Raw genomic sequence first — 224,903 nt, forward strand, 5'->3', positions numbered from 1 at the left:
ACAGCGCGGACACCCGACCAGGGGCACAACGCGGACGCCCGACCCGAAGCACAGCGCGGACACCCGACCAGGGGCACAACGCGGACGCCCGACCCGAAGCACAGCGCGGACACCCGACCAGGGGCACAACGCGGACGCCCGACCCGCAGGCAACACGGCAGCCTGACCAGAGACGCAACGTGGACGCCCAACTCGCGGGCCACGCGACCGCTTGACCCGAGGCCACACGGACGGACGCCCCAGAGCCGTACGGCAGCCGACCTCTCAGCTGGACGGATGCCTGACCTGAGGCCGCACGGCAGCCGACCCGCGGCTCAGCGCCTGCCCGACTTGTGGGCCACGCGAGCGCCTGACCCGAGGCCACACGAGCACCCAGCCCCGGACCGCGGAGGCCATGCGCACGGCCGCCCTAGAGCCGCACGGCAGCCGATCTGAGACGGCCAGGCCACCCAGGCCACCGTGTCGACGTTCGTCCCAGCACGGCAGGTGACCGGGGGCGGCTAGCCGAGGGTGGCGCAGACGGCGTCGAGGACGGCGGTCTTGAGGTCGGGCTCGGGGACGTCGGTGAGCATGGCCGTGCAGTCGCTGAGGCCGCCGACCGCGACGATCGCCCGGGTCCGCTGGGCGAGGGTCGGGGCAGGGCCGAAGAGCAGGGTGGTGAGGCGACGGCCCCAGTCGGTCACCTCGGCCGCCAGGTTGAGGTCGGCGAGCACGCTCGGGTCTTGCATGACCAGCTTGGTGATGTTGCGGTGGCGGTACGTGACGTCGAAGTAGGCGCCGAGCACGGCCCGGCGGTCGGTGGTGTCGCCGGGCCAGCGGCCGGACTCGATGTCGTCGAGCAGCGCGGACACCTCGTCGACCAGGGGCTGGAACAGGCTGCGGACGAGCTCCTCGCGCGACCCGAAGTGGTAGTAGAGCGCGGGCTTGCTGATGCCGACGCGCTCCGCGATCTCGCGCAGGCTCGCCTGGGCGACACCCTTCTCCGCGATCAGCTCGATCGCGACGGCGCGGATGCGGTCGGCGGTCTCTGTGGTCCTCACCCTTGGCACGCGTCACATCCTACTTTACTTACCGGAAGGTAAGTGCTCTCCTTTACCTATCGGTAAGTAAACGATCGTAGGGGGAGCCATGCACGTGCTCATCTCCGGCGCGAGCGTCGCCGGGCCCGTCCTCGCGTACTGGCTGCACCGCAACGGGCACCGGGTCACCGTCGTCGAGCGGACGGCGCGGCCGCGGCTCGGCGACGGTGGCCACGCGGTGGACCTGCTCGGCCCGGCCGTCGAGGTCGTCGCCCGGATGGGGCTGCTGCCGCAGGTCGAGGCCGCCCGCACCACCGCGGACACGATGACCCTGATCCGGCCCGGCCGGCCCGACGTCACGATCGACGGGGCCCAGCTCCTCGCCGGCGTCTCCGACCGGCACGTCGAGATCATGCGGGGCGACCTCGCCCGGATCCTGTTCGAGGCGACGCGGGAGCACGTCTCGTACACCTTCGGCACCAGCATCACGGAGCTGGTGGAGCGCGACGGGGGCGTCCACGCGGCCTTCTCCGACGGCACGTCCGGCGGCTTCGACCTGGTCGTCGGCGCCGACGGGATGCACTCCGGGGTGCGGCGGCTGGTGTTCGGCCCGGAGGAGGGGCACAGCCACTTCCTCGGCGGCTGCCTGGCCGTGTTCAGCGTCCCGGACCTCGTCGGGCTCGACGGGCGGGTCCTCGGGTACAACAGCGTCAACAAGGCGGTCGCGCTCTATCCGACGAAGATCCCCGGCCGCGCCAGGGTGGTGGTCCTGTTCCGCGCCGCGGAGCCCGCGCCCCGCGACCCGGCCGCGCAGCGGCGGCTGCTGCGCGACGTCTGCGCCGGCCTCGGCTGGGAGGTGCCGCGCCTGCTGGAGCACCTGGACGCCGCCGACGACTTCTACCTCGACTCGATCAGCCAGATCCGGCTGCCGTCCTGGTCCCGGGGGCGGATCACCCTCGCGGGCGACGCGGGCTACGGGCCCGGCCCCGCGGTCGGCGGCGGCAGCAGCCTCGCGATCGTCGGCGCGTATGTCCTCGCCTCCGAGCTGGCGGCGGCCGGCGACGACCATGTGCCGGGGTTCGCGGCGTACGAGCGGGCCATGGCCGGCGCGGTCGCGGCCAGCCGCACGATCGGCCCCTCGGTCCTCGGCACCCTGATCCCGCGCAGCGAGCTGCAGGTCTGGACGATGGCCCAGGCGCTGCGCGTGCTGCCCCGGCTGCCCGGCTTCGTGCAGCGCAAGCTCACCTCGTTCGGGGGCGGGCCGGCGGCGATGCTCAACGGGGTGCGGCTGCGCGACCCTCTAGTGTTGCGGGCATGAACCGGGTGGTCGCCGCCGACGCGGCCGGGCTGCGCCGCGCCGCCGAGCTGCTGCGGCAGGAGTCCGTCTGCGCGTTCCCGACCGAGACGGTCTACGGGCTCGGCGCGCACGCGTTCTCCGCCCGGGCGGTCGCCGAGGTGTACCGGTTGAAGCACCGCCCCTCGTGGAACCCGCTCATCGTGCACGTCGCGACGACCGCGGAGGCCGAGGCGCTCGCGCACGAGTGGCCTCCGGCGGCGCGCCTGCTCGCCGAGCGGTTCTGGCCCGGGCCGCTCAGCCTCGTCGTGGAGCGCGCGCACCACCTGCCGGCGAACGGCGGGCCGCCCACCATCGCGATCCGGGTCCCGGCCCACCCGGTCGCGCTGGCCCTGCTGCGCGAGTGCGGGCTGCCCCTGGCGGCACCGAGCGCGAACCGGTCCGAGAGCATCTCGCCGACGACCGCGGAGCACGTGATCCGCAGCCTGCCGGACGTGCCGCTGGTCCTGGACGGCGGCGCGTGCCGGCTCGGCATCGAGTCCACCGTCGTCGACGTGACCGTGTCGCCGCCGCGGCTGCTGCGTCCGGGCGCGCTGAGCCTGCGGGCGATCCGCGACGTGGTCGGCGCGCTTCAGCTGTCACGCCCTTCCGGCAGCTCCGGGCAGTTGCCCGGCTCCGCCGAGGCCGCTCCGGAGGTACGGTCGCCGGGCCTCGCGCATCGCCACTACGCGCCGCGGGCCCGGCTCCGGCTCGTCGACGACCCCGCCGCGCTGGTGGAAGGGTCCGACCCGGGGACCGTCGGCATCCTCACGCACCTGCCGGCGGCCGCCGAGGGGGCGCACGTCGAGCTGCTGTCCGCGGACCCGCTCGAGTACGGCGCCGACCTGTACGCCGCCCTGCACCGCCTCGACGACGCCGGCGTGGCGACGATCCTGGCCCAGCACCCGCCCCACGGCGACGACTGGCTGGCGATCCGCGACCGGCTGACCCGGGCGTCCGCCCAGTAGGTCCGAGCGGGACGGCGACCCCCCGTCTGAGTCGCCGGCCCGTCCCGACCGCCGAAATGCTGCCGGTTCCCACTGCCGTGCCGCTGCCGGTATGCTGCCGTCCGACCGTCTGCGGCACTGACCAGCAGCTTTCTGCCGGACCACAGCACGAGGGATTGGATGGACGGCGGATTCCGCTTCGAGATCCTCGGCCCGCTGCGGGCCTGGGCCGGCGAGCGACCGGTCAACCTCGGCCCCGCCAAGCAGCGCGCCGTCCTCGGCGTCCTGCTCCTGCAGCCCGGCCGTCCCGTGCCACCCGCTCAGATCATCGACGCCGTCTGGCCGCACGACCTCCCTGACAACGCGCTTCCGGAGAACGCGACCAACGTCCTGCAGAAGTACGTCGCCGCGCTGCGCCGCCTGCTGGAGCCGGACCGGTCGCCGCGGACCCCGTCGCGCCTGCTGACCCTCGACGAGGGCGGCTACCGGCTGGCGATCGAGCCGGCCGCCGTCGACGTGACCGAGTTCGAGGCGCACGTCGACGCGGCCACCGCCGCGCACGCCGCCGGCCGCGACGACGACGCCGCCGACGGCTTCCGGGCCGGGCTGCGGCTGTGGAAGGGCGAGCCGTTCGCGGGGCTCGGCGGGCCGGCGTTCGAGGCGGTGCGGGTGCGGCTCGGCGAGCGGCGCGTGTCGGCGTCCGAGGCGCTCGCGGAGATCCGGCTGCGCCGCGGCGAGCACCGGGAGCTCGTTGCCGACCTGACCGCCCTCGTCGAGGAGTTCCCCCTGCACGAGCGGCTCCGCCAGCTGCTCATGCTGTCGCTGTACCGCAGCGGCCGCCCCACGGACGCGCTGCAGACCTTCCGGGAGCTGCGGTCACGGCTGGACGACCAGCACGGCATCGAACCGGGCGAGCCGCTGCAGGACCTCCAGCGGCGCATCCTGCGCTCCGACCCCACCCTGGCGCTGCCGTCGTCGCCGGTACCGCCGACGCACACCGCACCGTCGTCGTCCTCCGCCGCGCCGATCTCCGCGGCGTCGTGGGAGCCGGTCAGCCCGGCGCCGGTGGAGTCCTCCGTCAGCCCGGCGCCGGTGGAGTCCTCCGTCAGCCCCGCACCGTTCCTGGCCGCTCCCGGGCCCCCGCCCCCTCCGCCGGTGCTGTTCCCGATGCCGATGCTGGTGGCGGCGCCGGTGGGGATGCGGCGCTGGCCACCCTTCGCCGTCGGGGTCGACCCGTACTTCGGCCACGAGTTCAACCGGCAGCCGTGGATCACCTGGATCGAGACGCTGGTCGGCATCGTCCTCAGCGCCTGCACGCTGTCCACGTTCGCCTGGGTGCCGTTCCTGTACCACGGTGCCCGCCGGCGCAGCCGTCCGCTGCTCGCCGTCGCCCTCGGGTACTTCGCCGTGGCGGTGACGTACTGGACCGTCGAGATCATCTACCTCGAGGACGACCTGTCGCAGCCACCGCTGGCGGAGGCGGTCGCGATGCTGTCGCTCTTCAGCGTCTCGCTCGGCGCGCCCGTCCACGTCCTGCTGATCAACGAGCACCTGCGGCACCTGTGGCGGCGCCGCCGCAGCGGCCCGCTCGAGCGGCGCGAGCGCGCCCGGCAGCTGCTGGTCACCAGCCCGGTGGCCCGGTTCGCGCTCGCGATCGGCCGGCCCGACCTGCCCCGCCGGCACAACGACGGCGGCCTCATCGACGTCAACGCCGTGCCCGACCACGTGCTGCTCGACATCAGGGGCATGCGCCCGGCCGTGGCGCACCGGGTCATCGCGGACCGCGCCGCCCGCGGCCCGTTCGTGTCGATGCTGGACCTGGCGCTGCGCTGCGGCGTGAGCCCCGACGACACCGCCGCGTACAACGACCGCCTGCTCTTCCTGCCGCCGCCCGTCGTTCCCCGCCCGCCGGTCCTGCACGGCTAGCCCCGGCACCACGCCGGCGCCCGCGACCGCCCACCGGTCGCGCACGCGAAGGCCCGCACGCAAAGGCAAGCACGCGGCAGGCACCACGGTCAGCACCGGCACCCGGCCACCGCCACGCCCGGCGGCACGGTCCGGGCCGCCGCGGCCACCGCCTCCAGCATCGCGTCGCGCCGCTCCGGCGTGATCAGCTCGCCCCGGACGACGACGGCGTGGATCCGCCGGGTGTTGCGGATGTCGGCGAGCGGGTCGGCGTCCAGCACCACCAGGTCGGCCGCCGCCCCCTGCCGCACTGTGCCGGAGCCGAGCCCGAGGAACCGCGCCGGGTCGCGGGTCGCCGCCTGCAGCGCGCGCATCGGCGGCAGGCCGGCCCGGACCAGCAGCTCCAGCTCGTCGTGCAGGCTGAACCCGGGGTACACGTAGGACGTGCCGGTGTCGGTCCCGGCCAGCACCGGCACGCCCGCGCGGTGCAGCGCGCCGACGAACCGGACCCGGTGCCCGAAGAGCTCCTCGTGCTCGGCGGCCTCCTGCGGGGTGCGCCCGTCGAGGTAGATCTCCTGCATCGCGAAGTCCCACCCGGCGCGGACCTCCGCGGGGATGTACCGCAGCCGCGGGTCGTCGGCGTCGACGGTGCCCGGCAGGTCCAGGACGCGGTGCATGACGAGCGTCGGCGTCTGGTGGCTGTCGTTGCCGCGCAGCCGCCGGAAGACGCGGGCGGCCCGCGCCGGGTCGAACGTCCGGGCCGCGGTGACCTCGAGCGGGTGGACCCGGTGCAGCCAGCCGTTGTAGTCGCCGGCCTCGACCACCAGCCGGGACAGGGCGCGGCGGATCTCGTCCTCGTGGCCGGAGGTGGCGTACCAGGTGGTGAAGACGTGCTCGAAGCTGCGCTGCCCCAGGTCGCTCGCGGCGGTCACCGGCACGGCGTCGGGGCAGTGCCCGGCGAACTCCAGCCCGAGCCGGTGCGCCTCCTGCGCGATCGCGGTGAACGATTCCGCGGACAGCCGGCTGTACACCTTGACGAAGTCGGCCCCGTCGGCGGCGACCTGCCGGACCGCCGCCCGGGCCTGCGCCGCGTCGGCGACCTCGACGTAGGGCGCGCCGAGCCCCGTCCACAGCGACGGCGACCCGTCGATGAGCGGGCTGGCGATCACCGACCGCGGGCCGAGGAGCGTGCCCTCGGCGACCCGCCGCCGCCACTCGTGCAGCGTCGGGTAGCCCGACATCTCCCGCACGGTGGTGACGCCGTTGACGAGGTAGAGCGGCGGGTCGACCGTGTCGATGCCGCTGCTGTGCACGTGCGCGTCGGTGAGGCCCGGGATGACGAACCGGCGGCGGCCGTCGACGACCGCGGCGTCGCCGGGGATCCGGACGCTCCGTGCCGGCCCGAGCGCGGCGATCCGGTCGCCGCGGGCGAGGACGGTCATGTCGTGGCGGGGCGGCGCGCCGGTCGCGTCGATGACGGTACAGCCGACGATCGCGACGGCGCCCCGGGTGGCGGCGGCGGTACCGGTACCGGTGACGAGGCCGGCACCGAGGCCGACGCCGGTCCCGAGCACCGCCCGGCGGGAGATGTTGAAATCCATGCCGATAACTCTTCGCCGTGCCGCGCCGCGGGTCAGTGGCGCCAGCGCGCCGGTCGGGGGTGGGGAAAACCCCACCTCCGGCACACGGGAAGAACAAGGAAGGGCGGGCGCCCCCGAAGCGCCCGCCCTTCCCGGCTTCACCGGCTTACCGGTTCACCGTTGTGCTGTTACCACGGCTGAGGCGCCGGGGGCACGACGACCGGCGGGCGGTCGTCGCAGGTGATGGTGTTCGGCAGCTCCCACGACGCGAGCCACGGGCCCGTGGTGCCGCCGCCGTCGTTGCCGCCCTTGTCGACGACCGAGAACTCGGAGCCGGCCGGGGTGAAGTGGAACGTGCCGCAGTTGTTGATGCCGACGGCACCGACGTTGCGGGCGTCCACGTTCTCGAACGAGGCGGAGCCGGCGACCCGGGCGCTGAGCACCGAGGTGCCCGTGCCGTCGACCCGGATGTCCTTGAACTTCACGCCGTTGATGGAGTAGAGGTCCTTCACCGGCCAGTCCGAGACCATCATGATCGCGTTGTAGGTGTTGTCGAGGAAGTGGTCCCCGGTGACCTGGATGTCGGCGTCGATGGTCTTGTCGAGCGCCATGAACCAGATGGCGCCGAGGCCGATGTTCCAGTTCAGCTCGTACGTGCCGGCGCGGACCGTCGTGTTGTCGGTGACCTTCACGTAGCCGGTGAACGCCTCCGCGCCGAAGCGGGAGCCGATGTGGATCGCGCTGCCCTCACGGATCGGGTCCGCGACGAGGTTGTTGGACACCGTGGTGTCCTTGCCGCCGTAGATCGCGATGCCGTTGGCGAGGACCGGGGTCTGCACCGTGTTGTGGTCGAACGTGTTGCCCGCGTTCGCCGTCTTCTCCGACCACATGGCCAGGCCGTCGTCGCCGGAGTTGCGGACGAAGTTGTTGGACACGCTGGAGTTGGTGACGCCGGTGTGGAAGTTGAGGCCGTCCGCGATCTGGTCGACGATCACGTTGTTGGTGATCTTCGTGTTGGACATCGGGCCGTCGAACCACAGGCCGACCTTGGTGTGCTGGATGTACAGGCCGTCGATCGTCGAGTCGCTCATCGCGCCGCCGATGCCGTTGACCTGGTCGGTGTCGATGCGCTCGCGCACGTCACCGATGATCGAGAAGCCGGACAGGTGGACGTTCTTGCTGCCGCCGTCCTGGGCGTACTTGCCGTAGAACCCGACACCCGTGTGGATCGAGTTGTCCGGCGCCGGCGTGCTCAGGGCGACCTCTTTGCCCTTGATGATGGTGTACCAGTTGCCGGCGCCCTCGATCGTGACGTCGTCGACGAGGATGTGGCGGTTCACCTGGTACGTGCCCGGCGGGATGTAGACCTTCAGGTGCGTCTTCTTGGCGAACGCGATGGCCTTGTCGATCGCGTCGGCCGAGTCACGCCGGCCCGACGGGTCCGCGCCGAACAGCAGCACGTTCGCCGCGATGATGCTGATCTTCGGGGCACCGACGAGCTCGGAGTCGAGCAGGTCGATGACCGTCCACGCGGCGCTGTTCTTCGGCGCGGTCAGCCGCACCGTGTCGCCGGCCTTGTACGTCTTGCCCAGCAGCAGCCGCTGCTCGTCGTAGAAGTGGTTCGGCCGGAACGGGGTGGTGATCGTCGGCGCGGGCGTGGTGGCGGCCGGCACGCAGGCGCACTCGGTGATCCACCAGTCGGGGTGCAGCAGGCCCGCGTTCGGGTCGTTCGAGAACGGGTACTGGTTGTACAGCCACGAGTACTGCGACGTGAGCGTCATCGTGGTCTTCTTGCCGCCGTTGACCGTCACGTCCAGCGGCGAGGTGATGCCGCCGCCGTTGGGCGCGTCGGGGATGCTGTAGCGCACGTTGATCGCGTTGGCGCTCTTCGGCAGCGTGAACTCGACGTACTGGCCGGGGAGCAGCTTCACCGCGCTGCGGCCCGACGCCTCGGCGGGCAGCGTGTAGGCCGTGCGGTCCGGCCCGATGACGGTGCCGTTCGTCTTGGCCTTCTCGGCCTCCTGCTCGACGAACGCGACGCTGGCGCCGCGGCCCGCGCTCAACGCCGGGTCGATGGCGGCGCGGGTCACCGCCGGTGCGGCTCCGGGGTTTCCGGCGACGGCCGGGCCGGCACCGGTGACCACGACACCGACGCCGACCGCCGCGGCTGTCGCCGCGGCGGCCCAGCGCGGTAAGGGTCCAATGCTGCGTGACATCGACGACTCGATTCTCTCGGGAGGAGGGCGGACGCCCGAGACGCTCTACGGCGGGGCGGCGCCATGAGGATGAGGGTGAGGTGACATTAGGACCCTCATCCCGCACTCCACAAGGTCCTGCGAAATATTTACGCAACGTTGCAGCCAGATCTGTCGTCGCCTTGTCGGTTCTTTGCAGCAAACTGACGCGATGTTTGCGGTACACGGGCATGCAAAAGCGGCGGAATCCGGCACCCGGATCCCGCCGCTCGGTTTGTCCGCGGCCCTACGCCTGCGTGCCGATGTTGACCATCCACGGGATGCCGAACTGGTCGACGCAGGCGCCGAACTCGTCGCCCCACATCTGCTTCTCCAGCGGGACGCTCACCTTCCCGCTCGCAGACAGCTTCTCCCAGTACCCACGCAGCTCCGCGGCATCGTCACCGCTGAGGCTGACCGTGATGTGGTCACCTGGGTTGTGCGCCATCTCCGGCGGCGTGTCGGACCCCATGATCGTGTAGCCGCTCGCGGTCTCCAGCTGCCCGTGCATGATCTGGTCCGCGATCGGCCCGGCCTCGGGGTTGAACTCGCCGAACGTGTTGAGCCGCAGCGTCCCGCCGAAGACGCTCTGGTAGAACTCCATCGCCTGGCGGGCGTTGCCACGGAAACTCAGGTACGGATTGAGCCGAGAGGTCATCACAAACTCCCTTGGTCGCGATGGACGCCGTCGACCCGACCCTAGGCCCCCGCCACCCCCACCGGCCCCGATTCACGCTTTCCCCCACGGCCGGTTCGTCTTTCCCACGGCTTGCACGCCGCCAGCACCGCCGACAGGACCAGCACCGCCGACAGCGGCACGAACATGACGCCCCCGACGAAGCCCATCGCCGGATACGCCACGTCCTTGTCCACGACCCCGCTCAGCCCCGCGACCCCGAGCGCCAGCAGCACCACGTCGCTGCCCAGCCACCCCACCGCCGTGACGACACGCAGCGTCTGCACGGCCTTCCGCCACCACGGCGTGAACCTCATCCCCCCACCCTGCCGCACGCCGCGCCACCGGTCGTCGACCCAGCGCGGTAACCCCGCCTACTCCCACCGTCGTACACGCCCCGCCCCTCGCCGTCCGGCTGACGGCGGCGGCCGGTGCGGGGGTCCGGTCCGACACGAACGGGTGCGAATCCGCAGCATCGTGAATGGCTCGGCCGGGTCCGGGGTACGGGTCCCGCTTGACGACGCGCCGGCAGACGGCCGGACGCACCCGGCAGGGGCGGCAGGACAGCGTCAGTCGGGTGCCACGGTGGCGCGACCGCGACGGTGGTCGCACCCGTCGCCGGTCACCGTCCACAGGCGGTGGCCCGAGACGATCGCACCGGAGGAGCCCGGCATGCATCGGCACACCCCGCAGACCGTCGTGGCAGGCCTGACAGCCGCCGCGCTCGGCACCGCAGTCATGGCAGCACCGGCGGACGGGAGCGCACCGGCACGGCCCGCCGCTGCCGTCGACGAACTGGCGGACTTCCAGCCGACCGAGATCAGCCGGTCGGAGCAGCAGTACGGGCTGGTCGACCAATCGACCACGTTCGACGACGCCATCGACAAGTTCAAGGGGCAGGACATCCCCCAGGCGACCCTCACCGACGTCCTCGAGGACGCGAACCACAGCGCCGAGGCCCCGTGCGGCGTGCCGCCGACCGCCGACTCGGTCCAGTTCTGCTGGAACGACGAGGACAGCGACGGCACCACCTGGATCCCGCAGGGCCTCACCGGCTCGTGGGACGCCGACGCCGACGGCCGGTGGAACGGGCACCGGGCGATCGCGGCGACCTGGTACGACGACAAGGGCCGCGACGGCACGAAACGGGGCAGCCGCATCACGTTCGTCAACTACGACGACGCGGGCAAGCCCGAGTACCGGCACGTGCTGCTCGTCGTGCCGTTCCGCAACGGCGAATCCTTCCAGGCGGTGCGGTCGCACGGCGTACGTGACGTCACGGCCAACATGAACGGCGCGATCACGTTCGGCGACGCACCCGGATTCGTGCTGAGCACCAGCGAGTACGGCCGCAGGCCCGGGTGGCTGCACCGCGCCACCGTCGGGACCTCGAACCAGCACACCAAGGTCCTGCTCGGCGGCCCGGAGGACCTCACCTACCAGCCCCAGGGCAAGCGGATGTGGACGCTGACCGAGCACAACGGCAGACGGACCGTCTTCGGCATCCCCCTGTCCTCCATCGGATAAGCGAACCCGTTGTCCGGGCACCGCTGCCACTTGCACAGTTTTCTTGTACATCAGGCCAGCGAGCTCGGGGGTGCCATGCGCACGGTCAGCTATTCAGAGGTCCGGCAGAACCTGGCCAAGCTGCTCGACCACGTGGCGGACGACGCCGAGAGGTCGTGATCACCCGCTCCGGCCATGAGTCCGCGGTGGTCATCTCGCTGCGTGAGTACGAGTCGCTGGAGGAGACGGCGTACCTGATGGCGAGCCCGGCCAACGCCCATCGCTTGAACGAGGCGATCGACGAGCTCCGCGGCGGCGGCGAGGTGCACGACCTGCTCGACCCGGACGAGGCGCCGGCGGCGTGAAGGTGCAGTTCGCTGGCCGCAGCTGGGACGACTACCTGAGCTGGCAGCAGGACCGCAGATGCTCCGGCGGGTGAACGCGTTGATCGAGGACATCCGCCGCAACGGTCATGAGGGCATCGGCAAGCCCGAGCAGCTGCGCGGCAACTGGTCGGGCTTCTGTTCGCGGCGCATCGACCATGAGCACCGCCTGGTGTACCGGATCGCCGACGACACGGTTCAGATCGCGCAGTGCCGCTACCACTACGAATGACCGGCCACCCGCCGCAGCAGCAGTCTCCAGAGGGAGCGGGGGTGAGAATCCCCCGCCCGCGGCTTGTCGCGGAGCATCACGGTGGGCCGCCAGGGACTCGAACCCTGAACCTACGGAGTCGCGGCAATGCGGTTCGGTGAAGCTGGAATCGTTGCTACACAAGGGTTCCAGCTTTGGCGTGGTCCGGCTCGGTGCGGTCGGTTGCTGTACTTTGCTGCTGTACTTTCTCCGGTCCTGACACGTCGCGTGACAGGTCGTACAATTTCTTGTACGTCTCGGTTCGGAGTTCGGGGGATGCCATGCGCACGGTCAGCTACTCAGAGGTTCGGCAGAACCTGGCCAAAATGCTGGACCACGTCGTAGACGACGCCGAGGAGGTCGTGATCACCCGCTCCGGTCATGAGTCTGCGGTCATCATCTCGCTGCGCGAGTACGAGTCGCTGAAGGAGACCGCGTACTTGATGGCGAGCCCGGCGAACGCCCGCCGGCTGAACGAGGCCATCGAGGAGCTGCGCGCGGGCGGCGGCGAGGTGCACGACCTGATCGACCCGGACGAGGCGTCGGCCGCATGAAGGTGCAGTTCGCCAGTCGCGGCTGGGAGGACTACCTGAGTTGGCAGCAGGACCGGCAGATGCTCCGCCGGGTGAACACTCTGATCGAGGACATCCGCCGCAACGGCCACCAGGGAATTGGCAAACCGGAACAGCTCCGCGGCAACTGGGCCGGCTTCTGGTCGCGGCGCATCGATCAGGAGCATCGTCTGGTGTATCGGATCTTCGACGACACCGTGCAGATCGCGCAGTGCCGCTACCACTACGAATGACCCGTCGCGCTCTCGACAGCGGTGGGGTAGCGGCCGGCGGACCTGTGCCACCGCGGTGCTGTGCCACACCACCACGCACGGTGCGCTGGGCGGGGTTCTGAGGCGCGCGCTCAGAGAGGCGGCGCCCTCACCGGTGCCAGGCTTGTAGGAAGGGCCGACCAGGTCAAGGTGGAGCGCCCTACTGGACGAACGACCTTGACCTGGTCGGCCCTTCTCTAAGAATGACGCCGGGGAGGGTGTCGCCGGACCGCAAGTGACGCACGGACCTCAGGGCGGGTCGGGTGCTCAGCTACACGCGGAGGGTGCGGCTGCGGGAGCGACGGTCTTCCGCCCGACGGACGTCGCGGCAGCCAAAATCTGCTGGAGCCCGTATGACCGTGCCTGTCCGACTGTGGCTCCGCATTGAAGACGTTTGGCATGTAGTAGCTCTGGCGCGTCCGAGTTCAGCCCTGGCGTGGCGTCCCTGCCGGCGGGCTTCCGGCGCCGGCGCGAAGCGCCGGGCGTCGCCTGCCCGCCGAGCTGGGTCACCACGTCGGGGCTGCGCCGAAGGCGCCTTGATCTAATACAGCCAAATTCGGCAATCGCCGGATCGGACAATGTCGTGTCCCGGCTGACGCTTGACACCCGCGTCCCACCTGATGCTTGACGTGCCCACTGGGGTGGGCGTGGAGCCACTAACAGTCGCTGACGAGGACGCGGCCGGATCGCAGCATGCGCGTACATGTGATCAAGCGTGGTCAACGGCATGACAGTGGCATCGTTCCGTCGACGTTGCATCAAGATTTTTCATGAATGCGCGAGTGGTCGGCACCGGTGTGCTGGCCGATGGCGGCTACAGTGTTGGGCAGCGTTCGGCCCCCGGTCTTCGGGTCGGAGGATGAAAGCTGTTAGAAGCGTATGTCGGCAGGCGTCGAGTGCTTTCAACATTCTCGGCTCCACGTCGGCCGCATCCGGTGGCGAACAGTTGGCTAGGGCCGACGCAGGAGGCAGTTCAACACGAAAGAAGACACATCTCAACTGCGACGGAGAGGATTCCGAGTGAAAGGCACCTGACACCACTGAACCAATCACCCGCCGGGATGCGGCTCATGCTGCTCCCTAATAGCAAAGTTCGAACCCGTAGGAGTTTCATGAATCAGAAGCACCAGGGCTAACAGTCTTGTTGGGGGATACCGCGAGCGTCATCGTCGCGGTGTCCATGACCGTGACACTACTCATCGTTTCCCTCTTGGTATGGAGCCTTTCGAGAATGGCCCACAGGGATGGAAGTGAGCTGGATGTCACCGTCAAGCCACGCGAGATTCGCCTCACTCAACGGCCGTACGCAGTTCCAAGAATCGAAGTAGAGCAGTCACCGAATCGAGGCGCCTCTAAACAAACCGACGATCCCCGCCAGCAACCGACTCTGAAGCCCAGCCGCAAACCTCCAGCTTCTCCCGCCGGCAAGTCGCGGCGGAAGAAGTCAGATCGGAGGCGCCGCTGACATTCGGCCCGCCGCAGGCGGGCCTTTGTCACGCAAGGGCTGGAGTTGCCCGCATGCTTACAATCTTCCTGATCAACAGGCCGGTGATGTTCACGCCCGTCGCGAGAGCTGCCAGGGTCGGATCGATGTCGCTTAGTTGAAGCTATCCGGGTCCAGCACATTACGTGCACCGGGCGGTTTCCCGGCAAACAGGGCGCTTGCCAGTGTGAATCGCAGTCCTTCTAGCCAGGTCGCCGCGTCTTCTAGGTCGACTCGGGCCTTCTCCAATTCGTGCATGCTCTGTAGACCAGGGCCGTTCGCCTTAGGGTGATGAGTTTTCCATTCCGCCATCGAGCCCCGCTCAGCGAGTAGGCGGTCCAATTCGTCCTGTCCTCCGATCTCTGCAAGCAGCTGCACGCTGACGAACTCACTTCTGTCCGCTGGCGTCCAAATGCTGTGAGCAACCGCATGGCGGGCCTCAATTCGCTTCTGAACCTCGTTAATATTTGCGAGAGCCCACGAAAGGAGCTGACCTTCAAAGAGTTCTTCGGTTCGCCGTCGCAATTCCTTCAAAAGCATGCTGCTGTTCCTCTTGAGCAGCTCATCAAACTCATCTGGATGCTTAATCGCAAGCAAAGCAAGGGCGAGTTGACGATCGACGCGGGCTGCCGCTACGGCCACGCGTCCCATCTCAGCCAAGATCTCGATAGGTGGGTAAAGCGGACTCCATCTGGCCTGCGTCCAGTCGAATCCGCTGCCATCCTGAGGTTGGTCGTCCGGCTCCCTATCCATGCCGTCCATTCTAATCGCGGTGAGTGAACGGGCGTACAATCGCATGGCTGGCCGATCATGCACCGATCAGCTCGTAGTTTGTCGATCAGAGTTCACCCCTTTGCGCATGATACGGCCGCAGGTGAGAAGCTGTAGACGTGTCCCGAGACCAAGCCGCAGCCGAGCCCGACCGTCTAACCATCGCCGCGCCGGCTCCAGACCGCAGCGCCGAGGTGCGCCTTCTTCGCTCTGCCGCCAAGTGGATGGACGATGCGCTGAACGCCTGGGCTGTGGATGACTACGGGAAGGTGGCGGTCCTCGCTCCGCTCGCTGTTGAACACCTAGGAAAGGCTGTTCTATGGCGCGAAAACCCAGTTCTTGTAGTCCCCTTGACGCCCGACGCCGAAGCCTCGCTATTCAGCCTCGCTACCCAGCCTGACCTGGCGTCGCCGAAGCTGCGAACTGTGGGCCTCGCGATCCTCCTTCGACGCCTCGCGCAGCTCCTCGGTGGGCTGCCAATTGACCCGAAGCGGTGCACTCGGATGGTGGAGATCCGCAACGGCGCTATGCATGTCGGATCACCAGCGCAATCCAGACATGTGCTCATTGACTGCTTGGCAGTCTGCGGAGTTCTGCTTGAGCGTATGGGCGAGGACCCTCGGACGTTCTACGGAGGCCACCAAGTAAACGTCCTCGCCTTGCTCGATGAGCAGCGAACGGAGGTAGGGCACCGCGTCGCGGCGAAGCTCGCGAGGGCGCGTCGCCAACTCAGCGAGCTTGAACAACGTCTCGACGGCGAGCTGTTCGAAGAGACCACCGAACGGCTTGAGGCATCCGCAGCGGACGCACTCGACCCTGACGACTTTGGCATCGGTTTGTGGGGGGTCGACGCTACCTGTCCTGAGTGTGGCTCAAAGGGTCGACTGTTCGGTCATGTTGATGTGGATGCCGAGGTTGACTACGACGTCGAACCACTGGGCAACGGCAAATACGATTCATACCCTGTTCTCGCTGGTTGGTCGGTTGCGCTTTCGCCGAGAGCCTTCGCTTGTAACGTCTGTCGGCTAACTCTCCAAGGACCTGAGGAACTGGCTGAAAGCGGGCTTCCGGCTTCTCGGCACGAGGTCGCCTTGGAGGATCTAGGCGAGGACTTCGACCCAGAGCTCTTCGCTGACTCCGAGTACGGAATTCCGGACTGATCGGGAGTAATGCGACTGGCACCCCTGAAAAGTAACCGTTCATCGTCACGCCACGATCGGATGCGCTGTATTCGGCGTGTGTGTGCGCCGCCACGGACGCACACGCATCACCGAACGTAGCCAGGATGACCGAACAACCGAGGCCGGCTGTCGCGGATGTGCTGGGACGGATCCGTCAAGCGTGTGGTGGGACTAGACAGCCGGATCGGACAAGGCATGAGAGCTGTGAAAGCTACAGTCGTCGCTGACGCCGACCTGGTTATTCAGCATCCGTGTTTGAGGTGTTAGCGGAGATCTCCGGGCCAGGCGCAGACTCAGCAGACCGTTGCAACGGAGCTTGAACCGAGCCGTCGAGTTCGCGGATAGCGGTCGTTTCGTCTGCGACGGGAACATCCACCAGCTGATGCTCTAAGTACGATGAAACTGTGGCGGCGTATTCCGCGGAAGCGGAAGCCTCCTCCATCAAAAACTTCATCATTGCAGCCTTAGCGGGACCTTCGGGCATGCTGAAGACTTGATCGACTAGTGGGGTTAGGCGGTCTAGACGCTCTTTTCTGCGCTCTAGCAGATAAGTTCTATTCAGCCCTAGCACTCTAACTGTGATTTGCCCGCGGTCGCTGGCCGCCTTATGGGTAACCCAAGGTCCGTAGAACCTTAGGTGATCTTTCGGATCTTCGCCGAATGGATTGATAATCGGGAGATTGACGTCCCAGTAGTCGCGCTTGTGATTATTGCACAACTGGCACACGTAGCCCAGATTTGTCCAGTCGACAACAAGGCTTGGATCGATCGAGACGGGAACAATGTGCTCAATGTCGCCAAACAGGGCATGACTGATTTTCGATTCACAGTAGATGCACTTGCCGAACGCCTCGACTGCGATCGCGCTCTTGACCGTGGCATGGCGATAGCGGGCTGGAATCTCGGACCTCTTCTTGCCTGCCGCTATTGCTCCAAGATATTCCTGTTTCCAGGTCTCAGCATTTGAAGTCAGGACTGCTGGCTCCTGAGCCTTCTGTAGTCGAATCAACTGACATCCCGCCGACTCTGCAACATTCGGGTGAGGGCGTCTGGTGTGTAATCTTCGAGCCCGGCGTCGCGGAGTTCTCGTCGCAACTCGTCAATGGTGTCGCTATCAATTGCGTCAACGCTCTCGAAGCGTTGGGCAATCGAGGAAAGCTTTCCCTCCACCCATACTGGCATCGTGACTTCCAGTCCGAGACCGGTCCTCAGAACCTCATTAGCGGATCCGCTCTTATCAAGTGTGTCGAGAAGTTGAGCGGAAACTCGATTGCTCTCGTCGAATCTAAGCGAGTAGACGCGAGCAGAGGGGTCAGCCGAAACAACGAACGGACTATGGGTCGAAACTATGATTTGGCTCCGCGGGAAGGCGCCTAGTAGCTTCGGCATCAATTCACGTTGGAGCGACGGGTGAAGATGATTTTCAGGCTCATCGATCAACAGGGCGAAGTCGCGATTCGGGTTAGCTAGTACGAACAAGTAGACCTGCCAGACCAGGTCGATGATCGCACCAACACCCCCTGACGCACCTTCGAGTGGAAAGTCGCCGGAGTCCGTTTGCAAGACGACTTCGGGCATTTCGATGCGAAGGCTATGGAAGCCGATGTCGGCGGGTAGAACTTGCCGAAGCAGGTCCTCAAATCCGCGAAAAGCTTCAAGTGCCACTGGATTTGGTGAGAGAATTTCGGAGCCTGGTCCGAAAACTGCCCAGGACACCAAAGTCTCTTTGAGTCGAAAGCTGGGCGATTGAAAGTTGTGACCCGGCCTGAATCGGTTGGCGGCCTCGCTCAGTACCGTATTGTACATTCCGCTCGCCTGAACCACGACTGTCGGAATCGTACTTATTCTTTGAAACTGGTAAAGGGGGCGATGTGAGCTAACGAAAAGGCCGACCACTTCTTTTCGTTGCGGAAGTTCTGGCTGGTACTCGTCTCCGGTCCTGGTCTGAACCCGGATATCGCTTCCTTCGCCCTGGCTGTACTCAAGGCGTCCAACACTGACGCTGGGTACATATTCCTCATTTTCGCCCTGTAGGAAGTCCCGACGTACGTCCGCGCGGAAGGTAAGGTTTCCATTCAGATATTTTGGCGTGCCCACAAGATGTGCCTGCCAGCCAAAGTGCTGGCTGAGAATTTTTAGAATCGTCGTCTTTCCAGTACCGTTCTGACCAGTCAAAACGGTCAGGCGTGGGTCAAAGTCAATTTCAAGGTCACCGAATTGTCGCCATTGGTGCAGTAGAATTTTTTTGAACAACGGTAATCCTTAGGGTCGGATGTGCTCGGCAACGTCAAAGTTGCCGGTCATGACAGCAGTTCCACGCGAGCAGATCCGGACGGCGCAACACACCGGAAGCTTGTGTCGTCGTCGTTCATATCGGAGGACGCGTCGTTGAATAGAGATGGCGTGCAGCGCAGAAACGGGCTTGTGAACGCGCTTCCCTTTAGCTCGAATCGGCCAGCCTGAGACTCGGTCGCGCACCATTCCCAGGTGTTGCCGCACATGTCGTAGACGCCGTAGGGGCTGACGCCGCTGGCGTAGCGGTCGACTGGAGTGGTGCTGCGGATGCCGTTCTCGCGGCAGTTGCACTTGGCGGGGGTGCGCTGGCTGCCCCACGGGTAGATGTCGCCGCGGGTGCCTCGGGCGGCCTTCTCCCACTGCTGGCTCGTCGGCAGCGACTTGCCGGCCCACTGGGCGTACGCGTTCGCGTCGTGCCATGTCACGAACACAATCGGGTGGTCGAGCTGGTCAGCTGGCGGCTGGCCGTCCTCCCAATGCTGGGGCGGTGTCGCACCGGTGGCGGCGATGTAGCGGGCGTAGTCGGCGTTCGTGGTCGGGTACACGTCGATGTAGAACGCCGGGAGGTAGACCGGCTCGTTGTTCGGGCCGGCGAAGTAGATGCCGGCGTCGACGAGGGTCATGAGTTTGCCGTCGACGGGGTGGCGGATGTGGTGTTCGTCGCCGACCGGGATGTCATCGTCGTGGGGCTGGCCGTTGGCGGGGTGTGACATGGTGGTCTCCTGTGCCTGAGGGGTCGGCGCAGGTCCAACGGTGTCCGCGAATCTGGCCTGGACGTCCATGCTGGACGCGGCAAGTGACGTGTCAAGAGCGGATTGGTTCACTGGCCTCGGGATGATTGCCTCTCCGCCGGCTTCCCACTTGGAGATCATCCGCTCGCTGACGCCGAGATGGCCGGCGAACTCGCGGATGCTCATGCGCTTGGCTTCGCGGAGGGCTCGAATCTCGCGGCCGGTCCAGCGTTGGACGGTGATCGTCGCCATGACCAGAAAGCTCCGTTGGGCGTCGCGGTGCTCTACAGGGACTCAGCCGGGATCTCCTCGTACTCCTTGCGGAGGGCGTCGAGGATTGGGTGATCCGCCGGAAACTCTACGTGGTCAATGGCTGTGATGGCACGCACGCCGATGGTGGTGTTGGTGGCGAACGCGGCCTGCATCTGCGAAAGGTCCTGCAACCGAACCGGGGCAAGGGTTGTGTGCTCGTGGACCTGTTGCAGCAGGCGCATCGTGACGCCCGGCAGGACTTCGGCGTTCGGCCAGATGACCTGTTCGCCGTCGTAGAACGCGACGTTCCACGTCGGGCCTTCGGAGATGTACCCGTCGGCGTCGGCGAACAGGGCGTCATCGAACCCGGCGAGCTGGGCAGTGCGGCGGTGCCACAACGCGCCGAACAGGCCGATGTGTTTCACCTGGGGCAGGTCGCGCGCGTACGTCGCCGATTGCACACGCCATGGTTCGACTGGCCCGGGCGGCACTTCGCGGGTGGTCACTAGCACCTGCGGCGTGGCTGGAGCGCTGGGGCGGCCGAGCGGTAGGTGTGGGTCGAAGACGGTGACCCTGGCGACGAACACGCCGTCGCGCCCGGCGATGGCCTGGCGTACCCAGGCGCGGATCTGCTCGCGGTCGAGCTCGGCGCCGAACAGGAGCCGGCTGTCGCGGACGAGGCGCTCAAGGTGGTGCGAGAACCCTCGGATGTGCTGGTCGTCGACGCGCATGGACGTGAAGTGTCCGTAGTTGACCATCGCCAGTGCCCGCAGCTCGTCGGGGGCTACAGGTTCGCCGTTCAGCTCCGCCATGCGACCAGTCTTGCAGCGGAAGTGCAGTGGTTGGGACATCGGGTGCAGTGAAAGTTCAGTGCTGAGGCAGCGTGAGGGCGTGGGGTCCGAACCGTACAGACGGAACCCTTAGAGCATGAGCAGCGAGCGTCGTATCTCGATGGTGGTTCAGGCCTGCACGGCCGATGCCGGCCGCGGCTCCTGCTGGGGCTGCGAGGGGCGGGGCTTCCGGGTCGCCTCTCGCCGGCGGCAGTTGAGCGTTGATGACGGGGCCGTTCGCTACGCCGTGCGGGTCTGCCCGGAGTGCCTCGGCCGGCCGCTCCTCGCTGTCTGACAGGTCCCTCAACGTCGAATGGAGGCCCGCGTGCGATCTTCTACCTTCTCGGTGGCAGAGCTGCCCGTTGCACCACAGCCCGACCTTGATGTCGACGTCCGTACGCTCCGGTCTTGGCAAGCGGCTGATGAGGACGGCGACCCGGTCCTCGTCATCAAGGACGACGACGTCACCGTCGTCATCGACATCGGCCTCGGCGGCTCATGGGACGCTGCGATCCGGGCGGCGGAAGGCCTCGGTGCGGAGGCGTTCAAGTACGCGTTGCGGCTCCGGGAGGTATGGGCGGCGCAGCAGCGGGCGGAGGACGGCTCATGACGGTGACGGCCGATCGGGTCCAGGTCGGCGGCAGCGAGGGCGCGGAGCTGCTCTACGAGATCGCGGTGACGCTGCTGCCGCTGATCGGGCGGTGTGTCGAGCTGTCGGCCGGTGAGCTGGTGACCCGGCACGGCAACCGCCTGGACAGTCCGGATGACCGGCGGCTGGTCATCGCCGACATCGCGCGGCGCTGGGAACGGCTCGACTACGTGGACCGTGCGAGCTTCGGGCGCGACTGGCGGGCGGCGGTCGCCGCGTTCACGGTCGAGTACGTGGATGCTGTCGAGGCGGAGGCGCCCGGATCGAGCGAGTACGAGCAGTGGGGGCATGAGGCGACGATGGCGCTCGTCTGGCGCCAGCACGCGGAGCGCCTGCAAGCTGAGTGACCCTGCGACGCGAACGGCCCCGATCTCTGAGCTTGCCGCTCGGGTCGGGGTCGCTCTGTTGGCTCGTCCGATCGTGGGATGACAGGAGCGAGCGACAAATATAAGCTCTTGACAAGCTATGTTGTCGTCTTGGGGTGAGCTGGTATGCCGATCGAGTACACGCCGCCGAAGTACGTGACGATCGTCAACACGCTCCAGGCTCGCATCGAGGACGGCACCTACGCGTCGGGCGAGATGCTGCCCAGCGAGACGGCACTGATGAAAGAGTTCGACACGTCCCGCCCCACGGTCGTGCGGTCGCTGGAGATTCTGCGGCAAGCCGGCTGGATCGAGACCCAGCAAGGCAAAGGCAGGTTCGCGCGATCCAAGCCGGTCGAGCCGCGGTCGTTGCCTGCGCATGCTGCCGCTCTCCTGGCGGACGAGGTCGGCGGCAACGTCCGGGTGGTCGACGTCGATGAGGTCCCGGCCCCACCGCGCGCCGCCTCGGCGTTGGACATCAGTGAGGGCGCGCCGATCGTCGTGCGTCGGCGGCTGGTGAGCGTCGACGAAGTCGGGCCTGTCGAGCTGGGCACGATCTACATGCCTGCCGATCTCGCGTCCGGTACCGATGTCGGCCTGCCCGGACCGCTCCCCGAAGGACTGCTGCGTCACGTGGCGGCTCGCAAGGGTGTGCGGTTCGACCGGGCGACGGAGCGGATCTCGGCCCGGCCGGCGACCGCCGAGGAGTGCGACCTTCTGGCGATCGAGCCCGGGGAGTGGGTGCTGACCGCCTTGTTCTCCGTCTTCGTGAAGACCGGTCAACCCGCCTTTGCGCTGGAGGTTGCGGTGCCACCTGCCCGGCAGGAGTTCGAGGACTCGTTCGCGATTGCTTAGGCGGCGCGTCGGCGTTGCTCAATCTCGCTGAGATCGTCAGATTTCTCTGTCTAACTACTTAACAAGCTAGGTCTGCTCGCTACACTGAAGTCACCTGACAAGTTAAGCGGTCAAATGGAGGAGCTAGGTGGCGCTCAAAGGTGGCACGCGGTTCTCGGTCCGGTTCGAGGATGTGTTCCCGGCCGGCTGTGTGCTGGTGCCGGACTCGATCGTCGAGGCGCAGGACTACAACGAGGTGACGAAGGCCCGGACCCCGGCGGTGGACAAGCTGTCCGGCTCCCGGGTGTGGACGGTCCGGGTCATGGACATGGACCCCGATCTTGCGGGCCGGTCCCGGGAGGTCGCGGTCAAGATCTCCGCGAACGTCCAGCCGGTCCCGGACGGCGCGGGGTTCTCCCCGGTCGAGTTCGAGGGGATGACGGTCACGCCGTACGTCGGTCCGACCGGTCGGCTCGCGTACTCGTACCGCGCGTCCGGGTTCAAGACGGCGGCTCGCAAGGCCGCATAAGCAACGCAAGCGCGGGGCGGTCTGTATGCCGTAGGAAGCCGGACCGCCCCGCTGCCAACCAAGCCCATTGCTGAGGTGTGGAAGGCGGTTTCATCATGCCCATTTCTGGGCGGCGTCGCCAAGCCTGCCCCGGCCAACTCCTGCTGCTCATGCCTGTTGCGCGCGATGCGCGGGGCCGTTTCACCCGCTGGTTCACCGGGATGCCGCTGCAACTGCTGGCGGTTCGTCGGGACGGGCGGGGGCGGTTCGCTGCGCTGGCGCCTGCGTAGGAAAGGTCGAAGGTGAACAAGAACAACAACGTCCCGCTGGTCAACTTCCGGCGCCTGTCCGTCCCGGCGCCGTGGTGGCTGGTCATGTGGATCGTCATCCCGTACCTGCTGTTCAAGGCCACGGTCTGGCTCGTCCGGCTGATGCCGGTGCTGTGGCGCAACCGCACCTCCGTCACCCTCGCCGTGCTCGCCGTGTGGCTGTGGCACCGGCACGGCTGGGAGATCCTCGTCCTGTTCGCCGGTGTCACTGGCGCGACGGTCGGGGTGTGGTGGTGGCGCTGGCGGCCGTGGTGTGAGCGGTTGATCGTGCTGCCGGTGCTGTCCTGGTGGCAGCGGCTGTTCGTGTACCAGCTGCACTGGCGCGAGGCCATGACCGTCTGCCGCCTCGCCGAACGGTTCGACAGCAAGCTGAACGTGCCGCGGCTGCTGCGTGTTCGCTGCACGTACGCCACCGATGAGGTGCTGCTGCGGATGCCGCGCGGGCAGAACCCGGACGACTACCACGCGGCGGCGGCGAACCTGGCGTACTCGTTCGGCGCCCGCATCTGCCGCGTCTACTCGGGCCGACGCGACCAACCACCCGCCCGCACCAACCGGTTCCTGCGGCTCGTCGACCGGTTCCGCTACCGGGACCGTCCCCGGCTGGTGTGGCTCGTCTTCGTCCGCCGCGATCCGCTGCGCCGTACCGTGCCCGCGTTCGACGTCCCGGAAGCGACCGACTTGGAGGCGCTGCCGCTCGGCGTGCGTGAGGATCTCGTCCGGTACGTGCTGCGCCTCCTCGCCACCCACGTGCTGATCGTCGGCGCGACCCGTGCGGGCAAGGGCTCGGTGCAGTGGTCGCTGATCCGCGCGCTCGCCCCGGCGATCCGGACCGGCCTGGTGCGGCTGTGGGGCATCGACCCGAAGGGCGGCGTGGAGCTGTCCCTCGGTCGGGAGCTGTTCAGCCGGTACGAGTACGCCACGGTCCCGCCGATGGTCGCCATGCTGGAGGAACTCGTCGAGGTCATGCGCGAGCGGCAGGCCCGCATGCAGGGCAAGACCCGCGCCCACACGCCGACCCTCGACGAGCCGCTGTACGTGCTGATGGTCGACGAGATCCTTGCCCTCGTCGCGCTGCTGCAGGACACGGAGCTGCGTGCTCGGGCGAAGGCCGCGCTGGCGATGCTGCTCACGCAGGGTGCCGGCCTCGGGGTGCTGGTCATCGGTGCGACCCAGGATCCGCGCAAAGAGGTCGTCGAGCTGCGCGACTTCTTCCCGACCCGGATCGCGTTGCGGCTCAACGAACCCAACCATGTCGACCTCGTCCTCGGGCAGGGTTCCCGCGCTCGTGGGGCGCTGTGCGACCAGCTGTCCGCGCGGCCGTCCATGCGCGGCATCGGGTACGTCGTCCTCGACGACCGCCCCGAACCGGAGCGGGTCCGGTTCGCGTACGTCACCGACGACGAGATCCGCGACATGGCCACCACGTACGCCGCACCGGACGTCGTCCAGCGGCCTGCGGCGGTACCAGAGCAGCGGAGGGAACCCAGGCACCTCTACAAGCCCGGACGGCACGCGCAAGGGCCGCTGCTGCCGGACTCGCTGACGAACCTCCTCGACGGTGAGGCGGCATGACCCGCCGCTTCTACCGCCTCCGCGCACCACACGTGCTGGCCGGCTCGTCCGCCGTCACGGTCCGCGTCACCGACGACGAAGACCTCTACCTCGCGGTCGGCGCGGGCCGCCGGCGCATGTACGTGACTCCGGCTGAGGCGTGGGCGCTGTGGCGGTGCCTGTCCGAAGCCGTCGCCTCCACCGGCGAACCGCCCGACTGGATCCGCGTCCCGATCACCCCGAAGGCCCAGTGAGAACGGAGGTGCGTCACATGCGTCAGCACATCGAAGGTGCCGTCCTGGTCGTCATCCTCCTCGTGGTCGCGGGCATGGCCGGCGCCGCGTCGTTCACCCACGTCCACGACTGGACCATGGCGAACTCCCCGGCCGGTACGGCGGACTGGTTCGGCTGGGCCAACGCCGCGATCTCCGAACTCGTCCCGATCGCCTGCGCGCTCGTCATCCGGCGCCGCCGTCGCTCCGGGGAGTCGACGCGGTACCCGTTCGCCGTTCTTACGGCCGCGGTCGTGCTGTCCCTGTCGGCGCAACTGGCGGTGGCGAAGCCGGGCATCTCCGGTGGCCTGCTCGCCGCCGTGCCGGCGCTGGCGTTCATGGCCCTGGTGAAGCTCGTGCTGTCCACGAAGCCACAGCCCGCGCCGCACGAGCCGCCGTCGGTGGTCATCGACCAGGTCCCGGCGCCCGAACCGATCCCAGCGGCCGTCCCGGTGGTCCAGCGCCTCAACGGAGCTATCCCGTCCGGTGTCGTCAAGTGAAGGAGGCCACCCCCATGCACCTGCTCCAAGCGTTCGTCGAAGCGGTCGCCGACCGGCTGCACGCCTCCACCGACGCTCACGCCCGCGCACAGGGCCTCGTGGTCCAGCGGCTGCCGTGGGGCGGTCGGCGGGTCGGTCGCCCGATGATCGGCCGGTACGCCGCCGTTCGCCGCGAACGGCTGCTGCGCGGCGACGCCGACGCCATCGACCGGATGTTCCTCGACGCCCCACAGCCGGCGGGCCGCCGATGACCGTCGACACGTTGCCCGGCCTCGAACCTTCACCCGAGGCCGGGCCGCGCCCCGGCTCCCGCGCCGCCCGCATGCTGATGCCCCTCGCCGCCGACGTCGTGAAGGACATGGCGACCGAGTACGGCGTCTGCCTCCGCCCGGTCGGCCTGCGCCGCACCGACCTCACCACCGGCCAGACCGAAATCATCGACGTCCCATGCGGCGCCACCCGCGAGGACAAGTGCGTGCCATGTGCGAAGCGTGCGCGGCGACTGCGCAAGACGCAGATCCGGGAAGGCTGGCACCGCATCGACGAACCGGCCCCGGCGCCGAACCCGGCGACCGAGGAACACCGGTCGCTGATCAGCCTCCGGGCACACCTCGAATACTTCCGCGACCAGGCAGTCCGGGAGTCGAAATGGGACGAGGTCGGCGAGGTCGACGAAGCCATCCGCGAGGTCGAGGAAGCCATCGCAGCGGAGGGCCTCCGCGGCACCGTGGCGCCGTCGCATGACAAGCCCGAGGAACCGAAGCGGCAGCGGTCCACCCGTCGGCGTCAGGATGCTCCAGCGCTGCCGCGGCAGAAGGTCCAGCCGCGCACGGTCGGCCGCGTCTACACCGCACCCGACGGGACAGAGCACCGACCGTCGATGTGGCTGACGATGACCCTCGACTCGTACGGCCCCGTACGGGAGGACGGCTCGCCGCTCGACCCGTCCCGCTACGACTACCGCCGCGCCGCCTGGGACGCGATCACATTCCCGCGGCTGCTGGACCGGTTCTGGCAGAACCTGCGCCGCTGCGTCGGCTGGAACGTCCAGTACGCCGGCTGCGTCGAGCCACAACGACGCCTCGCCCCACACGCCCACTTCGCCATCCGCGGCACCATCCCACGCACCATCCTGCGCGAAGTCGCGGCGGCCACCTACCACCAGGTCTGGTGGCCGCGCGTCGACAAGCCCACGTGCCGCCCGCTCTGGGACGCCGACGCCGAAGCGTGGTGCGACCCGGACACTGGCGCCCCGCTGCCCACGTGGGACGAGGCACTCGACGCGATCGACGAAGACCCCGACGCTGAGCCGGCGCATGTGATCCGGTTCGGCAAGCACGTCGACGCCCGCGGAGTCGCGGCCGACAGCAACGACATCGACCGCACCGTCGGCTACATCACGAAGTACATCACCAAATCCGCCGCAGACTGCCACACCGTGACCACCGACCGGCAACGGGCGCACCTCGAACGCCTCTGGCAAGAGCTACGCGTCACGCCCTGCTCGGAGCGATGCGCGAACTGGCTCCTCTACGGCATCCAACCAAAGAAGGCCCACGGCAAGCTCCGACCCGGAAACTGCAAAGGCAAGGTCCACCAACGCGCCACCCTCGGCATCGGCGGCCGACGCATCCTCGTCTCCCGCGACTGGTCCGGCAAAACCCTCGCCGACCACCGCCACGACGCCCGCGCCTGGGTCAAAGCCTTGCTCGGTGTCGCGGCCGGCATCGACCAGGTCCCGGCCACCGACGCCACCGACGGCACGCCGTCCCCGGTCGCGTGGGAACTGGCGAAGCCCAACGACCCCGACATGCCACCCATGCGGCACCGCCTCCTGCGGGCGCTGGCTCAACGCATGCAGTGGCGCAACGCGCTCAACGCCGCCCGCGACCGGGCCGCCCAGTACGACGGACTTCTTTCGGCAACGCACGACAACGGGGAGGAAGTGCAGCGTGGATGACCGTCCGTTCGCTCCCAAATGGCTGTCGCCGGCGCAGGTGGCGCTCCTGCTGGGGTTCGGGTTGTCCAAGGTCAAGATGAAGATCGCAACGGGTGAGCTGCGGTCGGTGAAGGACGGTAAGTACCGGCGCGTCCTGCCGGAATGGGTCGACGACTACATCCGCGAACAGGTCGAACGGCAGGAGGCCGCCTGATGCCCGCCCGCGCCCGCGCCAACGGCGAAGGCTCGATCTACCCGCACCGCAACGGCTTCGCCGCGTACGTGTGGGTCACGAAGCCCGACGGCAAGCGCACCCGCAAGTACGTTTACGGCAAGACCCGCGAAGACGTCCACGAGAAGTGGGTGAAGCTGCACGCGGAGGCCGCGAAGGGTCCGGTCGCCACGAAGACCCCGACCATTGCCAGCTACGCCGCTTACTGGCTGGAGGAGATCGTCAAGCCCAACCTGTCGCCGGGGACGTACGTCGCGTACGAGGTGGCGTGCCGCCTGTACATCGTCCCGGGCCTCGGCAAGAAGAAGCTGAACCTCCCGGCCCGCGACGCGCAGACGTGGATCAACGAGGTCGCCCGGACCTGCCAGTGCTGCGCCCAGGGCCGCGACGAACGCCGACCGAAGGGCAAGCGCCGCTGCTGCGCCATCCGCCGCTGCTGCAAGTCCACGCTGTCCCCTTCGACGCTTGGCCACATCCGCCGGACCCTCCGTTCGATGCTCGGCCAAGCGATGGTCGAGGAGACCGCCTCGCGCAACGTGGCGAAGCACCTGCGGCTCCCGGTGCAACGTGCTGCCCGGCGCAAGTCATGGGACACAGACGACGCACGGAAGTTCCTGGAGTCGGCCCGCGCCGACGGCGATCCGCTGTATGCCGCGTACGTCCTGGTCCTCGTGCTCGGCCTCCGCAAGGGCGAGATGCTGGGCCTGACCGACGACGCGATCGACTGGGCCGGCTGGGACAGGCGCTGCAAGGAGCACCGGGCGACCTTCTGTGTGGACTGCGTCGCTGAGTACGACGTCACGCTTCAGATCGATCGGCAACTCCAGCGCATCGGCACCGAGCTGCTTCACCGCGAGACGAAGACTCCCACGTCCGACGCTGGCCTACCCCTCCCACCGATTTGCGCCGTAGCCGTTCGGCAACGCCACCTTGACGCCGAACGCGACAGCACGGAGGCTGGCCCGCTCTGGCACGGCCTGCGACTGCTTTTCACAACGAAATTCGGTACACCGATCGAGCCGAGGAATTTCAACCGCTATTGGGATCGTCGCTGCCACGCTGCGGGCGTCCCCCGGATCACCGTTCGAGACGCCCGGCGCACCTGCGGCTCGCTGCTCGCAGATCTTGACGTCCATCCCCGGGTGGCAATGCAGATCCTTCGTCACGCAAAGTTCTCGATCACGATGGAGATCTACACGCAGGTGTCGTCGAAAAAGACCCGCGACGCTCTCAAGCGGCTCGGCGCGAGTCTCGGATGAGACCTGATGCGTGAATCGTCATCCTTCGGCAATGGCGGCACGGATCGGCCCTACCACCTGATCGTGGTAGGGCCGACGCTCATCGGCCCAGCGCTTGACCCACCGGTTGACCGGCTGCGGCGGGCTCTCTGCCGCTGCAAAGATGTCCAGAGCGGATTTAAGAGCGCGTCGACTCTCGGGACCGTTGAATCGGGACAGTTCCACGCTGGAGTTAAACCCAGCAGGGTGCGGCGCGGTGGGCCTAAATTCGGTGTAGGGATGCACTCCCTCGTTGCGCCGGTCGAAGATCCACTTAATGTCATCCAGCGCCTGACCCGCCTCGGCCTGGGACAAGCCGAAAGCGTGGGCAAAACAGTCGGCGATGCGCTCCGGCGCATTTTTGAAGGGTGGACGCTCAGGGACGAGGTACCTCAAGTCCTCGTAGAGTGCCTCGATGGAGCAGGCAACCGCCGTAACGGCAACGAGAGACTGACGCAGTTCCTCTGTCAGGTGCAGTGTGTCCCCACTGCACGCCAACTCGAATGCCGCACTTGCGTCGCGTTCGTGCGACGCGGCGATCTCAAGCCATCTCGCCCAGAGATTCTGTCTCATTTGGGCGTGAAACCCTGGCAGCCGCTTTCCGCGGCGGATGTCCTCTTCGCGATGCAGGCGACGGAAAGCAGCAAACTTGCTCATCAGCTGGTCTCGCTCGCCGACCGTGGTTGCAGCAGCTTTGGCCTGCTCGAAGTCTTCTTCGGCGTCCTTCAGCGTGTGATAGCGCTCCACCGTCTCGCGGCGTTCCTGCTCGCGCAGCTGCTTGGCGTTCGGCATGGCAAAGATGTTCCTGGACCGGGTAAGCCGGTGCGAGCGGGTTTCGGGCGGTGTCCGGCTGTCCACGGGTGGCTGGTGCAGGCTGCTGTACTTTGCTGCTGTACACACCCCGTAACGGGTGAGCCGGCGCCACAGGCACCGGCTCTGACCTGCACATCTGGTGGGCCGCCAGGGACTCGAACCCTGAACCTACGGATTAAAAGTCCGCAGCTCTGCCATTGAGCTAGCAGCCCGCGCAGACAGGTTACCTTGTCGGGGCGGGGTGGCACGCATGTGTTTCCCTCTGGATGGCGGGGCAGGTCAGAGGGGGATCTGGTAGAGGATGAAGCCGCGGTTGACGGCGACCTGGTCGTACAGGCGGCGGGCGGTGGCGTTGGTGTGGTGGGTGGACCAGTAGACGCGGTTGCAGTGGCGGGCGCGGGCCCAGTCGGCGACGGCGGCGATCAGGGCGCGGGCGACGCCCTGGCCGCGGGCTGACGGGGCGGTGAAGAGGTCCTGCAGGTAGCAGACGTCGTCGGTGGTGGTGCTCGCGTGGACGAGGAAGTGCGCGATGCCGACGAGCTGGCCGTCGAGCTTGGCGCCGAGGGCGTGGATGCGGGTGTCGGCCTGGAAGCCGGCCCACGCGGCGTCGAAGCGGTCAGGCGGCAGAACGCGTTCGTAGAAGGTGTTGTACCCGGTGAAGAGGACCTCCCACACGGCGCGGTCTTCCGTGGTGAGCGGGGCGACGGTGACCATGGACAGACCCTACAGAAAGGCTGTCCCAGCGTGACGGTGGTGGAGGATGCCGAGGAGACGATCACCGGGGAGCTGCGGCTGCTTGCGATGCTGCTCGGGGCGGTGCTCGGGACGTGGATCGCGTGGACGAGCCCGGAGCACGGGCACGAGCCGCGGTGGGTGCTGTTCGCGGTGCTGGCGGCGGTGCTCGGGGCGGCCAGCGGCGAGGCGTTCGGGTTCGGCGCGGCGCGGTGGCGGGACCTCGGCACGGTGCACCGGGTCCGGCTGTTTCACGTGCTGCACCTGGTGCTCGCGTCGGTGGCGGTGGCGGTCGGCCTGGTGGCGGCCACGCCGTTCGTGCTCGGCGAGCAGGGGCTGACGGGCCGCGGGCTGGCCCTGTCGGCGATCGCGATCTGCGGGGCGCTGCCGTCGGCGGCGACGCTCGGCGCGGTCCATCGGGTGGCCCGGCGCAGGATCGAGGGCTCGCCGGGGCAGCAGCTCAACACCCTGCTCAGCCTGCGGCGGCTGGTGAGCCGGCTGCTCAACCAGCTCGGGTTCCTGGTGCTGCTCGTCACGCTCGTCAACGGCGCGGCCACGGGATGGGGTGCGGAGCTGCCGAAGGCGGCGGTGCTGTTCTCCGGGGCGGTCGCCTCGTTCGTCGTCGGCGTCATGTACGTGCCGGCGAGCACGACGTTGCGCCGCCGGTGCGCGCTGTTCGTCGACCGGAACTTCCCGCTCACCGATGTCGCGCTGGGTGATCTGGTGGACAAGGCCGAGGAGCGGTCGAAGCTGGAGAAGCTGCTCGGCATCGACCAGACGACGTTCGGGGAGCTGCGCAGCGGACTGGTCATCATCAGCCCGTTCGTCGTGAGCGCGCTGGCCGCACTCGTTCCCACGAAGTTCTGAAGACGGAAGAAGTTTCTGAAGACGGAAGAAGTTCTGAAGACGAAAAAGGGGCCCCGGGGGAAGGGGCCCCTTTCTACGAAGGACTTCAGTTCGAGGCGAACGTGCCCTCGGCGAACGTGGCGTCGAGGCGGGCCTGCAGGGCCTCGAGCTCGTGGAACTCGCTGGAGGAGGCCGACTCGGAGCCCTCGGCGGCGAACGTGTGGTCCGTCTCGGCGGCGGAGTGGTCGTAGGAGGTGTAGTCCGACTCCTCGTACTGCACGCCGCTCGGGGTGGTGTAGGACATGTGGTGGCCCTGGTCGAAGCTGGTGTTCTCGGCCGAGGCGTGGTCCTGCTCGTAGACGCCGAACTGCGAGTCGTAGTTGTTCTCGCTGGCGTCGACCTCGTGCATCTGGTCGAGGGACTCGTGCTGGTCGCCGGTCTCGAACTCGCCGTACTCGCTCATGTCGTTCTCCTTTGTGGAAGTTTATGTGGTGTTCGCTGCGTTCTTGCGATGTGCTGAACACTACGGACGTTCGTCGAAGGTCAACTCCCGGAAACGTGCCACGAGGGGAAGCTTGCTGTGCGGGTGAACGAACTGCTCGTCGAGGGGTACGGGCGACTGCCTGATCTGGTCAGGGCCGCGGTCGAAGGGCTCAGCCCGGAGCAGCTGCGGTGGGCGCCGGCGCCCGGCGCGAACACGGTCGGGTGGCTGGTCTGGCACCTGACGCGGGTCCAGGACGACCACATCGCGGAGCGCATCAACGGCGCCGAGCAGCTGTGGGTGACCGGCGACTGGGCCCCGCGCTTCGGGCTGCGGCAGGACCAGCACGACACCGGCTACGGTCACACGGCCGCGCAGGTCCAGGCGGTACAGCCGGAAAGCGCCGACGTGTTGATCGAATACTTCGAGGCGGTGTCGGCGCGGACCATCGCGTGGCTGGAGAAGCTCACGGAAGAGGATCTCGACCAGATCGTCGACGAGCGATGGGACCCGCCGGTGACGCTCGGGGTGCGGCTGGTCAGCGTCCTCGACGACGACGCGCAGCACGTGGGCCAGGCGGCATACGTGAGGGGACTGATTCCCTGACAGGCGGCCGTGAAACGTCATGGAGGACACACGGCCATCACCCGCCGGGAGTGGTGTACTTGATCTGCACGATCCACACCCCTGTCGGGAGATGCAGATGGACGAGCGTGCACAAGGACGCCACCGCGTCGTGATCGTCGGCGCCGGCTTCGGCGGACTGTTCGCCACCAAGGCGCTCAAGAACGCGCCGGTCGACGTCACCCTGATCAACGGCACCGCCTACCACCTGTTCCAGCCGCTGCTGTACCAGGTGGCGACCGGCATCCTGTCGGAAGGCGAGATCGCGCCGCCGATCCGGGAGATCCTCAAGCGGCAGGACAACGCGAAGGTGCTGCTCGGCACCGTCACCGAGATCGACCCGGAGGCGAGGACCGTCACGGCGGTCGCGCCCGGGACGAGCTACACCGTGCCGTACGACTCGCTGATCGTCGCCGCCGGCGCGTCGCAGTCCTACTTCGGCAACGACGCGTTCGCCGAGCACGCGCCCGGCATGAAGAGCATCGACGACGCGCTGGAGCTGCGCGGGCGGATCTTCGGCGCGTTCGAGCTCGCCGAGCTGGAGACCGACCCGGCCGCGATCGAGCGGTGGCTGACGTTCGTCGTGGTCGGCGCCGGTCCGACCGGCGTCGAGATGGCCGGCCAGATCGCCGAGCTCGCCCACCGGCACCTGCCGGGGCAGTACCGCAACATCGACCCGAAGCACGCGCGGATCATCCTGATCGACGCGCTCGACACGGTCCTGTCGAGCTTCGGCGACCACCTGTCGACGAAGGCGCTGCGGCAGCTGCACACCATGGGCGTCGAGGTCGAGCTCGGCACGAAGGTCGTCGACGTCGACGAGACCGGCATCGAGGTCGAGACGCGCAACGGCCGGCAGCGGATCGAGTCGATGACGAAGATCTGGGCGGCGGGCGTGGCCGCGCCGTCGCTGTCGACGCAGCTGGCGAAGGCGACGGGCGCCTCGACCGACCGGGCCGGACGGCTGGAGGTCGAGCCGGACTGCACCGTGCCGGGCCACCCGGAGATCTTCGCGATCGGCGACATGATGTCGCTCAACCGGCTGCCGGGCGTCGCGCAGGTCGCGATCCAGAGCGGCCGCCACGCCGCCGGCCAGATCAAGAAGCGGCTCGCCGGCGAGGCGACCGGTCAGCCGTTCAAGTACTTCGACAAGGGCAGCATGGCCACGATCTCGCGCTTCTCGGCGGTGGCGAGCGTCGGCAAGCTGCACTTCTCCGGGATCGTCGGCTGGCTCATGTGGCTCGCCGTGCACCTGCTCTACCTGGTCGGCTTCAAGAACCGGGTCACCGCGGTGCTGCACTGGTTCGTCAGCTTCATCGGCCGCGGCCGCTCGGAGCGGGTCGCCACGTTCCAGCAGGTCTTCGCCCGCCGCGCGCTGCAGGAGTACCGCCAGCACCTGCCGTAACCGTCGGAAGGCAAAGAGAAGGGCGCCCCACTCCCCGGGGCGCCCTCCTGGTCTTCGGCGACTAGCAGCTGAGCGAGCCCGCTCCGACGCCCACGCCGAGGATGCCGACGAAGCGCTGGTACGCCGCGACCCGGCTCTGCACCTGCGCGGGGTTGCGCCCGCCGCACTCGAGGCTGCCGTTGATGCTGCGGATCGTCTCGCCGAAACCGGCGCCGTTGACCATCGCGTTGTGCGGCGTCATCGTGCCCGGGCCGGTCTGCGTGTTCCAGTACCAGAGCGCGGTCTTCATCGCCACGGCCGGGTCGGTCTGCACCAGGTTCGGGTTGCGCAGCAGGTCGATGCCGAGCGCGTCACCGGCGGCCTTGTAGTTGAAGTTCCAGCTGAGCTGGATCGGCCCGCGGCCGTAGTACGCGGCCTGCCCGGCGGGGCAGCCGTACGGCTGGCTCGTGTCGCAGTAGTGCGGGTAGTTTGCGGTGTTCTGCTCCACGATGTACACCAGGCCGCCGGTCTCGTGGTTCACGTTCGCGAGGAACGCCGCCGCCTCCTGCTTGCGCTGGGCGTCCGATCCCGTCTTCGCGAACGCCGGGTAGGCGTTCAGCGCCGCGACCAGGCCGTTGTACGTGTAGAAGGGGTTCCGGTTCGGGAACATCTGGTTGAACTGGGCCTCGCTGACGACGAACGCCCCGTTCGACGGCGGGTTCGTGGTCGGGTTCGGCGGCGGCGTCGTGCCGCCCCCTCCGCCGTTGCAGGTGTACGGGTCCCAGTACCAGGTGCTGATCGTCGGGCTGTACCCCGGGTTGTCGTGCTCGGCGATGTAGTACTTACCGTCGGTGAACTTCACGATGTCACCGGTCACGTAGTTGCGACCCTGCACCCACGCCGGGAAGCTGCACCCGCCCGCGGACCCGGTCTGCGTCGGCGGCTGCGGCGTGCTCCCGCCGCACGACCCCTGGTCCTGCCACACGCCGGTGTTCCCGGGCGGCGCCTCGTTCTGCGTCCACCACTTGGCGAGGAAGTTGTGCCCGTTCCGCGACACCGTGGCACCCCCGGTGTACACGGCCGACGCCTGCCACGCCGGCGCACAGGTGGCCGCCGACGCCGGCAGCATGTTGAAGACGGCGATGACGCCACCGACGACGGCGGTCGCGGCGAGCCCCGCCCACAGGCGCACTCTGGACACCAGATCACTTCCGTTCAGATCGACGCTGAGCCCCCATCCGACCAGCCACCACCGCGGTACAGGAGCAATCACATCGATTTATGAAGAATCTTTACGGTTCCCCTAACCTCACCTTTCCGAGGTGACTCGGGGTGACACGGGGTGACCGCGGGGTGGCGTAAAACAATCGCCCGGGCGAGAACGTTGCCGTCGGGGTGAGGCCAGTTGAGTGATTTCCGTCACGCGAGATTCTTTCGGCAAGCTTAGGCGACCTGCTTGGACGGCGCGGTTTCGAGAGGTGCGTCACAGCGGCGGACAGGCAGTACGCTGCGCGGTCTGATCGCCCTGGGTAGGCTGGCCGTCGGTCCCGTCCGACATGGCGCCGCCCCCCGCGGCGCCGGGCGCGACTGCCGCCCAATCGCCGGCTCGACACCGGCGAATCGGGGACCCAACCGCACAGTGGGGTGAATCCGCGGGCAACCGCGGTAGGGGTCGTTCCGTCCCGAACCCGTCAGCTAACCCGGTCGGCGGCCGACGGAAGGAACAACGAGCCAGATGTCATCACGACATCCCGGTCGGCGGATCATCGCCGTCCTGATGACGGCCGCCGTCCTTTTTGGGATGGCCGCCACTCCGGCCGCCGCCGAGCCGGGAGACGACACGGGCGACGAGGGATCCAACGCGTCCCTCGCCCAGGTCCTCGACGAGAGCACCCGCGCGTGGATCGAGGCCAAGGACAAGTACGACGCCTCGGTGAAGAACCAGGCGGACCTGACCGCCAAGCTCGCCCAGACCGAGGCCAACCTCGCCAGGGTCACCGAGCAGGTGTCGGCGATCGCCGTCGCCGCGTACCGGACAGGGCCGCTCACCACGTTCGTGGCGCTGATGGACTCGGGGAGCCCCACCGGCTTCGCGGAGCGGGCCGGCTCGATCGACGAGATCGCCCACCACAACGACAACCTGCTGCGCGAGCTCAACCAGCTGAAGCGGGACCAGGCGGCGCAGAAGACGGCGCTCGAGGGCGAGGTCAAGCTCCAGCAGGAGCAGGTCGCCGTCATGGCCGCGAAGAAGAAGGAAGCCGAGAAGGGCCTGGCCCAGGCGGGCGGGCCGAGCAACGGCTTCGTGTCGGCCAACCTGCCGCTCGCGCAGCCGTCGCCGCGCAACGCCAGCGGCGGCTGGTCCTCGGAGTCGTGCAAGCAGAACGACCCGACCACCAGCGGCTGCATCACGATGCGCACGCTGCACGCGATGCAGCAGGCGCAGGCGGCGGGCTTCAAGCGGTTCGTGTCCTGCTACCGGCCGAGCGGGCCGTACGAGCACCCGAAGGGCCGCGCGTGCGACTTCTCGGTGCAGGCCAAGTCTGGCTTCGGTGGCGTCGCCGCCGGTGAGGACAAGGTCTACGGGGCCAACCTGGCGACGTACTTCGTGAAGAACGCGGACCGGCTCGGCGTCATGTACGTCATCTGGTTCAAACAGGTGTGGACACCCGCGGTCGGCTGGCACCACTACAGCGGCGTGGGCGGGGACCCCTCCAGCGACCACACCAACCACGTGCACCTCTCGCTCCTGTAAGCACCGCCAAGACCTCACGTCTGCGTACGGCCGGCCGATAGGGCAACTGTCGACCGGCCGACGCAGGGTGAGGGGATCCGAAGTGAAGCACCGACTCGTGACGCGCAGCGACTTCGACGGCCTGGTGTGCGCCGTCCTGCTGCGTCACCTGGACCTCATCGGCGACATCACGTTCGTGCACCCCAAAGACGTCCAGGACGGCACGGTCGACATCGGACCCGACGACATCCTGACGAACCTGCCCTACGCGCCCGGCGCCCACCTCGTCTTCGACCACCACCACTCGGAGACCCTGCGCAACGCGGGCGACAACATGGACGACCGGACCAACCACATCATCGACGCGGAGGCCCCGTCGGCGGCCCGCGTCATCTACGACCACTTCGGCGGCGCCGCGCGGTTCCCGAACGTGTCCGACGAGCTGATGGAAGCGGTCGACAAGGCGGACTCCGCCCAGTACGACATCACCGACATCCTGCAGCCGGTCGGCTGGACGCTGATGAACTTCCTCATGGACAGCCGCACGGGACTGGGCCGGTTCCGGCAGTTCCGGATCTCCAACTACCAGCTGATGATGCAGCTCATCGACGCGTGCATCGACCACCAGGACGTCGAGGAGATCCTGGCGCTGCCGGACGTGGCGGAGCGCGCGGAGCTGTTCCGCGAGCAGCAGGAGCTCTTCGTCGACCAGCTGCGGCGGGTGAGCCACCTGGAGGGCGACGTGGTCGTCGTGGACCTCCGGGACGAGGAGGTGATCTACGCCGGCAACCGGTTCATGGTGTACGCGCTGTTCCCCGAGGCCCGGGTCTCCATCCACGTGATCTGGGGCAAGCAGAAGCTCAACACCGTCTTCGCGGTGGGCAAGTCGATCCTCGACCGCACGTCACCGACCGACATCGGCTCGGTGATGCTGCAGTACGGCGGCGGCGGCCACCTCGCGGCCGGCACCTGTCAGGTCTCGCACGACGAGTCCGAGCAGGTCCTGGCCGACATCATCGCGAAGGTCGGCGCCCCGCGCGCCGCGGCGATGAGTTCCGGCGCGTCCTGACGTAAACCTTGCATGACCTTCACCATCGCGCTGCCGGTCGCCGACCGCGTGGCCTCCCACGACTTCTACCGCGCCGTCCTCGAAACCGGGCCGATCCAGCCGGCGGGCGGGGACGGCCAGCCAGGCGGGGACGGGCTGCCGGAGCCGCTGCGGTTCGAACTCGCGGACGGCGTCGCCCTGATGCTGGTGCCCGCCGACGGCTTCGCCTGGGCGATCGGCGAGCACGCCGTCGCGCCGGCCGGCACCAGCGAGTGCGTGCTGCACCGGCCGGTGCCCGGGCGCGAGGACGTGCGAGCCGTGATCGAGCGTGCCCGGGCCGCCGGCGGGCGGGTCGTCACCGAGCCCGCCGACCAGCCGTGGGGCTACGCCGGGACCTTCGCCGACCCCGACGGCCACCTGTGGATGGTCATGCCGGAGTTCTAGGCCGCCGCGAGTGCGGCGTTCGCGCGGGCGGTGACCTGCAGCAGGACCCGGCCGGCCGTGTCGAGGTCTTCTGGCGATAAATCACCATAAATCTGCCCGGCGATGGCGTTGATCCCGGCGCTGATCTCCTCGTACCGCGAACGGCCCAGGTCGGTGAGGGCGACGTCGCCGGTCAGCAGGCCGGCCGCGAACGCCGCGTCGACGTGGCCGGCCGGGTCGGTCCGGAGGCCGGCCGACATCTGCGCGAGCAGCTCGTCGCGGGTCAGCGGGCCGGCGGCGGTGAGGTTGACGGCGACCCACTGCTCGAACGTGGTGCCGGAGCGGGCGAGCAGGCGGTCGAGGACGGCGCGGGTGGCGCGCTCGGCCTGGCCGAGGATGCGCCCGTTGAGGGTGGTCATGACGGACCTCTTTCCAGAAGGAGGGCTTGCAGGTCCGCGACGAACGCGGCCTGGCGATCGGCGGGCAGCGGCGCGAGCAGCTCCGCCATGAGCTCACGGACGATGCCGACGGCCTCGGCGCTGACCGAGCGGCCGCGGTCGGTGAGCCGCAGCTGCACGGCGCGCGTGTCCGCGGGGTCGGGGAGCCGGTCGAGCAGGCCGGCCGACTCCAGGGTCCGGGCGAGCTTCGAGACGTACAGCGCCTCGAGGCCGGTGTGGTCGGCGAGCCGCCGCTGGCTGGGCAGCTCGGCGCTGCGCGGGTCGTGCTGCAGGCCATACAGGGTGGCCAGCAGCGAATACTGCGCGTGCGTGAGCCCCAGCGGCGCCAGCGCCCGGTCCACGGCGACCTTCCACTTCATGGACAGCCGCCAGACCAGGAACCCGGGTGTAGGACTCATGCCAGAAACTGTACATGGCAATAGTAGCCATGGCTACTAACTACAGCAGCTCCGTGTCGCGCAGCAGGCGCCACAGGCCGGCGCCGTCGGGGGCGCGCAGCCAGCGCTGCGCGGCGTCCGCGGAGGAGGGCAGGCGGCGGGCGCTGCCGACCGGGGTCGGGAAGCCGCCGGCGAGGACGGCCTGGGTCGGCGAGAGGTGCCGGATCGCGACCGCCGCGACGCTGTCGGGGTGCTCGGCGACGAACTCCGCGTAGATCTCGGGGTCGTGCTGGCCGTCGTCGCCGACGAGCAGCCACCGGATGTCGGGGAACTCCGAGGCGAGCCGGGCCAGCGACGCCCGCTTGTGCGCCTGGCCGCTGCGGAAGAACCGGTCGGGCTGCGGGCCCCAGTCGGTCAGCAGGAGCGGGCCCGCCGGGTACAGGTGCCGGGACAGGAACCGGGTGAGCGTCGCCGCCACGTTCCAGGCGCCGGTGGAGAGGTAGAAGACCGGAGCGCCGGGGTTGGCGTTGACCAGCCGCTCGTACAGGACGGCCATCCCCGGCACGGACGCCCGGGCGTGCTCGTCGAGGACGAACGTGTTCCACGCGGCGAGCAGCGGGCGGGGCAGCGTCGTGACCATGACGGTGTCGTCGACGTCGGACACGATGCCGAAGCGGACGGAGGGGTCGATGATCCTCACCGGCGCCTCGACCGGGGCGCTGTCCTCGCTCTCCAGCGTGACCGTCGCCCAGCCCGGGGCCAGGTCGGCCTCGATGACGGTGTCGATGAAGCCGCCACGGTCGCAGCGGACCTCGCAGGTGCGCCCCCCGGCCGTGATCCGCACGGGCGCGTTGGCCACGGAGACGGCGGTGAACGAGCGCCAGCCGCGCAGCTTCTTGAGGCGCCTGCCGGGCTTCGGGTCCAGGCGGGCCAGCAGGACCCGGCCGAGGACGCGGACCCAGCCGGGGGCGCCGTAGCCGGTGTACGGGGTGACGGCGACCTTCCACCCGCGCAGCCGGAGCCGCCGCTCCAGCACGTCGTGGAAGGCGTCCTCGATGCGCGCGGCGCGGTGCAGGCGGACCGGACCTGATGGGGTCAACGACACTGGATCACCCTGTCACAGCGCCCACCCCGCCGCACCAGCACACGTAGGGTGACAATTCCGCGACCGTGGCATAAATCCGGGAGCCTGAACCCCCTCTTCGCTTCTAGCGTTGGTGTTATCAGGAACACACCTTCAAGGGGTCAAGATGGCAACCACGACATTCGAGGCGGTACGAGCCGAGGCACTGTTCGTTTCCAACCTGCAGTGCTCCCAGGCACCCAGGCGGGACGAGATCCGCACCGCGGTGGCGACCACGCTGCGGCGGGTCGGCATCCAGGGCTGCGCGGCGCAGGTCGCGGGCGAGTTCGGCGACCACCCGGACACCGCCGTCGCGCGGATGGCGTGGGCGCTGGCGATGGTCCGCTCGACCTACCCCGTCCGGCGCAACGCACCCAGGTCGATGCCGCTGCTGACGCGCAGCGCGTGAAAATCGAGCGACATGGGTAACGCGCGGGCATGCACGAACTTCACGTCTCTCTGGACGACGCTCAGCTCAGCCCGGCGGCGCAGAAGCTGCAGGAGCCTCTCGAAGCCCAGCTGAGCTCGGCGTTGCAGCGCGCCGCCGAGATCGTCGAGCAGGACTACCACGGCGAGTCCGCCGACGAGGTCGCCGCCCGGTTGCTGGAGGTCGCGAGATCGAGCCTTCACCCGGACATCGCCGACGCCTTCGCGCCCGACCGGGCCGAGCTGGAGCAGGCCGCCCGAGTCGTCATCACCGCCGCGCGAAACGCGTAGCTATTTCGCGAATTGCCCCGATTGTGCAACGCAGCAGCTCCACACTGAGGACCAACCGCCGTCGGACCTTGGAGGACTGCCGTGGAGCAGCACAAACTCACGATCGACATGAACGAGGCCACGATCGATCAGCTGCGCGACCACCACTTCGCGCTCTTCGGCCTCCACGCGGTCGCCACCTCGGCGAGCGGCGTCCCCACGATCTGGCTCTCGGTCCACTACCTCGAACGCCACCTCGAACTGACGTGGCAGGAGACCTACTCCATGTTCACGGCGCGCCACCAGGGCATGGCGCCGAGCACGAAGATCGTGCCGACGCACAACTACCCGGCGCCGCTGGGCAGCGTCCTGACGGTCTCCGGCAACGACGGCGCCGGCATCGTGACGCCGGGCGGGCCGGCCGGCCACATGGAGATCGACAACACCGGGCGGATGGAGCTCGGCGCCGGCCTGTGCATCCATGACACGCACGGCATGTACCAGCCCGTCGGCATCTTCGACCTGATCGACGTGGACCTGTTCCAGCCGATCCCGAAGGTCGCGTTCTTCTTCTCGCCGATCCCGCACATGGCCGGCGAGGTCGCGACCCGGGCGCTCGGCCCCGGCATCCTGCTGGACTACTCGAAGGCCCGCGACCGCAGCTTCTCCGTCGAGTACGACCTGCACGACGGCTGGTCGGTGGGGAACCGCCCCTACGCCCAGCCCATCGCGGCCAACGAGCCGCTCAACCCGCTGCTGCTGGTGCGCTCCTCCGCCCTGCAGGCCCTCGCGATGCAGCGCCAGCGCATTACCTCGGCGTCCAACATCAGGCGTTGAGTACCCAGTCGACCCGGTGCGCCTCGGTGGGGTCGGGCAGCTCCCAGCGCCCCACCATCCGGTCGATCACGCCGTCCGGCACCGGACGCGGGCGGGCCCGGTTGCGGCGGCGCATCACGTCGGGCGGCGCCTCGACGCTGACGATCTCGACCCGGCCGCCGTAGTCGGCGACCAGCCCGATGCAGCGGGCGCGCAGCTGGCGGGTGAGGTTGGTGGCGTTCCAGACGAACGGCGTGCCAGCCCGCAGCAGCACCTTGGCCTGGTCGGTCGCGGCGGCGATCACCGGGCCCTGGTCGCCCGTGGGCTGGACGCCGAGCCGCTCGCGCCAGCCGTCGAGGCTGACGACGGCCACGCCCGGGCGGTTCGCCGCGATCCAGTGGTCCTTGCCGGAGCCGGGCAGCCCCGACATGACGGTGACGGTGACCCTGGTGTCGTCGTAGGCCGCGTAGTCCGCCTCCCGCAGCGGATTGCGGAAGTAGGTGAAGCGGGCGTGGTCCGACGGGAAGCGCCGGGGCTTGTCCAGGCAGTCGTCGTCGCCGGTGTACTGGAGGAAGAGCCCGACGTTGTCGAGCATCCCGGCCTGGTCGGCGCAGACGCGGCCGAGGATGTCGGCGGTGGCCAGCAGCCCCAGGTCGTCGTTGCGGGCCAGCAGGCTGACCCGGTGGACGATCCGGTCCAGCTCGCCGCGCGGCCGCTCCAGGGCCCAGAACGGCACCTGGTGGTGGCGGATCAGCGCGGCGACGTGCTCCCGCCAGGCGATCGGCACGCCCGCCTCCCACAGCACCCGCCGCGCGATGAGGTCGCCGCGCCGCGAGTGGCCGTGGGCGGTGATCCGCCCGTCCTCCTCGACCTGGGTGCAGAACGGCTTCGCCGCGTCGTGCAGCAGGACCGCGGCGAAGAGCCGGACCCGCTCGTCCCGCGGGCGCTCCCGCCACGCCGGCAGCGCGGCGAGGGCCTCGCACGCCAGCCGCGTGTGGGTGGCGACGTCACCCTCCGCGTGGTGCACGGCGTCCTGCGGCACACCGTCCATCCGCCGGACCCAGTCGAACTCGGCACGGACCGCGTCCCACGGCACCGTCCACTCGGGACCGTCCGGGCACAGCCGTTCGAAGCCGTTCACGCGCCGACCCGGTTGGCGACGATCGGTCGGTCCTGCCAGTGGCTGCCGGAGTCGAGGATCGCGGTGTGGAAGCTGGGCCGCACCCACTTGTACCGGCCGAGCACCGCGTCGGCGGACTCCAGCTTCAGGTACAACCCCTCCATGTCCTCGGACATGTCGGTCTCCTTGACGACCTGGTCGGGGTCGGCACCGCCGGCGACCGCGGCCTCGCGCAGCGCGTCACGCCACCCCGGCGTGCGGCAGGTCGAGGGCCCGACGAGCGCGGTCAGCTCGGCGAGCTTGCCGAAGCGGCCGGTGCGCAGCACGGGCACGGAGCTGACGGGCAGCCCTTCGAGCAGCTCACGGCGCCGCACGGTCGACAGGAACGTCTCCGTCTCCCGGTCGAACACGTCGAACTCGCAGAAGTGGTGCGGCAGCGCGTCGTAGAAGACGGTGTGCTTGGCGTAGAGCCACTCGCCGTACATGACGTACCGGTCGGTCAGGACCGGCTGCAGCAGGAACCGGACGGTGGCGGCCCACGCCTTCAACGGCCCGAACTGCTTCTCCCGCGGCCCTCCGGTGAGGTAGTGGCCGCGGGACTGCAGCAGCATCTCCCCACCGGCGTCGAAGCTGACCGCACAGTTCGCCCCGTCGAGCTTCTCCTCCACGACGAGCTGCCGCCCCACCAGCTCCGCGAACGGCACCTGGGCCAGGTCATGGTCGCCCGGCTGCAGACGGGACCCCTGCAGGTGAGGCGTTCTCGGATACTTGCGCAGCACCTGACCGTTGTAGCCGACCGCCCCAAACCCCCGACACCAGTTTTTGCGCTGTGCCCCGCGCACGGCTCCGCCGCGCTCCCCAGCGGGGGAGCTGCGCTCCACCCGCACCCCCTCAAGACCCGTCACCGGGCCTACCTGTTCGTCACGGCCGCACTCGACACGCTTGCTGCGCGTCGCCCGGCTCGGCGTGCAAGCGGCGCCCGGCGCAAGTGTCGGCGCCATAAGCCCGTCCGGCCGGGACGCCACGTCCGGGCCGGACGACGCGCTCTTGAAAGACAGCAGTCGGCTCGCGGCTCGTCGGAGCTCGGCCAGACGATGACTCGGGTCCATCGGGCGCATTGCACGTGGCTCCCGCCAGACACCGGTCTCTACGCTCCCCTCCGGCGGGCCTCCAGCCGGGGGCCTCTGGGTTCCGGCGGGGCTTAGGTCGGCGCTGGCCTGACGCTATGCGTCAATCTTGACGATGACCGCTTCACCGCCAGCGGCGGCGGCGTGAAAGACCTCCGTGACTGCCTGCGCATCTCTGAGCATGTCCCGCAGCAGAACGGTCCCCCCTCCCCATCCCAGCTCCACCAGCTCGGCTTCAAGCGCGGCACGATGTTCCTCAGCCCAGCGGTCAAGTGGGGCCTCAGCGAAAAATGCCGCCACCTGACGCACGGCATCCGGGGGCATGATGCCAACCAGCCAGTCCTCGTCCCAGTCCCGTGGTAGACGTCTGAACAGCTCCACGGCCGGAGCCTGGGATGCGTCGGTCGCCCCGAAGCGGATCAGAGCCTTCATCAAGTCGCCGGTGTCCTCGGCGCAGGCCACGACCCCCTGACGCTGTTCGCTGCCGAACAGGTCGCTGTGCACGGATGGGACCAGGTCACGGAGCTTTTCGGGGCTGTAGCCACTGGTTGCTTCCGCTGACGTCCTTCTCCAGTAGTGGTCAACTCCCATGAGATCCCCGTTCGTTGCGTCGATGCGCTTCACCGCACGGTCTGCGCTTGCGTGCACCGCCGCGGCATAACCCTGAGAGGTCGCATGCCCTCAGGAAGTACAGCAGCAAAAGTACAGCAACGCACCCCACCGGAGCTGGACCACAGAGAAGCGAGAACCGTTGTGTAGCAACGAATCCAGCTTAACGAAACCGCACTCCGCGACTCCGTAGGTTCAGGGTTCGAGTCCCTGGCGGCCCACGGGCTTGGGTGCCCCCTGCTCGCTCGTCCCTTCGGGACGGCTCGCCGGGGCGCCCGTCATTCCCCGCGCACGGCTTCGCCGTGCTCCCCATCGGGGGAGCTGCGCTCCACCCGCGCCCCCTCAAGACCCATTGCCACCTGAACCTGCCTCAGCGGCTCGCTGGCGTGCGCAGTCAGGTGGTGGCCGACCGCCGATGGTCGTAGGTCGCTGACGCCAGGTCACAGCTGGCTCGCCTGGGCTGAGCTGTGCGATTGCAAGGCGGAGGTGGGTTGCAGGCCGGCGCAGCGGCTCGCTGGTGGGTGGGTGGCTGGGTCGGAGCAGTACCGCAGGATTCTGGGCTCGGGGAGCTTGCGGGGGCCGGATCTGAATGCGACGACCAGCACCACCGTGATGACGGCCAGCATGGCGGCCGCCGCGAGGACGGCGACGGCGATGAGCCATCGTGACGCCGGGCGGCGGGCATCGGTATGCATGCATCTAGTTTTTCGCTCATCGGGGTCGGGTGCGGGGCACGCCACGCGCCTGGTCGGGTGGGGGTCCGGCCAGGCGCGTGGTGGGTCGTGTTGCGGCGGTCAGCCCGGGTAGCGGATCAGGCCGATCGGGCTGGAAGCGTGGGTGACGGTGTGCAGTTTGCCGGTGTCGCGGGTGATCAGTTCGATGGTCACGGAGCCGACGTGGAACGGGTCGGTTTCGCTCGGGGTGAGGTGTAGCAGGAGCGGGCCTTCGGGGTGGACGCCGAGGACGTAGCGGGCGTCCGGCTGGCCGTGCTCGAACCCGCCGTTGGAGGGGCGTTGGGCACCTGGGATGTCGTCGGGCAGTGGGTACCGGTGGGTGAGCCGGCCGGTCTCGAGGTCGAACCCGACGAGGAAGGTGTTCTGCCCGACGGCCGAGCCCGGGTCGGCCGTGTCGTGGGTGCGCATGAACAGCGTGCGGTCGTCCGTGTCCAGGATCGGTGCTCCGAAGGACTCGGGCAGCGTCTCCGTGGGGCGCAGGCCCAGGTCGGTCGTGGGGATGTCGCGGATGATCCGCCCGGTCGTGCCGTCGGCCAGGCGCAGCCCGGAGAAGGACGACTCGGGCAGCGGGCACAGCAGGAGCTCGCCCGAGTTGCGCACCGCACACACCCGGGCGGTGCGCGGCAGGTCCGGCGGCGCCGTGCTGCGGGCCCCGGTGGTGAGGTCGACGGTGTACGTGACGCCGGACCGGCTGGAGGTCTGCACCACCAGCCGGCGGCTGTCCGGGGACCAGCTCGCGCCGGCGCTCGTGTCCACGCCGGCGAACTCCTGCCGTGCGGTGCCGGTGAGGTCCCGCAGCACCCAGGATCCTTCGGAGCGGAGCACCAGCAGCCAGCGGCCGTCCGGCGAAATCCCGTCCACGCGCAGGCCGTCCACCTTGTACTGGCGGCCGTCCGCGGCGAGCAGGGCCCAACGTCCCTGGTCGCCGTCGTCGTACAGGAAGGCCAGCGCGGCCGGGCCGACGCCGCGGTCCTCGGGGAGCACCGGCGCGGACCTGTCCAGGGTCAGCTGCCGTGGCAGGCCGTCGGCGGCCGTCGACGGCTCCTGGCCGCCTCCGTTGCTGAGCGGCCAGGCGACGCCGACCAGGCCGGCGACCACGAGCAGGGCCGCCGCGACCGGCACCAGCCGGGTCAGCGTCCGGCGGCGCTGGACCAGCCTTACGGCGCGGTCGGTCACGTCGTAGACGCGTGCGTCGTCCGCCGCGTCGACCAGCGCATCCTTCAGGGACATCATGCTGGCACCTCCGAGTCCTCGATGAGTTCCACCAGTTCAGGAGCCACGACCCGTAGCCGGGCGAGGGCGTGATGGGTCTGGCTCTTGACCGAGCCCACCGAGCAGCCGAGCGTGTCGGCGGTCTCGGCCTCGGACAGGTCCTCGAAGTAGCGCAGGACGATCACCGCACGGTGTCCCGGCGCCAGCCTCGCCAGCGCGTTGCGCAGCACGATCCGGCGCACCGTGTCGGCGGACTCGTCCCGCCCGATGTCCCGCTCCGGCGGGTCGGCGGCCAGCACCTCCCGGCCGCGCCGGCTCCGCCACGACGAGACGTGCTCGTGGTAGAGCGCACGCCGCACGTAGGCGTCCGGCGTGCCGCCTTGAACCACCCGGCGCCAGTGCCGGGCCACCTTGATGAGCGTCACCTGCACCAGGTCCTCGGCCGCGTGGTGCTCGCCCGTCAGCAGGTACGCGACCCGTGACAGGCGCCCGATCCGTGCCGAAACGAACTCCCGGAAACTTGCCTCATCGTCCACCGGCACCCCCTCATGACTGTGTCGCCCCGGTACACGAGGGAAACGGTCTCTGAGGTTGGCAGCCCGTCCGACCAAAGCCGAACCGGGCCCGGACGGCCAAAGCCGAACAGGCCCGGACGGCCAAAGCCGAACAGGCCCGGACGGACGGATGGCCTACGCCTCGAGCAGCCACCACGCGATCGGGACGCCGCCGGCGGGGGCGGCGGCGTTGAGGTGCAGGCGGAGCTCGCCGGTGGCCGGGTTCGGCACCGCCGCCTTCACCCAGACGGCGGTGCTGCGCTGCGCGAGCGCGAGGGCGCGGGTCGAGGCGTACAGGTGCAGGCCGGTGACGGTCACGCTGCTGGCGCCGGCCGGCACGGTCGCCAGGCCGCTGCGGCTGAAGCGCGTCTGGCCGCGGACGGAGAGGGCGGTCTTGCTGTACTCGTCCGGGGCGGAGGCGACGACGCCGATGCCGCCGAGGTCGCCGGCGACGCCGATGACGCCGTAGCCGATGTCGCTGCGGCCGATGACGCCGTTGCCGTTCGAGGAGTACCCGAGGACGCCCGCGTCGAAGCCGGTGGCGTCGACGGCGACGGTGGCGGTGTTGCGGACGTCGAGCGTGGCGGCGTCGGAGGTCGAGCGCAGGACGGTGGACTCGGTGCCGGCGTTGTTGTCGGCGCCCTGGAGGACCGGGTCGCCGGGGGCGGCGGCGGCCGGGGTGGCGGTGGTCATCGCGGCGGCGACCGCGGCCACGCCGCCGGCTCCCGCTCCGGTGAGGATGCCGCGTCGGCTGAGCCGGTTCGATGGCTTCTGGTTGGCCATGACTGATGCTCCCCTCGTGTCGTGGTCATCGCGACCACGTCCAGCTTCCGGGTGGGGAAACCCGAGGTCGAGCGGCTATCCGTCTGCGTTCCCGGCGGAATAGTGGTTGCTTGACAATTCAAAGACTCCAATTCGAATTCAATTTTCCACTGTACCGGAATCATTCATGGCCTAACGATGGCGGCTCCCGGGCGGGGGCAGCCGGGGCCGCCAGCCCTGGGACGGGGGCCCCGGCGGGGTGGAGTTGCTCGGGTGGAGGAAAGGGTCGCCGGCCTTCCGCGCGTCGGGCGCGCCCGAAACGATCGGCGTGACATTGTTTGGCCCGAATCAACTGCCTGAATACACCCATTTGGGCAAATTTGGGAGGATTTGTGGAGAGAAAGACCGTGAAGGGGCTCGCCCTCTTCACCGCGGCGGCCACGGCGTTGGTCGTCGTCCCGGCGACCGGCGCCTCGGCCGCGCCCGGTGCGGACACCGCGGGAGCCGCCAAGATCACGTGGGGTCAGTGCGAGAGCCCGGGCCTGCAGCGGCGGGGCGCCGAGTGCGGCCTGCTCGACGTGCCGCTGGACTACAGCAAGCCCAACGGCAAGAAGATCCAGATCGCCGTCTCGCGGATCAAGGCGAAGGTCGCCGCGAAGGACTACCAGGGCGTCATGCTCGTCAACCCGGGCGGCCCCGGCGGCTCCGGGCTGACGCTGTCGGTGCTGGGCGAGTACGTCCCCAACGGCGCCGGCCAGGCGTACGACTGGATCGGCTTCGACCCGCGCGGCGTCGGCTCCAGTGTTCCCGCGCTCTCCTGCGACAACGACTACTTCAACGGTCCGCGTCCGGAGTACATCCCGTGGAACCAGAGCATCGAGAAGACCTGGCTCGACCGGTCCAAGAACTACGCCAAGGCCTGCGGTAAGGCCGGCGGCGCGCTGCTGGACCACATGACGACGGTGGACTCCGTCAACGACATGGAGTCGATCCGCAAGTCGCTCGGCGCCAGCCAGATCAACTTCTACGGCTTCTCGTACGGCACCTACCTCGGCCAGGTCTACGGCACGCTGCACCCGAAGCAGGTGCGCCGCATGGTGCTGGACGGCAACGTCGACGTGCGCAAGGTCTGGTACCAGGCGAACCTGGACCAGGACGTGAACTTCGAGCGCAACGAGCGCATCTGGTTCGACTGGGTCGCCAAGTACGACTCGGTCTACCACCTGGGCAAGACCGGCACCGAGGTGCAGCTGCGCTGGTACGCGGAGCAGAACAAGCTCCGCAGCAAGCCGGCCGGCGGCGTGGTCGGCGCGGACGAGTTCGCCGACATCTTCCTGTACGCCGGCTACTACCAGTCGACGTGGCTGGAGCTGGCCGAGGCGTTCGCCGGCTGGGCCAACGACAAGAACACCGACCTCATCGTCGCGGCGTACGAGAACTACGTCGCCCCCGGCGACGACAACGGCTTCGCGGTCTACAACGCGGTGCAGTGCACCGACACCCAGTGGCCGCAGAGCTGGAACACCTGGGAGCGCGACAACTGGCGCACGTTCCTCAAGGCTCCGTTCATGACCTGGGACAACGCCTGGTACAACGCGCCGTGCCTCTTCTGGCCCGGCAAGGTGTCCAAGCCGGTCAAGGTCGACGGCTCGAAGGTCCAGAGCGTGCTGTTCGTCGGCACGACGCTGGACGCCGCCACGCCGTTCGAGGGCAGCCTCGAGGCGCGCCGCCGCTTCCCCAACAGCGCGCTGCTGGCGGAGGTCGGCCAGACCACGCACGCCAACTCGCTCAACGGCAACGAGTGCGTCGACAACGTGATCGCCGACTATCTCGCGACCGGCAAGCTGCCGGCCCGCAAGCAGGGCGACAAGGCCGACGCCACCTGCGACCCGCTGCCGCAGCCCGACCCGACCGAGGTCTCGCTGCAGGCGAAGTCGCTGCGGGCCGACAGCAGCGCGGTGCGCGCGCCGCTGTACCCCGTGCACCACTAGATCGCGCTACAAACAGCGGGGCCCCCGGAGAACCGGGGGCCCCGCTTTCGTACAGGAGCTACTGCTGGACGATGAACTCGACCCGGCGGTTGATCGCCTTGGCGGCGTCGCTGGTGTCGGGGACCTTCGGGCGGGACTCGCCGAAGCCCTTCGAGGTCAGCCGCTCGGGCGCGATGCCCAGCGCGACCAGCGTGTCGAGGACCGTCTTGGCACGGGCCTCGCTCAGCGTCTGGTTCCTCGCCTCGGTGCCGGTGCTGTCGGTGTGGCCCTCGATGCTGATCCGGATGCTGGGGTTGGCCTTCAGGATCGAGGCCACGTTGGCGACGACCGCCTGGCCCTGCTGGGTCAGCGTCGCCTTGTCGTTCTCGAACTCGACCGTCGGCAGCGCCACCAGCTGCGTCTGCACCTGCTCGGCCTTGGCCTCGCCGATCGCCAGCTCGTTGCGCACGATGCCGGTGACCTCGCGGGCCGCCTGCTCGGCCTGGGCCTTGACCGCCTGCGACACCACGGTGCCGGTCAGCGTCACCGTGCCGCCCTGCAGGTCGACGACCCCGGCCTTGGTCTCCTTGCCGAGCGCGACGAGCACCGGCGCCAGCGCCGCGATCTTGACGCCGTCGGTGCTGCGCTTGGCGTCGACGGTCACCTCGTCGAGCACGTTCTCGCTGCCGAAGGCCGTCTTCACCGCGTCGGCGAGCGCCGACTTGGCGGCGTCGTCGGCCACCGTACCGGTGAGCGTCGCCTTCCCCGCGTCGACGAGCAACTTCACCGCGACCGGCGACGGCGGCACCTCGACCTTCGGCGGCGCGATCACCGTCACGACCCGTACGCCCTCCACGGCGCGCGAGACGTCCTCGGCCTGCTGCTTCTCGTCGGCGGAGCCGACGCGCACCGTGCCGTCCCGCCCCGTGAACGACACCTGCGCGTCGATCCCGGCGTTGCTCAGCGCGACCTTCGTGTGGTCGGTCAGCACGTTCTCGACGTGGTGCCGGAAGGGCACCTCCATGCCCGCCGCGAGCGCGGCCAGCCCGACCACGCCGACGACGATCGGCACCACCGGGTTGACCCTGCGCAGCTCGTGCCGCACGGTCCGGGTCGTCGTCGTGCCCGCCATCAGGCGGACCCGGCGTCGCTGCCGGCGGCGGTCTCGGCGGTGCCGCCGAGCGGAGGCTTCGCGGTCGGCTCCCGGCCGGCGATCAGCCAGTCGGTCAGCTCCTTGAACTCCTCTTCCTTGCCGTCGGCGAGCAGTCGCGCCTGCCGGGCCCAGGTGACGATGCTCGGGGCGAACCGCAGGTCGGCCGCCTCGATCGCGGTGCGCAGCGTGTCCACGTCGGACTCGGCGAGCTTCACGTAGGTCCGGATGCCGGCGGCGAGGAGCGCGGCCGACATCTTCGGGCCGATCCCCTCGATCCGCTGCAGGTCGTCCGGCGGCCCGTCGTCCACGACCACCGCCGCGACGACCGGCTCCGGCTCTGCCTCGACGACCGGCTCCGGCTCGGGTGCGACGACCGGCTCCGGCTCGGGTGCGACGACCGGTTCCGGCTCGGGTGCGACGACCGGTTCGGGCTCCGGCTCGGGGGCGATCCCGGCAACCGGCTCCGGCTCCGGCTCGGGTTGCGGCTCCTGTACGGGCTCGACCGCGGCAACGGGATCCGGTGCCACGACGGGCTTCTTGGGGGTCGGCTCACGACCGGCGATCAGGTAGTCCGTGAGCTCCTTGAATCCTGCCTCGTCGCCGTCCGCGAGGAGACGCGCCTGGCGGCTCCACGAGCCGATGCTCGGTGCGAATCGCAGATTGGCGTTGGCGAGCGCGTCCTCCAAGGCGGACCGCTCGGCACCGGCCAATTCGGCATAGGTGGTGATGCCCGCCGCCTTCAGCGCCGCGGCGATCTTGGGGCCGATGCCTTCGATCCTGGCGAGGTCGTCCTCGGCCTTGGGCGCTTCCGCCGCCTCGGGTTCGTCCCCGAGGACCGGCACCGCCGCGAACGCGGACTCGACCTCGGCGACCAGCTCGTCATCCACAACGACCGGGTTGTCCACAGCGGGCGTCTCGGCCGCGGCGACCGGCTCGGGGTCGGGAGTAGTTTCGGATTCGGCAGCGGGTTCGGGCTCGACCTCGGCGGCCGGCTCGGTCTCCTCGACCGCGACGGGCGCCGGGTCCTCGACGACCGGGTCTGCTGCCGCGGGCTCGGCCGGCAGCGGCTCGGCCGCGGAAGCCGCGACCGGTTCGGGCTCGGGGTCGGCCTCCGCGACGGGTTCGGACTTCGCGAGCGCGACCGGCTCGGGCTCGGGCTCCGCGACGGGCTCGGCAATGGGCTCGGCAGCGGGCTCGGGGTCGGCGACAGGCGCTGACTCCGCGACGGGCTCGGCGTCGGCGACGGGCGCCGGCTCCGCGGCCGACTCGGCGACGGGCTCGGCCGGCGCGGCGGCGACGAGGGGTTGGGGGGTCGCGGGGGTGGTGGTGGTTTCCTCGGAACGGATCCGGCGCACCTGACGGCCCCACCAGAGGTAACCGACGAGCAGGCCGAGGAGGAACGCAACGATGATGAACAACAGTGACTGGTTGATGAACCAGGTCACGACGGGCCTCCGGGGGGAAAGTGACCGACGCGTGATGGGGGAAGTTTGCGGGCAGCTTTCCATACCTCAATGGCTTCGCAACAGAGCCGGAAAGACGGCGCGACCTGCCGGTTCTGTTCGATCACGGCGGGCGCGGGCGGGGCGCGGGAAAAGGTTGCGGAGCATTTGCGCTGATGAGAGGGCATGTGACGGGGCGTGACCGCCAGGACGGCGGAAAATCCGTGCAACCGTTGATGTGGTGCCGATGGAAAGCTTGGTGCTGAAGCTCACGACATGGCGGGTGAACTGGAGGTCGACGAAGGATGGGCAAGACGACACGGGTCCTGACCTTGGCGGCGGTCGCGGCTGCGGCGGGTGGGGTGGCGTGGGCGCTGCGTGACCTTCCGGCGCAGCTCGGAGCGGTCGCGTCGGGGGCGAGGGCGGAGCGGATGCGGCGTTCCCCGCAGTTCGGGGACGGCAAGTTCGTCAACCCGGTGCCGGCCGAGGCCCTGCCGGACGGCGCGATGGCCGACGCGTTCCGCCAGCTGATCTTCGGCCAGCAGCCGCGGCGGCCGAGGGGAGTGATCCCGGTGGTGCGGCCGGTGTTCCCCGCGAAGCAGGACGGCGACCTGCACGTCACGTGGCTGGGGCACTCGACGGCGCTGGCGGAGGTCGAGGGCGTGCGGGTGCTGTTCGACCCGGTGTGGAGCGAGCGGTGCTCGCCGACGTCGTTCGTGGGGCCGAAGCGGCTGCACCCGATGCCGCTGGGGCTGGAGGAGCTGCCGAGGATAGACGCGATCGTCATCTCGCACGACCACTACGACCACCTGGACCTGGCGTCGATCAAGGCGCTCGCCAGGACGCAGCAGGCGCCGTTCCTGGTGCCGCTGGGCGTCGGCGCGCACCTGGAGCGCTGGGGTGTGCCGCTGGACCGGATCATCGAGCTGGACTGGGAGGAGTCGGTGGAGGTCCGGCACGTCCGGCTGACCGCCACGGCGGCGCGGCACTTCTCCGGCCGCCGGTTCACCCGCGACGGCACGCTGTGGGCGTCGTGGGCGGTCAAGGGCGAGCGGCGCAGCGTGTTCTACACGGGCGACTCCGGCTACTGGGGCGGCTACAAGGAGATCGGCGAGCAGCACGGGCCGTTCGACGTGTCGCTGATCCAGGTCGGTGCGTATGGCGACGCGTGGCCGGACATCCACATGAAGCCCGAGGACGGGGCGAGCGCGCACCTCGACGTGCGGGCCGGGGTGCTCATCCCGCTGCACTGGTGCACGTTCAACCTGGCGGTGCACGCGTGGTCGGAGCCGGTCGAGCGGCTGCTGGACGAGGCCGCCGCGCGGGACATCACGCTCGCGATCCCGCGACCAGGTGACCGGCTCAACATCGACGCGTTGCCGTCAGTTGAACCGTGGTGGCGCCCCATTGCGTAAGGATTAAACGAGCAGCTCAGGGCACGTGTCGGGGCACACATGCAAGGACCCGACAAAAGGCTGGCGGATAGGCGGCCTCCCGACGTACTGTATCGATACAGAAGGAACTGGATCGATGCAGAGAAGGGAGGAGCCCGACCATGAAGGCGACGTTGCAGACCATCGCCGACGAGCTCGGCGTGTCACGCAGCACGGTGTCCAATGCCTACAGCCGGCCGGATCAGCTCTCCCCCGAGCTGCGCGCCAGGATCCTCTCCGCGGCCCAGCGGCTCGGCTACTCGGGGCCCAACCCGACGGCGCGCTCGCTGCGCAGCGGCAAGGTCAACGCGATCGGTGTGCTGCTGACCGACAACCTGTCGATGGCGTTCACCGACCCCTACGCGGTGGCCTACCTGCGCGGGCTCGCGGAGGCGGCCTCGGCGCGGGAGACCTCGCTGCTGCTGCTCAACCTGCCCAAGGACGAGGCGGCCGGCCGGCGCGTCATCAGCAATGCCGCCGTCGACGCCTTCTGCCTCTACTGCGTGCCCGACTGGCACTCGGCGCTGGAGCTCGTGCGCTCCCGCGGCGTGCCGATCGTGATCGGTGAGGACCCGCAGGCGTTCGGGCCGGAGGCGAGCTACGTCGGCATCGACGAGCGCGCGGCGGCCCGCCGGCTGGGCGAGCACATCGTCAACCTCGGCCACCGCGACATCGCCGTGGTGGCGCACTGGATCGTCGACGACGGCGTCACCAGCCAGGTGCACGCCGACCCCGACGACCTGCGCTACTACGTGACCGGCGAGCGGGTCCGCGGCTTCCGCGACGCGTTCCTGGCCGCGGGCGTGCCGTGGGAGCGGGTCGTGCTGATCAACGCGGCCGCGAACCAGCGCGAGGAGGGCGCCGAGGCGGCGGCCCACGCGCTCGACCGGCTCGACCGGGCGACCGCGATCCTGTGCACCTCCGACGTCCTGGCCCTCGGCGTGCTCGACGCGCTGCGGGTGCGGGGCCTGCAGGCCGGCCGGGACGTCTCGGTCACCGGCTTCGACGACATCCCGGAGGCGGACGCCGCCGGGCTCACCACCATCCGCCAGCCCAGCGTCGAGCGCGGGCGGCTCGCGGGAGAGCTGCTGCTCGACCCGCCCGAAGACCCGGCGCTGCGTCGCCTGACGCTGCCCGTATCCCTGGTGGTCAGGTCGACCACCGGACCCAACACTGCCAAGGAGAAGTCATGACCCCGATCGCCCTGATCATGTCGCTGGAGGCCGTCCGCCTGGAGGCGAACTCGGCCATGCCCAACGCCCCCGTCATCGACGACCGTCGCCGCGAGTCGGCCACCATGGGCAAGATGCGCAACTTCACCGCGCGCACGCTGCGCCGCGCGGCCGACCGAGTCGAGCCCACGCCGGCCCTCACCTACGGGTAACGCGGGGCCGGACCGGCCGCGAAACCTGAAGCACGCCTGAACGACAGAAGGGCCCGGGGCAACCGCCCCGGGCCCTTCTGTGTGCGGCTAGAGCGCCGCGTAGTCCGGGGTGTCCGCCCGGGCGGCGCTGGCGCGGGCGCCGAGGCCGATCGCGTCGTAGTCCTGCCGGCTGGTGGCCCGCAGGATCAGCGCCCAGATGACGCCGATGACCGCGACCGCACCGTACGCCGCCGGGAACGCCCAGACGGCCGCGTTCTCGGTGCCGGGGGCGAAGCCGAGCAGGCCGCCGAAGTTGTCGACGACGAGCCAGATGATGTACCCGAGTGCCACCGACGACAGGATCGGCGCGATCAGCCGGGACCAGGCGCCTTCGCCGCGGGCGTCCTTCAGGAAGAACCCGATGACCGACAGCGAGGTCGTGAAGACCAGGAACAGCACGCCGACGCCGCCGGAGGTGCCCAGCCAGAAGAACAGGTTGAGCATCGGGTCCCAGCCCTGGACCGCGAAGAGCACGAGCACGACGAGCGCGATCACGGTCTGGAAGATCGAGCCGGACGACGGGGCGCCGGAGCGGGCCCGGGTGCGGCCGAAGAACGCCGGGAGCACCCGCTCGCGGCCGAGCGCGAACGCGTAGCGCGCGGTCGTGTTGTGGTAGCTCAGGGCGGCGGCCGCGATGCTGGTGGTCAGCAGGACGAGGCCGAGGTCGGCGGCCCAGGCGCCGCCCTTCTCCGCGAGGGTCGGGAAGAACGGGCCGCCGGACTCGGCCATCTCCTGCGCGGCCGGCACGGTGGCGTCGACGCCGATGCTGACCGCGGCGGCCCAGCTGGTGACGGCGTACGAGACGACCATGACGGCCAGGCCGAGGAACGTGGCGACGGCGACGGTCCGGTTCTTGCCCTTGGCCTCCTCGGCGAAGACCGGGGCGGCCTCGAAGCCGACGAACGCGGTGACGCAGACGGCGAAGGCCGGGCCGGCCGCGTCCTTCAGCGAGCTCCAGTTCCACGGCTCGAGGCTGACGCCGCCCTCGGCCGGGTTGCTGAGGAAGATGAAGTCGAAGATCGTCACGGCGATCAGCTCGGCGCCCAGCAGGACCATGAGGACCTTGCTGTTGACGTCGACCCGCAGCAGGCCGAGCACGGCGATGACCAGCCACAGCGCGAGCGCCAGGATCCACCAGTCGACATTCAGGTCGGCCTTGTCCGCCAGGATCAGCGAGGCGTAGAAGCCGAACGCGCCGTAGAGGCCGATCTGCAGCAGGTTGTAGGCGAGCAGCGCGACCAGGGACCCGCCGACGCCGAGCGGCCGGCCGAGGCCCTGGGAGATGTAGCTGTAGAACGCGCCGGCGTTGGTGATGTGCCGGGACATGGCGACGTAGCCGAAGCTGAACACGGCCAGCACCACGGCGATGATGACGAACGCGAGCGGGAAGCCGGTCACGCCGACCCAGCCCCAGGCCGACGAGACCAGGGCGCCGACCACCATGAGGGGGGCGGCCGCCGTGAGGGCGAACATGATGACGGACGGCACGCCGAGACGGTCTCGGGCCAGTGCCTGGGATACCACGCTCGGTCGCGCAGGCGACGTTGCGGACATCGGTCCTCCAGGGGTTTTGAGGGGGAAGGGGAGAGGAAAGTCCGCTAGCCGCGCTGCGACAGCACCGAGTCGCCGACCGCCGCCTCGACCTGGAGGATCAGGTCGCGCAGCGGTGGCGGCAGTGCGCCCACCGCTTGTTGAAGTCTTCTGATGCTGGTCTGGTCGGTGTCCCACAGGACGTGACCGGTGAGCCCGGTCGCGTCGGCCAGGCCAGCAAGGGTGGTGTCGGCGACCCGCATCGGCTCCTGCCCGGTGAGCAGGCGGCGCAGCCGCACCACCCGCCCGGCCGGCAGGTTGATGTCGGTGGCCACCCACCGGGTCGTGGTGCGCAGCAGCCGCCGCACCTGGGTCTGCTCGACCAGGCCGACGCGGGCGAGCCGCTGGCCGACCGCGTCGACCGCGGTCTGGCCGAGGAAGAGCAGCCAGGTGCGGATCTCGCGGTGCTGGGTCTCCGCGACCATGGTGGCGAGGTTGGTGTGGGCGAGCGGATCCGACGGAGGATCCCGGTTGATCACTCGCAGCCGGGCGCCCTCGCAGACGATCCGCTGCTCCAGGACGAGCTCGCCGAGCATCGCTCCCGCGAGGCCGAGCTCGACCGCCCGCTGCGACAGACGGGACCGGCCGTCCCTGTCGTCGTGCGCGATCAGGAAGAAGTCATCTGCAAGCAGCATCCGCCCGCACTCCTCGAAGAGGGCAGGGTGAAGCGCGCCACGAACCCCAGCCTGGCGCGAACCGTCACCGCACATCCGTCTTCAGCTCAGTTTGGATCCGAAAGATCTCACGGACCCAACGCGAAAGCATGCACTGCGGGACAGTGCCACCGCAACTTATGTAATGAGGATTTTGAATGATTGTCTTCAGACAAGTGATATTGACGCCGGGCACAGCCAGCGGAGGCTACCGAGCGTGAGGTGCAGTAATTCGGGTCCAAACGGCACCCATTCACACCCTGGGTAACATTCGGATCCGTACGGCCGAGGCATTGTTGAGCTTTATCCGCTGCTGATTGCGGTACAGAAGTCAATGATCGATATCGCACTGGGTAGTCGGCGCCGGACACGCCGGACGGCCGGCTCCCACACAGCGCGTAATGAGAGCCGGCCTCACGGTTGCGGAAGCGTCAGGTGGCCGCCTCGGCGGCCTCGTCGACCGCCTCGAGCAGCTCCTCCAGGGCGTACCCGCCGTCGTGGCGGACCCCGTTGATGAAGAACGTCGGCGTGCCGTTGACCCCGCTGCGGACCCCACCGACGAAGTCGCGGCGGACCCGGTCGAGGTGGACGTGCGCGCCGACCTCGTCGGCGATCTCCTCCGACGGCAGGCCCAGCCGCTCGACGCCGACCATGAGCTGGCGCGGGTTGATGCTGCGCTGGTGCTCGAAGAGCCAGTCGTGCGCCGGCCAGAACCGCCCTCTGGCCGCGGCCGCCTCCGCCACCTCGGCGGCCAGCTCGGCGTAGGGGTGCACGTTGGTGAGGGGGAAGTGCCGGTACGTGTAGCGGACCGTCTCGTGCCGCAGCCGTAGCAGGTCCCGCACGATCGCGTGCGCCATGCCGCAGTAGGGGCACTGGTAGTCGCCGTACTCGACCAGCGACACCGTACCCTCGCCCTGCGCGTGCTCGTCGGGCCCGACCGGCACCACCAGCCGGGCCACCGTCACCTGGAAGGGGGTCGTGGTCACAGCACCGGCCGCCGTCCGCTGTCGAGGCCTTCGAGCGCGTTGAGGATGCCGTCGGCGCCGGGGTTGACGCCGGCGGCCGTGACCTGGCTCCAGGCCACCATGCCGTCGCCGTCGAGCACGAACAGGGCCCGCTCGCAGACCCCCGCGCGATCGTCGTAGACGCCGTACCGCCGGGCCACCTGCCCCTTGGGCTCGAAGTCGGCCAGCAGCGGAAAGGTGATCCCCCGGTCTTGCGCGAACGCCCGATGCGACCAGACGTTGTCCACGGAGATGCCCAGCACGCCGGCGTTGTAGCGCTCGAACTCGGGCATGACCGCCTGGTACAGCGCCATCTGGTCGCCGCAGACGGGGCTCCAGTCGGCCGGGTAGAAGGCGAGCACCGCCGGGCGGCCACGGTACTGGGCCGTGCCGACCCGATGATCCGGTGCGACGGGCAACTCGAAGTCGGGTGCACGCTGTCCTGCGTGCAGCGCCGGGGATACAGAACCGCTCATTCCTCAACGGTTCGCCGGGCTGCGGCGGGGCGGGTCACTCCGACGGGGTGACCGTGGTGACCTTCAGCGGGCTGCCGGTGCACTGCGACTCGAAGCCCGGGTCGGGCAGGCCGGTGACCTTGACCCGCTGGCCGGCGCGCAGCCCGGCGGCGGGCGGGCCGATCAGGACCCACACCATCTTGTCCGTGACCAGCTCGACGCAGGCGCCGGCGACGCGGACCTGGCCGGTGGTGGTGAGGACGGAGAAGTCGTCGGTCGGCTCGTGCGGCGCGGTGGTCTTCGGCACCCCGGACGGCAGCGTGGTGAGCACCGAGGTGTCCGGGCCGGGCGCGGACTTCGACGGGGAGGGCGCGGGCGTCGAGGGCGCGGGCGAGACGGAGGGCGCGGGCGCGGCGGCGGTGTCGGCGGCATTGTCGGCGGACTTCGCGGCGCACCCGGTCAACGCGACCGGCAGGGACAGCGCGGAAACGGCGAGGAGGAGGCCCAGTGCTTTGTTCATGGCACTTGGACCTCCTCCGGCCGCGCGCGGTTCCGCGCGATGTCGAATCACCGGCTAGGACCTCAGCCGGTGATGCGGACCTTCACGCTGGTGCCGTTGGTCGACAGCACCTTGATCTTCACACCGTTGTTGGGGACCTTGACACCGTAGTACGTGTTGGTGGCGGGGTCCTCACGGTAGTAGTTCTTGCTGTCGTCGAACGTGGCGACACCGTTCTGGCCACGGATGTAGCTCGAGGTGCTGTTCGGGCCGTAGTGCAGCGAGAACGAGCCGGCCTTGGTCAGGCCGAACGTCGCGTCGTAGCCCTGGATGCGCGGACGCCACGGGGTGCCGTCCAGCTTGTAGACCAGGTCCGGGTGCGCGTCGATCGGCAGGATCAGGCCGCCGCCGTGGTGCTGGCTGGTGTTGTTGTCCGAGAACGAGGTGTCCCAGTACGTGACCAGCAGACCCTGCTCGTACGCGAAGTGCTCGACGAGGTCGGGCTTGCTCGCGAACCCGAAGTTGTACGGCCCGGTCTTGAGGTACTGGTCCCAGGACGTGTACTGGCGGTTCGAGGCGATGTAGAAGTTGTCGTAGGCGGTGGTCAGCGTGCTGCCCACGGCGGTGAACCCGACCGCGGTCCAGCCGTTGGCACCGGCCTCGGCACCGTCGGCGAAGACCGTGGTCGCGCCGTTGGTCACCTTGATGTCGTCGGCGAAGAAGCCCATGCCGCCGGCGGCACCGTCGGTGAAGTAGTGGAACCGCAGGCCGACCGTCTTGCCCGCGTAGGCGGACAGGTCGAACGACGCCGGCACGAAGCCGTTGCTGGCACCGTCGATGCCGTTGCCCTCGGCGGCGGTGGTGATCGTGCCCGGGATCGACTTGAAGCCGGTGCCGTCGTCCACCTCGACGTAGGCGTAGTCACACGCGTCGGGGCCGCAGTCCTCGATGTCCCACGCCGCCTTGAAGCTCAGCGTCGTGGTCCCGGCGGGGATCGCCACGCTGCGGGTCAGCGAGTTGTTGAGGTTGTCGCCGGAGCCGCTCCACCAGGACTTGGTGCCTTCCGGCGGGGTCGGCAGCTGGGTGACGATCTGCTTCTTCGGCAGGACCACGACGACGGCCTGGGCCTTGTTGCTGTTGTACTCGTGGGGCCCGAGGTCGAGCGTCTTGTTCTGCCCTGCCACGACGATCTCGTAGTCGAGCCAGCCGAGCTGCAGCTTGTCCCAGGCGCCGAGGTCGGCGGCCCGGTCGCCGATGTTGTTGTCGCCCGCCTTGCTGACCCGGCTCTGCGCCATGATGGTCCACCAGTTGACCGGGTTCTCGGCGTTGCCGCCGGCGCCCGAGGTGTCGTAGTGGTCCGGCAGGCCGAGGTCGTGGCCGTACTCGTGCGCGAACACGCTCAGGCCGCCGTTCTCGGGCTGGATCGTGTAGTCACGGATCCACAGACCGGTGTTGCCGATCTGCGTGCCACCCATCTGGTTGAACGTCGGGCCGCTGGTGAAGTTCTGGAACGCCGCCCAGCGGTGGCTCCAGATCGCGTCCTCGCCCTGGTACGGGTCGCCATCGGCCTGGTCGCCACCGGAGTGGACGATCTGGAAGTGGTCGATGTAGCCGTCGGGCTCGTTGAAGTCGCCGTCGCCGTCGTAGTCGAAGCGGTCCCACTGGTCGTAGGAGGCGAGCGTGGCGGCGATGTCGGCGTCGGTCTTGCCCTGCGCCTTCTGGCCCGAGACCCACGCGTCGACCGCGTCACGGATCAGGTTCCAGGTGTTGCTGCAGACGTTGCTGGCGCACGGGTAGCCGTTGCTGCGGCCGTACCGGGCCTCGTTGTACGGGACCTTGACCCAGTCGGTCACCAGACCGTCGACGCTGTAGCGCCCTGACGACTGCTTCTCGTAGTACGTCTTCAGGGACTCCGCGCCGCTGCCGGTCGCGAAGTACTTGTTGTAGAAGTACTGCTGGCTGAAGTCCTGCTCCCAGAGGGTCGAGTTGTCGACCGACCGGTCCGGCTCCGGGATGGCGTTGTGCAGCGGCCCGTCGAACACCGTCGGCCCGGGGGTGGCGGCGCTCGTGTCCTGGTCCGGGTAGCTCGGGTGCCGCTGGTTGCCGAACTCGGCGAGGACGACGAAGATCTTGTCGGTCTTCTCGCGGCTCAGCTCGACGTACTGGTCGACGCGGGCCTTCTTGGTCTTGGTGTCGCCACCCTTCCCGACCTGGCCCTTCTTGCCGATCTTGACGACCGTGCTCGATCCACGCTTCTCCGGCGTCGCCTGGCCGCTCAGGATCTGCGAGATCGCGACCTCACGGGATTCGCGCCGCTTGTCCTCCAACGGGTTCGGCAACTCGTCGGAGGGTGACGCGGCGTCGGCTACGGAAGGTCCCCCGGCTGACGGCACCGCGTACGCGGCACCACCCCCGGCGAACACCCCCATACCCGACGCAAGCGTGAGACTCAGAAGTCCCACGGTCAACTTACGCACAGGTACCTCCCTGGTGGGGCTAAGCACCAAGGCATGATGTCGATGCCTCGATGCACCTGTCGCGAGAGACTAAGTGGTCCTTGCAGGGTGTAAAGATCCACATCGGGGTAAGGGTGGTGGTGCGAGGGTCAAAGCAAGGGTGAACCCGGCTATTGAGCGCGATCTCTCAATGTGCTGAGGTCCCGGACGATCACGTGCAGGCGACCGGTCTGGATCAAGCCCTCCTCACGCAGCGTGCGCAACGCCTTCGTGACCGCCTCACGCGACGACCCCGTCCAGCCGGCGAGCTCGTCCTGCGACAGCGGCAGGCTGATCCGCAGCCCCTCGTCCGTCTGCTCGCCGAAGCGCTCGGCGAGCTCGACGAGACGGGCCGCGACCCGCCCGGTGGTGTCGTAGGCACCGAACTCGATCCGCTTGCGGTCCGCGTCGCGGAGCCGGCCGATCAGCTCGCGCATGAGCAGCATCGAGACGCGCGCGTGGCCCAGCAGGTAGCGCTCGAACTCCGGCGACGGCACGGCGAGCGCGACGACCGGTTCGAGGGCGGTGACGGTCGCCGACATCGGGCCGCCGTCGACCGCGGACAGCTCGCCGAGCAGCGCGCCGGGGCCGCGCACGGCGAGGACCACCTCGGTGCCGGAGGCGGTGTCGGAGGAGACCTTCACGCGGCCGGCCTTGAGCACGATCACCGACTCGGAGCGGCTCGCCTCGCGGTAGATGACCGCGCCGCGCTTCCACTGCCGCCGGTGCCCGGCCGCCTCCAGCGCGGCCTGCTCGTCTGTATTCAGCAGGTCGAAGAACTCGGTCACGGGTTCAAACTCTGCACCACATATGCCCGGACTGTCTGTCGGCGTCCTTTCACTTCGAGGTCGCCGAGGGGGGTTGCGACCACGCCGCGCAGCGCGTCGTGGGTGGCGCCGCCGATGACGACCTGACCGGGCTCGGCGATCGTCTGCAGGCGCGCCGCGACGTTGACGGCGTCGCCCATCGCGTTGAAGCCGCGCAGCAGCTCGCTGCCGATGTTGCCGACGAGCGCCGGGCCGGTGTTGGCGCCGACCCGGAAGCGCGGCCAGCCGGGGTGCCCGGCGGCGATCACCCGCACCGCGTCCTGCATCTGCAGGGCCGCGCGGACCGCCCGCGTCTCGTGGTCGTCCTGCCGGGCGGGCGCGTTGAACAGCGCCAGCAGCGCGTCGCCGACGAACTGCACGATCGTGCCGCCGTTGTCGAGGATGCAGGGGACGGCGACCCCGTGGTACCGGTTGAGCATCTCGACGATCTCGCCCGGCTCGACCGCCTCGGAGAAGGTCGTGAAGCCGCGCAGGTCGGCGAAGAGCGCCGTGACGTCGACCAGCTGGCCGCCGAGCGCGGCCTGCCCCGGGTCGGCGAGCAGCGCGGCCGCGACGTCCGGCGACATGTACTGCCGGAAGAGCGTCGACAGCTCCCCGTACAGTCGCGCGTTCTCCAGCCCGATGGACAGCTGGTTGGCGAGGGTGGCGCGCAGCTCGGGGCGCCCGGTGGCGGGGATCCGCACCCCGCCGGCGACCTTGCCCTTGACCGTCAGCGGCAGCACGTCGGCGCCGGTCACGGCGGTGACGCCGCCGGAGACGAGGCCGACCTCGACGTCGCCGAAGGACGGGCGGACCGCGTCGACCGCAGAGCGCAGGAACTCGTCCTCGCCGGCGCCGACGCGGGCCTGCTCGCCGACGGTGACGAGCGCGCCGAGCCGGCCCGTCAGGTCGCGCTCGGCGAGCAGCGCGGCGGCGGCCCGGTCGAGCACCTCGGCCTGCTTCTCGGTGAGCCCGAAGCGCTCCGCCATCCGCGCCGCGAGCCGCTCCGGCCGGCCGCCCGCCTCGGACTCCTGCAGGGCGGTGACGAGCTCCTCGAGCGCCTCGGTGTACTGCGCCCGGATCCGGCGGGTGGTCTCGGCGGCCGCGATCCCGTCGAAGAGCCCCGCGGCGCTGCCTTCGCGCCGGTACTGCACGTAGGCGGAGTAGCCGACGAACAGGAACGCCACGGTGAGGATCAGGTGCCACTCCCACCACGACAACCGCCACTTGTCGGCCAGGGTCACCGCCAGCATCGCCTCGGCCAGCAGCACGAACGCGGTCACCACCGACAGCAGCACCACGCCGGGCGCGCGCCGGTACCGCAGGTAGAAGCGGACCGCGGCGACCAGATACAGCGCGACCGCCGCGTACGAGGCGACGACCATCGGCCCTTCGACGTCGCGCACCTGGGTCTGCCGGTTCAGCGGCGGCAGGTCCAGCACCGACACGACGATCCAGGCGAACAGGACGGCCGCCAGGAGCGGGCGCAGGGCCAGCTGCCACCGGGTGATGCCGGGCGGGAGACGTACCGACGACACCAACGCCAGCAGTGCACCGATGATCAGGCCGACCGCCATCGCCATGTCGAAGCCGGCGTTGGGGTGCGCGATGAGGACCTTCGGGGTGGCGAGCGCATGCGCGAACAGGAAGCCGGCGCCGGCCAGGAACACCAGCGAGACGAGGAACAGCCGCCCGTCCTGCCGGCGGTGCGCGGCGACGCTCATCGCGGCGCCCACCGCGACGTTGACCGCGGCGACCACGAGGACCAGCCAGAAGTGCGTGTCGTGGTGCTGCCAGATCAGGTCCGCCCCCGGACGGGTCAGCAGCAGCCACAGGCCCGCGAGGGGCAATGCCAGGTGGCTCGCCCAGACCACGACACGAGGCATCGAACGCACCCATTCTCTAGCTGGTCACTTTGGCGACATTGCAGCAGTTGCGTTGTGCGTCTTTGGACGCAGACACGGTACGCCAACCTCGGTCTCATATTCATCGAAGCACCTGACGGGTGCGATCAACTGTGGGAGTCACCGATGAGGTTCAAGGCACCGCTCGTCACGCTCGGCGCCGGACTTGTTGTCGCCGGCGTTCTGTACACGCTCAACGTCGACCTCAGCAACGATGTCGAGAAGAACCAGGCCGCGGCCTCGGCCAAGCAGACCGGGACCGTCGCCGCGCCGGCCTCTTCGCAACCGGCCGCCGACCCGCCTCCTTCGCAACCGGCGTCCAGCGCGCCGGTCGGCGACGGCAGCGGCAACGCCGGCCAGCAGGGCACCGTCACGTACGCCGGCGCGGTCGACGGCGGGGCCGCCTCGCTCGCGATCGTCGTCAACAACGGCAAGGCGATCGCCTACGTCTGCGACGGCAAGAAGGTCGAGGCGTGGCTCAACGGCACCATGGCCAACGGTCAGGTCGAGCTCACCGGCGCCAAGGGCAGCCTGAAGGGCACGTACGGCGGCGGCCAGGTCAAGGGCGACGTCACCGCCGGCACGAAGTCGTGGGGCTTCACCGTCAAGGTGGCCGCGGCGCCCTCGGGCCTGTACCGCTCCGCCGCGTCGCTGCGCGGCAAGCTCGACGCCAGCTGGGTCGTCCTGCCGGACGGCCGCCAGGTCGGCGTGCAGACGAAGAACGGCGAGACCAGCGAGGCGCCGCCGTTCGACGTGAACAGCAAGACCGCCACGGTCGACGGGACCAAGGTCCCGATCGAGGCGGGCAACCCCAACGCCAGCTCCGGTTACTGAGAGGAGAGCCGTCACCATGTCCCCGGATGAGACCCAGACCGCTCCGGTCGTCCAGCCCACCAACCCTCAGCCCACGAACAGGACGGCCGCGACCCTCATCGTGCCGGTGCTGGTCGCCTGTTTCGTCGCCGGCGCCCTCGGCGTCTACGGCAAGGTGCACGAGCCGACCGGCATCGCGGTGAACGTCGCGGGCTTCTCCAGCCCGCAGACGGTCAAGGTGTGGCTCGCGACGCTCGCCTTCGCGCTCGCGGTCGTGCAGCTCTTCACCGCGCTCGTCATGTACGGCAAGATCCCGCTGCCGAACGCGGGCTGGCTCGGCGGGCTGCACCGCTGGTCCGGCCGCCTGGCGTTCATCGCGTCGATCCCGGTCGCCCTGCACTGCCTGTACGCGCTGGGCTTCGCCGACTTCGACACCCGCACGCTCATGCACTCGCTGTTCGGCTGCTTCTTCTACGGCGTATTCGCCGCGAAGATGCTGCTCCTCGCCAAGAAGGGCGTGCCGAACTGGGCACTGCCGCTCTTCGGCGGGCTGGTCTTCACCGCACTCTCCGGCCTGTTCGTCACCTCCGCGCTGTGGTTCTTCACCACGTTCGGCGTCAAGATCTGAAAGGGAATCGAAGAACCATGAGCAACACGACTCGACGGACCCTGATCGCCGGCGCCGGTGCGGCCGGCCTCACCGCGGCCCTCGCGGGCTGCGCGGCCTACGGCGACACGGGCACCTCCTCGGACGGGGCGGCACCCGCCGCGACCGGCGGCGCGGACACCGCGGCGGCGGCCACCGGCAGCGGCGCGACCGGTGGGGGCGCGACCGGTGGGGGCGGTGGCTTCGCGAAGACCTCCGACATCCCCGTCGGCGGCGGCAAGATCTTCGAGGACCAGAAGATCGTGGTGACCCAGCCGACCGCCGGCCAGTTCAAGTGCTTCACCGCGGTGTGCACGCACGCCGGCTGCGTCGTGGGAGACGTGTCTGGCGGCACCATCAACTGCCCGTGCCACGGCAGCAAGTTCAAGGTCGCCGACGGTTCGGTCGCCAACGGGCCGGCCGGCAAGCCGCTCAAGGCCGTCGCCATCAAGGTCGACGGCGACTCCATCGCCAAGGCATAACTCCCACAGGGTCGGGTGCCCGGGATCCCTCGCGGATCCCGGGCACCCGGCTGTGTAACCCGTTGGTGGCCCGTCGGCGTTTATAGCGCTGATGGAACCGGACGAGCACGACTTCGAGGCCTTCTACCGGGCCCGGACGCCGGCGTTGCTGCGCACGGCGTACCTGCTGACCGGGGACCGGCACCTGGCCGAGGACCTGGTGCAGGACGCCCTCGCCCGCACCCACCGGGCGTGGCGGCGACTGCGCGACGGCGGCAACCCCGAGGCGTACGCCCGGCAGGTCATGTACCACCTGCAGGTCAGCCGGTGGCGGCGCAGGCGCGTCCCGGAGTCTCTGTTCGGTGACCTGCCCGAGCGCCGCGACGGGCGCGACCATGCCACGGACGCGACCAGCCGGCTGGCCTTGCGACTGGCACTGCGGCAGGCGCTGCTGACGCTGCCGGCCCGCCAGCGCGCGGCCGTGGTCCTGCGCTACTTCGAGGACCGCAGCGAGGCGGAGGCCGCCGAGCTGCTGGGGTGCCGGGTCGGCACCCTCAAGAGCCACCTCGCCCGCGGGCTGGCGGCGCTGCGCAGGGCACTGCCGGACGACCACGCCGGCACGGCGACGGAGGGGATGTTCCGATGAACCTGCACGATCGCCTGGACGACCTCGCCGGCGAGATGGCCGGCACCGACCTGGCCGGCCTGCGGCAGCGGGTGGACCGCACGTCGCGGCGGCTGCGGACGCGCCGGACGCTGGCCGCCTCGGCCGCCGGGGTGGCGGTGGCGGTGGCCCTGACCGGCGGCGCGGCCCTGCTGAAGGTCCGGCACGAGGACACCCGGCCGGACGTGGCGCCGGCCGTCTCGGCCACGCCGTCCCTGCCGTCGTCCCTGCCGCCGTCCCTGCCGCCGTCCGCGCCGTCCTCCTCGCCCTCCTCGGCGCCGCCGTCGCCCGCTGCCGCGATCCCGGGCGCGCTGTCCTTCCTCACCCTGAAGGCCGGCAAGGCGATCGAGCTTCACCGGTACGCCGGCGGAACCCCGCAGACGGTGAACTTCGGCACCGCGACCGGCGAGGACATGTACGCGACGCCGTCGCCCGACGGGACCCGGCTGGCGATCAACACGTCCCCGGACCGCGACCGGATCGCCCCGGGCGACCTGGTGGTCGCCACCAGCGGCGGCGCCCGTCACGTGGTGGCGAAGAACGTCCGGTGGGACGGCGGCAACACCGTCGTCTGGACGCCCGACGGCTCGGCGCTGGTCGCGGGCGGCGTCCGGTACGACGTGGCGACCGGCGCGGCCCACCCTCTCCCGGACCGGCCGCAGTACCTGGCGTACTCGCCGAGCGGCGTGACGACCGCCTACCTGTTCCAGGGCAACGACCTCAAGGTCTCGACCGAGGGCGCGGGCGCGACGCGGACGGTGCCGGTCACCGGGCTGGACGAGTGCGAGCGCACGGCGGGCTGCCCGACCTCGGTGCAGGCGGTCTCCGACAGCGGCCTGCTGGTGGCGCTGGGCAACGTCAACAGCGACCCGAGCCACGTGTACCGCACGGTGGTGGTCTACAACACGGTCAAGCGGATGCGCCTGCAGCTGGGCGCGTTCGAGCACGTCTGGTTCCGCCCGGACGGCGGCCTGGTCGTGGTGACCGCGACCGAGGTCAAGGTGCTCGACCAGGCGTTGAAGGTCACGCACACCTACCCGCTGCCGGCGCACGACCCGGCGGCGGTCATGTTCTACCGGGCCTGAGGAAGTCGAGCAGGGACTCGGTGAACGGCGGCCCGTCCGACCACAGGACGAGCGTGGGGCAGGCCGGCGGGGGCAGCGGGACGGCGTCGACGGCGACCAGCCGGTCGATCTTCGTCGGGTGCTCCGCCGCCAGCGCCGCCGCGACGTGGCCGCCGAGGTCCCAGCCGACGACGGCGAAGCTGTCGTGGCCGAGCGAGTGCATGAGCGCCAGGCTGTCCAGGACCATCTCGTGGACGAGCGCCGGCCAGTCCTCGTCGGTCGCCCGGGCCGACGCACCGTGGCCGCGCAGGTCCGGCCGGACCACGGTGTGGTGCGCAGCGAGGAGCGGGGCGAGCTCGTCCCAGACCTCCAGAGTGCCCGCGTGCCCGTGCAGGAGCAGCACCGGCGGGCCCGAGCCTTCGCGCCGGATTCGAAGGGTCACGTCCCAGAGGTCGACCCATTCATCGAACACCCTCATTTCATACCCAACTGTCGCGGGCCTCCGGTAGGGCCAACCACGGAAGAGGTAACCGACTTTCGTCAATATAAAGGAAAGTCTGTTGCTTTCGAACGAAAGACGTTACTGTCTGGCGCACATCGATGTCCTCCAGTCGGCGGGAGGCCATCGGGCAGTCCGCTCACAGGAGGTCCGGTGAAACACCCCCACCGCCGACGATGGACCGTCGGCACGTCAGCCCTCGCCCTGATCGCGTCGAGTCTCGTGGGTCTCGCGACGTTCGCGACCGTCGAGGCCGCCGCCCCCGCTCCCGCCGCCGCGGCACCGCCGCCCGCCAGCGACTTCGAGAAGGTCAAGCTCGACGGCGGGCTGACCATGGGCGAGCCGATCGAGCTGGCCGTCCTGCCCGACGGCAAGGTCATGTACATCAACCGGGGCACCACCGCCGCCGGCGGCCAGGTCCGGCTGTACAACCCCACCACCCAGTCCACGACCGTGGCGCTGACGCTCCAGCTGGACGCGCGCTTCGAGGACGGGCTGATCGGCATCACGCTGCACCCGCAGTTCGCCACCAACCGCTGGGTCTTCATCTTCTACTCGCCGAAGGTGACGCCGCTGGTCAACCGGATCTCCCGGTTCACCTTCAACCCCTCGACCAACGTCCTCGACCCCGCCAGCGAGGACATGATCATCGAGTGGCCGACCGAGCGGAACCTGTGCTGCCACTCGGCCGGGTCGATGACCTGGGACAGCAACAACAACCTCTACTTCGCGGTCGGTGACAACACCAACTCCGGCGGCGACTCGGCCGGCATGGCGCCGATCGACGAGCGGACCAACCGCGACCCGCAGTACGACGCCCAGCGCACCTCGGGCAACACCAACGACCTACGCGGGAAGATCAACCGGATCCACCCGGAGAGCAACGGCACCTACACGATCCCGGCCGGGAACCTCTTCGCGCAGAGCGCGCAGACCCGGGGCGAGATCTACATCATGGGCACGCGCAACCCGTACCGGATCTGGGTCGACACCAAGGCCAACAACACCCTCTACTGGGGTGAGGTCGGCCCTGACGCGGGTGCGACGGTCGCCAACCGCGGGCCGGCGGCGTTCGACGAGTTCAACCGGGCGAGCGGCCCCGGCAACTACGGCTGGCCCTACTGCGGCGGCCCGAACGTGGCCTACAACGACTGGGACTTCGCGGCCAACGCGCCGCGCGGCTGGTTCCCGTGCGGCGGCAGCACCGGGCCGGTCAACAACTCGCCCCGCAACACGGGCCTGCAGCAGCTGCCGGCGACCAAGCCGGCGCTGGTCTGGGAGCAGCACGGCGGCAGCGTGCAGTGGCCGCAGCTGGACAGCCCCGGCGGGTGCGGCTCGCCGAACCACACCGAGGTGTACCACTACGACCCCAACCTCAACTCGTCGGTGAAGTGGCCGCAGTACTACGACAACAAGTGGATCATCTCCGAGTACTGCCGCAACTGGGTCAAGATGGTCAACTTCGACAACAACAACCCGGCCACCGGCAACCCGGTCTCCGGCGGGATCGAGCCGGTCAACGCGGGCATGCCCTTCGTGCACCCGATCGACTGGCAGTTCGGCCCCGACGGTTCGATGTACATGCTGGAGTACGGCAGCGGCTACTTCTCCGGAGCCGCCGACGCCGGCCTGTACAAAATCAACTATGTCCAGGGTGGACGGTCGCCGGTCGCCAAGGCCACGGTCAACAAGGACAACGGGCTCGCGCCGCTCGCGGTGACCTTCTCCAGCGCCGGCTCCAGCGACCCTGACGGCGACGCCATCACGTACGCCTGGGACTTCGACAACAACGGCACGACGGACTCCACCGCGGCGAACCCGTCGTACACGTACACGACGAACGGCGCGAAGCAGGCACGGCTGACGGTGCGCGACCCGGCGGGCCACACCGGCACGACGCTCGTGCCGATCACCGTCGGCAACAACCGGCCGACCGTCACGATCTCCGGCGTCCCGGCGGGCGGCATGTTCGACTGGAATGACAACTTCACGGTCACGGCCTCGGCCACCGACCCGCAGGACGGCCCGATCGACTGCTCCAAGATCGTGATCGCGGTCGCGCTCGGCCACCAGGAGCACGCCCACGACGAGGGCTCCGGCACCGGCTGCTCCGCCACCTTCAACACCGGGCCGGTGCACGCCGGGCCCGACTCGGTGCTGTTCTTCGTCGTCCGCGCCACCTACACCGACAACGGCGCGGCCGGCTCGGTGCCGCTGACCGGCTCGTCGGAGTTCACCCTCTGGCCCAAGTACTGGCAGGCCGAGCACTACGTGTCGCTGTCCGGCCCGCAGGTCATCACGGCGGCCGCGGCCGACGGCGGCAAGCGGCTCGGCGACATCCAGTCCGGGGAGAGCGTCCGGCACCACGCGGTGTCGCTGAAGAACATCACGGGCGTCAAGGCGCGCGTCTCCTCCGGCGGTGGCGGCGGCACGGTCTCCTTCCGCTACGACTCCCCCACCGGCACCGAGGTCGCCCGCCTCACCGTGCCCAACACCGGCGGCTGGGAGACCTACGCCGAGGTCAGCGGGCCGGTGACGAAGCCGGACGACGGGACGCACGACCTGTACATCGTGTTCACCGGCGGCTCGGGGGCGATCCTCGACCTGGACAGCTACACCTTCACCGGCCCGGGCATCGGCACCCCGGGCGGCGCGCGGACCGGCACGCTGACGGCGCTGGGCAAGTGCGCCGACATCAACGCGAGCCAGACTGCCGACGGCACCAAGGTCCAGATCTACGACTGCAACGGCACCGGCGCGCAGCAGTGGACCGTCAACGCCAACGGCACCATCACCGGCCTGGCCGGCAAGTGCCTCGACGTGAAGGCCAGCGGCACCACGAACGGCACGCTGGTGCAGCTCTACACGTGCAACGGCACCGGGGCCCAGCAGTGGGTGATCGGCGCGAACAACTCGATCCGCAACCCCCAGGCGAACAAGTGCCTGGACATCCCCGGCTCGACCACCACCAACGGCACCCAGCTGCAGATCTACGACTGCAACGGCACGGGCGCCCAGACCTGGACCCACCCGTAACGTCCCGCTCTCAATGATCCGGAAGACCTTGTGCACCCCTGGGTACACAAGGTCTTCCGGATCACGGCTTTCCGGGGGTGTGCAGGGGGAGGGTGACGCGGAAGGCGGCGCCCTCGCCAGGGGCGGTGCGGAGGGTGACCTTGCCGCCGTGGGCGGTCACCAGGGCGCTGACGATCGACAGGCCCAGGCCGGAGCCGCCGAGCGCGCGGGTTCGGCTCGGGTCGGTGCGGTAGAAGCGTTCGAAGACGCGGTCGGCGTCCTCCTGCGTCATGCCGGGGCCGTTGTCGGCGACCTCGAGGACCGCGTCGCGGCCTTCCGTCCCGACGAACACGGTCACCTCGGTGCCGGCGGGGGTGTGCGTCAACGCGTTGGTGATGAGGTTCTGAAGCACCTGGCGCAGCCTGGTCTCGTCGCCGAGGACGACCGGCTCCTCCAGGTCCACGTCGTCGTCGCCACCGCCGAGGGTGCGCAGGCGCAGCTTGTGGTGGTGCGCGGTGACCCGGGCGTCGATCATCGCGTCGGTGGCCAGGGCCAGCAGGTCGACCGGCTTCTTCTCCAGCGGGCGCTGCTGGTCCATCCGGGCGAGCAGCAGCAGGTCGTCGACGAGCAGGCCCATGCGGGTGGCGTGGTGCTCGATCCGGCCGACGGTCTCGTCGGCGCCGCCCGACTGGCGGTGCAGCTCGGCGAAGCCGCGGATCGACGTCAGCGGGGTGCGCAGCTCGTGGCTGGCGTCGGCGACGAAGCGGCGCATGCGCTCCTCCGACGCGAGGGCCGCCTCCTCGCTGGCCCGCCGCTCCTCGAATGCGGTCTCGATCTGCCCGAGCATCGTGTTCAACGCCGTCGACAGGCCGCCGACCTCCGTTCTCGGATCCGCCTCTGGTACGCGTCGCGTCAGGTCACCCGCCGCGATCGCCTCCGCGGTCTGCTCGACCTCGACGAGGGGCCGCAGGCTGGACCGCACGAGCAGGTACGCGACCACCGCGAGCAGCAGCAGGACCCCGCCCCCGACGCCTACGGTGACCCAGATCTGCTGGGTGACCGTCGCGTCGATCTCGTCCTCGCTCAACGCGACCATGACGAACCCGTCGGGGCCCTTGGCGAAGAGGACGCGCCAGTCGTGGCCGGTGCCGTTGGTCGACGGCACCGTGAAGAACGGGCCGGGACCGCTCAGGTCGCTGATGTTGGCGGGCAGCTTGGGCTCGGCCTGCCCGTCGTCCACCGGCTCGAACTCCGACCTGGTGATGGTGCCGTCAGGGGCGATGCAGGCGGACCAGTAGCCACTGGGCAGTGCGGGACCTCGACGGCCGTTGGGACCCGTCGACGTTTTGGGCAGTCCCGCGGGGGTGCAGCCCCCGCCCGCCCGCGGCGCGGTTTCCCGCAGCTGGTTGCGCAGCTTGTCGTCCAGGTAGTTGCGGGTGCTGTAGACGCCGATGCCGCCGGTGATCGCCAGTGCGACCGTGAGGAGCGACAGCATCAGGGCGACGAGCTTGACGCGGAGCGGCCAGGCGTTCATGTCCGTGGCAGTCGGAGGGAGTAGCCGACGCCGCGCAGGGTCTGGAGCAGGCGGGGCTCCGAGGTGTCGATCTTCTTGCGCAGGTACGACACGTAGGACTCGACGACGCCGGCGTCGCCGCCGAAGTCGTACTGCCAGACGTGGTCGAGGATCTGGGCCTTGGACAGGACGCGGCCGGGGTTGGTCATGAAGTAGCGCAGCAGCTTGAACTCGGTCGGCGACAGCTGGACCTCCTGGCCCGCCTTGAACACCTCGTGGGTGTCCTCGTCGAGCTCGATGTCGGCGAAGGTCAGCCGGGACGACGCGGCCGCGGCGCCGCCGGCCGGGTCGGCGACGCGGCGCAGGACGGCCTGGATGCGGGCGAGGATCTCCGACAGGCTGAAGGGCTTGGTGACGTAGTCGTCGCCGCCCAGGGTCAGGCCTTTGATCTTGTCCTCGGTGGCGTCGCGGGCGGTGAGGAAGAGGACCGGCACGCGGGTGCCCTCGCCGCGCAGCTTGCGCAGCACCTCGAAGCCGTCGAGCTCGGGCATCATGACGTCGAGCAGGATCATGTCGGGGCGGAAGCGGCGGGCCTCCTCCATCGCCTGCCGGCCGCTGGTGGCGCTGGCCACGTCGTAGCCGTGATACTTCAGGCTCGCGGACAGCAGCTCGACGATGTCCGGCTCGTCGTCGACCACAAGCAGCCGCGTCATGATTCGCTCCCAGGTGCGTCAGTGTTCCCTTGTCACCGTCGACATTGCCGCCGCTTCCTGGCTGCCGGGTCCGGTTTCCCTGAAAACCAGCTGTGAACGCGCTGCATCGGCACCGAGGAGCAACGCGAGCAACACCGGGAACTCCAGGTACGCGTGGTACGAGGCGAATGCCGCGTACATCGCCCGGCCGGAGGCGTAGTCGACGGCGAAGAGCATGGCGAGGACGCCGCCGAGGCCCGCGCCGAGGGCCCAGGCGCGCGGGCCGCGCAGCCACGGCACCCGCCGCTCGAAGGCCCTGGCCGCGTCCGGCGCGTGCCGCGGCAGGAACCAGACCCAGACGAAGTAGTGCATGGTCTGCAGGAACGCGAACACGACGAGGAACCGCGCGCCGATGACCGTGTCGGCGCCGGGTGGGGCGCTGAGCGCGACGATCTTCGCGGGGTCGCCGGCGAACGAGGCCACCGCCGAGGCGGAGACGTCCCGCAGTGCGGCGTCGGCGACGCCGTACAGCAGCAGCGACGGCAGCACGAGCACCCAGCCCACCTGGATGCCCCGGAACCAGCGGCGGGTCGCGGGTGGCAGGGTCGCGGCCCACTCCCACAGGAAGAACAGCGGCACGACGTTGTGCAGGTGCGCGAGGACCACGAAGTGGTAGGCCGGCCAGGTCAGCGACACCGCGCCGGCGACCGCGAGGACCGCGCCGGACAGGCCGAGCAGCCAGCCGCGCAGCGCATGCGCGCACCCGGCGGCGAGGACGGCGTAGCCGATGAGGATCTCCGCGGTGCGGGCCGGCTGGCCGACGACGATCGCGGCGAGCCGGCAGAGCACGATCGCGGTGATCAGCCCGAGCAGCACGGCCAGGAACCGGCCGTTGAGCACCGGCGCGAACCGCCCGGTGACGTAGCGCAGCTCCAGGACGTTGTGCAGCACGCCGAACGCGATGAGGCCGAGCACGGTCGTGGCGAGCGGCGCGCCGAGGGCGACGGTGAGGGCGGCACCGGCGGCGACCAGGAACTGCAGCGTTACCTTCATGTGGTGATCCCGGCGCTGCTGCTGACCCTCGCCGTGGAGGTTCCGCTGTACGTGCTGGCGCTGACGGCGCTCCGCCTGGTGGCCTGGCGGAAGGCGGCGCTGCTCGGGGTCGCCGTGAACCTGTTGACGCACCCGGTGCTGTGGTGGTCGCTGGCGCCGCGCCCGTCCGCGGGTGCGCTGTGGGGCGCGGAGGCGGCGGTCGTGGTGGTCGAGGCGGCGGCGCTGTGGCTGGCGTGCCGCCGCGACCCGGCGCTGCTGCTGGTGACGAGTCTCGGGGCGAACGCCGCGTCGGTGCTCATCGGGCTGGTGTCCTAGGGCCGCTCTGGGCTGCTCTAGGACCGGGACCGGCGTAGGAGCCACACGACGAGCACGATGACGGCGGTCACCACCACGATCCCGCCGATCACGACCACGACCGCCACTCCGGTCGCGGACGGCTCCGGGTCCGGCGCGATGTCAGCGAGCACGATTTCCATGCCGCGCAGTGTCCCCCGTCGCGCCGGAGCCCGGAACTGGCTGTTACTCCCGAATCTGGTCCGCCGGTGGGATGTCGCTCGCCGGCGGCGGCTCGGCGGGCCGCCACCACTGCCACAGCAGGAACAGCAGGCCGAGCGCGAGCATGCCGAGCCCGATCCACAGGTTGATCCGCACGCCGGCGGCCTTGTCGATCTCGGCCTGCGAGTCGAACAGGCCGACGATGGTGACGATCACGCCGTACACGGTGAACAGGCCGCCGATGACGCGGCGGACGTCGAACAACCGGGCCGCCCTGGCGGTCTCCGCTTTCGTCGGCTGGTCGGACATGTGCAGCACCCCCCTACAGGAACGGCAGGTAGAACGCGAAGGCCAGGATCAGCGCACCGGCGCCGAGCAGGATCGGGGAGCGGTACCAGGCCCGGTCACCGGCGAGCTCGCCGGCGCTCAGGTCGTGGCTTCCGATGCCGTACACGAGGCCGCTGAGCTCCTCGTCGGTCTTCCGGGTGGTGAAGAGGGTGACGACGACGGAGACGATCGCGACGGTCACGAACGCGATGCCGGCGCCCCAGAACGACTCGTCGAGGTCGGAGCCGAACGTGAACCAGCCCCACCACTTGTAGCCGGCGTAGACGATGAACGCCGCGACCGTGCCGGTGAGCAGCCCCCAGAAGCCCGCCCACGCGGTCATCCGCTTCCAGAACATGCCGATGATGAACGCACCGAACAGCGGGGCGTTGAACAGCGAGAACAGGGCCTGGATGTAGTCCATGATGTTGCTGTAGCCGGAGGCGATGAACGCGGTGCCGATGCCGATGATGACGCCGACGACCGTGATCCAGCGGCCGATGCGCAGGTAGTAGCCGTCGGGCTTGTCCCGCTTCACGTACTCCTGCCAGATGTCGTACGTGAAGACGGTGTTGAACCCGGAGACGTTGGCGGCCATGCCCGCCATGAACGACGCGAGCAGGCCGGTGACCGCGATGCCGAGCACACCGTTCGGGAGGAACTCGCGCATCAGCAGGGGGATGGCGTTGTTGTACTGCAGGTCGCCCTGGTCGGCGCCGAGCCCTTTGACCGTGACGAGCGCGACCAGGCCCGGGATGACGGTGACGAACGGGATGAGGACCTTCGGGTAGGCCGCGATGATCGGCGTCCGGCGGGCGGCGCTCATGTTCCGCGCCGACAGGCCACGCTGGACCTCGGCGAAGTTCGTCGTCCAGTAGCCGAACGACAGCACGAACCCGAGCCCGAAGACGATGCCCCACCAGGGCGCGCCGAGCGGGTTGTCGCTGCCGCCGGTGCCGGCCCAGGTGTGCAGGCCGGCCTCGCCGAGCTTCGTGTCGCGGACCGCGTCGAACAGCCCGTTGATCCCGCCGACCTTCACCAGGCCGATGATCGCGATCGGCAGCAGCCCGGCGATGATCACGAAGAACTGGAGGACCTCGTTGTAGATCGCGCTGGAGAGACCGCCGAGGGTGATGTACGCCAGGACGATCGCGGCCCCGACCACGATCGCGGTCCATAGCGGCCAGCCGAGCAGCGCCTGCATGATCAGCGCGAGCGCGTACAGGTTGACGCCGGCGATGAGGACCTGGGCGAGCGCGAACGACAGCGCGTTGAGCAGGTGGGCGGGGCGGTTGAAGCGGCGCCGCATGTACTCGGGGACGCTGCGCACCTTGGAGCCGTAATAGAAGGGCATCATGACGATGCCGAGGAACACCATCGCCGGAACGGCGCCGACCCAGTAGTAGTGGACGGTCATCATCCCGTACTTGGCGCCGTTGGCGGCCATGCCCAGGATCTCCAGGGCACCCAGGTTGGCGGAGACGAACGCGAGACCGGTCACCCAGGCGGGCAGCGAACGCCCGGACAGGAAGAAGTCGGCGCTGTTCTTGATGGAGCGGCGGGCGGCGAGGCCCACGCCCAGGACGGTGATGAAGTAGAGCGACAGCAGGACGTAGTCCAGCGCGTCCATCTGTAGGCGGAGACCATCGGCGAGTGTTCGCACCCGTTCCTCCCCAGCGACGACGAGTGAGCGTCAATTCACCTACCCACGGGTAGGTGACGCTCAAACCCGGCCATCAGGGGAGATGCTCACCAATGATCTTCAATAGGTCCTGCGCGCCGTAGGGCTTGTCGAGGAACGCGTCGCAGCCGGCGCTCATCGCCGCGGCCCGCTCGTGCGGCAGCACGCTCGCGGTCAGGGCGATCACCTGCGGGCGGTCCGGTTGGGCGCTGAGATCGGCGGCGAGGCTGAGCCCGTTGCCGTCGGGCAGGTTGACGTCCAGGAGGATCAGGTCGACGGCGTGCTCCGCGAGCGCGTCGCGGGCCACCTGGAGGCTGCCCGCCTCCACCAGCTCGATCCGGCGGATCGTGTCGTCGGTGGCACGGGCGAGGATCGCCCGGACCAGGACCCGGTTCAGCTCCTCGTCCTCGACCAGCAGGACCTTGCTCATGCCGTCACCTCCGCTGCGCCAGGCCTGCTCATGTCAGATCGCTCCGTTTCCGCGTGCGTCGGACAGTGTGCTGGCCACGGCGGCCAGGTCGACCCACTCGCGGACGCCGTCGGAAGCGGCGGCGCTGCGGGGCATGGTGCCGATGACCTTGCCGGTCAGGCGGACCCGGTCGGCGTCGGACAGGTCCGGCTCGGTCAGCGCCAGGACCGGGATCCCCCTGGTCGCCGGGTCGCCCTCGAGCCCGGCGAGGAGCGCGAAGCCGTCGACGTCGGCCATCTGCAGGTCGCAGATGATCAGGTCGAAGCGCCGGTCGCGGGACAGGCGCAGCCCTTCCGGGCCGTCGTCGCAGGTGACGACGTCGATGCCGCCGTCGCGGAGGTGCTGCTCGACGACGTGCCGGGTCTGGTCGTCGCGGTCGACCACCAGCACCGAGGCGCCCTCGGCGCCGGCCCCCTTCGCCGGGACGATGTGCCGGGCGAGCTGGGCGAGCAGCAGGTCGTGGTCGACGGGCTTGACGAAGAAGTCGGTGGCGCCGAGCGACAGCCCGGCCCTGCGGTCGTCGACGATCGTGGCGAAGAAGACGGGGATGTCGCGCAGCGCGTCCTCCTGCTTGAGCTCCCGGATCACGTCCCAGCCGTCGATGTCCGGCATGATCACGTCGAGCAGGATCGCGTCGGGCGTCCAGCTCCGCGCCGCGACCAGGCCCTCGCTGCCGCCGGGCGCGACCCGCACCCGGTATCCGGCGGCGCTGAGGTAGGTGCGCAGCAGCTCGGCCGCCCGGGCGTCGTCGTCGATGATCAGCACCCGGCCGCGCACGGAGCTCGCGCTGACGCTCCGGTCCGCGAGCGGTTCGTCGGTCGCGGCGTCGGGGATCTCGGCGGTGGCGTCCGGGAGCCGTACGGTGAAGCGGCTGCCCTCGCCGAGCGCGGACTGCAGCGCGATCGAGCCGCCGTGCGCCTCGACCAGCCGCCGGGTCAGCGCGAGGCCGAGCCCGGTGCCGGCCTTCCGCTGGGCGGCGTCGCCGACCTGCTGGAACTCCTCGAAGACGCGGCCGTGGTCCGCCGCGGCGATGCCGACCCCGCTGTCGGCGACGGTCAGCGCGACCTCGCCGGCGCCCTGCGCGGCGGTCAGCGAGATCCGGCCGCCCTCGGGCGTGAACTTGATCGCGTTGGACAGCAGGTTGTCCAGGATCTGCCGGAACCGGAGCGGGTCGACAAGGACCCCGACCCGCGGCACGTCGATCGTCACCTCGAGGCGCTTGCGGTCGGTGAGCGGCCGCAGGCCGGTGATCACGTCGTTGACCGCGGCGTCGAGGGCGAGCGGCTCCGGGTGCAGCTCCATCCGCCCGGCCTCGACCTTCGCCAGGTCGAGGATGTCGTTGATGAGGCAGAGCAGGTGCCGGCCGCTGTTGTGGATGTGGTCGACCCACTCGGCGGGCACGGCGCGCCGGTCGCCGTCGGGGTGCTCGGCGCGCATCAGGTCGCTGAAGCCGATGATCGCGTTCAGCGGGGTGCGCAGCTCGTGGCTCATGCCGGCGAGGAAGTCGCTCTTGGCCTGGCTGGCGTACGTGAGCGCGTCCACGGACTCGGCCAGCTGCTCGGCGAGGCGGCGCTGCTCGGCGACGATGGTGCTGCGCTCCGCCAGGACCTGGGCCTGGCCGCCGAGCACCGCCGCGAGGCGCAGGTCGTCGACGGTGAACAGGGCGCGGTAGTGGTCGAGCAGCAGCACGGCGCCGCGCTCGCCCTGCGCCAGCGGCAGCTCGAGCGCGGTGACGTACTGGGCGCCGGTGGTCTGCGCGTACCAGGCGGCCAGCTCGCTCTTGTCTCCCCTGGCCGGCTGCCTGGCGGTCAGGAGCGCCTGCAGGTCGGCGGCGGTCAGCTCGGGCATCGGCTCGTGCGGCACGCTGGCGCCGGAGCGGCAGACGGCGGCGACCTGCTCCAGGCGGTCGTCGGGGGCGGTGCGGACCAGCACGACGGCGTCGGCGCCGGTCGTCTCGTGCACCACCTGGACGTAGCGGCGCCACACCTGGCCGGTGCTGACGGCGGCCGGCAGCCGCTGGAGGTCCTCGGTCGCCTCGTACCAGACGGTGGCCGACATCATCCGGCGCAGCCACGCGGGCGGTATGAACGCGACCAGGTAGCCGATCGCGGACACCAGCGCCACGACCCGGCCGGCGGGCGCCAGCCAGCTGGTCGTGCCCGGGTACAGCACGGCGCCGGTGAACAGCATCAGCATCATCAGCACGAACAGGTAGGTGGCGGCCCCGGCGAGCCGCAGCCTGGCCCGGGCCGCGCCGGAGCGCCGCTGGGCGCCCAGCAGCAGGTACGTGCCGGCGATCACCTCGGTGACGGTGAACGCGCCGGAGGCCAGCAGCAGGTAGCCGAGGTTGAGCGGCCGGGGCGCGACCGCGACGGCGGCGATGCTGGCGAGCAGCGCGACCAGCAGGACGCGGCTGAGCCAGGCCGGCACGTGCCGCAGCTTGGCGGTGAGCCGCAGCGTCAGGTACGGCTGCAGCATCAGCAGCGCGGTCGAGGCGGCGCTCGCGGCAAGCGGCAGCGGGCTCACCAGGACCTGGCGGGCCATCGCGGTGGCGCACACCACCACCGGGGGCAGGAAGATCAGCGTGATGTCCCGCTGGATCGGATCCCGGGTGGCGGCGTACCCCACAAGTGCACGCAAGAACACCGCTACTACGAGCAGTGTTGTGACTAGAGTTACCATTCGACTACGCCCCGTAACAGTAGAACGGGACTCACTCTAGCCAGGGGGACGGATGGGCGCGACGGAACCGGCCGACGAGCTCGCCCTGTTGCGGGCCGAGATCGCCGACGGGGCCCACGACCTTTCCAACGCGCTGGGCGCCATCCTCAACTATGTGGCGTTCCTGTCCGAGGACCTCGCCGCCGACTCCGCCGCCGCGGACTACCTGCCGCACCTGCAGAGCGCGGCGCACCGGGCCCTCGGGGTCGTCGAGCGGCTGAGCGCCAGCGGCGCCCGCCACTAGCGCCACCTTCTCCGTTACCGGCGCTCGGTCAGGCTCTCGCGGTGGTCGTTACCGGCGCTCGGTCAGGCTCTTGCAGTGGTCGTTACCGGCGCTCGGTCAGGCTCTCGCGGTGGTCGTTACCGGCGCTCGGTCAGGCTCTTGCAGTGGACGCAGAGGGTCGCCGACGGGAAGGCCGTCAGGCGGGCGACCGGGATGTCCTCGGCGCAGCGCTCGCACCGGCCGTACGTGCCATCCGCGAGCCGCTCCAGCGCCCGCTCCACCTGGTCCATCCGGCCGCGGATCGACAGCGCGAGGGCGAGCTCCTGGTCCCGGCTGAACGCCTTGGTGCCCAGGTCGGCGACGTCGTCACCGGCGTCGACCACACCCGCGAGGGTCATCTCGGCGACCGCCTCGGCATACTCGTCGGCGAGCTCCTGATGACGCGCCGACAGCGCGGCACGCAGGTCCGAAGAGCGCTGCGCGCCACCGGCGACCGTCATTTCTGGCTGGACGAGCATTACGGGCCCCCCTGGAGTTCGATTGGGTTTCGGTTTGCCCATCGCAGACCTGCCGCAAACCTGTCACCTGCCCGACTCGCGGCGCCGTGTCACTGTTCAACGGGGGCGTGAGCGGGCACCATGAGGTACGTGTTCACGGTCGACCCCGACGACCTCGTCGCGCCCGGCGCGGACGCGGTCAGCGTCGAGGTGCCCGCCGGCGAGGCGCGTCAGGCCCGCCGGGTGATCACGCGCGCGCTGCACGTGTGGGACCTGCCCCACCTCACCCGCGCCGCGGTGATGGTCGGGCATGAGCTGGTCGCCAACGCGCTGCGGCACGGCATCCCGCCGGCCGCGCTGCGCCTGCTGCGCCGCGACGGCGCGGTGCTCATCGAGGTGGGCGACGCGAGCCCCGCCCTGCCACGGATCACCGAGATCGACAACGAGACCAGCACCTCGGGGCGGGGCATGTTCATCGTGTCGCGGCTGGCCCATTCGTGGGGCGTCCGCCCGCAACCGATCGGCAAGATCGTCTGGGCCGAGCTGATCTAGGCCGGCTTCCTTCCCGTTCATCAGCGCTGGTGGTCGTTGTACTCGTTTGTCAGCGCTGATGCCCGTTGTTCAGGCGGCCTGCTTCTCGCCCGCTCGTCGATCAGGCGGCCTGCTTCTCGTCCCTGATCGGCAGGATCTGGTCCAGACCGGTGATCTCCAGGGTCATGGACACGTCGTCGTTGGGGTTGGCGACGATCAAGGTCGCGCCCGCCTGCTGTGCCCGCCGCCAGCAGCCGACCAGCGTCCCCAGCCCGCTCGAGTCGATGAAGGCGAGCTCGGTCAGGTCGATGACCAGCTCCGTCACGCCTGCGTCCAGCTGCTTGACCACCTCGGTGAGCAGCTTCGGTGCGGTGTCCAGATCCAGGTCACCCACCGTGTCGAGTCGTGCCCGCTGCCCCTCGCGGCGCACCGACAGCTCCCAGACTGTCTCGTCGTTGACCACGTTGCGCTGTGTCCTTTCGCGAACCGAGCTACGGATCGGCTACTGATCGCTGGTCAACAGTGTGTGGTACCCATTGGGCGGACTTCAAACGCTCACACCGTTTGACCCGGTCCGGGGTACGACGCAGACTCGAACCCATGACCAGCGACCTGGGCTTCGTGGGGCGTGCCCCGGACGCGCTGGACGACGCTGCCATGCTGGCCGTCGCCCAGCGGCGGGCACAGTTCCTCGCCGACGCCAGCCGCACCGTCTCCGGGTCGCTCAACCTGCCGCACACCGTCCGGCGCTCGCTGACCGCATGCGTGCCGCACCTCGCCGACTGGGCGCAGATCATGCTCATCGGTCGGGACGGGGCGTCGTACACCAGCCTCGTCGTCAACAAGACGGGCACCTCCTCCGCGGCCCGGCGCCATCCCGACGCCGACGGGGTCAACGGGCAGTCGAGGCTACTGGTCACCGGGCGGCCGGAGCTGCTGCACGTCTCGCTGGAGCAGGACCCGCTGGAGCCCGACGGCCTGCTCGCCCTCGTGCCCGACGAGCGGATGCGCGAGCAGGTCGCGGCGCTGCGCCCGGCCGACGTGCTGGGCCTGCCGCTGACCGCCCGCGGCACGACGTTCGGCACGCTGACGCTCGCCCGCCGCACCGGCTTCGGGTTCGTGGCCGAGGACATCTCCATCGCCGAAGAGCTGGCGGTCCGCATCGCGCTCGCGCTGGACGCCGCCCGCCGGTATGCCGAGCGCGCCGGCGTGGCCACCGTCCTGCAGGCCAGCCTCCGGCCGCCGGAGCTGCCGAAGCTGGAGGGCAGCGCGCTCGCCGCCCGCTACCGTGCCGCCTCCACCGACGCCGAGATCGGCGGCGACTTCTACGACGCGTGGGGCAGCCCCGACGACTGGTCGTTCGTCCTCGGCGACGTCTCCGGCAAGGGCGTCGAGGCGGCCGTGGTCACCGGCCAGGCCCGGCACACCGTCCGCGGCGCCTCCGCCGTCGACCGCGACCCCGCCGCGGTGCTCCGTGCCCTCAACACGATGCTCGACGGCACCGCCTCCGGCCGGTACGTGACCGCCGTCTACGGCCGGGTCCGCCGCCAGCCCTGCGGTGCCCTGCACGTGAAGGTCGCCTCCGCCGGCCACCCGCCGCCGCTGGCCGTCCGCGCCTCCGGCACGGTGGAGCCCGTCGCGGTGCGCGGCCTCGCGGCCGGCCTGGTCCCCGAGGTCGAGTACACGTCGGCGGAGGTCACCCTGTCACCCGGCGACACCCTCGTCCTCTACACCGACGGCGTCACCGAGGCCCGCCGCCACAGCGTCCGCGACGGCACGCGGCGCCTCGCCGAGCTGCTGTCGCAGTACGCGCAGGTGGGCGTCGACGCGCTGGTGGAGGCGATCGAGATCGCCGTCCTCGAAGGCTCCGACGGCATGCAACGCGACGACCTGGCGGTGCTGGCCCTGCGGGCGGCCGCCTCGTGACCGCTTTGCCCTTCGGGCCGTACTTCTCGTTCCTGGAGCGCCGGGACGCGGCGGGCGCCGTGGCGCACGCGCTCGCGCTGGTCGACGGCGGCGCCGACCCGGTCGACGTCCTGCTCGACGTCGTGGGCCGCGCGCAGGAGCAGGTCGGCCTGCGCTGGGCGGCCGGCTCGTGGACCGTCGCCCACGAGCACGCCGCGACCGCGATCAGCGAGTCCGTCGCCCTCGCCGTCGGCGCCCGCATCGCCGCTCCCGCCGACCCGCTCGGCCACGTGATCCTCACCTGCGCGGAGCGCGAGTGGCACGGCCTACCGGCCCGCCTGGTCGGGTACTGCCTGCAGGCGGCCGGCTGGCGCACCACCTTCCTCGGCGCGTCGATGCCGGCCCGCCAGTTCGCCCGCTTCCTCGACGACGTGGACGCCGACGCGGTCGCGATCAGCTGCTCCGTCGCCGCCTCCCTGCCCGCCGCCCGCCGCCTCATCGACGCCGCCCGCGAGGCGGGCCTGCCGGTCCTCGTCGGCGGCGGCGCCTTCGGACCGGACGACACGCGGGCCCGGGCGCTGGGCGCCTCCGGCTGGGCGAAGGACGCCCGCGCCGCCGCGGCGGTGCTCGACGGCCTCGTCGCCCGCGGGGACCTTCACAGCGCCGCCACGGACCGCGCCCGCCACGCCGGCGCCGACGAGCACGCCGAGATGGTCGTCCGCTTCGCCGAGTTCCGCGCCACCGCCCGCCGGAGCTGGCTCGAGTCCCCCCACTCCGGACCTCAGGACCCGGCCTCGCAGGACCCGGCCTCGCAGGACCCGGCCTCGCAGGACGGCGGCCTGTTCGACGACGCGATCGACCACGCCCTGCACGCCCTGTCGGCGGCGCTGCTCACCGACGACCCGAGGCTGCTCCGCGAGGCCAGCGACTGGCTGACGGCGCTCTTCGCCGCCCGGGGCGAACCCGCCGGCGCGATCCCGGGCTTGTGGCTCGCCCTGCACCGCACCGTCGGCGAACCCCTCCCCGAAGCCGCCCGCCACCTCAAGTCCCTATAGCTCTGAGCAGCAGAAACTACTATACGTACTGCCCTGAATGCGGGTTTGAAGGTCAATTTGCAGGCGTGGTGTAGGTTGCCAAGTAGGCGGTGAGGCACCAGCCCGAAGCGTGCCGGACCCGCGAACGTTCAGCGCAGGCTGCCCACCAACACGGTGCGGCCAGCCATCGACCAGCAGACCCCCACTGACCCCGGCCAACTCGCAGGCGCGCGTTACCGGCACCCGTCCGCGGACGCGTCCACTCGCCCGCGGACGCGCATTACCAGCGGTCGCTCGTAGCGCGTGTTCTCGGCGGACGTACGTAGCGCGCGTTACCGACGGACGTTCGTAGCGCACGATCATCGCGTCTTCGTCGCCGGTGCTGGCGGGGTTACCGGCGGGCGTGCATAGCCAGGGGCGCGTGCGTCACGCAGCGGTTCGCGGCGCGGGTTACCAGGACGATTTGCGGCGCGGGTTACCAGGACGATTTGCGGGCGCGTGCCTCGTAGAGGAGGACTGAGGCGGAGACGGAGACGTTGAGGGAGTCGCCCGAGCCGAGCATGGGGACCGCGACGCGCTGGTAGCCGTGGCCGTACCACTCTTTGCCGATGCCGTAGCGTTCGCTGCCGACGACGAGGGCGGTGCGGCCCGAGTAGTTCGCCTGGCGGTAGTTGACCGCCTCGTCGGTGTCGGCGAGGAGGACCGTGAAGCGGTGGCGCTGGAGCCAGGCGACGGCGTCGGCGGTCTGCTCGAACTCGATCGTCGGCACGGTGAGGATCGTGCCCTGGCTGGCGCGGATGACCTTCGGGTGGGTCAGGCGGGTCTTGCGGTTGGTGAGCACCAGGCAGTCGGCCCCGCAGGCGTCCAGGGACCGGATCAGGGTGCCGAGGTTGCCGGGGATCTCGAGGCCGTCGGCGACCAGTACCAGCGACGTCTTGCCGAACCGGAGATCGTCGGCGTCCCAGCGGGGCAGGGCGGCCAGGGACAGCAGGCCGTCGGGCTTGTCGCGCTCGGAGATCTTCTCCAGGGTCCGCAGCGAGATCCGGAACGACCGGTCTGCCCGCGCGGCGATCTCCTCGGCGCGGCGGTGGGCCTCGTCGGCGTAGATCGCCTCGGGGCACCAGAAGAACGTGTCGATCGGCGCGCCGGCCTCCAGGAGCATGTTGTGCGCCCAGAGGCCCTCGGCGACGAAGAGCTTGTAGCGGTTGGGTGCGGTGTTGTTCTGGATGTGCTGCACCTGCCGCACGGCGGGGTGTTGGACCCCGATGGCCTGGAGTTCCATCACAACGTGACGGTAACGGACAGTTCCTCAGCGTCGGTGATGGCCCACGACCGGACGTTGCCGGCCGCGGTCAGGTCGGCCTTGACCTGCTCCAGGACGGCCGCGGGGCCGGCCACCGCCAGCAGCGCCACCTCGGCCCGCATGGACTGCTGAGCCGCCGACTTCGCCTTCCGCACCGCCGCCAGCACCGCCGTCGCGACCGACAAAGGGGAAATGTCGGAAATGTCGGCGGAGGGATGATTTGGAAAGGAAGAGGAGGGGCCGCTAGCCGCAGAGGAGGGCCCGCCGCCAGCCGCGGAGGCAGGTTCGCCGCCAGTGGCGGAAGTGCCGGTCGGCCAAGAGGCGCGGTGGATGGAGCCGGGCTGCCACCAGGACCAGATCTCCTCCGTCACGAACGGCAGGAACGGGGCGAACAGCCGCAGCAGGGTCGACAGCGCCGTGGTCAGAGCGGTCCGGGCGGAGTCGGCGGCGGGAAGCTCGCCGTAGGCGCGGGACTTGACCAGCTCCAGGTAGTCGTCGCAGAAGGACCAGAAGAACTGTTCGGTGCGTTCGAGGGCGCGCGCGTAGTCGTACACCTCGAAGGCCGCCGTCGCCTCGGTCACCACGGTGGACAGGGCGGCCAGCAGGGCCTGGTCCACGGGCTCGGTGACGGCTCCGCTGGTGGGCACGGGGAAGCCGAGCACGAAGCGGCTCGCGTTGAGGAGCTTCGTGGCCAGGCGGCGGCCGATCTTCATCTGGTTCACGTCGAGCGCCGTGTCGACGCCCGGGCGGGCGCTGGCCGCCCAGTAGCGCAGGGCGTCGGCGCCGTGCCGTTCGAGCATGGCTTCCGGGGAGTCGCCGGCGTTGTCCTTGGACTTGCCGATCTTCTTGCGGTCGGGGTCGACGATCCAGCCGGCGATCGACGCCCGCTTCCACGGCAGCACGTCGTGCTCCACGTGGGCGCGCAGCACGGTCGAGAAGAGCCAGGTCCGGATGATCTCGTGGGCCTGGGGGCGCAGGTCCATGGGGAAGACCCGGGTGAAGAGGTCGGGGTCGTCGAGCCAGCCGCCGATGATCTGCGGGGTCAGCGAGGACGTCGCCCAGGTGTCCATGACGTCGGGGTCGCCGATGAACCCGCCGGGCCGGCCGCGCTGCGACTCGTCGTAGCCGGGTGGCGTGTCGCTGCTCGGGTCCATCGGCAGCGCCGAAGGCACGATGGGGTCGTCGTGGACGGGGTGGGCGTCGTCGTCGAGGCGGTACCAGAGCGGGATCGGCACGCCGAAGAAGCGTTGCCGGCTGATCACCCAGTCGCCGGTGAGGCCTTCGACCCAGTGTTCGTAGCGGGAGCGCATGTGGGCCGGGGTCCACTGCAGCTCGCGGCCCCGGGCGAGCAGCGCGGCGCGGAGTTCTGGCGAGCGGCCGCCGTTGCGGATGTACCACTGGCGGGTGCCGACGATCTCGAGGGGTTTCTCGCCCTTCTCGTAGAACTTCACCGCGTGGGTGATCGGCCGTGGCTCGCCTTCGAGCATGCCGTCGGCGCGCAGTGCCGCGACGATCTTCTCCCGGGCCTGGTTGACGGTGAGGCCGGCGACGAGTGCGTACTGGTCCTCGTCGACGCCGGGCGGCGGTTGCAGGCCGAGCCGGCCGTTGCGCTGGATGACGGTGCGGGTCGGCAGGTCGAGCTCCCGCCACCAGGTCACGTCGGTGAGGTCGCCGAAGGTGCACACCATCACGAGGCCGGTGCCCTTCGCGGGGTCGGCCAGGGGGTGGGCGAGCAGCGGCACGTCGACGTGGAACAGGGGCGTGCGCACGGTCGTGCCGAAGTGCGGCTGGAACCGCTCGTCGGAGGGGTGCGCGACCAGGGCCACGCAGGCGGGCAGCAGCTCGGGCCGGGTCGTGTCGACGGTGAAGTCGCCGAAGCGGATCCGGTGGTAGGCGCCGGGGCGTTCGCGGTCTTCGAGCTCGGCCTGCGCGACCGCCGTGCCGAACGTGACGTCCCAGAGGGTCGGGCCGTCGACGGCGTACGCGTCGCCGCGGGCGAGGCTGTTGAGGAATCCCTGCTGGGCGGCGGTCCGGGCCCGGTCGCCGATCGTCGTGTAGAGCAGGGTCCAGTCGACGGACAGGCCGAGGTTGCGCCACAGCTGCTCGTAGGCCTGCTCGTCGACCTCCGTCTGGCGTTTGCAGAGGTCGATGAAGTTCCGCCGGCTGATCTTCTGGGGCGGGCCGCCGGGGGTCTTCGTGATGACGAGGTGTTCGTCGTACGGCAGGGCGGGGTCGCACTGCACCCCGTACGTGAGCTGCACCCGCCGCTCGGTGGGCAGGCCGTTGTCGTCCCACCCCATCGGGTAGAACACGTCCCGGCCGCGCATGCGCTGGTAGCGGGCGATCGCGTCGGTCTGCGTGTAGGAGAAGACGTGGCCGATGTGCAGTGCCCCGCTCACCGTCGGCGGCGGCGTGTCGATCGAGAACACGCTGTCGCGGGTGGCGGTCCGGTCGAATCGGTAGGTCCCTTCGGCGTCCCATACCTTTACCCAGCGCGCCTCGAGGCCATCGAGGGTCGGCTTGGCAGGTATGCGCGTCGAATCGGACATGTGCCCCATGCTAGAGCGGTGGATGCCGCGACACCCCTCAATAACCGCATCGCCGCCGGTCTGGTGTTCCTGACCAGCGGTGCCGTACTCGTCCTGGAGATCGTCGGGCTGCGGCTCGTCGGGCCGTACGTCGGTGTGACGCTGTCGAGCAGCACCGCGATCATCGGTGTGGCCCTGGCCGCGATCGCGTATGGCGCGTGGACCGGTGGCTGGCTCGCGGACCGGCGGGGCGACCCGCGCCGGCTGTTGTCGCCGTTGTTGCTGCTGGGCGCCGCCGCGACGGCCGCGACGCTGCCGATCGTCCGGGTGGCCGGTGCGTGGCTGCGCGACGCCGGGCCGTCGAGTGTGCTGCTGCTCGCGGCGATGGCCTTGTTCGTGCCGGCGGCGTTGCTGTCGGCGGTGACCCCGCTGGTGGTGAAGCTGCAGCTGGCCGATCTCGCGCACACCGGGAGGGTGGTGGGCCGGCTGTCCAGCGTCGGCACGCTCGGCGCGATCACGGCGACGTTCGCGACGGGGTTCGTGTTGGTGGCCACCGTGCCGACGAGCGTGATCCTGCTGGTCCTGGCGGGTGTGCTGGCGCTTGCCGGCTTCGGCTTCGGCGGGTACTGGCGGCGCACCGGCAACCTGTCGGCGGCCGCGGCGTTCGTCGTGATCGGCGTGCCGCTCGGCATCGTCACCCCTTCCCCGTGCGACGTGGAGACCGCGTACACGTGTGCCGCCGTCGGCGAGGACGGGGGTGAGGGGCGCGTCCTGTTCCTCAACGGTGCCCAGCACTCCTATGTGGATCTCGGCGACCCGAAGCATCTGGAGTACGCGTACACCCAGTGGATCGGGTCCTATGTGGACGGTCTGCCGGCGGGTCCGCTGGATGTGCTGCATGTGGGTGGTGGTGGGTTCACGCTGCCGCGGTACGTGGCCGCGACCCGTCCGGGCAGCGACAACCTCGTCCTGGAGCTGGATCCGGCGCTCGTCGAGCTCGACCGGCGGCGGCTCGGCCTGCGGACGGGTCCGCTGCTGCGGGTCGAGACCGGTGACGCCCGCGCGGGTCTGCGCCGCCAGCCGTCCGCGTCGCGTGACCTGGTCATCGGTGACGCGTTCGGCCATCTCGCGGTCCCGTGGCATCTCACGACCCGCGAGCTGGTCACCGACGTTCGGCGGGTGCTGCGTCCGGGTGGTGTCTACGCGCTCAACGTCATCGACGGTCCGGCCCGCCGCTTCGTCCGTGCCGAGGTCGCGACCATCGCCGCCGTGTTCCCGTTCGTGACCCTGGTGGCGCCGCGGCCCGCGTTGCGGGGCGAGACCGGCAGCAACTTCGTCGTGCTCGCTTCCACGTCGCCGGTACGGGCGATGCCGGACTCCCTGACCGGCGAGGAGCTTCGCGCGTTCGTCGGCGGAGCGCGGGTCCTGACCGACGACTACGCGCCGGTCGACCAGCTGCTCACCTGGGACTGAGCGGTTTCGGGTCCCGTCCGGTCAGGTGCCGTACGTCGTCGCTGACGGTCGCGAGCTCGCCGGCGGCGATCGCCTCGTAGGAGCTGACCCATCCGGCGACCTCGAACGCCGGCGCCCCGTAGTGCGCCCGCGACGCGTAGGCCTCTTCGACGGTCTCGGGGACGTAGGTGAGGCCGAGCCTGGCCGCGACCTCGTGCATGGTCAGCGCCTCGGGCCCGGTGAGCTCGTAGGTCCGTCCGTCGTGCCCGTCCTGGGTGAGTGCCGCGACGGCGCTCGCGGCGATGTCGTCGTAGGCGACGGCGGCGAGCCGGCCGTCGGCCGCGGGGCCGCGGATGACGCCGTCGGGGCCGGCGAGCATCGGCAGCATCTCCTGGTAGAGGTTGTCGCGCAGGAAGGTCCAGCGCAGGCCGGTCTGCCGGATGTGCTGCTCGGTGTGCCAGTGGTCCCGGCCGAACGTGAAGGTGCAGTCGGGTGCGGCGCCGGCGAACGACAGGTACACGATCCGCTGGACGCCGGCCGCGACGGCCGCGTCGACGGCGCTGCGGTGCTCGGCGACCCGGTCGCCCGACTCGCGCGCCGAGACCAGGAACAGCGTCCCGACCCCGTCGAGCGCCTGCCGCATCCGGCCGGTGTCGCCGTATTCGGCGTCCTTGCGGGTCAGCCGCCGCGCCTCAGGGACCCCCGCCGCGACTCGTCTGCCGACCTGCCCGGACGCCCCGGTCACCGCGATCACACACCCAGTATGCGCCGCCGCCCCGCCGTGATCCCGTGCGGTGCGGGATCATGGCGGGGCGGTGAGCCGGACGCGGGTAACAGCTACTTGGGCTGGGCGGCCTGGCCGCGCAGCGAGATGGCCTGGAGGAAGATGTCGCCGATCTTGGCCGGGTCGGGGGCGACGAAGGTGCCGCCGCCGACGGCGTCGGTGATCTGGCGCATGGCGCCCTCGCCGACCTTGTCGCCGATGCCGATGAGGATGACCTGGATGGGCTTGGCCGGGTCGGCGGTCGCCTTGAGCTCGGCGATCAGCTGCTCGAGGGAGAGGCCGCCGGCGGGGTCGTCGTTCTCGCCGTCGGTCATGACGATGAGGGAGTTGATCCGGCCCTGGTCCCAGCCGCTCTGCACGGCCTTGTAGCCGGCGAGGATGGTGTCGTAGAGGGCGGTGTCGCCGTTCTGCTTGGGGCGGATGCCCTGCAGCGCCTGGAGGCACTGGTTGCGCTGGCTGACCAGCGGGCCGATGGGGACGAGCTGCTTGTAGTCCTTGGCGCCGTCGAGCTGGGTGGAGAAGGTCCACACGCCGAGGGCCCAGGAGTCGTCGAAGAGCTGCATGCCGCGGCGGGCCGCCTCGAGGGTCACCGTCATGCGGTCGGCGCCGCCGGCGGTGGGGACCTTCGTGAGCATGGAGCCGGACACGTCGATGACGGCGAGCATGCGGGCCGGGAGGGTGATCGCCTGCCACTTGGTGAGCAGGCCTTCGATGGCGGCGGCGTCGGGGACCTGGCCGGCGGTGAGGGAGGTGGGTGCGCCGGTCGGGGTCTGGAAGCCCTTGCCGGCGACGCCGTCGGAGCCGCGGAGGCCGATCGCGCCGAGCCGGTCCCGGAACTGGTCGCCGCCGAGCACCTTGAGCAGCTGTTCGGCGGCGGCGGTGCGTTCCTTGCTGAGGATGACGAACGGGTAGTCGAGGGCGAGCGGCGCGGGCTCGGCGTAGATCGCGGCGAGGCGGACCGGCGGCTGCTGGGCGTTGTACTGGATGACGGCCTGCTCCGACAGCGGCGCGACGGTCAGGCCGGCGCTGAGTGCCTGCGGGTCGGAGCCGCGCGGGAACTTCTGCATGAGGTCGTCGCGCAGCGAGGACCGGCCGGCGGCGAGCGCGCGGAGGGCGGCGGTCGCGGTCTGCGTGGCCTGGGTCTGGTTGCCGCCGGCGGAGGCGGTCGCGGCGGCGGCGAGGGTCATCAGGCCGGCGAGGCCGGTCGAGTCGCGGCTGGGCTCGACGATGCCGAGCTTGACCTTCTGGTCGCCGGCGACCTTCCCGATCAGGTCGGTGTACTTGACTTTCGTCTGGGGCCAGCCGAAGGAGGTGGTCGCGATCGGCTCGGGGACGGCGACGACGATGGGGCTGCGGGCGATCGACTTGGCGTCGGCGGGGAGGCCGGCGGGGTTGACGGCGCGGAGGCGCTGAAGCCACAGGGACGAGTCGGGCACCCACACGTCGGGGATGCGGGTCTTGCCGTTGGCCTGGCCGACGCCGGTCAGCGACTTCTTCGAGGTGGCGGCGATCGCGGCGGCCACGTCGGCGGACGCGGCCTCGATGACCTCGACGTCGACGCAGCCGTCGCCGGTCTTGGCCTGCGCGGACCAGTCGGCGACCTGCTGCTTCAGCGCGGGTGCGATGTCAGAGGGTGCGCTGACCGTGAGCTTGGTGGACGCACCGCACGACGGCTGGGAGTACTTCCGGAACGCATACCAGCTGCCGGCGAGGACTACGAGCACGGCGACGGCGGCGGCGCCCATCTTGAGCGCTGCGCCTGACGACCCCGCTGAGCGGTGGCGACCTTTCACGGCTCTTATCCTCCGGACCGGCGGCCTCTGCGGCCTTGTACCTTCGGTTGGAAATCACTGACGGTACGCATCCCAACAAACGAACGCCCAATCTACAAGGCACCGAAGAATCGTAGTTATCCGAACACGGTTCGCAATCACGCCGAGACAAACCGCCGCAAGCAGGCATTCCGCTCGCACTTAAATCTGCCCTAATCGATCTTCAGCGTGCCCGGGCGGTCACGGAGTGTCACAACCAGCGGCCGGTGGTCGGAGAACGGCACCGCCGGGGCCGCCACCCGCAGGACCCGCGGGAGGCGCTCGATGCCGCGCCCGTCGGCCAGCACGTGGTCGAACTGCACGCGTGGCGCCGGTGCCGGGAAGGTCGGCAGGCGCGCGAGCCGGTGCCAGCCGGAGAAGAGCCGGGGCAGCCCGCCGGGGAGGTTGAGGTCGCCGAGGAGCACGCGCGGTGCCGGCAGCGGCCGCAGCGCCCCGCGGACCAGCTGGAGCTGCCGGACGTTCCAGCCGGGGACGAAGGACAGGTGGGTGGTGGCGACCGTCACACGCCCGGCGGGGGTTTCGAGCACCGCGGCGATCAGGACCCGCGGCTCGTCGTCGAGGAACAGCAGCTGGGGTCCGGCCAGCAGCGGTGAGCGCAGCGGGGCGGCCGGCAGGCGGGTCACCCGCCAATCGACCACCGGATACCGGCTCACCAGCGCGACGCCGTAGTGCGGGTCGGTCCCGTCCTGGTCGCCGTCGGTCGCCGTCCGGAAGCCCTCGCCGGGGGTGCCGACCACCGCCGGCACGAACATGACATGCCCCGCGCCCAACGCGTCGGCCGCGATCGCGGCGAGGTCGGCGTGGCCGCTGCGGTGCTGGCCCCGGTCGACCTCCTGGAGCCCGAGGACGTCGGTGTCCAGCGCGGCGATCGTTGCGTGGACGCGGCCGGCGTCGACCTGCCCGTCGGCGAGAGACCGCCCGTGCATGAGGTTGAACGTGCCCAGCCGCATGCCTCATTGTGGCCGCCGCAGCTTCCGCACCGCCGCCTTGGCGATCGTCTCGGTCTCGGCCCGGTCCACCTCCGGCTGGCCGAAGTGCACGAGGGTGCAGGTCGCGCCGCCGACGCGGACGACGAGCAGGTAGCCGCCGAGGGTGTAGGCGTCGTCGCCGGCGCCGCCGGACGCCGCCATCCTGACCGCCGCGGACTCGTCGCCGAGGCTCGGCAGCCCGGCGTCGGTCACCGTGACGCTGGTCGTCCCGCCGCCGGGATCGGTGTCCGTGAAGGCCGCGCACCGGGTGCCGAGCTCCCGCAGTACATCCACCGCATCCGGATCCGCGGAGACCTCCTCGGCGAGGAAAGGCCCCGCGGAGCCGCCCTCGAACCGGACGCCGGTGCCGCCCCCGCGGAACCGGTCGATCAGGGCGCCGCAGCCGGCGACGCTGACCGTGCTGTCCCCGCTGACCTCGGGCTCCACCTGCGGCGGGCTGGTCACGTAGCCGTCGGGCAGATCCTCGACGGCGAGCAGCGCGCCGCCGGTGGCCGAACGCGAAGGCTCCGGCCCGACAGATGTCGGACCGGAGCCACACGACGCCAGCGTGAGCGCCAGCGCGATGCCGAGCAGGTGTCTGGTCATCAGGCCTGAACGGTCGGCTGCGAGCCCTGGTGCAGCGGGGTCCGCGCGCCGGTGGCCAGGTCGACCGCGGTGACCCAGGAGTGGCCCTGGTGCGACGCGGTGAGCACGCCGGTGCGGGTGCCTGCGTAGACCATCTCGCGGTCGTCGGCGGCGCCGATCTGGTGCCGGTTGCCGCCGTCGGCGTCGGCCTCGGTGACCCGCACCGCGGTGCCGTCCTCGGTGTAGGTGGTCCACGTGACCTTCCGGCCGTCGGGCGACCAGGCGGGGACGACGCCGAAGCCGCTGGTGCCGCTGCCGCCACCGCCGTAGTAGTCGATGGCGCGCTCGGTGCCGGTCTCGACGGTGCCGACGCTCAGGCAGTTGTCGGCGATCGACTCGCACTCGCCGCCCCGGAACGCGATCTTCGTGCCGTCGGGCGACCAGGCGACCGCGTCGTCGGCGCGCAGGCGGTCCACGAGCTTCACCGGGCCGGCCTGCTCGGTTGCCTGCTCGGTGATGTACGCGACCTCGGGGACGGCCTGGTCGCGGCAGGAGGCGGGGAAGAGCGGCTGCGACCCAGAGCCCTCGGGACCCTCGGGGCCGTCGGCCGCGACGCGGAAGACGCCGGGGCCGCCGGTGCACGACAGCGCGGCGTAGGCGATCCACTTGCCGTCCGGGGACCACGAGGCGCCGCCGGAGACCCGGTCGCTGACCTGGCGCTTGCCGCTGCCGTCGGCGTTCATCACCCAGACCGTGTTGTTGTGCAGGTAGGCGAGCTTCGTGCCGTCGGGGTTGAACCGCGGCCGGGCGTTGACCTCGTCCTCGGTGAGGCGGACCTCGCTGTAGCCGTCGCTGCTGTAGATGACGCCGGCCCGCACGTAGGCGACGGCCTTGCCACCGAAGGCCGCAGAGGAGGCGCCGGCGGGAGCGGCGGAGGCGGTGGTCGAACCGATCATCGTCCCGAGGCCCGCCAGTGCGGCAAAACCGGCCAGCGTGACTGCCTTCTTGATCGTGTTGCCGTTCATCCGTGCCCCCCGTGGTGCCGTCTCTTCCGTGTGACGCTGAGACCATCGGCGCAACCGTGCCGCACCTGAACGGTTCCCCGCCGGGAACTTGCGGGAAATTCCGCCAATCGGACATTTAGCGCGGGCGGTGTGAACAATCTGCACTTGCAGTGCCTTTTCAGGACCGTGTCTCACGGGTGAGGATCGGAGGTATGACTGACACACAGGCCCGCGTGGCGATCGTGACCGGCGCGGCCCGCGGCATCGGCGCCGCGACCGCCCTCCGACTGGCCGCCGACGGGCACGCCGTGGCGGTGCTCGACCTGGACGAGGGCGCCTGCAAGGACACTGTCGAACAGATCCAGGCCGCCGGCGGGCGCGCCCTGGCAGTCGGGGCGGACGTCGCCGACGCACAGGCCGTGGCCGCCGCCGTCGACCGGGTCGCCGGCGAGCTCGGCCCGCCGCTGGTCCTGGTCAACAACGCCGGGGTGCTGCGGGACAACCTGCTGTTCAAGATGAGCGACAGCGACTGGGACACGGTGATGGGGGTGCACCTGAAGGGTGCGTTCCTGATGAGCCGGGCCGCGCAGGCGCACATGACGGCGGCGAAGTTCGGCCGGATCGTCAACCTGTCGTCGTCGTCCGCGCTCGGCAACCGGGGCCAGGCCAACTACTCCGCCGCGAAGGCCGGGCTGCAGGGCTTCACGAAGACCCTGGCGATCGAGCTGGGCCCGTTCGGCGTCACCGTCAACGCCGTCGCGCCCGGGTTCATCGCGACCGACATGACCGCCGCGACCGCCGCCCGGGTCAAGGTCGACTTCGAGGCGTTCCAGCAGGCGGCGGCCGAGCGGATCCCGGTCCGCCGGGTGGGCGTGCCGGCGGACGTCGCGCACACCATCTCGTTCCTGGCGAGCGAGGGTGCGGGCTTCGTGTCCGGGCAGGTCATCTACGTGGCCGGAGGCCCGCTCAATTGAACCCGACATCGCAGCCGACATCGCAGCCGGCGGACCTGGCGAGGGAGTTCCTCGCCGCGCACGACCCCAACGCGCTCGACCCGCGGGACTTCCTGCGGGCCCGGTTCGACGCCGGGCTCGCGTGGGTGCAGTTCCCGGAAGGGCTCGGCGGGCTCGGCCTGCCGCGGGAGGAGCAGGCGGCCGTCGAGGACGTGTTCGCCGCGGCGGGCGCCCCCGACAACAACCCGCGGCGCATCGGCATCGGCCTCGGCATGGCCGCCCCGACGATCCTGCGGCACGGCACCGACGAGCAGCGGCGGCGCTGGCTGCGCCCGCTGTGGACGGGCGAGGAGGTGTGGTGCCAGCTGTTCAGTGAGCCCGGCGCCGGATCCGACCTCGCCGGCCTCGGCACCCGTGCGGTCCGTGACGGCGACGGGTGGGTCGTCGACGGCCAGAAGGTGTGGACGTCGATGGCGCACGAGGCGCGGTGGGCGATCCTCATCGCCCGCACCGACCCGGCCGTGCCGAAGCACCAGGGCATCACGTACTTCGTGCTCGACATGACCGCGCCCGGGGTGGAGGTGCGGCCGCTGCGCCAGGCCACCGGCGAGGCCGAGTTCAACGAGGTGTTCCTGACCGGCGTCCGGATCCCCGACACCGACCGGCTCGGCGCGGTCGGCGAGGGCTGGGCGGTCGCGCAGACCACGCTGATGAACGAGCGGGTCGCGATCGGCGGCGGCGCGGCGCCCCGCGAGGGCGGCGGCATCGGCATCGTCGCCGACCTGTGGCGGGAGCGGCCCGAGCTGCGGACCCCGGCGCTGCACGACGCGCTGCTGCGGCTGTGGGTCGAGGCGGAGGCGGCCAGGCTCACCGGGATGCGGCTGCGCCAACAGCTGGCGGCCGGCCAGCCCGGCCCGGAGGGGTCGGCGGCGAAGCTGCTCTTCGCCCGGCTCAACCAGGAGATCTCCGGCCTGGAGCTGGACCTGCTCGGCGAGGAGGGGCTGCGGCACGACGAGTGGACGATGCGGCGCCCGACCATCGTCGACTTCTCCGGCCGGACCGCCGGATACCGGTACCTCCGCGCGAAAGGCAACTCGATCGAGGGCGGCACGTCGGAGATCCTGCGCAACATCGTCGCGGAGCGGGTTCTGGGGCTGCCGCCGGAGCACCGGCTCGACAAGGACGTCGCGTGGAAGGACCTGCCGAAATGAGCGGCCAGCGGAGCGGCTCGGGCCGCTCATCATGTGACAGGTTCCGGGCAGGCCGACGCCGGAGCGAAGCGGAGGTGGCGGCATGACCGATCTGCTGTACAGCGACGTCGAGGAGGAGCTGCGCTCCAGCGTGCGCGCGCTGCTGGGTGACCGGGCCGGGTTCGAGGCGGTGCTGGCGAGGATCGAGTCGGCCGAACCCGTCGACCTGAAGCTGTGGCGGTCCCTGGCCGTCGACCTCGGGGTGGCCGGGCTGCCGGTGCCCGAGGCGGCCGGCGGCGCGGGCGCGTCGTGGCGGGAGACCGCGGTGGTGATGGAGGAGCTCGGTCGCAGCGTCGCGCCGGTGCCGTTCCTCGGCAGCTCCGTCCTGGCGGTGGCCGCGCTCACCGGCACCGGCGACCCGCTGCTCGACGCGGTCGCCGCCGGCAGCCGGACGGCGACCCTGGCGGTGCCGCTGTCCTGGCGGACCTCGCAGCCGTGGACCGTCACCGCCGGGGGTGACCGGCTGGACGGCGCCGTCACCAGCGTCGTCGACGCCGCGGCGGCCGATGTACTGCTGGTGCCTTCCGCCGCGGGGCTCTACGCGGTGGACGCCGCGGCGGCGCGCCGGGTGCCGGTGGTCAGCTTCGACCTGACCCGGCCGCTCACCGACGTCACGTTCGCGGGCGCGCCGGGGCGGCTGGTCACCGCCGACGCGGCCGGTGCCGTGGACCGGGCGCTGCTGGCCGGGGCGGCGCTGCTCGCCTCCGAGCAGCTCGGTGTCGCGGACTGGTGCCTGACGACGACCGTCGAATACGTGAAGACCCGGCGGCAGTTCGCCCGGCCGGTCGGCTCGTACCAGGCGGTCAAGCACCGGCTCGCGGACCTGTGGGTGAGCGTCACGCAGGCCCGCGCGGTGGCCCGCTACGCGGCGGGCTGCCTCGCGACCGGCGACCCGGACCTGCCGGTCGCGGCGGCCGTCGCCCAGGCGTTCTGCTCCCCGGTGGCGGTCAAGGCCGCCGAGGAGTGTGTGCAGCTGCACGGCGGGATCGGCTTCACCTGGGAGCACCCGGCGCACCTGTACCTGAAGCGGGCCCGCGCCAGTGCGGCGACGTTCGGGTCGGCCTCCGCCCATCGCACGGCGTTGGCCGACCTGGTGTCGCTGCCGGGCTGAGCCCGGGCTGAGTCCGGGCTGAGTGAGGTGTCGCGTTACAGGAGGAGCCGGGTCAGCGACTCGGCGACGCAGACCGGCTTCTCCTGGCCCTCGCGCTCGACGGTCACCTTGTTCTTCAGCTGCAGCCAGCCCTCGCCGATGTCCTCGGCGGACAGCAGCTGCACCGTGGCGCGCACCTTGGACCCCACCGGCAGCGGCGACGGGAACCGCACCTTGTCCAGGCCGTAGTTGATGCCCATCCGGGAGCCTTCCACCCGGTACACGCCGGAGACCAGGACCGGCAGCAGCGACAGGCTCATGAAGCCGTGCGCGATGGTGGTGCCGAACGGTCCGGCCGCGGCCCGCTCCGCGTCCACGTGAATCCACTGGAAGTCGCCGGTGGCCTCGGCGAACAGGTTGATGTGCTCCTGGGTGATCTCCCGCCAGTCGCTGTGGCCGAGGATCTCGCCGACTGAAGCCAGCAACTCGCCGCCGTTCGCAAACGTTCGCATACCCCTGATCCTGCACAGCAAGTGCAACATCCGTCAACGACGGGCGGCCGGCCCCGTGGATCGGGACCGGCCGCCTTTGTCACCAGGACGTGTCTTGCAAGGGCGCTGTTACGTGCCGATGCGGTTGAGCTTCAGCGTCACGCCGATGTCGGTGTTGACGACGGTCGTGCCCGGGACGGCCGGGGTGACCACCGAGGTGGAGACCCTGCCGGTGCCGGGGAGCAGACCCTTCACCGTGACCGTGTAGGACGTCGACGCGCCCGGCACCGGGTCGGTGCTGGTCACGTAGAGGTCCGTGCTCGGCAGGGTGTTCACGGGCAGGCCCTGACCACCGTTGCCGTACGCGTTCTCGGCCCCGACGACGAGGTTCTGCCCGGCGGGCAGCGCACCCATCGTCCCGAAGTCGTAGGACATCGCGATGTCCTGCGGACCGCCCGAGCCCAGCCAGACCTGGAAGCGGCGCTGGTTGAGCGTGCCGAAGTCGTTCACCCGCCACTCGACGACCGTCCAGGTGCCGACGCCGTCGGTGAGCACGTTGATCAGCAGACCAGTCGCGCCCGTGCCGTCGAGGTCGGTCCAGAACGGCGCGAGGACGTTGTTCGGCTTCGCGGGGTTCGGGATCGGGGTGATGTCGCAGCAGTTGTTGTTCTCACGGCTGTCGTCGCTGCCCGGGTACAGGTAGCCGTTCGAGTCGACGGTGAGCGAGGAGTAGTCGACACCGTTGTACTTGAACGACGGCACGTTGAACGTCGTCAGGTCCTCGTCGCCGACCGGGGTCACGAGCGTGCCCCCGAACAGGTCGAGCGGGATGTACCCGGCGATGGTGCCCGGGGCGATCGACGGCGTGCCCGGGATCGCGCCGGCGAGCGACGCGCCCTTCTTCTCGGCCTTGAACGGGTTGGCCACCGTGGCACCGTTCGCGCCGACGATCGGAAGGTTGATCGTGGACGTGGTGGTGAAGTCCGCCGTGGTGTCGTTGAAGGTGTTGTTCGTGGCCTTCACGGTGCAGGTGCTGTTCTGCAGCAGCGTCAGCGACGGCGGCGTGCAGGCCTGCGTCACCGTGATGTCACCCTGCTGCGGGACGAACGCCACCGGCAGGTGCAGCGCCGGCACGCTCGAGCTGACCGGCTTCAACCGGACCTCACCGAAGTACTGCGCCTTGGGGGCGTTGGACTTGATGGTGATGTTGATGGTCGCGGTCTCCCCCGCCTTCACGGTGAAGATCGCCGGGGACACAGTGATCGAGGAGCCGGCCGGCGAGGTCGCCTCGGTCCTGTAGGTCTGCGTCTTGCCGGAGACGTTCTTCGCCGTGCGGACCGCGGTGAGCTTGCCCGGCATGACCGGGGCGTTCACCGACGGAAGGTTGATCTGCACCGCGTTGACCGGGTCGTTGCCCAGCGCGTACATCCGGTCGGCCGTCTCGTCGAACGTGAGACCGGGGTTGGCCGCGAGGTTGACCTGGACCCGACCGGCGCCGAGATCGAACGGGTCGGCCGGAGTCGTCCCGTTCTCCTTCTTCACGTTGGTCGTCGCCGTGGTCATCAGCGAGGACTTGATCTGACCCGGGGTGAAGTCCGGGTGGGCCGCCTTCTCCAGGATGGCGGAGCCGGCGATGTGCGGCGACGACATCGAGGTGCCCGCGATCGCCATGAAGTACTGGCCGGGCGGGCCACCGGCCGCGTCGTCCAGGACCGGCGTCTGGCCGGCCAGGATCTGCACGCCGGGGGCGGAGATGTCGGGCTTGATGAACTGGCCGCCGGGGCCACGCGACGAGAAGGTCGCCATCGTGTCACCGGTGCCGATGACCTTCGTGCCGGCCGTGAACGTGGCCGTGTTGCCCGGGTGGGCGGCCATGAAGGCCAGGAACGCCGTGCCGTCGGCGAGGTGCACCGTCGGCAGCCAGTGGTTGTCGCTCAGCGCGTCCTGCGGTGTCGCGTTGTACAGGATCATGCCGGCGGCACCACCCTGCCGCACGTTGAAGCCCTTGATGATGCGGCCGGGGCTGCGCTCGCACGCGACGATCTTGTTGACGAAGATGCCGGGCGGGGCCGGCACGGTGCAGGTCGGGTTGTTGTACGGCGGAGCCGACGCCATCACGATCTGCTTGGCCGGGGTGACGCCCTGGGTGATCGAGACGCCCTTGTAGGTCGCTGAGGTGCCGTCGGTGGATGCGACGGTCAGGACCGACTCGAAGGAACGCTTCTGGGTCGACGCCGCGACGGTGGTGACCCAGCCCGACAGGTGGTCGGTCGTGGACGCGCCCGGGCCGGAGTTGCCGGCGGAGGCGGCCACGAAGACGCCGGCCTTGTAGGCGTCGAAGAACGCCAGCTCCACGATGTCGGTGTACGGGCTCGCGCCACCCGAGATCGAGAAGTTGATGACCTTGACGCCGTCCTTGATCGCCTGAGCGACCGCGGCGGCCGAGTCGGTGCTGTAGCAGCCGGTGGCGCCACAGACCTTGTACACCGAGACCCAGGCGCCGGGCGCGACGCCGTTGATCGGCCCCCGCTCGACACCGAGGACGTTCGCCGACGCGACCGGGTTACCGGCGGCGGTCGACGCGGTGTGGGTGCCGTGACCGTCGGAGTCGCGGGCGGTGTACCCGAACATCTCGATCGGCTGCAGCGCGTTGTAGGTGTCAAGGAAGCCCTTGCCACCGATGAGCTTGTTCTGGCAGACGAACGGGTCGGCCGCCGGGGTGAGCGGGTTGTCGCCGAAGTCGCAGGCACGCGGCGTGCCGTCCGCCTTCGCGGGCGGGGCGCCGAGGTTGCCGTTGTCCGCGAACGACGGGTGCTCCGGCCACACGCCACTGTCGAGCGAGCCGAAGATGACGCCCTTACCGGCGTTCGGCTTGCCGCCGAGCGACGGGTAGACCTGGTCGGCACCGATGAAGCTGGTGCTGGAGTCGGTCTGCGGGGCGCGTGCGGCGTCGGACTGGACCGCCACCACGTTGTCGAGCGTGAGGATCGCGCCGATCTTGTTCGCCGGCACCGACATTGCGATACCGCCGTAGACGGTCCGCAGCTTCTGGCCGACCTTGGCGTCCGGAACCTGCTTCTGCAGCTGCCCGAGGAACTTGTCCTCAATTGCCTTGATGCGGCTTTCGTAACGCTGTTCCGCGGTACTTCCGGAAAGCGCCTTACCGGTGACTGACGGGCTCGTCGCCTCATATCCGGCAATACCGCCGGCATAGGTCGCGGTCGAGTCGTAGTCGAGCTTCACCGCAATCGGCAGCCGGGTGCTGTCGGTGCGGTTGAGCAGGGACTGGTCGGTCTTTGCCATGCGACTCGTGGGTGACTTCGCGGCCGAGCTCTGCTTGGCCAGCGACGCACCCGGCACCGATGTCAAGCTGCCGCTCTGCACCGGTGCTGCCTGACTCGGGCTTGCCGAGACGATCACGAGCAGTGGCGGAACGAGTGCTGACGCCATTGCGGCGCGCACCCATGTCCGTCGGCTCATCATGCCCCCTCTCAGGACGGGCTGTGTCCGAAGGGTTGTTACTGACTCCCCCGTGGTGCTGCTCCGGCGTGGCCCACCCTCGGCCTACGCGCACGCCGGCGCCGCATATCCCGAATGCTCGATATACGCCGTCACAACATGCCAGTTTTCTGCAGCGCGGAACAGAGGCCGTCACTCCCGAGAATCGCGCCGAACAGGGGTTGTAGGGCAACGTCGAGGGTTGCCGAGGGCATGGCATTAACACATAGCAAGGTATTGCTATGTCGATCGCACCTATTGGCGGAGAAAAGGTCCGGAAATGACGAAACCCGCCCTTTCGGGCGGGTTTCGCTGGAAACGTTCAGGCGTCATCGCGGGGTGGCGGATTGATGACCACCGTCTGGTCGGCGTTGTCCACCGGCCGCTGCGACGGCACCTGGAGCTGCCCGCCGGCCGGTGGGTTCGCCGGCGGCGGGGTCACGGCCGGCGGCACGGTCGGGACCACCATCGTCGGGGCGTCCACCCCCGCGGACTGCTCGGTCGCCGCCGCCTGCCGGAGGCGGGCCTGCCGGGCCTCCTCGGCCTGGCGCACCGCCTCGGCCTGCCTGGCCGCCTCGGCCTCGCGCTCGGCCTCCGCCCGCCGCGCGGCCTCCTCGGCGGCCCGGCGGGCCTCCGCCTCCTCGCGGCGGGACTGCGCGTGGGCCTTCACCCGCTCGGACACGGCCGGCGCCTCCTGCTCGACGCGGCTCAGCCAGCCCTCCCAGCGCTGCTGCATCGGCCGGACCAGGCCGCCGCCGACCCCGACGATGAGGATGCCGGCGACCGTGGCGAGCACCGCGATCAGCACCGGCATGGTCACCGACGTGGCGATGCCGATCTGGTTGAGCGCCGCGATGATGCCCAGCCCGAGCACGAAGCAGTACCCCAGGTTCGCCAGGAGCCGCCCGTACGACAGGCCGCCCAGTGCGCCGGTGACGACGTCGCGCAGGCCGCCGGCGAGCGCCGCGGCGACAACCACGATCACGACGGCGACGGCCGCCTTCGGCAGCCACGACACCACGTCGTCGATCAGGTCGGACACCGGGTTGGCGCCCCACACGCCGAACGCGATCTGCAGCGTGAAGAGCAGGACCGCGTAGTAGACGAGCTTGGCGATCAGGTCACCGGCGTCGAAGCGCGCACGCGACAACGCCCGGCCGACGCCGCCGCGGTCGGCGAGCCGGTCGAACCCGACCTTCGCCAGCAGCTTGCGCACCAGCTCCCGCAGCGCGACCGCGACGGCCCAGCCGAGCAGAAGGATGACGATGAACAGCAGCAGCGACGGCACGAACCGCACGACGTCTGCGAGGGCATCACGAACCATGCAGTGACGCTTGCCCAAACGTCGGCGGCCCTAATCGTCCATGCCGGCCAGCCCCTTCGGGCTCTCCGTCTCTCGGGCGTGCTCCGGACCGCCCGCCAGCTGATCGGCGAGGGTCACGCTGCAGTGCTCGACGGCGAAGTCACCGAGTTCGTCGACGTCGAAGCCGGGGAACGGCTCCAGGATCCGCACCTGTTGCTCGGTCATACGTCCAGTGAAACCCCCCGTGGGTGGGTAGAACAGTCTCATGACCAAACCAGTGACCGGTGTGCTCTTTGATGTCGACGGGACCCTCATCGACAGCGTCTACCTGCATACGACGGCCTGGTGGCAGGCGTTCCGACAGTTCGGGCACGACGTCCCGGCGGCCCGCATCCACCGGGCGATCGGGATGGGGTCGGACAAGATCCTGGACCATCTGCTGGGCCCCGGCCACGACCCCGGCGACGACGACGCGATGCGGGCCGCGCACTCGAGCCTGTACGCGGCGCACTGGACGGCGCTGCGCCGGCTGCCGGGCGCGCGGCGGCTGCTGGAGACGTGCGCCGACCGGGGGCTGCGCAACGTGCTCGCCACGTCGGCGTCGAAGCCGGAGCTCGGCGCGCTGCTGCGGTGCCTGGACGCCGACGCGGTCATCGACACGGTGACCAGCGCCGACGACGCCGGGGAGAGCAAGCCGGCGCCGGACATCGTGGAGGTGGCGCTGCGGCGGGCGAAGCTCGACGCCGGGGAGGTCGTGTTCGTCGGCGACTCGGTCTGGGACGTGCAGGCGGCCGGGAAGCTGTCGATCCCGTGCATCGGCGTGACCAGCGGCGGGCTGTGCGCGGCGGAGCTGCTCGACCACGGCGCCGCCGCCGTCTACGCCGACCCGCAGGACCTGCTGGACAACCTCGACGAGGCGCTGACCACCGCGTTCCGCGTCGCGCTCACCGCCTAGAGCCCGCCTAGAGTTTTCAGCGGCGCCGGGTAGCCGCGCGGGGGCTCGGGCAGGTTCCACGGCTCGTGGACGGCCTTGCCCTCGACGTCGGCCAGTTCGGGCACGTAGCGGCGCACGTAGTCGCCGTCCGGGTCGAAGCGGTGCGCCTGCCTGATGGGGTTGAAGCGCCGGTACGGCTTGGTGTCGTTGCCCGTGCCGGCGACCCACTGCCAGTTGCCGTAGTTGTTGGCGACGTCGCCGTCCAGCAGCAGGTCGAAGAAGTGGTCGCCGCCGGCCCGCCAGTCCACGCCCAGGTGCTTGGTCAGGTAGGAGGCGGTGATGAGGCGGGCCCGGTTGTGCATCCAGCCCTCGGCGAGCAGCTGCCGCATGCCGGCGTCGACGACCGGGACGCCGGTGTGCCCCTCCCGCCAGGCCTGCAGCGCGTCGGACTCGTCGCGCCAGCGGTCCTCCGCCGACGCCCGGTATGCCTTGTGCCGCAGGTCGGGGAACGCGAACAGCACCTGCTGGTAGAAGTCGCGCCAGCACAGCTGCCGCAGGAACGGCTCGGCGCCCGCGCGGCCGTGGACCCGGGCCGCCACCTCCCGCGGCGACAGGCAGCCGAAGTGCAGGAACGGGCTGAGGCGGGACGTCCGGTCGGCCGCCATGGCGTCGTGGTCGTCCTCGTAGCCCTCCAGGTGCGGCAGCCACGCGGTGAGCTTGCGCCGCCCGGCGGACTCGCCGCCGCCGGCCTTCGCGGGCCGGTCCCGGAACCAGGACGCCGGGAGGTCGTCGGGGAGCCGGAGCTTGCGGGGCGCGGCCTCGACGTCGCGCCAGCCGGCGGCCTGCCACGCCCGCCAGAACGGCGTGAAGACCTTGTAGTGGCCCGCGCCGCCGGTGGGGCGCAGCGCGCCGGGCGGGACGACCGTGACGCCGTCGAAGGTCTTCAGCGCGATCCGCTCGGCGGCGCAGGCGTCCGCCAGGCGGCGCTCCCGCTCGCGGGCGTACCCGCTCACGTCCGCGGCGACGCCGATGCCTTCCGCGCCGGTGCGCTTCGCGACCCGTACCGACTCCGCGGCCGGATCTCCGCGCAGCTCGACGAGGTCGGCGCCGCGCTGCCGCAGCGACGCCTTCAGGTCGGTGAGGCTCTCGTCGAGGAACCGGCGGCGGTTGTCGCCGGCCCGCAGCGTGGGGTCGTGCACGAAGAGCGGCACGACCCGCTCCGCGGCGCGGGCGGCGGCGGCGAGCGCCGGGTTGTCATGCACCCGCAGGTCGCGGGTGAAGAGGACGACCGCGGTCTTCATGCGCTCGTCCCCCGCGTTTCGGCGGCGGTCATGCTGCGGTGCCGCGCAGGTCGAGGACCGCCGGCAGGTGCAGCTCGGTGGCGGGCTCGCGGGGCAGCGGCACGACGACCGGCGGCATCTCCGGCTGCGGGTCGAGCGCACCGGCCGGGGTGCCGGGGATCGGCACCGGGGCGCCCGGGCGGGTCAGCAGGCAGCGCAGCGCCACCGCGATGCGGCGCGCCTTCGGCACGGTGGCGCGGCGGACGAAGACGTCGTGGTCCTGCGCCTCGACCGCGTCGAGGATGCCGCCGTACAGCCGGAACGCCGCCCGCATGCACGCCTGGGAGCTGGGCGCCAGCATCTGGATCCCCGGCGCGGCCGCGATGTAGTGCTGCCGGGCGCGCTGCACCTCGTACCGGACCAGGCTCTTGATCTTCTGGCTGCTGCGCCGCTCGCGGGCCGCCGCCAGCAGGTCCTCGCGGCCGACCCCGAACCGGTGCAGGTCCTCCTCCGGCAGGTAGATCCGCCCGCGGTCGAGGTCCTCGGCGACGTCGCGGATGAAGTTGGTGAGCTGGAACGCGAGGCCGAGCTGGCGGGCGGGCTCGCGGGCGGCGGCCCGGTCGCTCGACTCGAGGATCGGCAGCATCATCGTGCCGATCACCGCCGCCGAGCCCTCCATGTAGTCGAGCAGGTCGTCGTACGTGGCATAGCCGGTGACGGTGAGGTCCATGGCCATGCTCGCCAGGAACTTGCGGAAGTCCTCCAGGTCGATGTCGAACACCTGGATCGTGTGCAGCACCGCGGGCAGGAGCGGGTCGTCGGTCGGCGCGCCGCACAGCCCCCGCACGAACGCGTCGCTCCAGGCGTCGAGCTCGCGGGCGCGGCCCTGCGGGGTCAGCCGCTCGGTGCGGTCGACGATCTCGTCCGCGTAGCGCGTGAACCCGTAGAGCGCGTGCACGTGCCGGCGCTTCCAGGCCGGCAGCAGCCGCGTCGCCAGGTAGTACGTCCGGCCGTGGTGGCGGTGCAGCGCGCGGCACCGCTCGTAGGCGGCGGTCAGGGGCGCTGACTCCATGGTGGCCTCCGGTTGAATCGACGCACTAATCGACGCAAGTTCGAGCCTACGCTACGCTTCGGTGATGCGGGTAGTGAAAGGGCTTCGGTCATGCGGTCGGTGACGGGTCCGACCGGTCGGGTGGTCGTCGTCGGGGCGGGGCTGGGCGGGCTCGCCGCGGCGATCCGGCTGGCCGCCGCGGGCCGCGAGGTCACCGTCCTGGAGCGGGACGACTACCCGGGTGGCCGGGCGGGAAAACTCAGCATCGGTGGCTACGAGTTCGACACCGGTCCCACCGTGCTGACGATGCCGTCGCTGCTGGAGGACCTGCTCGGCACCGTCGGGGAGGACCTGGCCGGCTGGCTGCCGATGACCCGGCTCGACCCGGCGTACCGCGCGCACTTCCCCGACGGCTCCACGCTCGACGTCATCGCCGACACCGCGCGGATGGCCGGCGAGGTCGCCCGGGTCTGCGGCTCCCGCGAGGCCGACGGCTACCTGCGCTTCGTCGACGACGCGCGGGAGCTGTGGCGGCTGGAGCGCGACGACTTCATCGACCGCAACCTCGACCGCCCGCGGGACCTCGTCACCGCCAACCTGTGGCGGCTGGTGGCCCGCGGCGGCTTCGGCCGGCTCCAGTCCAAGGTCGACAGCTACTTCAAGGACCCGCGGACCAGGCGGATCTTCTCCTTCCAGGCGATGTACGCCGGGGTCGCGCCGCACCAGGCGCTCGCGCTCTACGCGGTGATCGCCTACCTCGACTCCGTCGCCGGCGTCTACTTCCCGAAGGGCGGCATCCACGCGGTCTCGCGGGCGCTCGCCGACGTCGCCACCAAGCACGGCGTGACCATCCACTACGGCAGTCCCGTCGCGTCGGTCTCCGTCGCCGGCGGGCGCGCGACCGGCGTGGTGTGCGCCGACGGGCGCCGGTTCGCCGCCGACACCGTCGTGCTGAACCCGGACCTGCCGGTGGCCTACCGGGACCTGCTGCCACCCACCCGGTGGCGCAACCCGATGCTGGGCAGGCTGCGGTACTCGCCGTCGTGCGTGGTGCTGCACGTGGGGTCGCGGCAGGCGTACGGTGCGATCGCCCACCACAACATCCACTTCGGCCGGGCGTGGCGGGAGACCTTCGACGAGGTCATCAACCAGGGCCGGCTGATGAGCGACCCGTCCCTCCTGGTCACCAACCCCACGCGCACCGACCCGTCGCTCGCCCCGGACGGCCGGCAGACCTACTACGTGCTCGCGCCGACACCCAACCTCACCGCGCCGCTGCTGGACTGGCGGGGGACCCTGCGCGGCACGTACCGCAGCGAGCTCATCGACACGTTGGAGCGGCGCGGCTACGTCGGGTTCGGCGACGGCATCGAGGTGTCGCGCTTCATCACCCCGACGGACTGGGCCGATCAGGGCATGGCGGCGGGGACGCCGTTCGCGGCGGCGCACACCCTGCGGCAGACCGGGCCCTTCCGGCCGGGCAACCTCCACCCCACACTGTCCAATGTGGTCTTCGTGGGGTCCGGGACGCAGCCGGGTGTCGGCGTGCCGATGGTCCTGATCTCCGGCCGCCTGGCGGCGGAGCGTATTACGGGGGTGGTGTCTTGACTTCATCGTCTTCTTCTCGTGAGTCTCACCTTGTCGAGCTGGTCGACGACGGCGGTGGGGCGGTCGGTTCGATGACGGTGGACGAGGCGCACCGGGCGCCCGGGCTGCTGCACCGCGCGTTCTCGGTCCTGCTCGTCGACGGCGACGGGCGGCTCCTGCTGCAGCAGCGGGCGGCGGTGAAGACCCGGTTCGCGCTGCGGTGGGCCAACGCGTGCTGCGGCCACCCCGCGCCCGGCGAGACCGTCACGTCCGCCGCTGCCCGGCGGCTCGTCGAGGAGCTGGGCGTCAGCGCCGTCCCGTTGCGGGAGGTCGGGGTGTACGTGTACCAGGCCTCCGACCCGTCGTCCGGGCGCGTGGAGCACGAGTACGACCACGTGCTCGTCGGCAACGTGTCGGACATTTCGGATTCGTTCTCTTCGGGTGCAGTTGATCCCGAAGAAGTCGCCGCCCTCGAATGGGTCGCCGTCGAGGATCTCGAGGCACGGCTGTCGCACTCCCCGGACCTGTACGCACCGTGGCTGGCCGGGGTCGTGTCCGTCTGGCGGGGCTCGACGGCATGACGGCCGCGGCGGCGTATTCGGCGGGCGCGGTGGCCCGGCGGCTCGGCGTCGCCGTGACCACCCTGCGGACCTGGCACCAGCGGTACGGGATGGGCCCGTCGCTGCATGAGCCCGGCCACCACCGCCGGTACACCGAACAGGACATCGAACGCCTCGAGACGATGCAGCGCCTGATCGTCCAGGGCGTCGCCCCGCACGAGGCGGCCCGCTGGGCGCTGCGGTCGGCCGCCGCCCCTGCCGCCGTGTCCAGCTCCTTCGTCACCGATGCGGCCGCCTCCTCGCGCGGCCTGTACCGGGCCGCGCTGCGGCTCGACGCGCCGGCCGTGCGGCAGCGGGTCGCGGCGGCCGTGCACGAGCTCGGCGTCGTCGCCGCCTGGGACCAGGTGCTCCGGCCGGTGCTCGCCGCCATCGGCGACCGGCACGCCGCCACCGGCGCCCTGGTCGAGGTCGAGCACCTGGTGTCGGGCTGCGTCTCGGCCGTCTTCGGCGCCGTGCCGCGCCCCGACCCGACCGTCCCGTCCCGCATCCTGCTCGCCTGCGCCGACGAGGAGCAGCACAGCCTGCCCATCGAGGCGCTCGGCGCCGCGCTCGCCACGGCCTGCGTCGGGACCCGCATGCTCGGCGCCCGCGTCCCGCCGACGGCCCTCGCCACCGCCGTACGGCGTACCGGCCCGGCGGCCGTGCTGGTCTGGTCGCAACTGCGCACGACCGGCGACCCGGCGCAGCTCTCGCCGGTCCTCGATGCCGCCTGGCGACCGCTGATCGTCGCCGCCGCCGGCCCCGGATGGGACGTGGCGGCGCTTCCCGTCGGCGTCTCGGCACCGTCCACATTGACCGAGGCATTGGCGCTGCTCACCTCGGTGGTCAACTGACTTCACCTTTCTTCGTCTGTGTAAATGTCTCTTGACGAGGTACTCCCGGGTTCGTGCCACGGACTGAACGCAGGAGGCCTTCGGGTGCGTCTTGTCATTAGCGTGTGCGTTCGCCACCATGCTGACCACCGACCCCCGGAGCTGACGATGACCCGCACCCGCCTCGCCCTAGGAGCGCTGATCAGCGCCGCCGCTCTGGCCCTCACCGGCTGCGCCGCGTCCGACGCCTCCTCGGTGTCGTGGCACGGGCCGTCCTCCGGTGTCGTCGACGGCGGCCAGGACGGCGGCACGCAGGCGCACCCGATCAGCGACTCGACCGCACAGGCCGCCACGGGCGCCGGCAAACCGTCCGCGTCCGCGTCCGCCACCCCCTCGGCGTCGACGTCGGCCGCACCGTCCGCCTCCGCGTCCGCCACCGCCCCTTCCGACGGCATCATGCGCAAGACCGGCAACGACGGGGTCGCCCTGACCTTCGACGACGGCCCGTCCGCCGACACCCCGAAGCTGCTCGCCATGCTGCGCCAGCACAACATCAAGGCCACGTTCTGCGTCGTCGGCGTCGCCGTCCAGGAGTTCCCGCAGTACCTGCAGGAGATCGTCAAGGACGGTCACACCCTCTGCAACCACACCTGGAAGCACGACGAGAAGCTCGGCAAGAAGTCCGCCGACACCATCCGCGCCGACCTCCAGCGCACCAACGACGAGATCCGCAAGGTCGTCCCCGGCGCGCAGATCAAGTACTTCCGCCACCCCGGCGGCAACTTCACCCCCGCCGCGGTGCAGATCGCCACGGAGCTGGGCATGGTCTCCCTCGGCTGGACCGTCGACCCCTCCGACTGGAACACCAAGAAGTGGTCCGGCAACCAGATGACCCAGCACATCATCAGCAACGTGAGGAACAACACGAAGCCCGGCGCGGTCATCCTTTCCCACGACGGCGGCGGCGACCGCAGCGCCACCCTCGCCGCCTACAAGACCCTCCTGCCCGAGCTCAAGCAGCAGTTCACGCTGGTCGCGCTACCCGTCTAGGCGCCTCCACGACACCACGATGGATACCCATTTGGTTTTCGCGGAAGTGGTCACGTATGCTCTGAAAGCCTCCGGCGGGGCCGGATGGGAGCAACACCGCAGAAGTCGCAGAGTATGCGATGATGGCGGGGCCGCCCTCATCGTCTAGCGGCCCAGGACGCCGCCCTTTCAAGGCGGTAGCACGGGTTCGAATCCCGTTGGGGGCACGACCCGGGTTCGCCCGGGTAGCAACAAAGAGCAAGGTCCTGTGGAGCAGTTGGAGTGCTCGCCGCCCTGTCAAGGCGGAGGTCGCGGGTTCAAGTCCCGTCAGGACCGCAAGGCCCATCTTGGGCAGGTAGCTCAGTTGGCACGAGCGTCCGCCTGAAAAGCGGAAGGTCGGCGGTTCGACCCCGCCCCTGCCCACAAAGCTCTTCGCCGGGCTTTCAAGACCCCGACCAGCGGTAACGCAGGTCGGGGTCTTTGCATGCGGGCACCTCTCAGCAAGACCACGATCCGCCGCCTTTGATCGCGGACAGCCCTCAGAATCTGGCGACCGACACTCACGCGCAGCGACACCAACTGGTGAACCTAAGCGCCGACATCGAGGTGGTATAGCTTTCGCTATACTCGTGCCGTGGCCACACCGGAGTGGGACATCTACATCGTCAACGAGGTCCGCAGCTGGATCTTCTCCCTGGAGCCGACGGCCAAAGCTCGGGTTGTGCAAGCGATCGACGCACTCGCCGAGAGCGGACCGGGCCTCGGTCGGCCGCTTGTCGACACCATCACTCACTCGTCCCTGGCGAACCTCAAAGAGCTACGACCGGGCACCATGCGGATCCTCTTCGTTTCGACCCCTGGCGATCCAGCATCCTGCTTGTCGCCGGCGACAAAGTCCGGGCAGTGGGATGCCTGGTACCGAGAGGCAGTACCCCTGGCGGAGCAGCGTTACGAGGCCTATCTGAAAGAACGAACACAGGAAGAGGGGGACTGGCGATGAGCAGCTACGTGCGCTGGAGCGACATCCGCGGTGAGCTCGTCGAGCAGGCGGGCGGAGAGGAAGCCGTCGCCGCCGGCAAGCAAGAGTTGCTGGCCGAGGTTACCGGCCACCGTCTCGCCGAGGCGCGCCGTAGTCGGGGCCTGACCCAGCAGCAGGTCGCCGACCGCATGGGCGTCACGAAGGGACGGATCTCCCAGATCGAGCAAGGCAAGGTCTCGGGTCAAGAGGTCCTCGCCCGCTACGCGGTTGCCCTGGGTGGCCGCCTCCACCAGGCCATCCACTTCGACGATGGCGACATCACCGCCATCGCCTGATCGTAACGTCGGGTACCAACCCCTACGGCGTCCGGCAGCATGAGCGTGGCAACGAGCGGACATGCCGGCCCCTGGAACGAGGACGACTACCTTGCGTTGGGCGAGACTCCGGATCGGATCGAGCTCATCGATGGGAGCTCGCTCGTGAGCCCGGTACCCAACTCTCGCCTCGCCTTCGAACTCGACGCGCTGTCGCTGGCCTCATAGGCGATGCTTTGGCGACGTCACTGGTCGTGACGGCTCGGCTACGACGTCCTGAAAGTGTCGGACCCTGGTCGTAGCGTGCGGGCATGACGCACTTCGACTGGGATTTCGACGGCCTTCCGACCCGCGGCACCGACGTCCGGCGCCGGTTGATGATCGACCATCGCAGCTATGACGTGACGGCGTTCGACGACGGTTCTGGCTTCGTCGGGCTGCGGCTGGTGGGGTGGGACTCCGGCTATGTGGTGACGGAGCTGGTCGGCGAGCTGCCGGCCCGTGACGCGAGCGACGTCGGGCAGTTGCTGGCGTCCGCGCTCGCCGGGTTCCGTGGCGGTGGCTCGCCGCCTGAACCTCCGCCCGAGGACGGGTGGCTGCTGCCGCAGGATCCGGGGCCGCTGGATCTCCGGTCCGCGGCGCCGAAGTCCGGTCAGCCGTGGGAGCCGGCGGATCTCGACCTGCTGGTGCGACGGTTCCACGAGGGCGCCAGCATCAAGACCCTGACCGTTGAGCTGGGACGGACCGATGGCGCGATCCGGCAGCGGCTGCAGATGCTCGGTGCGACGCGACCTGCTCCCCCGCCGTCCACGAAAGATCCAGCAACGGAGGGTCCCACGCCTCCTGCGCCTGCCTCAGCGGCTCCGCCGTCGCGGGAGGCACAGGAGGCGGGCTGACCGGGGCAGGCGGACTGGCGGGCGCAGCAGGCGGACTGGCGGGCGAGTGTGGCCGGCTGAGTGGCGCTCTGGTCTGTGTTCCGCGCCCTCGGGTGGTGAGCCAGCCGAACGCCTCGTCGAGCGGCTGGCGACCGTGGTCCGCACCGGCCGGCGGGCGGTGCGGCAAACTCGGGCGGTGTGGCGCCCCCGAGCCGGGCGGCAATTCAGGCCTGAGCAACGGCCCCGAGCCAGGCGGCGGCCCCGAGTGAGGCGGCAATCCTGGTCTTTGCGGCGGTCCAGAGCCCAGCAGCGGTCCAGAGCTAGGCAGCAGACCAGAGCCCAGCGGCGGTCCCGAGCTAGGCGGCGGTCCCGAGCCGGGCGGCGGTCCCGAGCCGGGCGGCGGTCCCGAGCCGGGCGGCAATTCGAGTCTGTGCGGCGGTGCGGGCTGGGGGCCGAGCATGGCACCGGCGGAGCGGAGGGTGACACCTGGGAGGCGCTGAGGCAGGCGGCGGTAGGCACGGAGCGTGCCTTCGGCAGCGAGGCGGCGGGCGCACGGCATCGGCTGGTCGCAGGTGCCACACCGGGTGCTGGTGGCTGACTCGACGTGCACGGCGATGGCGCGGTTCGCGTTGGTGATCCGGTCGGCGGCGGCCTGGGAGTAGTGCACCGTGCCCATGCCTTCAGCGCCGCCACGGTCGGCTCCTGCGGCGATGCTCGTGCGATCAGGTCCAGCGTGATCAAGCGTGGTCCGATCGCCCGGCGCGCTGCCGGATGCGATGACGTCATGCGAGACGCGGTCAGGAGTGTTTCGGTCAGGAGTGTTTCGGTCAGGGGTGATGCAGTCAGGGTGCATGCGTTGAAGGCCTGCGCGACGGGCGGCGGCGCGGTCAGAAGCGGCGCGGTCAGAAGCGGCGCGGTCGGGGGTGGTCATGTGAGGAGGTCTCCCCAGACCGCTTGGCCGGCGGTGAGGGCTCTGGCGTACCTCACTTCTGGGCACGGCCAGGAGGCTCGGCAGGCGAGGCAGAAGGCTCGGGTCACCTCGCGGGGCATGTGAAGGAGGAGCAGCCGTTCGGCGTTGGCCAGGTCGTCGCCGGAGGCGAGGGCGACCAGCGGCACGCCGAGCTCGGCCCGCGGTCGTGATCCAGGCCGAGACGTTGGCTGGGCTTCCGGGCTGGGCTCGGCGGAGTGGCCGTGGGCGGGAGGTGGCTCCGTGCCCAGGGCGAGGCTCACGCCCGGGCTCGTGTCGAGAGCTGGGTGTGGAGCGACGCTGCCGAGAGCGGTCCGTTCGGAGGTGTGGGCAGGAACTGAGATATGGGCAGGAACTGAGGTGTGGGCAGGAACTGAGGTGTGGGCAGGAACTGAGGTGTGGGCTGGATGGCCGGAATTCTCTGGACGGTCGGCCTCGGTGGGCGCGCCAGAAGTTCCAAGACGGATGGCGTCTGTGGGAAGGCGCAAGGTCCCGAGACGGCCAGCGTCGACATGCGGGGCGGTCGCGGGCACGTTGGAGGTCCCAGCACGGGTGGTGTCTGGGAGTGGGACGGAGTCGTGTGGCATGGGCGCGGCCCCCTCGAGAGGAATCGAGAAAAGGGGGCGGGCGCCCGGGGTCGCCAAGGCCAGTTGGCTAGGCGAGCGCCCGCCCGTTCACCCGACCGCGCGGACCCCTCAGTCGACGCACAGTCAGGGGTTCGGGCGCTGCGACGCTCGGTAACGACGTATGCACAACTATCATGCATCCACTGCAAATATGCAAGTGCGAAATTGCTCTACGCGGCGCCGCGGCGGCGGAGGGTAGCGACTGCGGAGCCGGCGAGGGTCATGAGGCAGTCGGGGAGCTTGCCGTCGACCAGGGCGACGGTGAAGAGGGCGGTGCCGCTGGGGATGTCCTCGTTGACGTAGGCGCTGACGAAGCGGGCGACCCAGCGCTTGTCGTAGTTGGCGTCGTCGATGTCGGGGAACTCCAGGCGCCAGGGACCGCGGGCGAAGTTCTCGCCGACCATCTCGCCGGCGAGGCGCCATGCGACGTCGTACGCGGCGCTCATCCCGCGCCGGTCGACGACCGTGTCGAAGGTGTGGACCACACCTGCGCCATCGCCCGCCAAGGCGGACTCCAGGACCATGGCAGCGTCCTGGTAGGTCTCGTCTCCGGCCTCATCCACGCCGACACCGTATGCGGCTCAGTCAAGCCGCGGGCGCCGAACGGCAGACTATGACCGGCGGAGTGCGCAGGTCAGCCGGGCGGTGCAGACGCGGTCGCCTTTTTCGTCGGTGATGGCGATCTCGTACGAGGCGATCATCCCGCCGAGGCGGAGGGGGGTCGCGACGCCGGTGACGATGCCGTCGCGGGCGGCCTTGTGGTGGGTGGCGTTGACGTCGATGCCGACGGCGATGCCGTTGAAGAGGCGGGCCGCGTGCAGGGCGGCGCCGATCGAGCCGAGCGTCTCGGCGAGGACCACCGAGGCGCCGCCGTGCAACAGACCGTAAGGCTGCGTGTTGCCGGCGACGGGCATGGTGGCGACGACCCGCTCCGGGGTGGCCTCCAGCAGGGTGATGCCCATCCGCTCGGCGAGGGTGCCCCGCATGGACATGCCGTCGGTCAGCGCATCACTCTGGGTGACGCCAGTGTCCTCCATGCCGCTAGAGGTTACCGGGTGGTACACGGCCGGCCGGCACCTCCCCACTTAAGTCCGCGGCCAGACCACGCTATGGTGCGCACGGCACCTTTGGGGAGGAGAAACACTCATGCGCGCACGGTCGGCCAAAGCCATCGTGGGAGCAATCACCGCGATTGGTCTGTTGCTCACCGCGTCCGGCTGCGGTTCCACAGCGCAGAGTGACGGCGGTGCCCAGCCGAAAAGCGATATCCGCTTCTACGGATCCGACGGCAACATGGCGAACTCGTTCGGCGAGGCGCTGAAGGATTCGCCTGCCGTGCTCGCCGGGATGAAGGGCACGACCCCGCTGACCCCGCTGAGCGAGGACTTCAAACGGCGGGTGAAATCCATTGACTCCAGTCTCGCTGACTTCAACTACGCGGGCGAGTCTTATGACGCCGTCGTGGTGGCGGCGCTGGCCGCGGAGGCCGGCAAGTCGGTCGAGTCGTCGTCGATCGCCAAGCAGCTGATCGGGGTCACGACCGGCGACAACGTGTGCGACACGATCGCCGCGTGCCTGACGGCCGCCAGGTCCGGCAAGGATTTCAAGTACCGCGGAATCTCGCTGCGCCGCAGTGGTTTCACCGACGCGGGCGAGCCGTCGTCGGCCATGTATGGCGTGCTGAACTTCGGCCGTAACAACACCATCGACGAGGCGAAGACCGAATTCGTCGGCGCCGGTGACGAGAAGAACGAGAACAAAGCGGCGCCGCCGCCCGCGAGCGGTGGCAACAAGGGCGGCGGGAAAGGCCCGGCGCTGAAGTTCGGCCTGCTGCTGCCGAAGACCGGCGCGCTGGCGTTCCAGGGGCCGCCGATGTTCGCCGCGGCCAAGCTGGCGATCAAGGAGATCAACGAGGCCGGTGGCGTGCTCGGCCAGCCCGTCGTGGTCGAGGAGGGCGACGACGGCACCAACCCGGACGTCGCCAAGACGGCGGTCGAGAAGTTCATCAACAGTGGCGTCCACGTGATCATCGGCGCGGGCGCGTCGGGAGTGAGCAAGGCCGTCATCCCGCGGGTCGTTCAGGCCGGCAAGGTGATGATCTCGCCGTCGGCGACGTCGGACGAGCTGACGAAGTTCGACGACAAGGGCCTGTTCTTCCGCACGTCACCGCCCGACATGCTGCAGGCCAAGGCGATCGCCAACATCATCATGCGGGACGGGCACACCAAGGTCGCGATCGTCGCGCGTGACGACACGTACGGCAGCGGGCTCGCCGAAGGCGTCCGCAACGACCTGACGGCCGCCGGCATCAAGGCCAGCAACCTGCTGATCCTCAAGTACGAGGCGAAGGACAACTACGACCCGAAGGCCGACGCGACGAAGCTGTTCGCGCCGATCGCGGGGCAGATCAAGAGTTTCGAGGCGACCGCGATCCTGCTGGTGGGCTTCGACGAGTCGGCGCTGGTGATTAAAGCTCTGGTCGCCGCGGGCATAAAGGAACCAACGGCCTAGCGAACCACAGGGGCGTCGAGCCCTACCCCCTCGATTGACGTGAGAGGACCCAGCATGAGCGAGAACGAGACCGTCGAAACGCGCGGCGACCAGCGCATCGAGCTCCTCGTCGGCGACACGAACAACGACGGCAAGCCCGACCTCTGGGCCATCGACACGGACGGGGACGGCAAGGCCGACGTGTTCCAGTTCGACACCAACGGCGACGGCAAGGTCGACATCACGATGAGCGACATCGACGAGGACGGCACGCCGGAGCAGGTCGTCGACGGCGACGGCGGTCTCCCGCCCGCCACGATCTGACCGGACCGCATCACGACGTGAACACGGCAGCGCGGCAGGGAGGAAGGCCTCTCAGCCGCGCTGTTGTGCTACGTAGTCCCGCCACTGCTGCTCGAGCGTGCTGACGCCGATGCCCAGGACCTCGCGGGCCGCCGACTCGACCTCCGAGACGTTCTGGAACGCCTCGTAGAACGCGATCAGCTTCGCCTGGCCGTACTTCTCCGCGATCATGCGGTTCGCGAGCCAGCTGGCGATGTAGTTGCGCGGCTCGGCGTAGAACTGGTCGTCGGTCGGCAGGGTCGAGATGACGAGGTTGCCGAGCGCCTGCCTGATGCCCGCCGCGGGCACCTTGTCCTTCCTGTAGGCGACGTACTCCGCGAACCCCTCCACGACCCACCGCGGCGTCCGCGCGGTCGTCACGGGCCCCATGGCGGCGTGCGCGAACTCGTGCGTGAGGTCGTGCGCGAGCTCCTCGGTCTGGGCGGTCAGCTGCGTCGGGTTGAACACGACCCGGGTGGAGCTGTACGCCGGCGAGCCCGCCCAGTCGCCGACCTGGTTGTAGAACGGCACGGCGATCGCCGCCACCTGCGCGACCCGCTCCTGCGACTCGGCGAAGTACGTGTCGAAGATCCGCTTGTCCTGCACGGCGGTGAACAGGACCTTGCCGTCCCAGCCGGACGGGCGGACCTCGATGACCTCCTTGAGGCTGGTCTCGGCCATCTGCAGCAGGTTGCGGCCGCGCTGGGCGTCGTCGGCGGAGACCACAGCGATGATGCGGTCGTTGCGCAGCACGGCGACCGGCCCGGTCGAGTCCCACGGCTGGCCGTTGGCGCCGAGCGGCATGTCCTTGCCGGCGGCGTCGCCGACGACGAGCCACTTGCCGTTGGTCCAGGCCACGACCGGCATCCACGGCGTGGCGACGGTCTTGCTGTCCACGCCCTCGACCCGGTGCCGGATGGTGACGGCCTCGACGTGGACGGCGGCGTGGTACCGGTCGAACAGCTGCGTCGGCAGGAACTTCGCCAGTTGCCGCGCGGGCAGCCGGGTGCGGTCGAAGCTGATGTCGGCGAACGGCATCTTGGCCAGGTTGTCGAACAGCTGCTTCTGCCGCTTCACGAACGCCGCGTCGCTCTGGTCGACGTCCGCCATCCAGGCGTTGAGATCCTTCTTCTTGACCGCCTCGGTGTGCCGGGCGAGCAGCTCCTCGATCGCCTTGCCGCCGACCCCGGACCGCATGTCGACCCAGGTGGAGGAGACCAGGTCGGTCTCGCCGCCGCCACCGCCGCGCAGCGCCAACGCGGCGGCGGCCGCTCCGCCGAGGGCGAGGACCATGCTCACCACCAGCAGGGTGGTGAGGACGGGCCAGAGCAGGCTCCGGCGTGGCGGCGGCGGCAGGTGCGGCGGCGGCCAGCCGTAGCCGGGAGCGGGATGTGTCTGCGTCAGCGGCTGATGTACGAACTGTGCCGGCTGACCCGGTGCTCCGACCTGCGGGGGTCCGGGCGGCGGTCCGTACTGACCGGGCGGCGCGAACTGCTGCGGCGGCCCGTATGGCTGCGGTGGTGGCCCGTACTGCTGCGGCGGCCCGTACGGCTGCTGCGGCGTGTACGGCTGCTGCGGCGGCATGTACTGCTGAGGCGGCGCGAACTGCTGGGCCGGCGCGTACTGCTGCGGTGGCGCGAACTGCTGGGGTGGCGCGTACTGCTGCGGCACACCGGACGGCGGCCCCTGTTGCTGCGCCGGCTGAACGGCGCCGGGCCAGGTCACGGGCGGTGCGGGAGGCGGCGCGGCCACCGGTACACCAGCTGCCGCGGCGACCGGAGCGGCGGACGGCAGCGACTCGGCCGGCGGGGGCCCGGGCTGGGCCGGGATGACGGTCGCCGGACCGGCCGTCACGGGGGCGTCCGGCGCTGGACCTTCCCCGGCGTGCGCAGCATCGGTCGAAGGGGCTGCGGAGGGTGTCGCAGCGGCCGGTTCGGGGTTGGTCACATCGCCTGCCGACGTCGAGGAGCGGAACCACATCCTCCGCCAGGCCGGCGGTCCTTGTCGACCCCGGCCCGGCCACGGCGGCGGCCGAGCCGGGCGGCGCCGGCTCAGCACTGGTCTGAGCTGGTCCAAGCGCTAGCCCAGCGTGGTCAGCTCGGCCGTGAGCACGTTGGACAGCAGCGCACCGTCCATGCGGACCTGCCGCAGGTACCAGCGCTGCAGCGGCGTCCGGTTCTGGCTGAACTGCCAGCCGCCCCGCGGGCTGTCGATCTGCCCGAGCTTGCCGATCGCGGCGTTGAGGGAGAACGAGTCCAGCGACCGGCTCGCGTCGCCGATCGCCTTGTCGAGCACGGCGGCGGCGTCGTAGGAGGCCATCGCGTAGGTCGACGGGATCGTGCCGTAGGCCTTCTGGTAGTCGGCGATGAACCGGCGGTTGGCCGCGTTGTCCAGGTCGGGCGAGTAGTTCATCGCGGTGTAGATGTCCTTCGCGTCGGCGCCCTGCTGCTTGAGGACATAGCCTTCGGTGAGGCTGCCGGGCGCGATCAGCTTGAAGCTGTTGGGGAACTTCGCGGCCTTGAACTGCTTGACGAAGTCGATCGCGGAGGCGCCGGCGTAGAAGGCGAACATCGACGCGGCGCCGGAATTCTTGACCTGCTGGAAGACCTGGCTGAAGTCCTTCTGCTGGAACGGCGTCCACTTGATCGCGTTGCCGGCGATGGTGCCGCTGGCCGACACGAAGGCGTCGCGGAACCCGGCGACCTCGTCGTCGTCGCCGGGATAGTCGGAGGCGACGATCGCGAGCGGGCCGCCCGCGTTGTCGGCGGCCCACTTGCCGAGGGCCTGGCCGGGCTCGTTGGCGACGAACGAGGTGCGCCAGATGTAGTTGGCGCCCTGCAGCGCGGTCGGCGACGCGTTGGACCCGACGAGCGGCACGGCGGCGGCCTCGACGGTGTCCCGGATCGCCATCATCGTCGCGGCGGACGCGACGCCGGTCAGGGCGAGGACGCGGTCCTCTTTGGTCAGCTTCTCGGCGGCGGCCTTGCCGATGTCGGGCGTCTCGCCCTCGTCGACCTTGAGCAGCTGGACCTCGCGATTGCCGAGCTTGTTGTCGTGCAGCTTGAGGTACAGCTGGAAGCCGTTGTCCATCTCGTTGCCGAGGTCCTTGCGCGACCCCGTCAGCGGCACGATCATGCCGAGCTTGACCGGGGGGCCGGGCGGCGGCGCGGTGTTGGACGTGCTGCTGGAGTTGTCGCTGCATGCGGAGAGTAACGGTGCGGCCGCTCCTGCCACGCCCGCGGCCGCGAAGAGTCGGAGCGCCTGGCGGCGGTTCAGGTGGGACACGTACTTTTCCTCCCCAGCACCCTGCGGCGGCGAGAAGACCTCGACACCCACGCTGCGTTCTACCGCCATCGCGCCGGACAGTCAATCGGCGAGGTCGGCCTCACCTCGGGTTACCGTCCCGAACGCGGCGAGGACGGCGGGCCAGGCGGCCGACAGCGGATCGATCACAGCGAAGTGTTCCACACCTGCCAGCTCGACCAGCGTGGTGTCGTCGCCGGCCCGGCGGGCGGCGCGGCAGTAGTCCCTGGACAGCTCCACCGGCACGATCGTGTCGTCGCTGCCGTGCACGACCACCGTCCGGACCTTCGACGGAAGGTTGCGCATCGGGTCGGCCGCCGTGTACGCCTCCGGAACCCGGTCGGGCGCCCCTCCCAGCAGCGCCGCCACCGCGCCGCCGTCCAGGTCGAGCTCGTGCGCGCGGGCCAGGTCGGCCACGGGTGCGAGCGCGACGACCCCGCCGACGGCGTCGGGGGCGACCGCGGCATACCAGAGGGCGAGGTGCCCGCCGGCGGAGTGCCCGGCGAGGATCGGCCGGTCGACCGCGACGGGCCGCAGGCCGCGGTGCGCGATCTCCTTGCCGAGCAGGTCGGGCACGGCGACCGCGGCGGACGCCACGTCGGAGAACGTGCCGGGCCAGCCGCCGCCGGGCTGTCCCGTGCGGCGGAACTCGACGGTCGCGACGGCGTAGCCCCGGTTGGCGAGGTCCGCGGCGAGCGGCCCGGCGTGCGCGCGGTCCCACTCGCTGCGCCAGAACCCGCCGTGGATGAAGAGCACCAGCGGCGCGCCGGCCACAGCCGGGAGCCGGACGTCGGCCAGCTGGTCGGGGTGCTCTCCGTATCGCAGCGTGAAGTCCGCGGGTCGGGCGGGCCGGCTGAGCACCTCGCGGGGGTCACTCGTCACGGGGCGACATTAACGCGTCACGAAGCGTGGCAACAGGGCCCCTTTGTGGTAGCCCGAGCGGTGGGTAGGCAAGACTAGGAACCATGGCAGATGAGGCGCAGGACGAGTCGCGCACCGTGCTGGTGGTCGGGCCCGACGGACGTCCGCTCGGCACCATGTCCAGCGACGAGGAAGGTGCGGAGGACCCGAGCAAGCTCATCGAGCAGCCGGCCAAGGTCATGCGCATCGGCAGCATGATCAAGCAGCTGCTCGAGGAGGTCCGTGCCGCCCCACTCGACGAGGCGGGACGCAGCCGGCTCAAGGAGATCCACCGCCGGTCGATCACCGAGCTGGAGGACGGTCTCGCCCCCGAGCTGCGCGACGAGCTGGAGCGGCTGTCCCTGCCGTTCGACGACGACTCCACGCCGAGCGAGGCCGAGCTGCGCATCGCCCAGGCGCAGCTGGTCGGCTGGCTGGAGGGCTTGTTCCACGGCATCCAGGCGGCGCTGGTCGCCCAGCAGATGGCGGCCCGGGTCCAGCTCGAGCAGATGCGCGGCCGGCCCGCCCTCACCGGCGGCCCGGGCGGCGTGCAGACCCCGCCGGGTCAGCCGATGCCCTCCGGCACCGGCCAGTACCTGTAACACCTTGCAGACCGCCACGATCGGCAGGACCGCGAAGGCGCCTGTCGATCGTGGCGTTCCCATGATCCGGCGGCGTCAGTAACGGTAGAGGGACTCCAGGTAGACGGCGACGCCGTCGTCCTCGTTGGTCGCGGTGGTGACGTCGTGGGCGGCGGCCAGGACGGCGGGGTGACCGTTGGCCATGGCGACGCCCCGGCCGGCCCAGGCGAGCATGGCCAGGTCGTTGGGCATGTCGCCGAAGGCGACCACCTCGGCGGACGGCACGGCGTGCTCGCGGGCGACCCGGGCGAGCGCCGTCGCCTTCGTGACGCCGACGGCGGAGACCTCGACCATGCCGCTGGAGGAGGAGTTCGTGGCCTCGCCCAGGCCGTCGAGGCACGCGCCGACCAGGGCGGTGAACTCGTCGGGCTGCTGGACGCCGGCGCGGACCAGAAGCTTCGCGGCGGGGCGGGTCAGGAGCTCCTCGTGCGTGACGGGGCCCACGGACTCGTGGTTGACCTCCCACGGGCCGACCGGGAACTCCTCCTCGTGGCGCATCTCACGGCCGCCGTCGCGTTCGACGGCGAAGACGACGCCGGGCACGGTGGCGCGCAGGCGGGAGCAGATCTCGGCGAGGGTGGCCGGCTCGATCGGGGTGCTGTGCACGATGCTGTCGGTGCTGGGGTCGTAGGTCGCCGCCCCGTTGGCGCAGATGGCGATCGGCTGGACGGTCAGCTGGTCGTACACCGGATGCAGCCACCGGATCGGACGGCCGGTGACCAGCACGATCACGATCCCCGCGGCGTCGAGGCGGTGGAGCACCTCGACGGTGCGGGGGCTGACCGTGCGGTCCCGGCCGACGAGGGTGCCGTCGAGATCGGTGGCCACCAGTCGCGGGGTCTGCGTCACAGCTTCAACATAGCTTCGAGGTAGGTCGCGACCCCGTCCTCGTCGTTGGTGAGCGTCGTCTCGTCGGCGAGGGCCTTCAGGGCCGGGTGGGCGTTGGCGACGGCGACGCGGCCGAAGCCGGCCCAGCGGAACATGGGCACGTCGTTGGGCATGTCGCCGAAGACGAGGATGTCGCCGGGGTCGATACCGAGGGCGGTGGCGACGAACTGCAGGCCGGTGGCCTTGTCGACGCCGGGCGGGCAGATCTCGATGTACCCGAGGCCGGCCTGGGTGATCGTGGCCATGCTCGCGGGGACGACGCGCTCCGCGACGGCGAGCACCTCGTCGACGTCGCAGGTGGGGTGCCGGGCGAAGCCCTTGAGGACGGGGCCGGTGAGGCACTCCGCGCGGACCCGGGCCTCGACGACGTCGGGGTAGCGCCAGTGCGGGTCGGTGTCGCCCCACAGCGGCGCCTCGTGGTGGTCGCCGGCCTCGATGAGCACGGACAGGACGCCGAGCTCCTGCTCGAGCAGGGTGAGGACCTCGGCGAGGGCGTCGCCCTGGAGCCGCTCGTCGCGCAGGACGACCGGGTGGGCGGGATCGCGGATGTCGAGGACCCGGCTGCCGCCACCCATGACGAGGAAGTCGGCGGACGGGATGTCGGACCGGACGAGCTGGGTCAGGCGGGGGCCGCGGCCGGTGGCGCCCACGATGTGGATACCGGCGGCCTTGACCCGCTCCAGGACGTCCCGGGTGTAGGCGCTCACCGTGTCGTCACTCCGCACGAGCGTGCCGTCGAGGTCGGTCGCGATGAGCTTGGGCAAACTGCGCATTCGGTGCTCCTTCCGCGTCAGCGGGGCAGCAACCGTACCTCCGCAGTCAGCCAAGGTCACACCATGCGAGTAAATCTCAACCGAACGTACGACGTCCTGATGAGGACATCACTGCAGCGGGGTGACGGTCAGCTCGAGGGGCTCGGCGCCGTCGTGCGGCTCGTCCACGGGGCGCCGGCGGCCGATGTCCGGCAGCATCCGGGCGGCGATCAGCACCCCCGCGGCCAGCAGGACGGTCGCGGCGATCGCCAGCGGATACCCGGCGCCGATGTGGATGGTCTCCTCCGGCAGCCGGTACGACACCAGCGCGCTGCCCCCGACGTGCTCGATGGCCTTCTTGAGCCCGACGAGCACGAGCGCGTTGCCGGCGAGCAGGCCCAGCGCGGCGGCCGCCGCGGCACGGCGGACCGGGCCGCGGGTCGCCGCCAGCACGCCGACGCCGACGAGGGCGAGCGCGACGGTGACGAGGTAGGCGATGACGTGGCCGTTGTTGAAGCTGGCCAGGTCGAGCTCGATGCTGGCCGGCACGGGCCCGGAGACCTCGTCCTCCCCGCCGGCCGCCGACCGCAGGTCGACCGACGCCCACGGCAGGTACTGGGCGGCCGCGGCCAGCACGAACCCCGAGACGAGCAGGGCCATGCCGACCGGGCCGGGGCCACGCTCGCCACCGTCGCGCCCGCGATCGTCGACGGAATCCAAAGCAGCCGGCTCAGACATACCGCGCAGGGTAGCTCAGGAAACGAACCTCAGGTTGAACCGAAGATCCTGCTTGACGCCCCAGACGGCCAGCCACATCGGCAGGTACTGCTCCATCGCGAACGCCTTGTCGATCCCGCCGAGGTCCAGCACGTCGCCCTCGGGCCAGCCGAACTTCGCCAGCACCCCCTTGACCAGGGTCTTCGCCCCGGCGTCGGCGCCGGCGACGAAGATGTTGTGCGGCTCGGACAGCAGGTCGGGGCGCACCATGATGTCGGCGTTGACGGTGTTGAGCGTCTTGACGACCTTCAGCTCGGGGAACGCCTCCTGCAGGCCGGCGGCGACGGGCTTCACCGCCGCGGCCGTGAGGTCGTTGGAGATGTCGGCGAGGACCTTGCCGGTCAGGTCGCCGGCGGCGCGCAGCACGTCGAGCGACAGGTTGCCCGGGGTGGCGTTGAAGATCAGCTGGCCGTGCGCGGCCGCGTCGGCGAACGTGCCGGCCCGGCCGCCGGTCCGCTCGGCCCAGGCGACGGCCTTCGGGTTGGTGGCCTCGCGGGAACCCATGACGACGTCATACCCAACCTCGACGAGCCTGGTCGCGATCGCGTCGCCGACCATGCCGGTGCCGAGGACCCCCACATTGAGATCAGTCATGCTCACCGGCAACACCTGCCGGCGCGGAAACATGCCGGCGCGCGCGGCCGATCGCGATCAGCCCGCAGGCGAACCCGAGCAGCGGCATCGCCGCGAGCGCCAGCCAGCTGCCCGCTGACGTGCCCACATCCGCGATCCGGCCCGGCCCGGCGAGCTGACCGTCGAACGTGGTGATGAGGCTCACTACGACCGATGCGGTCACCAGCGACAGGACCGGCCCGGCGAGGCCGGCGAACTTGCGGCCCTGGTTCGCGCCGAGGACCGCCGCGCCGAGTACCGCGATCAGGGTGAGCAGCAGAATCACGTACCAGAGCCCCATGCGGATGTTGAGCACGGTGAGGCTGTCGAGGCGTTGCTGGGCCCGGCGCCCGGACCCCGTCACCACCAGCTGCTGCACCCACGGCACGAAGATCGAGGCAATGCCGGTGAGCAGGCCGACCACGGCCAGCAGGCCGCCGATCTGCACCAGTTTGCGCTGCATCAACTTGATCCCTCCCAAGACTGCCGAGCTCGTCCCAAGGAACACACGGAATGGGCTAGCGTCTGGTTCATGCCTACTCGCACTTCATCCGCCCGCTGGGAGGGCGACCTCAAGTCCGGCGCCGGCACCGTCTCGACCGGCTCGGGCACCTTCCAGGGTTCCTACTCCTTCCCTTCGCGCTTCGAGAGCGGCCAGGGCACCAACCCGGAGGAGCTGATCGCGGCCGCGCACGCCGCCTGCTACTCGATGGCGCTGTCCAACGGCCTGGCCAAGGCCGGCTTCACGCCCACCTCCGTGGAGACGTCCGCGGCGGTGCAGTTCGGCCCGGTCGAGGGCGGCTTCGCCATCACCCGGATCGACCTGACCACCCGCGGTGACGTTCCCGGCATCGACGCGGCCGAGTTCGAGAAGCAGGCCACCGACGCCAAGGCCGGCTGCCCGATCTCCAAGGCGCTCGCCGCCGTCGAGATCACCCTGGACGCGCAGCTCGTCTGAGCACCGCGCTCGTCAGGGATCTCCCTTGAGAGGGTCCCCCGCCATGGGGGACCCTCTTTGACATGCCAGTGCAGATGAGCAAGAAGCGCTTCGAGGAGCTCGTGGGCGAGGCCCTGGACGAGGTCCCCGAGGAGCTGCTCGACCTCATGGACAACGTCGTGATCCTGGTCGTCGACGACCCGCCGCCCGGCGAGCCGGACCTGCTCGGCCTGTACGAGGGGTTCTCGCTGACGGAGCGCGGCTGGGACTACTCCGGCGTGCTGCCCGACCGGATCTCCATTTACCGCAACCCGATCCTCGCCATCTGTGACGATGAGGACGACGTCGTCGACGAGGTCGCGATCACCGTGGTCCACGAGATCGCCCACCACTTCGGCATCGACGACCGGCGCCTCCACGCGCTCGGCTGGGGCTAGGGGGTTTCCTGATGCGTAGTGCGCTGTTCGCCACGGAGAACCTGGAGAAGGAGTCGCAGCAGCCCGGTCTCCGGCTGCAGAACTCCAAGATGCTCAAGGCCGAGCTCAACGGCGAGATCATGGCCCGGACCGGCACGATGATCGCCTACCAGGGTCAGGTGACGTTCCAGGCGCTCGGCTCCGGCGGGGTCGGCAAGTGGCTGAAGTCGAAGCTGACCGGCGAGGGCGTCCCGCTCATGAAGGTCACCGGCCGCGGCGACGTGTTCTTCGCCGACCGCTCCGCCGACGTCCACCTCATCGACCTGGAGCAGGGCGATGCCATCTCCATCAACGGCGCCAACGTCCTCGCGTTCGATTCGTCGCTGCAGTACGACGTGAGAATGGTCCAAGGAGTCGGCATGCTGTCGACGGCGGGCCTGTTCAACTGCGTGTTCACCGGTCAGGGCCGGCTCGCGATCACGACGAAGGGCACCCCGGTGGTGCTGGCCGTCGACGCGCCCACGTACGTCGACCCGCAGGCCGCGATCTGCTGGTCCGCGGGCCTGCAGACCGGCTACCACCGCGCCGACCAGCTCGGCATCGGCACGCTGCTGGGCCGCAGCACCGGTGAGGCTTTCACGATGAGCTTCGCCGGCCAGGGCTTCGTCGTCGTCCAGCCGTCGGAGGAGCCGCCCCAGGGTCTCGCCGGTGGCCAGGGACAACAGGGGCAGGGCGGGGTCCTGGGCAACCTGCTCGGCAGTTGAGTGCAGTTGGGTCGCGCTTTTGTAACGGCAGCTCCGCGAGCCCTTGGGGGACCGGTTACGCTGCGCAGCGTGCGCGGTGACATCTTCAAGGCCGAGAACATGGCCCAGCCCCCAACCCAGGCAGGCATGAGCCTGCAGCACTCCAAGTGCGTCAAGTACGCCGTGAACGGCGAGGTCCTGGCCCGTCAGGGTGCCATGGTCGCCTTCCGCGGCAACCTCCAGTTCGAGGTGAAGAGCCAGGGCGTCGGAAACTTCCTCAAGCGCGCGGTCACCGGTGAGGGCCTGTCCCTCATGGCCGTGCGTGGACAGGGCGAGGTGTGGTTCGCCGACGCCGCCTCCGACTGCCACATCCTCGACATCGAGCCCAATGACGCGTTGTCCATCAACGGCAAGAACGTCCTCTGCTTCGACCCCTCGTTGCGGTACGACATCCAGATGGTGAAGGGCGCCGGCATGTTCGGCGGCGGCCTCTTCAACAGCGTCTTCACCGGCCAGGGCAGGCTCGCGATCCTCACCCAGGGCGCCCCGATCATCATCCCGGTGAGCCCGCAGGCCCCCGTCCTGGTCGACACCGACGCGGTTGTCGGCTGGTCGAGCAGCCTGCAGACCAGCATCCAGAAGAACCAGAGCCTCAAGTCGATGCTGCGCGGCGGCTCGGGTGAGCTCTTCCAGCTGATGCTGCAGGGCCAGGGCTTCGTCATCGTCCAGCCCAGCGAGGGCAAGCCGTCCGCCCAGCAGGCGAGCAGCGGCGGCCTCCTCGGCAGCCTCGGCGGCTGACCGCCAACCAGCCCAACCAGCCACGGTCGAAGGGTGGGCCACCCCGCCCATCCTTCGACCCCGCCTCTGCCCACCCCTCCGGCGTTCTCCGCCAGCGCACGACCATGCCGCCAGCCTCACCCACCGCCAGCCTGACCCGCCGTTGGCCCTGACCCGCCGTTGGGCTTGATCCGCCGTTGGGCCTAACTCGCCGTTGGCCTGACCCGCCGCCAGCCGCTGCTGGCCCGGACCGCCACGCGCGGGTTGCAGGGGCGCGCGCCGCTGTTCGACCGCCGCCGCACAGCCGACTGCTGCCCACGGGCCGGCCCCACTACCGGCCGACTCGCTGCCTGCCGGACCCGCTGCCAGGTTGACGCGTTGCCCGCCATCTCGTGCACGATCAACCCCGATGCCCGCGTCCGCCTCCGCGAGGACAGCCAGGCACACGCCCGATGCGCTGCCAGCCGGACCGGTCGTCGACCCGGGCCGCTGCCGACCGGATGCGCTGCCGGCCCGACCTCTGCTGTAGCAGCCCGACCCGCTGCCGAGCGGGCGCGGCGCCTCGTCCTCACAGCCGCTACTGACCTGACCGGCTCGTGGCAGAACAGTGAGCTGCTGCTACGTCGCGCGGGTGGGACGTGGGCGGACTGCGATCACGGCTGGGCCGGACGACGGGTCGTGGTGGGGCGAGCGGCTGCTACGGCGGACGCACCCCGGTGAACGGTGACCGCTTTCAAACCGTACACCCATCGAAAAAACCGAACCCCCCGTTGTCACCCTCCGCGATCGCGACGGCCACAATCAGTCCGGCGGCGGGTCAGGCGCCGTTGCGGATCTCGGAGAGCCAGCGGGCGGCGGCGGTGAAGTCGTCGCCGGACAGGCCTGGGGCGCGGCGGGGTGGCGGGTCGCCGTGGGAGGCGCGCGGGTACGAGCCGAGGAACCGCACGTCGGCGCAGACGCGGCGCAGCCCCTGCAGCGCCTCGCCCATCGGGGCCTCGGCGACGTGGCCGCCGCAGTCGAGGAAGAACACGTAGCGGCCGAGGCGCTCGCCCGTCGGGCGTGACTCGATCCTGGTCATGTTGATCCCGCGGACCGACAGCTCGGTCAGCACGGCGAGCAGCGCGCCGACCCGGTCGTGGGCGATGTAGACGGCGAGCGTCGTCAGATCGTCGCCGGTCGGCGGGGGTGGCGGACCGGGTCGCGACACGAGCGCGAAGCGGGTCATCGCGCCGGCGTTGTCGGCGATGTCCTTCGCCAGGACGTGCAGCTTGTACCGGCTCGCGCCGATGGCGGCGCAGATCGCGGCGTCGAACTCGCCGCTGCCGGCGCCGATCGCGGCGGTGGCGTTGGACAGTACATCGACGACCGCCGCCTGCGGGACGTGGTCGCGCAGCCACTTGCGGCACTGGGCGCTCGCCTGCGGGTGGGCCGCGACCGACCGGACGGTGTCCAGCGGCCGGTCCTCCGCGGCGGCGAGGACGAACTGCACCGGGAGCACGACCTCGCGCGTGATGATCAGCGGCTCGCCGTTGGCCAGCTCGTCGAGCGTGACGCCGACCTGGCCGCCGATCGAGTTCTCCAACGGGACGAGCGCGGCGTCGGCCTCACCGGCGCGCAGCGCGTCGAGGGCTTCCGGGACGCTGCGGGCCGGGGTGAGCACCCCGCGGTCGGCGGCCGGGACGGTCTTGAGCGCCTGCTCCGAGAACGTGCCTTCCGGCCCCAGGTACACGAACCGCGTCGGCGGCACACCAGGCATGTGTCAAGCCTAGTCGCTCAGCAACTCGCGGCGCTCAGCAGCGCCGGTGGCGCGGTCGCTTTCACCTCGACGCTGCACGGGTCGGTGCCGGCGGTGACGATGGTGAGCGCGGCCGGTGCGCCCTTGGACATGATCTGCAGCGGCTCGGCGTTTGCGACGGTGAGGATGGTGTACTGCCAGACCCCCGCACACAGCGGCCCGCTCTTCACGGTCAGCCCGCTCCCGGGGGGGAGCCCGGGCCGCGCCCGGCGGACCGCCGCGATGACCTGCTCGCCGCTCGGACGGCCGTTGCACTGCGACACGTACGCCTCGGAGAACGGCGTCACGCTCGAGCTGGGCCGGGCGGACGGGGTGCCGGCCGTGGCGGTGCGCCCAGGCGGCACGTTGGGCGTGCTGACCGGCGTGGGGCTGGCGGTGCGTGCCGGCTGGTGCGACACGGGCGGCAGCAGCGGCCCGGCGTCATCGTCCGACCGCGTGCAGCCGGACAGCAGGCATCCAAGGCTGACGATCGTAAGCACAGCGGCCGCAGTGCGCATGCAGGACATCGTAGGGTGCCGGTTTCCCGCCGTTCATGCGGCGCCGGAGCCGTCGAACGTCCCGGCCCGCCCGCCCTCCTCGAAGCGCGTCAGACGGTGCCGGCGGTGGACACCCGGTGGCCGGCGGCATCGAGGGCGGCGAGTGCCTCGCCGAGCCGGACCGACGGCACCAGCACGTAGTCGGTGTCGAAGGTGGAGAACGCGAAGATGTTGACCCGGGCGTCGGCGAGCGGCGTGACGATCGAGGCGAGGATGCCCGTGAGGGCGAGTTGGACCGGCCCGGCGACGCGCAGGCAGCGCCACGGCGTCTCCACCGAGGCACCCTCGGGGACCTGGTCGGCGGGGCACAGGATGGAGACCTCGTCGGGTGTCCATGTCACGGAGATGACGTCCTGGCCCGCCGCGGCGGCCTCGGTGAAGCCAGCCGGCAGGGGCGACCCGGCCGGCAACCGCGCGATCGCGTAGTCGCCTGGCAGCACCTCGAGGTCCAACATGACAAGGAGCGTACGGTGCGAACGCGTTGCGTGGCGGTAGCCGTGAGCCAGGCCACGTGCTTCCCCCCGGACGAGGTCGTATTCGTGAACGACGCTCGACCGGAGCCGCCTGGACGGCGCTCTAGACGGCGCTGAAGAACGTCAGCGAGCCGACGACCTGGCCGTCCTGCAGCAGCGGGGTCGCGATCGCGTCGAACGTGCGCGGCCCGGTCGCGCAGCGCACCCGGAGCAGCCCGCGGGCGAGCCGGCCGGAGGACAGGGCGAGCAGCGGCGGCGTCTTGTTGATCTCGGACGCGTCGAGCGCGCCGCCGTCGCCGAAGTCGAGCAGCTGCAGGACGCCGTCGACCAGTGGGCGGTCGATGGCGGACTCGGTGAGCCCCAGCAGGTCCTCGAACGACGCGGACACGGCGACGATGACCGCCTTGTCGTCGATCACGAGGCTCGGCTCGGCCGCTTCGGCGACGGTCGCCGCCCAGCGGTCGAGGGACGACTCGATGGACGACTCGGCCAGACCCGCATCGACAGCGTCGGACTCGACCTCACCGAAGTCGGACGCGCGCCCGTCGGGCGAGCGGGTCAGGTGTGGGTCGGAGATGGACAGCTCGACATGCGCCACAGCGCCTCCTCAGGCACCGGTGCGGCGGACGCGTCCGCGCAGCGAAGACATCATCGCATCATTCAGCGGCTGATCGGTCCCCAGCGATTGCTCAATACGGCGCTTCATGTCGAGCGGCTCCACGCCGCAGAGGCTACTCCGCGTCACCCCGCTTGTCAGTGCCCACGCGTTCACCGTCCTTGTACCAGCGGTAACTGTCGGCGAAGGCGGCGTAGGACTGCGAGGACCACGTCGCCGGGTGCAGCGCGAGCGAGAACACCTTGTCGACGGTGTCGCCGGCGAGCCGCATTCCCCGGGCGTTCAGGACGCGCGGCAGCTCGTGGTACGCGGTGACGAGACAACCCTTCGGCACCCCGTAGAAGCTGATCTTGCCGGTGCCGGCGAACGCCAGGATCGGCATGACCGGGATCGACACCCCGGCACTGCGGGAGAGCGCCTCCGCGGCGGCCTTGGCCTCCGCGCGGGTCTCCTCGACGTACTTGGGGCGCTTGCCGTCGATCTGCACGATGTCACCCGCGAACGAGACGCGGCTGCGGCCGTGGTCCTTGACCGTCACCGCGAACACGCCGCCGGGCCCCATGGCGAGGAACGAGCGGCGCTCGGCGCCGGTCAGCTCGCGCAGGTCCAGGACGTGCCAGTCCTCGCCGAGGCGGCCGATGAGGCTGCCCATTCTGCGGTACAGACGGTTGTGCCCTGCCTCTTCCCGGCGGGCGCCGCGCTCGGCGCGTCGCTCGCGCATCCAGTCGATGGGGGAAGTCCGGCCGGCATCAACAATGATGCGATCGTCAAACCCTTCGGGCTGCGAATCCTTGCCACTACGGTGCAGCAGCTCGGTCATCTCGCACACCTCCAAGTCGCCGCTCGGTTGCGTGTGTGTTCAAACACCGTACGTGTTTGTGGGCCGAACCAGCATACTTGGATGGGTGAAAGACTCGGAATGACTGGGATGAATGCCACATTCACGACGTCTCATGAATTTGCAGATGGCGCCCAACCGGCGGATATCGGGTCAGCCGTTAGTCTGAATCGGTGAGCTTTCATCACGTCGACAGCGAGGTCGGCCGGCTCGGCACGGTGCTGCTGCACCGCCCGGGCGCCGAGCTCGCCCGGCTGACCCCGCGAAACAACGACTCGCTGCTCTTCGACGGAATCCCGTGGGTCGGAAGGGCCCAGGAAGAGCATGACACGTTCGCACAAGCGCTGCGCACTCATGGCGTCGAGGTGCTGTACGTCTCGGAGCTGCTCGCCGAGACCCTGACCCTGCCGGCCGCCCGCCAGGAGGTCACACGGGCCGTCCTCGACGACGTCCGGCTCGGCGACACCCTGCGCGGCCACGTCGCCGCGCACCTGGCCGCGCTCGACCCAGCCGGCCTCGCGACCACGCTCATCGCCGGGCTGTCGCGGGCGGAGCTGCGGGCGGGCGGTGGTCTCGTACACGCGCTGATGGACCGGACCGATTTCGTCATCGACCCGCTGCCGAATCTGCTGTTCACGCGCGATTCATCGGTCTGGATCGGGGGTCAGGTCGCGGTGACGAGCCTGGCGATGCACGCCCGCCGCCGGGAGACCACCCTCACCCACGCGATCTATCGGCACCATCCTCGCTTCTCCGGGACGCCGCTGGTGTACGAGCCTGGGCTGGAACACCTGGAGGGCGGCGACGTGCTGCTGCTGGCGCCGGGCGTGCTCGCGGTCGGCGTCGGCGAGCGCACCCGGCCGGCCGGTGCCGAGCGGCTCGCCAGGCGCTGCTTCGAGCGCGGCCTCGCCCACACGGTCCTGGTCGTGCCGATCGCGCAGGAGCGGGCCACGATGCACCTCGACACGGTGTGCACCATGGTCGACGTCGACGCGGTCGTCATGTACCCGAACGTCGCCAGCACCCTGCGGGCGTGGACCGTCACCAGCACCGACCTGCAGCTCGACGAGCTCGTCGTCAGCGGGCCGGAGCCGTTCATCGTCGCCGCCGCGAAGGCCATGCGGATCGACACCCTGCGGATCATCGACACCGGCCTCGACCCGGTCACCGCCGAGCGTGAGCAGTGGGACGACGGCAACAACACCTTGGCGATCGGTCCGCGGCTCTGCGTCGCGTACGAGCGAAACACCGAGACGAACGCCCAGCTGGAGCGGCACGGGATCGAGGTGATCCGGATCCCCGGCTCCGAGTTGGGCTCGGGCCGGGGAGGTCCGCGTTGCATGTCCGCACCGATCGTGCGGGCTTCGTCCGCTTGATGCTCGACGCTTGACGCTTGATCAACGCCGGTGGTGCGAGCTTCGCCCGCGTGCGGGCGTCGTCCGCTTCGTCCGCTTGACGCTTGACGCTTGATCAGCGCAGCGGCTGGAGGCGGCCGAGCAGCCCCTGCTTGCTGCGCCGCTCGGCGGCGGTCAGCGGCTCGCCGACGGCGAGGGCTTCGGCGTACCGCTTCGTGAACTCGGCGACCGGCGCCTCCCACTCCTCGGCGTCCACCTCGAGCGGCAGGTCCCACACGGGCGCGAGGAGCCCGTGCGCGCGGAACATGCCGGCGAACTTGGTGTTGTCGCCGAGCAGCAGCCCGCCACCCGCCGACAGCCGCGACAGCGCGTCGAGCGCCCGGTCCTCGTCGTCGCCGAGGACGAGCCGGACGTGGGACCGGTCGGTGACGCGGCACCAGTACGTCGCCGGCGCCGCCGACAGGCGCACCGTCGGGAAGATGCTCGCGTTGGCCCGCTCCAGCGACGCCCGCACGTTCGGGTCGTCGGTGGCGTTGTCCTCGAGCCAGAACTCGAAGCCCGTGTGCACGGTGATGTCCAGCGGCGCGTTGACGATCACGTCCTGCAGCCGCGGCCCGACCCCCGGCAGCGCAGGGATGTTGACCGTCTGCCCGGTCGGCGTGTCCAGCGCGCACTGCAGCGCCACGGCCAGATCGCGGGACACGTCCCCGGACTGCACGTGCCGCTGCAGCCCGATGAACACCCGCCCGTCGGGCTTCGTCATCGCCGGCCACGCCATCGGCAGCACGGTGGCGAGAATGACGGGCCGGTCGCCGTACTTCTCGGCCAGCTCAGGCGCCAGCTTCAGCGGCGCCGAGGCGGCCGGCACCAGCTCACGCAGCGCGATCCACTCCGGCTCGTCGGCCAGCCCCTCGAACGGCCGTCCGACGTACACGTCACGGATCTTCTGGCGCTTCTCGCCCTCGGCGGACCGGCCACGGGGGGTTTTCGCTCGCTTGCTCACGGCGACCCAGCCTAGGCGGTCCGAAACCCCCACGGGCAAAGACCCACCACCCCGGGCGCGTCACTCACCCACCAGCGCCACCACCTGACCGACAAGTCGGAAATGTCGCCCAGCCGCAGCTGCCACTCGACGACGGTAATCTCGGTTGGACTCTGTACAGCGCCACACCCCCCACGCAGACGCACCGACCAGTCGCAGACGGTCACATGCGAAAGGTCAATTAGTTCGGCGGGTGTAAGGTTGCTGTAGATCGGCCAGGCAGCGACCAACCGGCCCGCATCCGCTTCACTCGGCCGCCATTCGGCCGCCACCCCAGCCCGCGGCGCCCAGTTCGACGACCTCTCACACCCGCGCGAACTTCGACGCCCTTCCGCGCGCACAGCGGCTTCCGCGCTTGTGCGGGAACGCGCGAAGGTGGGAACGCGACGCGTGCGGGAATCTCGACCCAGCGCCGACAACCCGCTGGTCGGCCGGCGGGGCACGTGCAGCGGGTCACCGTCCAGGCGTGCCCGCGCTGGCGGTCCGGCGGCTGGACGGTCCCGCGGCCGGATCGCGAACGTCGGGGCCCAGGGGCCGGCCAGCCCGGGAGGCATCGCGGGCGTCGAAACCCTAGGAGTCGACCAGTCCGGGAGGCATCGCGGGTTTCGAGCCCACGGAGTCGCCCAGTCCGGGGACCGGGGTCAGGCTGGCGGCGTCATGCCGCGCGCACGCGCGTGAGGCTGCCGCGCGACAGCGCTGGCAGTGCGAGCGCAGCGAGCATGGGGGTGCGGGTGGGAACCCCCGCCGGGGCCCCGCCGCGAAGCGGTGGGGGAGTTACAGCGTGGCCCAGACGCATTGGCCTAGGCCGTCGCGTTCGACGCCCCAGTGGGTGGCCAGGGCGGCGACGATGGTCAGGCCGCGGCCGTCGACGGCGTCGGGGGCGGCTACGCGGAGCTCGGGGCCTGCGGGGGAGCCGCCGTCGGTCACGCGGATCTCCAGCGTGTCATCGGGGAGCAGGCGCCACGCTACGCGGATGACGTCGCCGGGGAGGGGGGCGGCGTGGCGGACGGCGTTGCCGACGAGTTCGGCGGCGATGGCGACGGCGTCGTCGAGGCGGTCCGCGGTGACGAGGGTGTCGAGCTCGTGGGCCAGGCGGTGGCGGGCAAGGTGGGCGCCCCGGGCGTGGTGGGGCACCACGACGCACCAGGCGCGCTCCGCGATGGTTGTGGACACGATCTCAAGCCTCCCCGAGGGCATCTGCGTCGGCGCGAGGCAGTCGCACCTCGGCGACGGTCCCGCCGCCTTGGCGTGGACGCAACGATACCCATCCATGTTGACGCTCAACGATCCTACGCACCAGATACAGCCCCAGTCCGACGCCGCCGCGGGTGCGTTGGTCGCCGGTCTCCAGTTGCCAGAAACGCTCGAACGCCCGCTCGACGTGCTCCGGGCGAATGCCGATGCCTCGGTCGGCGATCCTGAACCAGACTGACTGCTCGTCTGCACCCGCGGTCAGATCCGCTTGTACCCAATTCAGTGAGTATTTACCCGCATTCGTGACGAATTCCGTAAGGATCGTAGCGAGGGTGGCGCGCTCACCCAGGGCCTTCGGCAAGGACTGCGGCAGTGAAACGGCCAGCGTGCGGCGCTGCTCCGGGCTCAGATCGTCGACCGCGGTGGTGAGGGTGTCGATCAGGTCGAACGGCAGCAGCGCCGAGGCGTCGCCCGGGGTGGCCTCGTCGCCGACGGCGTTCAGGAGGCGGTCGACGAGCCTGCTGAGCTCGCGGGCGCGCTGGCCGACGACGTACACCGCCTCGCGGCGGGAGCCCTCGTCGAGGGACTCCCAGTGCTCGACGAGCGTGTCGGCGTACCCGCGGATGACGGTGATCGGGGTCCGCAGCTCGTGCCCGGTGAGGGCGATGAACAGGTCCCTGCCGTCGGAGGGCTGGTCGGCCCGGGCGCGGAACGACACCGCGATGTCGGCGGAGCCGGGCACGGTGGCGGCACGGATCTGAATCCACGTGCCGCAGGCCATCTGATGCTCGACGATCTCGGCGCCGGCGACCGAACCGCCGCTGGTCAAAGGCAACGGGAAGGGCCACGGCTCGCCGATCGCGGCCTCGGGTGAGCGCGCGGTGAGCAGGGCGGCGGCGGGGTTCCAGGTGCGCACGAGATGGTCGGCGTCGAGCAGGGCGAACGGCTCCCCCACGGGGTCGAGCACCGGCCCACCCTCGTGGATCGGCAGGCCCCGCCCCAGGGAGTACTGGAGGCCGACGAGCCCCGCGAGGAAGGCGAGGGCGGCGCGCTCGCCTGCGCCGGCGGTGCCTTCGGTGTCACGGTAGCCGCCGACGAGCACCCCGACGGCGGTCTTGCCGGCGGTGACCTCGGCGGCGACGAAACGGTGCAGGCCGCGCCCGCGGAGGTGTTCGCCGCCGACGGTGCCGAGCAGGTCGACGGGGAACTCGCGGACCCTGGACCCGTACTGCAGCAGGCCGCGCAGCGTCGGGTGGATGAGGTCGACCGGGCGGCCGAGGGACCAGTCGAGCGCTCCCGCGGCGGCGACGACGCGGCCGCTGTCGTGGCCGTATTCGACGAAGGCAGCCCCTGCCGCGCCGGTCGCGTCGACGGTGACGTCGACGGTGCGCTGGAGTGCGGGGAGCCCGCCGTCACCGGTCGAGAGCTGCTCGGCGATCTCGGCCAGGCCGCCGAACACGGCGGTGGCGTCGACCGGACCGCGAGCATCGACCATGATGCGAGTCTGCCTCCCCACGCTTCGCTTTGAAAGCCCAACGACCAAACTTCTCGACGTGCGATTCCGGCGACCTTGATGGGCGTGACGACGGATTCCGCAGTGGTCAGTCGCGGGTCAGTCGCGCAGACCCATTTCCTTGAGCCGTTCGATCACGAATGCGGGCCGGTCGGAGATGATGCCGTTGACCTTGAGTTTTACCACCAGGTCGACGTCGTCGGGTTCGTTGACGGTCCACACGTACACGGGGAACCCCCGCCGGTGGAGGCGTTCGACGATCTCGGGGGAGGCGCGCAGGAGCGAGACCCCGGGGCCGCCGATGCTGCTGCCGGGCGGGAGCCAGCCGATGCGGCTCGGCACGGACCAGACGTCGATGAGCATGACGGTGGGTAGGGCGGGTGCGAGCTGCCGGACCCGGCGCACGGCGTTGGCGGAGAACGACATCATCGTGACGTGGACGGGCTGTTCCTCCCTGGGGCGGTCCAGTCCGTACCGGCGGAGGAGCTTCAGCAGCGCGGTTTCGACGGCGGCGCCGTGGCGGGTGGGGTGTTTCGTCTCGATGAGCAGCCGCATGGGCCGGCCGGCGTCGACGGCGACGCCGAGGAGCCGGTCGAGGGTGAGGACCCGGCCGCGCCACTGGTCGTCGGCGAGTTTGCGTTCGGTGATGAGCTCGTCGGGTGACTCGGGCAGGTCGGTGCGCCACGAGCCGAAGTCGAAGCGGTCGAGGTCGGCGAGGGTCTGCACGCTGACGCGTCCGCGGCCGTCGCTGGTGCGGTCGATGCGGGAGTCGTGGAGGCAGACGAGGTGGCCGTCGCGGGTCAGCCGGACGTCGCATTCGAGGCCGTCGGCGCCTTCCTCGATGGCGAGGAGGTAGGCGTCGAGGGTGTGTTCGGCGTGCCGGTATGACGAGCCCCGGTGCGCGAACACCCACGGCCGCTCAGGCGACCCGGGGAGCACCGCCGTCCTCGCTCACCATGGGCCGGCCGGCGGCCGCCCAGTCGGACATGCCGCCGTCGAGGTTGGTGGCGCGGGTGAGCCCCTGCTGCTGCAGGTAGGCGACGACCTGCGCGGAGCGGCCGCCGACGCGGCAGACGACGATGACGTCGCGGTCGGCGGGGATCTCCTCGATCCGCGTCGGGATCTGCATCATCGGCAGGTGGTGGGCGTCGGGTGCGTGGCCGGCGGTCCACTCGTCGTCCTCGCGGACGTCGAGGAGGTAGGCGTCGGCAGCGACTTCGTCGACCGTGATGGTCGGCACAGCGGATCCCCTGAACACGGTCCCAGCCTATAAGAGGCTCAGATCGGGTTGACCCAGGTGGGGTTCTCCACCGCCCACGAGTCGAGCGAGTCGTTCGTCATCGCGCTGTACAGCGTCTGCGCCTCTTCCAGTGCGACGACGTAGGAGATGCCGCCGATGTCCTGCGGCTCGGACGGCACGGTGAGGCCGACCAGGCTGCTGGGGCGGACGTTGCGCAGCCCGAACATGAGCTCCTCGAGGGCGACGCCGTTGGTGTCGACGGTGAGGGCGCTGCCGATGGCCCGGATGAACTTGTCGAGGGCGATCGGGTTGGTGGTCAGGTTCTGCTGCTGGGCCTTGGCGAGGATGGCGCGGATGAACTTCTGCTGGTTCTTCTGCCGGTCGTAGTCGCCGTTGGCGAGGCTCTTGCGCTGCCGGACCAGGTCGAGGGCCTGCCACGACTCGAGGTGGTGGCAGCCGACGTTGTACACCGCCGGGCGGCCGCCGTGCTCGGGTGACAGGTAGTTGCCCTTGTCGTCGTAGCCGAGGTGGATCGAGGTGACCTTCTGGTCGATGCACATGTCGACGCCGCCGAGGATGTCGACGGCGGCCTTGAAGCCGTCGAAGTTGACGATGGCGGCGCCGTCGAAGTGGATGCCGAGCAGTTCGGTGAGGGTTTCGGCGAGGAGCTGGACGCCGCCCGTGCCGCCGCCGCCGTACTGGAACGCGCCGTTGATCTTCTCGTGGCTGGCGCCGCGGAACCCGGTGGGCTCGAACGCGGGGATCTTCACGCGCAGGTCGCGGGGGATCGACAGCAGGTACGCCCGGTCGAGGCTGGCCGGGATGTGCACGATGATGATCGAGTCGGAGCGCTGCCCGTCCTCGGGATCCTTGGCCCGCAGGTCGGAGCCGAGGAGCAGGAAGTTGAGCGGGCCGGTGATGGCGCTGCGGCGCTCTTCCTTCTTGTCGTCGTTGCCGGCGCGGGAGTTGGCGCCGAGGAGCTTCTCCTGGTGGACGCTGTTGCTGTACCGGCTGGCGAGGACCTGCGAGCCGGTGACGGCGGTGGCGGAGACGAGGACGAGGATCGCGCCGACGACGACGAGGAGCTTGGCCCAGATGGGGTCGCGTCCGGGCAGGGCGGCCTTGCGGGCCTTGCGCTTCTGCCTGCGGGTGAGGGGCTTCGCGGCGGCGGCGACGTCCGGTGCCGCACTGTCGGCGTTTTCGGCAGGTGTACCGGCATCGCCGGCGTCACCGTCCGCATCCCCTGAAGCGGTCTCCTCGGAGGAGCCGGAGGCGGCGGTCTCGGAAGCGGCGGTCTCGGAAGCAGCGGTCTCGGAAGCACCGGAGGCGGCGGTCTCCTCAGCGGCGCCTTCCTCGGCATCACCAGAGGCGGCGGCTTTCTCTGAAGCGGGCGCGGATGCGGAGGCGGCGGCCTCGCCTGAATCGCCGGACACGGAGGCAGGTTCGCCGGAAGAATCCGACATATCCGGACCCGCGGAGGTGACGGCGGGGGGAACTTCGTCGGCCGCGCGCGAGGACGTGTCACTCGAAGTCGCGTCAACCGACGCCGCCGGCCCTTCCTCAGGCTTCACCGGCGGATCCTGGTCCTGCTGCATGTCGCCCCCGACTGCGTGCCCGCACGGCGGCGGGGATTTATCCGAGTCTACGTTCGCGGCGGGGATCGTGCCGACCAGCGTCACTGCACAAGATCCGAAGAGATCCCACCAATCAGGCGTTTTCTACTCGGTCAAGGGCGACTCCTGCAATGAGATCTTTACGACAGCCCGGGCATGCAACCCCACAGGTGGGGAGACATGCCCGGGATGCCGGAATAATCACTTCTTGGTGGTCGCCTTCGTTGACGGGGGCGCCGAGCCGCTCGCGGCGGGCTTCGGGGCGTTGGTGGCGGCCCAGTCCGCCATCTTGTCGGTGCGGATCGCGGTGTAGAGCGCCTCGGCCTTCGCCTTGTTGGGCACGACCACGTCCTCACCGTTGATCTTCTTGCTGCCGTCGTGCGGGCTGACCAGGAACGTCAGGTCGTCGCTGCGCAGGTTGCGGAACTGCAGGGCCATGTCGGCGAGCGAGAAGTCCTTGTCGACGGTCATCGCCTTGGTGATCGCCTTGAGGAAGGAGTTGAGCTTCGACGGGTTGCTGACGGTGCCGGAGCTGACCGCCTTGTCGAGGATCGCCTTCATCATCTGCTGCTGGTGGCGCATGCGGGCGAAGTCGCCGTCGGGGAACTGGTAGCGCTGCCGGGCGTAGTCGAGGGCCTCGTCGCCGTTGAGGTGGTTCATGCCCTTCTTGAACTTGCGCTTCGGCGGGTGGACGGAGGTGATGTCGGACTCGATGTTCATGTCGATGCCGCCGAGGGCGTCGATGACCTGCTTGAAGCCGCCGAAGTCGATGAGCAGCACGTGGTCCAGGCGGACGTTGGTGTACTTCTCGATCGTCTCGACGGTCAGCGGCGTGCCACCCCAGGAGAACGACGCGTTGAGCTTGGCGTTGGTGTCGCCGTACGGCGTCGACTTGCTCTTGGGGACGTACACGTACAGGTCGCGGGGCATGGAGACCAGGTACGCCTTGTCGTGGCTCGCCGGGATGTGCATCACGATCATGGTGTCGGTCCGCCACTCGCCGGCCTTGCCCTTGTTGTCGGGGTCGCGGGAGTCGCTGCCGAGCAGCAGGATGTTGAGCGCGCCGTCGGCGACCTTGGCGGGCCGGCCGTTGGTGATCTCCGAGAACGGGTCGTCGCGCTGCAGGCCCGCGTCGACGTAGCGGTAGTAGGCGTAGGCGCCGACGCCGGCGAGCAGCGCGAGGACCATGATCGCGGCGCCGGAGACGAGCGCGATGCGCCCCCAGCGGGGACGGATCTTCTTACGGCCGGGGTATTCGTTGCCGCCGGGCCGCCGCGGCGGGACGGCCCCGCCACCGCCGCCACCGCCGCCGGAGCGGGAGGTGGACCCTGAGGCGGGCCGGCCGTAGACGCCTGACGACGACGCCGGGCTGGTCGGTGTGGAGGCGCCGGTGACGCGCGCACGCGCTCCCGCGCTGGGCGGGAGCGAGTTGGGCACTGAGGCGCGACCCGACGAGCCGTTCGAGGCAGGCGTGGTGGACATGAAAACCACGATACGAACCTCCGGCCGCTCCGCCACGCAACTCGGGCGGGCGCGGCACGAAGCGGGGAGAGTCAGCGGCTGCGGAAGTACTCCACGGTGCGCCGCAGGCCCTCCTCGGGGCTGACGGACGGCTCGTATCCGAGCAGCTCACGCGCCTTGGTGAGGTCGGGGCGGCGGCGCTCGGGGTCGTCGGCGGTGCGGGGCAGCAGGGACACGGTCGACGTGCTGTCGGATAGCCGCACGATCGTGTCGGCGAGCTCCAGCATGGTCATCTCGTGCTCGGTGCCGCAGTTGACGGGGCCGGTCTCGCCGGAGTCGAGCAGGAGGAGGATGCCGCGGACCAGGTCCGACACGTGGCAGATGGACCGGGTCTGGGTGCCGGAGCCGTGGACGGTGATCGGCTCGCCGCGCAGCGCCTGCGAGATGAACGTGGGGATGGCGCGGCCGTCGTCGGGGCGCATGCGTTCCCCGTACGTGTTGAAGATCCGCACGATGCCGACGTCGGCGCCCCGGCCGCGCTGGTAGCCCATGGTGGCGGCCTCGGAGAAGCGCTTGGCCTCGTCGTACACGCTGCGGATGCCGATCGGGTTGACGTTGCCCCAGTAGGTCTCCGGCTGCGGGTGGACGAGCGGGTCGCCATACGCCTCGGACGTGGACGCCATCACGAAGCGGGCGCCGTCGGCGACGGCACGCTCGAGCAGCTGGAGGGTGGCGATCGAGCCGACCCGGAGGATCTCGACGGGCAGCAGCTGGAAGTCGGTGGGGCTGGCCGGCGACGCGAAGTGCATGATCGCGTCGAACCTGGTGCTGAGGGCGTCGACGGCCGGCAGCGGCTCGCTGACGTCGGCCTCGACGAGCGTGAATCGAGGGTGGTCGACCAGGTGGGCGACGTTGTCCTTACTGCCCGTGACGAAGTTGTCGAGCACGACGACGTGCGCCCCGCGGGCGATCAAGGCGTCAGCGAGGTGCGAGCCGACGAACCCGGCACCACCGGTGAGGAGGATGCGGTGTCCCTCGCCGTAACGCTGCGCAACAACGACCATGAGACCAGCCTAGCGGCAGTGCGCCGGGGTCAGGGAATCGGCGGTACCCCGACCCCGGCGCACTACATCCGGTGGGCGCCGGCTCCCGGGAGAGCCGGCGCCTGCGACTAGTGGGCGCCGGCTCCGGTGAGGGAGCGGGCCTCCAGCTCGGCGAACTTGTCCGGGTCGCGTTCCTTGCTGGTGAGGGCGCCGAGCGCGGCGAAGATGAACCCGATCGGGATCGAGATCAGGCCCGGGTTCTCCAGCGGGATGGGCGCCGGGGTGGTGCAGCTGAACAGGGCCGTCGCGTTGGAGACCTCTTTCGACTTCACGTCGACGCCGCAGGTCTTGGCCTGCGCGGCGTTGAGGGTCGCCGGGGTGCGGGCGTCGCTGACGCCGCCCCACGCGATGGGGCTCATGAGCACGATGCCGACGGCGGAGATGAGGCCGGCGTAGATGCCCCAGGTCGCGCCGCGGGTGTTGAACTTCTTCCAGAAGAGGGAGAAGAGGATCGCCGGCAGGTTCGCCGACGCCGCGATGGCGAATGCGAGCGCCACGAGGAACGCGACGTTGAGGTTGCGGGCGAAGATGCCGAGGACGATCGCGACGGCGCCGATGACGAACGCGGAGTACCGCGCGACGACGACCTCCTGCCGTTCGGTGGTCTGCCCGCGCTTGATCACGTTGGCGTACAGGTCGTGCGCCAGCGACGACGACGACGCGAGGGTGAGCCCGGCGACGACGGCGAGGATGGTGGCGAAGGCGACCGCGGCGATGATGGCGAGCAGCAGCGAGCCGCCGAAGTCGCCGCCGAGGTACCGCTTGCCGAGGACTTCGGCGAGCTGCGGTGCGGCGGTGTTGCCGCCGGGGTCCTGGGCGAGGATCGCCTGGCGGCCGACGAGCGCGGCGGCGCCGAAGCCGAGGGCGAGCGTCATCAGGTAGAAGACGCCGATGATGCCGATGGCCCAGACGACGCTCTTGCGGGCGGCCTTGGCGTTGGGCACCGTGTAGAAGCGGATCAGGATGTGCGGCAGGCCGGCAGTGCCGAGCACGAGCGCGAGGCCCAGCGAGATCAGGTCGAGCTTGCTGGCGAGGGTGGCGGCGGCGTTGCCGGCGATGTCGCGGCCGTAGCGCAGGCCGGGCTGCAGGAACGACTCCGGCGGGGTCCGGCCGGACTTGGCGGCGGCGTCGCCGAGCAGCGTCGACAGGTTGAACTTGTACGCGGCGAACACCATCAGCGTCAGCAGCAGGGCGCCGAGCATGAGCATGAACGCCTTGACGATCTGGACGTAGGTGGTGCCCTTCATGCCGCCGACGGTCACGTAGACGATCATCAGCACGCCGATGAGGGCGATGGTGACGATCTTCGCGGTCTCCGCGGTCATGCCCATGAACGTGTCGCCGGCCTTGATGCCGAGCAGGAGGGCGACGAGGGCGCCGGCGCCGACCATCTGCGCCAGCAGGTAGAAGATCGACACGATGATCGTGGAGATCGAGCCGGCGGTGCGGACGGGTGCCTGCCGCATCCGGAACGCGAGGACGTCGGCCATCGTGTAGCGGCCCGAGTTGCGCATGAGCTCGGCGACCAGCAGCAGCGCGACGAGCCAGGCGACGAGGAAGCCGATCGAGTACAGGAAGCCGTCGTAGCCGTTGAGGGCGATGATGCCGGCGATGCCGAGGAAGCTCGCCGCCGACATGTAGTCGCCGCCGATCGCCATGCCGTTCTGGAAGCCGGTGAAGGACCGGCCGCCGGCGTAGAAGTCGGCGGCGCTCTTCGTCTGCCGGCTGGCCCAGATGGTGATCGCGAGGGTGGCCGCGACCAGGACGACGAACAGCGTGAGCGTCAGCGTCCGGGTGGTGGTCGCCCCTACCGCGAGGGTGACGTCGTTCATTCGGGGCTCCCTTCGATCTTGGCGCGCAGCTCGTCGGCGAGGGGGTCGACGCGACGGTCGGCGTAGCGGGTGTACAGCCAGGCGATGAGGAACGTCGACACGAACTGCAGCAGCCCGAAGATCAACGCGATATTGATGTGCCCGACGACCTTCGTGCTCATGAAGTCGCGGGCGTACGCGGAGAGCAGCACGTAGAGCGCGTACCAGACGAGGAACGCGGCGGAGACGGGGAAGACGAAGCGACGCAGGGCGCGGCGCAACGCGTCGAACTCCGGGGTGTTGGCGACGGCGACGTACCGGTTGTCGTCCGTGCCGGCCGGCACCGGCGTTTCGGTGCTCATGGGGGGATCACCACCTGCCATTGGGGTGTGGGTACGCGCACGGTAGGAACCCGCCGCGCGGCGGTGATAGACCCCTGGGCGGGCCCGGCGGCCCGCTGCGCCCAACGGCGGGTTCGGTGCGCCGAGTGACAGCGGTCACACCGTTTAACGGCTTGAATGCGTCGCGGCGGCGCCTGGGGGTCGGTGGGGTGGGGCGGTTGGCAAGAGCGTCTATATCGAGGTGTACCGACCCCGGTGGTGGAGCAGGGGCTTCGCCGCGGTGTCGCTCAGGTCGACGTGGCGGATGGTCGCCTCGACGAGCAGCGACCAGCCGAACGCCCGGGCACCGTCGAGCCCGCAGCCGGCCCACGGGTAGCCGCGCGGGACCGGCCCGAACTCCGTGGACTCCCAGTCGCCGGTCGAGAAGAGCCCGCCGGGCGCGGGCATGAGCCCCGCGAACCGCTCGGCGAGCTGGTTGTCGCCCTCGGCGAGCGGCACGACCGCGAACCGGCCGGACGCCTCGATCGCCGTCCACAGGTCGCTCTCGTCGTCGACCAGCCCGGCGACCCGGCCCGGGTCGCCGTCGGAGACCAGCATCGACGACACGGTCAGCCCGGCGGGCGCGCCGGCGCCGGCCGAGGTCCACAGCGTCACCGCGGCCGGGAGGCGCCCGCGGAGCCGCCGCAGCGGCGAGCGCTGGTCGTCCGGTGTGGCGAACGGATCCGAGGCGTGGATGCTCACCGGCTCATTGTCCGCTGCCCCCGGACACGGACCCGGAGGAACCCTCCGTACGGCCGGCGCCCGCCCCGGCATGGCCGGCGCCGCGCGGTGTGACCGCCCCCGCAGGCGCCCGCTCAGGGGTGACCGGCGACGGGCCTCACGTGGGGGCTACGCCCGCTTCGGGGTGACGGCGACGAGGACCTCCGGGGCGCGCCGCTCCAGCAGGCTCCCGGCGAGGCGGGTGCCGGTCCAGGCGAGCCCGGACCCCCACAGCAGCCCGACCGGCAGCAGCACCCACGCGAACGCGTCGGGGAGCAGGAAGAACGCGACGATCAGCGGCGCCGTCAGCGCCCAGGTGGCGAGCATGCAAACGAAGGACAGCATGCTCTTCGCGCTGCCCTGGCCGGTGTTCATCGCGAACGGGTTGGTGGTGTCGGGCATCGGGTAGGGCGCGAGCACCGACGTGATGCCGGCGGCGCCGACGGAGATGCCGAACGCGCACAGGCCGACGCCGAGCGCCGCGGGCAGCTGGTCGGTGTGGCCGGCGATCACCGACACGACGACGGTGCCGGCGGCCAGCAGCGGGAACGCGAGGATGCCGACGCCGGCGGCGCGGGCCGCGAGCTCGACCTGGCCGGGGACGTTCGTGAGCATGTGCAGCGCGTAGGCGGTGCCGTCGTTGCCGAACTGGTTCACCAGTACCAGACCGACGAACGCGCCGGCGAACAGCAGGGAGAACACGAGGGCGCCGCCGCTCATGCCGGCGCTCTGCCGGGCCGCTTCCTGCTCGTCGGAGCCGCCGCCGAAGCCGAACGTGAACGCGAACGGCACGACGATGGACGCGGCGAGCAGCGAGATCAGGCTGGCTCGGCGGCGCGGGTCGCGGAACCAGTAGCGGATCTCCCGGGCGACGAGGCCGGTGAACCGGCCGGCGGGCCAGGACCGCAGGACGCCCGGCAGGAACGCCCGGACGGGCAGCTTGTCGATGGCCTTGACCTTCTTCGCCGCGCCGGTCGAGGCGGTGCCGAGCATCGCGGACTCGATCGTCTGCAGCCACCACCACAGCAGCGCGGCGACCCCGGCGACCCCGATCGCGAGGCGGGCCGCGACGAGCGCCCAGTCGCCCTCGATCGCGTCGACGTAGGCGACGAACGGCGCCGCGAGGGGCGTCCACGACAGGACGCCGCCGATCGTGGTGGCCTGCTTGGACTCGCCGTTCTCGACCAGGGCGAAGATCAGTTGGAAGACCGGGTTGCAGGAGATGCCAGCGAGGGCGATCAGCAGCGCCGCCAGGTCCCGGACCTTCCGCGAGCGGAGCATGCCCGCGAACGCGCTGGTGACGGCGCGGCTCGCGGCGACGCACACGGCGAGGCCGACGGCGGCGCCGAGGACGGCGACGGCACCCGCGGCGACGCCGCCGTCGAAGACCGCGCCGACGGTGGCGCCGAGCGCGGCGATCAGGGTGACGACGGGTGGGATGCCGACGAACGCGGCGCCGAGCATGCCGAGCGCGAGGGTGCGGCGGGGCACGGGCAGCAGCGCGAACCTGGCCGGGTCGAGGGTCTCGTCGACGCCGAAGAACAGCAGCGGCACCAGGATCCAGGCGAGGACGAGTCCGGTGCCGGCGAACGCGGCGAGGGTCGGGCGCAGGTTGTCGTCGGTGAGGCTGCTGGCGGCGAACATGCTCACCCCGACGAACGCGGCCCACAGCCCGAAGATGATGCCCAGGACGAACAGCCAGACGCGGGACTTCTTGCCCCGCATCGTGTTGCGCAGGATGCGCAGCTTCAGCCGGACGAAGTCGGTGACCTTCGGGGCGCCGCCGCGGATCGGCTCGGGCCGCGCCGCGAGCACCCCGTCGTCAGGTGCCGCACGTGGCTGGGGGACGTGCGGCTCGGGGGTCACAGCCACGACAGCTCCGCGCCCGTCGCGACCCGGCCGCCGACGACGTCGACGAACACGTCCTCGAGCTCCCGGCCGCCCTTCACCTGTTCGGTGGTGCCGACGACCTTGATCTGGCCGTCGGCGAGGATGGCGATGTGGGTGCAGAGCCGCTCCACGACCTCCATCACGTGGCTGGAGAAGATCACGGTGCCGCCGTTTCGCACGTACCGGATGAGGATGTCGCGGATGAGGGCGGCGGAGACCGGGTCGACGGCTTCGAAGGGCTCGTCGAGGACCAGCAGCCGCGGCGCGTGCAGCAGCGCGCAGGCCAGGCCGATCTTCTTCTTCATGCCGGCGGAGTAGTCGACGACGAGGGTGCGGCCGGCGTCGGCGAGGCCGAGGACGTCGAGCAGCTCGGCGGCGCGGCCGTCGATGACGTCCTGCGGCAGGCCGCGCAGCAGGCCCGTGTAGGCGAGCAGCTCGCTGCCGGTGAGCCGGTCGAACATGCGGGCCGAGTCGGTCAGCGCGCCGAGGCGGCGTTTCGCCTCGACGGGGTCGGACCAGACGTCGTGGCCGAGGACATACGCGTGGCCGGTGTCGGGGCGCAGCAGCCCGACCGCCATCGACAGCGACGTCGTCTTGCCGGCGCCGTTGGGCCCCAGCAGGCCGAAGAACGACCCGGTCGGCACGTCGAGGTCGACGCCGGCGACCGCGACCTTCTGGTCGAATCGTTTGGACAGCCCCCGCAGCGCGAGAGCCGAGGAAGGCTCGCGATCTGTCACAACATGACCGTATGTCACGCCAGCACCGCCCGCCAGGGTGGTCACATCCGCAGCGCGTCCGGCGCGTGCAGGCGGAGCATGATCGCGCCGAGGTCCTTGGGCAGGCGCTGCCGGGTGAGCAGCGAGACGGTGATCATGACCAGGAAGGCGAGCGGCACACTCCACGCGGCTGGCTGGGTGGTCAGCACGCCCGCCCAGCCCGGCAGCGGCCCGCCGAGCACCGTGAGCAGCACCGCGCCGGCCGCGGCGCCCCCGCCGGCGACGATCCCGGCGGCCGCGCCGATCCCGGTCAGGCCGCGCCACCAGATGCCGAGGACGAGCAGCGGGCAGAAGCTGGACGCGGCGACGGCGAACGCGAGGCCGACGACCTGCGACACGTCGAGGCTCGCGACGAACAGGGCGAGCAGCAGCGGCACGACCCCGGCGACGAGCGCGGAGCGGCGGAAGTCGCGGACCGAGCCGTGGCCGAGCACGTCGGTGGACAGGACCCCGGCGACGCTCGTGAGCAGCCCCGACGACGCCGACAGGAACGCCGCGAACGCGCCCGCGGCGACGAGCGCGCTGAGCAGCTGGCCGGTGAGGCCGCCGCCGAGCGCCGCCGACGGCAGGAGCAGCACCACCGCGTCGGTGTTGCCGGTCATCAGCAGCTGCGGCGTGTACACCCGGCCGAGCACCCCGTACAGGGTCGGGGTCAGGTAGAAGACGCCGACGAGCCCGAGGACGACGAGCGTGGTGCGGCGGGCGGCGGCGCCGTCGGCGTTGGTGTAGAAGCGGACCAGCACGTGCGGCAGGCCCATCGTGCCGAGGAACGTGGCGAGGATCAGCGAGTACGTCGCGAACAGCCCCTGCGAGTGGTCGCCGGGCAGCAGCCAGTCCGTCGGCGACTCGGCGGAGACGGCGGCGACCTTCGGTACCGACGCGGCCGCCGGGAACTCGATGGCGGTGTCCGGGTCCGCGTCGTGCTCGCCGACCGTGAGCAGCACGGCGCCGTCGACGGCGGCCCCGTCGATCCGGCCGTGCGCGGTGACCGGCGTCTGGACGGTGACGATCAGCCGGGTCGGGTGGTCCACGGTGACGGTCGTCACGGCCGGGAACGTCGGGCCGTCCGGCGCGGTGAGGGCGGGCCGGCCGTCGGACTGCCACTGCATGAGCAGGAACACGAACGGCACGGCGAGGGCGGTGAGCTTCAGCCAGTACTGGAACGCCTGCACGAACGTGATGGACCGCATCCCGCCGAGCGCGACGTTCAGGGTGACGACGACACCGACGAGCAGCGCCCCCAGCGCGTACGGGGCGCCGGTCACCGTCTGCAGGGTCAGGCCGGCGCCCTGCAGCTGCGGCACGAGGTAGAGCCAGCCGATGAACATGACGAACGCGGTCGCGAGCTTGCGCAGCCGCTTCGAGCGGAGCCTGACCTCGCAGAAGTCGGGGAGGGTGAACGCGCCCGAGCGGCGCAGCGGGGCGGCGACGAAGAGCAGCAGCGCCAGGTAGCCGGCGGCGAACCCGACCGGGTACCAGAGGACGTCGACGCCGTGCTTGAGGATGAGGCCGGCGACGCCGAGGAAGCTGGCGGCCGACAGGTATTCGCCGCTGATCGCGGCCGCGTTCCAGGTCGGGCTGACCATGCGGGACGCCACGAGGAAGTCGGAGGTCGTGCGGGCGAACCGCAGCCCGTAGAGACCGATGGCGACGGTGACGAGGGTGACCGCGATGACCGCGATGACCGAAGGCAGCCCGAATGCACTCATGACTGCTGGTGGGACCTGTCCTCGACCAGCGCGACGAACTCGGCCTCGTTGCGTTCGGCGAGGCGGACGTAGGCGTACCCGATGGCGAACAGGAACGGGTAGGCGGCGACCCCGAGCAGCAGCCACGGCACCGAGATGCCGAACAGGTGCGCCTTGCCGAGCGCGGGCGCGGCCGCGAACAGCAGCGGCAGCCCGCCGAGCCCGACCGCGACGACCGCCGCGAGCCGCACCGCGACGGCCAGCTGGGCGCGCACGAGCCCGCGGGCGAGGGCGGCCCCGACCGGGCTCTGCTCCTCCAGCTCCGCGCGGGTGCGGGCGGGGTCGATGGGGGCGCGGGCGACGTCACCGAGCACCACGCGGACCCGCGGGGTGGGTGGCTCCATGTCCCGCAGTCTCGCAACGAGCGTGAATCAAGTGCAAGGGGGCCGACACCCCCCGTTTGAGCGTCGGCCCCCCGTCCTTCGCTAGTACCGCCGGGAGCAGGGATAGTCGTCGGCGGACACCACCTCGGGCACGATCCGGCGGGCCTCGGCGCGGCCCAGGTTCCAGCCGCGCCAGTCGTCGCCGTCGTGCACGTCGGCGGAGATGCCGCTGAGCGTGCACTCGCGGGCGCCGGGCGGCAGCTTGTCCAGCGCCGGCGCGGCGTCGGCGGACAGCGTCGACAGGTACCAGAGGTCGGCGTTCTTGTAGGCGTACCGGGCGACGTTCTGCTCGGCGATGAACCGGTCCGGGTTCAGCACCGCGAGCCCCAGCAGCGTGACGACCCACAGGGCGACCGCGGCCCGCGGCAGCCAGCGCGTCGCCGGCACGACCCCCGCCACCATGATCAGGACGAGAAGGCCGCCGAGCCACAGCTCGAACGCGCTGACCAGGACGCGGAGGCGGCTGAAGCCGTACGCCTGCTCGTAGACGTCCATCCGCCACAGCGCGGACACCACGACGACGAGCGCGCCCAGGGACAGCAGCCCCAGGACCACCCGCAGCAGCGCCCGCTCGCGGGCCGTCTCCCGGGACGCCTTGCGGACCGTCACCGCGATCACGACGAGCGTGAGCAGCGTGACGACGAGCAGCTGCCAGAAGCCCTTCCGCGCGTAGTCGGCGAACGTGAGACCGGCGGTGCGCATCACGTAGTCGCGGTCGCCGAACAGGACCGCGACCTGCACGCCGACGAAGATCCCGAAGACGGCGAGGACGGCGCCGACGGGGACGACCCACTCGTACCAGCGGACCACCCGCCCCCGTCGTGGCCTGCCGTCGCCGAGCGTCGACGGGTTGTGCAGCAGGAACGCCCCGCCGAACGTGAGCCAGGCGGCGACGGCGCCGACGAACAGCCACCGCAACGGCGTGCTGAGCGACAGGTCGGGCAGGATCGTCTGCACGATCTGGTCGAACGCGGCGTCGGCGCTGGCGAACAGCGCCCCGAAGACGACGAGCAGCAGCACGCCGAGCCCGATCGAGCCGAGCAGCCGCGTCGCGCCGGACGCGCCTTCCTTCGCCCGGGCCCGGCTCATGCCGTACCGGACCCACGGCAGCGACCGGAACCCGGCCATCGGCAGGTTGACCAGCGCCGCGAAGACCGCCGGAACCCTCCGGCCGGCGCCGACGGCGAGCGCGACGCTGCCGAACGCGGCCAGGACACACAGGAAGAACAGCCAGCCCGCGGCCCGGAACACCCCGACGGACAGCAGCGCGACGGCGGCGGCGCTCCAGCACGTGGCCTCGACCGCGCTGGTGCCGCGCTGCTTCGGGTCCATCCGCAGCAGCACGACCAGCAGGGCGACGACGAGCGCGAGGCCGGCGACGGGCCAGCCGATGCCGGGCCGGTCCAGCGGCAGGGCGGCGGCCGCGACGACCGCGGTGACCAGGCCGCCGATGAGCACGGTGGGCCCCGCGGCGACACTGCGGACCGGCCAGTGCCGCTGGAACAGGGTCGGGTGCGGCGGGCCGAGCCGGACCGGGCTGATCAACGCCGGGTTCGGTGGGTTCGGCGGCGGGTTCGGTGCCGGGTGTGGCGGACGGGTCGGCGGGGCGAGCGTGGCGACCGCTCCTTGCGGCCCGCCGTGCCCCTGTTGCCGCTGCTCCTGGTGTACGGGGTGCGGCCCGGGGCGTGGTGGCTGCGGCGGGGCCTTTCGCAGGCCGGGTGCCACCCCGCCGGGCGGCGACGGCGGCCGGGGTGGTTGCGCGGCGGCGGGATCGTGCCGTTCCAGCGGGCGCGGTACCGGATACTGCGGCTTTTCCGCCGGGGTCGGCTCGACCGGTGTTGACTGCTTGTCCGTCGCGGGCTGCTCGGCCGGCGCGGGCTGCTCGGCCGGCGCGGGCTGCTCGGTCGGCGTCGGCTGGGCGGGGACGGTGGGGCGGTGCGGACCGTCGGATGGTTCCGTCGGGGACGACATGTCGGACTCCGGAGGGTATGAGGATCCGCGCGTCCGGCTGTCGCCGGACACGTACTGAAGACGCTTGGATCAGACGGGCAGGGTGACCCGGATGCGGCAACCCGCCATGCCATCCGGTTGCTCGATGACCGCGATCGTGCCGTTGTGCAGCTCGATGAGCCACTGGGCGATCGCCAGCCCCAGACCCGTGCCGCCACCGGAGGCGCGGGCGCCGCGGGTGAAGCGTTCGAAGACCCGCTCCCGCTCCGTGTACGGGATGCCGGGCCCTTCGTCGGCGACCTCGATCATCACCCGGTCGCCGTCGCGCCGGCCGATGATCGTGACGGTCCCGCCGTCGGAGCTGTGCCGGGTCGCGTTGTCGACCAGGTTGGTCAGGACGTGGTGCAGCCGCGCCCGGTCGGCACTGACCAGGGCGTTCTCCGGGAAGGCGCAGGACAGGTACTCGACCTTGTAGCCGGCGGCGGTGGCCTTCACCTCGGCCTCGGCCACCACCTCGATGAGCAGGTCCTCGATCCGGAAGTCCTCCCGGTCCAGCGGGACCACGCCGGCGTCGAGGCGGGACAGGTCGAGCAGCTCGGTGACGAGCCGCCCGAGGCGTTCGGTCTGGGCGAGCGCGGTACGCAGCGTCGCCTGGTCGGGCTGGACGACACCGTCGACGACGTTCTCCAGTACAGCCTGAACCGCCGAGATCGGGGTCCGCAGCTCGTGCGAGACGTTGGCGATCAGCTCGCGGCGCTGCTGGTCGGCGGCGGCGAGCTCGGCGGCCATCTGGTTGAACGCGACGGCGAGCTGGCCGACCTCGTCCTTCGACGTCGCCCTGACCCGGGCGGAGTAGTCGCCGCGGGCCATCGCCTGCGCCGCGGCGGTCATGTCGCGCAGCGGCGACGTCACCCCGCGGGCCAGGACCTGCGAGGTGAGCAGCCCGACCGTCAGCGCGATCTCCGTCGTCGTCGGCGGGATCCAGCCGATGCCGATCCAGAACACGCCGAGGCCCGCGCCGGCGGACGCGACGAGCAGCACCGCGAGCTTCAGCTTGATCGAGCGCAGCGGGTCGAGCGGCCGGGGCAGCAGGTCCAGGAAGTGCTTCATGTGGTCTCCAGCGCGTACCCGACTCCGTGGACGGTCCGGATCAGGTCGGACCCGAGCTTGCGGCGCAGCGCCTTGATGTGGCTGTCGACGGTCCGGGTGCCTGACGCGTCCGCCCAGCCCCACACCTCCGCGAGCAGCCGCTCCCGGGGCAGGACCGTGCGGGGGCGGGTCGCGAGGTTCACCAGCAGGTCGAACTCGGTCGGCGTCAGGTGCGCCTCGACGCCGCCGCGGCTGACCCGCCGCTGCGCCCGGTTGATCTCCAGGTCGCCGAGGACGATCGGGGTGGCGTCCGGGTCCGGCTGGGACTGCGCCAGCCGCTCCAGGCGCCGCAGCAGCACGTGGACGCGGGCGGCGAGCTCCCGCATCGAGAACGGTTTGGTGAGGTAGTCGTCGGCGCCGACCGCGAGCCCGACGAGCAGGTCCGTCTCGTCGTCACGGGCGGTGAGCATGAGCACGGCGACGGGCCGCTCCGCCTGGATGCGCCGGCACACCTCGAGGCCGTCGAACCCGGGCAGCATCACGTCGAGCACGACCAGGTCGGGGCGCAGCAGGCGGGCCGCGGCGACCGCGGACGGCCCGTCGTGCGCCTGGTCGACGGCGAACCCTTCGGCGCGGAGCCGGACGGCGATCGATTCCGCGATCATCCGCTCGTCGTCGACGACGAGCACCCTGCGCCGTTCCCCTGCCCCACCTGCGGTCATGCCAGCAGCGTATTGGGTAGATGCGAGGGGCAACGGTGCGTGATGTGTGGAAGTCGTGAAGACCTGTCCTTTGTTATGACCACGACTTCGCGGCGCGGACCAGTCTGTCCTTCAGCTCTCTGGTGTGCCGCCGGCTCACCGGCAGCTCGTGGTCGTCGATGACCACCACGTAGCCGGTGTTGGTCATCCGCAGCTCGGTGATGAGCTTCAGCTGCACCAGGAAGGAGCGGTGCACCCGTACGAAACCCGCGTCCGCCCAACGCTCCGCGAGGGTCGCCAGAGACACTCTGACCAGGTGGGACGCGTCTGCGGTGTGGAGCCTGGCGTAGTCGCCCTGGGCCTCGACCCAGCGGACCGACGAGCGGGGCAGCATCCTCGTCGTGCCGGCGAGTTCGACGGGGATCGTCGGGTCGTCCTGCCGGTCGCGGCGGCCGGCCACGGACGGGTGCGTGGGCACGAGCCTGGCGGCCAGCACGCGGCGCAGCGACTCCGCGATCCGGTCGGCGCGGACCGGTTTGCGCACGTAGTCGGCGACGCCCAGGTCGAACGCCTCGGCGGCGCGGTCGTCGTACGCGGTCACGAACACCACGGCGGGCGGCTTGGCGAACCGGCCGAGGACCCGGGCGAGCTCCATGCCGTCGAGCCCGGGCATGCGGATGTCGAGGAAGACGGCGTCGACGTCGATGTCCCGCAGGACCCGCAGCGCCTCGGTCGCGTCGCCGGCCGTGTGGAGCCGGCCGACGCGGGGGTCGGCGCGCAGCAGGTACGCGAGCTCGTCGAGCGCGGGCACCTCGTCGTCGACGGCGAGGACCCGCAGGAAGCCGGGCTGCTGCTGGTGCTCGTGCACGACCTGGCCGGTAAGGCTCCTGCCCGCGCTCGAGCTCATCGGCTGCTCCGCACTCCGGTTCATTGGCTGCTCCGCACTCCGGGGTGGAACTTCGGGACCCGCATGCTGACCTTCGTGCCCGCGTCGGGGGCCGTCTCGACCACGACGCCGAACCCGTCACCAAAGACCGACCGTAGCCGCTCATCGACGTTGCGCAACCCGACGTGCTGCCCGGCGTCGGTGGTGTCGTCGGCGCTGAGCAGCGCGGCAGGCTCCATCCCCACCCCGTCGTCCTCGACGGTGATGTGACATTCCGCGCCCGCGTCCCGCGCCACGATGCTGATCGTGCCCATCCCGGGCTTCCGCGACAACCCGTGCCGCACCGCGTTCTCGACCAGCGGCTGCAGGCACAGGAACGGCAGCGTCACGGGCAGGACCTCCGGCGCGATCTGGAGCCGCACCTGCAGCCGCTCACCGAACCGCGCCCGCTCGATCGTCAGGTACCGGTCGATGGACCGCAGCTCCTCGGCGAGTGTGGTGAACTCCCCGTGCGCCCGGAACGAGTACCGCGTGAACTCCGCGAACTCGAGAATCAACTCCCGCGCCAGCTCGGGATCGGTCCGGACAAAACTCGCAATTGCCGTCAACGCGTTGTAGATGAAGTGCGGGCTGATCTGCGCCCGCAGCGCCCGGACCTCCGCCCTGGCCAGCCGCGCCCGCGACGTGTCGAGCTCGGCGAGCGCCAGCTGCGTCCCCACCCAGCGCGCGGTCTCCGCCGTGGCCTGCACGAGCCCCGGCGCCGGCGGCCCGTCCGACAGCGCGACGAGCGCCCCCTCCCGCTGCGCGAGGGGGACGACGACGGCCCCGCGGACCGGGCAGTCGACGAGGTCGCACGGCAGTTCGTCGCTGCCGAGCACGGTGGACCGCCCGGCGGTGACCGCCTTCGCCCCGGCCGCCGCCACCTGCTCCCGGTGGTGCTCCCCCGCCCCGTCGAACGCCAGCACCCGCGCCGCGTCGGTGACCGCGATCCCGGCGGCCCCGGTGAGCGTCCGCAGATGCCGGACCGCCTTGCCCGCCGCGACGTCGGTCAGCCCGTTGCGCAACGGCTCGGCCGCGAGCGCCGCGATGTGCAGCACGTCGTACGTCGCCCGCTGCGCCGCCGTCGCGATCGCCCGCCGCGACCGCAGCCGGACCACGGCCCACACCGCGACGCCGAGCGCCACCGCCAGCCCGACGACCGCGATCCCAGCGGCCAGGTTCCCACCCACGCGCCCATCCTGGACCACCCGAGCAGCCCACGACAGACCGAAATCCCCGGCGAGACACCGCAGCCCAGCGGGAGGGTGACGAGATGGCGGGTGAGGAGCGGATGAATGGCAGGGCGGGCGCGGAGGGCCGGCTCAGGCGCGTGCGCACCAACGCGATGCCGGCCAGATCCCGAAGCCCCTACCCAATCGGTGCCCGCCGGGTCAGTAGGCGCCCTTGCGGAAGACGACGACGCCGATGGTGCGCCAGAGGGTGTGCAGGTCCAGGACGAGGGACCAGTTGTCGACGTAGTAGAGGTCGAGGCGGACCGCGTCGTCCCAGGAGAGGTCGCTGCGGCCGCTGACCTGCCACAGGCCCGTGATGCCGGGGCGGACGAGGAGGCGGCGGCGCACGTCGCCGAGGAAGTCGCCGTCGTCGGCGGGGAGGGGGCGGGGGCCGACCAGCGACATCTCGCCGGCGAGGACGTTGAGGATCTGCGGGAGCTCGTCGATCGAGGTGGCGCGCAGCCACTTGCCGACCTTGAAGACCCGCGGGTCGTTCTTCATCTTGAAGAGCAGGCCGTCGCTCTCGTTGTGCTCGTCGAGGGTGGCCTGGCGTTCTTCGGCGTCGACGTACATGGTCCGCAGCTTCCAGACCTTGAACATCTTGCCTTCGCGGCCGATGCGGGGCTGGCGGAAGAAGATCGGACCCGGGTCGGAGAGCCTGATGGCGAGGGCGACGATCGGGAAGAACGGCAGGACGATGAGCAGGGCGACGAGCGCCAGGACCCGGTCGATGACGTTCTTGAAGAGCCAGCCGATGCCGGAGAGCTTGGGCTCCTCGACGTAGAGCAGCGGGATGCCCTCGATCGGCCGGATGTGGACGCGCGGGCCGGCGATGTCGGTGAGCTGCGGGGCGACGGCGAGGTCGATGCCGGTGCCTTCCAGCTGCCAGGCGAGGCGCCGCAGCTCGACGGGCTCGGCGCTGGCGGAGCCGCAGACGGCGATCGTGTCGGCGTTGAGCTCGCGGACCAGGGAGAGGATGTCGCGGCCGGCGTGGACGGGCACCGGGGTGACGGTGCTCGGCCGTGGCGCGTAGCCCTCGATCAGGTGGATGCCGACGGGGACGAGGCCGGCGGCGGGGTCGCGGGCGATCGCCTGATGGACCTCGAGCGCCTCCTGGAGCGTGCCGATGAGCAGCAGCCGGTGGGTCGCGAGGTTGAACTTGGTCCGCACGTACTGCAGGGCGCGTCTGGCGAAGTAGCGCAGGACGAGCACGTAGAGCAGGCCGCCGACGAGCGCGGCGCCGACCGAGGTCCGGGAGACCGCGGTCTTGGTCGCGAACGCGGCGAAGGCGACGATCGCGACGACGGTCCACGAGGCGCGCACGACGCGCTTGAACTCGTCGGTGCCGGTGCCGAGGTAGCGGCGGTCGTAGGCGCCGTGGCCCCAGAGGACGAGCAGCCAGACGGCGGGCAGGATCCCGAACGTGATCGAGGTCCACAGGCCGGGGGCCTGCTCGAAGATCTCGTTGGTCTTGGTGTCGAGGAAGGTCCTCGCGGTGACGCTGGCCATGACACAGGCGAGGGTGTCGAGCAGCAGGAGGATCGCCGCGTAGGGGCGGTGCCACCGGGAGACCCGCCGGGCGCGCTGCCAGCCGGAGCGGGGCACGCCGTTGGGGCCGAGCGGAGTGAGCGCGTGTTCGGGAAGGATCTCGAAGCTGTCAAGCTCACCCAAGATAGATCTCCGGCTCGGCGGGGTGGCCGGACGTTGGAGACTAGCGGTCACCTGAGTGTGTCCTCTCGCACCACGATCCGGGGATCAGGGCGCTCAACTGCTCGACCGGGTGGGATGTGGTCGCCGACGCAAGAACACCCGATCGCACGCGAGAAGTGTCCCATGTTGGTTCGGGCTACTGACGACGACCGGCCGAGACTAGTTGCTGAACGTGTTGGCTGTCGAGTGCACTGGCGTGGGCCGGACAGAACTCCGCGTGACAATCACCGCGAGTAGCGCACCACCTACCAAACACGCCAGAAGGGGCACAACACTGCCGAGCGGCGGCTGCCAGGTTCCACCGAACGGGTTCAGCCGTTCGTTGATTCCGTGCTGGAAGCGGGTCATGACGCGGGCCAGCGCGTACAGGTGGAGCGGGATCGTCACGGCGACGATCGCCGGCACGAGCCAGCGAGAGGGGGGCCACGTTGCGTAACGGTCGGTGGACCCGGCGAGGAGGACCGCGCCGACGGCGAGCGGCATGACGTAGCGGCCGTGGGCGAAGTGGCCGACCTTCGGGGCGAAGTAGAGCTCCAGGGCGACCAACAACACCAGAGACGCCAGGCTGACAGCGAGGATCCCGATGCGCAGCCGCCACGGTCCGAACCAGAGGGCGGGAACGACCACGGCGAGGATCAGCAGGTACCAGAGTCCGATCATGCCGAGTGAGACGGTGGTCTCGCCGTAGCCGAACTGGCCGACGATCTGGCGGATCCAGAACTCGGCGCGGTTGTCAGCGATGTCGCGCAGGATCGCCCCGCTGGTGGTGGCCGCGATCGGCCGGCCGGGGTCGACGGCATCGCCCCGGGACGCGACCAGTGTCCAGAAGACGGCGAACGCGAGGCCGCCGGCGGCCGGCAGCCAGAATGCCCACGACCGGACCCAGGTCTTCGTCACGAACAGCGACACCGCCAGTACCGACGCCGCGAAGAACGGACCGAGGTCCCTGGTGGTCAGCAGCAGCGCCGCGGCGACCCCTGCCGCGGGCCAGTGTTTGCGCAGCGCGGCGACGTAGAGCAGGACGGCGGCGCTGATCTCCAGGCCGTTGGGGTTGAGCGCGCCGGCGAGGTTCAGCAGCATCGGGGTCGCGGCGAGCACGACCGAGGCCCGGAGCAGCGCCGTGCCGGCGAGGGCGAACGCCACGGCGAGCAGCAGGGCCGACAGCAGGGCGGACAGCAGCCGCGCCCAGATCAGGCCGGCGTTCGTCGGGGAGATCCGCAACGGCAGGCCGACGAGGGCGTAGTAGACCGGGCTGTACCGGGCGGCGGCGCTGGGCTGGAGCACGTCGGACCGGTCGTCGGTGAAGGTGAGGCAGGACGCCGGCTGGTACGAGGGCCGGCCCAGCCGGGTGCAGTCGGCGTTGAGCGGCAGCAGGCTGCGCGGGCCGGTGAACGCGTTGGTCTCGATGCCGCTGTCGTCCACGGCCCGGTCGTGCGGCAGCCACTGGCCGGTCCACACGGCCCAGGCCCTGACGAGGTGCTGCTTCTCGTCGTAGGTGCCGTTGGACGGCAGCGCGAGCGCCCATGCCGCGCCGAGGAGGAAGAAGCCGATGAACGCGATCAGGAAGGCACGGCGCACCGGGCCAGCGTAGTCAGCGCACGAGCTTCGACAGCCGCCGGTCGGCCAAGGGTTTGCCGTTGGTCTGGCAGGTGGGGCAGTACTGCAGCGACGTGTCGGCGAACGAGACCTCGCGGACGGTGTCTCCGCAGACGGGGCAGGGCAGGCCGGTGCGGGCATGCACGGCGAGGCCGGAGCGCTTCTCCGACTTCAGGGTCGCCGCCTTCTGCCCGACCGAGCGGGTGACGGCGTCGGTCAGCACGGCGCGGGTGGCGGTGTGCAGGGTGGCCATCGTGTCGTCGGTGATGCGGTTGGTCAGCGCGAACGGCGACATCTTGGCGGCGTGCAGGATCTCGTCCGAGTAGGCGTTGCCGACGCCGGCGATCACGGTCTGGTCGGTGAGGACGCCCTTGATCTGGCCTTTGCGGCTGCGGATCGCGGTCGCGAACTCGTCGGTGGTGACCGCGAGGACGTCGGGGCCGAGCCGGGCGATGCCGGGCACCAGCCGGGGGTCGGTGACGAAGTAGGCGGCGAGGCTCTTCTTCGTGCCGGCCTCGGTGAGGTCGAAGCCGGAGTCGTCGTCGAGTCGCACCCGGACGGCGATCGGGCCGGAGCCCGGTTTGAGCGGGGTCTTGGCGTTGAACGTCTCGCGGTAGTGCAGCCAGCCGGCGCGGGCCAGGTGGGTGACAAGGTGCAGGTCGTCGCCGACGTGGATGTCGAGGAACTTGCCGTGCCGGGACGCGCCGGTCAGGGCCTGGCCGGCGGCGGCGGTCACCGGCGGGTCGAAGGTCTTCAACGCGCTCAGCGACGGGACCTCGATGCGGTCGATGGTGTGGCCGACGGCGCGCTCGCGGAGGAACGCGGCGAGCGCTTCGACCTCGGGAAGCTCGGGCACTCGTACAGTCTGCCTCAGTTAGTCTTTTCCCGTCATGAAGGTCGTTGTCGCGCACAATCGCTACGCGTCCGGCGCACCGTCCGGTGAGAATGTCATCGTCGATGCCGAGATCGCGCAACTGTCCAAGGCCGGGGTGTCGGTGCTGCCGTTTCTGCGCAGCTCCGACGAGATCGGCACGTTCTCCACGGCGCGGAAGGTGCTGCTGCCGCTGTCACCGATCCGCAACGGCGACTCGCAGCGCGCCCTGGAAAAGCTGATAAAAGCGGAAAAGCCGGACGTGTTGCATTTGCACAACGCCTATCCGCTCCTGTCGCCCTGGGTGGTCCGGACGGCGCATTCGGCAGGTGTACCGGTGGTGCACACCGTCCACAACTACCGCCAGGTCTGCGCGCCGGGACTCTATTTCCGCGACGGGCACATCTGCACCGAGTGCCGGGGCAAGTCGTTCGCGCTGCCGGCGATCCGGCACTCGTGCTACCGGGACTCGAAGGCGCAGTCCGCGGTGATGGCGACGACGCTCGCCGTGCACCGCGGCACCTGGCGCGGGGTGGACCGGTTCGTCGCGCTCACCGACCGGATCGCGGAGCACCTGCGCGACTTCGGCATCCCGGACGAGCGGATCACGGTCAAGCCGAACGGCATCCCGGACACGGGAGCGGCCCCCGGTCGCGGCGAGGGGTTCCTGTACGCGGCGCGGCTGACCCCCGAGAAGGGCCTGTCGCTGGTGCTGGACGCGTGGCGGCGGCACCCGGACGGGGCGCTGGGGCCGCTGCGGATCATCGGCGACGGCCCGCTGCGCCCGCTGGCCGAGGCGGCCGCCGCGGAACGCTCGGACATCACGTATCTGGGGGTGCTGCCGAACGCCGAGGTGCGGGCGCAGATCGGCGCCGCGTCGTGTGTGATCGCGGCGTCCACGTGGCACGACGTGCTGCCCACGATCGTGCTGGAGGCGCTGTGCGCGGGGCGGCCGGTGCTGGTCACGGACCGGGGCGGGCTGCCGTTCCTCGCCGGCGACGCCGGGTGGGTCGTCGAGCCCGATCCCGCCGCGCTCGCCGGCGGGCTGATCGTGGCGCACGCGGGCGCCGCGGCCCTGGCGCCGGTGGCGCGGGCGCGCTTCGAGGGGCACTTCTCCCCTGATGTGCTCACCCAGCGGCTGATCGACGTCTACCGCAGCGTCGTGCGGTGACCCCCCGGCGGGCCGGTTGGACCGTCGCCGGGATCGTGGCCGTCGGCCTCATCGCCGGCGCGGTCGAGCTGGTCGTCGACGACAGCTACCGCGACGCCGCGCTCGCGCTGGTCGCCGGCCTGATCGCGGGGGCGGTCGGGGCGCTCACCGTGTCGCTGGTGCCGGGCTCGGACCTGCGCGGGCTGGTCCTCGGTGCGGTGTTCGCCGTGCAGGGGGTGCTGAGCTGGACGTACACCAACACCGGCGCCGTCGTATGGGGCCTGCTGCTGCTGTCGGGCCTGCTGCTGCTCTTCTGGTTCCGGCCGGTCTCGTTCCTTGCCGTGCGGTCCGGCGCGGCGTGGCTCGGCGTGTCGTACCTGATCATCGGCGCGCTCGGTGCGGCGCTGGTGTTCAAGCCGGAGATCGCGGTGCAGCGCACGCTGTACGCCGGATATTTCGGACTTGTCGTGCTGGCGGTGTTCGCGTTCCGGGGGTCGTTCGCGCGGCTCACGCTCGGGATCGCGGTCGCGTTCCTCGGCACGGTCGCGGTGCTGCTGGCGGCCGGGTCGGGCAACCTGTTCACGTCGCCGCACGTCGTGCCGGACACGCCGTGGGGGCGCGGCTTCGAGTACCGGTTCTGGGGCGCGTCCTGGCTGCTGGACCACCCCAACGCGATGGCGTGCATCGCCGTGCTCGCCGCGATCCGCATCGGCGCCGACACCGGCGTCGCCGCCTGGCAGCGCATCGGATCGGTCGCGACCGCCGCCCTGGTCCTGTGCGCCAGCGACTCCCGCACCGGCTTCCTACTCATGGCGATCGCGACGCTGGCGTTCATCTGGTACGGCCGCCGCCTCACCCTCGTCCCCGCCGCCGCACTCGGGCTCGTGCTGCTCGTCAACGGCCCGTCGTTCCTGGTCAAGGAGCGGTACGGCGACGACGCCGGGGTCAGCAGCGGCCGGGTCGAGACGTGGCGGCAGGTCGGAACCGACTGGCGGCACGACAGCCGCACCGAGCAGCTGCTCGGCAACACCCGCGACGCCCGGGCCACCGTGTACCGGGCGAGCAGCGGCGCCGACATCAAGCTGACCGTCGACAACGCGCCGATCGCGGCGCTGCGCAAGGCCGGCGTGGCCGGCGTCGCCGCTTTCCTCGCCGGTCTCGGCCTGCTGCTGTGGAACGTGTGGCGGCGCCGCCGGGACGCCGACCCCTGGCTGGTGGTGCTGCTCCCGGGCGCGCTGTTCACGATGATCACGAACGAGTGGCTGATCGGTGGCACGGGCGGCACGCTGTGGCTGCTGCTGCTCGCCGGGGAGGCCGCCCTGCTGCTCGGCCCGGTCAGTCCACCCAGCGCTCCGGCTTCTCGACCTTGACCGTCCTGCCGTAGTCGGCGAACTCGACGGTGACCGTGGCGACCAGCTCCTGGTCCACCAGCCCGTAGAACGGCGTGTTGTAGGTGACCTTCTTGACCTTGCCGTCCGCGACGGTCGCCTCGCCCTCGGTCGGACCGGCCGGAATCGTGAACCGGTAGACGCCGGGGGACGCCTCGGTGACCGTGCCGACCTTCGCGAGGTTCTGCAGCAGCTGAGCGGGGTCCCCCGACACCGGGAACGGGTCGTCGCCGAGGCCGCTGAACGTGAGCGAGTCGTGCCGCCCGTCGTTCTGGAACTTCCAGTGGCCCTTGCCGTCGCCGATGAACCGTTGCCCGGCGACGAGGCGCTGCTCGCTGCCGTCGCCGTAGTGCAGCACGCCGGTGGTGGCGGCCGGGTCGAACTCGCCCCTGGCGGTGCGGGTCTCGGGGCCCGCCACCATCGTGATCGTGAACGCGTAGCTGGTCGACCCGCTGGCGGCGACCGCGGCGGCCAGCCTGATCTGCGGCGTCCCCTGCTGCGTGCTCTCCTGCGCGTTTCCCTGCGCGCTCTTCTGCGCGGTCGCGGCCGGGCCGTTCGCCGGCGACTGCTGGAGCGCGACGGCGCCGGCGGTGACCCCGAGGACGGCGGCGGCAGTGACCCCGGCCAGGGCCGCGGTGCGGCGCCGGCGGGCGCGGCGGCGGCCGCGCTCCAGCAGCAGCCGGGTCGGCGCGGGCGAGCCGGGCTCGCGGTCCACCAGGTCGTGCAACTGGTCCGAAAGGTGCTGGTCGATGGGCATGAGCGTCACCTGTTCTGTTCGAAGATCGGTGTGCGCAGGGCGGCCCGCAGCTTGGCGAGCGCCCGCGCGTTCTGGCTCTTGACCGTGCCGACGGAGCAGCCGAGGATGGCCGCGATCTCCGTCTCGGGCAGGTCCTCGTAGTGGCGCAGGACGACGACCGCGCGCTGCCGGGGCGCCAGCGCCCGCAGAGCCTCGCGGAGCAGCTCGGTGTCTGGGTGCCGGTCGGCGGAGCGGTCGGCGGCGTCGGGCGGGTCGGCGACGAGCCGCTCGCGGCGCAGCCGCCGCCACAGCGACACGTTGTTGTTGACGAGCATGCGCCGCAGGTAGGCGTGCGGGTCGTCGGCGCGGGCCAGCCGCCGCCACCGCTCGTAGATCCTGACCAGGCAGTCCTGGAGCAGGTCCTCGCCGCGGTGCCGGTCGCCGGCCAGCAGGATGGCCAGCCGCAGGTGCCGCTGCCAGGCGGCCTCCACGAAGGCCACGTAGGTGGCGTCGGTGTCTTCCACGGCCCTTGCACGTCCGGAGGGCCCGAAAGGTTGCTCGGCTTTCTGCGTCTCAGGCTTTCTGCGTTCAGGCCTTCTGGGTCGCGTCCAGTCGCGGCGCCGGCGTGGGTGCCGGCGGGCCGACGGACTTCAGCGCGTACCCGTACAGGACGACCATGCAGATGAGTCCGGTGGTGGAGCCGGTGAGCAGGCCCCACGCGGCGCCCTGCAGGCCCTGGCTGGCGCCGACGGACAGGCCGGTCAGCGACACGGTCGCGAACACGACGTACTGCACGAACAGCATCCTGGCGCGGTGCATGCCGCGCATCGCGGCGGTGAACGGCACCTGGAGCAGGTAGACGGCGCCCTGCAGCGCGATCGGCAGGGCGAGCGGCGCGGCCTCGGCGAACTTGTCCGTCGTCGTCAGTACCCACGACACCAACGGCCACACGATGACGACCATCAGCGTGCCGAGCACCGCGAACGCGAGCGCGAGCTGTCTGGTCTGGCGGCGCAGGGTCGCGGCGGCATCGGCCCCCTCGGCGCCGGGCTTCGCGGCGTCGGCGGCGGCCCGGGACGCCCGCGGCACCAGCAGCCCCTGGATCGCCGCCACCAGGTTCTGTACCGGCTGCAGCTGCACGGTCTGCACGAAGCGCAGGTTGCCGAGCTCGATCTTCGACAGCTTGCCGGCGACGAGGAAACTGATCGCGAGGACCTGTACCTGGGCGACGATCGCGGTGGCGGTGAACCAGCCGGACAGGTGCCGGGTCTCGGCGAGCCACGCCTTCGGGTTGCCGCGCCACGGCACGCGCTGCTCGCGCAGCAGATAGACGGTGGCGCCGGCGGTCGCGCCGATCCCCCACGCGGCGAGGAACCCGCCCGGGCTCTCGTTGCCCGTCAGGATCATCAGGATGATCACGACGCCCTGGGTGCCGGCCCACACGAGGTCGATGCCGAGCGCCTTGTCGGGCCGGCGGTCGGCGAGGTAGTCGCACCGGGCCGTGTCGTGCAGCATCAGCGGCACCATGAACGGCACCAGCCAGATGAGCTCGTCGAGGTCGATGTTGCCGTCGTGCGGCCAGACGAGCCACAGCACGGTGAAGACGACCATCGTGGTTATGCCGGAGCAAAGCGCGGTCGTCAGCCCGTTGCGGATGAGCCGGCCCCGGTGCTCACCCTCGAACCGCGACGCGAGGGCGAGTAGCACGTCGCCGACGAACGCCCGGTTGAGGTACATCGAGAAGTAGCCGACGCTCAGCGCGAGCGCCAGCGCGCCGAACTGGTCCTTGGGCAGCAGGATGCCGCCGAGCAGCGTGTTGGCCGCGTTCGCGGTCGCGATGACGACCTGGTCGAGCAGGCCGGCACCGACGAAACGGGACGCGACGCGTATCGCCTGCATACGGCGGCTGCGGGAGGGCTGCTGGCCGGCAACCTCTGGCGGCTGCTGGCCGGTAACCTCTGGAGGCTGCTGGTCGGTCACCCTCGACAGCCATGGTCGCGAACGAGCTTCACGACACGCACCATACGTGACCTGCGGGTGACGAGACTATCCCGTCGGCCCCTTCACCAACTGACATCCAGCGGTTTTCCCTCCGCGTACCCGGCGGCGCTCTGCACGCCCACTGTGGAACGCTCCGCGAACTCCTCCAGGTTGCCCGCTCCGGCGTACGTGCAGGCGCTGCGGACCCCGGCGACGATCGCGTCGAGGATGTCCTCCACCCCCGGACGGCGCGGGTCCAGGTACATCCGCGACGATGAGATGCCCTCTTCGAACAGGGCCTTGCGGGCGCGCTCGTACACGCTGTCGTCGGCGGTCCGGCGGCTCACCGCGCGCGCCGACGCCATGCCGAAGTTCTCCTTGTAGAGCCGGCCGCTCTGGTCGCGCCGCGGGTCGCCCGGCGACTCGTGGGTGCCGGCCAGCCATGAGCCGATCATCACGTTGGACGCCCCCGCGGCGAGCGCCAGCGCCACGTCGCGCGGGTGACGCACGCCGCCGTCGGCCCACACGTGCCTGTCGCGCCGCTTCGCCTCCGCCGCGCACTCGAGCACCGCGGAGAACTGCGGCCGGCCCACCCCGGTCATCATCCGCGTGGTGCACATCGCGCCCGGCCCGACGCCGACCTTGATGATGTCGGCGCCCGCCTCGATGAGGTCCGCGACACCGTCCCTGGTCACGACGTTGCCGGCGACCACCGGCACGCCCGGGTCCAGCGCCCTGACGGCCCGCAGCGTGGAGATCATCCGCTCCTGGTGCCCGTGCGCGGTGTCGACGACGAGCACGTCCACGCCGGCGGCGAGCAGCTTGTCGGCCCGTCCCGCCGCGTCGCCCGTGATGCCGATCGCGGCGCCGATGCGCAGCTGCTGGTGCTTGTCCACCGCCGGCTGGTACAGCGTGGCGCGCAGCGCGGCGTTCCGCGTCAGAATTCCGACAAGCCGACCTTCGGCGTTGATGACCGGGGCGAGCTTGTGATGCCCGGCGGTCAGCTGCACGAACGCGTCCTCAGGGCTGATGTCCTCCGGCAGCGTCTGCAGGTTGCGCGACATCACGCTCTGCAGCTGGCTGAACCGGTCGACGTCGTGGCAGTCGCTCTCGGTCACCACACCCACCGGCCGGCCGTCCTGCACGACGATCACCGCGCCGTGCGCCCGCTTCGGCAGCAGGTCCAGCGCCAGCGACACCGTCTCCGTCGGCCCCAGCGTGATCGGCGTGTCGTGCACCAGGTGCCGCTGCTTCACCCACGACACCGCCTCCGCGACCACGTCGATCGGGATGTCCTGCGGGATGACCGCCAGGCTCCCCCGCCGCGCCACCGTCTCCGCCATCCGCCGCCCCGCGACCGCGGTCATGTTCGCCACCACGATCGGGATCGTCGTGCCGCTGCCGTCCCGCGAGTTCAGGTCGACCGCCATGCGTGACTCGACGGCGCTGCGGCTCGGCACCATGAACACGTCGTCATACGTCAGGTCATAGCCCGGCTGCTGATCGTTGAGGAAGCGCACGTCTCGGAACTCTAACGCGCGTTCCGGCGCGGTATCGGGCCTTCTCGCGCTCCTTCTCGCGTCATGCCCCTGTTCCTGCCACCTCCGCGAGGGTGGTCAACCCTTGAGCGCGCCCTCCTGAGCAGGGAGAATTGCGTGAAGTGCCGGTTGCGAGGAGTGATGCCTGATGCAGGTCCACGAGGCCATGTCCACCGCCGTCGTCCAGCTCGGCCCCGACCACACGCTCCGCCAGGCCGCCCAGCTGATGTCCCGCCACCGCGTCGGCTCCGCCATCGTCCTCGACCCCGACGGCGCGGGCGTCGGCATCATCACCGAACGCGACATCCTCAAAGCCATCGGCGCCGACCTCGACCCCGACGTCGAACGCACCGCCGAGCACATCACCTGGGAAGTCGTCTACGCCAGCCCCACCTGGACCATCGAAGAGGCCGCCTCCGCCATGGTCCGCGGCGGCTTCCGCCACCTCGTCGTCCTCGACAACGACGACGTCCTGGGCGTCATCTCAGTCCGCGACATCCTCCGCGTCTGGGTCCACCAGAACTCCCCCGTAGCCGCCTGACGCTGTTTCCCTCTTCCACCGCTGCCGCCCCCACGTGATCCAAGAACGGTTCCGGCCCCAACAACCGGAACCGTCCTTCGATCACGCCCGGCAACCACCCCCGCCACCCGCAGCCCCCGGCCAATCACCGACGCCGGCGCCACCGTGCCCACCAACACGAAGATCCAAGGACCGATCCGGCCGTCATCGCGACCAGAACCGTCCTTCGATCATCCGTCGAGGGGCTGCGGGGGTGTGTCCATCAGGGGCAGGTGCATCGCTGGCGGTCCAGCGGCGTGGAGGTTGTCGGGTGAAGCCTGTCAGGACGACGGTCGTACCGCCTTTCGGGGTTCGCCGGTGCTGAGGGCGATGGACCGTGGTCAGGTCGCACTGGCAGGGAGGCGCCGCGGGGAGCCCGACAGGCCGCGGCGCTCGATCGGGCTTGCCGGGCACACGACAACTCAGGTCGTGTCGGGCTCGACCCGGCCGCGTCGGGGCGACCGGCCACCCTGCGGCGCTTGACCTCCACGCGGACCCCGGCGGGCACGCGAGGACCAATCAGCCCCGCCGGCCACCCCGCAGGCCACCCCGCCGGGCACGCGACCAGGCACCCCGCCAGGCACGCGACCAGGCACGCGACCAGGCACTGGCCGGGCAGATGCGGCACCCGAGACCGGTCGTCGCAGCCGACCGGCACGACGGAGCCGAACAGGCGCAGGACTCGGGCCGACACGAGGGGACCCGAACAGCCACTGGACCCGGCTGGGCGTGCGGAACCGGCCGGGCAGGTCAGGACGGACGTCGGGAGCCAAGGACGGCGGGCAGGCCGAGGCCGCGGCGGCCGACGGTCGGCGACGAGCAGCACCGGAGGCGACTGGAAGGAGCGGAACGGCCGGGTCCACGCGGGGACTCGTGCGCCGGCGGCGCCGCCTCGTGCCCCCGCGTGGAGAACCGCGCCCGCCGATCGTCAGGGAGCCGGACCGGCCCGGCTCGAGGACGCCGTGCTCAGTGTGGGCCGGTGGCGGGTCGTCAGCGGATCAGGGATGTGTCGATGGTCATGGGGAAGGGGATGGTGGTGGTGAACGGGGTGGTGGGTGTCGCGGTGGTGGTGGTCTCGTAGCCGTCGGGGTGGGGGCTGGGCATGGGGTTGGTGTGGACGGTCAGGGTCTGGTTGCGGGCGTCGAGGATCCAGTACTGCGGGATGCCCGCGGCGCCGTAGTCGTGGCGGCGCAGGACCAGGCCAGGCAGCGGGTTGCTGAGGGACATCACCTCGACGGCGATCAGGACGTCGGTCGCGGGGACCACGTCGCCGTCGTCGTCGGTGGCCTCGGGGCGGGTGACCAGCAGGTCGGGAACATAGGTGCGACCCTCGCCACAGTCGACGCCGAGGCCGACGGCCAAGACGGCGAAGTCGGGCGGGCAGGCCTTGCGCAGCAGCGTCTCGAGGCGGTGGCTCGCGCGGCGGTGGGAGACCGCCGGCGGCAGCGTGAGCAGGGACTGAGCCGAGTCAGCCAGAACACCAACCATCGTCATGCCCCCATGCTGCCACTGGGGTACGACATATTTTTTCCACCAGGTGGAGCGCGCGGAACTCGGCTGAGGGGCACCGGCACGCTCTCGTAGGCTGGCGGCATGCAGCTCATCTCTTTTGCCCGTGGCGCACCCAGTCTCGACATCATCGACATCGACGGGCTGAAGGCCGCTGCGGTGCGGGCCTTTGAGGCCGACCCGGCCGGCATCACCGCGTATGGCACGTCGGTCGGCTACCTTCCGCTGCGGTCGTGGATCGCGGCCAAGCACGGCGTCGACGCGGAGCAGGTCATCGTGACCAACGGCTCACTGCAGGCCGACGCGCTGCTCTTCGAGCACCTGGTGAAGCCGGGCGACGCGGTGATCGTGGAGAAGCCCACGTATGACCGGACGCTGCTCAACCTGCGCAACCTGGGCGCCACGGTGCACCCGGTGACGGTCGACGCCGACGGCATCGACACCGACGAGCTGCGCGCGTTGCTCGAAACAGGGGTGCGCCCGACGCTGGCGCACATCATCCCGAACTTCCAGAACCCCGCCGGGGTCACCCTGAGCGCGGAGAGAAGGGCGACGCTCGTCGCGCTCGCGCAGGAGTTCGGGTTCACGATCTTCGAGGACGACCCGTACGCGGACATCCGCTGGCGCGGCGAGAAGCTGCCCACGATGCTGTCGCAGGACACGACCGGCGTGGTCGTGCACGCGAGCTCGTTCACCAAGACGATCGCGCCCGGGCTGCGGGTGGGTTACCTGGTCGGGCCGAAGGCGACGATCGCGGCGATCGCGAAGCGGGCCACCAACCTGTACATCTCCCCGAGCATGGTCGCCGAGGCGATCACGCACCAGTTCTGCGTCAGCGGGGACATCGAGCGGTCGATCGCCAAGGTGTCGGCGACGCTGGGCGAGCGGGCCCGCCTGCTGGCCGAGGGGCTGCGCAAGCACGTGCCGGACGCGACGTTCGTGGAGCCCGACGGCGGCTACTTCCTGTGGGTGGAGCTGCCCGAGGACGTCGACACGACGGAGCTGGAGACCGTGGCGGCCCGGGACTTCGGGGTGGCCGTGGTCAAGGGCAGCGACTTCCTCCTGGAGGGCGGGAAGCACTCGGTGCGGCTGGCGTTCTCGGCGGTGCTGACGGACCAGGTCGACGAGGGTGTCAGCCGCCTGGCGGCGGCGATCGAGGCCGTCCGCAAGGGCTGAAACGCAGCTGAACCAAAGCGACACCAAACCGTGATGGCGGGGTGGGTTCCGCAGGCGGCTCCGGATGGCCCAAAATCCAGCCCGGCGCGCTTTGCTGAATCGCGCTGCAGACATCACCCCCCGCCCCCCAACGGCACCGGGTGGGTCGACCGCGCCCCCACCCCCCACCTGCGGTCGACTCACCCGGTGCCTACTTTGGTGCGAGAACAACAGGGCGGAGGTCGCGATGACCGACGAGCAGCTGGCCGGCTCCCTGTCCAGGGCACTGGCCAGGCCGGTGCGGGCGATGTCACGCATCCTGAGCCCCGCGACACCGGTCCCGGCGACGGCCGAGCCACCGACCACGGCGAGCTCGATCGTCGACTGTGCGCTGTATGTGGATGGTGTACGGCAACCCGGCAGCTGGCACTACGCGGAGGCGCTCACGGCCGCCCGGCGGCAACGGCACGGGTTCGTCTGGGTCGGGCTGAAGGAGCCGGGCGCGCAGGAGATGGCCGCCATCGCGGAGACGTTCCAGCTGCACGAGCTGGCCGTCGAGGACGCCGTGACCTCGTCGCAGCGGCCGAAGGTCGAGCGGTACGGCGACATGACGTTCATGACGATGCGCACCGCCCGGTACGTCGAGCACGACGAGCTGACCGAGAGCAGCGAGGTCGTGGAGACCGGCGACGTGCTGATGTTCATCGGTGAGCACTTCATCATCACCGTCCGGCACGGCGACGCGTGCCGGCTGACGCCGGTGCGCGCGGACCTGGAGCGGCGCCGGGAGGTGCTGGCGCGCGGGCCGTGGGCGGTCGCGTACGCCGTCGCGGACACCATCGTCGACGTGATGGTCGAGGTCGTCGCGGCCATCGAGGAGGACGTCGCGATCATCGAGGACCAGGTGTTCAGCCCGGCGAAGCGGAGCAAGGGCAAGACCGGCACCGATCGGATTCAGCGGGTGTACCAGCTGAAGCGCGAGCTGATGGAGTTCAAGCGGGCGGTCCTGCCGCTGCAGCGCCCGCTGGCCGGGGTGGTCAGCGGCCAGCTCGCCGAGGTGCCCGAGGAGATCCGCCGCTACTTCCGTGACGTCAACGACCACCTGGTGCGCACGGTCGAGCAGGTGCTCTACCTCGACGACGTGATCAACTCGGTGCTGCAGGCGCGGCTGGCGCAGGTGAGCGTCGACCAGAACAACGACATGCGCAAGATCGCCGCCTGGGCCGGTATCGCCGCCGTGTGGACGTCGGTCGCCGGCGTGTACGGCATGAACTTCGACTTCATGCCGGAGACGAAATGGGTCTTCGGCTATCCGGGCGTCATGACGCTGATGGTCGTCGCCTCGGCCCTGCTCTACCGCGCGTTCCGCAAGTCGGGCTGGTTGTAGAAACGTAGGGAGCAGCGAAAACGCGGACGGGCCGTCCCCCGTGGCTGGGGAGGGCCCGTCCGCGCGCTCACGTCAGGACCGGCTGTTCTTCGACGCCGCCTGCGGCATCGGGTGCTTCTCGTACTCGCCACTGCCCGCGGGGCCCGTGTTGGTGCCCTTGCTGCCGATCAGGTCCGAGGCGCGGTCCTTGGCCGCCTCGCCCATCGTCTTGGCCTTGTCGATCCCCGCATCCATCGTGGACTTCGCCGAGTCGAGCATCGAGCCGGTGTCGCTGGCGGTCCGGGTCGAGCCGTATTCGTCCCAGGCCTGGTTGGCCCGGCGACGCCGCATCAGGGCGGTGGCGGCGCCGACCGCCGCGCCCGCCATCAGCAGGCCACCGATGGTCATCGGCCAGCGGCGGCCGGTGCGGCTCTCCTTCTTCATCATCTTCTTTTTCCCCTTGCGCCCCATCTTGTCGGCCTGCTTGCTCGCCTGGAGCGAACGTTCGCGGGCGATGACGAGGACGGTCCCCGCCGCGCCGCTGGCCTTCGCGAGGCCCGGCTTGACCGCCTTGCGGGCGTATTCGACGCGCGGCGCCAAGGCACCCGAAGCGCCATCGGCTGCGTGCGCTGCGGCCATCCGCAGGTGGCCCAGGCTCTCGCCGAGCTCATCCTGCATGAGACGACGGTGCGTCTTGACCTCACGACGTCCAAACACTTGCTCCACCTCCATGGCCGCGAAACCTCGTCCTCCCCGGGTTACCCAGGCAGAACATTCCGAACCGGTCCGCTGTTGGCCATCCTGCCGCGTGCGAGCGGCCCGCACACCCGGATCCGCCAGAATCCGCATCCGATACCGTGATGACGGAATGTCACCAAAGAAAGGGAGAACTGGTGGCCGAGCAACTGTTCGCGACGCTGCACACCAACGTCGGCGCCATCCGGCTGGAGCTGTTCCCCAACCACGCCCCGAAGACGGTTCGCAACTTCGTGGAGCTCGCCGAGGGCAGCAAGGAATACACCGACCCGCGCACGGGCGAGCCCGGCAAGGGCCCGTACTACAACGGCGTCATCTTCCACCGCGTGATCGACGGCTTCATGATCCAGGGTGGTGACCCGACGGGCACCGGCACCGGCGGTCCGGGCTACAACTTCAACGACGAGATCCACCCCGAGCTGCACTTCAACCGGCCGTTCCTGCTGGCCATGGCCAACGCGGGCATCCGCTTCGGCCAGGGCACCAACGGCTCGCAGTTCTTCATCACCCTCGGCCCGACGCCGCACCTCAACGGCAAGCACACGATCTTCGGTGAGGTCGTCGACGACGACTCGAAGAAGGTCGTGCAGCAGATCGGCAGCACGCAGACCGGCCAGATGGACCGGCCCCGCCAGGACATCGTGATCGAGCGGGTGGACATCGAACGGGTCTCATAGGAGGCCTGGCTAATCTTGTCTGCATGACTCAGCCGCCGGCGAACGTGGTCCCTCACTGCTACCGGCACCCTGACCGCGAGACGTACGTCCGGTGCACCCGCTGCGACCGGCCGATCTGCCCGAATTGCATGAATGAGGCGTCGGTCGGTTTCCAGTGCCCGGAGTGCGTCCGCGAGGGTGCCAGGACGCAGCGTCCCGCCCGGACCGCGTTCGGCGGCGGCACGGAAGGTGCCGTCGGCGCGGTCACGATCACGCTGATCGTGATCAACGTGCTGGTGTTCCTCGCCGGTGTGATCAGCTCCGGCAGCGCCCAGTCGATCGCGGGCGGCGGCATGGGCGGGCTGCTCGGTGGCGGCACGCCGCTGCACGAGTGGGGCTCGCTGGTCACCTACAACTCGCGGCAGATCAGCGCCACCGAGGCGCAGATCATCCCCGGCGGCATGATCGACGGCGACTACTACCGCCTCTTCACCTCGATGTTCCTGCACTACGGCGTCTTCCACCTGCTGATGAACATGTGGGCGCTGTGGGTGCTCGGCCGGCCCCTGGAGGCGATGCTCGGCCGGGCCCGGTTCGCCGCGCTCTACCTGGTGGCGGGGTTCGGCGGCAGCGTCGCGGTCTACCTGTTCTCCGACCCGCTGGCGCAGACCGCGGGTGCGTCGGGCGCGATCTTCGGACTGTTCGCCGCGCTGATCATCGTGCTGCGCAAGATGCGGCGCAGCGTCGCCGGGATCGTGCCGGTGCTGGTGCTCAACCTGGTCCTGACGTTCAGCATCGACGGCATCTCGATCGCCGGGCACCTCGGTGGCATGGTGGCCGGCGCGGCCGCGGCCGCCGGGCTGGCGTATGCGCCGCGGCAGCACCGCACCCTGATCCAGTCGGGGGCGCTGGTCGCCGTCGTGGCCGTGCTGGCGGTCCTGACCGTGGTGCACACCGCCGGGCTGATGCCCACGGGCGACTACGTCACCCAGCTGAACGGCGGCAACTAGGCGCGCCAGACGCGGCCCTGCAGGAGCGAGTCGGCCCCGACCCAGACGAAGTTCATCATGCGCGTCGCGGTGTGGTCGGGGTCCTCCTCCTCGTGGTCGGCGAGCCAGTCGGCGAGGGACTCGGCGGCGCCGACGTAGGCGTAGGCCATCGCGGTGAAGTCGCCCGGGCGGCCCGGCACCTCCGCGGCCGTGGCGGCGCTCTCCAGCAGCCCGGCGACGACCTCGACGATCCTCGCCCGCATCCCGGCGAGCTCGCCGGCGAAGTGCGGCTCGCTGCGGGCCTGCCGGTAGAGCACCCGCCAGCCGTCCCGGTGCGCCCCGACGAAGGTGAAGAACGCCCGCAACCCGTGCCACAGCTGCTCGTCGGGGCGGGCCGCGGGCAGTACACCTGCCGCCACCGCCTCCATGAGCCTGGTCGCCTCCCGGTGCAGGCACGCGACGAACAGCTCGTCCTTCGTGCCGAGGTATGCGTAGACCATCGGCTTGGAGATGCCGGCGACCTCCGCGATCTCGTCCATCGACGCGGCGTGGAAGCCATGCTTGGAGAAGACCTGCACCGCGGCGTCGAGCATCTGCTGCTCACGCACCACGCGCGGAAGTCGTTTCAGCATCTTGTCACCTTACCTACTCGTGCGTAAGGTTACGCATCAGTAGCTTATTTCAAAGGACGAAGGGCACACCGACATGGCCGACCTCGACGCCCTGGGCGACTTCAACTCCGTCGACCCCAAGCAGTTCGCGCAGCTGGTGAAGGGCGCCTCCGACGCCCAGCTCGGCGAGCTCATGGCGGGCCCGCAGCGCAAGGCGATCCTCGACACCATCTTCTCCCGCTTCCCCGAACTCTTCCGCGCCGACCGGGCCGGCGCGACCAACGCGATCATCCACTGGACGATCACCGGCGCGCCCGACGGCGGCGCCGAGACCTACGAGCTGGTCATCGCCGACGGCACCTGCGTGCTCTCGCCGAGCGCCGACCAGGAGCCGAAGCTCGCGATCACCGTCGGCCCGGTCGACTTTCTCAAGGTCGTCTCCGGTGCCGGCAACCCCATGATGATGTTCATGACCGGCAAGCTCAAGGCCAAGGGCGACCTGGGCCTGGCCGCCAACATCGCGAACCTGTTCGACATCCCGAAGGCCTGAGGCAGCGCCCATGCCCGAGTTCTCGCTCGACCTGAACGAGGAGCAGCGGGATCTCCGCGACTGGGTGCACGGCTTCGCAGCCGACGTCGTGCGCCCGGCCGCCGCGGAGTGGGATGCCCGCGAGGAGACCCCCTGGCCGGTGATCCAGGAGGCGGCGAAGATCGGCCTGTATGGCTTCGAGTTCCTCGCCAACACCTGGGGCGACCCGACCGGCCTGTCGTTGTGCCTGGCGTCCGAGGAGCTCTTCTGGGGCGACGCCGGCATCGGCATGGCGATCTTCGGCACCAGCCTGGCGGTCGCCGCGATCTACGCCTCCGGCACGCCCGACCAGATGCTCGAGTGGGTGCCGCAGTGCTTCGGCGATGCCGCCGACCCGAAGGTCGCGGCGTTCTGCACCACCGAGCCGGAGGCCGGATCCGACGTCGGCTCGATGAAGAGCCGCGCGCGGTACGACGAAGCGACGGACGAGTGGGTCATCAGCGGGCAGAAGGCCTACGCGACCAACGGCGGCATCGCCAATGTCCACGTCGTGACGGCCAGCGTGGAGCCCGAGCTGGGGTCCCGCGGGCAGGCGGCGTTCGTCGTGCCCCCCGGTACAGTGGGATTGAACGGCAGCAAGAAGCTCAAGAAGCTCGGCCTGCGCGCCTCACACACCGCCGACGTGTTCCTCGACGACGTGCGGGTGCCCGGCCGGTGCCTGCTCGGCGGCAAGGACGCTCTTGACGCCCGGCTCGCCCGCGCCCGCGAGGGCCGCAAGGCGCAGGGGCAGGCCGCGATGCGCACGTTCGAGCTGTCCCGGCCGGCGGTCGGGGCGCAGGCGCTCGGTGTGGCCCGCGCCGCGTACGAGTACGCGCTGGAGTATGCCAAGGGGCGGGTGCAGTTCGGCCGGCCGATCATCGAGAACCAGGCGATCGCGTTCACCCTCGCCGACATGCGCATGGAGATCGACGCCGCCCGCCTGCTGGTGTGGCGGGCCGCCTGGATGGGGCGCAACAACCGCCCGTTCGAGGCCGGCGAGGGCTCGATGAGCAAGCTCAAGGCCGGCGAGGTCGCCGTCGCGACGACCGAGAAGGCCGTGCAGATCCTCGGCGGGGCCGGCTTCCTACGGGAGCACCCGGTCGAGCGCTGGTTCCGCGACGCGAAGATCTACACGATCTTCGAGGGGACCAGCGAGATCCAGCGCCTGGTCGTCGCCCGCGCGATCTCGGGCACCTACATCCGGTAACTCCCCCCTCGACAGGCCGGAGGAGCCATGGACACCCCCTTCATCCTCCGCACGATGGCCGGCCGGAAACTGCTCAACCCCGGCCGGCCCACGCGGATCGTCCGGCAGCTCAACGCCCTGCGCCGCTGGGGCTTCGGGCTGTACGGCGAGATGCGTTCGACCGCGGCCCGCGACCCCGACCGGGTCGCGGTCGTCGACGAGGACCGGCAGCTCACGTACACCGAGCTCGACCTGCGGGTCCGCCGCCTCGCCAACGCCCTGCGCGCCGAGCACGGGGTGCGCGCCGGCGACCGGATCGGCCTGCTGTGCAACAACTCCGCCGGCATGGTCGAGGCGATGCTCGCCCTGATCGCGCTCGGCGCGCAGGCCGTCCTGGTCAATACCGGCCTCGGCGACGGCCAGCTGGAGGCCGTCGCGCACGACCAGTCGCTGGCCCTGCTGATCCACGACGACGACCTGCTGGGGATGCTCGCCGCGGTGCCGCCGAACCTGCCGCGACTGGCGATGTCCAAGACTGCCGGGCTCATCCACCGGGCACCCTCCGCCGAACTGGAGCCGCCCGCGGCCGCCGGCTCCGTGGTGGTGCTGACGTCCGGCACGACCGGCGCGCCGAAGGGCGCGCGGCGGCGCAACCCGTCGGGCCTCGGGCCGCTCGCGTCGGTCGTGTCACGGATCCCGCTCTACGCCGGCGAGCGCATCTTCGTCGCCGCGCCGCTGTTCCACACCTGGGGGCTGGCCGCGCTGCAGCTGTGCCTGGCGCTGCGCGGCACGATCGTGATCGCGCACCGCTTCACCCCGCAGTCGACGGTGGCCGCGGTCGGCGCCACCGGGTGCACCTCGCTCTTCGCCGTGCCGGTGATGCTGCAACGCCTGCTGGAGGCGCCCGCACCCATGCCGACGCTGCGGGTCGTGGCCACCTCGGGCTCGGCGCTGACCGGCCCCCTCGCGTCGCGTTTCATGGAGGTGTACGGGCCGGTGCTGTACAACCTGTATGGCTCCACCGAGGCCTCCTGGGCGTCGATCGCCACCCCGGACGAGCTGCGGGACGCCCCCGGCACCGCGGGCCGCCCACCGCGCGGCACCCGGGTCGCGATCCTCTCCGACAGCGGCACCGAGCTGCCGACCGGCGTCATCGGGCGGATCTTCGTCGGCAACGACATGCTCTTCGAGGGCTACACCAACGGCACCGGCCGCGAGTCCCACGGCGACCTGCTGGCCACCGGCGACCTCGGCCACCTCAACGCCGACGGCCTGCTCTTCGTCGACGGCCGCGAGGACGACATGGTCATCTCCGGCGGCGAGAACGTCTACCCGGGCTCCGTCGAGGACGTCATCGCCGAGCTGCCGCAGGTCCGCGAGGTCGCCGTCGCCGGTGTACCGGACGAGGAGTTCGGCCAGCGGCTCGCCGCGTGGATCGCCCTGCACGACGGCGAGTACGTCGACCCGGAGGCGGTGCGCGAGTACGTCCGGCACCGCCTCGCCCGCTTCTCGGTCCCGCGCGACGTGTACTTCGTCGCCGCCCTGCCCCGCAACGCCACTGGCAAGGTCGTCCGCCGCCGCCTCTTCGGCGACTGAACCACGCCCGGGTGCGGTCCCCCGTTTGTCGACCGCACCCGGGCGCGGGTTCACGGCAGGAGCGGCTGGGCCGGCTGGGCCTTCAGCGCCGACAGGTTCTTGACCAGGTACGCGGTCGCGACCCCGGCCGTGGACACCGTCCAGATGACCGGGTTGCCGTCCGCGTCCTGGGTCAGCTGCACCGACGCGGCCCCCGGGTGCCAGTCCGTGGCCAGCCGGTGGTCCGTGTAGTGCAGGGTCGTGCCGTCGTAGGTGACCGACGTCCACAGGTGCACCGCGCCCGTGGACCCGTTCCACAGCAGCAGCGCGGTGCCGCTGGGCAGCAGCTTCGACGCGATCCGCCACGACTCCCAGTCGGTGCCGCCCGCCGGCGTGGCCAGCGGCGTCGGGCTGGGCATGTAGTACGCGCCGGTGCCGTTGAAGTTGGGGTAGTAGTCGAGGGTGTAGCCCGAGCCGGGGGCGCCGACGATGCCGAACAGGTCGGGGTAGGCGAGGCCCCCGCCGGCGCTGTCGTAGGCGTTGGCGACCGCGATCGGGTTGTTGCCGTCGAGGTCCGACATGGTGCCGGCGGGCAGCACCGTGGCCCCGGTGACGTCGAGCGGGCCGCCGTCGTCGAGGCTCGGCACGATCATGGCCAGCCCCGCGTTGAGACCGGTCGGGTAGAACACGAGCACGTCGTTGAAGCTCGTGCCGGTGAACCGGCCGGCGATGACCTGCGCGCCGTCGAAGTCCGGCGCGGGCCAGGAGGACAGGCCCGCGATGCCCGCCGCCGGGGTGCGCAGGCCACCGCGCTGCGCCCGGCCGGCGGCGAGCCACACGCCCTGCGGCAGCCCGGTCGCCGGCCCGGCGGTCAGCAGGTCCGGCTGCCCGTCGCCGGTCAGGTCCTGGTCGGCGAACGGCGGCGGGTACACGGCGTTGAAGGTGATCGTGGTCGTGTCGGTGAACGTGCCGTCCGGCTCGACGGCCGTGACCGCGAGCGTGTTGGTGAAGCGGGTCGGCACGACCTGGACGGTGACCGTGCGCCTGCCGGCGGCGACCCGCGTGGGCGCACCGGAGTTGAGCTGATACACGAACGCCGTCGGGACCGGGCTGCCGGCCGGCTCGGCGAAGCTGAACTTCCCCTTCACGCCGACGGTGAACGAGCTGCTGACCGCCGTCACGGTGGGCGCGGCCGGCGGGACCGTCGCGGCCCCGGCGGCGGGGGTGAGCAGGGCCTGTGCCAGCACCAGTCCGGCGCCGAGCACGGCCGCCCGCAGCAGCGGGTGTTTCGTCATGGGTTCCTCCCCGTCAGGCACGCCCGCATCGGCGCGCACCACTGACACGCCGGCCGCGGCGGGAGGTTGCACCTCCGGGAGAGAATCTTCCGACCCGACGATCTCCGCTGCTGCGGACTCTCGGCCATTGCCAGCCGGAGCCGGCCCCTTCGGGGAGTTAGGGGTACAGCGTCAGCGCCGGCGTCATGACGATGTCGATGAGCTGCTGCTCGGTGAGCGGGGTCGGCTCGCCGGTCTTCGTGGGGCGGGCACGGGCCAGCAACCTCGTCCCGTCCGGGCGGACCGCCCAGACGTCGATGCCGAAGCCGTCGGGCACGTCGCTGCGGATCATCAGCTCGGTGCTGCCGATCGTCAGGGTCCGGCACCTGGCCTTCGGCGAAGCGCACTCCTCCTGCATGTGCGCGTGGTACTGCGCGGGGGTCAGTTCGGACGCGTCGAGCCGCACCCACACGATGCCGCCCGGCACCAGGACGGTGCTGGAGTAGCCGCCGAACTCGTCGTCCGCCACCCTGAGGAACCTGGCGGGCAGCGGGGTCGGCTGATCTTCGGCGTTGACGATCGTGGCGCCGGGCAGGAGGCGGCGCAGCAGCGCGGTGAACTCACCGCTGAGGCGGGCCTGCGCGTCGCCGCAGGACTCGGTGAGCGGCACCAGCGGCTTCGGCTGGTTCTGCTGCTTGGTGACCTCCGCCGTCGGTACGTCCACCGTGGAAGACGGCAGGGCGCACGGCGCCGGCGCTCCCGTCACCGTCGAGGGCGGGGCGCCGGGGCTCTGGCCGGTCGGCTGGGCCAGATACTGGGGCAGCACGACCATGCCGGCGGCGAGGACGGCGGCGATCCCGAGACCGGTGACGGCCCGCATGCGGCGGACCCGGCGGTGCTCGCCCGTGATGAGCTGGTCGACGTCGATGGCGGTCGGTGGCGGGTCCTGGGTGGCGGCGTGCATGGCATCGGTCAGATCCACTGCGGGTCTCCCTCCGTGAGGCGCGCCCGGAGCGACTCCAGCGCGCGGGCGGCCTGGCTCTTGACGGTGCCCTCGCTGCAGCCGAGTGCCTGCGCGGTCTCCTCGACGGACAGGTCGCAGAAGTACCGCAGGACGAGCACGGCCCGGCGGCGCGGGGGCAGCCCGGCGAGGAGGGAGAGCACGTCCAGCCGCTGGTCGGCGTCCGGACCGGAGGCCGGGCGGTCCGGCAGGCGGTCGGTGGACGACTCGCGCCGCCAGGGTCGGCGGCGCTCGTCGAGCCAGGCGGACATGAGCATGCGTCGCACCTACGCGTCGGGATGCTCCATCCTCGACGCGCGTTTCCAGTGCCGCAGCAGCTTGACCAGCACGGTCGACGTCAGGTCGTCGGCCAGGTGCCAGTCGCCGCACAGCAGGTATGCGGTGCGGCGCAGGCGGTCCAGGTTGCCCGCGACGTAGTCGCGGTAGGCCTGCTCGGTCGGCATCCGTGCTCCCTCTCCGTTCGGGTTCACCGGGAGAACGGAGGCCGGCGCGTGCGGGGTTGCCTAGGGGATCGAGATCCTGTCCTCGATGGCGGCGAGGGCGATGTCGGTGCGGTGCTGGGCGCCGTCGAAGCTGATCGCGTCGACGAGCCGGTAGGCGGCCGCGCGGGCGTCGGCCAGGGTGTCGCCGGTCGCGGTGCAGGTGAGGACCCGCCCGCCGGCGGTGACCAGCGCGCCGTCCTCCGAACGGGCGGTGCCGGCGTGGATGACGCCGGGGACGCCGTCGGCGCCGGCGATGACGTCGCCCTTGCGGGCCGACTCCGGGTAGCCGGCGCTGGCCATGACCACGCAGACGGCCGAGCCGGGGCGCCACGCCAGCGGCGGGTCCTCGGCGAGCCGGCCGACGGCGGCGGCGTGCAGGACGCCGGCGAGCGGGGTTTCGAGGCGGGCCAGGACCACCTGGGTCTCCGGGTCGCCGAAGCGGCAGTTGTACTCGATGACCTTCGGGCCCTGGGCGGTCAGCGCCAGCCCCACGTAGAGCACCCCCGTGAAGGGCGTGCCGCGCTTGCGCATCTCGGCCAGCGTGGGCTGCACCACCGCCGCCATGACCTCGTCGACCAGGCCCGCGGGGGCCCAGGGCAGCGGCGAATACGCGCCCATCCCGCCGGTGTTGGGCCCGGTGTCGCCGTCGCCGATGCGCTTGAAGTCCTGGGCCGGCTGCAACGGCACGGCAGCGGTGCCGTCGGTGACGACGAAGAGGGAGACCTCGGGGCCGGCCAGGTACTCCTCGACGACGACCCGCCCGCAGGCGGCGCCGTGCGCGAGGGCCTCGTCGCGGCTCTCGGTGACGACGACGCCCTTGCCGGCGGCGAGACCGTCGTCCTTCACCACGTAGGGCGCGCCGAACGCGTCGAGCGCCTCCGCCAGCTCCTCGGGCGAGGTGCAGACGAACGAGCGGGCGGTGGGCACGCCCGCCGCCCGCATCACGTCCTTCGCGAACGCCTTCGAGCCCTCCAGCTGCGCGGCCGCCTGCGACGGGCCGAAGCAGGCGACGCCCTTCGCCCGGACCGCGTCGGCGACCCCCGCCACGAGCGGCGCCTCCGGGCCGACGACGACCAGGTCGACGTGGCGCTCGACGGCGAGGGCCGCGACCGCGTCCGGGTCGAGCGCGTCGACCCCCACGTTCGTCGCGATCGCGGCGGTGCCGGGGTTGCCCGGGGCGACGATCAGGTCGGTCACGGCCGGGTCGGCAACCAGGGCGGCGGCGATGGCGTGTTCACGACCACCGGAGCCGAGCAGGAGTACGCGCACGCGACAGATTAAAGCAGGCTGTGACGCACCACGTTCTCGTCACGCCCGGGACCCACCCCGACGATCGACACCCGGGTGCCGGCGAGCTCCTCGATCCGCTCGATGTAGCGCTGCGCGTTGACCGGCAGGTCGGCGAACTCGCGCGCCTTCGAGATGTCCTCCCACCAGCCGGGGAGCTCCTCGTAGACCGGGGTGGCGTGGTGGAACTCGGTCTGCGTCATCGGCATCTCGTCGGTGCGCTTGCCGTCCACCTCGTAGGCCACGCAGAGCGGGACCTTCTCCAGGCCGGAGAGCACGTCGAGCTTGGTGACGACCAGGTCGGTGATGCCGTTGAGCCTGGTGGCGTACTTGGCGACGACCGCGTCGTACCAGCCGGTGCGGCGCTCCCGGCCGGTCGTCGTGCCGTACTCCCGGCCGATCTTGCGCAGGTGCACGCCGAAGTCGTCGAACAGCTCGGTCGGGAACGGGCCGGAGCCGACCCGCGTCGTGTAGGCCTTGGTCACGCCGATGACCTGCGTGATCGCGGTCGGCGGCACACCCGCGCCGACGCAGGCGCCGCCCGCGGTCGGGTTGGACGACGTCACGAACGGATACGTGCCGTGGTCCATGTCGAGCATCGTCGCCTGGGCGCCCTCGAGCAGGACGGTCCGGCCCTCCTCCAGGCCCTTCCACAGCACCTGACGGGTGTCGGTGATGTAGGGCCGCAGGCGCTCCGCGTAGGTCAGGTACTCCTCGACCGTCGCGTCGACGTCGATCTCCTTGCGGTTGTACACCTTGAAGAGGACCTGGTTGCGCTCGCGCAGCACGATCTCGAGCTTCTTGCGCAGGATGCCCGGGTCGAGCAGGTCCTGGACGCGGATGCCCATGCGGGCGACCTTGTCGCCATACGCCGGGCCGATGCCGCGGCCGGTCGTGCCGATCCGGGACGAGCCGAGGTAGCGCTCCACGACCCGGTCCAGGGCCCGGTGATGCGGCATGATGAGGTGTGCGTCACCCGATATCATCAGGCGGGACACATCGACGCCGCGTTCGGCGAGACCGTCGATCTCGACCAGCAGCACCTTCGGGTCGATGACCACCCCGTTGCCGATGACGATCGCCGCGTTGGGCCACAGTGCCCCTGACGGCATGAGGTGCAGGGCGAATTTCTGCCCGTCCGGCGTCACCACGGTGTGACCCGCGTTGTTGCCGCCGGAGTAGCGCACGACGTAGTCGACGTCGCCGCCAATCATGTCGGTAACCTTGCCCTTGCCCTCGTCGCCCCACTGAGCGCCGATGAGCACGATCGCTGGCATCGTCTGTTGCCCTCTCCAAAGGGTCGGGCGCCCCAGCGGGTCGCCCGGGGTGCCAGGCTAACAACCGCGTGAAAGGCAGGTTGACAACGGTGGTCGACGTGGTGGTGCTCGCGCTGGGCGAAGGCAGCTCCTGCGGCTGCGATGGCGGCGCGTGCGGTACGCGTACTCCTATTCTTGCCTGCCGCGACGCGCTGCGCACAGCAAGCGCCCAGGTCGAGACGGTCGTCGCACACACCGACGCGGAGATCGACGCGGCGCTGAAGGCCCTGCCGGACGTGCGGCTCGTCGTGGCGACCGCCGCCGACGGCCAGCTCCGCGCGGTCATGCGGCGGCTGGTCCGGATGTACGCCCCGGCACCCAGCAAGCGGGCACTGTCGGAGGAGGCCATCCCCGACGACCGGACGCTGCCGGACCTGCCGCCGGTCGGCATTCTGCCGCTCGGCCCCGACTCCACGGACCTCGTGACCCGCCTCGGCCTGCCCCGCAACCCCGCCGACGTGGCCGCCGCCGTCCTCGGGGGCAACACCCGCCGCCTGGACCTGCTGCGCAACGACGGCGGCGGGGTCACCCTCGACGGCGTCCTGGTCGGCGGGGTCGACGCGAGCGGCTCGGCCAGCACGTTCCTCGCCCGGGTCGAGGTCGACGACGCCGTCCTCGCCGACGGCACCGAGCCCGTGCTCATGTCGGTGGTGGCCAACGCTTCGCGGTATGCGACGGTCGACGGCCTCCCGCTGGTCCTCTCGCCCTCCGCGGACGACGGCGTCCTGGACGTGGCGGTGGCGGTGCCGCGGGCGTCCCGGTCGCTCTTCCGCCGGCCCCGCGTCGAGATCGAGGTCCGCCGCGCGCACGGCCGGGCGGTCGCCATCACCCCCCGCACCGAGATCCCCTTCGTCGACGACGGCGCCGAGGGCACCCTCACGCGGAAGCGCTCGTGGTGGATGGAGCGCGCGGCCTGGGCCGTGTACGTCCCCTAAGCGTCTCCTTCGCATACGGTGCCGACTCGCATACGGTGGGGGAGCGCGGGAGGGGAACAGCTGTGAACGACGCACTCTGGCCGCCCGACGAGTTCGTCTCGGGCCGGCGCACCGAAGCTCACGCCGGCCGGGAGGCCGGCGGCGCTCCGCAGGAGGACGACGCTCCGCAGGAGGAGCCGGAGCACGTCGGGTCGCCCTGGTCACAGCCGCCGACCCGGACGCGGTTGACGCAGGGGAGCGAGCGGGGCGACGTCGACGCCGGCGATCCGGGGCCGTGGCTCGAGCCCGCACCGGACGCCGACGACCGCGGCAGTGAGATTCAGCACGGGCAGCCGGTCCCGCATGTGCCGGTCTCGGGCGCGGGCGCGATCCCGGTCTCCGGGGCCGGTGGGATCCCGATCTCGGGCGCGGGAGCGGTCTCCATGCCGGGCGGCGGCGCGCCACCTGGCAACGGCGCGGTGCCGGTCAACGGCGTGCCGGTGCCGCGGCCCCCGGTCCTGTCCCACCCGCGGGCGGCGCCGCCGCCCGCGGCGCCCACCTACCGGGCGCCCGCCACGTATCAACCGCCGCCCACCTACCAGGCGCCCCCCACCGATCAGCCGCCGGCGCCGCCCGCGTATCAAGCTCCCCCGACGGATCAGCCGCCGGCGCCGCCCGTACATCAGCCGCCGCCACAACACCAAGGGCCTGCGGCCCATCAGGTGCCGCCCGGTCACCCGGCGCCGTCGGTGGCGCACCGGCCGCCGAGTGAGGCGCCGCCGCCCGCGAGCTGGTCGGACGGGAGCACGCCGACGGCGGACGAGTTCGCGCGGCGCAGGCAGGCGCGGCCCGCCGACCCGGTCGCGGCCCGCGGGGTGCGCGGGGCGGTGTCCAAGGGCACGCTCGGCGTGCTGTCGCTCAGCCCCGGACGGCGGGAGCTTGAGTTCCGGCGCGACGTCGACCTCGTCCGGCGCAACTTCGGCGGGCTGCGGCAGGTGACCGTGGTCAACCCGAAAGGTGGCGCCGGCAAGACGGTCGCGGTGCTGCTGCTGGCGATGACGTTCGGGCAGAAGCGCGGCGGATACGTGCTGGCCTGGGACAACAACGAGACCCAGGGCACGCTCGGCATGCGGGCGCAGCAGGACTTCCACAACAGGACCGTCCGTGACCTGCTCCGCGACCTGGACCACTTCCAGGGCGCGCAGGGCCGGGTCGGCGACCTGTCGCAGTACGTCAGGGCGCAGGGCGAGGGCATGTTCGACGTGCTCGCCAGCGACGAGTCCGCGACGGCCGGCGAGATGCTCACTGCGCAGTCGTTCGGCGAGATCCGCGACGTGGTCAGCCGGTTCTACAAGCTGATCGTGGTGGACACCGGCAACAACGTCCGCGCGGAGAACTGGCAGGCCGCGATCGACGCCACCGACCAGCTGGTGGTCACGATGTCGGCCCGCAACGACTCGGCCGAGACGGCGTCGAGGATGCTCGACCACCTGGAGCAGCACGGCCGGCAGCGGCTGGTCCGGCAGGCGGTGACCGTCGTGTCGATGCCGCCGAGCCGCCGGCACCTCGACATCCCGGCGATCACCCGCCACTTCGCGGCGCGGACCAGGACGGTGCTGCTCGCGCCGTACGAACGCTTCATCGACTCGGGAGAGCCGATCCGCTACGGGGGTCTGACCTCGGCGAGCCGCGACGCCTGGTTGAAGGTCGCCGCGGCCATCTCCGAAGGGCTGTGACGGGTTACCGCAGGGCGGCCGTGGCCGCTGGGTCGCTGTCGTCGAGGAACTTCGCGCAGCGCTCCGCCTCGTCGGCCTCGCCGATCGACTCGGCGGCGAGGCCGAGCGCGTTCAGCGCGCGCAGGAAGCCCCGGTTGGGCTCGTGCGACCACGGCACGGGGCCGGCGCCGCGCCAGCCGCTGCGGCGCAGCTGGTCGAGGCCGCGGTGGTAGCCGGTGCGGGCGTAGGCATAGGCGGTGACCGGCTCGCCGTCGGCGAGGGCTAGCTCGGCGAGCTCGGCCCAGGCGGCGCTGAACGCCGGGTGGGCCGCTGCGACGTCCTTGACGTCCTTCTCGGAACCGGCGGCGGCGGCGAGCTGCGCGGCGGCCTCAGGCTCGTCGGGAAGCAGCGTCGGTGAAGGCTGGGGCAGCAGGTTCTGCATCCAGCCATTCAACCAGGTTGGCTGAACGGTGGAGGCTGCGTCCCGCGAGCGGGGGGTGTGCCCGGTTCGGGCGAGTACTAGAAAGGGAGGTCCGGAGCCTCCCCAGGACCCGGTTACGCGGTGGCCCGATCTCGACGGTCGGGCCATCGCCCTTTGCACCACCTGGCAAGATGGCGTCGTGCCCACTCCGCCCCCGCCAGACGTGGTCGCGCTGCACGACCACTCGCCCGACGAGATCGAGTCGCCGGAGGAGCTGCTGTTCCATCTGGACAACGGCTCGCTCGCCACGAAGGTCGTCCAGGGTCTCGACCTCGCCGCCGTGGACCTCTCCGGCGTCGACGTGCAGGACACGCTCTTCGTCGGCTGCCGCTTCGCGGCCACCGAGGCCGTCGTCGACCTGCTGCGGCGACGGGCGGTGGTGGTGCCCGAGTTCGCCGGGCTGCCCTACCCGACGCACCCCTCGCAGCTGTACGTGCCGGACGACCTCGCCGCCGGGTTCGCCTCCGACGGGTTCGACGGCATGTTCGACACGCTGGTCTACGAGCACTTCCGGGCGACCGGCGGCGCGACGCCGGAGATCCGCGAGGCGATCGCGCAGCGGATGCACGACTCCGGGATCGACAACGCGCTGGCCAACGTCACCGCCGGCTGGATCGGCGCGCGCGGCCCCGCCGCCGCGATCGGCATCATGGGCGGCCACGCCGTCCCGCGCGGCGCTTCCGACTACCGCAACGCCGCCGAGCTGGCCTGGCGTCTCGCCGGCGCGGACCGGCTGGTGGTCACCGGCGGCGGCCCGGGCGTGATGGAGGCCGCCAACCTGGGCGCGTTCCTCGCCGACCAGCCGCTGAGCGCCCTCGCCGACGCGATCGACCGCCTGTCCGCGGCGCCCGACTTCCACGACCACGACCCCTTCACGAGGGCGGCGCTGGACGTACGAGCGGCGTATGCGCGACCGGTCCCGCCGACGCCCGACTCGGTCGAGCCCGCCGACCAGGTGGCCGTCGACCCGGTGACCTGGGCCCGCCGCGGCGGCCTGGCGATCCCGACGTGGCTCTACGGCCACGAGCCCGCCAACCTCTTCGCCGCCAAGATCGCGAAGTACTTCTCCAACGCGATCCGCGAGGACACCATCCTGCGCCTGTCCCGCGGCGGCATCGTCTTCGCCCCCGGCATGGCCGGCACGGTGCAGGAGATCTTCCAGGCCGCGACGAAGACGTTCTACGCCACTGACGGCGTGAGCGGCCCGTTCGTCTTCCTCGACGGCAAGCACTGGACCGAGCGTCTGCCGGTCCGGAGCCTGCTGGAGCCCTTGCTGGCCGCGTCCCCCGTCGGCGACCTGCGCCACCTGCTCCACATCACCGACGACGTCGCCGAGGCCGCCGAGATCCTGACCGCCACCTCATGATCCGGCAGCTTTCGCCACCCAGCAGCGTCTCGACCTGACGGATCGCGAGCAGGCGATCCGGAGCCACTGCCGCCTGCCGCGTACGGACGGCCACCCCGGCTCAACCCGGCCCGGCACAGGCATCGCTAGCAGGTCGAAAGGGGCATCTCGGGGCATTGACCAACGTCTGAAAAACCGGTGGCAACGTCAACGACTGCACCCGGTTCACCAACGTGATGGGCACGATCAGGGTCGCCCGGCACGGACCCGGCCGGGCCCGCCTGCGCCCGGACCACATCCTCGCCGAGAGCGACGGACCACGGGTCAGATCATGACCGCCTGTAGTCCCTTGAAACACTGTCCAGCCCCACCTCGCTTCCGCGACTCCGACAGGCACAGACATTGGTCAATGCCCGGGAATGTGGCTTTTCGGCATCGAGGTTGCGCGATCCACGTACAAGATGATCTCTGAATTGGGGGTGGGTCGCGCAGCGTCTATGGCGCAAGGGGTGCAAAGGCTGGCATTGACCAACGTCTGTGCGGGTGGGGCGCACGCGAAGGCCCGGCGCCCTCGGGAGAGGGGCCGGGCCTCGGGAACCGCGGAAGAACTACTTGGACAGCGTGGTGCCGGTCGAGCGGAGGTGCTCGCAGGCCTCGACGACGCGGGCGGCCAGGCCGGCCTCGGCGACCTTGCCCCAGGCGCGCGGGTCGTAGGCCTTCTTGTTGCCGACCTCGCCGTCGACCTTCAGGACGCCGTCGTAGTTGGTGAACATGTGGGCGGCGACCGGGCGGGTGAAGGCGTACTGCGTGTCGGTGTCGATGTTCATCTTCACGACGCCGTAGTCGAGGGCCTCGCGGATCTCCTCGAGCAGCGAGCCCGAGCCGCCGTGGAAGACCAGGGAGAGCGGCTTGTCCTTGCCGAACTTGGCGCCGACCGCGTCCTGGATGGTCTTGAGGATCTCGGGCTTGAGCTTCACGTTGCCCGGCTTGTAGACGCCGTGGACGTTGCCGAAGGTCAGGGCGGCCATGTAGCGGCCCTTCTCGCCGAGGCCGAGGGCGTCGACCATGGCCAGGCCGTCCTCGACGGTGGTGTAGAGCTTCTCGTCGATCGCGCCGACGACACCGTCCTCCTCGCCGCCGACGACGCCGACCTCGATCTCCAGGACGACCTTGGCCGCGGCGGTCAGCGCCAGCAGCTCCTCGGCGATCTGCAGGTTCTCGGTCAGGGGCACCGCCGAGCCGTCCCACATGTGGGACTGGAACAGCGGCTCCTCGCCCTTGGCGACGCGCTCGGCCGAGATGGCGAGCAGCGGCCGGACGAACTTGTCGAGGTTGTTCTTCGGGCAGTGGTCGGTGTGCAGCGCCACGTTGATCGAGTACTTCTTCGCGACCTCGCGGGCGAACGCGGCGAAGGCGACCGAGCCGGTGACCATGTCCTTGACCGTCGGGCCGGAGAGGTACTCGGCACCGCCGGTGGAGACCTGGATGATGCCGTCACTCTCCGCATCGGCGAAGCCGCGCAGCGCCGCGTTCAGCGTCTGCGACGACGACACGTTGATCGCCGGGTAGGCGAACGCGCCGGCCTTGGCGCGGTCGAGCATCTCGGCGTAGACATCGGGAGAGGCGATGGGCATGACGGCGCTCCTTGGCTATTGGATCGTGCGGTGTTGGAGCCGGGCGTGCGCGGCTCGTCGAGGACCGCGCTGTCCTGCAACGGAGTATCTCGCAGTGGCATTGGCTCATGTACGGCGGGAGGGTGGGGACAAGGTGAATTGCCCGGCTAGGCCGCGTTACCGCCGATTCGGTCGTACGGTTGGAGAAACCTGAGGGAGGACACATGGCTCAGCCCGATGAAGATCTGTTGACCGTCGACGACCGGCTCGACCCCGATGTGCGCGACCCGGAGGCATCGCCCGCCGACGCCGCCGAGCAGGCACTCCCCGCCGACCCGACGGAGCGCGGGACGGTGTTCAAGAGCGCGCACCCCTGGGACGCGAACGAGTACGACGCCGTCGAACAGGACCGCGACGCCGGCCAGGACGACGAATACCGCTAGGACACGAACTGCGGATGCGCGGCGGCCCACTCCGGCACGGTGCCGTTGCGCAGCGCGGCGAACAGGCCGTCGCCGCCCGGCACGATCGTGCGGTCCGCCCTGAGCGGTAGCTTCAGGCCCGGCACGTGCGCGGCGTCGTAGCGGGCCAGCATGCCGGCCAGCGTCGGCAGCGACATGTCGCCGAGGTGCAGGTCGAGGGCGCCGCCCGCGACCGGCATCGCCTTGGCCAGCTTCACCGGGTCGCCGAGCTTCCGGGCGAGCGCGGAGAGGAGCTGCCGCAGGTGCGTGTCGCGGTCGTCGCCACCGTTCGTGAGCGACTGGCGCTGCCGGACGAAGTCCAGCGCCTCCCATCCGGCGAAGTGGCGGCAGCCCGGCTCGTACACGACGGGGCGCATGCCAGGATGGAGCGGCGCGGCGCGGCCCGTGGCGTCGTCGACGCCGAGGTGGATGGAGACGGTCCGCTGGTCGACGCAGAGGTCGACACCGCCGACGGCGTCCGTGACCCGCTGCATGCCGTCGAAGTCGACGACCGCGCCACCGGCGATCCCGACCCCGAGCAGGTCGCCGAGGATGCGGGCGGTCAGCTCGTAACCGCCGAAGACGTACGCGTTGTTGGCCTGCTGGCGGCCGAAGTTGGGCACGTCCACGACCAGGTCGCGCGGGATGGACAGCTGGTAGACGGTGCGGGTGTCCGGGTCGACGTGTAACAGGAGGATCGCGTCGGCGCGCACCGTGTCGCCCGCCGACTGCGGCCGCCGGTCGGTGCCCAGCAGCAGGAAGTTGCTGATGTCGGGAGTGCCCGCGTCCACCAGCGACTCGACCTGGGGCGCGGGCGGCGACGGGTCGCGCAGGGTGAAGACCAGGGACGCGGCGAGCGCCAGCACCAGCGCGCCGGAGGAGACCACCCAGCGGCGGCGGCGACGCGCGCGGCGCTTGCTGGCACCGGCGGCGATCGCCGGGCGCAGCGCCATGGCGTCCGGCACGTCGTCCTCGTGCCGGGCGAAGGCGTCGGTGAGGGCGTCGGTGAGGGACGAGGTCACGGCGTCGTTCATCGGACGTCGCCGCCGATCAGCTCCGGCACGACCTCGGTGCGCAGCGTCGCGAGCGCCCTGGAGATCAGCGAGCGGACGGTGCCGATCGCGCAGCCGAGGACCTCGGCGATCTCCACGTCGCTGAGGCTCTCGTAGTACCGCAGCACGAGCGCGGCCCGCTGCCGCCGGGGCAGCCGGGCGAGCCAGATCCACATCTGGTCGCGGTCGGCGGACGCCCCGGCGTGATCGGCCACCACGAGATCACGGTTGGCCGCCTCGGAGGGCAGCTCCGCCCGCAGCACCACCCGGCGCAGCCACGAGCCGCGGTGCAGGTCGATATAGGCATTCGTGAGCATGCGCTTGACGTAGTGCTCGGGCACGCTGGCGGCGGCGATCCGGCGCCACTTCAGCTGCGCCCGGATCATCGTCTCCTGCACGAGGTCCTGCGCGGTGTGCGGATCGCCGGTGAGCATGACCGCGTAGCGCAGCAGCGCCTGCAGCCGCGCCTCCACGAACTCCTCGAACGTCAACCCGACCCCCTCCCCCTGACCCTATGACGGGTCAGGGGGAGGATCTGTTGCGAATGTCAGGGAATCAGCGGAGGGTAACCGGGGTCCAACAGACCGCGGTCGCGCAGCGCCTCGTAGAGCGGCGTGGTCTGCGGGTAGTGGCCCCAGTGGTGGTCGCCGTCGGTGCCGTTGTCGTGGCCGTGTCCGCCACCGGTGTTCCCGACGCCGCCGAGCAGCTGCTGCTGGACCGGGTTCAGGCCCGACCACCAGGGGCGCTGCGGCAGGCCGGTGACGTCGTCGCGGATGGCGATCCACCGGTACGTGTAGCCGAGGAACACGCACTTGCGCGTGATGTCGGAGAGGTTGTCCGACCGCGCGTGCCAGATCCGCCGGTCGAAGAACACGACGTCACCGGCGTCGACCGCGACCTGCCGGGCACCGTCCGGCGTCGGCCACGGCACGTCGCGGGTCGGCGGGCCGGGCAGCCAGTTGGTCCGGTGGCTGCCGGGGATCAGGGTCAGATTGCCGCGGCCGGTCTCCGACACGTCGGACAGCCAGTAGGCGAGCTTCACCGACAGCCGGGGGCGCGGGTCGGTCTCCAGCTCGCGGTTCTGCCGGCCGCCGTCCTGGTGCCAGTGCCACCAGTCGGGCTTCGGCGCCGCCAGCGGCGGGTGTACGTCAAGATGCGAGTGGTAGATGTGCACGTTCCACCCGAGGATCGACCAGACCAGCGGAAACGTCGCCGGGTGGTCGATCAGGTCGACCAGGTCGGGGTGGTGGGTGACCGGGCTGAGCAGGTGCAACGAGCCGTCCGCGGCGCGGGGGTGCTGCTGGTGCGCGGTCTCCAGCACCGACGCGTAGTGGCGCACCTCGTCCGGGCTCAGCACGCCCTTGATCACGAGGTAACCGTCCGCGTCGAACTGCTCGCGCTGCTCGCGGGTCATCGGCGTCCAGGTCGCGGTGCCGTTGTCCGGCGCTGCCGCTATCGCTGACATCCCCGTCTCCAGTTCCGGCGCCGTCCGCAGGCGCCCTCACCGCACCAGACGGGCACGGGCTCCACGACCGTGGTCGCCCGTTCGTGCGGCAATTTCTGGACATTTCGCGTGCAACGGATGAACCCGTCCGCGACGTCTACCTAGTAAGGCGCGTGGGACAGGCGCACCGCCGGGTAGCCGACGACCCGGTCCTTCGGCCCGCCGGTGTCCGCCGACGTGGCGAGCGCGAGCCGGTCCACGCGCAGCGCGTGCCGCCGGCCCCAGGTGAGCAGGCCGCGCAGCGCGTGCCGGCCGCAGGCGTCGCCCGCGCCGATCCGCTCCGGCGCCAGGTCGTCGATGGCCGCCGCGGTGGCCGCGTCGCGCCGCCGGGCCTCTTCCTCGGTCAGGTAGTGCGACAGGTCGGTGCTGCACAGCACCACCGTGCCCGGTCCGGCGACGGCGTCGAGCAGCGCGGCGACCGCGTCCGGATCGTCGGGCCCGATGAGCACTGGCAGCAGTTTCGGCAGGTGTACGCGAAGCAGCAGCGGCACCTGCACCTCGATCGAGTGCTCAGGGGCGTGCGGGCGGTCGTCGGCGACGGCGAGCCCGCGGTCGACCAGCAGCCGGGCGCCGTCCGTGTCGATCGCGATCTCGCCGAGGGGGGTCGCCCACGCGGTGGCGGTGGACACGGCGGCGCCCCGCAGCGGCACGTGATGGGCGGGCCCGAGGACGACGGCCCGCTCGAAGGGCGCCGGGCGGTCGCGCAGCTCGCGGTAGACGTGGGCGGCGGTCGGGCCGGAGAACTGGTAGCCCGCGTGCGGCACGATGTAGGCCACCAGCCCATCGACGGCCGCGGTAGTGACCACCGTCTGTGCCGGGGCCGCGGCGTCGAGCATCGCGTCGATCAGGGTCGCGAGCTCCACCGGATCGGCCGGGTAGAACGTGCCAGCCACTGCCGCCGGGCGCGTCATGACAAAACTACTGGCAGGCGGCGCTGGCCCCAGGTCCCGGCCGGGCCGTCGTAGACGCCGGGCAGCCGGTGTCCGCAGTGGACGCAGAGACCGTCGTCGGTCAGGTGGTAGGCGCGCAGGTCGTACCAGTCGCGGACGACGACCGGCCGGTCGCAGCCCGGGCAGTGCGTGGTCTGGCCGTCGGGGTCGTGGACGTTGCCGGTGTAGACGAACCGCAGGCCGGCGTCGAGCGCGATGCGGCGGGCCCGGCGCAGCGTCTCCGGTGGCGTGTGCGGGATGTCGCGCATCTTGAAGTCGGGGTGGAACGCGGTGAAGTGCAGCGGCACGTCGGTGCCGAGGTGCTCCAGCAGCCAGTCGCACTCGCGGCGCAGCTCGTCGTCGCCGTCGTTCTGCCCCGGGATGAGCAGCGTCGTGATCTCGAACCACACGTCGGTGCCGCGCAGGTACTCCAATGTGGACAGCACCGCGTCGAGGCGGGCGAAGGTCACCTTCTCGTAGAACCGCTCGGTGAACCCCTTCAGGTCGATGTTGGCCGCGTCGATGTGCCGGTAGAACTCCTCCCGGGGCGCCGGGTTCATGTAGCCGGCGGACACCGCGACCGCCTTGATCCCGGCCTCGCGACAGGCGTCGGCGACGTCCATCGCGTACTCCATGAAGATCACCGGATCGTTGTAGGTGAACGCGATCGACCGGCAGCCCAGCCGTACAGCGGCCGCGGCGAGCTCCGAAGGGTCGGCGGAGGCGGCGAGGGTGTCGATCTCGCGGCTCTTGGAGATGTCCCAGTTCTGGCAGAAGCGGCAGCCGAGGTTGCAGCCCGCGGTGCCGAAGGACAGCACCGGCGAGCCCGGCAGGAAGTGGTTGAGCGGCTTCTTCTCGATCGGGTCGACGCAGAAACCGGACGAACGGCCATAGGTGGTGAGGACGATCTCGTCACCTGAGCACTGCCGGACAAAGCAGAATCCGCGCTGGCCCTCATGGAGCCGGCACGCTCTCGGGCAGACGTCGCACTGCACCCGGCCGTCAGCCAACCGGTGCCAGTGCACGGTCGGCACCGTCGCCATAAGCCCGACTGTACGCCCGGGAAAACCGCCTGACCCACCGATAATCACGGCGGGACCATGGCGTGGTGCTGCTGACCATCACCACCACCCACTGGCCCGCGACCGACCTCGGCTACCTGCTCGTGAAGCATCCCGGCAGGTTGCAGTCGTTCGAGGTCAGCGGCGGCACGGCGCACGTCTTCTATCCGGAGGCGGGTGAGGACCGGTGCACGGCCGCCCTGCTGCTGGACGCGGATCCGGCGGCGGCGCGCGGTGCGAAAGGGCCCGGGAAGGGGCCCGACACGTTCACGCTGCGCCAGCACGTCAACGACCGGCCCTACGCCGCGTCGAGCCTGCTGGCGGTGGCGCTCGGCCGGGTGCTGCGCACCGCGCTGCGCGGCGACTCACGGGACCGGCCCGAGCTCGCCGCCACCCCGATCCCCCTCGAGCTGCGGATCCCGGCGCTGCGCTGCAAGGGTGACGCGGCGACGTTCTTCGAGCCGCTCGGCTGGACCGTCGAGGCGGCGCCGATCCCGCTGGACGCCGCGCACCCGGAGTGGGGGCCCAGCCGGTACGTCGACCTGACGCTGCGCGGCACGATGCGGCTCGCGGACGCGCTCAACCACGTGTACGTGCTGCTGCCGGTGCTCGACGACGCCAAGCACTACTGGGTCTCCTCCGACGAGGTCGAGAAGCTGATCCGGGCGGGGACCGGGTGGCTGGCGGAGCACCCGGCGAAGGGCGTGATCGCCCGCCGGTACCTCGCGCACCGCACGTCGCTGACCAACGAGGCGCTGTCCCGGCTGTCGGACGTGGAACCCGACGCCGACTCCGTGATCGAACGGGCTCCCCGGCCCGAGTCGCTGGCGGCGCTGCGCCGGGCCGCGGTCGTCCGGCAGCTGGCCGAGGCCGGCGCGAGCCGGGTGCTGGACCTCGGCTGCGGCCCCGGCGCGCTGCTCGGCGAGCTGATCCGGGACCGGCGGTTCACCGAGATCGTCGGTGCCGACGTGTCGACCGTGTCGCTGGAGATGGCCGCCCGCCGGCTGCGCCTGGACCGCCTCCCCGACCGGCAGCGGGCGCGGATCCGGCTGCTGCAGACGGCCCTGACCTACCGCGACGACCGGCTGCGCGGCTACGACGCGGCGGTCCTCATGGAGGTCGTCGAGCACGTCGACCCGCCGCGGCTGCCGGCGCTCGCGGCCGGCGTCTTCGGGCACGCGGCCCCGCGCACGGTCGTCGTCACCACCCCCAACGTCGAGTACAACGTCCGGTACCCCGGCCTGGAGCACGGCCGGATGCGCCACCACGACCACCGGTTCGAGTGGGACAGGGCGCAGTTCGGCGCGTGGTGCGACGACGTCGCGGCCCGCTACGGGTACACCGTGACGCGCCACGGCATCGGCGAGGAAGACCTTGAAGTCGGCACGTCCACCCAGATGGCGGTGTTCAAGAAGTGACCACGGTGACGATCCCCGAGCTGTGCCTGGTGGCGCTGGTCGGCATCTCCGGCTCCGGCAAGTCGACGTTCGCGCGGCGGCAGTTCGCGCCGACGCAGGTGCTGTCGTCCGACGCGTTCCGGGCGCTGGTCGCCGACGACGAGAACGACCAGTCCGCGTCCGCGGAGGCGTTCGACGCGCTGCACTACATCGCCGGCAAGCGGCTGCGGGCCGGCCGGCTCACCGTCGTCGACGCGACCAACGTGCAGGCGCACGCGCGGAAGGCGCTGGTCGACCTGGCCCGGGCGCACGACGTGCTGCCCGTCGCGATCGTCCTGGACGTGCCGGAGAGCGAGTGCTGGGCGCGCACCGAGCTGCGCCCCGACCGGGACTTCGGCCGGCCCGTGCTGTCGCGGCAGCACCGCGACCTGCGCCGCTCGCTGAAGCACCTCGGGCGGGAGGGCTTCCGCCAGGTGCACGTCCTGCGTGACGTGGCCGAGGTGGAGTCGGCGGTCGTGGCGTACGAGAAGCTCTTCAACGACAAGAAGGAGCTGACCGGCCCGTTCGACATCATCGGCGACGTGCACGGCTGCCGGGAGGAGCTGGAGCTGCTGCTCGACCGGCTCGGCTACGTCCTGGTCCGTGACGCCGCCGGGCGGCCCGCGGACGCGCGGCACCCGGACGGGCGCACGGCGGTGTTCGTCGGCGACCTCGTCGACCGGGGTCCCGACTCCCCCGGCGTCCTGCGGCTGGTCATGGGCATGGTCGCGGCCGGGCACGCGCTGTGCGTGTCGGGCAACCACGAGGCGAAGCTGCTGCGGGCTCTGCGGGGCGCCAACGTCAAGCGGACGCACGGGCTGCAGGAGACCCTCGACCAGCTCGAGACCGACGCCGAGCTCGGCGCCGTGCTGCCCGCCTTCCTCGACGGGCTCATCAGCCACTACGTGCTCGACGGCGGGCGGCTGGTGGTCGCGCACGCCGGGCTCAAGGAGGCCTACCACGGGCGGGCGTCGGGGCGGGTGCGGGCGTTCGCGCTGTACGGCGACACGACCGGCGAGACCGACGAGTACGGGCTGCCGGTCCGCTACCCGTGGGCGCAGGAGTACCAGGGCGCGGCGACCGTCGTCTACGGCCACACGCCCGTCCCGGCCGCCGAGTGGGTCAACAACACGATCTGTGTCGACACCGGCTGCGTCTTCGGTGGCGCGCTGACCGCGCTGCGGTACCCGTCCCGGGAGCTGGTCTCGGTGCCGGCCGTCAGCACGCACTACGAGCCGGTGCGGCCGCTGGTCGCGCCGGTGCCGGAGGAGCGCGGACTGGACATCGCCGACGTGACCGGACGGCGCACCCTGGAGACGCCCGCGGGGCGGGTGACGGTGGCAGCCGAGAACGCCGCGGCGGCCCTGGAGGTCATGAGCCGCTTCGCGGTCGACCCGCGCTGGCTGGTGTGGCTGCCGCCGACGATGGCGCCCGCGTCGACGTCGGCGGTCGAGGGCTACCTGGAGCACCCGGTGGAGGCCCTGGCCGACTACGCCAAGGCGGGCGTGCCGCGGGTCGTGTGCGAGGAGAAGCACATGGGCTCGCGGGCGGTCCTCGTCGTGTGCCGCACCCCATCCGCGGGCCTTCGGCGCTTCGGCATCGCCGGCGGCGGGGTGATCTACACGCGGACGGGACGGCCGTTCTTCGGGGACCCGGCGCTGGAATCAGCGATCTTGGACCGGGTCAGGACCGCTGCCATGGGGCTCTTCGACGAGCTCGGCACCGACTGGCTGCTGCTGGACGCCGAGGTGCTGCCGTGGTCGGCGAAGGCCGAGCCGCTGATCCGCGAGCAGTACGCGAGCGTCGCCGCGGCGGCGGGTGCCGCGCTGCCCGCCGCCGTCGCGGCCCTGACCGCGGCCGCCGGGCGGGGCATCGACGTGGCGTCGTTGCAGGCCCGTTTCACCGGCCGGGTGGCGTCGATGGCGGCGTTCACGGAGGTGTACCGCCAGTACTGCTGGCCGACGGACGGCCTCGACGGGCTCCGGCTGGCGCCGTTCCACGTGCTGGCCGGGGAGGGCGCGTCGTACCTGCGCCAGGACCACGAGTGGCACCTGGCGATGGTGGACCGGCTCGTGGCGGCGGACGACCTGTTCGCCCCGACCCGGCGGCTGGTGGTCGACCCGGCGTCCCCCGCGGACGTCGCGGCCGCGACCGACTGGTGGCTGGAGCTGACCGCGGCGGGCGGCGAGGGCATGGTGCTCAAGCCGGCCGTCGATGCCGGGCCGCGGGTCCAGCCGGCGCTGAAGTGCCGCGGCCGGGAGTACCTGCGGATCATCTACGGCCCCGACTACCTGACGCGGCTCGACCAACTGCGGGCCCGGGGGTTGCAGCGCAAGCGCAACCTGGCGCTGCGGGAGCAGGGCCTGGGGCTCGCGGCGCTGGACCTGCTGGCGGCCGGAGGCTCCGCGCGAGCTGTGCACCAGCTGGTGTTTGCCCTGCTGGCCTGTGAAAGCGAGCCGGTCGATCCCCGTTTGTAGCCGGGCTCACGTAGGCTGGTGCGCCATGGAAGAAAAGACTCGCGCTTTCAGCGAGCTGCTCGCCTTCAACCCGCTCGACGCGAAGGGCCTGCTCAACACCTTCGGCGTGATCGGCGTCTGGATCATCATGTTCGTGGAGACGGGCCTCCTCGTGGGCTTCTTCTTCCCCGGAGACTCACTGCTGTTTTTGGCCGGCGTCGGCGCGTCATCGGTCGCCGAGGAGCTGCTGGGCACCAGGCTGAGCCTGACCCAGCTGCTCATCGGCGCGCCGCTGTGCGCGATCGCCGGCGCCCAGCTGGGCCACTTCCTCGGCGCCAAATATGGCCGCAGGATGTTCGACCGGCCCAACTCGCGGCTGTTCAAGAAGGAGTACGTCGAGAAGGCCGAGCACTACTTCGTGAAGTTCGGCCCGGCGAAGGCCGTGGTGCTCGCCCGGTTCATCCCGATCGTCCGGACGTTCCTCAACCCGGTCGCCGGCACGATCGGCATGCCGGCCCGGCAGTTCTTCCTGTGGAACGTGATCGGCGGCATCCTGTGGACCGACGGCATCCTGCTCGTCGGCTGGGGCCTCGCGAAGCAGATCAACGACGCGATCCCGGACGGCCAGATCGACAAGTACCTGCTGCCGGCGGTGCTGCTGATCGTGCTGATCTCGGCCCTGCCGATCTTCATCGAGATCTTCCGCGGCTGGCGGGAGCGCCGCCGCACCCCTGCGGTCCCCGTCGAAGAGGGCCGCGCCGGCGCCCACCGCGCCGCGGAGTAGCGCTAGCTGGTCCTGATCAGCGCCTGCAGGAAGATGTTGCCGATCTGCTCGGGGTCGGTGACGACGAACGACCGGCCACCGGTGGCCGCGGCGATCTCCGCCAGCTCCTGCTGCTTGACGTCGGGCCCGACCCCCAGTAGCACCACGCGTACTGGACGGGTCGGGTCCGTCGCCCGTTCCAGCTCCAGTTTCAGCGTCTCCAGGCTCATCCCCGGCTTGGAGTTGGTGCCGTCGGTGAAGACGACGACGGTGTTGGAGCGGCCCTCCTTGTAGTCCTCCTTCAGCGCCTTGTACGCCGCCAGGACCGTCTCGTAGAGCCCGCAGACGTCGGCGGTGGTGGCCTTGGCGCCGGCGACGGCGGTGCTCAGCCTGGCCCGCTGCCCCTGGCTGAGCGGGTTGAGCGGCACGACCTCCTGATGGCCGGAGGCGTAGGCCCACAGGCCCAGCTCGCTGTCGTCGGTGAAGAGGGCGAGCCCGTCGGTGGCCGTCTTGCGCAGCACCTGCAGGCGCGACGGGGAGCCGGCGCCGGCCATCGGCCGGTTCATCGACGACGTCGTGTCGACCAGCGTGAGGACGCGCGACGGGGCGGTCGTGGCGTTCCAGTACCCGAGGACGTCGGTGATCTTCCGTTCCTCGGTGAGCGCCTTCACCGTGACCGGAGCGGTGGCGGCGCCGCGGCCGGCGGGGAAGCCGGCGCTGGTCGAGCCGTCGGCGGCGCGGAAGCCGAGCCTGGCGAAGAGGTCGCGGTTGCCCTCCGCCGTCAGCGCGGCCCGGAAGCGGCCCGCCGCCTCGAGGTTGGCCCTCGGTTTGCCGTTGATCATGGCGTACGGGTAGTCGAGCGTCACCGCCGGATCCACGGTCAGGACGGTGAGCGGCACGACCGGTCCGCCCGCGTTGTGGGCGATGACGGCCTGCTCGCTCATCGGCGCCACCTGCGCCGGGCCCGTGCTCTTGTCCAGAGCGGTCTGGTCGGCGGCGACGGCGATCGACCGGTACGCCTTGACCACGTCGACCAGTCGCTTGGGGTCGGTGAGGATCGAGTCGTAGAGCAGGCCGGCCCCGGCGAGGCCGGCGGTGCTGCGGCGCGGGTCGACGGCGGCGAGCTGGACCTGCTTGTTGGCGACCTTCGCGAGCAGCGCCGCGACCTGGGGGGCGCCCGCGGTGCCGCCGGTGGCATCGAGCGTGGCGGCGAGCGGATCGGGCACGGCGAGGGCGACCGGGCTGGTGGCGACGGACTGGGCGTCGGGCTCGAACGCCTCGCGGCTGACCGCCTGCATCCGCACCAGCCACGCGGTCGAGTCGGGGATCCACACGGTCGGCACGTCGGCGTCGGCGGGGGAAGGGACCGCGGTGGCGGCGACGTTGATCGCGCCGCCGGCCCGGGCGGCGAGCTGGCCGGCGACGTCGGCCGGCTCGGCGGCGCGCACCTGCACCTGGACGCAGTCGCCGCCGACCTCGGGTTTCGTGGCGCTCCAGCGGGCCGCCGCGTCGCGGACCGCGGGCGCGATGTCGGGCGCCGCGGCGACGACGAGTCTGATCCCGCCGTCGCAGTCGCCGGAGCCGCCGGCCACCGCTCGGACGGCGACCACGGTGACGCCGATCAGCGCCACGATCCCGGCGACCGCCAACGGTGCTTTCCCTCGCGCCACGTGCCTCACCGTGCCCTTCGCCGCCTGCTCGCGTCCCTGGACGGGTCTTCGCGTGCCTCTGCTCGCGTCTCCGCGTGTCTTCGCGCGTTGCCGCGTGCTCCGCTCGCGTCGACGCGATCGGAGCAGTGTAGGCGCAGGTCAGGCGGTTGCTGAGGGAAGGTTCAGCCAGTCGGTCGGCACCGGCTGCGGGGTGCGACCCAGGGTTAACGCTCGGTAAGTCAGCAGCGCGGCTTCCTCCAGATAGAGGGCGCGCTTATGGGCCAGCTCGACCGAGTCGGCGATCACGGAGCAGCCGTGATGGGAGAGGATCACGCAGTTGACGCCACCCGCGCACGCGGCCGCGGCCAGCTCACCGACCCGGGGATCGCCGGGCGGGCTGAACGGGGTGGTCACGACCTGCCGCAGGTAGAAGGCATGGTCGGTGGTGACGAGCCGGATCGGCTCGCCGATCGCGTCGAGCAGCAGCACCGTCTGCGGGTGGAGGTGCACGATCACGTTCGCGTCGGGTCGGACGCGGTAGGTCGCCAGGTGGAGCCCAAGCTCAGATGATGGCGCGGCATCTTTGTCAAGCGCCGCGCCATCGCTGATTCGGACCCGAACAAACGAGTCTGGCGACAGTCCGTCGAGCCAGGTGCCGGCAGCCGTCACCCAGCATTCGTCGGAGCCGGGCGCCCGGGCGGACAGGTTGCCGCCCGAGCCCACGACAAGCCCTGACCGCACGACCGCCCGCCCCAGGAGGGCAAGCTGGTCGCGCAGGTCGCCGGGCCGCTGGAGCAACCTACCGAGGTGCCTTCTTGGTCGCGCGCTTGCGCGGCGGCGTCAGAAGGTCGGCGATGGTGCCGATAGCGGCGGGCACCAGGCGGTAGAACGCCCAGACACCCCGCTTCTCGCGCTCCAGGAGACCGGCCTCGGTCAGGATTCGCAGGTGGTGGCTCACCGTAGGCTGCGAGAGCCCGAGCGGGGCCGTCAGGTCACACACACACGCCTCGCCGTCCGGTGCCGACTGGATCAGGCTCAGGAGCCGGAGTCGGGCAGGGTCGGCAAGTGCCTTCAGGACGCCGGCAAGACGCTCGGCATCGGCGCGGTCAATCGGCTCGCCAGCAAGTGGCGAGATCTGGGGCAGGGTCATCTCAGCCAGCGCAGTTCCCACGTATTCCATCCTTCCACCAACACCATCGACCCGCCTGCATATACGCAGGTCCGAATCGACAATTTTTCAGCCCTATTGGCCGAGGTCGGCCAACGAAAATGCTGAGCGATAGCTCAGCCCCGCGGCGCGGACCGCCTTTTCCGCCCCACGGTCGACGATAACCGCGACACCGACAACTTCCGCGCCGGCCTCGCGCAACGCCTCTACTGCAGTGAGGACGCTTCCCCCAGTCGTGGAGGTGTCCTCGACCGCCAGCACCCGCCGGCCCGCCACGTCGGGTCCCTCGACCCGGCGCTGCAGACCGTGAGCCTTGTCACTCTTCCGGACGACGAACGCATCGAGCTCGCGTCCCGTCCCCCGCGCGGCAGCCGCATGCAGCATCGCGGTGGCCACCGGATCAGCGCCGAGGGTCAGCCCTCCCACAGCGTCGAAATCCCAGTCGGCGACCAGATCGAGCAGCACCCGGCCGACGAGCGGCGCACCAGCATGGTGCAGCGTCAAGCGACGAAGGTCCACGTACCAGTCAGCTACTTGTCCCGACGACAGCGTCACCTTGCCTCGGACCACAGCCAGGTCGAGCACGAGTTTCAGCAGGTCGTCACGGTCGGTCATGACCGAAGCGTACGCGCTAAATCTGCTCGGCGAATCGATGACCCGCACTCTCGCAGAAATATAGGGCCGTCAAGTGGACAAGGAGGAATACGAAGGTGATCGCAGCGATCACCACGAGTGACGCGAGGGGTGACGGTGACAGGGGTCAACGAACCGCACGTGAGGGAGATTCGCGTTGGTTTCACCGGTTCGTACCCCTCGCCGGACCCCGTCACATCGGCCCTGACCTGCGCGAACACCACTTCTGGAGTGGCCTTGTCCCAGGGACTCAGCCCTTCGCCGCACAAGTCCGACCGTTCGGCGGCATCGTGACGTCAATCATGCTCGATGCTGGCCCCACTCAATGATCATCGCGGCCGATGCGGCTCCTCGTGCCGCGGGCGACACGCCGCATCAACGCCTGCGGGGCGTGCCGCACCCCGAAGACGACCATCTTGTACTTCCAGCTGGGCACGCTGACGAGCTTGCCCTTCCCCAGGTCGCGCAGGGCGTCGCGGACCACGCTGCCGGCGTCCAGCCACAGCCACGGCGGCGTCTTGCCCGCGTCGATGCCGGCCCGCTGGTGAAACTCGGTGCGGGTGAACCCGGGGCACAGCGCCATCACGCGGACCCCTCCGGCCCGCACCAGCTGGCCGGTCGACTCGCTGAAGTTGGTGACCCAGGCCTTGGTCGCCGGGTACGTGGAGCCGGGCATCATCGCGGCGAACCCGGACACCGAGGAGACGTTGATGATGTCGCCCCGGCCGCGGGCGGTCATCCCGGGCAATGCGGCGAGCGTCAGCCGCATGACCGCGTGGACGTTGAGCCGCAGCAGCAGCTCCTCCCGCTCCACGCTGGAGCGCGGGAACGGCGTGTTGAGGCTCATCCCGGCGTTGTTGACCAGCAGGTCCACGGGCCGGTCCGCGGCGGTGATCCGGGCCGCGACCAGGTCGCAGCCCTCGGGCGTCGACAGGTCCGCCGGCAGCACCTCGGCGCCGCCCGCCCCGGCCGCCACCGTCTCGGCCGCCACGGCCTCGAGGCGGGCCTTGTCCCGGGCCACCAGCACGAGGTCGTGGGTCTTGGCGAGCTCGCGAGCGAACGCGGCACCGATGCCCGCGGTGGCGCCGGTGATGAGGGCGACTGGCCGTTGGGTCATGCGCGCCAATCTAGTCCCGGGCACGCCGAAGGCCCCGGTATCCCGGGGCCTTCGGGTGTTTGCTGAGCCGCTTCGGCGGTGTCGCCCTTACAGAGGGCGGTGCGGCCTTACGGAGCCGGTGGCGGCTGGTGCGGCGGGCCGTCGGCGGGCGGCGGGTAGCCACCCGGATAGCCGGAGTCGCCGGGCGTGCCGGGCGCCGGCGGCTCCCACTGCGCCTCGACCTTGCGGAAGTACGGGTGCGACGCCGGCAGCGCCAGCAGCACGATGACCGCCAGGATCGCCAGGATCAGCAGCACGCCGAGCACCGTGGTCACCGGCTGGAACCAGCCCGGCACCTCGGAGTAGAGCAGCTCGTTGTACTTGTCCCAGGTCGGCAGCTTCGGGTCGTTCTTGCGCGCCTGCTCCCAGAGGCTCTCCCCGGCGAGCGAGAAGGCGAACCCACCGAGCGAGCAGCACGCCGCGAGGCCGCCGAGCACCCACGTGAGGATGCGGGCGACCTGCTTGCCCTTGCCGACGAAGACGGCGAGCAGGACCAGCAGGACGATGATCAGAATGCCGAAGATCAGCGTGACGGCACCGTTGGCACCGGCGCCGAACCCGGCGCCCTCCTGCGACGTGCCGGCGACGGCCTTCTTGGCGCCGTCGGCGAGCGCACCGGCATAGACGAGCGAGATGATGATATTGATAAGTTCGATCCCGGCCGCCGCGTAGAGCAGGTAGACGGCCAGGTTGACGGTGGACGGTCGGGCTCGCGGCCCAGACGCTGGGTCGGCGAATGCCATCGGATCTCCTCCCAGGAAACCTTGAGGATCAACCGTATCGATGTCGGGCTGCGGGCGCAGGTTATAGGCTCAGCTGTTGAGGCGATCTTGCGCATACTGGGCCAGCGTGGTGCTGCCCATCATGCAGCCGGTGAACGTGCTGACCGCGGCGTCCTGCCCCGCCAGGCGCTGCCACGCGGCCCTGCCGGCCGCCGGGTCGATGCGGGTCAGCAGCTCCGCCGCGTACACCCGGCCGGCGGGCGTGGCGTGGTCGAGGAGCGCCTCCAGCTTGGGCCGCAGCTCGGCACCGTGCCGGTGGAGACCCTCCCCGACCGCGAAATAGGCCTTGGTGGCGGGCGTGAGCGTGCCGGCGAAGCCGACCCCGCCGAACGCCAGCGTGTCGGCGGCGGCGAGCTGGCTCAGCTCATCGTCGAACGCGCCCTTCCTCTTCCACAGCATCGCCCTCGTCCTTATCCGGCGCTGACTGCGAGCGCCTTCTTGTCGTCCGCCAGGTCCACCACGACGCGGTCGCCGTCGCGGATCGTGCCGGCCAGCAGCGCCTTGGCGAGCTGGTCGCCGATGGACGTCTGGACCAGGCGCCGCAGCGGGCGGGCGCCATACACCGAGTCATACCCCAGACTGGCGAGCCAGTCACGCGCCGCGTCGGTGACGTCCAGGGTCAGCCGCCGGTCGGCCAGCCGCCGGCCGAGCGCCCGCAGCTGGATGTCGACGATCTCGCGCAGGTCGGCGGGCGACAGGGCGTCGAACACGACCATGTCGTCGAGCCGGTTGACGAACTCCGGCTTGAAGTGCTGCCGGACGGCGGCGATCACGGCGTCGCGCCGCTGCTCCCTGGTCAGCGTCGGGTCGTCGGCCAGCACCTCGGAGCCGAGGTTGGAGGTCAGGATGAGGATCGCGTTGCGGAAGTCGACCGTGCGGCCCTGCCCGTCGGTGAGCCGGCCGTCGTCGAGCACCGCCAGCAGCACGTCGAACACGTCGGGGTGCGCCTTCTCGACCTCGTCGAGCAGCACCACCGAGTAGGGCCGGCGGCGGACCGCCTCGGTGAGCTGGCCGCCCTCCTCATAGCCGACGTATCCGGGCGGCGCGCCGACGAGCCGGGCGACCGTGTGCTTCTCGCCGTACTCGCTCATGTCGATGCGGACGATGGCGCGCTCTTCGTCGAAGAGGAACTCCGCGAGCGCCTTCGCCAGCTCGGTCTTGCCGACGCCGGTCGGGCCCAGGAACAGGAAGCTGCCCGTGGGGCGGTCGGGGTCGGCGATCCCGGCGCGGGCGCGGCGCACCGCGTCGGAGACGGCCTGCACCGCGGCCTCCTGGCCGATGACCCGGCTGCGCAGCGCCTCCTCCATCCGCAGCAGCTTGGCGGTCTCGCCCTCCAGCAGCCGGCCGGCGGGGATGCCGGTCCACGAGGCGACCACCGCCGCGATGTCGTCGGCGGAGACCTCCTCCTTCAGCATCGAGCCGGCGGACTGCAGTTCCTCGAGCTCGACCTCCGCGGTGCGCAGCTCCTGCTCGAGGTCGCGGATCCGCCCATACCGCAGCTCCGAGGCCTTCGCGAGGTCGAGGTCGCGCTCGGCCCGGTCGGCCTCGCCGCGCAGCTGCTCCAGCTGCTCCTTGATCGAGGAGACGGCGGAGATGTGCTGCTTCTCGTTCTGCCAGCGCTCGGTCAGCGCGGTCAGGTGTTCGCGGCGGTCGGCCAGCTCGGCGCGCAGCCGCTCCAGCCGCTCCGCGGAGGCGGCGTCGGGCTCCTTGGCCAGCGCCATCTCCTCGATCTCCAGCCGCCGCACGGTCCGCTCGACCTCGTCCACCTCGACGGGCCGGGAGTCGATCTCCATGCGCAGCCGCGACGCGGACTCGTCGACCAGGTCGATCGCCTTGTCCGGAAGGAAGCGGTCGCTGATGTACCGGTCGGAGAGCGTGGCCGCCGCGACCAGGGCCGCATCGGTGATCCGCACGCCGTGGTGCACCTCGTAGCGCTCCTTGAGCCCGCGCAGGATGCCGATGGTGTCCTCGATCGACGGCTCGCCGACCACGACCGGCTGGAACCGGCGCTCCAGCGCGGGGTCCTTCTCGATGTGCTCGCGGTATTCGTCCAGGGTGGTCGCGCCGACCATCCGCAGCTCGCCGCGGGCCAGCATCGGCTTCAGCATGTTGCCGGCGTCCATCGAGCCCTCGCCCTTGCCGGCGCCGACGATCGTGTGCAGCTCGTCGAGGAACGTGATGACCTGCCCGTCGGAGCCCTTGATCTCCTCCAGGACGGACTTGAGGCGCTCCTCGAACTGGCCACGGTATTGCGCGCCGGCGACCATGGCCGCCAGGTCGAGGCTGACCAGGCGCTTGTCGCGCAGGGACTCGGGCACGTCGCCGGCCACGATCCGCTGGGCCAGGCCCTCGACGATCGCGGTCTTGCCGACGCCCGGCTCGCCGATCAGCACGGGGTTGTTCTTGGTGCGGCGGGACAGCACCTGGATCACCCGGCGGATCTCGGAGTCCCGGCCGATGACCGGATCGATCTTGCCGTCGCGGGCGGCCTGGGTCAGGTCGACGCCGTACTTCTCCAGGGCCTGGAAGGTCTGCTCCGGGTCGGCGGTGGTGACGCGCCGGTCACCGCCGCGGACCTGCGGGAACGCGGCGACCAGGGTCTCCTCGGTGGCCCCGGACTCCTTGAGGCGGGCGGCGACCGCGCCGCCGACCCGGGCCAGGCCGGCCAGCAGGTGCTCGGTCGAGGTGTATTCGTCGCCGAGCGGGCGGGCGATCTGCTCCGCGGCCGCGATCGCGTTGGCGAACTCGCGGGCGACATTGGGCTCGACCACGCTGGAACCCTTGGCGCTGGGTAGCCGGTCCACGGCGTGCAGCGCGGCGCGGCGGATGTCGGCGGGGTTGGCGCCCACGGCGCGCAGCAGGCCCGCGGTGGTCGAGCCGCCCGTGTCCAGCAGCGCCAGCAACAGGTGCCATGGTTCGACTGTCGCGTGTCCGCGCCGGCTCGCCGCGTCAACGGCGGCCTTGATGACCTCGCGACTCTTGGTGGTCAGGCGTTCGGCGTTCATCGGCTCCTCGTTCCGGTCCATACCTGTGCACCAGGTACGACGCTCGCGAGGTTGAGTCTATTCCACTCAAGTCTTATCGTGCAGCGACAGCGACCCTCGACCACTCACAATTCTTGTCTCTCACCTCGCACAGCCACACCTCACCCGACTGCTGCGCGGGGTAGCCGAGGATCGTCGTCTCCGACAGCCGGCGCAGCCGGAAGACCAGCCGGCCGCCCTGGTCGCGGGTGCGCCGCTCGCTGTCCACCGTCCAGACGCCCTGACCGCTGGCGACCAGCAGCAGGCCGCCGGGCAGCACCTCCGCGCTGTACACCTCGGCGACCTCACGCATCGCGCTCGCCTCGACCCAGGTCCCGCCCTCGGTGCGGCGGGCCGCGAACTGGTTGGCGGCGAGCCACACGTCGGAGCCGTCGGGGGCCACCACCACGTGCGGCTCCACGCCGCTCTGCTGCGGCAGCCTGGCGGTGCCCTCGGCGTGCCAGGTGCGGCCGCGGTCGGCGCTGCTCCAGACGCTGACCGTGATCATCGGCGGGACGCTGCCGGAGGTCTCGACCGACTGCGCGGTCAGCCACAGCTTGCCGTCCGCCTGCGCGACCAGGCTCGTGAAACGCTGGTTGCCCTGCGGGTGGCTGGGCAGCGCCACCCGCTTGCCGTCGTCGGTGATCTCCATCGGCTGGCGCGCCGCGCAGTCGACCGTGCCGTCGAGGCAGCCGACGCTGAAGCGCGGCTCGGTGAGGTTGAGCTCCGGCGGCGGCGGATTGAGCGGGTACTGCTTGAACGTGTGGCCGGTGTCCTTGGAGACGTACCAGCCGCCGGGCGCCGTGCGCAGCAGCAGCACGTTGCCCCGGCCGAGACGCATCTCGACCTCGGTGGCGTCGTCGAAGGGCACCTTGCGGGGCACCCACGACTGCCCGCCGTCGAGCGTGATGACCAGGCCGACCTGGCAGGCCTGCCCGTTGACGCACGTGCTGAACAGGGCATACCCGGTGTCGGCGTCGGCGAACTCGACCGCGCGCGGCGAGGTGCCCTTCGGCACCTGGACCACCGACTGCCGGTTGTGCGGGTCTTCCGAGCCGGCCGGGGCCGGCGCCTCCTCCTGGTAGGACACGTCCGGCGCCGGGTCGTCGGCCTGCTCCTCGCCGGGGCCGCAGGAGCCGGCGGTCAGCGTCATGAACAGCGTGACGGCCAGGGCGGCGGCCAGCGCGCGACGCTTCCCCGACGCCACCTGCTTCACCACCGCCGCCTGTTTCACCACCGCCGCCTGTTTCACCACCGCCACCGCAGGAACCTCCGCTGGTAGCGAACCTTGACGCTGCTGCGCTTGACCTGGCCGCTGATGCGGAACGCGACGCCCGGCCCGGACGGCTCGACCTTCGACCGCACGTTGCTCGCGTCGGCGTCGATGCTGTCGAGGTCGGCGGCGGCGCCGGCGGGCAGGATGAGCTCGACCGAGCTGGACTGCGCGTCGAGCGCGATGTCCACGGCGGTGGCACTGAAGATCGCCTCGGTGAAGTCGATCTTCACCGACCCGGACCGGGTCGAGATCGACAGCAGGCGGGGGACGGTCCAGCGGCCCTGCCGCTTCAGCGCCGACGCCCGGTTGCGGATCTCGACCAGCTTGGGCGCGGTCACCTGCTGCACGGGAAGGTCGATCACATACGGCTCGACCTCGCCGAACGTGCGGGAGCGCAGGACGCCGTCGACGCGCTCCTCGAACTCCGCGAGGGTGAGCCGACCCTCGGACACCGCCGTGTTCAGCTGGGCCACAACCCGCTCGCGCTCCGCGTCTGAGATGCGCATGTCGCGATGGTCCGTGCTCACGACGACACTGTAGACCCAGGCGAGATCCATTGATATAGCCCTGAACCGGGGCGACTTTTCACCATAAAGCCACCCGTATGGCTGTATCCGGAGAGTAACCGGTCCCTTCGGCTCTTCCGCAGTCGCCAGGTGGCGGGCTAAGTTGTCGCCGACTCCAGGACCTCTGGCGATCACATACCCGCTGGCCACGGGAGCTGACAGTGAGCGTGCAACAAGCGGGATTCCGGGGCTTTGCCAATCCGGTCGACCCTACTCCAGCCGAGCTGCGTGCCTGGGCCTACCACCCCGACGCGGCGGTGCTGCAGACGATGCCGCCCGACTGGGACCTCCTGGTCGCCGGCGACCGGCTGATCGGCACGCTGTTCGACCTGGCGATGGACCCGGCCTGCCCGGCCCGCCGGTTCGCACTGCACTGCCTGTACATCTACGCCGCCGACGGGATCCGCACGCACTTCCGGGCCCACCCGAAGCGGCGGCTGCGCAAGTTCGTCGAGCAGGCCGAGGAGCAGGGCGACGAGCTGCTGACCACCTGGGCGCACAACGCCCGGATGCTGCTGGCCCGGCCGGAGCTGTTCGAGTATCACGACTGGTGCGAGGGCGGCCTGACCCGCGCACCCCGCAGGATCAGCTGAAAGGGCGCCGTCAGCGACGGCGCCCCCTCATTGACCACACCCTGCGAGCATCCGGTCAGCCCTCCGGATGACCACACCATTCCCTGCGCACCTGATGCCCTGCGGCGGGGAACGGCAAACACGCTATTTCTGCGAAGGCCGCCACACCACCAGCGCCGTCGGGTGCTGGTTGGTCGGCACCAGGTCGCGGCGCGGGAAGCCGGCCGCCTCCAGCTGCGCCAGCCTGGTCCGGGTGCGGATCAGCTCGTCCTCCAGGTCGGCCACCCGCTGGCGCAGGTCACCGACGAACCCTTCCAGCTCGATGATCCGCTTGATGCCGGCGAGGTTGACGCCTTCCTCCTGGCTGAGCCGCTGCACCTCGCGCAGCAGCGCCACGTCGCGCTCGCTGTAGCGGCGGCCGCCGCCGGACGTGCGGCCGGGCTGCACCAGCCCCATGCGGTCGTACTGCCGCAGGGTCTGCGGGTGCATCCCGGCCAGCCGGGCAGCGATCGAGATGATCAGCACCTTGGCGTCGGAGACCGCCTCGAAGCCGATGAAGATCGCACGCTCGTCATCGTCATCGTTCATAGCTGCTGCGCTCCCGTGCGATCGCGTCGAGCCGCTCCCTCGGAGCCGGCGGCGCCGCGGCCGCGTAGTCGGACAGTGCCTGCCGGGCGGCCTCGCTCAGCTCCGCCGGCACGTGGACGTCGATCGTGACGAGCAGGTCACCGACCTTCCCGTCGCGCCGGGCGACCCCCTTGCCGCGCACCCGCAGCGTCCGCCCGCTCGGGGTGCCCGGGGGCACCCGCAGCGTCACGGCCGCGTCGAGGGTCGGCACCCGCAGGTCGGCGCCGAGCGCCGCCTCCGCGAAGGTCACCGGCACCGTCAGGGTCAGATCGTCGCCGGTCCGGCCGAAGACCGAGTCGGGACGCACCCTGATCAACACGAACAGATCGCCGGCCGCGCCACCACGCGTGCCCGGCTCGCCCCGACCGCTCAGGCGGATCCGCTGACCCTCGGCGACCCCCGGAGGGATGCGCACGTTGATCGTGCGGGTCTTGGTCACGCCGCCGCTGCCCACGCACTCCGGGCACTTCTCGTCGACGATCGTGCCCACGCCCTGGCACTCGCGGCACGGCTCGGTGAAGCTGAACGAGCCCTGGTTGCTGCTGACGACACCCTGGCCGCGGCAGTTGGGGCAGGTCCGCGGCGTGGAGCCGGGGGCCGCGCCGTTGCCGTGGCAGGTCTCGCAGGTGCCGGGCGTGCGCAGCGTGATCGGCAGCGTAGCGCCCTGGACCGCGTCGGCGAAGTTGAGGACCACCTCGGTCTCGACGTCGCGTCCGCGTCCGCGGCGGCCGGGCGTCCCACCGGGCGCGCCGGGTCCGCCGCCACCGGAGAAGATCGAGCTGAACAGGTCGGAGAAACCCGCACCGCCGAAGCGGCGGTCGCCACCGACACCCGCCCCGGCGCCGGCGCCGGGGCCGGCCCCGCTGCCCTGCGCGCCATTGGCGAACAGGTCGGAGAAGTCGAAGCCGGGCCCGCCCGGGCCGTGGTTGCCGGCCCGGGCGTTGCGCCGGAACGCGCCCGCGCCGAAGAGCGACCGCATCTCGTCGTACTCCTTGCGCCGGCCCGGGTCGGAGAGCACGTCATACGCCTCCGACACCGCCTTGAACCGCTCCTCGGCCGCCGCGTTGTTGGGGTTGCGGTCGGGGTGCAGCTCGCGCGCGAGCTTGCGGTACGCCTTCTTGACCTCGTCGGTGGTAGCGGATTTGGTGACGCCCAGAACCGCGTAGAAATCCTTTTCCAACCAGTCCTTCGAACTCATCGCGCCACCTCCTCCAGGCGTCTCTTACTCCGGGTCGGCAACGGCGACCAGGGCCGGTCGCAGCAGCCGCTCGCCGAGGAGGTAGCCGCGCCGCATCACGTCGATGCAGGTCGGCTCGCTCACCTCGGCCGAGGTCAGGTGGGCCACCGCCTCGTGACGGGTCGGGTCGAACGGATCGCCCTTCGACCCGAAGACGGTCAGCCCGAACTTCGTCAGCGCCGCCGTCAGCTGCTCCGCCACCGCGCCGAACGGCCCGACCAGGTCGCCGTGCTCGCGGGCCCGGTCCAGGTCGTCGAGCACGGGCAGCAGCGCGCCGAGCACGTTGCCGGTGGACTGCTCGACCACCAGCGCCCGGTCGCGGTCGACCCGCTTGCGGTAGTTGGCGTATTCGGCGGTGACCCGCTGCAGGTCACGGGTGCGCTCGTCGAGGTCGGTGCGCAGCGCGGCCAGCTCGGCACCGAGGCCGTGCTGGTGCGCGTCGTCCGTGGTGCCCTGCGCGGCGGCCTCGCCCGGCTCGCTGACCGGCGGCGCGTGCACCGTGAACGCCTCGTCCACGATCTCGCCCTCGACCGGTGTCTCGTCGGCCGCTTCCGCTTGCACCTCTGCCTCTTCGGTCTCCTCGACCGCCACTTCGACCTCCTCCGCGGTGTGTCCGGCGTCGGGTGTCTCGACCGGCTTGCTGTCGGCCGACACCTTCCGCTTGTCCTTGATCACAACGCGCTCCGCCGGCCCCTCCGGGCCGGCGGCGCGGGCTTCGTCGGTCACTTCTTGTCGCCCTCGTCGATGATCTCGGCGTCGACGACGTCATCCGGGCCGTTTCCGGCGGTGCCGGCCGTGCCGGCCGTGTCGCTGCCGCCGAACCCGGCGCCGGGAGCCTCGCCGCCGGCGCTCTGCTGCCGCTGCTGCTCGTAGAGCGCGCTGCCGGCCTGCTGCGAGACCTGCGCCAGCTTCTCGTGCGCCGCCTTGATCCGCTCGGTGTCGTTGCCGCCCAGCGCGCTGCGCAGGTCGCCCAGCGCCTCGTTCATCTGGTCGCGGGCGTCGGCCGGGATCTTGTCACCGGACTCGGCGAGGAACTTCTCGGTCTGCCACTGCAGGGCCTCGGCCAGGTTGCGGGTCTCGGCCTCCTCGCGGCGACGCTTGTCGTCGTCGGCGTGCTCCTGCGCGTCGCGCATCATCCGCTCGATGTCGTCCTTCGGCAGCGCCGAGCCGCCGGTGATCGTCATCGACTGCTCCTTGCCCGTGCCGAGGTCCTTGGCGGACACGTGCACGATGCCGTTGGCGTCGATGTCGAAGGTGACCTCGATCTGCGGCACGCCACGCGGCGCCGGCGGCAGGCCGGTCAGCTCGAAGGTGCCGAGGCGCTTGTTGTAGGCCGCCATCTCCCGCTCACCCTGGAAGACCTGGATGAGCACCGACGGCTGGTTGTCGTCGGCGGTGGTGTAGACCTCGGAGCGCTTGGTCGGGATGGTCGTGTTGCGCTCGACCAGCTTGTGCATGATGCCGCCCTTGGTCTCGATGCCCAGCGACAGCGGGGTGACATCGAGCAGCAGGACGTCCTTGACCTCACCCTTGAGGACACCGGCCTGCAGGGCGGCGCCGACGGCGACGACCTCGTCCGGGTTGACGCCCTTGTTGGGGTCTTTGCCGGTGAGCTGCTTGACCAGCTCGGTCACCGCGGGCATACGGGTCGAGCCGCCGACGAGGATGACGTGGTCGAGCTGGCCGACCTTGATGCCCGCGTCGCGGATCGCGTTCTCGAACGGGACCTTGGTGCGGTCGAGCAGGTCCTGCGTCATCCGCTGGAACTCGGCGCGCGACAGCTGGGTGTCCAGGTGCAGCGGGCCGTCGGGGCCGGCGGTGATGTAGGGCAGGTTGATCGAGGTGGTGGTGGCGGCGGACAGCTCGATCTTGGCCTTCTCGGAGGCCTCGCGCAGACGCTGCATCGCCATCTTGTCGGCGGACAGGTCGATGCCGTGCTGGCCGCGGAACATCTTCACCAGGTGGTCGATGACCCGCTCGTCCCAGTCGTCGCCACCGAGGTGGTTGTCACCGGAGGTCGACTTGACCTCGACGACACCCTCGGCGAGCTCCAGGACCGACACGTCGAACGTGCCACCGCCGAGGTCGAAGACCAGGACGGTCTGCTCCTTCGGGCCCTTGTCCAGGCCATAGGCCAGGGCGGCGGCGGTCGGCTCGTTGACGATGCGCAGCACGTTGAAACCGGCGATCTCGCCGGCCTCCTTCGTGGCGGTGCGCTGCGAGTCGTTGAAATATGCCGGCACGGTGATGACCGCGTCGGTGATCTGCTCGCCGAGGTAGGCCTCGGCGTCGCGCTTGAGCTTCATGAGCACCCGCGCGGAGATCTCCTGCGGGGTGTACTTCTTGCTGTCGATGTCGATGGCCCAGTTGGTGCCCATCTCACGCTTCACGGAGCGGATGGTCCGGTCCGGGTTGGTGACCGCCTGGCGCTTGGCGACCTCGCCCACCAGCACCTCACCGTTACGGGCGAACGCGACGATGGACGGCGTCGTGCGCGCACCTTCGGCGTTGGCGATGACGCTGGGCTCGCCGCCCTCCAGGACACTGACCACCGAGTTGGTGGTTCCGAGGTCGATGCCGACCGCACGTGCCATAGCTGCTTGACCTCCAAGAGACAGTCGGTGCGAGAGCCCCGACTGCGAAGTTGAGTGACTGTCACTCAATAGTGCCATGCAAGTCACGATCGTCAAGTCCAACCTTGAGTGAGATCGACGCAACTTGTCACACCCGGGGCCGCCGCTGTGGTACGTCATGGGTGAGATTGCGCTGGGTGACATCGATGCTTACGGCCATTGCATGGCGCTCGACAGCGACATCGTGCACGCTTTAGCAGTGACCACACAGGGCGAGTCGGTGTCCGCCCGGTCGGCGGCTGCCAGCCCTTCAGCTGATGGCCCGTCCGCCGGTCGGCCCCCACGCGCCCGGGAGCCGGAGCGATCCGGACTGGCCGACCTCGTCTCGGCGCTCGTCGATCTCCGCGACCTCGGCAAGGAGACCCGGTTCGCGCTGCCGCTGCCCAGCGCCGAGCGCGCCACCGCGGTCGCCGCCGCCATGGTCGGCCAGCTCGACGACTATCTGCTGCCCAGGCTCGACCGGCTCGACGCGCCGCTGCTGGTGGTCGTCGGCGGCTCGACCGGCGCCGGCAAGTCGACGCTGGTCAACAGCCTGGTCCGCACCCCGGTCAGCCCGTCGGGCGTGCTGCGCCCCACCACCCGGGCGCCGGTCCTCGTCTGCCACCCCACCGACATGTCGTGGTTCGCCAAGGCCAACGTGCTGCCTTCGCTGACCCGCACCAGCGGCGCGAGCAGCGATGCCAGGACGCTGCAGGTCGTGTCCGCCCAGGCGCTCAGCCCCGGGCTGGCCCTGCTCGACGCGCCCGACATCGACTCCGTCGTCGACGCCAACCGGCAGCTCGCCTCGCAACTGCTCGCCGCCGCCGACCTCTGGCTCTTCGTCACCACCGCCGCGCGGTATGCCGACGCGGTGCCGTGGGGCATGCTGCGCACCGCCCGTAACCGGGGCACCGCCATCGCCCTGGTGCTCGACCGGGTGCCCGGCGGCGGCGCGGCCGACGAGATCGGCCCGCACCTGACCGGGATGCTGCAGGAGCAGGACCTCGGCGGGGTGCCGCTGTTCATCCTGCCCGAGGCCCGGCTCGACAGTCAGGGGCTGCTCAGCGAGGCGCAGGTGGCGCCGCTGCGCGACTGGTTCGGCAAGCTGGCCCGCTCCGCGGAGGCGCGCGCTGCCGTGGTCCGCCAGACCGTCGGCGGCGCCGTCGACGCGCTCACGATGGACGTCGGCGTGCTCGCCTCGGCCGCGGAGGACCAGGTCACGGCGGCGAAGTCGCTCGACGACGCGGTCCGCGGGTCCTACCGGGCGGCCGCCTCCTCGGTCGAGCAGGGCATCCACGACGGGGCGCTGCTGCGGGGCGAGGTGCTGGCCCGATGGCAGGAGCTCGTCGGCACGGGCGACATCATGCGCGCGCTGCAGGCCCGGGTCGGGCGCGCCCGCGACCGGGTCGTCGCCGCCGTCACCGGCCGGCCGGCGCCCGGCGAGCGCTTCCAGGAGGCAATCGGCTCGGGACTCGCGATCCTGCTCAAGGGCGCCGCGACCGACGCCGCCGAGCGGGCCGGCGCCGCCTGGAAGGCCCACCCCGCGGGCGCCGCGCTGCTGACCGCCGCGCCCAACCTGACCCGCCCCTCCGACGACCTCGACGAGCGGATCGCCCGGCTCATCCGCGACTGGCAGCGCTCGGTCCTCGACCTGGTGCGCTCCGAGGCCGGCGACAAGCGGGTGCTCGCCCGGGCCAGCGCCTATGCGGTCAACGCGACCGGGCTGCTGGTGATGGTCTCCGTCTTCGCGGCGACCGCGTTCATCCCGACCGGGCTGGAGATCGTGGTCGCCGGCGGCACCACCGTCACCGCGCAGAAGGTGCTCGAGGCGATCTTCGGCGACCAGGCGGTGCGGTCACTCGCCACCCGGGCCAGACAGGACCTGCTGGAGCGGGTCACCGCCCTCTTCGACGAGGAGGCCGGCCGCTACCGCAGCGCGCTGGCCGGTGCGGGGATCGACGACGACTACGCCGGCCGCCTGCGCGCCGCCAGCACCGCGGTGCAGCTCGCCCGCGCCGACGTCCGGCTGGAGCCGCAGAAATGAGCTTGGTGGACAAGATCAAGCAGGTGATCCCGCGGCAGGGCGGCGCGGTGGACGCCGACCAGCTCGCCGACCGGGTGGAGGCGCTGCGGCGGTTCGTGCAGGCGGCCGAGGACCACGTGCCCGACGCCAGGCTGGTCACGGCCCGCACGGTCATCGACCGGGCCGGCGATCGGCTCGCGCTGTCCAGGGCGCACACCGTCGTCGCGCTCGCGGGCGCCACCGGCAGCGGCAAGTCCAGCCTGTTCAATGCGCTGTGCCGGTTTCAGCTGTCGCGGGTCGGGGTGCGCCGCCCGACGACCGGCGTCGCGCACGCCTGCGTGTGGGGCGCGCAGGGCGCCGGGCCGCTGCTCGACTGGCTCGGCGTGCCGCCCAACCGGCGCTTCACCCGCGAGAGCGCGCTCGACGGCGAGGACGAGGCCGGCCTTCGCGGGCTGGTGCTGCTCGACCTGCCCGACTTCGACTCCATCGAGGCACGGCACCGGCTGGAGGTCGACCGGCTGCTGCGCCTCGTCGACCTCGTCGTGTGGGTGCTCGACCCCCAGAAGTACGCCGACCGCGTGGTCCACCAGCAGTACCTCTCCCAGTTCCAGCGGCACCGGGACGTGACGGTCGTGGTGCTCAACCAGGCCGACCGGCTCAACCGCACCGACAGCGAGCGGCTCGTCGCCGACCTGCGCCGCCTGCTGGAAGCCGACGGGCTCGGCGGCGTGCCGGCGTTCCCGACGTCCGCGAAGGGCCAGCCCGGCCTCGACACGCTCCGCGCCACGCTGGAGCGCACCGTCGCGCAGCGCCAGGCCTTCCTGCAGCGGCTCGCCGGCGACGTGAGCGGTGCCGTCGGTGAGCTCGATCCGCTGGTGGCCGCCGATGTACGGGGCGAGCGCATCCAACCCGCCGCGATCGACCGCCTCGCGGAGTCCCTCGCCACAGCGGCCGGGGTGCCGATCGTCGTCGCGGCGACCGAGCGCACCTACCGGCACCGGGCCGCCGGCGTCCTCGGCTGGCCGGTCGCCCGCTGGGTCCGCCGGCTGCGACCGGATCCGTTGCGGCGCCTGCACCTGGACCAGCCTGCCGGCAGTACACCTGCCGCATCGTCACTGCCTGAATCGAGCGCCGCGCAGAAGGCCGCGGTCGCGCTCGCGTCCCGAGAGGTCGCCGAGCAGGCGGGCGCGGAGCTGCCGGAGCCGTGGCCGGCCGCGGTCACCGCCGCTTCCCGCGCACGCCTCGACGACGTGCCCGACGCGCTGGACGTGGCGGTCGCCTCGGCGGACCTCGGCATGGACCGCAAACCGTTCTGGTGGCGGCTGGTGGGGGCGCTGCAGTGGCTCGGCGCCGCGACCGCGCTGGTGGGGCTGCTGTGGCTGACGGTGCGGGCGGTCTTCGCGTTCCTCGGGCTGCCGGACGTGGCGGCGCCGCACGCCGGGCGGCTGCCGGTGCCGACCGCGCTGCTCGTCGGCGGGCTCCTGTTCGGGGTGCTGCTGTCGGTCGTCGTCCGTCCGGTCGTGGGGATGGCCGCCCGCCGGGCCAGGGCGCGCGCCGACCGCCGGCTGCGGGCCGCGATCGCGCAGGTCGCGGACGTGCACATCGTCGCGCCGATGCGTGGGGTGCTGCGCTCGTACGATGACGCGCGTGACGCTTTACGCGCCGCCGCCCGCTGACTTCGTCCGCCGCGCCGGTTTCTCCGTGATCGCCCTGGTCAACGTCGCCTGGGGGGCGTGGGCCGTGGTCTTCCCGGAGCGGTTCTTCGCCACGTTTCCCGGCTTCGGGCTGCACTGGACGGCCGCGTACCCGCCCTACAACCAGCACCTGATCGTCGACCTGGGCGCCACGATGCTCATGATCGCGGTGCTCTGCGGCGGCGCGGCCGTGCTCGACCGGCCCGCCACCAGCTGGCTCGCCGGGGTGGCCACGGCCGTCTTCGGCACCCTGCACTTCGGCTTCCACGCGCTGCACGCCGGGCACATGGGCGCGACGGATCGGGTGCTGAGCCTGTTGAGCCTGGTGGCCGGGGCGCTGGTGCCGCCGGCGCTGGCCGCGACCCATTTGGTTTCTCTGCGAAGGCAGCGCTGATGGATCTGGACTTCTTGCGCGCACACCCCGGGCAGCTGCCGGTGTTCATCAAGCACCAGCGGATCCGCGAGACGCCGGTGCCGGGCGGGTCGATCTGCACCGCGCAGCGGCTCACGCTCGACGACGGCAGCTCGATCTTCTGCAAGTCCCTCGATGACCCGCCCGCGGGGTTCTTCGCCACCGAGGCCGCCGGTCTGCGGTGGCTTCAGGAGGCCGGCACGGTGCAGGTGCCGTCGGTGATCGCCGAGTTCCCGGCCATGCTCGCCCTCGAGTGGATCGAGCACGGTGAGGCGACCCCCGACGGGGCTTCCTCGCTGGGGCGGCAGCTGGCGGCGATGCACCGGGCGGGCGCGCCGTCGTTCGGGGCCGCCTGGCCCGGGTTCATCGGCACGGCAGCGCTGCCCAACGACCCCTCCGACGGGCCGTGGGGACCGTGGTTCGCGGAGCGGCGGCTGCTGCCCTTCCTGCGGACGTCGATCGACAACGGCGCGCTGACCGGCTCCGACGTGGCCGATGTGGAGCGCGTGATCGCCGGCATCTCGTCGTACGGTGGCGACGAACCGCCCTCTCGAATCCATGGCGACCTGTGGCCGGGCAACGTGCTGTGGGACCGGTCCGGCGCCGGGTGGCTGGTGGACCCGGCGGCGCACGGCGGGCACCGGGAGACCGACCTGGCGCTGCTGGGGCTGTGGGGCGGGGCGCCGCACCATGACCGGATCATGGCCGCGTACCGCGAGGCGTGGCCGCTCGCCGACGGCTGGCAGGACCGGGTGGCGTTGCATCGGCTGTACCTGCTGCTGGTGCACACGGCGCTGTTCGGGGCGGCGTACCGGGAGTCGGTGCGGTCGACATTGCGGGCACTCTGAACTGTCAGACCCCTGGGGTACCGTTTCCGGCATGAAGCCTTCGGAGCCACCTGGTGCCGGTCTCGCCGACCGCCATGGCCGTGTGGCTACCGACCTTCGGGTCTCGCTGACCGACCGGTGCAACCTGCGCTGCACCTATTGCATGCCCGCCGAGGGCCTCGACTGGCTGCCGAGCCCGACCCTGCTCACCGACGACGAGGTCATCAGGCTGATCGGGGTCGCGGTCATCCAGCTCGGCGTGACCGAGGTCCGGTTCACCGGCGGCGAGCCGCTGCTGCGCCGCGGACTGCCGGGGATCGTGCGGGCCGTCGCCGCGCTGGAGCCGCGCCCGAGCACCATGCTGACGACCAATGGCGTCGGCCTGGCCCGCCTCGCCGGCACGCTTGCCGAGGCGGGCCTCGACCGGGTCAACGTCTCGCTCGACACCATCGACCCCGCCAGGTTCCAGACCCTGACCCGCCGTGACCGGCACGCCGACGTGCTCGCCGGGCTCGCCGCCTCGGCGGAGGCCGGCCTGGTGCCGGTGAAGATGAATGCGGTGCTGCTGCGCGGGGTCAACGACGACGAGGCGGTGCCGCTGCTGCGGTTCGCCCTCGACCGCGGCTATGAGCTGCGGTTCATCGAGCAGATGCCGCTGGACGCCGGGCACACCTGGCGGCGCGAGGAGATGGTGACCGGCGAGGAGATCCTCGCCCGGCTGCGGGAGTCGTTCGACCTGCGGCCCGACCCCGTCCTGCGCGGCGGCGCTCCCGCCGAGACCTGGCTGGTCGAGGGGCACACCGCCGTCGGCGGCGGACCCGCGCGGGTCGGTGTGATCGCGAGCGTGTCGCGCCCGTTCTGCGGCGCCTGCGACCGCACCCGCCTGACCGCCGACGGCTCGGTGCGCTCGTGCCTGTTCAGCCAGGAGGAGACCGACCTGCGCGGCGCGATGCGTGGCGGCGCCACCGACGGCGAGCTCGCCGACCTGTGGCGCAAGGCGATGTGGGCGAAGCCGGCCGGGCACGGCATCGACGACCCGACGTTCCTGCAGCCCGCCCGTCCCATGTCAGCGATCGGGGGATGACCGCGGTGCTGCTCGTGCGTTACTTCGCCGGGGCCCGCGCGGCCGCCGGCGTGCCCGAGGAGAAGGTCGAGGCGGCGACGCTCGGCGAGCTCATGGCCGTGCTCACCCACGACCGGCCCAGGCTGGCGTCGGTGCTCACGGCCTGTTCGTTCCTCGTCGACGGCACGTCCTGGCGGGACCGCGAAGCGGCCCTGCCGTCGACGGCGACGGTCGACGTCCTTCCACCGTTCGCGGGCGGCTGACACGTGTTGTTCATCGCACTGTTCCTGGTGGTCGTGCTGCTCATCGTCTTCGGCATCCACTGGTATCTGTGGAAGCGCCTGGTCAAGGACGTCTTCACCACCCGCCGCGGCCGCAGGATCGGCACGCTGGTGGTAGTGCTGCTCGGGATCCTGATCCCGGTGACGCTGGTCGGCTCGCGGGTGCTGCCGCTGAAGCAGCAACCGATCCTGGCGTGGCCCGGATTCCTGTGGCTGGCCCTGATGTTCTACCTGCTGGTGACGCTCGCGCTGCTGGAGCTGCCCCGGCTCGCCCTGCGCCCGTGGACCCGCCGCCGCCCTGTGGATAACTCTGTGGAAACCACTGCCGGGCCTGTGGACAGAAGTCCCCGACCTGTGCAGGAGACTGTGGACGCGGGCGGGCGGGCTGTGGATATCGGCGCCGCCGCCGGGCCGGCACAGGCTGTGGACAACGGCGAGCTCGCCGAGGTCGTGGACGAGCGGTCGGCGGCGGAGCCGCTGCCGGAGGCTATGGACAGCAGGCACGACCCCTCACGGCGGCTGCTGCTCGGGCGGTCCCTGGCCGCGACGGCCGGGGTGCTGTCCGTGGGCGCGGTGGGCATCGGCACGTGGCAGGCCAAGAGCGCGCCGCAGCTGAAGCGCGTCCCGATCCAGCTGGCGAAGCTGCCGGCGAGCATGTCCGGCTTCAAGATCGCCCTGGTATCCGACATCCACCTCGGCCCGCTGCTGGGCCGCTCGCACACCGAGCGGATCGTCCGCATCATCAACTCGGTCGACGCGGACGTCGTCGCGATCGTGGGGGACCTGGTCGACGGTTCGGTGGCCGAGCTGGGCCCCGCGGCGGAGCCGCTGCAGGACCTGCGGTCGCGGCAGGGCAGCTTCTTCGTCACCGGCAACCACGAGTATTTCTCCGGCTACCAGGAGTGGATCGACGAGGTGAACTCGCTCGGCGTGCGCGTGCTGCGCAACGAGCGCCTCGACATCCAGGGCCTCGACCTCGCCGGCGTCAACGACGTGACGGGCTCCGACGTGGGCGACGGGCCAAACTTCGCGAAGGCCCTCGACGGCCGCGACGCCTCGCGCCCGGTCGTGCTGCTCGCCCACCAGCCGGTCCAGGCCCACGACGCCGCCAAGCACGGCGTCGACCTGCAGCTGTCGGGCCACACCCACGGCGGCCAGATGGTGCCCTTCAACCTGCTGGTGGGCCTGGAGGCCCCCGTGGTTTCCGGCCTCGGCACCGTCGACGGCACCCAGGTCTACGTCACCCGCGGCGCCGGCTTCTGGGGCCCCCCGGTCCGCTTCGGCGCCCCACCGGACATCTCGGTCATCGAGCTGCACCGCGCCTAGGGCGCGTTTCATAAACCCGGTCACAGCCACTCGCTGGTGATGGTGAGGACTGCCTGGTAGCGGACGGCGAGTTTGTCGTACCGGGTGGCGACGCCGTGGTGTCGTTTGAGGCGGTTGATGCCGCATTCGACGGCGTGGCGTTGCCGGTAGACGATCGGGTCGAACGCGGGTGGCCTACCGCCCTTTGATCCTTTGGCTTTGCGGTGGGCGTCCTGGTCGCTCTTGCTGGGGATGCAGGCCTTGATCCCGCGGGAACGCAGGTGTTGCCGGTTGCCCTTGGAGGTGTAGGCCTTGTCCGCCAGGACCAGGTCCGGGCGGGTCCGGGGACGTCCGCCGCCGGGCCGGGCGACCCGGATGTTGCCCAGGACGGGGATGAACTGCGGGCTGTCGCCGCGCTGACCGGCGGTGACGGTCAGGGCCAGGACTTTCTGGCCTTGTTCGCAGGCCAGGTGGGTTTTGGTGGTCAGGCCGCCACGGGAGCGGCCGAGCGCGTGGTCGGCGGGTTCGTCGTGGACGCCGCCGGGTGGTTCCTTCTGCAGGTGCCCGTCGTGGCGGGCGCCGGCGGCGTGCTGGTGTGCACGGCTGGTCGTGGAGTCGATGCTGACGTCCCAGATGATGCGGCCGTCCGCGTCCGCGATGCTCTGCGCCGCGGCCAGGATCGCGGCCCAGGTGCCGTCACGCTGCCAGCGGCGGAACAGTCCGTACACGGTCTGCCAGGGTGCGTACTCGACCGGGACGTCCCGCCACGGCGACCCGACCCGGATCCGCCATCGGATCCCGTCGATGAGCTGCCGTCTTGTCCACTTCGGCGGACGACCCCGCACCGGCGCGGCGGGGAGCAGCGGCGCAAGCGCCGCCCACTGCGCGTCGGTCAGGTCGTGCCGCCTCGTCACCGATACAGTGGCCACGAGGTCTCCGGTATGAAGTTCTGCTTGGTCGCTGAACCATCTACCGGAGACCTCTTCAGTTATCGATCACCGCCACGCCGTGACTTCACCCCGCGCAGGCACCCACATATGAAACGCGCCCTAGCTCTGCGCCCGGAACGGCGGGCCGAGACGAGACGGCTAGGCGAGCGCCAGGCTAGTCCGGACGCTCAGGCTAGTCCGGACGCCGGGTTTGTCCGGACGCCAGGGCCGGACTTGTCCGCACACGCCAGAGTCGCTGTTGCCTTTTGGTGATCGAAGGCGCGTGGCGGCCGTCCGGACGGCCATAGTCGTCCTTGGATCACACCGCGCCGGAACCGACGAACAACCACTACGCACCGCCCCCATGATTTGTCCGGACGCCGGGGCCGGGCCTGTCCGCACGCGCCGGAGTCGCTGTTGCCCTTGGTGATCGAAGGCGCGTGGCGGCCGCCCGGACGGCCATAGTCGTCCCTGGATCACACCCCGCCGGAACCGACGAAACAACCACCACGCACCGCCCCCATGATCCGGAAGACTTTACGTCGCCAGAACAGCACAAACTCTTCCGGATCACGGAACCCGGCAGACGGCCTTCCGAAGTCACAGACAGTGTGAGCAGGCAATAGGCACGGCGGCACGGCGTCCGGTGGCACGATTGCCCGCTGCTCGTGATCCAAGTCGCGTGGCGGCCGTCCGGACGGCCATAGTCGTCCTTGGATCACGCCGCGCCGGGACCGACGACAGGCGCGCGGCCTGTTCGCCGGTTTGCGGTGTCCGCGTGCGGGGGCGTTCCGCCGCGTGCCGTCGAGGGGTGTCGTTCGGTGCTTCCACGTTGTCGTTGGTTTCGCAACCAGTGCACGGGGCGCTCGCCATCGTGGGGTTGTGGTAGGTGCGGTCCCGGCGGTTCGCCGGATATTTCGGGTTTGTGGTGGTTGCAGGGGTGATGTCGAAGCAGCCTGTGATGGCGGCCGCCGGATGCGGCGCGCACGCGGGTGAGGCTGCCGCGCGGCAGTGCGTCGCGAAGCGGCGCATTAGGGTGCGGGTGAGAATCCCCGCCGAGCCCCGCCGCGACAGCGGTGGGGGGAAGCACAGTGGGTGAGAGTCCCCGCCGGAACCCGCCGCGCCAGCGGTGGGGTGGCAGCACAGTGTGACAGTATTCGGCGTGCCTTCGAACGTCGCCGACCACTCGTTCGTAGCCGATCTGCACATCCACTCGAAGTATTCCCGGGCGTGCAGTCGCGACCTCAGCATCGAGACGCTCACCTGGTGGGCCCGGCGCAAGGGCATCACGCTGCTCGGCACCGGCGACTTCACCCACCCCGCCTGGCACGACCACCTGCGGGAGGCGCTGGTCCCGGCGGAGCCGGGCCTGTTCCGCCTGCAGCCGGACCGTGAGGCGGAGATCCTGCGGCGGCTGCCGGGGCGGCTGGCGAACGCGGCCGACGGGGCGCCGGTGCGGTTCATGCTGTCGGTGGAGATCTCCACGATCTACAAGCGGGGCGATCGGACCCGCAAGGTGCACCA

At 70.8% G+C, this 224,903-nt stretch carries 218 protein-coding genes, 4 tRNA genes, 3 pseudogenes and 1 riboswitch (1 of these 226 only partly in view); of the genes and pseudogenes, 93 read left to right on the forward strand and 132 right to left on the reverse strand.

The features are described 5' to 3' along the window. Window positions 1-500 precede the first annotated feature (500 nt). Window positions 501-1,049 (reverse strand): TetR/AcrR family transcriptional regulator, encoded by a 549-nt coding sequence (locus tag ABZ321_RS07200; RefSeq protein ID WP_354889925.1) that lies wholly within the window; start codon window positions 1,047-1,049, stop codon window positions 501-503. Window positions 1,050-1,128: 79 nt separating this feature from the next. Between ABZ321_RS07200 and ABZ321_RS07205 the strand changes: the two genes are divergently transcribed. From ABZ321_RS07205 to ABZ321_RS07215, 3 genes are all read left to right on the forward strand, one after another. After that, on the forward strand, window positions 1,129-2,337 hold the full coding sequence (locus ABZ321_RS07205; RefSeq protein WP_354889927.1) for an FAD-dependent monooxygenase: 1,209 nt from the start codon (window positions 1,129-1,131) through the stop codon (window positions 2,335-2,337). After that, window positions 2,334-3,320 (forward strand): L-threonylcarbamoyladenylate synthase, encoded by a 987-nt coding sequence (locus ABZ321_RS07210; RefSeq protein ID WP_354889929.1) that lies wholly within the window; start codon window positions 2,334-2,336, stop codon window positions 3,318-3,320. The genes ABZ321_RS07205 and ABZ321_RS07210 overlap by 4 nt, the downstream gene beginning before the upstream one ends. Window positions 3,321-3,479: 159 nt before the next feature. Continuing rightward, on the forward strand, window positions 3,480-5,225 hold the full coding sequence (locus tag ABZ321_RS07215; RefSeq protein WP_354889931.1) for a BTAD domain-containing putative transcriptional regulator: 1,746 nt from the start codon (window positions 3,480-3,482) through the stop codon (window positions 5,223-5,225). Between the two features lie 89 nt (window positions 5,226-5,314). Here ABZ321_RS07215 and ABZ321_RS07220 read toward each other — a convergent pair whose 3' ends face one another. The 4 genes from ABZ321_RS07220 to ABZ321_RS07235 all read right to left on the reverse strand — a co-directional run bounded on the left by ABZ321_RS07220 (window position 5,315) and on the right by ABZ321_RS07235 (window position 10,011). Beyond that, window positions 5,315-6,805, reverse strand: coding sequence for an amidohydrolase family protein (locus ABZ321_RS07220; RefSeq protein ID WP_354889933.1), 1,491 nt, complete (start codon window positions 6,803-6,805; stop codon window positions 5,315-5,317). 167 nt (window positions 6,806-6,972) lie between these two features. After that, window positions 6,973-9,000, reverse strand: a complete 2,028-nt coding sequence (locus ABZ321_RS07225) for a glycosyl hydrolase family 28-related protein (RefSeq protein ID WP_354889935.1) — start codon at window positions 8,998-9,000, stop codon at window positions 6,973-6,975. Window positions 9,001-9,265: 265 nt separating this feature from the next. After that, the gene (locus tag ABZ321_RS07230; protein ID WP_344501149.1) at window positions 9,266-9,676 is read right to left on the reverse strand and encodes a VOC family protein; all 411 of its coding nucleotides are present in this window, start codon (window positions 9,674-9,676) and stop codon (window positions 9,266-9,268) included. Between the two features lie 41 nt (window positions 9,677-9,717). Then, a complete protein-coding gene (locus ABZ321_RS07235) occupies window positions 9,718-10,011 on the reverse strand; it encodes a hypothetical protein (RefSeq protein ID WP_354889937.1) in 294 nt (97 codons plus the stop codon). 355 nt (window positions 10,012-10,366) lie between these two features. Here ABZ321_RS07235 and ABZ321_RS07240 point away from each other — a divergent pair, with 355 nt between their 5' ends. The 5 genes and pseudogenes from ABZ321_RS07240 to ABZ321_RS07260 all read left to right on the forward strand — a co-directional run bounded on the left by ABZ321_RS07240 (window position 10,367) and on the right by ABZ321_RS07260 (window position 12,638). Continuing rightward, window positions 10,367-11,221, forward strand: coding sequence for a hypothetical protein (locus ABZ321_RS07240; RefSeq protein WP_354889939.1), 855 nt, complete (start codon window positions 10,367-10,369; stop codon window positions 11,219-11,221). A 75-nt stretch (window positions 11,222-11,296) separates the two neighbouring features. Next, window positions 11,297-11,565: pseudogene (locus ABZ321_RS07245) on the forward strand (type II toxin-antitoxin system prevent-host-death family antitoxin). Further along, a pseudogene (locus tag ABZ321_RS07250) lies at window positions 11,562-11,815 on the forward strand (Txe/YoeB family addiction module toxin). The pseudogenes ABZ321_RS07245 and ABZ321_RS07250 overlap by 4 nt, the downstream one beginning before the upstream one ends. Window positions 11,816-12,114: 299 nt before the next feature. Further along, on the forward strand, window positions 12,115-12,387 hold the full coding sequence (locus ABZ321_RS07255) for a type II toxin-antitoxin system prevent-host-death family antitoxin (RefSeq protein ID WP_354889941.1): 273 nt from the start codon (window positions 12,115-12,117) through the stop codon (window positions 12,385-12,387). Beyond that, window positions 12,384-12,638, forward strand: a complete 255-nt coding sequence (locus ABZ321_RS07260; RefSeq protein WP_354889943.1) for a Txe/YoeB family addiction module toxin — start codon at window positions 12,384-12,386, stop codon at window positions 12,636-12,638. Before ABZ321_RS07255 ends, ABZ321_RS07260 begins: the two co-directional genes overlap by 4 nt. A 1,615-nt stretch (window positions 12,639-14,253) precedes the next feature. Here the strand turns inward: ABZ321_RS07260 and ABZ321_RS07265 are convergent. Further along, window positions 14,254-14,892 (reverse strand): hypothetical protein, encoded by a 639-nt coding sequence (locus tag ABZ321_RS07265; RefSeq protein WP_354889945.1) that lies wholly within the window; start codon window positions 14,890-14,892, stop codon window positions 14,254-14,256. Between the two features lie 242 nt (window positions 14,893-15,134). Here ABZ321_RS07265 and ABZ321_RS07270 point away from each other — a divergent pair, with 242 nt between their 5' ends. Then, window positions 15,135-16,070, forward strand: coding sequence for a hypothetical protein (locus ABZ321_RS07270; protein WP_354889947.1), 936 nt, complete (start codon window positions 15,135-15,137; stop codon window positions 16,068-16,070). A gap of 259 nt (window positions 16,071-16,329) precedes the next feature. Here the strand turns inward: ABZ321_RS07270 and ABZ321_RS07275 are convergent, their stop codons facing one another. The 4 genes from ABZ321_RS07275 to ABZ321_RS07290 are packed head-to-tail and all read right to left on the reverse strand — an operon-like array spanning window position 16,330 to window position 20,181. Beyond that, window positions 16,330-17,100 (reverse strand): HNH endonuclease, encoded by a 771-nt coding sequence (locus ABZ321_RS07275; protein ID WP_354889949.1) that lies wholly within the window; start codon window positions 17,098-17,100, stop codon window positions 16,330-16,332. Then, the gene (locus ABZ321_RS07280; protein ID WP_354889951.1) at window positions 17,097-18,344 is read right to left on the reverse strand and encodes an AAA family ATPase; all 1,248 of its coding nucleotides are present in this window, start codon (window positions 18,342-18,344) and stop codon (window positions 17,097-17,099) included. The genes ABZ321_RS07275 and ABZ321_RS07280 overlap by 4 nt, the downstream gene beginning before the upstream one ends. 47 nt (window positions 18,345-18,391) lie before the next feature. Next, complete coding sequence (locus tag ABZ321_RS07285) at window positions 18,392-19,369, reverse strand: SUMF1/EgtB/PvdO family nonheme iron enzyme (protein ID WP_354889953.1); 978 nt, start codon at window positions 19,367-19,369, stop codon at window positions 18,392-18,394. A gap of 32 nt (window positions 19,370-19,401) precedes the next feature. Further along, on the reverse strand, window positions 19,402-20,181 hold the full coding sequence (locus ABZ321_RS07290) for an aminotransferase class IV family protein (protein WP_354889955.1): 780 nt from the start codon (window positions 20,179-20,181) through the stop codon (window positions 19,402-19,404). 343 nt (window positions 20,182-20,524) lie between these two features. Between ABZ321_RS07290 and ABZ321_RS07295 the strand changes: the two genes are divergently transcribed. From ABZ321_RS07295 to ABZ321_RS07345, 11 genes are all read left to right on the forward strand, one after another. After that, the gene (locus ABZ321_RS07295; protein WP_354889957.1) at window positions 20,525-20,809 is read left to right on the forward strand and encodes a hypothetical protein; all 285 of its coding nucleotides are present in this window, start codon (window positions 20,525-20,527) and stop codon (window positions 20,807-20,809) included. Continuing rightward, complete coding sequence (locus tag ABZ321_RS07300; protein WP_354889959.1) at window positions 20,806-21,195, forward strand: hypothetical protein; 390 nt, start codon at window positions 20,806-20,808, stop codon at window positions 21,193-21,195. Before ABZ321_RS07295 ends, ABZ321_RS07300 begins: the two co-directional genes overlap by 4 nt. A 144-nt stretch (window positions 21,196-21,339) precedes the next feature. Further along, window positions 21,340-22,068 carry a GntR family transcriptional regulator gene (locus ABZ321_RS07305; protein WP_354889960.1) on the forward strand — a complete coding sequence of 243 codons (729 nt, stop codon included), beginning with the start codon at window positions 21,340-21,342 and terminating at the stop codon, window positions 22,066-22,068. Between the two features lie 127 nt (window positions 22,069-22,195). After that, window positions 22,196-22,576: a transcriptional regulator gene (locus tag ABZ321_RS07310; RefSeq protein WP_354889962.1), complete on the forward strand. Its 381-nt coding sequence runs from the start codon at window positions 22,196-22,198 to the stop codon at window positions 22,574-22,576. Window positions 22,577-22,857: 281 nt separating this feature from the next. Further along, window positions 22,858-24,459 carry an FtsK/SpoIIIE domain-containing protein gene (locus ABZ321_RS07315; RefSeq protein ID WP_354889964.1) on the forward strand — a complete coding sequence of 534 codons (1,602 nt, stop codon included), beginning with the start codon at window positions 22,858-22,860 and terminating at the stop codon, window positions 24,457-24,459. Next, window positions 24,456-24,692: a spread protein gene (locus ABZ321_RS07320; protein ID WP_354889966.1), complete on the forward strand. Its 237-nt coding sequence runs from the start codon at window positions 24,456-24,458 to the stop codon at window positions 24,690-24,692. The genes ABZ321_RS07315 and ABZ321_RS07320 overlap by 4 nt, the downstream gene beginning before the upstream one ends. A 17-nt stretch (window positions 24,693-24,709) precedes the next feature. Further along, on the forward strand, window positions 24,710-25,210 hold the full coding sequence (locus ABZ321_RS07325) for a DUF2637 domain-containing protein (protein WP_354889968.1): 501 nt from the start codon (window positions 24,710-24,712) through the stop codon (window positions 25,208-25,210). 14 nt (window positions 25,211-25,224) lie between these two features. After that, entirely contained in the window at window positions 25,225-25,461 is a 237-nt protein-coding gene (locus ABZ321_RS07330; protein ID WP_354889970.1) for a hypothetical protein, read from the forward strand. After that, the gene (locus tag ABZ321_RS07335; RefSeq protein ID WP_354889972.1) at window positions 25,458-27,170 is read left to right on the forward strand and encodes a replication initiator; all 1,713 of its coding nucleotides are present in this window, start codon (window positions 25,458-25,460) and stop codon (window positions 27,168-27,170) included. Before ABZ321_RS07330 ends, ABZ321_RS07335 begins: the two co-directional genes overlap by 4 nt. Further along, complete coding sequence (locus ABZ321_RS07340) at window positions 27,163-27,363, forward strand: excisionase family DNA-binding protein (protein ID WP_033362719.1); 201 nt, start codon at window positions 27,163-27,165, stop codon at window positions 27,361-27,363. Before ABZ321_RS07335 ends, ABZ321_RS07340 begins: the two co-directional genes overlap by 8 nt. Beyond that, window positions 27,363-28,640 (forward strand): site-specific integrase, encoded by a 1,278-nt coding sequence (locus tag ABZ321_RS07345; RefSeq protein WP_354889974.1) that lies wholly within the window; start codon window positions 27,363-27,365, stop codon window positions 28,638-28,640. Before ABZ321_RS07340 ends, ABZ321_RS07345 begins: the two co-directional genes overlap by 1 nt. 18 nt (window positions 28,641-28,658) lie before the next feature. Here the strand turns inward: ABZ321_RS07345 and ABZ321_RS07350 are convergent, their stop codons facing one another. The 3 genes from ABZ321_RS07350 to ABZ321_RS07360 form a co-directional block, all read right to left on the reverse strand. Further along, window positions 28,659-29,450, reverse strand: a complete 792-nt coding sequence (locus ABZ321_RS07350) for a hypothetical protein (protein ID WP_354889976.1) — start codon at window positions 29,448-29,450, stop codon at window positions 28,659-28,661. Window positions 29,451-29,608: 158 nt separating this feature from the next. After that, window positions 29,609-29,683: transfer RNA gene (locus ABZ321_RS07355), tRNA-Lys, on the reverse strand. Between the two features lie 67 nt (window positions 29,684-29,750). Continuing rightward, window positions 29,751-30,185 carry a GNAT family N-acetyltransferase gene (locus ABZ321_RS07360; RefSeq protein ID WP_354889978.1) on the reverse strand — a complete coding sequence of 145 codons (435 nt, stop codon included), beginning with the start codon at window positions 30,183-30,185 and terminating at the stop codon, window positions 29,751-29,753. A 30-nt stretch (window positions 30,186-30,215) separates the two neighbouring features. Here ABZ321_RS07360 and ABZ321_RS07365 point away from each other — a divergent pair, with 30 nt between their 5' ends. Next, window positions 30,216-31,070, forward strand: a complete 855-nt coding sequence (locus tag ABZ321_RS07365; protein WP_344501108.1) for a hypothetical protein — start codon at window positions 30,216-30,218, stop codon at window positions 31,068-31,070. 85 nt (window positions 31,071-31,155) lie between these two features. Here ABZ321_RS07365 and ABZ321_RS07370 read toward each other — a convergent pair whose 3' ends face one another. Then, the gene (locus ABZ321_RS07370; protein WP_354889980.1) at window positions 31,156-31,512 is read right to left on the reverse strand and encodes a hypothetical protein; all 357 of its coding nucleotides are present in this window, start codon (window positions 31,510-31,512) and stop codon (window positions 31,156-31,158) included. Between the two features lie 117 nt (window positions 31,513-31,629). On the opposite strand from ABZ321_RS07370, the gene ABZ321_RS07375 reads away from it, so the two are divergent. Beyond that, the gene (locus ABZ321_RS07375; protein ID WP_344501106.1) at window positions 31,630-32,136 is read left to right on the forward strand and encodes a DinB family protein; all 507 of its coding nucleotides are present in this window, start codon (window positions 31,630-31,632) and stop codon (window positions 32,134-32,136) included. A gap of 97 nt (window positions 32,137-32,233) precedes the next feature. Next, complete coding sequence (locus ABZ321_RS07380) at window positions 32,234-33,559, forward strand: NAD(P)/FAD-dependent oxidoreductase (protein ID WP_344501105.1); 1,326 nt, start codon at window positions 32,234-32,236, stop codon at window positions 33,557-33,559. 61 nt (window positions 33,560-33,620) lie between these two features. Here ABZ321_RS07380 and ABZ321_RS07385 read toward each other — a convergent pair whose 3' ends face one another. Then, window positions 33,621-34,739 carry a glycoside hydrolase family 19 protein gene (locus ABZ321_RS07385; RefSeq protein WP_354889983.1) on the reverse strand — a complete coding sequence of 373 codons (1,119 nt, stop codon included), beginning with the start codon at window positions 34,737-34,739 and terminating at the stop codon, window positions 33,621-33,623. A 388-nt stretch (window positions 34,740-35,127) separates the two neighbouring features. Further along, window positions 35,128-35,264: riboswitch (cyclic di-AMP (ydaO/yuaA leader) on the forward strand. A 9-nt stretch (window positions 35,265-35,273) separates the two neighbouring features. Here ABZ321_RS07385 and ABZ321_RS07390 point away from each other — a divergent pair. The 3 genes from ABZ321_RS07390 to ABZ321_RS07400 all read left to right on the forward strand — a co-directional run bounded on the left by ABZ321_RS07390 (window position 35,274) and on the right by ABZ321_RS07400 (window position 37,761). Further along, a complete protein-coding gene (locus ABZ321_RS07390) occupies window positions 35,274-36,290 on the forward strand; it encodes a hypothetical protein (protein ID WP_354889985.1) in 1,017 nt (338 codons plus the stop codon). Window positions 36,291-36,372: 82 nt separating this feature from the next. Further along, complete coding sequence (locus tag ABZ321_RS07395) at window positions 36,373-37,338, forward strand: exopolyphosphatase (RefSeq protein ID WP_354889987.1); 966 nt, start codon at window positions 36,373-36,375, stop codon at window positions 37,336-37,338. A 12-nt stretch (window positions 37,339-37,350) separates the two neighbouring features. Continuing rightward, window positions 37,351-37,761, forward strand: a complete 411-nt coding sequence (locus ABZ321_RS07400; protein WP_354889989.1) for a VOC family protein — start codon at window positions 37,351-37,353, stop codon at window positions 37,759-37,761. Here ABZ321_RS07400 and ABZ321_RS07405 read toward each other — a convergent pair. From ABZ321_RS07405 to ABZ321_RS07415, 3 genes are read right to left on the reverse strand one after another with little or no spacing between them, the layout of a single operon-like run. Then, a complete protein-coding gene (locus ABZ321_RS07405) occupies window positions 37,758-38,159 on the reverse strand; it encodes a hypothetical protein (protein ID WP_354889991.1) in 402 nt (133 codons plus the stop codon). The two genes, ABZ321_RS07400 and ABZ321_RS07405, sit on opposite strands and share 4 nt — an antisense overlap. Continuing rightward, the gene (locus ABZ321_RS07410) at window positions 38,156-38,596 is read right to left on the reverse strand and encodes a MarR family transcriptional regulator (RefSeq protein ID WP_344501099.1); all 441 of its coding nucleotides are present in this window, start codon (window positions 38,594-38,596) and stop codon (window positions 38,156-38,158) included. Before ABZ321_RS07410 ends, ABZ321_RS07405 begins: the two co-directional genes overlap by 4 nt. 40 nt (window positions 38,597-38,636) lie before the next feature. Further along, window positions 38,637-39,674: a phosphatase domain-containing protein gene (locus ABZ321_RS07415; RefSeq protein WP_354890212.1), complete on the reverse strand. Its 1,038-nt coding sequence runs from the start codon at window positions 39,672-39,674 to the stop codon at window positions 38,637-38,639. 151 nt (window positions 39,675-39,825) lie between these two features. On the opposite strand from ABZ321_RS07415, the gene ABZ321_RS07420 reads away from it, so the two are divergent. The 3 genes from ABZ321_RS07420 to ABZ321_RS07430 all read left to right on the forward strand — a co-directional run bounded on the left by ABZ321_RS07420 (window position 39,826) and on the right by ABZ321_RS07430 (window position 41,231). Beyond that, the gene (locus ABZ321_RS07420) at window positions 39,826-40,107 is read left to right on the forward strand and encodes a hypothetical protein (protein ID WP_344501097.1); all 282 of its coding nucleotides are present in this window, start codon (window positions 39,826-39,828) and stop codon (window positions 40,105-40,107) included. A gap of 29 nt (window positions 40,108-40,136) precedes the next feature. Beyond that, a complete protein-coding gene (locus ABZ321_RS07425) occupies window positions 40,137-40,415 on the forward strand; it encodes a hypothetical protein (protein WP_344501096.1) in 279 nt (92 codons plus the stop codon). A gap of 81 nt (window positions 40,416-40,496) precedes the next feature. Further along, window positions 40,497-41,231 (forward strand): hypothetical protein, encoded by a 735-nt coding sequence (locus tag ABZ321_RS07430; RefSeq protein WP_344501095.1) that lies wholly within the window; start codon window positions 40,497-40,499, stop codon window positions 41,229-41,231. Here the strand turns inward: ABZ321_RS07430 and ABZ321_RS07435 are convergent. The 7 genes from ABZ321_RS07435 to ABZ321_RS07465 all read right to left on the reverse strand — a co-directional run bounded on the left by ABZ321_RS07435 (window position 41,221) and on the right by ABZ321_RS07465 (window position 47,349). Further along, a complete protein-coding gene (locus ABZ321_RS07435; RefSeq protein WP_354889994.1) occupies window positions 41,221-42,351 on the reverse strand; it encodes an AAA family ATPase in 1,131 nt (376 codons plus the stop codon). The two genes, ABZ321_RS07430 and ABZ321_RS07435, sit on opposite strands and share 11 nt — an antisense overlap. Continuing rightward, entirely contained in the window at window positions 42,348-43,109 is a 762-nt protein-coding gene (locus ABZ321_RS07440) for an RNA ligase family protein (protein WP_344501092.1), read from the reverse strand. Before ABZ321_RS07440 ends, ABZ321_RS07435 begins: the two co-directional genes overlap by 4 nt. A gap of 444 nt (window positions 43,110-43,553) precedes the next feature. Then, window positions 43,554-44,081: a hypothetical protein gene (locus tag ABZ321_RS07445; protein WP_354889996.1), complete on the reverse strand. Its 528-nt coding sequence runs from the start codon at window positions 44,079-44,081 to the stop codon at window positions 43,554-43,556. Between the two features lie 425 nt (window positions 44,082-44,506). Continuing rightward, window positions 44,507-44,761, reverse strand: a complete 255-nt coding sequence (locus ABZ321_RS07450) for a hypothetical protein (protein ID WP_354889997.1) — start codon at window positions 44,759-44,761, stop codon at window positions 44,507-44,509. A 99-nt stretch (window positions 44,762-44,860) separates the two neighbouring features. Beyond that, the gene (locus tag ABZ321_RS07455) at window positions 44,861-46,033 is read right to left on the reverse strand and encodes a hypothetical protein (RefSeq protein ID WP_354889999.1); all 1,173 of its coding nucleotides are present in this window, start codon (window positions 46,031-46,033) and stop codon (window positions 44,861-44,863) included. Beyond that, complete coding sequence (locus tag ABZ321_RS07460; RefSeq protein ID WP_344501088.1) at window positions 46,030-46,548, reverse strand: SigE family RNA polymerase sigma factor; 519 nt, start codon at window positions 46,546-46,548, stop codon at window positions 46,030-46,032. The genes ABZ321_RS07455 and ABZ321_RS07460 overlap by 4 nt, the downstream gene beginning before the upstream one ends. Window positions 46,549-46,701: 153 nt before the next feature. Then, window positions 46,702-47,349, reverse strand: coding sequence for a hypothetical protein (locus tag ABZ321_RS07465; protein WP_344501086.1), 648 nt, complete (start codon window positions 47,347-47,349; stop codon window positions 46,702-46,704). Between the two features lie 371 nt (window positions 47,350-47,720). Between ABZ321_RS07465 and ABZ321_RS07470 the strand changes: the two genes are divergently transcribed. Next, window positions 47,721-49,319, forward strand: a complete 1,599-nt coding sequence (locus ABZ321_RS07470) for an alpha/beta hydrolase (RefSeq protein ID WP_344501084.1) — start codon at window positions 47,721-47,723, stop codon at window positions 49,317-49,319. 58 nt (window positions 49,320-49,377) lie between these two features. Here ABZ321_RS07470 and ABZ321_RS07475 read toward each other — a convergent pair whose 3' ends face one another. Together ABZ321_RS07475 and ABZ321_RS07480 are read right to left on the reverse strand one after the other, a co-directional pair. Continuing rightward, window positions 49,378-50,430: an OmpA family protein gene (locus ABZ321_RS07475; RefSeq protein WP_354890002.1), complete on the reverse strand. Its 1,053-nt coding sequence runs from the start codon at window positions 50,428-50,430 to the stop codon at window positions 49,378-49,380. Beyond that, window positions 50,430-51,896: a helix-hairpin-helix domain-containing protein gene (locus ABZ321_RS07480; protein WP_354890004.1), complete on the reverse strand. Its 1,467-nt coding sequence runs from the start codon at window positions 51,894-51,896 to the stop codon at window positions 50,430-50,432. The genes ABZ321_RS07475 and ABZ321_RS07480 overlap by 1 nt, the downstream gene beginning before the upstream one ends. A 302-nt stretch (window positions 51,897-52,198) precedes the next feature. On the opposite strand from ABZ321_RS07480, the gene ABZ321_RS07485 reads away from it, so the two are divergent. The 3 genes from ABZ321_RS07485 (at window position 52,199) to ABZ321_RS07495 (ending at window position 54,710) form a co-directional block, all read left to right on the forward strand. After that, on the forward strand, window positions 52,199-53,308 hold the full coding sequence (locus tag ABZ321_RS07485) for an MBL fold metallo-hydrolase (protein ID WP_344501078.1): 1,110 nt from the start codon (window positions 52,199-52,201) through the stop codon (window positions 53,306-53,308). Window positions 53,309-53,448: 140 nt separating this feature from the next. Continuing rightward, window positions 53,449-54,519: a LacI family DNA-binding transcriptional regulator gene (locus ABZ321_RS07490; RefSeq protein ID WP_344501076.1), complete on the forward strand. Its 1,071-nt coding sequence runs from the start codon at window positions 53,449-53,451 to the stop codon at window positions 54,517-54,519. Then, the gene (locus tag ABZ321_RS07495) at window positions 54,516-54,710 is read left to right on the forward strand and encodes a hypothetical protein (protein WP_344501074.1); all 195 of its coding nucleotides are present in this window, start codon (window positions 54,516-54,518) and stop codon (window positions 54,708-54,710) included. The genes ABZ321_RS07490 and ABZ321_RS07495 overlap by 4 nt, the downstream gene beginning before the upstream one ends. 87 nt (window positions 54,711-54,797) lie before the next feature. On the opposite strand, the gene ABZ321_RS07500 is transcribed toward ABZ321_RS07495, so the two are convergent. From ABZ321_RS07500 to ABZ321_RS07535, 8 genes are all read right to left on the reverse strand, one after another. Next, window positions 54,798-56,303: an APC family permease gene (locus ABZ321_RS07500; RefSeq protein WP_344501072.1), complete on the reverse strand. Its 1,506-nt coding sequence runs from the start codon at window positions 56,301-56,303 to the stop codon at window positions 54,798-54,800. Window positions 56,304-56,347: 44 nt separating this feature from the next. After that, window positions 56,348-56,974 (reverse strand): GPP34 family phosphoprotein, encoded by a 627-nt coding sequence (locus ABZ321_RS07505; protein WP_354890007.1) that lies wholly within the window; start codon window positions 56,972-56,974, stop codon window positions 56,348-56,350. Window positions 56,975-57,423: 449 nt separating this feature from the next. After that, on the reverse strand, window positions 57,424-57,978 hold the full coding sequence (locus tag ABZ321_RS07510; RefSeq protein ID WP_344501068.1) for a thioredoxin domain-containing protein: 555 nt from the start codon (window positions 57,976-57,978) through the stop codon (window positions 57,424-57,426). Beyond that, on the reverse strand, window positions 57,975-58,472 hold the full coding sequence (locus ABZ321_RS07515) for a redoxin domain-containing protein (protein WP_344501066.1): 498 nt from the start codon (window positions 58,470-58,472) through the stop codon (window positions 57,975-57,977). Before ABZ321_RS07515 ends, ABZ321_RS07510 begins: the two co-directional genes overlap by 4 nt. 34 nt (window positions 58,473-58,506) lie before the next feature. Beyond that, window positions 58,507-58,971, reverse strand: a complete 465-nt coding sequence (locus ABZ321_RS07520) for a hypothetical protein (RefSeq protein ID WP_354890010.1) — start codon at window positions 58,969-58,971, stop codon at window positions 58,507-58,509. A gap of 62 nt (window positions 58,972-59,033) precedes the next feature. Further along, window positions 59,034-61,289, reverse strand: coding sequence for an immune inhibitor A domain-containing protein (locus tag ABZ321_RS07525; protein ID WP_344501062.1), 2,256 nt, complete (start codon window positions 61,287-61,289; stop codon window positions 59,034-59,036). 287 nt (window positions 61,290-61,576) lie between these two features. Continuing rightward, window positions 61,577-62,215 carry a Crp/Fnr family transcriptional regulator gene (locus ABZ321_RS07530; protein WP_344501454.1) on the reverse strand — a complete coding sequence of 213 codons (639 nt, stop codon included), beginning with the start codon at window positions 62,213-62,215 and terminating at the stop codon, window positions 61,577-61,579. A 14-nt stretch (window positions 62,216-62,229) separates the two neighbouring features. Then, window positions 62,230-64,137 carry an adenylate/guanylate cyclase domain-containing protein gene (locus tag ABZ321_RS07535; RefSeq protein WP_344501060.1) on the reverse strand — a complete coding sequence of 636 codons (1,908 nt, stop codon included), beginning with the start codon at window positions 64,135-64,137 and terminating at the stop codon, window positions 62,230-62,232. A 144-nt stretch (window positions 64,138-64,281) separates the two neighbouring features. On the opposite strand from ABZ321_RS07535, the gene ABZ321_RS07540 reads away from it, so the two are divergent. The 5 genes from ABZ321_RS07540 (at window position 64,282) to ABZ321_RS07560 (ending at window position 67,824) form a co-directional block, all read left to right on the forward strand. Continuing rightward, window positions 64,282-64,989, forward strand: coding sequence for a hypothetical protein (locus ABZ321_RS07540; protein WP_344501058.1), 708 nt, complete (start codon window positions 64,282-64,284; stop codon window positions 64,987-64,989). A 16-nt stretch (window positions 64,990-65,005) separates the two neighbouring features. Next, window positions 65,006-65,596 carry a DUF6529 family protein gene (locus tag ABZ321_RS07545; RefSeq protein WP_344501056.1) on the forward strand — a complete coding sequence of 197 codons (591 nt, stop codon included), beginning with the start codon at window positions 65,006-65,008 and terminating at the stop codon, window positions 65,594-65,596. Between the two features lie 17 nt (window positions 65,597-65,613). Then, window positions 65,614-66,096, forward strand: coding sequence for a Rieske (2Fe-2S) protein (locus ABZ321_RS07550; RefSeq protein WP_344501054.1), 483 nt, complete (start codon window positions 65,614-65,616; stop codon window positions 66,094-66,096). A 91-nt stretch (window positions 66,097-66,187) separates the two neighbouring features. After that, window positions 66,188-66,721 carry a SigE family RNA polymerase sigma factor gene (locus ABZ321_RS07555; RefSeq protein ID WP_344501052.1) on the forward strand — a complete coding sequence of 178 codons (534 nt, stop codon included), beginning with the start codon at window positions 66,188-66,190 and terminating at the stop codon, window positions 66,719-66,721. Continuing rightward, window positions 66,718-67,824, forward strand: a complete 1,107-nt coding sequence (locus tag ABZ321_RS07560) for a hypothetical protein (protein WP_354890014.1) — start codon at window positions 66,718-66,720, stop codon at window positions 67,822-67,824. Before ABZ321_RS07555 ends, ABZ321_RS07560 begins: the two co-directional genes overlap by 4 nt. On the opposite strand, the gene ABZ321_RS07565 is transcribed toward ABZ321_RS07560, so the two are convergent. Further along, window positions 67,805-68,275, reverse strand: a complete 471-nt coding sequence (locus ABZ321_RS07565; protein ID WP_354890016.1) for an alpha/beta fold hydrolase — start codon at window positions 68,273-68,275, stop codon at window positions 67,805-67,807. The genes ABZ321_RS07560 and ABZ321_RS07565 overlap by 20 nt on opposite strands. Before the next feature lie 180 nt (window positions 68,276-68,455). Here ABZ321_RS07565 and ABZ321_RS07570 point away from each other — a divergent pair, with 180 nt between their 5' ends. Further along, entirely contained in the window at window positions 68,456-71,338 is a 2,883-nt protein-coding gene (locus ABZ321_RS07570; protein ID WP_354890018.1) for a carbohydrate-binding protein, read from the forward strand. A 61-nt stretch (window positions 71,339-71,399) separates the two neighbouring features. On the opposite strand, the gene ABZ321_RS07575 is transcribed toward ABZ321_RS07570, so the two are convergent. The 3 genes from ABZ321_RS07575 to ABZ321_RS07585 are packed head-to-tail and all read right to left on the reverse strand — an operon-like array spanning window position 71,400 to window position 74,575. After that, entirely contained in the window at window positions 71,400-72,851 is a 1,452-nt protein-coding gene (locus ABZ321_RS07575; RefSeq protein ID WP_354890020.1) for a HAMP domain-containing sensor histidine kinase, read from the reverse strand. Beyond that, the gene (locus ABZ321_RS07580) at window positions 72,848-73,543 is read right to left on the reverse strand and encodes a response regulator transcription factor (RefSeq protein ID WP_344501042.1); all 696 of its coding nucleotides are present in this window, start codon (window positions 73,541-73,543) and stop codon (window positions 72,848-72,850) included. The genes ABZ321_RS07575 and ABZ321_RS07580 overlap by 4 nt, the downstream gene beginning before the upstream one ends. 18 nt (window positions 73,544-73,561) lie before the next feature. After that, a complete protein-coding gene (locus tag ABZ321_RS07585; protein ID WP_354890022.1) occupies window positions 73,562-74,575 on the reverse strand; it encodes a hypothetical protein in 1,014 nt (337 codons plus the stop codon). A gap of 3 nt (window positions 74,576-74,578) precedes the next feature. Between ABZ321_RS07585 and ABZ321_RS07590 the strand changes: the two genes are divergently transcribed. Further along, window positions 74,579-74,890 (forward strand): hypothetical protein, encoded by a 312-nt coding sequence (locus ABZ321_RS07590; RefSeq protein ID WP_344501038.1) that lies wholly within the window; start codon window positions 74,579-74,581, stop codon window positions 74,888-74,890. A gap of 17 nt (window positions 74,891-74,907) precedes the next feature. On the opposite strand, the gene ABZ321_RS07595 is transcribed toward ABZ321_RS07590, so the two are convergent. From ABZ321_RS07595 to ABZ321_RS07615, 5 genes are all read right to left on the reverse strand, one after another. Beyond that, on the reverse strand, window positions 74,908-75,051 hold the full coding sequence (locus tag ABZ321_RS07595) for a hypothetical protein (RefSeq protein WP_344501036.1): 144 nt from the start codon (window positions 75,049-75,051) through the stop codon (window positions 74,908-74,910). Between the two features lie 43 nt (window positions 75,052-75,094). Further along, window positions 75,095-75,379, reverse strand: a complete 285-nt coding sequence (locus ABZ321_RS07600; RefSeq protein WP_354890025.1) for a hypothetical protein — start codon at window positions 75,377-75,379, stop codon at window positions 75,095-75,097. Between the two features lie 13 nt (window positions 75,380-75,392). Continuing rightward, window positions 75,393-77,027, reverse strand: a complete 1,635-nt coding sequence (locus ABZ321_RS07605) for a sodium:solute symporter family protein (protein WP_354890214.1) — start codon at window positions 77,025-77,027, stop codon at window positions 75,393-75,395. Between the two features lie 106 nt (window positions 77,028-77,133). Beyond that, complete coding sequence (locus ABZ321_RS07610) at window positions 77,134-77,508, reverse strand: response regulator (RefSeq protein WP_354890027.1); 375 nt, start codon at window positions 77,506-77,508, stop codon at window positions 77,134-77,136. A gap of 33 nt (window positions 77,509-77,541) precedes the next feature. Continuing rightward, window positions 77,542-80,187, reverse strand: coding sequence for a response regulator (locus ABZ321_RS07615; protein ID WP_354890029.1), 2,646 nt, complete (start codon window positions 80,185-80,187; stop codon window positions 77,542-77,544). 94 nt (window positions 80,188-80,281) lie between these two features. Between ABZ321_RS07615 and ABZ321_RS07620 the strand changes: the two genes are divergently transcribed. Further along, window positions 80,282-80,512 (forward strand): hypothetical protein, encoded by a 231-nt coding sequence (locus tag ABZ321_RS07620; protein WP_344501026.1) that lies wholly within the window; start codon window positions 80,282-80,284, stop codon window positions 80,510-80,512. Between the two features lie 116 nt (window positions 80,513-80,628). Here ABZ321_RS07620 and ABZ321_RS07625 read toward each other — a convergent pair whose 3' ends face one another. Beyond that, window positions 80,629-80,991 carry a TraR/DksA family transcriptional regulator gene (locus ABZ321_RS07625; protein WP_354890031.1) on the reverse strand — a complete coding sequence of 121 codons (363 nt, stop codon included), beginning with the start codon at window positions 80,989-80,991 and terminating at the stop codon, window positions 80,629-80,631. 138 nt (window positions 80,992-81,129) lie between these two features. On the opposite strand from ABZ321_RS07625, the gene ABZ321_RS07630 reads away from it, so the two are divergent. After that, window positions 81,130-81,540: an ATP-binding protein gene (locus ABZ321_RS07630; RefSeq protein ID WP_354890033.1), complete on the forward strand. Its 411-nt coding sequence runs from the start codon at window positions 81,130-81,132 to the stop codon at window positions 81,538-81,540. Window positions 81,541-81,640: 100 nt separating this feature from the next. On the opposite strand, the gene ABZ321_RS07635 is transcribed toward ABZ321_RS07630, so the two are convergent. Continuing rightward, window positions 81,641-81,982, reverse strand: a complete 342-nt coding sequence (locus ABZ321_RS07635) for an STAS domain-containing protein (protein ID WP_344501020.1) — start codon at window positions 81,980-81,982, stop codon at window positions 81,641-81,643. A gap of 137 nt (window positions 81,983-82,119) precedes the next feature. On the opposite strand from ABZ321_RS07635, the gene ABZ321_RS07640 reads away from it, so the two are divergent. Continuing rightward, on the forward strand, window positions 82,120-83,445 hold the full coding sequence (locus ABZ321_RS07640) for a GAF domain-containing SpoIIE family protein phosphatase (protein ID WP_354890035.1): 1,326 nt from the start codon (window positions 82,120-82,122) through the stop codon (window positions 83,443-83,445). Continuing rightward, window positions 83,442-84,479 (forward strand): cobalamin-dependent protein, encoded by a 1,038-nt coding sequence (locus tag ABZ321_RS07645; protein WP_354890037.1) that lies wholly within the window; start codon window positions 83,442-83,444, stop codon window positions 84,477-84,479. The genes ABZ321_RS07640 and ABZ321_RS07645 overlap by 4 nt, the downstream gene beginning before the upstream one ends. 454 nt (window positions 84,480-84,933) lie before the next feature. On the opposite strand, the gene ABZ321_RS07650 is transcribed toward ABZ321_RS07645, so the two are convergent. Together ABZ321_RS07650 and valS are read right to left on the reverse strand one after the other, a co-directional pair. Further along, a complete protein-coding gene (locus ABZ321_RS07650; protein WP_354890039.1) occupies window positions 84,934-85,740 on the reverse strand; it encodes a TrmH family RNA methyltransferase in 807 nt (268 codons plus the stop codon). Further along, complete coding sequence (valS, locus tag ABZ321_RS07655) at window positions 85,740-88,310, reverse strand: valine--tRNA ligase (protein WP_354890041.1); 2,571 nt, start codon at window positions 88,308-88,310, stop codon at window positions 85,740-85,742. The genes ABZ321_RS07650 and valS overlap by 1 nt, the downstream gene beginning before the upstream one ends. On the opposite strand from valS, the gene ABZ321_RS07660 reads away from it, so the two are divergent. Further along, a complete protein-coding gene (locus ABZ321_RS07660; protein ID WP_354890216.1) occupies window positions 88,302-89,762 on the forward strand; it encodes a fused MFS/spermidine synthase in 1,461 nt (486 codons plus the stop codon). The genes valS and ABZ321_RS07660 overlap by 9 nt on opposite strands. On the opposite strand, the gene ABZ321_RS07665 is transcribed toward ABZ321_RS07660, so the two are convergent. The 5 genes from ABZ321_RS07665 to ABZ321_RS07685 form a co-directional block, all read right to left on the reverse strand. Then, window positions 89,749-90,495, reverse strand: coding sequence for an NmrA family NAD(P)-binding protein (locus ABZ321_RS07665; RefSeq protein WP_344501010.1), 747 nt, complete (start codon window positions 90,493-90,495; stop codon window positions 89,749-89,751). The two genes, ABZ321_RS07660 and ABZ321_RS07665, sit on opposite strands and share 14 nt — an antisense overlap. 83 nt (window positions 90,496-90,578) lie before the next feature. Continuing rightward, window positions 90,579-92,318: a VWA domain-containing protein gene (locus ABZ321_RS07670; protein WP_354890043.1), complete on the reverse strand. Its 1,740-nt coding sequence runs from the start codon at window positions 92,316-92,318 to the stop codon at window positions 90,579-90,581. A 191-nt stretch (window positions 92,319-92,509) separates the two neighbouring features. After that, on the reverse strand, window positions 92,510-93,307 hold the full coding sequence (locus ABZ321_RS07675; RefSeq protein ID WP_344501006.1) for an endonuclease/exonuclease/phosphatase family protein: 798 nt from the start codon (window positions 93,305-93,307) through the stop codon (window positions 92,510-92,512). Between the two features lie 3 nt (window positions 93,308-93,310). Continuing rightward, window positions 93,311-93,931, reverse strand: a complete 621-nt coding sequence (locus ABZ321_RS07680; protein WP_344501004.1) for a hypothetical protein — start codon at window positions 93,929-93,931, stop codon at window positions 93,311-93,313. Next, window positions 93,931-94,935, reverse strand: coding sequence for a hypothetical protein (locus ABZ321_RS07685; RefSeq protein ID WP_354890045.1), 1,005 nt, complete (start codon window positions 94,933-94,935; stop codon window positions 93,931-93,933). Before ABZ321_RS07685 ends, ABZ321_RS07680 begins: the two co-directional genes overlap by 1 nt. A gap of 191 nt (window positions 94,936-95,126) precedes the next feature. On the opposite strand from ABZ321_RS07685, the gene fabG reads away from it, so the two are divergent. The 3 genes from fabG (at window position 95,127) to ABZ321_RS07700 (ending at window position 98,228) form a co-directional block, all read left to right on the forward strand. Beyond that, complete coding sequence (gene fabG, locus ABZ321_RS07690; RefSeq protein ID WP_354890047.1) at window positions 95,127-95,888, forward strand: 3-oxoacyl-ACP reductase FabG; 762 nt, start codon at window positions 95,127-95,129, stop codon at window positions 95,886-95,888. Further along, window positions 95,885-97,078 (forward strand): acyl-CoA dehydrogenase family protein, encoded by a 1,194-nt coding sequence (locus tag ABZ321_RS07695; RefSeq protein WP_354890049.1) that lies wholly within the window; start codon window positions 95,885-95,887, stop codon window positions 97,076-97,078. The genes fabG and ABZ321_RS07695 overlap by 4 nt, the downstream gene beginning before the upstream one ends. Before the next feature lie 82 nt (window positions 97,079-97,160). Then, window positions 97,161-98,228, forward strand: coding sequence for an acyl-CoA dehydrogenase family protein (locus tag ABZ321_RS07700; RefSeq protein WP_354890051.1), 1,068 nt, complete (start codon window positions 97,161-97,163; stop codon window positions 98,226-98,228). 35 nt (window positions 98,229-98,263) lie between these two features. Here the strand turns inward: ABZ321_RS07700 and ABZ321_RS07705 are convergent, their stop codons facing one another. From ABZ321_RS07705 to ABZ321_RS07720, 4 genes are all read right to left on the reverse strand, one after another. Further along, window positions 98,264-98,719 carry a MaoC family dehydratase gene (locus ABZ321_RS07705; protein WP_354890053.1) on the reverse strand — a complete coding sequence of 152 codons (456 nt, stop codon included), beginning with the start codon at window positions 98,717-98,719 and terminating at the stop codon, window positions 98,264-98,266. A gap of 108 nt (window positions 98,720-98,827) precedes the next feature. After that, window positions 98,828-102,001, reverse strand: coding sequence for a S8 family serine peptidase (locus tag ABZ321_RS07710; RefSeq protein WP_344500992.1), 3,174 nt, complete (start codon window positions 101,999-102,001; stop codon window positions 98,828-98,830). A gap of 517 nt (window positions 102,002-102,518) precedes the next feature. Beyond that, a complete protein-coding gene (locus tag ABZ321_RS07715; protein WP_344500990.1) occupies window positions 102,519-103,520 on the reverse strand; it encodes a hypothetical protein in 1,002 nt (333 codons plus the stop codon). Window positions 103,521-103,550: 30 nt separating this feature from the next. After that, on the reverse strand, window positions 103,551-103,724 hold the full coding sequence (locus tag ABZ321_RS07720) for a hypothetical protein (RefSeq protein ID WP_344500988.1): 174 nt from the start codon (window positions 103,722-103,724) through the stop codon (window positions 103,551-103,553). Window positions 103,725-103,764: 40 nt separating this feature from the next. Between ABZ321_RS07720 and ABZ321_RS07725 the strand changes: the two genes are divergently transcribed. Continuing rightward, window positions 103,765-104,454 carry an HAD family hydrolase gene (locus tag ABZ321_RS07725; RefSeq protein WP_344500986.1) on the forward strand — a complete coding sequence of 230 codons (690 nt, stop codon included), beginning with the start codon at window positions 103,765-103,767 and terminating at the stop codon, window positions 104,452-104,454. Here ABZ321_RS07725 and ABZ321_RS07730 read toward each other — a convergent pair. Then, window positions 104,451-105,734, reverse strand: coding sequence for a deoxyribodipyrimidine photo-lyase (locus ABZ321_RS07730; protein ID WP_354890056.1), 1,284 nt, complete (start codon window positions 105,732-105,734; stop codon window positions 104,451-104,453). The two genes, ABZ321_RS07725 and ABZ321_RS07730, sit on opposite strands and share 4 nt — an antisense overlap. Before the next feature lie 142 nt (window positions 105,735-105,876). Further along, window positions 105,877-106,785 (reverse strand): annotated as a pseudogene (locus ABZ321_RS07735) (phytoene/squalene synthase family protein); the annotation flags it as partial. Window positions 106,786-106,875: 90 nt separating this feature from the next. Here ABZ321_RS07735 and crtI point away from each other — a divergent pair. The 10 genes from crtI (at window position 106,876) to ABZ321_RS07785 (ending at window position 113,001) form a co-directional block, all read left to right on the forward strand. Next, window positions 106,876-108,372: a phytoene desaturase family protein gene (gene crtI / locus ABZ321_RS07740; RefSeq protein WP_354890058.1), complete on the forward strand. Its 1,497-nt coding sequence runs from the start codon at window positions 106,876-106,878 to the stop codon at window positions 108,370-108,372. Beyond that, window positions 108,369-108,932: an isopentenyl-diphosphate Delta-isomerase gene (idi, locus tag ABZ321_RS07745; protein ID WP_344500980.1), complete on the forward strand. Its 564-nt coding sequence runs from the start codon at window positions 108,369-108,371 to the stop codon at window positions 108,930-108,932. Before crtI ends, idi begins: the two co-directional genes overlap by 4 nt. Further along, window positions 108,929-109,804 carry a MerR family transcriptional regulator gene (locus tag ABZ321_RS07750; RefSeq protein WP_354890060.1) on the forward strand — a complete coding sequence of 292 codons (876 nt, stop codon included), beginning with the start codon at window positions 108,929-108,931 and terminating at the stop codon, window positions 109,802-109,804. Before idi ends, ABZ321_RS07750 begins: the two co-directional genes overlap by 4 nt. 147 nt (window positions 109,805-109,951) lie before the next feature. After that, the gene (locus ABZ321_RS07755; protein ID WP_344500976.1) at window positions 109,952-110,833 is read left to right on the forward strand and encodes a polysaccharide deacetylase family protein; all 882 of its coding nucleotides are present in this window, start codon (window positions 109,952-109,954) and stop codon (window positions 110,831-110,833) included. Between the two features lie 133 nt (window positions 110,834-110,966). Then, window positions 110,967-111,039, forward strand: a tRNA-Glu gene (locus tag ABZ321_RS07760). Window positions 111,040-111,074: 35 nt separating this feature from the next. Next, window positions 111,075-111,148 (forward strand) — tRNA-Asp (locus ABZ321_RS07765). Window positions 111,149-111,161: 13 nt separating this feature from the next. Continuing rightward, a tRNA-Phe gene (locus tag ABZ321_RS07770) sits at window positions 111,162-111,235 on the forward strand. 211 nt (window positions 111,236-111,446) lie between these two features. Next, window positions 111,447-111,812: a type II toxin-antitoxin system RelE/ParE family toxin gene (locus tag ABZ321_RS07775; RefSeq protein WP_354890062.1), complete on the forward strand. Its 366-nt coding sequence runs from the start codon at window positions 111,447-111,449 to the stop codon at window positions 111,810-111,812. Continuing rightward, window positions 111,809-112,126: a helix-turn-helix transcriptional regulator gene (locus tag ABZ321_RS07780; RefSeq protein ID WP_354890064.1), complete on the forward strand. Its 318-nt coding sequence runs from the start codon at window positions 111,809-111,811 to the stop codon at window positions 112,124-112,126. Before ABZ321_RS07775 ends, ABZ321_RS07780 begins: the two co-directional genes overlap by 4 nt. Before the next feature lie 290 nt (window positions 112,127-112,416). Further along, the gene (locus tag ABZ321_RS07785) at window positions 112,417-113,001 is read left to right on the forward strand and encodes a hypothetical protein (protein WP_354890066.1); all 585 of its coding nucleotides are present in this window, start codon (window positions 112,417-112,419) and stop codon (window positions 112,999-113,001) included. A gap of 1,742 nt (window positions 113,002-114,743) precedes the next feature. Here ABZ321_RS07785 and ABZ321_RS07790 read toward each other — a convergent pair. Beyond that, complete coding sequence (locus ABZ321_RS07790) at window positions 114,744-115,136, reverse strand: hypothetical protein (RefSeq protein WP_344500964.1); 393 nt, start codon at window positions 115,134-115,136, stop codon at window positions 114,744-114,746. A gap of 48 nt (window positions 115,137-115,184) precedes the next feature. Next, window positions 115,185-115,610 carry a hotdog fold thioesterase gene (locus ABZ321_RS07795; protein ID WP_344500962.1) on the reverse strand — a complete coding sequence of 142 codons (426 nt, stop codon included), beginning with the start codon at window positions 115,608-115,610 and terminating at the stop codon, window positions 115,185-115,187. Between the two features lie 109 nt (window positions 115,611-115,719). Here ABZ321_RS07795 and ABZ321_RS07800 point away from each other — a divergent pair, with 109 nt between their 5' ends. Both ABZ321_RS07800 and ABZ321_RS07805 read left to right on the forward strand, forming a co-directional pair. Then, window positions 115,720-117,084, forward strand: a complete 1,365-nt coding sequence (locus ABZ321_RS07800; RefSeq protein WP_354890068.1) for an ABC transporter substrate-binding protein — start codon at window positions 115,720-115,722, stop codon at window positions 117,082-117,084. A 54-nt stretch (window positions 117,085-117,138) separates the two neighbouring features. Then, window positions 117,139-117,387 (forward strand): hypothetical protein, encoded by a 249-nt coding sequence (locus ABZ321_RS07805; RefSeq protein WP_354890070.1) that lies wholly within the window; start codon window positions 117,139-117,141, stop codon window positions 117,385-117,387. Between the two features lie 51 nt (window positions 117,388-117,438). On the opposite strand, the gene ABZ321_RS07810 is transcribed toward ABZ321_RS07805, so the two are convergent. The 3 genes from ABZ321_RS07810 to ABZ321_RS07820 form a co-directional block, all read right to left on the reverse strand. Beyond that, window positions 117,439-119,259 (reverse strand): hypothetical protein, encoded by a 1,821-nt coding sequence (locus ABZ321_RS07810; protein ID WP_354890071.1) that lies wholly within the window; start codon window positions 119,257-119,259, stop codon window positions 117,439-117,441. A gap of 225 nt (window positions 119,260-119,484) precedes the next feature. Further along, window positions 119,485-120,759, reverse strand: coding sequence for an ABC transporter substrate-binding protein (locus ABZ321_RS07815; RefSeq protein WP_344500954.1), 1,275 nt, complete (start codon window positions 120,757-120,759; stop codon window positions 119,485-119,487). 12 nt (window positions 120,760-120,771) lie between these two features. Next, window positions 120,772-121,590 carry an alpha/beta hydrolase gene (locus ABZ321_RS07820; RefSeq protein WP_344500952.1) on the reverse strand — a complete coding sequence of 273 codons (819 nt, stop codon included), beginning with the start codon at window positions 121,588-121,590 and terminating at the stop codon, window positions 120,772-120,774. Between the two features lie 83 nt (window positions 121,591-121,673). On the opposite strand from ABZ321_RS07820, the gene ABZ321_RS07825 reads away from it, so the two are divergent. Next, on the forward strand, window positions 121,674-122,210 hold the full coding sequence (locus ABZ321_RS07825; protein WP_344500950.1) for a bacterial proteasome activator family protein: 537 nt from the start codon (window positions 121,674-121,676) through the stop codon (window positions 122,208-122,210). A 75-nt stretch (window positions 122,211-122,285) separates the two neighbouring features. On the opposite strand, the gene ABZ321_RS07830 is transcribed toward ABZ321_RS07825, so the two are convergent. From ABZ321_RS07830 to ABZ321_RS07850, 5 genes are all read right to left on the reverse strand, one after another. Continuing rightward, window positions 122,286-123,098, reverse strand: a complete 813-nt coding sequence (locus ABZ321_RS07830; RefSeq protein WP_354890074.1) for an HAD family hydrolase — start codon at window positions 123,096-123,098, stop codon at window positions 122,286-122,288. Then, entirely contained in the window at window positions 123,095-123,910 is an 816-nt protein-coding gene (locus tag ABZ321_RS07835) for an HAD family hydrolase (protein WP_344500946.1), read from the reverse strand. Before ABZ321_RS07835 ends, ABZ321_RS07830 begins: the two co-directional genes overlap by 4 nt. 108 nt (window positions 123,911-124,018) lie before the next feature. Further along, the gene (locus ABZ321_RS07840) at window positions 124,019-124,627 is read right to left on the reverse strand and encodes a hypothetical protein (RefSeq protein ID WP_344500944.1); all 609 of its coding nucleotides are present in this window, start codon (window positions 124,625-124,627) and stop codon (window positions 124,019-124,021) included. Window positions 124,628-124,642: 15 nt separating this feature from the next. Further along, window positions 124,643-125,260 carry an NAD(P)-binding domain-containing protein gene (locus tag ABZ321_RS07845; protein WP_344501452.1) on the reverse strand — a complete coding sequence of 206 codons (618 nt, stop codon included), beginning with the start codon at window positions 125,258-125,260 and terminating at the stop codon, window positions 124,643-124,645. Then, the gene (locus ABZ321_RS07850) at window positions 125,253-125,759 is read right to left on the reverse strand and encodes a hypothetical protein (RefSeq protein ID WP_354890076.1); all 507 of its coding nucleotides are present in this window, start codon (window positions 125,757-125,759) and stop codon (window positions 125,253-125,255) included. The genes ABZ321_RS07845 and ABZ321_RS07850 overlap by 8 nt, the downstream gene beginning before the upstream one ends. A 51-nt stretch (window positions 125,760-125,810) precedes the next feature. Here ABZ321_RS07850 and ABZ321_RS07855 point away from each other — a divergent pair, with 51 nt between their 5' ends. The 4 genes from ABZ321_RS07855 to ABZ321_RS07870 all read left to right on the forward strand — a co-directional run bounded on the left by ABZ321_RS07855 (window position 125,811) and on the right by ABZ321_RS07870 (window position 128,172). After that, entirely contained in the window at window positions 125,811-126,236 is a 426-nt protein-coding gene (locus ABZ321_RS07855) for an OsmC family protein (protein WP_344500940.1), read from the forward strand. A gap of 68 nt (window positions 126,237-126,304) precedes the next feature. After that, the gene (locus ABZ321_RS07860; RefSeq protein WP_354890218.1) at window positions 126,305-126,652 is read left to right on the forward strand and encodes a metallopeptidase family protein; all 348 of its coding nucleotides are present in this window, start codon (window positions 126,305-126,307) and stop codon (window positions 126,650-126,652) included. A gap of 11 nt (window positions 126,653-126,663) precedes the next feature. After that, the gene (locus ABZ321_RS07865; protein WP_354890078.1) at window positions 126,664-127,395 is read left to right on the forward strand and encodes an AIM24 family protein; all 732 of its coding nucleotides are present in this window, start codon (window positions 126,664-126,666) and stop codon (window positions 127,393-127,395) included. A gap of 69 nt (window positions 127,396-127,464) precedes the next feature. After that, a complete protein-coding gene (locus ABZ321_RS07870; RefSeq protein WP_344500936.1) occupies window positions 127,465-128,172 on the forward strand; it encodes an AIM24 family protein in 708 nt (235 codons plus the stop codon). 796 nt (window positions 128,173-128,968) lie between these two features. On the opposite strand, the gene pheA is transcribed toward ABZ321_RS07870, so the two are convergent. The 5 genes from pheA to ABZ321_RS07895 form a co-directional block, all read right to left on the reverse strand. Next, entirely contained in the window at window positions 128,969-129,907 is a 939-nt protein-coding gene (pheA, locus tag ABZ321_RS07875; RefSeq protein WP_344500934.1) for a prephenate dehydratase, read from the reverse strand. Between the two features lie 17 nt (window positions 129,908-129,924). Beyond that, on the reverse strand, window positions 129,925-130,443 hold the full coding sequence (locus ABZ321_RS07880; RefSeq protein WP_354890081.1) for a hypothetical protein: 519 nt from the start codon (window positions 130,441-130,443) through the stop codon (window positions 129,925-129,927). A gap of 89 nt (window positions 130,444-130,532) precedes the next feature. Further along, window positions 130,533-130,937: an ACT domain-containing protein gene (locus tag ABZ321_RS07885; protein ID WP_344500930.1), complete on the reverse strand. Its 405-nt coding sequence runs from the start codon at window positions 130,935-130,937 to the stop codon at window positions 130,533-130,535. A gap of 121 nt (window positions 130,938-131,058) precedes the next feature. Beyond that, a complete protein-coding gene (locus ABZ321_RS07890; protein ID WP_354890083.1) occupies window positions 131,059-131,553 on the reverse strand; it encodes a hypothetical protein in 495 nt (164 codons plus the stop codon). A gap of 133 nt (window positions 131,554-131,686) precedes the next feature. Beyond that, entirely contained in the window at window positions 131,687-132,292 is a 606-nt protein-coding gene (locus ABZ321_RS07895) for a hypothetical protein (RefSeq protein ID WP_344500926.1), read from the reverse strand. Between the two features lie 290 nt (window positions 132,293-132,582). On the opposite strand from ABZ321_RS07895, the gene ABZ321_RS07900 reads away from it, so the two are divergent. Further along, on the forward strand, window positions 132,583-133,785 hold the full coding sequence (locus ABZ321_RS07900) for an arginine deiminase (RefSeq protein ID WP_354890085.1): 1,203 nt from the start codon (window positions 132,583-132,585) through the stop codon (window positions 133,783-133,785). Window positions 133,786-133,879: 94 nt separating this feature from the next. Here the strand turns inward: ABZ321_RS07900 and ABZ321_RS07905 are convergent, their stop codons facing one another. The 23 genes from ABZ321_RS07905 to ABZ321_RS08015 form a co-directional block, all read right to left on the reverse strand. Then, window positions 133,880-134,767, reverse strand: a complete 888-nt coding sequence (locus ABZ321_RS07905; protein ID WP_354890086.1) for a DUF5926 family protein — start codon at window positions 134,765-134,767, stop codon at window positions 133,880-133,882. A gap of 813 nt (window positions 134,768-135,580) precedes the next feature. Continuing rightward, window positions 135,581-136,003 carry an ATP-binding protein gene (locus ABZ321_RS07910; protein ID WP_354890088.1) on the reverse strand — a complete coding sequence of 141 codons (423 nt, stop codon included), beginning with the start codon at window positions 136,001-136,003 and terminating at the stop codon, window positions 135,581-135,583. Then, the gene (locus ABZ321_RS07915; protein WP_344500918.1) at window positions 135,984-137,495 is read right to left on the reverse strand and encodes a HAMP domain-containing sensor histidine kinase; all 1,512 of its coding nucleotides are present in this window, start codon (window positions 137,493-137,495) and stop codon (window positions 135,984-135,986) included. Before ABZ321_RS07915 ends, ABZ321_RS07910 begins: the two co-directional genes overlap by 20 nt. 117 nt (window positions 137,496-137,612) lie before the next feature. Then, the gene (locus tag ABZ321_RS07920; RefSeq protein WP_354890090.1) at window positions 137,613-138,422 is read right to left on the reverse strand and encodes a glycerophosphodiester phosphodiesterase family protein; all 810 of its coding nucleotides are present in this window, start codon (window positions 138,420-138,422) and stop codon (window positions 137,613-137,615) included. Between the two features lie 10 nt (window positions 138,423-138,432). After that, on the reverse strand, window positions 138,433-138,753 hold the full coding sequence (locus tag ABZ321_RS07925; RefSeq protein ID WP_344500914.1) for a rhodanese-like domain-containing protein: 321 nt from the start codon (window positions 138,751-138,753) through the stop codon (window positions 138,433-138,435). A gap of 38 nt (window positions 138,754-138,791) precedes the next feature. Beyond that, on the reverse strand, window positions 138,792-140,186 hold the full coding sequence (locus ABZ321_RS07930) for an LCP family protein (protein ID WP_354890092.1): 1,395 nt from the start codon (window positions 140,184-140,186) through the stop codon (window positions 138,792-138,794). 381 nt (window positions 140,187-140,567) lie between these two features. Then, window positions 140,568-141,848 (reverse strand): LCP family protein, encoded by a 1,281-nt coding sequence (locus ABZ321_RS07935; RefSeq protein ID WP_344500910.1) that lies wholly within the window; start codon window positions 141,846-141,848, stop codon window positions 140,568-140,570. Window positions 141,849-141,919: 71 nt separating this feature from the next. Next, window positions 141,920-142,891, reverse strand: coding sequence for a UDP-glucuronic acid decarboxylase family protein (locus tag ABZ321_RS07940; protein ID WP_354890094.1), 972 nt, complete (start codon window positions 142,889-142,891; stop codon window positions 141,920-141,922). Between the two features lie 107 nt (window positions 142,892-142,998). After that, entirely contained in the window at window positions 142,999-144,762 is a 1,764-nt protein-coding gene (locus ABZ321_RS07945) for a cation acetate symporter (protein WP_344500906.1), read from the reverse strand. Further along, window positions 144,759-145,103, reverse strand: a complete 345-nt coding sequence (locus ABZ321_RS07950; RefSeq protein ID WP_344500904.1) for a DUF485 domain-containing protein — start codon at window positions 145,101-145,103, stop codon at window positions 144,759-144,761. The genes ABZ321_RS07945 and ABZ321_RS07950 overlap by 4 nt, the downstream gene beginning before the upstream one ends. Before the next feature lie 210 nt (window positions 145,104-145,313). Next, window positions 145,314-145,895, reverse strand: a complete 582-nt coding sequence (locus ABZ321_RS07955; protein ID WP_354890097.1) for a flavin reductase — start codon at window positions 145,893-145,895, stop codon at window positions 145,314-145,316. Between the two features lie 75 nt (window positions 145,896-145,970). Then, a complete protein-coding gene (locus ABZ321_RS07960; RefSeq protein ID WP_354890098.1) occupies window positions 145,971-147,713 on the reverse strand; it encodes an ABC transporter permease in 1,743 nt (580 codons plus the stop codon). Then, a complete protein-coding gene (locus tag ABZ321_RS07965) occupies window positions 147,704-148,468 on the reverse strand; it encodes an ABC transporter ATP-binding protein (protein WP_354890100.1) in 765 nt (254 codons plus the stop codon). The genes ABZ321_RS07960 and ABZ321_RS07965 overlap by 10 nt, the downstream gene beginning before the upstream one ends. 41 nt (window positions 148,469-148,509) lie before the next feature. Beyond that, complete coding sequence (locus ABZ321_RS07970) at window positions 148,510-150,216, reverse strand: cation acetate symporter (protein ID WP_344500896.1); 1,707 nt, start codon at window positions 150,214-150,216, stop codon at window positions 148,510-148,512. Then, on the reverse strand, window positions 150,213-150,599 hold the full coding sequence (locus ABZ321_RS07975; protein WP_354890102.1) for a hypothetical protein: 387 nt from the start codon (window positions 150,597-150,599) through the stop codon (window positions 150,213-150,215). Before ABZ321_RS07975 ends, ABZ321_RS07970 begins: the two co-directional genes overlap by 4 nt. A gap of 81 nt (window positions 150,600-150,680) precedes the next feature. Next, window positions 150,681-152,609 (reverse strand): DUF4173 domain-containing protein, encoded by a 1,929-nt coding sequence (locus ABZ321_RS07980; RefSeq protein WP_344500892.1) that lies wholly within the window; start codon window positions 152,607-152,609, stop codon window positions 150,681-150,683. A gap of 69 nt (window positions 152,610-152,678) precedes the next feature. Then, the gene (locus ABZ321_RS07985; RefSeq protein ID WP_344500890.1) at window positions 152,679-153,698 is read right to left on the reverse strand and encodes an ATP-binding protein; all 1,020 of its coding nucleotides are present in this window, start codon (window positions 153,696-153,698) and stop codon (window positions 152,679-152,681) included. Continuing rightward, window positions 153,695-154,399: a response regulator transcription factor gene (locus ABZ321_RS07990; RefSeq protein WP_344500888.1), complete on the reverse strand. Its 705-nt coding sequence runs from the start codon at window positions 154,397-154,399 to the stop codon at window positions 153,695-153,697. The genes ABZ321_RS07985 and ABZ321_RS07990 overlap by 4 nt, the downstream gene beginning before the upstream one ends. A gap of 73 nt (window positions 154,400-154,472) precedes the next feature. Further along, window positions 154,473-155,285 carry a LytTR family DNA-binding domain-containing protein gene (locus ABZ321_RS07995; protein ID WP_344500886.1) on the reverse strand — a complete coding sequence of 271 codons (813 nt, stop codon included), beginning with the start codon at window positions 155,283-155,285 and terminating at the stop codon, window positions 154,473-154,475. Between the two features lie 20 nt (window positions 155,286-155,305). After that, a complete protein-coding gene (locus ABZ321_RS08000) occupies window positions 155,306-156,493 on the reverse strand; it encodes a histidine kinase (RefSeq protein ID WP_344500884.1) in 1,188 nt (395 codons plus the stop codon). 201 nt (window positions 156,494-156,694) lie between these two features. Continuing rightward, on the reverse strand, window positions 156,695-158,206 hold the full coding sequence (locus tag ABZ321_RS08005; RefSeq protein WP_344500882.1) for a sugar transferase: 1,512 nt from the start codon (window positions 158,204-158,206) through the stop codon (window positions 156,695-156,697). Window positions 158,207-158,404: 198 nt separating this feature from the next. Then, entirely contained in the window at window positions 158,405-159,823 is a 1,419-nt protein-coding gene (locus tag ABZ321_RS08010; RefSeq protein WP_354890106.1) for a DUF2142 domain-containing protein, read from the reverse strand. A gap of 13 nt (window positions 159,824-159,836) precedes the next feature. Continuing rightward, the gene (locus ABZ321_RS08015; RefSeq protein ID WP_354890108.1) at window positions 159,837-160,697 is read right to left on the reverse strand and encodes a DNA-formamidopyrimidine glycosylase family protein; all 861 of its coding nucleotides are present in this window, start codon (window positions 160,695-160,697) and stop codon (window positions 159,837-159,839) included. A 34-nt stretch (window positions 160,698-160,731) separates the two neighbouring features. Between ABZ321_RS08015 and ABZ321_RS08020 the strand changes: the two genes are divergently transcribed. After that, window positions 160,732-161,883 (forward strand): glycosyltransferase family 4 protein, encoded by a 1,152-nt coding sequence (locus ABZ321_RS08020; RefSeq protein WP_354890110.1) that lies wholly within the window; start codon window positions 160,732-160,734, stop codon window positions 161,881-161,883. After that, a complete protein-coding gene (locus tag ABZ321_RS08025) occupies window positions 161,880-163,232 on the forward strand; it encodes a hypothetical protein (RefSeq protein WP_344500874.1) in 1,353 nt (450 codons plus the stop codon). Before ABZ321_RS08020 ends, ABZ321_RS08025 begins: the two co-directional genes overlap by 4 nt. Here the strand turns inward: ABZ321_RS08025 and ABZ321_RS08030 are convergent. The 4 genes from ABZ321_RS08030 to ABZ321_RS08045 form a co-directional block, all read right to left on the reverse strand. Then, window positions 163,198-164,007 (reverse strand): hypothetical protein, encoded by an 810-nt coding sequence (locus ABZ321_RS08030; RefSeq protein ID WP_354890112.1) that lies wholly within the window; start codon window positions 164,005-164,007, stop codon window positions 163,198-163,200. The genes ABZ321_RS08025 and ABZ321_RS08030 overlap by 35 nt on opposite strands. 5 nt (window positions 164,008-164,012) lie before the next feature. Beyond that, window positions 164,013-164,510 (reverse strand): SigE family RNA polymerase sigma factor, encoded by a 498-nt coding sequence (locus ABZ321_RS08035; RefSeq protein ID WP_354890114.1) that lies wholly within the window; start codon window positions 164,508-164,510, stop codon window positions 164,013-164,015. 64 nt (window positions 164,511-164,574) lie between these two features. Continuing rightward, on the reverse strand, window positions 164,575-165,885 hold the full coding sequence (locus ABZ321_RS08040; RefSeq protein WP_344500868.1) for a hypothetical protein: 1,311 nt from the start codon (window positions 165,883-165,885) through the stop codon (window positions 164,575-164,577). Between the two features lie 164 nt (window positions 165,886-166,049). Beyond that, window positions 166,050-167,486: a GuaB1 family IMP dehydrogenase-related protein gene (locus tag ABZ321_RS08045; protein ID WP_344500866.1), complete on the reverse strand. Its 1,437-nt coding sequence runs from the start codon at window positions 167,484-167,486 to the stop codon at window positions 166,050-166,052. Window positions 167,487-167,652: 166 nt separating this feature from the next. Between ABZ321_RS08045 and ABZ321_RS08050 the strand changes: the two genes are divergently transcribed. Then, window positions 167,653-168,045 (forward strand): CBS domain-containing protein, encoded by a 393-nt coding sequence (locus ABZ321_RS08050; RefSeq protein ID WP_344500864.1) that lies wholly within the window; start codon window positions 167,653-167,655, stop codon window positions 168,043-168,045. Between the two features lie 1,008 nt (window positions 168,046-169,053). Here the strand turns inward: ABZ321_RS08050 and ABZ321_RS08055 are convergent. After that, window positions 169,054-169,557 (reverse strand): Uma2 family endonuclease, encoded by a 504-nt coding sequence (locus ABZ321_RS08055; RefSeq protein ID WP_354890117.1) that lies wholly within the window; start codon window positions 169,555-169,557, stop codon window positions 169,054-169,056. A 99-nt stretch (window positions 169,558-169,656) separates the two neighbouring features. Between ABZ321_RS08055 and ABZ321_RS08060 the strand changes: the two genes are divergently transcribed. Together ABZ321_RS08060 and ABZ321_RS08065 are read left to right on the forward strand one after the other, a co-directional pair. After that, window positions 169,657-170,748, forward strand: coding sequence for a PLP-dependent aminotransferase family protein (locus tag ABZ321_RS08060; RefSeq protein WP_344500860.1), 1,092 nt, complete (start codon window positions 169,657-169,659; stop codon window positions 170,746-170,748). A 286-nt stretch (window positions 170,749-171,034) separates the two neighbouring features. Beyond that, window positions 171,035-172,114 carry a magnesium and cobalt transport protein CorA gene (locus ABZ321_RS08065; protein WP_344501450.1) on the forward strand — a complete coding sequence of 360 codons (1,080 nt, stop codon included), beginning with the start codon at window positions 171,035-171,037 and terminating at the stop codon, window positions 172,112-172,114. Window positions 172,115-172,186: 72 nt separating this feature from the next. Here ABZ321_RS08065 and ABZ321_RS08070 read toward each other — a convergent pair whose 3' ends face one another. Further along, entirely contained in the window at window positions 172,187-172,771 is a 585-nt protein-coding gene (locus ABZ321_RS08070) for a hypothetical protein (RefSeq protein WP_354890119.1), read from the reverse strand. 215 nt (window positions 172,772-172,986) lie between these two features. On the opposite strand from ABZ321_RS08070, the gene ABZ321_RS08075 reads away from it, so the two are divergent. Together ABZ321_RS08075 and ABZ321_RS08080 are read left to right on the forward strand one after the other, a co-directional pair. Then, window positions 172,987-173,526 (forward strand): peptidylprolyl isomerase, encoded by a 540-nt coding sequence (locus ABZ321_RS08075; RefSeq protein ID WP_344500856.1) that lies wholly within the window; start codon window positions 172,987-172,989, stop codon window positions 173,524-173,526. A gap of 23 nt (window positions 173,527-173,549) precedes the next feature. Next, on the forward strand, window positions 173,550-174,515 hold the full coding sequence (locus ABZ321_RS08080; protein ID WP_344500854.1) for a rhomboid family intramembrane serine protease: 966 nt from the start codon (window positions 173,550-173,552) through the stop codon (window positions 174,513-174,515). On the opposite strand, the gene ABZ321_RS08085 is transcribed toward ABZ321_RS08080, so the two are convergent. Beyond that, a complete protein-coding gene (locus ABZ321_RS08085) occupies window positions 174,512-175,126 on the reverse strand; it encodes a TetR/AcrR family transcriptional regulator (protein ID WP_344500852.1) in 615 nt (204 codons plus the stop codon). The genes ABZ321_RS08080 and ABZ321_RS08085 overlap by 4 nt on opposite strands. Before the next feature lie 73 nt (window positions 175,127-175,199). Here ABZ321_RS08085 and ABZ321_RS08090 point away from each other — a divergent pair, with 73 nt between their 5' ends. The 3 genes from ABZ321_RS08090 to ABZ321_RS08100 are packed head-to-tail and all read left to right on the forward strand — an operon-like array spanning window position 175,200 to window position 178,455. Further along, the gene (locus tag ABZ321_RS08090) at window positions 175,200-175,655 is read left to right on the forward strand and encodes an SCP2 sterol-binding domain-containing protein (protein WP_354890121.1); all 456 of its coding nucleotides are present in this window, start codon (window positions 175,200-175,202) and stop codon (window positions 175,653-175,655) included. A 10-nt stretch (window positions 175,656-175,665) separates the two neighbouring features. Continuing rightward, window positions 175,666-176,880, forward strand: coding sequence for an acyl-CoA dehydrogenase family protein (locus ABZ321_RS08095; protein WP_344500848.1), 1,215 nt, complete (start codon window positions 175,666-175,668; stop codon window positions 176,878-176,880). 27 nt (window positions 176,881-176,907) lie between these two features. Beyond that, entirely contained in the window at window positions 176,908-178,455 is a 1,548-nt protein-coding gene (locus tag ABZ321_RS08100) for an AMP-binding protein (protein WP_354890124.1), read from the forward strand. 50 nt (window positions 178,456-178,505) lie between these two features. Here the strand turns inward: ABZ321_RS08100 and ABZ321_RS08105 are convergent, their stop codons facing one another. The 6 genes from ABZ321_RS08105 to ABZ321_RS08130 form a co-directional block, all read right to left on the reverse strand. Continuing rightward, window positions 178,506-179,729, reverse strand: coding sequence for a hypothetical protein (locus tag ABZ321_RS08105; protein WP_354890126.1), 1,224 nt, complete (start codon window positions 179,727-179,729; stop codon window positions 178,506-178,508). A 157-nt stretch (window positions 179,730-179,886) separates the two neighbouring features. Beyond that, complete coding sequence (locus tag ABZ321_RS08110) at window positions 179,887-180,690, reverse strand: hypothetical protein (RefSeq protein WP_354890128.1); 804 nt, start codon at window positions 180,688-180,690, stop codon at window positions 179,887-179,889. Beyond that, entirely contained in the window at window positions 180,681-180,986 is a 306-nt protein-coding gene (locus ABZ321_RS08115; RefSeq protein ID WP_354890130.1) for a sigma-70 family RNA polymerase sigma factor, read from the reverse strand. The genes ABZ321_RS08110 and ABZ321_RS08115 overlap by 10 nt, the downstream gene beginning before the upstream one ends. Before the next feature lie 9 nt (window positions 180,987-180,995). Continuing rightward, on the reverse strand, window positions 180,996-181,172 hold the full coding sequence (locus tag ABZ321_RS08120) for a sigma factor (RefSeq protein ID WP_354890132.1): 177 nt from the start codon (window positions 181,170-181,172) through the stop codon (window positions 180,996-180,998). 60 nt (window positions 181,173-181,232) lie between these two features. After that, a complete protein-coding gene (gene purD, locus ABZ321_RS08125) occupies window positions 181,233-182,480 on the reverse strand; it encodes a phosphoribosylamine--glycine ligase (protein ID WP_354890134.1) in 1,248 nt (415 codons plus the stop codon). 8 nt (window positions 182,481-182,488) lie between these two features. Continuing rightward, window positions 182,489-183,775, reverse strand: coding sequence for an adenylosuccinate synthase (locus ABZ321_RS08130; RefSeq protein WP_344500838.1), 1,287 nt, complete (start codon window positions 183,773-183,775; stop codon window positions 182,489-182,491). A gap of 89 nt (window positions 183,776-183,864) precedes the next feature. On the opposite strand from ABZ321_RS08130, the gene ABZ321_RS08135 reads away from it, so the two are divergent. After that, the gene (locus tag ABZ321_RS08135) at window positions 183,865-184,749 is read left to right on the forward strand and encodes a diacylglycerol kinase family protein (RefSeq protein WP_354890136.1); all 885 of its coding nucleotides are present in this window, start codon (window positions 183,865-183,867) and stop codon (window positions 184,747-184,749) included. Window positions 184,750-184,811: 62 nt separating this feature from the next. Further along, entirely contained in the window at window positions 184,812-186,464 is a 1,653-nt protein-coding gene (locus ABZ321_RS08140; protein ID WP_354890138.1) for a chromosome partitioning protein, read from the forward strand. A 4-nt stretch (window positions 186,465-186,468) separates the two neighbouring features. On the opposite strand, the gene ABZ321_RS08145 is transcribed toward ABZ321_RS08140, so the two are convergent. Beyond that, window positions 186,469-186,885, reverse strand: a complete 417-nt coding sequence (locus tag ABZ321_RS08145) for a DUF3151 domain-containing protein (protein ID WP_354890140.1) — start codon at window positions 186,883-186,885, stop codon at window positions 186,469-186,471. A 178-nt stretch (window positions 186,886-187,063) separates the two neighbouring features. On the opposite strand from ABZ321_RS08145, the gene ABZ321_RS08150 reads away from it, so the two are divergent. Further along, window positions 187,064-188,290, forward strand: a complete 1,227-nt coding sequence (locus ABZ321_RS08150) for a hypothetical protein (RefSeq protein ID WP_344500830.1) — start codon at window positions 187,064-187,066, stop codon at window positions 188,288-188,290. Between the two features lie 587 nt (window positions 188,291-188,877). On the opposite strand, the gene fbaA is transcribed toward ABZ321_RS08150, so the two are convergent. Continuing rightward, on the reverse strand, window positions 188,878-189,903 hold the full coding sequence (gene fbaA / locus ABZ321_RS08155; protein WP_344500828.1) for a class II fructose-bisphosphate aldolase: 1,026 nt from the start codon (window positions 189,901-189,903) through the stop codon (window positions 188,878-188,880). Window positions 189,904-190,106: 203 nt separating this feature from the next. On the opposite strand from fbaA, the gene ABZ321_RS08160 reads away from it, so the two are divergent. Further along, window positions 190,107-190,325, forward strand: a complete 219-nt coding sequence (locus ABZ321_RS08160) for a hypothetical protein (RefSeq protein ID WP_344500826.1) — start codon at window positions 190,107-190,109, stop codon at window positions 190,323-190,325. On the opposite strand, the gene ABZ321_RS08165 is transcribed toward ABZ321_RS08160, so the two are convergent. The 5 genes from ABZ321_RS08165 to amrS all read right to left on the reverse strand — a co-directional run bounded on the left by ABZ321_RS08165 (window position 190,322) and on the right by amrS (window position 194,871). After that, the gene (locus ABZ321_RS08165) at window positions 190,322-191,377 is read right to left on the reverse strand and encodes an LCP family protein (RefSeq protein ID WP_354890143.1); all 1,056 of its coding nucleotides are present in this window, start codon (window positions 191,375-191,377) and stop codon (window positions 190,322-190,324) included. The genes ABZ321_RS08160 and ABZ321_RS08165 overlap by 4 nt on opposite strands. Further along, window positions 191,374-191,886 carry a SigE family RNA polymerase sigma factor gene (locus ABZ321_RS08170; RefSeq protein ID WP_344500822.1) on the reverse strand — a complete coding sequence of 171 codons (513 nt, stop codon included), beginning with the start codon at window positions 191,884-191,886 and terminating at the stop codon, window positions 191,374-191,376. Before ABZ321_RS08170 ends, ABZ321_RS08165 begins: the two co-directional genes overlap by 4 nt. 56 nt (window positions 191,887-191,942) lie before the next feature. Continuing rightward, window positions 191,943-192,860, reverse strand: a complete 918-nt coding sequence (locus ABZ321_RS08175; RefSeq protein ID WP_344500820.1) for a phytanoyl-CoA dioxygenase family protein — start codon at window positions 192,858-192,860, stop codon at window positions 191,943-191,945. A 140-nt stretch (window positions 192,861-193,000) separates the two neighbouring features. Next, complete coding sequence (gene amrB, locus ABZ321_RS08180) at window positions 193,001-193,810, reverse strand: AmmeMemoRadiSam system protein B (RefSeq protein WP_354890146.1); 810 nt, start codon at window positions 193,808-193,810, stop codon at window positions 193,001-193,003. Beyond that, complete coding sequence (gene amrS, locus ABZ321_RS08185) at window positions 193,807-194,871, reverse strand: AmmeMemoRadiSam system radical SAM enzyme (protein ID WP_344500816.1); 1,065 nt, start codon at window positions 194,869-194,871, stop codon at window positions 193,807-193,809. Before amrS ends, amrB begins: the two co-directional genes overlap by 4 nt. Before the next feature lie 65 nt (window positions 194,872-194,936). Here amrS and ABZ321_RS08190 point away from each other — a divergent pair, with 65 nt between their 5' ends. From ABZ321_RS08190 to ABZ321_RS08200, 3 genes are read left to right on the forward strand one after another with little or no spacing between them, the layout of a single operon-like run. Further along, entirely contained in the window at window positions 194,937-196,307 is a 1,371-nt protein-coding gene (locus ABZ321_RS08190) for a 3' terminal RNA ribose 2'-O-methyltransferase Hen1 (RefSeq protein WP_354890148.1), read from the forward strand. Next, complete coding sequence (locus ABZ321_RS08195; RefSeq protein ID WP_354890150.1) at window positions 196,304-198,802, forward strand: polynucleotide kinase-phosphatase; 2,499 nt, start codon at window positions 196,304-196,306, stop codon at window positions 198,800-198,802. Before ABZ321_RS08190 ends, ABZ321_RS08195 begins: the two co-directional genes overlap by 4 nt. 25 nt (window positions 198,803-198,827) lie before the next feature. Next, window positions 198,828-199,565 (forward strand): VTT domain-containing protein, encoded by a 738-nt coding sequence (locus ABZ321_RS08200; RefSeq protein WP_344500810.1) that lies wholly within the window; start codon window positions 198,828-198,830, stop codon window positions 199,563-199,565. Window positions 199,566-199,567: 2 nt separating this feature from the next. On the opposite strand, the gene ABZ321_RS08205 is transcribed toward ABZ321_RS08200, so the two are convergent. From ABZ321_RS08205 to ABZ321_RS08250, 10 genes are all read right to left on the reverse strand, one after another. After that, the gene (locus ABZ321_RS08205) at window positions 199,568-201,214 is read right to left on the reverse strand and encodes a substrate-binding and VWA domain-containing protein (RefSeq protein WP_354890152.1); all 1,647 of its coding nucleotides are present in this window, start codon (window positions 201,212-201,214) and stop codon (window positions 199,568-199,570) included. Between the two features lie 138 nt (window positions 201,215-201,352). Next, complete coding sequence (locus ABZ321_RS08210) at window positions 201,353-201,991, reverse strand: class II aldolase/adducin family protein (protein ID WP_344500806.1); 639 nt, start codon at window positions 201,989-201,991, stop codon at window positions 201,353-201,355. 1 nt (window position 201,992) lies between these two features. Further along, the gene (locus tag ABZ321_RS08215) at window positions 201,993-202,373 is read right to left on the reverse strand and encodes a metalloregulator ArsR/SmtB family transcription factor (RefSeq protein ID WP_203848243.1); all 381 of its coding nucleotides are present in this window, start codon (window positions 202,371-202,373) and stop codon (window positions 201,993-201,995) included. Between the two features lie 63 nt (window positions 202,374-202,436). Further along, a complete protein-coding gene (gene pyrE, locus ABZ321_RS08220) occupies window positions 202,437-202,976 on the reverse strand; it encodes an orotate phosphoribosyltransferase (RefSeq protein ID WP_344500802.1) in 540 nt (179 codons plus the stop codon). A gap of 340 nt (window positions 202,977-203,316) precedes the next feature. Continuing rightward, window positions 203,317-204,111 (reverse strand): SDR family NAD(P)-dependent oxidoreductase, encoded by a 795-nt coding sequence (locus tag ABZ321_RS08225; protein ID WP_344500800.1) that lies wholly within the window; start codon window positions 204,109-204,111, stop codon window positions 203,317-203,319. 107 nt (window positions 204,112-204,218) lie between these two features. Beyond that, complete coding sequence (locus tag ABZ321_RS08230; protein WP_344500798.1) at window positions 204,219-204,893, reverse strand: hypothetical protein; 675 nt, start codon at window positions 204,891-204,893, stop codon at window positions 204,219-204,221. 69 nt (window positions 204,894-204,962) lie between these two features. Next, complete coding sequence (locus tag ABZ321_RS08235; protein ID WP_344500796.1) at window positions 204,963-205,331, reverse strand: hypothetical protein; 369 nt, start codon at window positions 205,329-205,331, stop codon at window positions 204,963-204,965. Between the two features lie 11 nt (window positions 205,332-205,342). Further along, window positions 205,343-207,937 (reverse strand): ATP-dependent chaperone ClpB, encoded by a 2,595-nt coding sequence (gene clpB / locus ABZ321_RS08240; protein ID WP_344500794.1) that lies wholly within the window; start codon window positions 207,935-207,937, stop codon window positions 205,343-205,345. A 73-nt stretch (window positions 207,938-208,010) separates the two neighbouring features. Continuing rightward, entirely contained in the window at window positions 208,011-209,216 is a 1,206-nt protein-coding gene (locus ABZ321_RS08245) for a sialidase family protein (protein WP_354890156.1), read from the reverse strand. Further along, the gene (locus ABZ321_RS08250) at window positions 209,204-209,758 is read right to left on the reverse strand and encodes a DUF1707 domain-containing protein (protein ID WP_344500790.1); all 555 of its coding nucleotides are present in this window, start codon (window positions 209,756-209,758) and stop codon (window positions 209,204-209,206) included. The genes ABZ321_RS08245 and ABZ321_RS08250 overlap by 13 nt, the downstream gene beginning before the upstream one ends. Before the next feature lie 200 nt (window positions 209,759-209,958). Between ABZ321_RS08250 and ABZ321_RS08255 the strand changes: the two genes are divergently transcribed. Beyond that, window positions 209,959-210,390 (forward strand): hypothetical protein, encoded by a 432-nt coding sequence (locus ABZ321_RS08255; RefSeq protein ID WP_344500788.1) that lies wholly within the window; start codon window positions 209,959-209,961, stop codon window positions 210,388-210,390. 123 nt (window positions 210,391-210,513) lie between these two features. On the opposite strand, the gene ABZ321_RS08260 is transcribed toward ABZ321_RS08255, so the two are convergent. The 4 genes from ABZ321_RS08260 to dnaK are packed head-to-tail and all read right to left on the reverse strand — an operon-like array spanning window position 210,514 to window position 214,827. Beyond that, the gene (locus ABZ321_RS08260; protein WP_344500786.1) at window positions 210,514-210,957 is read right to left on the reverse strand and encodes a helix-turn-helix transcriptional regulator; all 444 of its coding nucleotides are present in this window, start codon (window positions 210,955-210,957) and stop codon (window positions 210,514-210,516) included. Continuing rightward, window positions 210,947-212,194 carry a DnaJ C-terminal domain-containing protein gene (locus ABZ321_RS08265; protein ID WP_354890159.1) on the reverse strand — a complete coding sequence of 416 codons (1,248 nt, stop codon included), beginning with the start codon at window positions 212,192-212,194 and terminating at the stop codon, window positions 210,947-210,949. Before ABZ321_RS08265 ends, ABZ321_RS08260 begins: the two co-directional genes overlap by 11 nt. 24 nt (window positions 212,195-212,218) lie before the next feature. Continuing rightward, window positions 212,219-212,959, reverse strand: a complete 741-nt coding sequence (gene grpE / locus ABZ321_RS08270; protein WP_344500782.1) for a nucleotide exchange factor GrpE — start codon at window positions 212,957-212,959, stop codon at window positions 212,219-212,221. Continuing rightward, window positions 212,956-214,827, reverse strand: coding sequence for a molecular chaperone DnaK (gene dnaK / locus ABZ321_RS08275; RefSeq protein WP_354890161.1), 1,872 nt, complete (start codon window positions 214,825-214,827; stop codon window positions 212,956-212,958). Before dnaK ends, grpE begins: the two co-directional genes overlap by 4 nt. Before the next feature lie 349 nt (window positions 214,828-215,176). Between dnaK and ABZ321_RS08280 the strand changes: the two genes are divergently transcribed. The 7 genes from ABZ321_RS08280 to ABZ321_RS08310 are packed head-to-tail and all read left to right on the forward strand — an operon-like array spanning window position 215,177 to window position 222,471. Continuing rightward, the gene (locus ABZ321_RS08280; RefSeq protein ID WP_344501449.1) at window positions 215,177-216,889 is read left to right on the forward strand and encodes a dynamin family protein; all 1,713 of its coding nucleotides are present in this window, start codon (window positions 215,177-215,179) and stop codon (window positions 216,887-216,889) included. Next, entirely contained in the window at window positions 216,886-218,544 is a 1,659-nt protein-coding gene (locus ABZ321_RS08285; protein WP_354890163.1) for a GTPase, read from the forward strand. The genes ABZ321_RS08280 and ABZ321_RS08285 overlap by 4 nt, the downstream gene beginning before the upstream one ends. Further along, window positions 218,516-218,956 carry a hypothetical protein gene (locus ABZ321_RS08290; protein WP_344500776.1) on the forward strand — a complete coding sequence of 147 codons (441 nt, stop codon included), beginning with the start codon at window positions 218,516-218,518 and terminating at the stop codon, window positions 218,954-218,956. The genes ABZ321_RS08285 and ABZ321_RS08290 overlap by 29 nt, the downstream gene beginning before the upstream one ends. After that, complete coding sequence (locus tag ABZ321_RS08295; RefSeq protein WP_354890165.1) at window positions 218,956-219,822, forward strand: fructosamine kinase family protein; 867 nt, start codon at window positions 218,956-218,958, stop codon at window positions 219,820-219,822. Before ABZ321_RS08290 ends, ABZ321_RS08295 begins: the two co-directional genes overlap by 1 nt. A gap of 31 nt (window positions 219,823-219,853) precedes the next feature. Then, window positions 219,854-220,885 (forward strand): GTP 3',8-cyclase MoaA, encoded by a 1,032-nt coding sequence (moaA, locus tag ABZ321_RS08300; protein WP_354890167.1) that lies wholly within the window; start codon window positions 219,854-219,856, stop codon window positions 220,883-220,885. Further along, window positions 220,882-221,127 carry a MoaD/ThiS family protein gene (locus ABZ321_RS08305; RefSeq protein ID WP_344500770.1) on the forward strand — a complete coding sequence of 82 codons (246 nt, stop codon included), beginning with the start codon at window positions 220,882-220,884 and terminating at the stop codon, window positions 221,125-221,127. The genes moaA and ABZ321_RS08305 overlap by 4 nt, the downstream gene beginning before the upstream one ends. A gap of 3 nt (window positions 221,128-221,130) precedes the next feature. Continuing rightward, a complete protein-coding gene (locus tag ABZ321_RS08310) occupies window positions 221,131-222,471 on the forward strand; it encodes a metallophosphoesterase (RefSeq protein WP_354890169.1) in 1,341 nt (446 codons plus the stop codon). Between the two features lie 20 nt (window positions 222,472-222,491). On the opposite strand, the gene ABZ321_RS08315 is transcribed toward ABZ321_RS08310, so the two are convergent. Beyond that, window positions 222,492-223,379 carry an IS5 family transposase gene (locus ABZ321_RS08315; protein ID WP_354890171.1) on the reverse strand — a complete coding sequence of 296 codons (888 nt, stop codon included), beginning with the start codon at window positions 223,377-223,379 and terminating at the stop codon, window positions 222,492-222,494. Window positions 223,380-224,541: 1,162 nt separating this feature from the next. Here ABZ321_RS08315 and ABZ321_RS08320 point away from each other — a divergent pair. Beyond that, window positions 224,542-224,903, forward strand: partial view of a UvrD-helicase domain-containing protein gene (locus ABZ321_RS08320; protein WP_354890173.1) — the 5' portion only. It continues 2,857 nt past the right edge of the window; only the first 362 of its 3,219 coding nucleotides appear in the window; its start codon is at window positions 224,542-224,544; its stop codon lies beyond the right edge, outside the window.

Source organism: Dactylosporangium sp. NPDC006015, from assembly GCF_040614215.1.
Classification (GTDB): Bacteria; Actinomycetota; Actinomycetes; order Mycobacteriales; family Micromonosporaceae; genus Dactylosporangium; species Dactylosporangium maewongense.

Excerpts from the sequence above, each read along its gene's own strand:
- ABZ321_RS07205 (WP_354889927.1), top strand. The coding sequence starts at position 1,129 with ATGCACGTGCTCATCTCCGGCGCGAGCGTCGCCGGGCCCGTCCTCGCG.
- ABZ321_RS07210 (WP_354889929.1), top strand. The coding sequence starts at position 2,334 with ATGAACCGGGTGGTCGCCGCCGACGCGGCCGGGCTGCGCCGCGCCGCC.
- ABZ321_RS07215 (WP_354889931.1), top strand. The coding sequence starts at position 3,480 with ATGGACGGCGGATTCCGCTTCGAGATCCTCGGCCCGCTGCGGGCCTGG.
- ABZ321_RS07220 (WP_354889933.1), bottom strand. The coding sequence starts at position 6,805 with ATGGATTTCAACATCTCCCGCCGGGCGGTGCTCGGGACCGGCGTCGGC.
- ABZ321_RS07225 (WP_354889935.1), bottom strand. The coding sequence starts at position 9,000 with ATGTCACGCAGCATTGGACCCTTACCGCGCTGGGCCGCCGCGGCGACA.
- ABZ321_RS07230 (WP_344501149.1), bottom strand. The coding sequence starts at position 9,676 with ATGACCTCTCGGCTCAATCCGTACCTGAGTTTCCGTGGCAACGCCCGC.
- ABZ321_RS07235 (WP_354889937.1), bottom strand. The coding sequence starts at position 10,011 with ATGAGGTTCACGCCGTGGTGGCGGAAGGCCGTGCAGACGCTGCGTGTC.
- ABZ321_RS07240 (WP_354889939.1), top strand. The coding sequence starts at position 10,367 with ATGCATCGGCACACCCCGCAGACCGTCGTGGCAGGCCTGACAGCCGCC.
- ABZ321_RS07255 (WP_354889941.1), top strand. The coding sequence starts at position 12,115 with ATGCGCACGGTCAGCTACTCAGAGGTTCGGCAGAACCTGGCCAAAATG.
- ABZ321_RS07260 (WP_354889943.1), top strand. The coding sequence starts at position 12,384 with ATGAAGGTGCAGTTCGCCAGTCGCGGCTGGGAGGACTACCTGAGTTGG.
- ABZ321_RS07265 (WP_354889945.1), bottom strand. The coding sequence starts at position 14,892 with ATGGATAGGGAGCCGGACGACCAACCTCAGGATGGCAGCGGATTCGAC.
- ABZ321_RS07270 (WP_354889947.1), top strand. The coding sequence starts at position 15,135 with ATGGACGATGCGCTGAACGCCTGGGCTGTGGATGACTACGGGAAGGTG.
- ABZ321_RS07285 (WP_354889953.1), bottom strand. The coding sequence starts at position 19,369 with ATGGCGACGATCACCGTCCAACGCTGGACCGGCCGCGAGATTCGAGCC.
- ABZ321_RS07290 (WP_354889955.1), bottom strand. The coding sequence starts at position 20,181 with ATGGCGGAGCTGAACGGCGAACCTGTAGCCCCCGACGAGCTGCGGGCA.
- ABZ321_RS07300 (WP_354889959.1), top strand. The coding sequence starts at position 20,806 with ATGACGGTGACGGCCGATCGGGTCCAGGTCGGCGGCAGCGAGGGCGCG.
- ABZ321_RS07305 (WP_354889960.1), top strand. The coding sequence starts at position 21,340 with ATGCCGATCGAGTACACGCCGCCGAAGTACGTGACGATCGTCAACACG.
- ABZ321_RS07320 (WP_354889966.1), top strand. The coding sequence starts at position 24,456 with ATGACCCGCCGCTTCTACCGCCTCCGCGCACCACACGTGCTGGCCGGC.
- ABZ321_RS07325 (WP_354889968.1), top strand. The coding sequence starts at position 24,710 with ATGCGTCAGCACATCGAAGGTGCCGTCCTGGTCGTCATCCTCCTCGTG.
- ABZ321_RS07330 (WP_354889970.1), top strand. The coding sequence starts at position 25,225 with ATGCACCTGCTCCAAGCGTTCGTCGAAGCGGTCGCCGACCGGCTGCAC.
- ABZ321_RS07335 (WP_354889972.1), top strand. The coding sequence starts at position 25,458 with ATGACCGTCGACACGTTGCCCGGCCTCGAACCTTCACCCGAGGCCGGG.
- ABZ321_RS07345 (WP_354889974.1), top strand. The coding sequence starts at position 27,363 with ATGCCCGCCCGCGCCCGCGCCAACGGCGAAGGCTCGATCTACCCGCAC.
- ABZ321_RS07350 (WP_354889976.1), bottom strand. The coding sequence starts at position 29,450 with ATGCCGAACGCCAAGCAGCTGCGCGAGCAGGAACGCCGCGAGACGGTG.
- ABZ321_RS07360 (WP_354889978.1), bottom strand. The coding sequence starts at position 30,185 with ATGGTCACCGTCGCCCCGCTCACCACGGAAGACCGCGCCGTGTGGGAG.
- ABZ321_RS07370 (WP_354889980.1), bottom strand. The coding sequence starts at position 31,512 with ATGAGCGAGTACGGCGAGTTCGAGACCGGCGACCAGCACGAGTCCCTC.
- ABZ321_RS07380 (WP_344501105.1), top strand. The coding sequence starts at position 32,234 with ATGGACGAGCGTGCACAAGGACGCCACCGCGTCGTGATCGTCGGCGCC.
- ABZ321_RS07390 (WP_354889985.1), top strand. The coding sequence starts at position 35,274 with ATGTCATCACGACATCCCGGTCGGCGGATCATCGCCGTCCTGATGACG.
- ABZ321_RS07400 (WP_354889989.1), top strand. The coding sequence starts at position 37,351 with ATGACCTTCACCATCGCGCTGCCGGTCGCCGACCGCGTGGCCTCCCAC.
- ABZ321_RS07405 (WP_354889991.1), bottom strand. The coding sequence starts at position 38,159 with ATGACCACCCTCAACGGGCGCATCCTCGGCCAGGCCGAGCGCGCCACC.
- ABZ321_RS07410 (WP_344501099.1), bottom strand. The coding sequence starts at position 38,596 with ATGAGTCCTACACCCGGGTTCCTGGTCTGGCGGCTGTCCATGAAGTGG.
- ABZ321_RS07420 (WP_344501097.1), top strand. The coding sequence starts at position 39,826 with ATGGCAACCACGACATTCGAGGCGGTACGAGCCGAGGCACTGTTCGTT.
- ABZ321_RS07425 (WP_344501096.1), top strand. The coding sequence starts at position 40,137 with ATGCACGAACTTCACGTCTCTCTGGACGACGCTCAGCTCAGCCCGGCG.
- ABZ321_RS07450 (WP_354889997.1), bottom strand. The coding sequence starts at position 44,761 with ATGCATACCGATGCCCGCCGCCCGGCGTCACGATGGCTCATCGCCGTC.
- ABZ321_RS07455 (WP_354889999.1), bottom strand. The coding sequence starts at position 46,033 with ATGATGTCCCTGAAGGATGCGCTGGTCGACGCGGCGGACGACGCACGC.
- ABZ321_RS07465 (WP_344501086.1), bottom strand. The coding sequence starts at position 47,349 with ATGGCCAACCAGAAGCCATCGAACCGGCTCAGCCGACGCGGCATCCTC.
- ABZ321_RS07475 (WP_354890002.1), bottom strand. The coding sequence starts at position 50,430 with ATGGCGGGCACGACGACGACCCGGACCGTGCGGCACGAGCTGCGCAGG.
- ABZ321_RS07485 (WP_344501078.1), top strand. The coding sequence starts at position 52,199 with ATGGGCAAGACGACACGGGTCCTGACCTTGGCGGCGGTCGCGGCTGCG.
- ABZ321_RS07490 (WP_344501076.1), top strand. The coding sequence starts at position 53,449 with ATGAAGGCGACGTTGCAGACCATCGCCGACGAGCTCGGCGTGTCACGC.
- ABZ321_RS07495 (WP_344501074.1), top strand. The coding sequence starts at position 54,516 with ATGACCCCGATCGCCCTGATCATGTCGCTGGAGGCCGTCCGCCTGGAG.
- ABZ321_RS07500 (WP_344501072.1), bottom strand. The coding sequence starts at position 56,303 with ATGTCCGCAACGTCGCCTGCGCGACCGAGCGTGGTATCCCAGGCACTG.
- ABZ321_RS07505 (WP_354890007.1), bottom strand. The coding sequence starts at position 56,974 with ATGCTGCTTGCAGATGACTTCTTCCTGATCGCGCACGACGACAGGGAC.
- ABZ321_RS07515 (WP_344501066.1), bottom strand. The coding sequence starts at position 58,472 with ATGAGCGGTTCTGTATCCCCGGCGCTGCACGCAGGACAGCGTGCACCC.
- ABZ321_RS07520 (WP_354890010.1), bottom strand. The coding sequence starts at position 58,971 with ATGAACAAAGCACTGGGCCTCCTCCTCGCCGTTTCCGCGCTGTCCCTG.
- ABZ321_RS07535 (WP_344501060.1), bottom strand. The coding sequence starts at position 64,137 with ATGCCTCGTGTCGTGGTCTGGGCGAGCCACCTGGCATTGCCCCTCGCG.
- ABZ321_RS07540 (WP_344501058.1), top strand. The coding sequence starts at position 64,282 with ATGAGGTTCAAGGCACCGCTCGTCACGCTCGGCGCCGGACTTGTTGTC.
- ABZ321_RS07545 (WP_344501056.1), top strand. The coding sequence starts at position 65,006 with ATGTCCCCGGATGAGACCCAGACCGCTCCGGTCGTCCAGCCCACCAAC.
- ABZ321_RS07550 (WP_344501054.1), top strand. The coding sequence starts at position 65,614 with ATGAGCAACACGACTCGACGGACCCTGATCGCCGGCGCCGGTGCGGCC.
- ABZ321_RS07555 (WP_344501052.1), top strand. The coding sequence starts at position 66,188 with ATGGAACCGGACGAGCACGACTTCGAGGCCTTCTACCGGGCCCGGACG.
- ABZ321_RS07560 (WP_354890014.1), top strand. The coding sequence starts at position 66,718 with ATGAACCTGCACGATCGCCTGGACGACCTCGCCGGCGAGATGGCCGGC.
- ABZ321_RS07575 (WP_354890020.1), bottom strand. The coding sequence starts at position 72,851 with ATGAACGCCTGGCCGCTCCGCGTCAAGCTCGTCGCCCTGATGCTGTCG.
- ABZ321_RS07580 (WP_344501042.1), bottom strand. The coding sequence starts at position 73,543 with ATGACGCGGCTGCTTGTGGTCGACGACGAGCCGGACATCGTCGAGCTG.
- ABZ321_RS07585 (WP_354890022.1), bottom strand. The coding sequence starts at position 74,575 with ATGAAGGTAACGCTGCAGTTCCTGGTCGCCGCCGGTGCCGCCCTCACC.
- ABZ321_RS07595 (WP_344501036.1), bottom strand. The coding sequence starts at position 75,051 with ATGGAAATCGTGCTCGCTGACATCGCGCCGGACCCGGAGCCGTCCGCG.
- ABZ321_RS07600 (WP_354890025.1), bottom strand. The coding sequence starts at position 75,379 with ATGTCCGACCAGCCGACGAAAGCGGAGACCGCCAGGGCGGCCCGGTTG.
- ABZ321_RS07605 (WP_354890214.1), bottom strand. The coding sequence starts at position 77,027 with ATGGACGCGCTGGACTACGTCCTGCTGTCGCTCTACTTCATCACCGTC.
- ABZ321_RS07610 (WP_354890027.1), bottom strand. The coding sequence starts at position 77,508 with ATGAGCAAGGTCCTGCTGGTCGAGGACGAGGAGCTGAACCGGGTCCTG.
- ABZ321_RS07620 (WP_344501026.1), top strand. The coding sequence starts at position 80,282 with ATGGGCGCGACGGAACCGGCCGACGAGCTCGCCCTGTTGCGGGCCGAG.
- ABZ321_RS07625 (WP_354890031.1), bottom strand. The coding sequence starts at position 80,991 with ATGACGGTCGCCGGTGGCGCGCAGCGCTCTTCGGACCTGCGTGCCGCG.
- ABZ321_RS07630 (WP_354890033.1), top strand. The coding sequence starts at position 81,130 with ATGAGGTACGTGTTCACGGTCGACCCCGACGACCTCGTCGCGCCCGGC.
- ABZ321_RS07640 (WP_354890035.1), top strand. The coding sequence starts at position 82,120 with ATGACCAGCGACCTGGGCTTCGTGGGGCGTGCCCCGGACGCGCTGGAC.
- ABZ321_RS07650 (WP_354890039.1), bottom strand. The coding sequence starts at position 85,740 with ATGGAACTCCAGGCCATCGGGGTCCAACACCCCGCCGTGCGGCAGGTG.
- valS (WP_354890041.1), bottom strand. The coding sequence starts at position 88,310 with ATGTCCGATTCGACGCGCATACCTGCCAAGCCGACCCTCGATGGCCTC.
- ABZ321_RS07675 (WP_344501006.1), bottom strand. The coding sequence starts at position 93,307 with ATGCGGCTGGGCACGTTCAACCTCATGCACGGGCGGTCTCTCGCCGAC.
- ABZ321_RS07680 (WP_344501004.1), bottom strand. The coding sequence starts at position 93,931 with ATGACCAGACACCTGCTCGGCATCGCGCTGGCGCTCACGCTGGCGTCG.
- ABZ321_RS07685 (WP_354890045.1), bottom strand. The coding sequence starts at position 94,935 with ATGAACGGCAACACGATCAAGAAGGCAGTCACGCTGGCCGGTTTTGCC.
- fabG (WP_354890047.1), top strand. The coding sequence starts at position 95,127 with ATGACTGACACACAGGCCCGCGTGGCGATCGTGACCGGCGCGGCCCGC.
- ABZ321_RS07700 (WP_354890051.1), top strand. The coding sequence starts at position 97,161 with ATGACCGATCTGCTGTACAGCGACGTCGAGGAGGAGCTGCGCTCCAGC.
- ABZ321_RS07705 (WP_354890053.1), bottom strand. The coding sequence starts at position 98,719 with ATGCGAACGTTTGCGAACGGCGGCGAGTTGCTGGCTTCAGTCGGCGAG.
- ABZ321_RS07710 (WP_344500992.1), bottom strand. The coding sequence starts at position 102,001 with ATGGCAAAGACCGACCAGTCCCTGCTCAACCGCACCGACAGCACCCGG.
- ABZ321_RS07715 (WP_344500990.1), bottom strand. The coding sequence starts at position 103,520 with ATGGTTCGTGATGCCCTCGCAGACGTCGTGCGGTTCGTGCCGTCGCTG.
- ABZ321_RS07720 (WP_344500988.1), bottom strand. The coding sequence starts at position 103,724 with ATGACCGAGCAACAGGTGCGGATCCTGGAGCCGTTCCCCGGCTTCGAC.
- ABZ321_RS07725 (WP_344500986.1), top strand. The coding sequence starts at position 103,765 with ATGACCAAACCAGTGACCGGTGTGCTCTTTGATGTCGACGGGACCCTC.
- ABZ321_RS07730 (WP_354890056.1), bottom strand. The coding sequence starts at position 105,734 with ATGAAGACCGCGGTCGTCCTCTTCACCCGCGACCTGCGGGTGCATGAC.
- crtI (WP_354890058.1), top strand. The coding sequence starts at position 106,876 with ATGCGGTCGGTGACGGGTCCGACCGGTCGGGTGGTCGTCGTCGGGGCG.
- ABZ321_RS07750 (WP_354890060.1), top strand. The coding sequence starts at position 108,929 with ATGACGGCCGCGGCGGCGTATTCGGCGGGCGCGGTGGCCCGGCGGCTC.
- ABZ321_RS07755 (WP_344500976.1), top strand. The coding sequence starts at position 109,952 with ATGACCCGCACCCGCCTCGCCCTAGGAGCGCTGATCAGCGCCGCCGCT.
- ABZ321_RS07780 (WP_354890064.1), top strand. The coding sequence starts at position 111,809 with ATGAGCAGCTACGTGCGCTGGAGCGACATCCGCGGTGAGCTCGTCGAG.
- ABZ321_RS07785 (WP_354890066.1), top strand. The coding sequence starts at position 112,417 with ATGACGCACTTCGACTGGGATTTCGACGGCCTTCCGACCCGCGGCACC.
- ABZ321_RS07795 (WP_344500962.1), bottom strand. The coding sequence starts at position 115,610 with ATGGAGGACACTGGCGTCACCCAGAGTGATGCGCTGACCGACGGCATG.
- ABZ321_RS07800 (WP_354890068.1), top strand. The coding sequence starts at position 115,720 with ATGCGCGCACGGTCGGCCAAAGCCATCGTGGGAGCAATCACCGCGATT.
- ABZ321_RS07805 (WP_354890070.1), top strand. The coding sequence starts at position 117,139 with ATGAGCGAGAACGAGACCGTCGAAACGCGCGGCGACCAGCGCATCGAG.
- ABZ321_RS07815 (WP_344500954.1), bottom strand. The coding sequence starts at position 120,759 with ATGGCGGTAGAACGCAGCGTGGGTGTCGAGGTCTTCTCGCCGCCGCAG.
- ABZ321_RS07825 (WP_344500950.1), top strand. The coding sequence starts at position 121,674 with ATGGCAGATGAGGCGCAGGACGAGTCGCGCACCGTGCTGGTGGTCGGG.
- ABZ321_RS07835 (WP_344500946.1), bottom strand. The coding sequence starts at position 123,910 with ATGCGCAGTTTGCCCAAGCTCATCGCGACCGACCTCGACGGCACGCTC.
- ABZ321_RS07840 (WP_344500944.1), bottom strand. The coding sequence starts at position 124,627 with ATGTCTGAGCCGGCTGCTTTGGATTCCGTCGACGATCGCGGGCGCGAC.
- ABZ321_RS07845 (WP_344501452.1), bottom strand. The coding sequence starts at position 125,260 with ATGACTGATCTCAATGTGGGGGTCCTCGGCACCGGCATGGTCGGCGAC.
- ABZ321_RS07855 (WP_344500940.1), top strand. The coding sequence starts at position 125,811 with ATGCCTACTCGCACTTCATCCGCCCGCTGGGAGGGCGACCTCAAGTCC.
- ABZ321_RS07865 (WP_354890078.1), top strand. The coding sequence starts at position 126,664 with ATGCGTAGTGCGCTGTTCGCCACGGAGAACCTGGAGAAGGAGTCGCAG.
- pheA (WP_344500934.1), bottom strand. The coding sequence starts at position 129,907 with ATGCCTGGTGTGCCGCCGACGCGGTTCGTGTACCTGGGGCCGGAAGGC.
- ABZ321_RS07880 (WP_354890081.1), bottom strand. The coding sequence starts at position 130,443 with ATGCGCACTGCGGCCGCTGTGCTTACGATCGTCAGCCTTGGATGCCTG.
- ABZ321_RS07885 (WP_344500930.1), bottom strand. The coding sequence starts at position 130,937 with ATGTTGGACCTCGAGGTGCTGCCAGGCGACTACGCGATCGCGCGGTTG.
- ABZ321_RS07895 (WP_344500926.1), bottom strand. The coding sequence starts at position 132,292 with ATGCGCGAGCGACGCGCCGAGCGCGGCGCCCGCCGGGAAGAGGCAGGG.
- ABZ321_RS07910 (WP_354890088.1), bottom strand. The coding sequence starts at position 136,003 with ATGCCCTCGGGGAGGCTTGAGATCGTGTCCACAACCATCGCGGAGCGC.
- ABZ321_RS07915 (WP_344500918.1), bottom strand. The coding sequence starts at position 137,495 with ATGGTCGATGCTCGCGGTCCGGTCGACGCCACCGCCGTGTTCGGCGGC.
- ABZ321_RS07935 (WP_344500910.1), bottom strand. The coding sequence starts at position 141,848 with ATGTCCACCACGCCTGCCTCGAACGGCTCGTCGGGTCGCGCCTCAGTG.
- ABZ321_RS07940 (WP_354890094.1), bottom strand. The coding sequence starts at position 142,891 with ATGGTCGTTGTTGCGCAGCGTTACGGCGAGGGACACCGCATCCTCCTC.
- ABZ321_RS07945 (WP_344500906.1), bottom strand. The coding sequence starts at position 144,762 with ATGAACGACGTCACCCTCGCGGTAGGGGCGACCACCACCCGGACGCTG.
- ABZ321_RS07950 (WP_344500904.1), bottom strand. The coding sequence starts at position 145,103 with ATGAGCACCGAAACGCCGGTGCCGGCCGGCACGGACGACAACCGGTAC.
- ABZ321_RS07955 (WP_354890097.1), bottom strand. The coding sequence starts at position 145,895 with ATGCCGGGGCGGGCGCCGGCCGTACGGAGGGTTCCTCCGGGTCCGTGT.
- ABZ321_RS07970 (WP_344500896.1), bottom strand. The coding sequence starts at position 150,216 with ATGAGTGCATTCGGGCTGCCTTCGGTCATCGCGGTCATCGCGGTCACC.
- ABZ321_RS07975 (WP_354890102.1), bottom strand. The coding sequence starts at position 150,599 with ATGGAGCCACCCACCCCGCGGGTCCGCGTGGTGCTCGGTGACGTCGCC.
- ABZ321_RS07980 (WP_344500892.1), bottom strand. The coding sequence starts at position 152,609 with ATGTCGTCCCCGACGGAACCATCCGACGGTCCGCACCGCCCCACCGTC.
- ABZ321_RS07985 (WP_344500890.1), bottom strand. The coding sequence starts at position 153,698 with ATGAAGCACTTCCTGGACCTGCTGCCCCGGCCGCTCGACCCGCTGCGC.
- ABZ321_RS07990 (WP_344500888.1), bottom strand. The coding sequence starts at position 154,399 with ATGACCGCAGGTGGGGCAGGGGAACGGCGCAGGGTGCTCGTCGTCGAC.
- ABZ321_RS07995 (WP_344500886.1), bottom strand. The coding sequence starts at position 155,285 with ATGAGCTCGAGCGCGGGCAGGAGCCTTACCGGCCAGGTCGTGCACGAG.
- ABZ321_RS08020 (WP_354890110.1), top strand. The coding sequence starts at position 160,732 with ATGAAGGTCGTTGTCGCGCACAATCGCTACGCGTCCGGCGCACCGTCC.
- ABZ321_RS08030 (WP_354890112.1), bottom strand. The coding sequence starts at position 164,007 with ATGCCCATCGACCAGCACCTTTCGGACCAGTTGCACGACCTGGTGGAC.
- ABZ321_RS08040 (WP_344500868.1), bottom strand. The coding sequence starts at position 165,885 with ATGCAGGCGATACGCGTCGCGTCCCGTTTCGTCGGTGCCGGCCTGCTC.
- ABZ321_RS08050 (WP_344500864.1), top strand. The coding sequence starts at position 167,653 with ATGCAGGTCCACGAGGCCATGTCCACCGCCGTCGTCCAGCTCGGCCCC.
- ABZ321_RS08055 (WP_354890117.1), bottom strand. The coding sequence starts at position 169,557 with ATGACGATGGTTGGTGTTCTGGCTGACTCGGCTCAGTCCCTGCTCACG.
- ABZ321_RS08060 (WP_344500860.1), top strand. The coding sequence starts at position 169,657 with ATGCAGCTCATCTCTTTTGCCCGTGGCGCACCCAGTCTCGACATCATC.
- ABZ321_RS08065 (WP_344501450.1), top strand. The coding sequence starts at position 171,035 with ATGTCACGCATCCTGAGCCCCGCGACACCGGTCCCGGCGACGGCCGAG.
- ABZ321_RS08070 (WP_354890119.1), bottom strand. The coding sequence starts at position 172,771 with ATGCAGGATGAGCTCGGCGAGAGCCTGGGCCACCTGCGGATGGCCGCA.
- ABZ321_RS08080 (WP_344500854.1), top strand. The coding sequence starts at position 173,550 with ATGACTCAGCCGCCGGCGAACGTGGTCCCTCACTGCTACCGGCACCCT.
- ABZ321_RS08085 (WP_344500852.1), bottom strand. The coding sequence starts at position 175,126 with ATGCTGAAACGACTTCCGCGCGTGGTGCGTGAGCAGCAGATGCTCGAC.
- ABZ321_RS08090 (WP_354890121.1), top strand. The coding sequence starts at position 175,200 with ATGGCCGACCTCGACGCCCTGGGCGACTTCAACTCCGTCGACCCCAAG.
- ABZ321_RS08095 (WP_344500848.1), top strand. The coding sequence starts at position 175,666 with ATGCCCGAGTTCTCGCTCGACCTGAACGAGGAGCAGCGGGATCTCCGC.
- ABZ321_RS08100 (WP_354890124.1), top strand. The coding sequence starts at position 176,908 with ATGGACACCCCCTTCATCCTCCGCACGATGGCCGGCCGGAAACTGCTC.
- ABZ321_RS08105 (WP_354890126.1), bottom strand. The coding sequence starts at position 179,729 with ATGACGAAACACCCGCTGCTGCGGGCGGCCGTGCTCGGCGCCGGACTG.
- ABZ321_RS08115 (WP_354890130.1), bottom strand. The coding sequence starts at position 180,986 with ATGCTCATGTCCGCCTGGCTCGACGAGCGCCGCCGACCCTGGCGGCGC.
- ABZ321_RS08120 (WP_354890132.1), bottom strand. The coding sequence starts at position 181,172 with ATGCCGACCGAGCAGGCCTACCGCGACTACGTCGCGGGCAACCTGGAC.
- ABZ321_RS08130 (WP_344500838.1), bottom strand. The coding sequence starts at position 183,775 with ATGCCAGCGATCGTGCTCATCGGCGCTCAGTGGGGCGACGAGGGCAAG.
- ABZ321_RS08145 (WP_354890140.1), bottom strand. The coding sequence starts at position 186,885 with ATGCAGAACCTGCTGCCCCAGCCTTCACCGACGCTGCTTCCCGACGAG.
- fbaA (WP_344500828.1), bottom strand. The coding sequence starts at position 189,903 with ATGCCCATCGCCTCTCCCGATGTCTACGCCGAGATGCTCGACCGCGCC.
- ABZ321_RS08160 (WP_344500826.1), top strand. The coding sequence starts at position 190,107 with ATGGCTCAGCCCGATGAAGATCTGTTGACCGTCGACGACCGGCTCGAC.
- ABZ321_RS08165 (WP_354890143.1), bottom strand. The coding sequence starts at position 191,377 with ATGAACGACGCCGTGACCTCGTCCCTCACCGACGCCCTCACCGACGCC.
- ABZ321_RS08175 (WP_344500820.1), bottom strand. The coding sequence starts at position 192,860 with ATGTCAGCGATAGCGGCAGCGCCGGACAACGGCACCGCGACCTGGACG.
- amrB (WP_354890146.1), bottom strand. The coding sequence starts at position 193,810 with ATGACGCGCCCGGCGGCAGTGGCTGGCACGTTCTACCCGGCCGATCCG.
- amrS (WP_344500816.1), bottom strand. The coding sequence starts at position 194,871 with ATGGCGACGGTGCCGACCGTGCACTGGCACCGGTTGGCTGACGGCCGG.
- ABZ321_RS08200 (WP_344500810.1), top strand. The coding sequence starts at position 198,828 with ATGGAAGAAAAGACTCGCGCTTTCAGCGAGCTGCTCGCCTTCAACCCG.
- ABZ321_RS08215 (WP_203848243.1), bottom strand. The coding sequence starts at position 202,373 with ATGGAATACGTGGGAACTGCGCTGGCTGAGATGACCCTGCCCCAGATC.
- pyrE (WP_344500802.1), bottom strand. The coding sequence starts at position 202,976 with ATGACCGACCGTGACGACCTGCTGAAACTCGTGCTCGACCTGGCTGTG.
- ABZ321_RS08225 (WP_344500800.1), bottom strand. The coding sequence starts at position 204,111 with ATGACCCAACGGCCAGTCGCCCTCATCACCGGCGCCACCGCGGGCATC.
- ABZ321_RS08230 (WP_344500798.1), bottom strand. The coding sequence starts at position 204,893 with ATGGCATTCGCCGACCCAGCGTCTGGGCCGCGAGCCCGACCGTCCACC.
- ABZ321_RS08235 (WP_344500796.1), bottom strand. The coding sequence starts at position 205,331 with ATGCTGTGGAAGAGGAAGGGCGCGTTCGACGATGAGCTGAGCCAGCTC.
- clpB (WP_344500794.1), bottom strand. The coding sequence starts at position 207,937 with ATGAACGCCGAACGCCTGACCACCAAGAGTCGCGAGGTCATCAAGGCC.
- ABZ321_RS08260 (WP_344500786.1), bottom strand. The coding sequence starts at position 210,957 with ATGAACGATGACGATGACGAGCGTGCGATCTTCATCGGCTTCGAGGCG.
- ABZ321_RS08265 (WP_354890159.1), bottom strand. The coding sequence starts at position 212,194 with ATGAGTTCGAAGGACTGGTTGGAAAAGGATTTCTACGCGGTTCTGGGC.
- dnaK (WP_354890161.1), bottom strand. The coding sequence starts at position 214,827 with ATGGCACGTGCGGTCGGCATCGACCTCGGAACCACCAACTCGGTGGTC.
- ABZ321_RS08285 (WP_354890163.1), top strand. The coding sequence starts at position 216,886 with ATGAGCTTGGTGGACAAGATCAAGCAGGTGATCCCGCGGCAGGGCGGC.
- ABZ321_RS08295 (WP_354890165.1), top strand. The coding sequence starts at position 218,956 with ATGGATCTGGACTTCTTGCGCGCACACCCCGGGCAGCTGCCGGTGTTC.
- moaA (WP_354890167.1), top strand. The coding sequence starts at position 219,854 with ATGAAGCCTTCGGAGCCACCTGGTGCCGGTCTCGCCGACCGCCATGGC.
- ABZ321_RS08305 (WP_344500770.1), top strand. The coding sequence starts at position 220,882 with ATGACCGCGGTGCTGCTCGTGCGTTACTTCGCCGGGGCCCGCGCGGCC.